This is a genomic window from Micromonospora sp. Utrum1 (genome assembly GCF_057197805.1).
The window spans coordinates 6,662,025-6,885,216 of the sequence record NZ_CM170071.1 but is presented as its reverse complement, the minus strand read 5'-3'; the positions used below and the strand labels follow the sequence as shown (position 1 = coordinate 6,885,216).

At 73.3% G+C, this 223,192-nt stretch carries 210 protein-coding genes, 4 pseudogenes and 1 riboswitch (2 of these 215 only partly in view); of the genes and pseudogenes, 132 read left to right on the top strand and 82 right to left on the bottom strand.

Annotation, left to right across the window (positions count from 1 at the left end):
- From rpmC to truA, 24 genes are all read left to right on the top strand, one after another.
- Window positions 1-164, top strand: partial view of a 50S ribosomal protein L29 gene (rpmC, locus tag AC0OLQ_RS32375; RefSeq protein ID WP_007073028.1) — the 3' portion only. It extends 73 nt beyond the left edge of the window; 164 of the gene's 237 nt are visible here — the last part of the coding sequence; its start codon lies beyond the left edge, outside the window; the stop codon is at window positions 162-164.
- Entirely contained in the window at window positions 161-439 is a 279-nt protein-coding gene (gene rpsQ / locus AC0OLQ_RS32370; protein ID WP_484529310.1) for a 30S ribosomal protein S17, read from the top strand. Before rpmC ends, rpsQ begins: the two co-directional genes overlap by 4 nt.
- A gap of 97 nt (window positions 440-536) precedes the next feature.
- Window positions 537-905 carry a 50S ribosomal protein L14 gene (rplN, locus tag AC0OLQ_RS32365; protein WP_007465279.1) on the top strand — a complete coding sequence of 123 codons (369 nt, stop codon included), beginning with the start codon at window positions 537-539 and terminating at the stop codon, window positions 903-905.
- Complete coding sequence (gene rplX / locus AC0OLQ_RS32360; protein ID WP_007465276.1) at window positions 902-1,222, top strand: 50S ribosomal protein L24; 321 nt, start codon at window positions 902-904, stop codon at window positions 1,220-1,222. Before rplN ends, rplX begins: the two co-directional genes overlap by 4 nt.
- Window positions 1,222-1,791 carry a 50S ribosomal protein L5 gene (gene rplE, locus AC0OLQ_RS32355; RefSeq protein ID WP_091317981.1) on the top strand — a complete coding sequence of 190 codons (570 nt, stop codon included), beginning with the start codon at window positions 1,222-1,224 and terminating at the stop codon, window positions 1,789-1,791. Before rplX ends, rplE begins: the two co-directional genes overlap by 1 nt.
- Before the next feature lies 1 nt (window position 1,792).
- On the top strand, window positions 1,793-1,978 hold the full coding sequence (locus AC0OLQ_RS32350) for a type Z 30S ribosomal protein S14 (protein ID WP_007465272.1): 186 nt from the start codon (window positions 1,793-1,795) through the stop codon (window positions 1,976-1,978).
- A 96-nt stretch (window positions 1,979-2,074) separates the two neighbouring features.
- Window positions 2,075-2,482, top strand: a complete 408-nt coding sequence (rpsH, locus tag AC0OLQ_RS32345) for a 30S ribosomal protein S8 (protein WP_013288624.1) — start codon at window positions 2,075-2,077, stop codon at window positions 2,480-2,482.
- A gap of 16 nt (window positions 2,483-2,498) precedes the next feature.
- On the top strand, window positions 2,499-3,041 hold the full coding sequence (rplF, locus tag AC0OLQ_RS32340; RefSeq protein WP_357275522.1) for a 50S ribosomal protein L6: 543 nt from the start codon (window positions 2,499-2,501) through the stop codon (window positions 3,039-3,041).
- Entirely contained in the window at window positions 3,038-3,427 is a 390-nt protein-coding gene (gene rplR, locus AC0OLQ_RS32335) for a 50S ribosomal protein L18 (protein ID WP_484529309.1), read from the top strand. The genes rplF and rplR overlap by 4 nt, the downstream gene beginning before the upstream one ends.
- A 33-nt stretch (window positions 3,428-3,460) precedes the next feature.
- Window positions 3,461-4,075: a 30S ribosomal protein S5 gene (gene rpsE / locus AC0OLQ_RS32330; RefSeq protein WP_091262790.1), complete on the top strand. Its 615-nt coding sequence runs from the start codon at window positions 3,461-3,463 to the stop codon at window positions 4,073-4,075.
- Window positions 4,075-4,257: a 50S ribosomal protein L30 gene (gene rpmD, locus AC0OLQ_RS32325; RefSeq protein ID WP_007073018.1), complete on the top strand. Its 183-nt coding sequence runs from the start codon at window positions 4,075-4,077 to the stop codon at window positions 4,255-4,257. Before rpsE ends, rpmD begins: the two co-directional genes overlap by 1 nt.
- Window positions 4,257-4,700: a 50S ribosomal protein L15 gene (rplO, locus tag AC0OLQ_RS32320; protein WP_091262788.1), complete on the top strand. Its 444-nt coding sequence runs from the start codon at window positions 4,257-4,259 to the stop codon at window positions 4,698-4,700. Before rpmD ends, rplO begins: the two co-directional genes overlap by 1 nt.
- 235 nt (window positions 4,701-4,935) lie before the next feature.
- Complete coding sequence (secY, locus tag AC0OLQ_RS32315) at window positions 4,936-6,261, top strand: preprotein translocase subunit SecY (protein ID WP_357338713.1); 1,326 nt, start codon at window positions 4,936-4,938, stop codon at window positions 6,259-6,261.
- A complete protein-coding gene (locus tag AC0OLQ_RS32310) occupies window positions 6,262-6,915 on the top strand; it encodes an adenylate kinase (RefSeq protein WP_109946694.1) in 654 nt (217 codons plus the stop codon).
- 90 nt (window positions 6,916-7,005) lie between these two features.
- Entirely contained in the window at window positions 7,006-7,857 is an 852-nt protein-coding gene (gene map, locus AC0OLQ_RS32305; RefSeq protein WP_357338716.1) for a type I methionyl aminopeptidase, read from the top strand.
- Between the two features lie 138 nt (window positions 7,858-7,995).
- Complete coding sequence (locus AC0OLQ_RS32300; protein WP_484529308.1) at window positions 7,996-8,499, top strand: DUF1707 SHOCT-like domain-containing protein; 504 nt, start codon at window positions 7,996-7,998, stop codon at window positions 8,497-8,499.
- Between the two features lie 257 nt (window positions 8,500-8,756).
- Complete coding sequence (gene infA / locus AC0OLQ_RS32295; protein WP_007073013.1) at window positions 8,757-8,978, top strand: translation initiation factor IF-1; 222 nt, start codon at window positions 8,757-8,759, stop codon at window positions 8,976-8,978.
- Between the two features lie 93 nt (window positions 8,979-9,071).
- On the top strand, window positions 9,072-9,185 hold the full coding sequence (gene rpmJ / locus AC0OLQ_RS32290) for a 50S ribosomal protein L36 (RefSeq protein ID WP_043965539.1): 114 nt from the start codon (window positions 9,072-9,074) through the stop codon (window positions 9,183-9,185).
- Between the two features lie 264 nt (window positions 9,186-9,449).
- Entirely contained in the window at window positions 9,450-9,830 is a 381-nt protein-coding gene (gene rpsM / locus AC0OLQ_RS32285; RefSeq protein ID WP_154228713.1) for a 30S ribosomal protein S13, read from the top strand.
- 18 nt (window positions 9,831-9,848) lie between these two features.
- Complete coding sequence (rpsK, locus tag AC0OLQ_RS32280) at window positions 9,849-10,256, top strand: 30S ribosomal protein S11 (RefSeq protein WP_148430066.1); 408 nt, start codon at window positions 9,849-9,851, stop codon at window positions 10,254-10,256.
- A 13-nt stretch (window positions 10,257-10,269) separates the two neighbouring features.
- Window positions 10,270-10,896: a 30S ribosomal protein S4 gene (rpsD, locus tag AC0OLQ_RS32275; protein WP_151463663.1), complete on the top strand. Its 627-nt coding sequence runs from the start codon at window positions 10,270-10,272 to the stop codon at window positions 10,894-10,896.
- Window positions 10,897-10,992: 96 nt separating this feature from the next.
- Window positions 10,993-12,015 (top strand): DNA-directed RNA polymerase subunit alpha, encoded by a 1,023-nt coding sequence (locus tag AC0OLQ_RS32270; RefSeq protein ID WP_007073009.1) that lies wholly within the window; start codon window positions 10,993-10,995, stop codon window positions 12,013-12,015.
- 34 nt (window positions 12,016-12,049) lie between these two features.
- A complete protein-coding gene (gene rplQ / locus AC0OLQ_RS32265) occupies window positions 12,050-12,613 on the top strand; it encodes a 50S ribosomal protein L17 (protein WP_484529307.1) in 564 nt (187 codons plus the stop codon).
- Between the two features lie 73 nt (window positions 12,614-12,686).
- On the top strand, window positions 12,687-13,520 hold the full coding sequence (truA, locus tag AC0OLQ_RS32260; protein WP_484529306.1) for a tRNA pseudouridine(38-40) synthase TruA: 834 nt from the start codon (window positions 12,687-12,689) through the stop codon (window positions 13,518-13,520).
- A 58-nt stretch (window positions 13,521-13,578) separates the two neighbouring features.
- Here truA and AC0OLQ_RS32255 read toward each other — a convergent pair whose 3' ends face one another.
- Window positions 13,579-14,760 (bottom strand): hypothetical protein, encoded by a 1,182-nt coding sequence (locus tag AC0OLQ_RS32255; protein WP_484529305.1) that lies wholly within the window; start codon window positions 14,758-14,760, stop codon window positions 13,579-13,581.
- A 126-nt stretch (window positions 14,761-14,886) separates the two neighbouring features.
- On the opposite strand from AC0OLQ_RS32255, the gene AC0OLQ_RS32250 reads away from it, so the two are divergent.
- The 11 genes from AC0OLQ_RS32250 to thiC all read left to right on the top strand — a co-directional run bounded on the left by AC0OLQ_RS32250 (window position 14,887) and on the right by thiC (window position 25,099).
- A complete protein-coding gene (locus tag AC0OLQ_RS32250; RefSeq protein ID WP_484532495.1) occupies window positions 14,887-15,492 on the top strand; it encodes a class I SAM-dependent methyltransferase in 606 nt (201 codons plus the stop codon).
- 41 nt (window positions 15,493-15,533) lie between these two features.
- Window positions 15,534-17,213: an ABC-F family ATP-binding cassette domain-containing protein gene (locus tag AC0OLQ_RS32245; RefSeq protein ID WP_484529304.1), complete on the top strand. Its 1,680-nt coding sequence runs from the start codon at window positions 15,534-15,536 to the stop codon at window positions 17,211-17,213.
- A complete protein-coding gene (locus AC0OLQ_RS32240; RefSeq protein ID WP_484529303.1) occupies window positions 17,210-18,007 on the top strand; it encodes a nucleotidyltransferase domain-containing protein in 798 nt (265 codons plus the stop codon). The genes AC0OLQ_RS32245 and AC0OLQ_RS32240 overlap by 4 nt, the downstream gene beginning before the upstream one ends.
- A gap of 25 nt (window positions 18,008-18,032) precedes the next feature.
- A complete protein-coding gene (locus tag AC0OLQ_RS32235; protein WP_484529302.1) occupies window positions 18,033-18,995 on the top strand; it encodes an aldo/keto reductase in 963 nt (320 codons plus the stop codon).
- A 212-nt stretch (window positions 18,996-19,207) separates the two neighbouring features.
- A riboswitch (TPP riboswitch) is annotated at window positions 19,208-19,318 on the top strand.
- On the top strand, window positions 19,313-19,939 hold the full coding sequence (locus AC0OLQ_RS32230; RefSeq protein ID WP_484529301.1) for a thiamine phosphate synthase: 627 nt from the start codon (window positions 19,313-19,315) through the stop codon (window positions 19,937-19,939). Its footprint overlaps the riboswitch before it by 6 nt.
- The gene (gene thiO / locus AC0OLQ_RS32225; RefSeq protein WP_484529300.1) at window positions 19,933-21,021 is read left to right on the top strand and encodes a glycine oxidase ThiO; all 1,089 of its coding nucleotides are present in this window, start codon (window positions 19,933-19,935) and stop codon (window positions 21,019-21,021) included. Before AC0OLQ_RS32230 ends, thiO begins: the two co-directional genes overlap by 7 nt.
- The gene (thiS, locus tag AC0OLQ_RS32220) at window positions 21,012-21,212 is read left to right on the top strand and encodes a sulfur carrier protein ThiS (RefSeq protein ID WP_484529299.1); all 201 of its coding nucleotides are present in this window, start codon (window positions 21,012-21,014) and stop codon (window positions 21,210-21,212) included. The genes thiO and thiS overlap by 10 nt, the downstream gene beginning before the upstream one ends.
- Entirely contained in the window at window positions 21,209-21,988 is a 780-nt protein-coding gene (locus AC0OLQ_RS32215; protein WP_484529298.1) for a thiazole synthase, read from the top strand. Before thiS ends, AC0OLQ_RS32215 begins: the two co-directional genes overlap by 4 nt.
- Window positions 21,989-22,062: 74 nt before the next feature.
- Entirely contained in the window at window positions 22,063-22,704 is a 642-nt protein-coding gene (locus tag AC0OLQ_RS32210; RefSeq protein WP_484529297.1) for a thiamine phosphate synthase, read from the top strand.
- Window positions 22,701-23,489, top strand: a complete 789-nt coding sequence (gene thiD / locus AC0OLQ_RS32205; RefSeq protein ID WP_484529296.1) for a bifunctional hydroxymethylpyrimidine kinase/phosphomethylpyrimidine kinase — start codon at window positions 22,701-22,703, stop codon at window positions 23,487-23,489. Before AC0OLQ_RS32210 ends, thiD begins: the two co-directional genes overlap by 4 nt.
- A 17-nt stretch (window positions 23,490-23,506) precedes the next feature.
- The gene (gene thiC, locus AC0OLQ_RS32200; RefSeq protein WP_484529295.1) at window positions 23,507-25,099 is read left to right on the top strand and encodes a phosphomethylpyrimidine synthase ThiC; all 1,593 of its coding nucleotides are present in this window, start codon (window positions 23,507-23,509) and stop codon (window positions 25,097-25,099) included.
- A gap of 45 nt (window positions 25,100-25,144) precedes the next feature.
- Here the strand turns inward: thiC and AC0OLQ_RS32195 are convergent, their stop codons facing one another.
- The 4 genes from AC0OLQ_RS32195 to AC0OLQ_RS32180 form a co-directional block, all read right to left on the bottom strand.
- Window positions 25,145-28,300, bottom strand: a complete 3,156-nt coding sequence (locus tag AC0OLQ_RS32195) for a hypothetical protein (RefSeq protein ID WP_484529294.1) — start codon at window positions 28,298-28,300, stop codon at window positions 25,145-25,147.
- A 65-nt stretch (window positions 28,301-28,365) separates the two neighbouring features.
- Window positions 28,366-28,674, bottom strand: coding sequence for a cupin domain-containing protein (locus AC0OLQ_RS32190; protein ID WP_148793507.1), 309 nt, complete (start codon window positions 28,672-28,674; stop codon window positions 28,366-28,368).
- The gene (locus AC0OLQ_RS32185; protein WP_484532494.1) at window positions 28,671-29,621 is read right to left on the bottom strand and encodes an LLM class F420-dependent oxidoreductase; all 951 of its coding nucleotides are present in this window, start codon (window positions 29,619-29,621) and stop codon (window positions 28,671-28,673) included. The genes AC0OLQ_RS32190 and AC0OLQ_RS32185 overlap by 4 nt, the downstream gene beginning before the upstream one ends.
- 2 nt (window positions 29,622-29,623) lie before the next feature.
- A complete protein-coding gene (locus AC0OLQ_RS32180) occupies window positions 29,624-30,427 on the bottom strand; it encodes an ABC transporter ATP-binding protein (protein WP_484529293.1) in 804 nt (267 codons plus the stop codon).
- A 286-nt stretch (window positions 30,428-30,713) separates the two neighbouring features.
- Between AC0OLQ_RS32180 and AC0OLQ_RS32175 the strand changes: the two genes are divergently transcribed.
- On the top strand, window positions 30,714-31,745 hold the full coding sequence (locus AC0OLQ_RS32175) for an ABC transporter substrate-binding protein (RefSeq protein WP_484529292.1): 1,032 nt from the start codon (window positions 30,714-30,716) through the stop codon (window positions 31,743-31,745).
- A 110-nt stretch (window positions 31,746-31,855) separates the two neighbouring features.
- The gene (locus AC0OLQ_RS32170) at window positions 31,856-32,689 is read left to right on the top strand and encodes an ABC transporter permease (RefSeq protein WP_484532493.1); all 834 of its coding nucleotides are present in this window, start codon (window positions 31,856-31,858) and stop codon (window positions 32,687-32,689) included.
- 50 nt (window positions 32,690-32,739) lie between these two features.
- Here AC0OLQ_RS32170 and AC0OLQ_RS32165 read toward each other — a convergent pair whose 3' ends face one another.
- A complete protein-coding gene (locus tag AC0OLQ_RS32165; protein WP_484529291.1) occupies window positions 32,740-33,921 on the bottom strand; it encodes an ABC transporter substrate-binding protein in 1,182 nt (393 codons plus the stop codon).
- A 449-nt stretch (window positions 33,922-34,370) separates the two neighbouring features.
- Here AC0OLQ_RS32165 and AC0OLQ_RS32160 point away from each other — a divergent pair, with 449 nt between their 5' ends.
- The 4 genes from AC0OLQ_RS32160 (at window position 34,371) to AC0OLQ_RS32145 (ending at window position 38,810) form a co-directional block, all read left to right on the top strand.
- The gene (locus tag AC0OLQ_RS32160; RefSeq protein WP_484529290.1) at window positions 34,371-37,379 is read left to right on the top strand and encodes a sensor histidine kinase; all 3,009 of its coding nucleotides are present in this window, start codon (window positions 34,371-34,373) and stop codon (window positions 37,377-37,379) included.
- Window positions 37,376-37,783, top strand: coding sequence for a roadblock/LC7 domain-containing protein (locus AC0OLQ_RS32155; RefSeq protein ID WP_091262735.1), 408 nt, complete (start codon window positions 37,376-37,378; stop codon window positions 37,781-37,783). The genes AC0OLQ_RS32160 and AC0OLQ_RS32155 overlap by 4 nt, the downstream gene beginning before the upstream one ends.
- Before the next feature lie 66 nt (window positions 37,784-37,849).
- Window positions 37,850-38,212 (top strand): DUF742 domain-containing protein, encoded by a 363-nt coding sequence (locus AC0OLQ_RS32150; RefSeq protein ID WP_091318039.1) that lies wholly within the window; start codon window positions 37,850-37,852, stop codon window positions 38,210-38,212.
- Window positions 38,193-38,810: a GTP-binding protein gene (locus AC0OLQ_RS32145; protein ID WP_091318041.1), complete on the top strand. Its 618-nt coding sequence runs from the start codon at window positions 38,193-38,195 to the stop codon at window positions 38,808-38,810. Before AC0OLQ_RS32150 ends, AC0OLQ_RS32145 begins: the two co-directional genes overlap by 20 nt.
- 19 nt (window positions 38,811-38,829) lie before the next feature.
- On the opposite strand, the gene AC0OLQ_RS32140 is transcribed toward AC0OLQ_RS32145, so the two are convergent.
- The 5 genes from AC0OLQ_RS32140 to AC0OLQ_RS32120 are packed head-to-tail and all read right to left on the bottom strand — an operon-like array spanning window position 38,830 to window position 46,273.
- The gene (locus tag AC0OLQ_RS32140; protein WP_484529289.1) at window positions 38,830-39,918 is read right to left on the bottom strand and encodes a uroporphyrinogen-III synthase; all 1,089 of its coding nucleotides are present in this window, start codon (window positions 39,916-39,918) and stop codon (window positions 38,830-38,832) included.
- Window positions 39,918-40,256: a nitrite reductase small subunit NirD gene (nirD, locus tag AC0OLQ_RS32135; RefSeq protein ID WP_484529288.1), complete on the bottom strand. Its 339-nt coding sequence runs from the start codon at window positions 40,254-40,256 to the stop codon at window positions 39,918-39,920. Before nirD ends, AC0OLQ_RS32140 begins: the two co-directional genes overlap by 1 nt.
- Window positions 40,253-42,778 (bottom strand): nitrite reductase large subunit NirB, encoded by a 2,526-nt coding sequence (gene nirB / locus AC0OLQ_RS32130; protein WP_484529287.1) that lies wholly within the window; start codon window positions 42,776-42,778, stop codon window positions 40,253-40,255. Before nirB ends, nirD begins: the two co-directional genes overlap by 4 nt.
- Window positions 42,779-42,815: 37 nt before the next feature.
- The gene (locus tag AC0OLQ_RS32125; RefSeq protein ID WP_484529286.1) at window positions 42,816-44,258 is read right to left on the bottom strand and encodes an FAD-dependent oxidoreductase; all 1,443 of its coding nucleotides are present in this window, start codon (window positions 44,256-44,258) and stop codon (window positions 42,816-42,818) included.
- Window positions 44,255-46,273 (bottom strand): molybdopterin oxidoreductase family protein, encoded by a 2,019-nt coding sequence (locus AC0OLQ_RS32120; protein ID WP_484532492.1) that lies wholly within the window; start codon window positions 46,271-46,273, stop codon window positions 44,255-44,257. The genes AC0OLQ_RS32125 and AC0OLQ_RS32120 overlap by 4 nt, the downstream gene beginning before the upstream one ends.
- A gap of 234 nt (window positions 46,274-46,507) precedes the next feature.
- Between AC0OLQ_RS32120 and AC0OLQ_RS32115 the strand changes: the two genes are divergently transcribed.
- From AC0OLQ_RS32115 to glmM, 7 genes are all read left to right on the top strand, one after another.
- The gene (locus AC0OLQ_RS32115; protein ID WP_484529285.1) at window positions 46,508-47,203 is read left to right on the top strand and encodes a class I SAM-dependent methyltransferase; all 696 of its coding nucleotides are present in this window, start codon (window positions 46,508-46,510) and stop codon (window positions 47,201-47,203) included.
- Between the two features lie 78 nt (window positions 47,204-47,281).
- Window positions 47,282-47,542 carry a DUF6364 family protein gene (locus AC0OLQ_RS32110; RefSeq protein WP_313724447.1) on the top strand — a complete coding sequence of 87 codons (261 nt, stop codon included), beginning with the start codon at window positions 47,282-47,284 and terminating at the stop codon, window positions 47,540-47,542.
- On the top strand, window positions 47,532-47,825 hold the full coding sequence (locus AC0OLQ_RS32105) for a type II toxin-antitoxin system PemK/MazF family toxin (RefSeq protein ID WP_262283074.1): 294 nt from the start codon (window positions 47,532-47,534) through the stop codon (window positions 47,823-47,825). Before AC0OLQ_RS32110 ends, AC0OLQ_RS32105 begins: the two co-directional genes overlap by 11 nt.
- Window positions 47,826-47,948: 123 nt before the next feature.
- The gene (locus tag AC0OLQ_RS32100; protein ID WP_484529284.1) at window positions 47,949-49,316 is read left to right on the top strand and encodes an MFS transporter; all 1,368 of its coding nucleotides are present in this window, start codon (window positions 47,949-47,951) and stop codon (window positions 49,314-49,316) included.
- Between the two features lie 193 nt (window positions 49,317-49,509).
- Entirely contained in the window at window positions 49,510-49,953 is a 444-nt protein-coding gene (gene rplM / locus AC0OLQ_RS32095; protein ID WP_357338898.1) for a 50S ribosomal protein L13, read from the top strand.
- Between the two features lie 20 nt (window positions 49,954-49,973).
- On the top strand, window positions 49,974-50,438 hold the full coding sequence (rpsI, locus tag AC0OLQ_RS32090) for a 30S ribosomal protein S9 (RefSeq protein ID WP_088991922.1): 465 nt from the start codon (window positions 49,974-49,976) through the stop codon (window positions 50,436-50,438).
- A 117-nt stretch (window positions 50,439-50,555) separates the two neighbouring features.
- Window positions 50,556-51,911: a phosphoglucosamine mutase gene (gene glmM / locus AC0OLQ_RS32085; protein ID WP_484529283.1), complete on the top strand. Its 1,356-nt coding sequence runs from the start codon at window positions 50,556-50,558 to the stop codon at window positions 51,909-51,911.
- 56 nt (window positions 51,912-51,967) lie between these two features.
- Here glmM and AC0OLQ_RS32080 read toward each other — a convergent pair whose 3' ends face one another.
- Complete coding sequence (locus AC0OLQ_RS32080) at window positions 51,968-52,186, bottom strand: hypothetical protein (RefSeq protein ID WP_484529282.1); 219 nt, start codon at window positions 52,184-52,186, stop codon at window positions 51,968-51,970.
- Between AC0OLQ_RS32080 and AC0OLQ_RS32075 the strand changes: the two genes are divergently transcribed.
- Entirely contained in the window at window positions 52,167-52,421 is a 255-nt protein-coding gene (locus AC0OLQ_RS32075) for a hypothetical protein (protein WP_484529281.1), read from the top strand. The genes AC0OLQ_RS32080 and AC0OLQ_RS32075 overlap by 20 nt on opposite strands.
- Window positions 52,422-52,496: 75 nt before the next feature.
- Here AC0OLQ_RS32075 and AC0OLQ_RS32070 read toward each other — a convergent pair whose 3' ends face one another.
- The 3 genes from AC0OLQ_RS32070 to AC0OLQ_RS32060 form a co-directional block, all read right to left on the bottom strand.
- Window positions 52,497-53,606 carry a threonine aldolase family protein gene (locus AC0OLQ_RS32070; RefSeq protein ID WP_484529280.1) on the bottom strand — a complete coding sequence of 370 codons (1,110 nt, stop codon included), beginning with the start codon at window positions 53,604-53,606 and terminating at the stop codon, window positions 52,497-52,499.
- Window positions 53,603-54,790: a pyridoxal phosphate-dependent aminotransferase gene (locus tag AC0OLQ_RS32065; protein ID WP_484529279.1), complete on the bottom strand. Its 1,188-nt coding sequence runs from the start codon at window positions 54,788-54,790 to the stop codon at window positions 53,603-53,605. Before AC0OLQ_RS32065 ends, AC0OLQ_RS32070 begins: the two co-directional genes overlap by 4 nt.
- A gap of 90 nt (window positions 54,791-54,880) precedes the next feature.
- Window positions 54,881-55,894 carry an MmpS family transport accessory protein gene (locus AC0OLQ_RS32060; protein ID WP_484529278.1) on the bottom strand — a complete coding sequence of 338 codons (1,014 nt, stop codon included), beginning with the start codon at window positions 55,892-55,894 and terminating at the stop codon, window positions 54,881-54,883.
- Window positions 55,895-56,192: 298 nt separating this feature from the next.
- Here AC0OLQ_RS32060 and glmS point away from each other — a divergent pair, with 298 nt between their 5' ends.
- The gene (glmS, locus tag AC0OLQ_RS32055) at window positions 56,193-58,106 is read left to right on the top strand and encodes a glutamine--fructose-6-phosphate transaminase (isomerizing) (protein WP_484529277.1); all 1,914 of its coding nucleotides are present in this window, start codon (window positions 56,193-56,195) and stop codon (window positions 58,104-58,106) included.
- A 65-nt stretch (window positions 58,107-58,171) separates the two neighbouring features.
- Here glmS and AC0OLQ_RS32050 read toward each other — a convergent pair whose 3' ends face one another.
- Window positions 58,172-59,950, bottom strand: a complete 1,779-nt coding sequence (locus AC0OLQ_RS32050; RefSeq protein WP_484529276.1) for an alpha/beta hydrolase — start codon at window positions 59,948-59,950, stop codon at window positions 58,172-58,174.
- Window positions 59,947-60,243, bottom strand: coding sequence for a hypothetical protein (locus AC0OLQ_RS32045; protein WP_484529275.1), 297 nt, complete (start codon window positions 60,241-60,243; stop codon window positions 59,947-59,949). The genes AC0OLQ_RS32050 and AC0OLQ_RS32045 overlap by 4 nt, the downstream gene beginning before the upstream one ends.
- A 171-nt stretch (window positions 60,244-60,414) precedes the next feature.
- On the opposite strand from AC0OLQ_RS32045, the gene AC0OLQ_RS32040 reads away from it, so the two are divergent.
- From AC0OLQ_RS32040 to AC0OLQ_RS31980, 13 genes are all read left to right on the top strand, one after another.
- Window positions 60,415-60,783 carry a holo-ACP synthase gene (locus tag AC0OLQ_RS32040; RefSeq protein WP_484529274.1) on the top strand — a complete coding sequence of 123 codons (369 nt, stop codon included), beginning with the start codon at window positions 60,415-60,417 and terminating at the stop codon, window positions 60,781-60,783.
- Window positions 60,784-60,844: 61 nt separating this feature from the next.
- Entirely contained in the window at window positions 60,845-62,314 is a 1,470-nt protein-coding gene (locus tag AC0OLQ_RS32035; RefSeq protein WP_484529273.1) for an NAD(P)H-hydrate dehydratase, read from the top strand.
- An 84-nt stretch (window positions 62,315-62,398) separates the two neighbouring features.
- Complete coding sequence (gene alr / locus AC0OLQ_RS32030) at window positions 62,399-63,517, top strand: alanine racemase (protein ID WP_484529272.1); 1,119 nt, start codon at window positions 62,399-62,401, stop codon at window positions 63,515-63,517.
- A gap of 114 nt (window positions 63,518-63,631) precedes the next feature.
- Complete coding sequence (locus AC0OLQ_RS32025) at window positions 63,632-64,723, top strand: alpha/beta fold hydrolase (RefSeq protein ID WP_484529271.1); 1,092 nt, start codon at window positions 63,632-63,634, stop codon at window positions 64,721-64,723.
- Entirely contained in the window at window positions 64,720-65,202 is a 483-nt protein-coding gene (tsaE, locus tag AC0OLQ_RS32020) for a tRNA (adenosine(37)-N6)-threonylcarbamoyltransferase complex ATPase subunit type 1 TsaE (RefSeq protein WP_484529270.1), read from the top strand. Before AC0OLQ_RS32025 ends, tsaE begins: the two co-directional genes overlap by 4 nt.
- Window positions 65,203-65,263: 61 nt before the next feature.
- Window positions 65,264-65,965 carry a uracil-DNA glycosylase gene (ung, locus tag AC0OLQ_RS32015; RefSeq protein WP_484529269.1) on the top strand — a complete coding sequence of 234 codons (702 nt, stop codon included), beginning with the start codon at window positions 65,264-65,266 and terminating at the stop codon, window positions 65,963-65,965.
- A gap of 79 nt (window positions 65,966-66,044) precedes the next feature.
- A complete protein-coding gene (locus AC0OLQ_RS32010; RefSeq protein WP_484529268.1) occupies window positions 66,045-66,893 on the top strand; it encodes a maleylpyruvate isomerase N-terminal domain-containing protein in 849 nt (282 codons plus the stop codon).
- A gap of 108 nt (window positions 66,894-67,001) precedes the next feature.
- A complete protein-coding gene (gene tsaB, locus AC0OLQ_RS32005) occupies window positions 67,002-67,679 on the top strand; it encodes a tRNA (adenosine(37)-N6)-threonylcarbamoyltransferase complex dimerization subunit type 1 TsaB (protein WP_484529267.1) in 678 nt (225 codons plus the stop codon).
- A 215-nt stretch (window positions 67,680-67,894) separates the two neighbouring features.
- Complete coding sequence (gene rimI, locus AC0OLQ_RS32000; RefSeq protein WP_484529266.1) at window positions 67,895-68,347, top strand: ribosomal protein S18-alanine N-acetyltransferase; 453 nt, start codon at window positions 67,895-67,897, stop codon at window positions 68,345-68,347.
- Window positions 68,348-68,352: 5 nt separating this feature from the next.
- Complete coding sequence (tsaD, locus tag AC0OLQ_RS31995; protein WP_484529265.1) at window positions 68,353-69,399, top strand: tRNA (adenosine(37)-N6)-threonylcarbamoyltransferase complex transferase subunit TsaD; 1,047 nt, start codon at window positions 68,353-68,355, stop codon at window positions 69,397-69,399.
- A gap of 17 nt (window positions 69,400-69,416) precedes the next feature.
- On the top strand, window positions 69,417-69,671 hold the full coding sequence (locus AC0OLQ_RS31990) for a hypothetical protein (RefSeq protein ID WP_484529264.1): 255 nt from the start codon (window positions 69,417-69,419) through the stop codon (window positions 69,669-69,671).
- A gap of 72 nt (window positions 69,672-69,743) precedes the next feature.
- Complete coding sequence (locus AC0OLQ_RS31985) at window positions 69,744-71,450, top strand: ABC transporter ATP-binding protein (protein ID WP_484529263.1); 1,707 nt, start codon at window positions 69,744-69,746, stop codon at window positions 71,448-71,450.
- Entirely contained in the window at window positions 71,447-73,195 is a 1,749-nt protein-coding gene (locus tag AC0OLQ_RS31980; protein WP_484529262.1) for an ABC transporter ATP-binding protein, read from the top strand. Before AC0OLQ_RS31985 ends, AC0OLQ_RS31980 begins: the two co-directional genes overlap by 4 nt.
- 51 nt (window positions 73,196-73,246) lie before the next feature.
- On the opposite strand, the gene AC0OLQ_RS31975 is transcribed toward AC0OLQ_RS31980, so the two are convergent.
- The 9 genes from AC0OLQ_RS31975 to AC0OLQ_RS31935 form a co-directional block, all read right to left on the bottom strand.
- Window positions 73,247-73,984: a DUF4142 domain-containing protein gene (locus tag AC0OLQ_RS31975; RefSeq protein WP_484529261.1), complete on the bottom strand. Its 738-nt coding sequence runs from the start codon at window positions 73,982-73,984 to the stop codon at window positions 73,247-73,249.
- A 124-nt stretch (window positions 73,985-74,108) separates the two neighbouring features.
- A complete protein-coding gene (locus tag AC0OLQ_RS31970) occupies window positions 74,109-75,290 on the bottom strand; it encodes an ROK family protein (protein WP_357338971.1) in 1,182 nt (393 codons plus the stop codon).
- A 25-nt stretch (window positions 75,291-75,315) separates the two neighbouring features.
- Window positions 75,316-76,575 (bottom strand): sugar ABC transporter permease, encoded by a 1,260-nt coding sequence (locus AC0OLQ_RS31965; protein WP_484529260.1) that lies wholly within the window; start codon window positions 76,573-76,575, stop codon window positions 75,316-75,318.
- Window positions 76,572-77,381 (bottom strand): ATP-binding cassette domain-containing protein, encoded by an 810-nt coding sequence (locus tag AC0OLQ_RS31960; RefSeq protein WP_484529259.1) that lies wholly within the window; start codon window positions 77,379-77,381, stop codon window positions 76,572-76,574. The genes AC0OLQ_RS31965 and AC0OLQ_RS31960 overlap by 4 nt, the downstream gene beginning before the upstream one ends.
- 112 nt (window positions 77,382-77,493) lie before the next feature.
- Window positions 77,494-78,594, bottom strand: coding sequence for a sugar ABC transporter substrate-binding protein (locus AC0OLQ_RS31955; protein WP_484529258.1), 1,101 nt, complete (start codon window positions 78,592-78,594; stop codon window positions 77,494-77,496).
- Window positions 78,595-78,808: 214 nt separating this feature from the next.
- Window positions 78,809-79,288, bottom strand: coding sequence for a Cys-tRNA(Pro) deacylase (gene ybaK, locus AC0OLQ_RS31950; protein ID WP_484529257.1), 480 nt, complete (start codon window positions 79,286-79,288; stop codon window positions 78,809-78,811).
- Window positions 79,289-79,335: 47 nt separating this feature from the next.
- On the bottom strand, window positions 79,336-80,523 hold the full coding sequence (locus AC0OLQ_RS31945) for a THUMP-like domain-containing protein (protein ID WP_484529256.1): 1,188 nt from the start codon (window positions 80,521-80,523) through the stop codon (window positions 79,336-79,338).
- 166 nt (window positions 80,524-80,689) lie between these two features.
- The gene (locus AC0OLQ_RS31940) at window positions 80,690-80,881 is read right to left on the bottom strand and encodes a DUF397 domain-containing protein (protein ID WP_484529255.1); all 192 of its coding nucleotides are present in this window, start codon (window positions 80,879-80,881) and stop codon (window positions 80,690-80,692) included.
- Window positions 80,872-81,672, bottom strand: coding sequence for a helix-turn-helix domain-containing protein (locus AC0OLQ_RS31935; protein WP_484529254.1), 801 nt, complete (start codon window positions 81,670-81,672; stop codon window positions 80,872-80,874). The genes AC0OLQ_RS31940 and AC0OLQ_RS31935 overlap by 10 nt, the downstream gene beginning before the upstream one ends.
- Before the next feature lie 331 nt (window positions 81,673-82,003).
- On the opposite strand from AC0OLQ_RS31935, the gene groES reads away from it, so the two are divergent.
- The 5 genes and pseudogenes from groES (at window position 82,004) to AC0OLQ_RS31910 (ending at window position 87,054) form a co-directional block, all read left to right on the top strand.
- Window positions 82,004-82,318 carry a co-chaperone GroES gene (groES, locus tag AC0OLQ_RS31930; RefSeq protein WP_018222648.1) on the top strand — a complete coding sequence of 105 codons (315 nt, stop codon included), beginning with the start codon at window positions 82,004-82,006 and terminating at the stop codon, window positions 82,316-82,318.
- A gap of 70 nt (window positions 82,319-82,388) precedes the next feature.
- The gene (groL, locus tag AC0OLQ_RS31925) at window positions 82,389-84,032 is read left to right on the top strand and encodes a chaperonin GroEL (RefSeq protein ID WP_484529253.1); all 1,644 of its coding nucleotides are present in this window, start codon (window positions 82,389-82,391) and stop codon (window positions 84,030-84,032) included.
- Window positions 84,033-84,156: 124 nt separating this feature from the next.
- Window positions 84,157-84,595, top strand: a pseudogene (locus AC0OLQ_RS31920) (molybdopterin-binding oxidoreductase); the annotation flags it as partial.
- Between the two features lie 164 nt (window positions 84,596-84,759).
- A pseudogene (locus tag AC0OLQ_RS31915) lies at window positions 84,760-85,824 on the top strand (molybdopterin-dependent oxidoreductase); the annotation flags it as partial.
- A 60-nt stretch (window positions 85,825-85,884) separates the two neighbouring features.
- Complete coding sequence (locus AC0OLQ_RS31910; protein ID WP_484529252.1) at window positions 85,885-87,054, top strand: low temperature requirement protein A; 1,170 nt, start codon at window positions 85,885-85,887, stop codon at window positions 87,052-87,054.
- Window positions 87,055-87,111: 57 nt separating this feature from the next.
- Here AC0OLQ_RS31910 and AC0OLQ_RS31905 read toward each other — a convergent pair whose 3' ends face one another.
- The 3 genes from AC0OLQ_RS31905 to AC0OLQ_RS31895 all read right to left on the bottom strand — a co-directional run bounded on the left by AC0OLQ_RS31905 (window position 87,112) and on the right by AC0OLQ_RS31895 (window position 89,409).
- The gene (locus tag AC0OLQ_RS31905) at window positions 87,112-87,858 is read right to left on the bottom strand and encodes an SDR family NAD(P)-dependent oxidoreductase (RefSeq protein ID WP_484529251.1); all 747 of its coding nucleotides are present in this window, start codon (window positions 87,856-87,858) and stop codon (window positions 87,112-87,114) included.
- A gap of 136 nt (window positions 87,859-87,994) precedes the next feature.
- Window positions 87,995-88,894, bottom strand: a complete 900-nt coding sequence (locus AC0OLQ_RS31900) for a LysR family transcriptional regulator (RefSeq protein WP_357345665.1) — start codon at window positions 88,892-88,894, stop codon at window positions 87,995-87,997.
- A gap of 110 nt (window positions 88,895-89,004) precedes the next feature.
- The gene (locus AC0OLQ_RS31895; protein WP_357345667.1) at window positions 89,005-89,409 is read right to left on the bottom strand and encodes a WhiB family transcriptional regulator; all 405 of its coding nucleotides are present in this window, start codon (window positions 89,407-89,409) and stop codon (window positions 89,005-89,007) included.
- A 254-nt stretch (window positions 89,410-89,663) separates the two neighbouring features.
- Here AC0OLQ_RS31895 and AC0OLQ_RS31890 point away from each other — a divergent pair, with 254 nt between their 5' ends.
- Window positions 89,664-90,479 (top strand): response regulator transcription factor, encoded by an 816-nt coding sequence (locus tag AC0OLQ_RS31890; RefSeq protein WP_357345669.1) that lies wholly within the window; start codon window positions 89,664-89,666, stop codon window positions 90,477-90,479.
- An 8-nt stretch (window positions 90,480-90,487) separates the two neighbouring features.
- Here the strand turns inward: AC0OLQ_RS31890 and AC0OLQ_RS31885 are convergent, their stop codons facing one another.
- On the bottom strand, window positions 90,488-90,895 hold the full coding sequence (locus AC0OLQ_RS31885; protein ID WP_357345671.1) for a DUF5319 domain-containing protein: 408 nt from the start codon (window positions 90,893-90,895) through the stop codon (window positions 90,488-90,490).
- A 197-nt stretch (window positions 90,896-91,092) separates the two neighbouring features.
- Here AC0OLQ_RS31885 and guaB point away from each other — a divergent pair, with 197 nt between their 5' ends.
- The 4 genes from guaB to AC0OLQ_RS31865 all read left to right on the top strand — a co-directional run bounded on the left by guaB (window position 91,093) and on the right by AC0OLQ_RS31865 (window position 96,819).
- On the top strand, window positions 91,093-92,655 hold the full coding sequence (guaB, locus tag AC0OLQ_RS31880; RefSeq protein ID WP_357345673.1) for an IMP dehydrogenase: 1,563 nt from the start codon (window positions 91,093-91,095) through the stop codon (window positions 92,653-92,655).
- Window positions 92,656-92,685: 30 nt separating this feature from the next.
- The gene (locus tag AC0OLQ_RS31875; RefSeq protein WP_357345675.1) at window positions 92,686-93,804 is read left to right on the top strand and encodes a GuaB3 family IMP dehydrogenase-related protein; all 1,119 of its coding nucleotides are present in this window, start codon (window positions 92,686-92,688) and stop codon (window positions 93,802-93,804) included.
- A 73-nt stretch (window positions 93,805-93,877) separates the two neighbouring features.
- On the top strand, window positions 93,878-95,272 hold the full coding sequence (locus AC0OLQ_RS31870) for a M1 family metallopeptidase (protein WP_484529250.1): 1,395 nt from the start codon (window positions 93,878-93,880) through the stop codon (window positions 95,270-95,272).
- A gap of 89 nt (window positions 95,273-95,361) precedes the next feature.
- Window positions 95,362-96,819 carry a M1 family metallopeptidase gene (locus AC0OLQ_RS31865; protein WP_484529249.1) on the top strand — a complete coding sequence of 486 codons (1,458 nt, stop codon included), beginning with the start codon at window positions 95,362-95,364 and terminating at the stop codon, window positions 96,817-96,819.
- A 1-nt stretch (window position 96,820) separates the two neighbouring features.
- Here AC0OLQ_RS31865 and AC0OLQ_RS31860 read toward each other — a convergent pair whose 3' ends face one another.
- Window positions 96,821-97,930: an LCP family protein gene (locus AC0OLQ_RS31860; protein ID WP_484529248.1), complete on the bottom strand. Its 1,110-nt coding sequence runs from the start codon at window positions 97,928-97,930 to the stop codon at window positions 96,821-96,823.
- Between the two features lie 146 nt (window positions 97,931-98,076).
- On the opposite strand from AC0OLQ_RS31860, the gene AC0OLQ_RS31855 reads away from it, so the two are divergent.
- Both AC0OLQ_RS31855 and guaA read left to right on the top strand, forming a co-directional pair.
- Entirely contained in the window at window positions 98,077-99,774 is a 1,698-nt protein-coding gene (locus tag AC0OLQ_RS31855) for an FAD-dependent oxidoreductase (protein WP_484529247.1), read from the top strand.
- A 68-nt stretch (window positions 99,775-99,842) separates the two neighbouring features.
- Window positions 99,843-101,396, top strand: a complete 1,554-nt coding sequence (guaA, locus tag AC0OLQ_RS31850) for a glutamine-hydrolyzing GMP synthase (RefSeq protein ID WP_357345684.1) — start codon at window positions 99,843-99,845, stop codon at window positions 101,394-101,396.
- A 7-nt stretch (window positions 101,397-101,403) separates the two neighbouring features.
- Here guaA and AC0OLQ_RS31845 read toward each other — a convergent pair whose 3' ends face one another.
- Window positions 101,404-101,760 carry a PspC domain-containing protein gene (locus AC0OLQ_RS31845; RefSeq protein WP_357345686.1) on the bottom strand — a complete coding sequence of 119 codons (357 nt, stop codon included), beginning with the start codon at window positions 101,758-101,760 and terminating at the stop codon, window positions 101,404-101,406.
- Between the two features lie 144 nt (window positions 101,761-101,904).
- On the opposite strand from AC0OLQ_RS31845, the gene AC0OLQ_RS31840 reads away from it, so the two are divergent.
- The 3 genes from AC0OLQ_RS31840 to AC0OLQ_RS31830 all read left to right on the top strand — a co-directional run bounded on the left by AC0OLQ_RS31840 (window position 101,905) and on the right by AC0OLQ_RS31830 (window position 105,157).
- Complete coding sequence (locus AC0OLQ_RS31840; RefSeq protein ID WP_357345688.1) at window positions 101,905-102,852, top strand: NUDIX hydrolase; 948 nt, start codon at window positions 101,905-101,907, stop codon at window positions 102,850-102,852.
- Window positions 102,853-102,964: 112 nt separating this feature from the next.
- On the top strand, window positions 102,965-103,876 hold the full coding sequence (locus AC0OLQ_RS31835; protein ID WP_484529246.1) for an NUDIX hydrolase: 912 nt from the start codon (window positions 102,965-102,967) through the stop codon (window positions 103,874-103,876).
- 345 nt (window positions 103,877-104,221) lie between these two features.
- Window positions 104,222-105,157: a CDP-alcohol phosphatidyltransferase family protein gene (locus AC0OLQ_RS31830; RefSeq protein ID WP_484529245.1), complete on the top strand. Its 936-nt coding sequence runs from the start codon at window positions 104,222-104,224 to the stop codon at window positions 105,155-105,157.
- Between the two features lie 58 nt (window positions 105,158-105,215).
- Here the strand turns inward: AC0OLQ_RS31830 and AC0OLQ_RS31825 are convergent, their stop codons facing one another.
- From AC0OLQ_RS31825 to AC0OLQ_RS31815, 3 genes and pseudogenes are all read right to left on the bottom strand, one after another.
- Window positions 105,216-106,463 carry a phosphatidylserine decarboxylase gene (locus tag AC0OLQ_RS31825; protein WP_484529244.1) on the bottom strand — a complete coding sequence of 416 codons (1,248 nt, stop codon included), beginning with the start codon at window positions 106,461-106,463 and terminating at the stop codon, window positions 105,216-105,218.
- A 461-nt stretch (window positions 106,464-106,924) separates the two neighbouring features.
- Window positions 106,925-107,194 (bottom strand): annotated as a pseudogene (locus tag AC0OLQ_RS31820) (hypothetical protein); the annotation flags it as partial.
- Window positions 107,191-108,909 (bottom strand): PspC domain-containing protein, encoded by a 1,719-nt coding sequence (locus AC0OLQ_RS31815; protein ID WP_484529243.1) that lies wholly within the window; start codon window positions 108,907-108,909, stop codon window positions 107,191-107,193. The pseudogene AC0OLQ_RS31820 and the gene AC0OLQ_RS31815, both read right to left, overlap by 4 nt.
- 177 nt (window positions 108,910-109,086) lie before the next feature.
- Here AC0OLQ_RS31815 and AC0OLQ_RS31810 point away from each other — a divergent pair, with 177 nt between their 5' ends.
- Both AC0OLQ_RS31810 and AC0OLQ_RS31805 read left to right on the top strand, forming a co-directional pair.
- Window positions 109,087-110,340: a PspC domain-containing protein gene (locus AC0OLQ_RS31810; protein WP_484532491.1), complete on the top strand. Its 1,254-nt coding sequence runs from the start codon at window positions 109,087-109,089 to the stop codon at window positions 110,338-110,340.
- Between the two features lie 2 nt (window positions 110,341-110,342).
- Window positions 110,343-111,023: a response regulator gene (locus AC0OLQ_RS31805; RefSeq protein ID WP_484529242.1), complete on the top strand. Its 681-nt coding sequence runs from the start codon at window positions 110,343-110,345 to the stop codon at window positions 111,021-111,023.
- Window positions 111,024-111,050: 27 nt separating this feature from the next.
- Here the strand turns inward: AC0OLQ_RS31805 and AC0OLQ_RS31800 are convergent, their stop codons facing one another.
- Window positions 111,051-111,761: a PIG-L deacetylase family protein gene (locus AC0OLQ_RS31800; RefSeq protein WP_484532490.1), complete on the bottom strand. Its 711-nt coding sequence runs from the start codon at window positions 111,759-111,761 to the stop codon at window positions 111,051-111,053.
- Between the two features lie 456 nt (window positions 111,762-112,217).
- Here AC0OLQ_RS31800 and AC0OLQ_RS31795 point away from each other — a divergent pair, with 456 nt between their 5' ends.
- The 5 genes from AC0OLQ_RS31795 (at window position 112,218) to AC0OLQ_RS31775 (ending at window position 117,977) form a co-directional block, all read left to right on the top strand.
- Window positions 112,218-113,861, top strand: coding sequence for a peptide ABC transporter substrate-binding protein (locus tag AC0OLQ_RS31795; protein ID WP_484529241.1), 1,644 nt, complete (start codon window positions 112,218-112,220; stop codon window positions 113,859-113,861).
- Between the two features lie 147 nt (window positions 113,862-114,008).
- Window positions 114,009-114,935: an ABC transporter permease gene (locus AC0OLQ_RS31790; RefSeq protein ID WP_357342805.1), complete on the top strand. Its 927-nt coding sequence runs from the start codon at window positions 114,009-114,011 to the stop codon at window positions 114,933-114,935.
- Entirely contained in the window at window positions 114,928-115,914 is a 987-nt protein-coding gene (locus AC0OLQ_RS31785) for an ABC transporter permease (protein WP_484529240.1), read from the top strand. The genes AC0OLQ_RS31790 and AC0OLQ_RS31785 overlap by 8 nt, the downstream gene beginning before the upstream one ends.
- Window positions 115,915-115,939: 25 nt before the next feature.
- Complete coding sequence (locus AC0OLQ_RS31780) at window positions 115,940-116,968, top strand: ABC transporter ATP-binding protein (RefSeq protein WP_357342926.1); 1,029 nt, start codon at window positions 115,940-115,942, stop codon at window positions 116,966-116,968.
- Window positions 116,961-117,977, top strand: a complete 1,017-nt coding sequence (locus tag AC0OLQ_RS31775) for an ABC transporter ATP-binding protein (protein WP_357342809.1) — start codon at window positions 116,961-116,963, stop codon at window positions 117,975-117,977. Before AC0OLQ_RS31780 ends, AC0OLQ_RS31775 begins: the two co-directional genes overlap by 8 nt.
- A 101-nt stretch (window positions 117,978-118,078) precedes the next feature.
- Here the strand turns inward: AC0OLQ_RS31775 and AC0OLQ_RS31770 are convergent, their stop codons facing one another.
- Window positions 118,079-118,432, bottom strand: a complete 354-nt coding sequence (locus tag AC0OLQ_RS31770; protein WP_357342811.1) for a chorismate mutase — start codon at window positions 118,430-118,432, stop codon at window positions 118,079-118,081.
- A 290-nt stretch (window positions 118,433-118,722) separates the two neighbouring features.
- Here AC0OLQ_RS31770 and pcrA point away from each other — a divergent pair, with 290 nt between their 5' ends.
- On the top strand, window positions 118,723-121,233 hold the full coding sequence (pcrA, locus tag AC0OLQ_RS31765) for a DNA helicase PcrA (RefSeq protein ID WP_484529239.1): 2,511 nt from the start codon (window positions 118,723-118,725) through the stop codon (window positions 121,231-121,233).
- 59 nt (window positions 121,234-121,292) lie between these two features.
- Here the strand turns inward: pcrA and AC0OLQ_RS31760 are convergent, their stop codons facing one another.
- Complete coding sequence (locus tag AC0OLQ_RS31760; RefSeq protein WP_484529238.1) at window positions 121,293-122,069, bottom strand: M23 family metallopeptidase; 777 nt, start codon at window positions 122,067-122,069, stop codon at window positions 121,293-121,295.
- Window positions 122,070-122,319: 250 nt separating this feature from the next.
- Window positions 122,320-123,030, bottom strand: a complete 711-nt coding sequence (locus AC0OLQ_RS31755) for a M23 family metallopeptidase (protein WP_357342816.1) — start codon at window positions 123,028-123,030, stop codon at window positions 122,320-122,322.
- 386 nt (window positions 123,031-123,416) lie between these two features.
- On the opposite strand from AC0OLQ_RS31755, the gene icmB reads away from it, so the two are divergent.
- From icmB to sucD, 4 genes are all read left to right on the top strand, one after another.
- The gene (icmB, locus tag AC0OLQ_RS31750) at window positions 123,417-123,821 is read left to right on the top strand and encodes a coenzyme B12-dependent isobutyryl CoA mutase small subunit (RefSeq protein ID WP_357342818.1); all 405 of its coding nucleotides are present in this window, start codon (window positions 123,417-123,419) and stop codon (window positions 123,819-123,821) included.
- A 1,318-nt stretch (window positions 123,822-125,139) separates the two neighbouring features.
- On the top strand, window positions 125,140-125,694 hold the full coding sequence (locus AC0OLQ_RS31745) for a hypothetical protein (RefSeq protein ID WP_484529237.1): 555 nt from the start codon (window positions 125,140-125,142) through the stop codon (window positions 125,692-125,694).
- Window positions 125,695-125,878: 184 nt separating this feature from the next.
- Window positions 125,879-127,057, top strand: coding sequence for an ADP-forming succinate--CoA ligase subunit beta (gene sucC, locus AC0OLQ_RS31740; protein ID WP_357342824.1), 1,179 nt, complete (start codon window positions 125,879-125,881; stop codon window positions 127,055-127,057).
- Window positions 127,058-127,059: 2 nt separating this feature from the next.
- On the top strand, window positions 127,060-127,947 hold the full coding sequence (gene sucD, locus AC0OLQ_RS31735) for a succinate--CoA ligase subunit alpha (RefSeq protein ID WP_254334782.1): 888 nt from the start codon (window positions 127,060-127,062) through the stop codon (window positions 127,945-127,947).
- A gap of 57 nt (window positions 127,948-128,004) precedes the next feature.
- Here the strand turns inward: sucD and AC0OLQ_RS31730 are convergent, their stop codons facing one another.
- Window positions 128,005-128,274 (bottom strand): DUF4190 domain-containing protein, encoded by a 270-nt coding sequence (locus AC0OLQ_RS31730; protein ID WP_357342826.1) that lies wholly within the window; start codon window positions 128,272-128,274, stop codon window positions 128,005-128,007.
- A 159-nt stretch (window positions 128,275-128,433) separates the two neighbouring features.
- On the opposite strand from AC0OLQ_RS31730, the gene AC0OLQ_RS31725 reads away from it, so the two are divergent.
- Window positions 128,434-129,780 carry a cell division protein PerM gene (locus tag AC0OLQ_RS31725; RefSeq protein ID WP_484529236.1) on the top strand — a complete coding sequence of 449 codons (1,347 nt, stop codon included), beginning with the start codon at window positions 128,434-128,436 and terminating at the stop codon, window positions 129,778-129,780.
- 62 nt (window positions 129,781-129,842) lie between these two features.
- Here AC0OLQ_RS31725 and AC0OLQ_RS31720 read toward each other — a convergent pair whose 3' ends face one another.
- The gene (locus AC0OLQ_RS31720; protein WP_484529235.1) at window positions 129,843-130,427 is read right to left on the bottom strand and encodes a DUF4190 domain-containing protein; all 585 of its coding nucleotides are present in this window, start codon (window positions 130,425-130,427) and stop codon (window positions 129,843-129,845) included.
- A 246-nt stretch (window positions 130,428-130,673) separates the two neighbouring features.
- Between AC0OLQ_RS31720 and purN the strand changes: the two genes are divergently transcribed.
- The 4 genes from purN (at window position 130,674) to AC0OLQ_RS31700 (ending at window position 136,265) form a co-directional block, all read left to right on the top strand.
- Window positions 130,674-131,294 carry a phosphoribosylglycinamide formyltransferase gene (gene purN / locus AC0OLQ_RS31715; protein ID WP_484529234.1) on the top strand — a complete coding sequence of 207 codons (621 nt, stop codon included), beginning with the start codon at window positions 130,674-130,676 and terminating at the stop codon, window positions 131,292-131,294.
- A complete protein-coding gene (purH, locus tag AC0OLQ_RS31710; protein ID WP_484529233.1) occupies window positions 131,291-132,862 on the top strand; it encodes a bifunctional phosphoribosylaminoimidazolecarboxamide formyltransferase/IMP cyclohydrolase in 1,572 nt (523 codons plus the stop codon). Before purN ends, purH begins: the two co-directional genes overlap by 4 nt.
- 247 nt (window positions 132,863-133,109) lie before the next feature.
- Window positions 133,110-133,478 (top strand): hypothetical protein, encoded by a 369-nt coding sequence (locus tag AC0OLQ_RS31705; protein WP_484529232.1) that lies wholly within the window; start codon window positions 133,110-133,112, stop codon window positions 133,476-133,478.
- Window positions 133,479-133,631: 153 nt separating this feature from the next.
- Window positions 133,632-136,265 (top strand): beta propeller repeat protein, encoded by a 2,634-nt coding sequence (locus AC0OLQ_RS31700; protein ID WP_484529231.1) that lies wholly within the window; start codon window positions 133,632-133,634, stop codon window positions 136,263-136,265.
- A gap of 67 nt (window positions 136,266-136,332) precedes the next feature.
- Here the strand turns inward: AC0OLQ_RS31700 and AC0OLQ_RS31695 are convergent, their stop codons facing one another.
- The 5 genes from AC0OLQ_RS31695 to AC0OLQ_RS31675 form a co-directional block, all read right to left on the bottom strand.
- Window positions 136,333-137,361 (bottom strand): ABC transporter ATP-binding protein, encoded by a 1,029-nt coding sequence (locus tag AC0OLQ_RS31695; protein WP_357342839.1) that lies wholly within the window; start codon window positions 137,359-137,361, stop codon window positions 136,333-136,335.
- Window positions 137,345-138,382, bottom strand: coding sequence for an ABC transporter ATP-binding protein (locus AC0OLQ_RS31690; RefSeq protein WP_484529230.1), 1,038 nt, complete (start codon window positions 138,380-138,382; stop codon window positions 137,345-137,347). Before AC0OLQ_RS31690 ends, AC0OLQ_RS31695 begins: the two co-directional genes overlap by 17 nt.
- A 65-nt stretch (window positions 138,383-138,447) precedes the next feature.
- Entirely contained in the window at window positions 138,448-139,404 is a 957-nt protein-coding gene (locus AC0OLQ_RS31685) for an ABC transporter permease (RefSeq protein ID WP_357342843.1), read from the bottom strand.
- A complete protein-coding gene (locus AC0OLQ_RS31680) occupies window positions 139,397-140,335 on the bottom strand; it encodes an ABC transporter permease (protein WP_357342845.1) in 939 nt (312 codons plus the stop codon). The genes AC0OLQ_RS31685 and AC0OLQ_RS31680 overlap by 8 nt, the downstream gene beginning before the upstream one ends.
- A 190-nt stretch (window positions 140,336-140,525) precedes the next feature.
- A complete protein-coding gene (locus AC0OLQ_RS31675; protein ID WP_484529229.1) occupies window positions 140,526-142,133 on the bottom strand; it encodes a peptide ABC transporter substrate-binding protein in 1,608 nt (535 codons plus the stop codon).
- 411 nt (window positions 142,134-142,544) lie between these two features.
- Between AC0OLQ_RS31675 and AC0OLQ_RS31670 the strand changes: the two genes are divergently transcribed.
- Window positions 142,545-143,408 (top strand): bifunctional methylenetetrahydrofolate dehydrogenase/methenyltetrahydrofolate cyclohydrolase, encoded by an 864-nt coding sequence (locus tag AC0OLQ_RS31670; RefSeq protein ID WP_357081352.1) that lies wholly within the window; start codon window positions 142,545-142,547, stop codon window positions 143,406-143,408.
- 100 nt (window positions 143,409-143,508) lie between these two features.
- Complete coding sequence (gene mdh / locus AC0OLQ_RS31665; protein WP_357342849.1) at window positions 143,509-144,459, top strand: malate dehydrogenase; 951 nt, start codon at window positions 143,509-143,511, stop codon at window positions 144,457-144,459.
- 153 nt (window positions 144,460-144,612) lie between these two features.
- Here mdh and AC0OLQ_RS31660 read toward each other — a convergent pair whose 3' ends face one another.
- The gene (locus AC0OLQ_RS31660) at window positions 144,613-145,425 is read right to left on the bottom strand and encodes an MBL fold metallo-hydrolase (RefSeq protein ID WP_484529228.1); all 813 of its coding nucleotides are present in this window, start codon (window positions 145,423-145,425) and stop codon (window positions 144,613-144,615) included.
- Window positions 145,426-145,559: 134 nt separating this feature from the next.
- Between AC0OLQ_RS31660 and AC0OLQ_RS31655 the strand changes: the two genes are divergently transcribed.
- Complete coding sequence (locus tag AC0OLQ_RS31655) at window positions 145,560-146,777, top strand: NADP-dependent isocitrate dehydrogenase (protein WP_484529227.1); 1,218 nt, start codon at window positions 145,560-145,562, stop codon at window positions 146,775-146,777.
- Between the two features lie 260 nt (window positions 146,778-147,037).
- On the opposite strand, the gene galT is transcribed toward AC0OLQ_RS31655, so the two are convergent.
- The 3 genes from galT to cysC form a co-directional block, all read right to left on the bottom strand.
- On the bottom strand, window positions 147,038-148,111 hold the full coding sequence (gene galT / locus AC0OLQ_RS31650) for a galactose-1-phosphate uridylyltransferase (RefSeq protein WP_484529226.1): 1,074 nt from the start codon (window positions 148,109-148,111) through the stop codon (window positions 147,038-147,040).
- Window positions 148,108-148,896, bottom strand: a complete 789-nt coding sequence (locus AC0OLQ_RS31645) for a DeoR/GlpR family DNA-binding transcription regulator (RefSeq protein WP_484529225.1) — start codon at window positions 148,894-148,896, stop codon at window positions 148,108-148,110. Before AC0OLQ_RS31645 ends, galT begins: the two co-directional genes overlap by 4 nt.
- A gap of 151 nt (window positions 148,897-149,047) precedes the next feature.
- Window positions 149,048-150,577, bottom strand: coding sequence for an adenylyl-sulfate kinase (gene cysC, locus AC0OLQ_RS31640; protein ID WP_484529224.1), 1,530 nt, complete (start codon window positions 150,575-150,577; stop codon window positions 149,048-149,050).
- A 273-nt stretch (window positions 150,578-150,850) separates the two neighbouring features.
- Here cysC and AC0OLQ_RS31635 point away from each other — a divergent pair, with 273 nt between their 5' ends.
- From AC0OLQ_RS31635 to AC0OLQ_RS31615, 5 genes are all read left to right on the top strand, one after another.
- A complete protein-coding gene (locus tag AC0OLQ_RS31635; protein ID WP_484529223.1) occupies window positions 150,851-151,765 on the top strand; it encodes an ABC transporter ATP-binding protein in 915 nt (304 codons plus the stop codon).
- Complete coding sequence (locus AC0OLQ_RS31630) at window positions 151,758-152,639, top strand: ABC transporter permease (RefSeq protein ID WP_357342862.1); 882 nt, start codon at window positions 151,758-151,760, stop codon at window positions 152,637-152,639. The genes AC0OLQ_RS31635 and AC0OLQ_RS31630 overlap by 8 nt, the downstream gene beginning before the upstream one ends.
- Window positions 152,636-153,589, top strand: coding sequence for an ABC transporter ATP-binding protein (locus AC0OLQ_RS31625; protein WP_484529222.1), 954 nt, complete (start codon window positions 152,636-152,638; stop codon window positions 153,587-153,589). The genes AC0OLQ_RS31630 and AC0OLQ_RS31625 overlap by 4 nt, the downstream gene beginning before the upstream one ends.
- Window positions 153,590-153,592: 3 nt before the next feature.
- Window positions 153,593-154,303 (top strand): ABC transporter permease, encoded by a 711-nt coding sequence (locus AC0OLQ_RS31620; RefSeq protein WP_357342866.1) that lies wholly within the window; start codon window positions 153,593-153,595, stop codon window positions 154,301-154,303.
- Between the two features lie 171 nt (window positions 154,304-154,474).
- On the top strand, window positions 154,475-154,954 hold the full coding sequence (locus AC0OLQ_RS31615) for a hypothetical protein (RefSeq protein WP_484529221.1): 480 nt from the start codon (window positions 154,475-154,477) through the stop codon (window positions 154,952-154,954).
- A 79-nt stretch (window positions 154,955-155,033) separates the two neighbouring features.
- Here AC0OLQ_RS31615 and valS read toward each other — a convergent pair whose 3' ends face one another.
- The gene (gene valS / locus AC0OLQ_RS31610; protein WP_484529220.1) at window positions 155,034-157,598 is read right to left on the bottom strand and encodes a valine--tRNA ligase; all 2,565 of its coding nucleotides are present in this window, start codon (window positions 157,596-157,598) and stop codon (window positions 155,034-155,036) included.
- Window positions 157,599-157,756: 158 nt separating this feature from the next.
- Here valS and AC0OLQ_RS31605 point away from each other — a divergent pair, with 158 nt between their 5' ends.
- Window positions 157,757-159,553 carry a hypothetical protein gene (locus AC0OLQ_RS31605; RefSeq protein ID WP_484529219.1) on the top strand — a complete coding sequence of 599 codons (1,797 nt, stop codon included), beginning with the start codon at window positions 157,757-157,759 and terminating at the stop codon, window positions 159,551-159,553.
- 338 nt (window positions 159,554-159,891) lie between these two features.
- Here AC0OLQ_RS31605 and AC0OLQ_RS31600 read toward each other — a convergent pair whose 3' ends face one another.
- The 6 genes from AC0OLQ_RS31600 to AC0OLQ_RS31575 form a co-directional block, all read right to left on the bottom strand.
- Window positions 159,892-161,724, bottom strand: a complete 1,833-nt coding sequence (locus AC0OLQ_RS31600) for an ABC transporter ATP-binding protein (RefSeq protein WP_484532489.1) — start codon at window positions 161,722-161,724, stop codon at window positions 159,892-159,894.
- An 83-nt stretch (window positions 161,725-161,807) separates the two neighbouring features.
- On the bottom strand, window positions 161,808-163,640 hold the full coding sequence (locus tag AC0OLQ_RS31595) for an ABC transporter ATP-binding protein (protein ID WP_484529218.1): 1,833 nt from the start codon (window positions 163,638-163,640) through the stop codon (window positions 161,808-161,810).
- Between the two features lie 37 nt (window positions 163,641-163,677).
- The gene (locus tag AC0OLQ_RS31590) at window positions 163,678-164,190 is read right to left on the bottom strand and encodes a methylated-DNA--[protein]-cysteine S-methyltransferase (protein WP_484529217.1); all 513 of its coding nucleotides are present in this window, start codon (window positions 164,188-164,190) and stop codon (window positions 163,678-163,680) included.
- A complete protein-coding gene (locus AC0OLQ_RS31585; protein ID WP_484529216.1) occupies window positions 164,187-165,653 on the bottom strand; it encodes a DNA-3-methyladenine glycosylase 2 family protein in 1,467 nt (488 codons plus the stop codon). Before AC0OLQ_RS31585 ends, AC0OLQ_RS31590 begins: the two co-directional genes overlap by 4 nt.
- 221 nt (window positions 165,654-165,874) lie before the next feature.
- Complete coding sequence (locus AC0OLQ_RS31580) at window positions 165,875-166,366, bottom strand: hypothetical protein (protein ID WP_484529215.1); 492 nt, start codon at window positions 166,364-166,366, stop codon at window positions 165,875-165,877.
- Complete coding sequence (locus tag AC0OLQ_RS31575; protein WP_484529214.1) at window positions 166,363-166,872, bottom strand: SigE family RNA polymerase sigma factor; 510 nt, start codon at window positions 166,870-166,872, stop codon at window positions 166,363-166,365. The genes AC0OLQ_RS31580 and AC0OLQ_RS31575 overlap by 4 nt, the downstream gene beginning before the upstream one ends.
- A gap of 175 nt (window positions 166,873-167,047) precedes the next feature.
- On the opposite strand from AC0OLQ_RS31575, the gene AC0OLQ_RS31570 reads away from it, so the two are divergent.
- On the top strand, window positions 167,048-167,512 hold the full coding sequence (locus AC0OLQ_RS31570; RefSeq protein ID WP_484529213.1) for a hypothetical protein: 465 nt from the start codon (window positions 167,048-167,050) through the stop codon (window positions 167,510-167,512).
- Between the two features lie 53 nt (window positions 167,513-167,565).
- Here AC0OLQ_RS31570 and AC0OLQ_RS31565 read toward each other — a convergent pair.
- A pseudogene (locus AC0OLQ_RS31565) lies at window positions 167,566-168,387 on the bottom strand (EamA family transporter); the annotation flags it as partial.
- Window positions 168,388-168,482: 95 nt separating this feature from the next.
- Between AC0OLQ_RS31565 and AC0OLQ_RS31560 the strand changes: the two are divergent.
- From AC0OLQ_RS31560 to ychF, 3 genes are all read left to right on the top strand, one after another.
- A complete protein-coding gene (locus AC0OLQ_RS31560) occupies window positions 168,483-168,995 on the top strand; it encodes a MarR family winged helix-turn-helix transcriptional regulator (RefSeq protein ID WP_484529212.1) in 513 nt (170 codons plus the stop codon).
- 30 nt (window positions 168,996-169,025) lie between these two features.
- Window positions 169,026-169,772, top strand: coding sequence for a Type 1 glutamine amidotransferase-like domain-containing protein (locus AC0OLQ_RS31555; RefSeq protein WP_484529211.1), 747 nt, complete (start codon window positions 169,026-169,028; stop codon window positions 169,770-169,772).
- 62 nt (window positions 169,773-169,834) lie between these two features.
- Entirely contained in the window at window positions 169,835-170,920 is a 1,086-nt protein-coding gene (gene ychF, locus AC0OLQ_RS31550) for a redox-regulated ATPase YchF (protein ID WP_484529210.1), read from the top strand.
- A 145-nt stretch (window positions 170,921-171,065) separates the two neighbouring features.
- On the opposite strand, the gene AC0OLQ_RS31545 is transcribed toward ychF, so the two are convergent.
- Together AC0OLQ_RS31545 and AC0OLQ_RS31540 are read right to left on the bottom strand one after the other, a co-directional pair.
- A complete protein-coding gene (locus AC0OLQ_RS31545; RefSeq protein WP_484529209.1) occupies window positions 171,066-171,422 on the bottom strand; it encodes a hypothetical protein in 357 nt (118 codons plus the stop codon).
- A gap of 210 nt (window positions 171,423-171,632) precedes the next feature.
- The gene (locus AC0OLQ_RS31540; protein ID WP_484529208.1) at window positions 171,633-172,058 is read right to left on the bottom strand and encodes a DUF6924 domain-containing protein; all 426 of its coding nucleotides are present in this window, start codon (window positions 172,056-172,058) and stop codon (window positions 171,633-171,635) included.
- A gap of 440 nt (window positions 172,059-172,498) precedes the next feature.
- On the opposite strand from AC0OLQ_RS31540, the gene AC0OLQ_RS31535 reads away from it, so the two are divergent.
- Window positions 172,499-173,650: an epoxide hydrolase family protein gene (locus tag AC0OLQ_RS31535; protein ID WP_484529207.1), complete on the top strand. Its 1,152-nt coding sequence runs from the start codon at window positions 172,499-172,501 to the stop codon at window positions 173,648-173,650.
- Window positions 173,651-173,897: 247 nt separating this feature from the next.
- Here AC0OLQ_RS31535 and AC0OLQ_RS31530 read toward each other — a convergent pair whose 3' ends face one another.
- The 6 genes from AC0OLQ_RS31530 to AC0OLQ_RS31505 all read right to left on the bottom strand — a co-directional run bounded on the left by AC0OLQ_RS31530 (window position 173,898) and on the right by AC0OLQ_RS31505 (window position 178,710).
- A complete protein-coding gene (locus AC0OLQ_RS31530) occupies window positions 173,898-174,587 on the bottom strand; it encodes a sulfotransferase domain-containing protein (RefSeq protein WP_484529206.1) in 690 nt (229 codons plus the stop codon).
- 170 nt (window positions 174,588-174,757) lie between these two features.
- Window positions 174,758-175,414, bottom strand: coding sequence for an HAD family hydrolase (locus AC0OLQ_RS31525; RefSeq protein WP_484529205.1), 657 nt, complete (start codon window positions 175,412-175,414; stop codon window positions 174,758-174,760).
- Window positions 175,415-175,495: 81 nt separating this feature from the next.
- Window positions 175,496-176,197, bottom strand: a complete 702-nt coding sequence (locus AC0OLQ_RS31520; RefSeq protein ID WP_484529204.1) for a VOC family protein — start codon at window positions 176,195-176,197, stop codon at window positions 175,496-175,498.
- Window positions 176,198-176,365: 168 nt separating this feature from the next.
- Window positions 176,366-177,274: a hypothetical protein gene (locus tag AC0OLQ_RS31515; protein WP_484529203.1), complete on the bottom strand. Its 909-nt coding sequence runs from the start codon at window positions 177,272-177,274 to the stop codon at window positions 176,366-176,368.
- A gap of 117 nt (window positions 177,275-177,391) precedes the next feature.
- On the bottom strand, window positions 177,392-177,904 hold the full coding sequence (locus tag AC0OLQ_RS31510; RefSeq protein WP_484529202.1) for a GNAT family N-acetyltransferase: 513 nt from the start codon (window positions 177,902-177,904) through the stop codon (window positions 177,392-177,394).
- Window positions 177,905-177,993: 89 nt separating this feature from the next.
- The gene (locus tag AC0OLQ_RS31505; RefSeq protein ID WP_484529201.1) at window positions 177,994-178,710 is read right to left on the bottom strand and encodes a SanA/YdcF family protein; all 717 of its coding nucleotides are present in this window, start codon (window positions 178,708-178,710) and stop codon (window positions 177,994-177,996) included.
- Between the two features lie 59 nt (window positions 178,711-178,769).
- On the opposite strand from AC0OLQ_RS31505, the gene AC0OLQ_RS31500 reads away from it, so the two are divergent.
- A complete protein-coding gene (locus AC0OLQ_RS31500; RefSeq protein WP_484529200.1) occupies window positions 178,770-179,225 on the top strand; it encodes a hypothetical protein in 456 nt (151 codons plus the stop codon).
- Window positions 179,226-179,247: 22 nt separating this feature from the next.
- On the opposite strand, the gene AC0OLQ_RS31495 is transcribed toward AC0OLQ_RS31500, so the two are convergent.
- From AC0OLQ_RS31495 to AC0OLQ_RS31480, 4 genes are all read right to left on the bottom strand, one after another.
- A complete protein-coding gene (locus AC0OLQ_RS31495; RefSeq protein WP_484529199.1) occupies window positions 179,248-179,973 on the bottom strand; it encodes a class I SAM-dependent methyltransferase in 726 nt (241 codons plus the stop codon).
- A 2-nt stretch (window positions 179,974-179,975) separates the two neighbouring features.
- Window positions 179,976-180,338 (bottom strand): PH domain-containing protein, encoded by a 363-nt coding sequence (locus AC0OLQ_RS31490; protein WP_357275802.1) that lies wholly within the window; start codon window positions 180,336-180,338, stop codon window positions 179,976-179,978.
- Between the two features lie 92 nt (window positions 180,339-180,430).
- Window positions 180,431-180,754 (bottom strand): hypothetical protein, encoded by a 324-nt coding sequence (locus AC0OLQ_RS31485; RefSeq protein ID WP_484529198.1) that lies wholly within the window; start codon window positions 180,752-180,754, stop codon window positions 180,431-180,433.
- Window positions 180,755-180,884: 130 nt separating this feature from the next.
- On the bottom strand, window positions 180,885-181,193 hold the full coding sequence (locus AC0OLQ_RS31480; RefSeq protein WP_189195554.1) for a 4a-hydroxytetrahydrobiopterin dehydratase: 309 nt from the start codon (window positions 181,191-181,193) through the stop codon (window positions 180,885-180,887).
- Between the two features lie 184 nt (window positions 181,194-181,377).
- Between AC0OLQ_RS31480 and AC0OLQ_RS31475 the strand changes: the two genes are divergently transcribed.
- Window positions 181,378-181,815 (top strand): (deoxy)nucleoside triphosphate pyrophosphohydrolase, encoded by a 438-nt coding sequence (locus tag AC0OLQ_RS31475; RefSeq protein ID WP_484529197.1) that lies wholly within the window; start codon window positions 181,378-181,380, stop codon window positions 181,813-181,815.
- A gap of 85 nt (window positions 181,816-181,900) precedes the next feature.
- Here the strand turns inward: AC0OLQ_RS31475 and AC0OLQ_RS31470 are convergent, their stop codons facing one another.
- The 6 genes from AC0OLQ_RS31470 to AC0OLQ_RS31445 form a co-directional block, all read right to left on the bottom strand.
- The gene (locus AC0OLQ_RS31470) at window positions 181,901-183,004 is read right to left on the bottom strand and encodes a succinate dehydrogenase/fumarate reductase iron-sulfur subunit (RefSeq protein ID WP_484529196.1); all 1,104 of its coding nucleotides are present in this window, start codon (window positions 183,002-183,004) and stop codon (window positions 181,901-181,903) included.
- A 3-nt stretch (window positions 183,005-183,007) separates the two neighbouring features.
- Window positions 183,008-184,918 (bottom strand): fumarate reductase/succinate dehydrogenase flavoprotein subunit, encoded by a 1,911-nt coding sequence (locus tag AC0OLQ_RS31465; RefSeq protein ID WP_484529195.1) that lies wholly within the window; start codon window positions 184,916-184,918, stop codon window positions 183,008-183,010.
- A 10-nt stretch (window positions 184,919-184,928) separates the two neighbouring features.
- On the bottom strand, window positions 184,929-185,735 hold the full coding sequence (locus AC0OLQ_RS31460; protein ID WP_484529194.1) for a hypothetical protein: 807 nt from the start codon (window positions 185,733-185,735) through the stop codon (window positions 184,929-184,931).
- 248 nt (window positions 185,736-185,983) lie between these two features.
- A complete protein-coding gene (locus AC0OLQ_RS31455) occupies window positions 185,984-187,378 on the bottom strand; it encodes a TldD/PmbA family protein (RefSeq protein ID WP_484529193.1) in 1,395 nt (464 codons plus the stop codon).
- Window positions 187,375-188,811, bottom strand: a complete 1,437-nt coding sequence (locus AC0OLQ_RS31450; RefSeq protein ID WP_484529192.1) for a TldD/PmbA family protein — start codon at window positions 188,809-188,811, stop codon at window positions 187,375-187,377. Before AC0OLQ_RS31450 ends, AC0OLQ_RS31455 begins: the two co-directional genes overlap by 4 nt.
- A 33-nt stretch (window positions 188,812-188,844) precedes the next feature.
- Window positions 188,845-189,393, bottom strand: coding sequence for a Uma2 family endonuclease (locus AC0OLQ_RS31445; RefSeq protein WP_357342920.1), 549 nt, complete (start codon window positions 189,391-189,393; stop codon window positions 188,845-188,847).
- Window positions 189,394-189,629: 236 nt separating this feature from the next.
- Here AC0OLQ_RS31445 and AC0OLQ_RS31440 point away from each other — a divergent pair, with 236 nt between their 5' ends.
- The 5 genes from AC0OLQ_RS31440 to AC0OLQ_RS31420 all read left to right on the top strand — a co-directional run bounded on the left by AC0OLQ_RS31440 (window position 189,630) and on the right by AC0OLQ_RS31420 (window position 195,602).
- Complete coding sequence (locus AC0OLQ_RS31440) at window positions 189,630-190,733, top strand: ABC transporter ATP-binding protein (RefSeq protein WP_484529191.1); 1,104 nt, start codon at window positions 189,630-189,632, stop codon at window positions 190,731-190,733.
- Entirely contained in the window at window positions 190,730-191,764 is a 1,035-nt protein-coding gene (locus AC0OLQ_RS31435; protein WP_484529190.1) for an ABC transporter ATP-binding protein, read from the top strand. Before AC0OLQ_RS31440 ends, AC0OLQ_RS31435 begins: the two co-directional genes overlap by 4 nt.
- Entirely contained in the window at window positions 191,761-192,762 is a 1,002-nt protein-coding gene (locus AC0OLQ_RS31430; RefSeq protein WP_357338999.1) for an ABC transporter permease, read from the top strand. Before AC0OLQ_RS31435 ends, AC0OLQ_RS31430 begins: the two co-directional genes overlap by 4 nt.
- A 13-nt stretch (window positions 192,763-192,775) precedes the next feature.
- Entirely contained in the window at window positions 192,776-193,762 is a 987-nt protein-coding gene (locus AC0OLQ_RS31425; RefSeq protein ID WP_357339001.1) for an ABC transporter permease, read from the top strand.
- Between the two features lie 94 nt (window positions 193,763-193,856).
- On the top strand, window positions 193,857-195,602 hold the full coding sequence (locus AC0OLQ_RS31420; protein ID WP_484529189.1) for an ABC transporter substrate-binding protein: 1,746 nt from the start codon (window positions 193,857-193,859) through the stop codon (window positions 195,600-195,602).
- A 52-nt stretch (window positions 195,603-195,654) separates the two neighbouring features.
- On the opposite strand, the gene AC0OLQ_RS31415 is transcribed toward AC0OLQ_RS31420, so the two are convergent.
- Complete coding sequence (locus tag AC0OLQ_RS31415) at window positions 195,655-197,799, bottom strand: S9 family peptidase (RefSeq protein ID WP_484529188.1); 2,145 nt, start codon at window positions 197,797-197,799, stop codon at window positions 195,655-195,657.
- Window positions 197,800-197,886: 87 nt separating this feature from the next.
- Here AC0OLQ_RS31415 and mshB point away from each other — a divergent pair, with 87 nt between their 5' ends.
- From mshB to AC0OLQ_RS31400, 3 genes are all read left to right on the top strand, one after another.
- Window positions 197,887-198,810, top strand: coding sequence for an N-acetyl-1-D-myo-inositol-2-amino-2-deoxy-alpha-D-glucopyranoside deacetylase (gene mshB / locus AC0OLQ_RS31410; RefSeq protein WP_484529187.1), 924 nt, complete (start codon window positions 197,887-197,889; stop codon window positions 198,808-198,810).
- Window positions 198,811-198,827: 17 nt separating this feature from the next.
- A complete protein-coding gene (locus AC0OLQ_RS31405; RefSeq protein ID WP_484532488.1) occupies window positions 198,828-199,301 on the top strand; it encodes a hypothetical protein in 474 nt (157 codons plus the stop codon).
- A gap of 87 nt (window positions 199,302-199,388) precedes the next feature.
- Window positions 199,389-199,853, top strand: a complete 465-nt coding sequence (locus AC0OLQ_RS31400) for a hypothetical protein (RefSeq protein WP_357339011.1) — start codon at window positions 199,389-199,391, stop codon at window positions 199,851-199,853.
- 43 nt (window positions 199,854-199,896) lie between these two features.
- On the opposite strand, the gene AC0OLQ_RS31395 is transcribed toward AC0OLQ_RS31400, so the two are convergent.
- Window positions 199,897-200,847, bottom strand: a complete 951-nt coding sequence (locus AC0OLQ_RS31395; RefSeq protein ID WP_484529186.1) for a GNAT family N-acetyltransferase — start codon at window positions 200,845-200,847, stop codon at window positions 199,897-199,899.
- 79 nt (window positions 200,848-200,926) lie between these two features.
- Here AC0OLQ_RS31395 and fdxA point away from each other — a divergent pair, with 79 nt between their 5' ends.
- Window positions 200,927-201,253, top strand: a complete 327-nt coding sequence (gene fdxA / locus AC0OLQ_RS31390) for a ferredoxin (RefSeq protein WP_157745852.1) — start codon at window positions 200,927-200,929, stop codon at window positions 201,251-201,253.
- Window positions 201,250-202,359, top strand: a complete 1,110-nt coding sequence (dapC, locus tag AC0OLQ_RS31385; protein ID WP_484532487.1) for a succinyldiaminopimelate transaminase — start codon at window positions 201,250-201,252, stop codon at window positions 202,357-202,359. The genes fdxA and dapC overlap by 4 nt, the downstream gene beginning before the upstream one ends.
- Before the next feature lie 51 nt (window positions 202,360-202,410).
- On the opposite strand, the gene AC0OLQ_RS31380 is transcribed toward dapC, so the two are convergent.
- Window positions 202,411-204,252, bottom strand: coding sequence for a M48 family metallopeptidase (locus AC0OLQ_RS31380; protein ID WP_484529185.1), 1,842 nt, complete (start codon window positions 204,250-204,252; stop codon window positions 202,411-202,413).
- 292 nt (window positions 204,253-204,544) lie between these two features.
- Between AC0OLQ_RS31380 and AC0OLQ_RS31375 the strand changes: the two genes are divergently transcribed.
- Genes AC0OLQ_RS31375 through AC0OLQ_RS31365 form a run of 3 tightly spaced genes read left to right on the top strand, consistent with a single transcriptional unit; the run spans window position 204,545 to window position 206,863 of the window.
- Window positions 204,545-205,570: a prephenate dehydrogenase gene (locus AC0OLQ_RS31375; protein WP_484529184.1), complete on the top strand. Its 1,026-nt coding sequence runs from the start codon at window positions 204,545-204,547 to the stop codon at window positions 205,568-205,570.
- A 4-nt stretch (window positions 205,571-205,574) separates the two neighbouring features.
- Window positions 205,575-206,216, top strand: a complete 642-nt coding sequence (locus AC0OLQ_RS31370) for an SIMPL domain-containing protein (RefSeq protein WP_484529183.1) — start codon at window positions 205,575-205,577, stop codon at window positions 206,214-206,216.
- Window positions 206,216-206,863 carry a nucleoside/nucleotide kinase family protein gene (locus AC0OLQ_RS31365; RefSeq protein WP_484529182.1) on the top strand — a complete coding sequence of 216 codons (648 nt, stop codon included), beginning with the start codon at window positions 206,216-206,218 and terminating at the stop codon, window positions 206,861-206,863. Before AC0OLQ_RS31370 ends, AC0OLQ_RS31365 begins: the two co-directional genes overlap by 1 nt.
- A gap of 201 nt (window positions 206,864-207,064) precedes the next feature.
- On the opposite strand, the gene AC0OLQ_RS31360 is transcribed toward AC0OLQ_RS31365, so the two are convergent.
- Entirely contained in the window at window positions 207,065-207,631 is a 567-nt protein-coding gene (locus AC0OLQ_RS31360; protein ID WP_484529181.1) for a sugar O-acetyltransferase, read from the bottom strand.
- A 115-nt stretch (window positions 207,632-207,746) separates the two neighbouring features.
- Between AC0OLQ_RS31360 and AC0OLQ_RS31355 the strand changes: the two genes are divergently transcribed.
- Window positions 207,747-211,109, top strand: coding sequence for a S8 family serine peptidase (locus AC0OLQ_RS31355; RefSeq protein ID WP_484529180.1), 3,363 nt, complete (start codon window positions 207,747-207,749; stop codon window positions 211,107-211,109).
- An 89-nt stretch (window positions 211,110-211,198) separates the two neighbouring features.
- Here the strand turns inward: AC0OLQ_RS31355 and dapD are convergent, their stop codons facing one another.
- The gene (dapD, locus tag AC0OLQ_RS31350) at window positions 211,199-212,158 is read right to left on the bottom strand and encodes a 2,3,4,5-tetrahydropyridine-2,6-dicarboxylate N-succinyltransferase (RefSeq protein ID WP_357339027.1); all 960 of its coding nucleotides are present in this window, start codon (window positions 212,156-212,158) and stop codon (window positions 211,199-211,201) included.
- 24 nt (window positions 212,159-212,182) lie between these two features.
- On the opposite strand from dapD, the gene dapE reads away from it, so the two are divergent.
- Entirely contained in the window at window positions 212,183-213,256 is a 1,074-nt protein-coding gene (gene dapE, locus AC0OLQ_RS31345) for a succinyl-diaminopimelate desuccinylase (protein ID WP_484529179.1), read from the top strand.
- Window positions 213,257-213,312: 56 nt separating this feature from the next.
- Here the strand turns inward: dapE and AC0OLQ_RS31340 are convergent, their stop codons facing one another.
- Window positions 213,313-213,474, bottom strand: coding sequence for a hypothetical protein (locus tag AC0OLQ_RS31340; protein ID WP_484529178.1), 162 nt, complete (start codon window positions 213,472-213,474; stop codon window positions 213,313-213,315).
- A gap of 155 nt (window positions 213,475-213,629) precedes the next feature.
- Between AC0OLQ_RS31340 and AC0OLQ_RS31335 the strand changes: the two genes are divergently transcribed.
- The 6 genes from AC0OLQ_RS31335 to AC0OLQ_RS31310 form a co-directional block, all read left to right on the top strand.
- Window positions 213,630-214,496, top strand: a complete 867-nt coding sequence (locus AC0OLQ_RS31335; protein WP_484529177.1) for an LOG family protein — start codon at window positions 213,630-213,632, stop codon at window positions 214,494-214,496.
- Window positions 214,497-214,498: 2 nt separating this feature from the next.
- Window positions 214,499-215,044 carry an LOG family protein gene (locus AC0OLQ_RS31330; RefSeq protein WP_484529176.1) on the top strand — a complete coding sequence of 182 codons (546 nt, stop codon included), beginning with the start codon at window positions 214,499-214,501 and terminating at the stop codon, window positions 215,042-215,044.
- Window positions 215,045-215,187: 143 nt separating this feature from the next.
- Window positions 215,188-218,766, top strand: a complete 3,579-nt coding sequence (locus AC0OLQ_RS31325; RefSeq protein WP_484532486.1) for an ATP-dependent helicase — start codon at window positions 215,188-215,190, stop codon at window positions 218,764-218,766.
- A complete protein-coding gene (locus AC0OLQ_RS31320; RefSeq protein ID WP_484529175.1) occupies window positions 218,763-222,212 on the top strand; it encodes an ATP-dependent helicase in 3,450 nt (1,149 codons plus the stop codon). The genes AC0OLQ_RS31325 and AC0OLQ_RS31320 overlap by 4 nt, the downstream gene beginning before the upstream one ends.
- Window positions 222,213-222,413: 201 nt before the next feature.
- A complete protein-coding gene (gene cspE, locus AC0OLQ_RS31315) occupies window positions 222,414-222,617 on the top strand; it encodes a transcription antiterminator/RNA stability regulator CspE (protein WP_013288421.1) in 204 nt (67 codons plus the stop codon).
- Window positions 222,618-222,828: 211 nt separating this feature from the next.
- On the top strand, window positions 222,829-223,192 hold the 5' end (the start) of the coding sequence (locus AC0OLQ_RS31310; protein WP_484529174.1) for a DEAD/DEAH box helicase. 896 nt of this gene lie beyond the right edge of the window; 364 of the gene's 1,260 nt are visible here — the first part of the coding sequence; it begins with the start codon at window positions 222,829-222,831; its stop codon lies beyond the right edge, outside the window.

The window sequence follows — 223,192 nt, the reverse complement described above, 5'->3', positions numbered from 1 at the left end:
CGAAGGCGGAGCTGTTCAACCTCCGCGTGCAGGCCGCAACCGGGCAGCTGGACAACAACCGGCGGCTGCAGGTCATCCGTCGGGAGATCGCCCGGATCTACACGATCATGCGTGAGCGTGAGCTGGGTCTCTCGGCCGCGCCGACTGAGGTGACTGCATCATGAGTGAGAACACCACCACCGCCGCCGCGCGGGCCCGCCGCAAGGTGCGTGAGGGCCTCGTGGTCAGCGACAAGATGGACAAGACCGTCGTGGTCGAGGTCGAGGACCGGGTCAAGCACGCGCTGTACGGCAAGATCATGCGCCGGACCAGCAAGCTGAAGGTCCACGACGAGCAGAACTCGGCCGGCATCGGCGACCGGGTCCTGATCATGGAGACCCGGCCGCTTTCCGCCACCAAGCGGTGGCGGCTCGTGGAGATCCTCGAGAAGGCCAAGTAGCGAAGGCTCGAGCTCGGCCGGGTTCGGTCGGGCGCAGGTTCCGCCAGGCTCCGGCCGCCCCCGGCGGCCGGAGAACCGGCAGACATAGGAGATAGACGTGATTCAGCAGGAGTCGCGACTGCGCGTCGCCGACAACACGGGTGCACGGGAGATCCTGTGCATCCGGGTTCTCGGTGGCTCCGGTCGGCGCTACGCGAGCATCGGCGACGTCATCGTGGCCACGGTCAAGGACGCGATCCCCGGTGCCGGTGTGAAGAAGGGCGACGTCGTCAAGGCCGTCGTCGTTCGCACCGCCAAGGAGAGGCGGCGGCCGGACGGCTCGTACATCCGCTTCGACGAGAACGCCGCCGTCATCATCAAGGACGGTGGGGACCCGCGCGGTACCCGCATCTTCGGCCCGGTGGGCCGCGAGCTGCGGGACAAGCGGTTCATGAAGATCATCTCTCTCGCGCCGGAGGTGTTGTGACCGTGAAGGTCAAGAAGGGCGACACGGTCGTCGTCATCGCCGGCAAGGACAAGGGTGCCAAGGGTAAGGTCATCGCGGCCTACCCGCGGCAGGACAAGGTCCTGGTCGAGGGCGTGAACCGGGTCAAGAAGCACACCCGCATCAGCACCACCCAGCGTGGCGCCAAGACCGGTGGCATCGTCACCCAGGAGGCCCCGATCCACGTCTCGAACGTGCAGGTCCTGGACTCCGACGGCAAGCCGACCCGCGTCGGTTACCGGATCGACGACAACGGCCAGAAGGTCCGCATCGCGCGTAGCACCGGTAAGGACCTCTGATGACCACGGCTACCGAAACCAAGACCCTGCCGCGCCTCAAGGAGCGGTACCGCAACGAGGTCGTGGCGAAGCTGCAGGAGCAGTACAGCTACGGCAACCCCATGCAGGTGCCCGGGCTCGTCAAGATCGTCGTCAACATGGGCGTCGGCGAGGCCGCTCGGGACGCCAAGCTGATCGACGGCGCCGTCCGCGACCTGGCCACGATCACCGGCCAGAAGCCGCTGGTGCGGCGGGCGACCAAGTCCATCGCGCAGTTCAAGCTCCGCGAGGGCATGCCGATCGGCGCGAAGGTCACCCTGCGCGGCGACCGGATGTGGGAGTTCCTGGACCGGCTGCTCTCCATCGCGCTGCCGCGTATCCGTGACTTCCGCGGCCTGGACGGGCGCAAGCTCGACGGCCACGGCAACTACACGTTCGGTCTGACCGAGCAGTCGGTGTTCCACGAGATCGACCAGGACAAGATCGATCGCCAGCGGGGCATGGACATCACGGTGGTCACGACCGCCACGACCGACGACGAGGGCCGGGCGCTGCTCAAGCTCCTGGGCTTCCCGTTCAAGGAGAACTGAGATGGCCAAGAAGGCGCTGATCATCAAGGCGGCCGCGAAGCCGAAGTTCTCGGTTCGCGCGTACACCCGCTGCCAGCGGTGCGGGCGTCCGAAGGCGGTCTACCGCAAGTTCGGTCTCTGCCGGGTGTGCATCCGGGAGATGGCCCACCGCGGTGAGCTGCCCGGCGTGTCCAAGGCTTCCTGGTAATAGCCCGGCGCGCTTCGCGCGTCAGCTGAACTGTCTCTTCGCCGTAGGCCCCGGGCCTGGCCCGGGGAACCCCGGCGAGAAAGGTTGACGAATTTCATGACGATGACCGACCCGATCGCAGACATGCTCACGCGTCTGCGTAACGCCAACCAGGCGTACCACGACCGGGTGACGATGCCCTACTCGAAGATCAAGGCGAACATCGCCGAGGTCCTCAAGGCCGAGGGTTACATCGCCACCTGGTCGGTCGAGGAGCCCGAGGAGGGCGCCGTCGGCAAGCGACTGGTCGTCGAGCTGAAGTACGGCCAGAACCGGGAGCGGAGCCTGGCCGGCATCAAGCGTGTGTCCAAGCCCGGTCTCCGGGTGTACGCCAAGTCGGACGGGCTCCCGCGGGTGCTCGGCGGGCTGGGCGTGGCGATCATTTCGACGTCCCAGGGGCTGCTCACCGACCGGCAGGCCCGCAAGCGGAGCGTTGGCGGGGAAGTCCTCGCCTTCGTCTGGTAACGGGAGACAGGTAGAAATGTCGCGTATTGGACGTAAGTCGATCCCGGTGCCAGCCGGCGTCGACATCACCATCGAGGGCCAGACCGTCAAGGTCAAGGGCCCCAAGGGCGAGCTGAGCCACGTACTGGCCGAGCCGATCACGGCGGAGCGGGGCGAGGACGGCGCGCTGCACGTCAACCGGCCCAACGACGAGCGCAAGGCCAAGGAGCTGCACGGCCTGAGCCGTACGCTGGTGGCCAACATGATCGTCGGCGTGACCGAGGGCTACCGCAAGAGCCTCGAGATCGCCGGTACCGGTTACCGCGTGACCGCCAAGGGCAAGGACCTCGAGTTCGCGCTCGGGTTCTCGCACCCGGTGCTGGTCCCGGCCCCGGAGGGCATCACCTTCACGGTGGAGCGGCCCACGCTGTTCCACGTGGCCGGCATCGACAAGCAGCAGGTCGGCGAGGTCGCCGCCAACATCCGGAAGATCCGCCCGCCGGAGCCCTACAAGGGCAAGGGCGTGAAGTACCAGGGCGAGGTCATCCGCCGCAAGGCTGGAAAGGCAGGTAAGAAGTGAGCGCCACGCTGCTCAAGCGCCGCCGCGGCGTCGCCGCCAAGCGGGCCGTCGGGCGTGCGCGCCGGCACTTCCGGGTCCGCAAGAACGTCAGCGGCACCACCGAGCGTCCCCGCCTGGTCGTCACCCGGTCCCTGCGGCACATCGTCGCCCAGATCGTGGACGACACCAAGGGTCACACCCTGGTGTCGGCCTCGACCATGGACGCCTCGCTGCGCGGCGCCGAGGGCGACAAGAGCGCCCTGGCCGGCAAGGTCGGCGCTCTGCTCGCCGAGCGGGCCAAGGCCGCCGGCGTCTCGAAGGTCGTCTTCGACCGCGGTGGCAACCGGTACGCGGGGCGAGTCGCCGCGCTTGCCGCTGCCGCCCGCGAAGCCGGGCTCGAGTTCTAGAAACCCCGTCACGAGAGAGAAGGAAGGCTGCTGATGCCAGGTCAACAGCGCCGTGGCGGCGGGTCCGGTGGCAACGAGGGTGGTCGCCGCGACAACCGCCGTGAGGGCGGCCGCGGAAACGCGCCCGTCGAGAAGACCCCGCACCTCGAGCGGGTCGTCGCGATCAACCGCGTCGCCAAGGTCGTGAAGGGTGGTCGTCGCTTCAGCTTCACCGCCCTCGTGATCGTGGGCGACGGCGACGGCACCGTCGGTGTGGGCTACGGAAAGGCCAAGGAGGTGCCCGCGGCGATCGCCAAGGGTGTCGAGGAGGCCAAGAAGCACTTCTTCAAGGTGCCGCGGATCGGCCAGTCGATCCCGCACCCGGTGCAGGGCGAGGACGCGGCCGGTGTGGTGCTGCTCAAGCCGGCCTCGGCCGGTACGGGTGTCATCGCCGGCGGTCCGGTGCGTGCCGTGCTGGAGTGCGCGGGCATCCACGACGTGCTCTCCAAGAGCCTCGGCTCGTCGAACCCGATCAACATCGTGCACGCCACGGTGGCGGCCCTGAAGGCGCTCGAGTCGCCGGAGCAGGTCGCGGCCCGTCGTGGTCTGCCGGTCGAGGACGTCGCGCCGGCCGCCATGCTGGCGTCGCGGGCGGGGGTGGCGTCCTGATGGCACGCCTGAAGGTCACCCAGGTCCGGTCCGAGATCGGGACCAAGCAGAACCAGCGTGACTCGCTGCGTTCGCTCGGTCTCAAGCGGATCAACGACGTGGTGGTCAAGGAGGATCGGCCGGAGATCCGGGGCATGATCTTCGCGGTCAACCACCTCGTGAAGGTCGAGGAGGTCGAGTAATGACGATCAAGGTGCACCACCTCCGTCCGGCACCCGGAGCCAAGACCGACAAGACCCGCGTGGGTCGCGGTGAGGGCTCCAAGGGCAAGACCGCCGGTCGCGGTACCAAGGGTTCCAAGGCCCGGAAGAACATCTCGGCGGCGTTCGAGGGTGGGCAGATGCCCATCCACATGCGCCTGCCGAAGCTGAAGGGCTTCAAGAACAAGTTCAAGGTGGTCTTCCAGGTGGTCAACCTGGACCGGCTCGCCGAGCTCTTCCCGAACGGCGGCCAGGTCGGCCCCGTCGAGCTGGCCGAGGCCGGCGCGGTCCGCAAGGGCCAGCCGGTCAAGGTGCTCGGCACCGGCGACCTCGGCGGTGTGGCTCTCCAGGTGTCGGCGCACGCGTTCAGCGCGTCGGCCAAGGAGAAGATCACCGCGGCCGGCGGCTCGGTCACCGAGCTGTAAGGCACGTTCGTGGCGCCCGCTCAGTTGTCCGCAACTGGGCGGGCGCCATGGTCTAACCGGCGAATGTGCGCCGGGTAACATCGTATTCGGTTTATGTAGCCGGGCACATCTGCCCGGACCGGGATCGGGCTGTTAGAGTCCCTTCCCAGCTATGGATATCGGGCGCTCCGCCCGGCACCCACCCCGCCCCGCCAGGGATCACCACCGGCGGCCCGCGTCGCGCAGGAGGAAGAAGTTGCTGTCCGCCTTTCTCAGTGCGTTCCGTACGCCTGACCTGCGCAAGAAGCTGCTGTTCACAGTAGGCATCATCGCGGTCTACCGGTTGGGCGCCACGCTGCCCAGCCCGGGTGTGTCGTACGGCAACGTGCAGAAGTGCCTCGACACCATTCAGGGCAGCACCGGCGTGCTGAACCTGCTGGATCTCTTCTCCGGTGGCGCGCTGCTGCAGCTGTCGGTCTTCGCGCTGGGCATCATGCCCTACATCACCGCGTCGATCATCCTGCAGCTGCTGACGGTGGTCATTCCGCGCCTGGAGCAGCTCCGCAAGGAGGGCCAGGCCGGCCAGGCGAAGATCACCCAGTACACCCGCTACCTGACGCTGGGCCTGGGCATCCTCCAGTCCTCGGCGTTCGTGGCGCTGGCGCGCTCGGGCCAGCTCTTCAACAACCAGTGCGACCAGTTCCCGATCGTCCCGCGGGGCACCGGCATCCCGGACTGGCTGACGCTGACCATCCTGGTCATGACGATGACCGCCGGCACCGGCATGGTGATGTGGCTCGGTGAGCTGATCACCGACCGGGGCGTCGGCAACGGCATGTCCGTGCTGATCTTCACCTCGATCGCGGCCCGGCTGCCCAGCGAGGGCTGGAAGATCAAGACCACCAAGGGCTGGGGGATGTTCTTCCTCGTCATCGCCCTGGTCCTGCTGGTCATCACCGCGGTCACCTTCATCGAGCAGGCCCAGCGCCGCATCCCGGTGCAGTACGCCAAGCGCATGATCGGCCGGCGGATGTACGGCGGCACCTCCACCTACATCCCGCTCAAGGTGAACCAGGCCGGCGTCATCCCGGTCATCTTCGGCTCGTCGCTGCTCTACCTGCCGCAGCTCGCGCTCCAGTTCTTCGACCAGAACAACCCGGGGAAGACCCAGGCCTGGATCCAGAACCACATCGTGAAGGCGAGCGCGCCGGAGCACATCGCGATCTACTTCCTGCTGATCATCTTCTTCACCTACTTCTACGTGTCGATCACGTTCAACCCGACCGAGGTTGCGGACAACATGAAGAAGTACGGCGGCTTCGTGCCGGGCATCCGCCCCGGCAAGCCGACCGCCGAGTACCTCGACTTCATCCTCAGCCGGATCACCCTGCCGGGCGCGCTCTACCTGGGCATCGTCGCGATCCTGCCGAACTTCTTCTTCATCTGGCTGGACAACCAGCAGTTCCAGAACTTCCCGTTCGGCGGCACCGCTGTGCTCATCATGGTCGGCGTCGGTCTGGAGACCGTGAAGCAGATCGAGAGCCAACTCATGCAGCGGAACTACGAAGGGTTCCTGCGGTAGATGCGACTCGTTCTGGTTGGCCCGCCGGGCGCGGGCAAGGGCACGCAGGCGGAGTTCATCGCCGCGCACCTCTCGGTGCCCAAGATCTCGACCGGTGACATCTTCCGGGCCAACGTCTCCCAGGGCACGCCCCTGGGAGTCGAGGCGAAGCGCTACATGGACGCCGGCAAGCTGGTCCCGGACGAGGTCACCATCAACATGGTGCGGGACCGGCTCGCCGAGCCGGACGCCAGCGAGGGCTTCCTCCTCGACGGCTTCCCGCGTACGACGCCGCAGGCCGCCGCGCTGGACAAGCTCCTCGCCGACCTCGGCACCGCGCTGGACCTGGTGCTGGAGCTGGTCGTCGACGACGACGAGGTGATCCGGCGGCTCTCCGGCCGACGTACCTGCCGGGGCTGCGGCAAGATCTGGCACGTCGAGTTCGACGCCACCACCCGCGAGGGCGTCTGCGACCGCTGCGGCGCCGAGCTGTTTCAGCGCGACGACGACAAGCCGGAGACCATCGCGGCCCGGCTTCGGGAGTACGCCGAGAAGACCGCGCCGCTGGTCGACTACTACGGCGCCCAGGGCAAGCTCGTCGGCATCGACGCGACCGGGCCGGTGGAGGACGTCACCGTCCGCGCCATCGACGCCCTCCGCTCGTACGGCGGCTGACGTCCCGCCGGAGCCCCGGCGGATAGAGTGCGACCAGCGGGGTACGTGCGACGTGCCCCGCTGTTCCGCGCAACGAAAGGTATCGCCCCCATGCGTCGTCCCCAGCTGGACATCCAGCTGAAGACCCCCGAGCAGATCGAGCTGATGCGGGCTGCCGGTCTGGTGGTCGCCCGCGCGCTGCGCCGGATGCGGGAGGCGGTGGCCCCCGGCGTGACCACCGCCGATCTCGACGCGATCGCCGAGGCGACCATCCGGGAGGCCGGCGCGGTCCCGTCGTTCAAGGGCTACCACGGCTTCCCGGCGTCGATCTGCTCGTCGGTCAACGAGCAGGTGGTGCACGCCATCCCGTCGTCGTCGCAGGTGCTCCGCGAGGGCGACCTGATCTCGATCGACTGCGGCGCGGTGCTCAACGGCTGGCACGGCGACGCGGCCGTCACGGTCGGCGTCGGCGAGGTCGACCCGGCCCTGCTGAAGATGGCCGCGGTCGCCGAGGACGCCATGTGGGCCGGCATCGCCGCCGCGGCGCGGGGCGCGGCCAGCGGCAAGGGCCGGCTCACCGACATCTCCCACGCGGTGGAGACCGCGGTCCGTCAGGGCGGCCGGTACGGCATCGTCGACGGCTACGGCGGGCACGGCATCGGCACCGAGATGCACCAGGACCCGCACGTGCTCAACCACGGGCGCCCGGGCAAGGGCCCGCGCCTCGTGCCCGGCCTGGCGCTGGCCATCGAGCCGATGATCACCATGGGCTCGCCGCGCACCGTCGAACTGTCCGACGGCTGGACCGTGGTGACCCGCGACCGGTCGATGGCGGTGCACGTCGAGCACTCGATGGCGCTGCTGGACGACGGTGTCTGGGTGCTGACCGCCGAGGACGGCGGCCGCGCCCGGCTCGGCGAGCTGGTCACCGCCCGCCAGTCGGCGGACTCTCCGGCCGTCTGACGCCGGAGCGCCCGCCCGCGCGGTTCCGGCCCGATCGTCCGGATCGCTCCTGCCCGCTGGCACACGGACGCCGGAAGGCGAGTGCGGCGGAGATCGCCGGTACCCCGCGGCTGGCGGGGTGGTGTCATGCTTGCCGTCATGGACGGGCGGAGCGGGATGCGGGCGGCCGACGCCGACCGGGAGGCCACGGCGGAGCGGCTCCGGGTGGCCCTGGAGGAGGGCCGGCTCGACCTGCACGAGTACGACGCGCGGCTGGTCCGCGCGTACGGTGCGAAGACGTACGCCGACCTGGACGAGGTGGTCGCCGACCTGCCCGGCCCGGCGCCGCTGCAGCGCGCCGCGGTGGCGCCCGCGACGCCGGCCCCGCCCCCGGCGGCCGAGGGCGGGCCGGAGGTCGAGAGCGGGGGCACCCGGCGTCGGCTGCTCGGGCTCTGGACGCCATGGCTGCGGGTCGCCGGGATCCTGTTCCCAATCTGGCTGCTCGTCTCGATCGGCTCCCGGGACGTGGCCCATTTCTGGCCGGCCTGGGTGCTCGGTCCGTGGGGCGCGCTGCTGCTGATGCAGTCGGTGGGGCTGGCCGGTGGCGGCCACCCCTGGCACCCGGGTCCCCGGCGTCGCCGCGACCGGCGTCGGGGGTGCTGACGGGCCGTCTGGTGGCGGCGGTCACAGCGGGAGCCGGATTTCGCCCTGCGGGGTGACCGGCCGGGTGGTCGGTTTGGCGACGGCGCGCAGGCGGGCGTACACTTTCAGATCGGCGCACAGCGTCCACTCCGGCATGCCCACCCTGCGCTTCGGTGGGAGTCGGAGCCGCGGCTGGCTCGGGCTCGGCGATTTCCGCCGGAGCCCGTGTAAGACGTTGTGGGCCGTCCGGAGTAACCGACGTCAGGACAGCGGAGGACATGCCGAAAAAAGACGGAGCCATTGAGATCGAGGGTCGGGTCATCGAGCCCCTGCCGAACGCCATGTTCCGGGTGGAGCTCGCGAACGGCCACAAGGTGCTGGCTCACATCAGCGGCAAGATGCGGCAGCACTACATCCGCATCCTGCCGGAGGACCGGGTCGTCGTCGAACTCTCGCCGTACGACCTGACCCGCGGGCGCATCGTCTACCGCTACAAGTAATCCTGACGACGGCCGGGAACGTCCCCGTGTCCGTCTTCGACGTCCGGGTCGCGCGTCGTCGCGTCTCCGGGCCAGATGGGAAGTAAGGCAACCGTGAAGGTCAAGCCGAGCGTCAAGAGGATCTGCAACAAGTGCCGGGTGATCCGCCGGCACGGCCGGGTCATGGTCATTTGTTCTGACCCGCGCCACAAGCAGCGCCAGGGCTGAGCCTGTCCCGCCGACCGTGACGAGCGGCGGCGGAACCGGCCCGGGTGGCAGATCGCGACACACACATCACAGCTCGTCCCAGCCGCGAGCGGTACGCAGCGCGTACCCCCTCGTGGTTGACCCCCGGTCGGAGGCCGGGGCCCGCTTGGGCAGCGACCGATCCCGGTCGCCGGCGCTGAACGCGCCGGAAGGACAGGGACGGTCGGTAGCGGGGTGGGACGGGTCCACACCTCCGCCACAACATCACGAGGAGTACGCCCGCACATGGCACGTCTAGTCGGCGTGGACCTCCCCCGCGACAAGCGGATGGAGATCGCGCTCACCTACATTTTCGGGGTCGGTCGCACCCGTGCCCTGGAGACGCTCGCCGCCACCGGCATCTCGCCGGAGAAGCGCGCTCGGGACCTCACGGACGAGGAGCTCGTGCAGCTCCGCGACCACATCGAGGCCAACTACCAGGTTGAAGGTGACCTTCGCCGCGAGGTCGCCGCAGACATCCGCCGCAAGGTTGAGATCGGCTGCTACGCGGGTATCCGGCACCGCCGGGGCCTGCCCGTCCGTGGCCAGCGGACCAAGACCAACGCGCGGACCCGGAAGGGCCCGAAGCGGACCGTCGCCGGCAAGAAGAAGCCCGGCAAGAAGTAACTAGGAGCGCACAGACTTATGCCACCGAAGGCTCGTGCCGGAGCCGCCGTCAAGAAGGTCCGGCGCAAGGAACGCAAGAACGTCGCCCACGGGCAGGCGCACATCAAGAGCACCTTCAACAACACCATCGTGTCCATCACGGACCCGACCGGTGCGGTCATCTCCTGGGCCTCCTCGGGCCAGGTGGGCTTCAAGGGCTCGCGCAAGTCGACCCCGTTCGCCGCGCAGCTGGCCGCCGAGGCCGCCGCGCGCCGGGCCATGGATCACGGCATGCGCAAGGTCGACGTGTTCGTCAAGGGCCCCGGCTCCGGCCGGGAGACCGCCATCCGTTCGCTGCAGGCCGCCGGGCTGGAGGTCGGGCAGATCTCCGACGTCACCCCGCAGCCGCACAACGGGTGCCGTCCGCCGAAGCGTCGTCGGGTCTGAGAGGTAGAGAGAGATGGCTCGTTACACCGGTGCTGACTGCCGCCGTTGCCGGCGGGAGAAGATGAAGCTGTTCCTCAAGGGCAGCAAGTGCGATGGTCCGAAGTGCCCGTTCGAGTCCCGGCCGTTCCCGCCCGGGCAGCACGGCCGCGGCCGCACCAAGGAGACGGAGTACCTGCTCCAGCTCCGTGAGAAGCAGAAGGCTCGCCGGGTCTACGGCGTGCTGGAGAAGCAGTTCCGCGGTTACTACGAGGAGGCCGTGGGCAAGCAGGCCAAGACCGGTGAGGTCCTCCTGCAGATCCTCGAGTCGCGGCTGGACAACGTGGTCTACCGGGCCGGCTACGCCGGTTCCCGGGACATGGCCCGCCAGCTGGTCAAGCACGGTCACTTCACGGTGAACGGCAAGAAGGTCGACATCCCGTCGTACCGGGTCAAGGAGCACGACATCATCGAGGTCCGGGAGAAGAGCAAGCAGCTCACCCCGTTCCTGGTGGCGCAGGCTCAGGCCGGTTCGCGGTCGGTTCCGGCCTGGCTCGAGGCGATCCCCAGCCAGATGAAGATCCTCGTGCACTCGCTCCCGGCCCGCCAGGTGATCGACACCCAGGTCCAGGAGCAGCTGATCGTCGAGCTCTACTCCAAGTAAGGGCTCGTTGCGGTGGCCCGCCCTCCGGGGCGGGCCACCGGAACAGTTTGTGTCGTGGGCGTCATATAGCGGGCGCCCCGGAAGAGAAGAGAAAAGATGCTCATCAGCCAGCGACCGTCTCTCTCCGAAGAGTCGATCAACGAGACCCGCTCCCGGTTCACCATCGAGCCGCTGGAGCCGGGCTTCGGCTACACCCTGGGCAACTCGCTGCGGCGCACGCTGCTGTCGTCCATCCCGGGTGCGGCGGTCACCTCGATCAAGATCGACGGTGTCCTGCACGAGTTCACCACGATCCCCGGCGTCAAGGAGGACGTGGTCGAGCTCGTCATGAACATCAAGGAGCTCTGCGTCAGCTCCGAGCACGACGAGCCGGTCAGCATGTACCTGCGCAAGCAGGGCCCCGGCGACGTGACCGCCGGTGACATCCAGCCCCCGGCCGGTGTCTCGGTGCACAACCCGGACCTGAAGCTCGCCACCCTGAACGGCAAGGGCCGGCTCGACATGGAGCTGACCGTCGAGCGGGGCCGCGGCTACGTCACCGCGGCGCAGAACAAGCAGGCGGGCGCCGAGATCGGCCGGATCCCGGTCGACTCGATCTACTCGCCGGTGCTCAAGGTGACCTACCGCGTCGAGGCGACCCGCGTCGAGCAGCGGACCGACTTCGATCGGCTGATCATCGACGTCGAGACCAAGCCGTCGATGGGCCCGCGTACCGCGCTGGCTTCGGCCGGCTCGACGCTGGTGGAGCTGTTCGGGCTGGCCCGGGAGCTGGACGAGACCGCCGAGGGCATCGACATCGGGCCGTCCCCGCAGGACGCCCAGCTCGCGGCCGACCTGGCTCTGCCGATCGAGGAGCTGGACCTGACCGTCCGCTCCTACAACTGCCTCAAGCGCGAGGGCATCAACTCCGTTGGTGAGCTGATCGGGCGTACCGAGGCCGACCTCCTCGACATCCGCAACTTCGGGCAGAAGTCGATCGACGAGGTCAAGATGAAGCTCGCCGGGATGGGCCTGGGGCTGAAGGACTCGGCTCCGAACTTCGACCCGGCGCACGTCGTGGACGCCTTCGGCGAGGCCGACTACGACACCGACGACTACCGCGAGACCGAGCAGCTCTAGTCCGCGCTGCCGCCATACCTGAGGAGCACCAAGCATGCCCACGCCCACCAAGGGCCCCCGCCTCGGCGGCAGCCCCGCGCACGAGCGGCTGATGCTGGCCAACCTGGCCACCGCGCTGTTCCAGCACGGCAAGATCCAGACCACCGAGACGAAGGCCCGGCGGCTGCGTCCGCTGGCCGAGCAGCTCATCACCAAGGCCAAGCGCGGCGACCTCGCCGCGCGGCGTCGGGTGCTGGGCGTCGTCAAGGACAAGGACGTGGTCTACGCCCTGTTCGACCAGATCGCGCCCCGGTACGCCAACCGCAACGGTGGCTACACCCGGATCGTGAAGACCGGCCCGCGCAAGGGTGACGCCGCTCCGATGGCGATCATCGAGCTGGTGGAGGAGCTTCAGGTCGCCGAGCCGAAGGCGAACAAGAAGACCGCCGCCCGCAAGGCCGCCCAGCAGGACAAGGTCGAGGCTCTGGCTCCGGAGGAGGAGACCCCGCGCTCCAGCGAGGTCGCCGACCAGGACGCCGACGCTCCGGTCTCGGCCTCCGGTGACACCGCCGCCGCCCGCGAGGACAGCGACGAGGCCACCGAGAACGACAAGGCCTGAGCACACAGGCTGCATCGTCGGGCCCGGTACCCCCGCGCGGGGTGCCGGGCCCGACGGCATGAGGAGGTACGACGTGGACGAGCGGACCCGGCTGCGGCTGGACGTCTCGTACGACGGCACCGATTTCTCCGGCTGGGCCGCCCAGCCCACCCGGCGCACGGTTGCCGGGGTGCTCATGCAGACGCTGGACCTGGTCCTCGGCGCGGGCACCGCGACCGGGCTGACCGTGGCCGGCCGCACCGACGCCGGCGTGCACGCCACCGGGCAGGTCTGCCACCTCGACCTGCCGACCGAGGTGTGGCGGCAGCACGACGGGAAGCTGCTGCGCCGGCTCGGCCGGCTGCTCCCGCCCGACGTGCGGGTCCGGGCCATGACCGAGGTGCCGGCCGACTTCGACGCCCGCTTCTCGGCGACCTTCCGCCGCTACGAGTACCGGGTGACCGACGCGCCGTGGGGCGCCGAGCCGCTGCGTCGTACCGACACCCTGGCCTGGCCGAAGCCGCTGGACCTGGCGGCGCTGAACGCCGCGGCGGCCGGGCTGGTGGGGGAGCACGACTTCGCCGCATACTGCCGGCGCAAGGAGAACGCCACCACGCTGCGCGAGGTGACCCGGCTGGACTGGCGGCGCGACCCGGACGGGATCCTGGTCGCCACGGTGCAGGCCGACGCGTTCTGCCAGAACATGGTGCGCAGCCTGGTCGGCGCCATGCTGGTCGCCGGGGACGGCCGCCGGCCGGTCGAGTGGCCGGCCGGCCTGCTGAGCCGCCGGGAACGCTCCAGCGAGGTGACCGTGGCGCCCGCGCACGGGCTGGCCCTGGTCGAGGTGGGCTACCCGGCCGACCCCGCCGAATACTCCCGTCGCGCCGACCTCACCCGCCGTCTCCGGGTGCCGGTCGCCGAGGGCTGAGCACAGTGGAACGGCCCGCCGCCCCCGGACGGGGGACGACGGGCCGTGGTGGTCGGGCTCAGTTGGCGGCGCCGTCCTGGCCGGCGGGGCCGTCGGTCGGGCCGTCGGTCGGCTGGCTGGCCACCCCGCCGTTGGCCCGGCGCTCCAGCACGTTCCGGTTCAGGTAGACCTCGATCATGTCGTACATGATCTCGCGTGCCTTGGCGTCGTCGGAGCCGATCCGTTCCCCGTCGGCCCGGGTGACCACGCAGTAGGCGAGGTAGTGGCCGCGGACCTGCCAGCCGACCCGGGCGGCGGCCTTCGCCACCACCTCGGTGTCCTCGCCCGCCGCCATGCCCTGGAACCGGCCCTGCCGTTCGTCCAGCATCGGCCGGATCCGGTCGCGCGCCCGCTGGGCGCTCGCCACGTCGGTCAGGTTGAACAGGCCGGCGGTGAGCAGGTGGTCGCCGTCGGGGGAGCGGAGGGTGGCCCGGACCACCTGGTTGCAGCCGAGGCGGACCAGCAGGTCGGCGATCTCGCCGGTGGCCGCGACCGCACAGCTGCCGCTGGAGTGCGTCTTGAGCACCCGGTAGGCCGGCTGCCCGTCGGTCACCACCAGTTGCTGGCCGGGGAAGACCTCCTTGGCGGTGAGCGCCGCCTGGTCGGTGTCCCGGGAGTCCAGGTCGGTCCCGTCGGCAGCGGCGGACTGCTCCACCACCGGCTGGCTGCTCTGCTGGCCGGCCTGCGGTGTGGCGGTCCGGTCCTCCAGCAGGGCGGCGACGGCGAGCCCGGTGAGGGCGAGCAGCATCAGCACGGCGGCGCCGCCGATCAGCACCTGCCAGGCCCGGCCGCCGCGCCGGCGTTCGGCCCGGCGGGGCCGGGACAGATCCAGCGGATCGGTGGTCCGGACGATGGGGTCGGGCGGGGGCGACGTCGCCGGCCGGGGCCCGGCGGCCGGGGTCGGCTGCGGCACCGGTGGCGCGGGCGGCGGCACGGCCGGCGTGGGCTGCGGCACGGGAGCGGGCTCGCGGGGCGGGGCCGGCCGGCTGGGTGCCGGTGCCGGGGGCGCCGGGGCCGGCGCCCGGGCGGCGTCGTGGGCCGGTCGGGTGGGCCGGACCGGCGGAGGCAGCGACGGGGTGGGGAAGCGGGACGGCGAGGGACCCGCCGGCGGGGCCGCCGCAGCGCCGGGCACGGACGGGTCCGACCCGGGCCTCGGGTACTCCAGGAAGGCGTCCTCATCGGACTCGTACCGATACACCATGTTGGCTAGAGTAGGGGCTATTGTCCCTTTCGGGGGTAATATCGGGAAAATCTGGCGGAGTGGCGTCGCGGCCTGCGCGCCGCACCGTCGCGGGCGCCGTTCCCGGGCGGTGCGACAATGCCCGTCGTGACCGGCGACCACTACTTCACCCCTGAGCCCACGACGGCCGCGCGGCCGCGCGAGGTCGAGTTCTCCGTCGCCGGGCGCGACTACACCCTCACCTCGGCCACCGGGGTCTTCTCCGCCGACCGGCTCGACCCCGGCACGGCGGTGCTACTGCGCAAGGCCGAGCTGCCGGCCGGCGACGTCAGCGGTGCCCTGCTCGACATCGGCTGCGGCTTCGGCCCGATCACCTGCGTACTGGCCACCACCGCGCCGGCCGCCCCCGTCTGGGCGGTCGACGTCAACCAGCGCGCCCGCGAACTCACCGCCGCCAACGCCGCCCGGGTCGGGGCCGCCGAGCGGGTCCGGGTCGTCGCGCCGGACGGCGTACCGGCCGACGTCTCCTTCGCCCAGATCTGGTCCAACCCGCCGATCCACATCGGCAAGGGGGAACTGCACGACCTGCTGCTGCGCTGGCTGCCCCGGCTCACCCCGGACGGGGTGGCCTGGCTGGTCGTCGCGCGGCACCTCGGCGGGGACTCGCTGCACCGCTGGCTGGTCGAGCAGGGCTGGCAGGTCGAGCGGCACGCCAGCCAGAAGGGCTACCGGGTGCTCCGGGTCACCCGGTAATCGGGTGTCGCCCGTGCCCGCCCCTCGGGCAGGATGCCCGCGTGGGATACGTGGACGTGGCAGGGGTCGGGCACATTCTCCCGGACGGCCGGGAGCTCTTCGCCGAGGTGTCGTTCCGGGTCGGTGAGGGCGCCAAGGTGGCGCTCGTCGGCCCCAACGGCGCCGGCAAGACCACGCTGCTGCGCATGGTCGCCGGCGACCTGCCGGTGAAGACCGGCGCCGTCGCCCGCGCCGGTGGGCTCGGCGTGATGCGCCAGTTCATCGGCATGATCGGGGACGAGTCGACCCTCGCCGACATGGCGCTGTCGCTCGCCCCGCCGGCGCTGCGCGACGCCGGCCACCGTCTCGCCGAGACCGAGGCGGCCATGCGGGCGGCCGAGGTCCGCGGCAAGTACAGCAGCGCCGCCGGCAAGGCCCAGCTCGCGTACGCCGACGCGCTGGCCGCCTGGGGCGAGGTCGGCGGGTACGACGCCGAGGTGCTCTTCGACACCGTCGCCACCATCGTCCTCGACCTGCCCTGGGACGCCGCCCGGGACCGCCCGGTGCGGACCCTCTCCGGCGGCCAGCAGAAGCGGTTCGCGCTGGAACTGCTGCTCCGCGGCCCGGACGAGGTGCTCCTCCTCGACGAGCCGGACAACTTCCTCGACGTGCCCGGCAAGCGCTGGCTGGAGGCCCGGCTGCGCGAATCCGGCAAGTCGGTGCTCTACGTCTCGCACGACCGGGAGCTGCTGGCCCAGACCGCCGACCGGGTGGTCGCCGTGGAGGGCGGCAGCGCCTGGGTGCACCCGGGCGGCTTCGCCAGCTGGCACGAGGCCCGGGTGGCCCGGCACGCCCGCCTCGACGAGCTGCGCCGCCGCTGGGACGAGGAACACCAGAAGCTGCGCGAGCTGATGCTCATGTACAAGCAGAAGGCCGCGTACAACGACGGGCTGGCCTCCCGCTACCAGGCCGCGCAGACCCGGCTGCGCAAGTTCGAGGAGGCCGGGCCGCCGCCCGTACCCCCGAAGGACCAGGACATCCGGATGCGGCTGACCGGCGGGCGGACCGGCAAGCGCGCGGTGATCGCCGAGGCCCTCGAACTGGACGGCTTGACCTATCCCTTCGACCTGGAACTCTGGTACGGCGACCGGGTCGCGGTGCTCGGCGCGAACGGGACCGGGAAGTCGCACTTCCTGCGCCTGCTCGCCCGCGGCGGCACCGACCCGGACCCGGCCAACACCCCGGTCGACGGCGCGGCGGCCCTCGCCCCCGTCGCGCACGACGGCCAGGTACGCCTCGGCGCCCGGGTCCGCCCCGGCCACTTCTCGCAGACCCACGACCGGCCGGAGCTGATGGCGAAGACGCTGGTCGACATCCTGTGGCGGGGCGACGACCACCGGGCCGGCATGGACCGGCACGCGGCCATGGCGGCGCTGTCCCGGTACGAGCTGGCCGCGCAGGGCGACCAGCGCTTCGGCACCCTCTCCGGCGGCCAGCAGGCGCGCTTCCTGGTGCTGCTGCTGGAGCTGTCCGGGGCGACCCTGCTGCTGCTCGACGAGCCCACCGACAACCTCGACCTGGCCTCCGCCGAGGCCCTCGAAGCGGGGCTGGCCGCGTTCGCCGGGACGGTGGTGGCGGTCACCCACGACCGGTGGTTCACCCGATCCTTCGACCGGTTCGTGCTGTTCCGCGGTGACGGCGAGGTGGTGGAGACCCCGGAGCCGGTCTGGGACGTGCGGTGATCGACGCCGCGCTGGTCGACCGACTCTGCGCGGTCGAGGGCGTGGTCGCGGTGGCGCTCGGCGGCAGCCGGGCCCGGGGCGAGCACCGGCCGGACTCCGACTGGGACCTGGGCCTCTACTACCGGGGTCCGCTGGACGTGGCCGCCCTGCGAACGCTGGCCGGCTCGGTCGCCGACGGCGAGGTGGCGCTCACCGCGCCGGGCGGCTGGGGACCCTGGGTGGACGGCGGCGGCTGGCTGCGCGTCGGCGGGGTGCCGGTGGACTGGATCTACCGCGACCTGGACCGGGTGCACGCGGTCTGGGCGGAGTGCCGGGCCGGCCGCTACACCGTCGGGACGCAGGCCGGGCACCCGCTCGGGTTCTACTCCCACGCGTACGCCGGTGAGGTGGCGCTGGGCCGGGTGCTCGGCGACCCGACCGGGGAGCTGACCGCGCTGCGGGCGCGGGCGCAGGCGTACCCGCCGGCGCTGGGGGAGGCCCTGGTGGCCGGCGGCTGGGAGGCGGGCTTCCTGCTCGACGGGGCGGCCAAGGGCGCGGCCGCCGGCGACGCCGGGTACGTGGCCGGCTGCCTGTTCCGTGTGGTCGGGGTGCTGGTCCAGGCACTGCACGGCCGGGCCGGGCGCTGGCTGGTCAACGAGAAGGGCATGATCGCCTCGGCCGGGCGCCTGCCGGGCGTGCCACCCGACTTCGCGCGGCGGGCGCAGGCGCTGCTCGGCGCGGTGGGGCGTACGCCGGAGGAGTTGGCGCGGACCCTGGCCGACGCCCGGCAGCTGGTGGCCGAGGCGCTCGGCTGAGTGGGCCGGCGGTCAGCGGCATAGGGTGGATCTCGTGACTGAGATGACCTACCGCCGGTTGGGCGACTCCGGGCTCGTGGTGTCCGTCGTCGGCATCGGCTGCAACAACTTCGGCCGCAAGCTCGACCTCGACGGCACCCGCGCGGTGGTGGACGCCGCGCTCGACGCCGGGATCAACTTCTTCGACACCGCCGACATCTACGGTGAGCCGCAGGGCGGCTCCGAGGAACTGCTCGGGCAGGCGCTCAAGGGCCACCGGGACGACGTGGTGGTCGCCACCAAGTTCGGCATGGACATGCACGGGCTGAACGGGCCGGACCACGGTGCCCGGGGGGCCCGCCGCTACATCGCCCGGGCGGTCGAGGCGTCGCTGCGCCGCCTCGGCACCGACCACATCGACCTGTACCAGATGCACGAGCCCGACCCGGGCACCCCGATCGATGAGACCCTCGCCGCGCTGGACGACCTGGTGACCGCCGGCAAGGTGCGCTACCTCGGCAACTCGAACTTCGCCGGCTGGCAGATCGCCGACGCCGACTGGACAGCCTCCTCGCAGGGCCGCACCCGCTTCATCTCCGCGCAGAACCACTACTCGCTGCTGCAGCGGAGCGTGGAGGCCGAGGTGATCCCCGCGTGCGAGCGGTTCGGCCTGGGCATGCTGCCGTTCTTCCCCCTGGCGAACGGCCTGCTCACCGGCAAGTACAAGCGCAACGAGGCCCCGCCCGCCGGCAGCCGGCTCTCCGGCGGCGGCCGGTACGCCGAGCGCCTGGCCGCCGCCGACTGGGACACCATCGAGGCCATCGAGGCGTACGCGGCCGAGCGCGGAATCAGCATGCTCCAGGTGGCCATCGGCGGGCTCGCCGCCCGGCCGGCGGTGACCTCGGTGATCGCCGGTGCCACCACCCCCGAGCAGGTACGCGCCAACGCCGAGGCGGGCACCTGGCAGCCCACCGACGAGGACCTGGACGCCCTCGACGCCCTCCTCTGACCCACCCGCGCCTCCGCTGCCCCGGCACCCTTCCCGGCTGCCGGGGCAGCCTGCTGTCCGGCCCCGCCCTCTCCCCACGCGGGCGAGGGCATCAGGACAGCATGACGTGACGGGGGGATCACCCGCTGTCCCGTCCTCCACCCCGGACGGTCCGTGGGAAATTCCCCACCCGCCCCTTGGCGGATCCGGACGCACGTCGTACGGTAGGCCCGCAAGTGACCCACGGGAGCCCGGTGCCACCGGGCTGAGAGGGGGGCTGGAAGCCCCCGACCGTCGAACCTGATCCGGGTAATGCCGGCGCAGGGAGGAGAGTTGCCGTGCCGTCCCTGGGACGACTGCATCTGATCACCGACACCCGGCCGGGGCGCGACCCGCTCGCCGTGCTGCGTGCCGCCCTGCCGGTGGCCCGCGCCGAGCTGGTCGTCCAGGTCCGGGTGGAGGACGAGGCCACCGACCGGGAGGCGTACGAGCTGGCCCGCCTGGTTGTCGGGCTGTGCCGGCCGTACGGGGCGACCTGCCTGGTCAACGACCGGCTGCACGTCGCGCTGGCGGTGGACGCCGCGGGCGGCCACGTCGGCGCGGAGGACCTGCCGGTGGCGGCCGCCCGCCGGGTGCTCGGCGCCGACGCCGTGCTCGGCGCGACCGCGCGGGAGCCGGGCGGTGCCGCCGCCGCGGTCGCCGCCGGGGCCAGCTACCTGGGCGTGGGCCCCTGCCACGCCACCACCACCAAGGCCGGCCTGCCCGACCCGATCGGCCCCGCCGGGGTACGCGCGGTCACCGGCGCGGTGGACGTGCCGGTGATCGCCATCGGCGGGGTGACCGCCGCGTCGGTGCCGGCGCTGCGGGCGGCCGGGGCGTACGGGGTGGCGGTGGTGGGGGCGATCTCGGCCAGTCCCGATCCGGCACGCACGACCGCCGCGCTGATCGAGGCCCTGACGTGCTGACCCGACCGGACGTCGCCATCGTGGGGGCGGGACCGGTCGGGCTGGCGATCGCGTGGCGGTGCGCGTCGCGTGGGCTGCGCGTGGTGGTGCACGACCCCGCCCCGGGGACCGGGGCCTCGCACGTCGCCGCCGGGATGCTCTCCCCGGTCGCCGAGGCGTACTTCGGCGAGCACGAGCTGACCGGGCTGCTCGCCGACTCCGCCGCCCGCTGGCCCCGCTTCGCCGTCGACCTGGCCGAGGCGGCCGGAGCGGAGGTCGGGTATCGCGCCGACGGGACCCTGGTGGTCGGGCTCACCGCCGACGACCTGGCCGAGGCGCGGCGGCTCTGGTCGTACCAGCAGGGGTTGGGGCTGCCGATCACGCCGCTGCGCCCCTCCGAGCTGCGTGACCGCGAGCCGGCGCTCGCCCCGCGGGTGCGCGGCGGCGCGGTCGCCCCCGGCGACCACCAGGTCGACCCGCGCCGGCTGGTCGTCGCGCTGCGGGCGGCGGCCGAGCGGGCCGGCGCGGTGCTGCGCCCGGCCCGGGTCGGCGCGCTGTCCGAGGTGGACGCCGGGGTCACCGTGGTCGCGGCCGGCTGCGGCGCCGCCGCGCTGACCGGGCTGCCGGTCCGGCCGGTCAAGGGCCAGGTGCTCCGGCTCCGCGCGCCCGGTCGCGGCGCGCCGGACTTCCGGCACGTGATCCGGGGGTACGCCGACGGCGAGTCGATCTATCTGGTGCCCCGGGACAGCGGGGAGGTGGTGGTCGGGGCGACCGTCGAGGAGCGCGCCGACACCGAGGCCACCGCCGGCGGGGTGCTCCGGCTGCTCCGCGCCGCCGTCGACCTGGTCCCGGAGCTGGCCGAGTACGACCTGGTCGAGGCGACCGCCGGGCTGCGCCCCGGCACGCCGGACAACGCGCCGATCATCGGGCCGCTGCCCGGCCGGCCCGGCGTGCTCGTGGCCACCGGGCACCACCGGCACGGCATCGTGCTCACCCCGGTCACCGCCGACCTGGTCACCGAGCTGATCGTCACCGGCGAGCCGGACCCGCTGCTCGCCCCCTTCACCCCGGACCGGTTCGGGAAGGAGCCCAGGTGGAACTGATCGTCAACGGAGCGGGCCGGGACCTGCCCGGCGGTGCGACCGTCGCCGACGTGGTCCGCGCGGTCACCGCGCAGGAGCGCGGCCTGGCGGTCGCGGTGAACGGCGAGGTGGTGCCGCGCGGCGGCTGGTCGTCGACCGTGCTGCGCAACGGCGACCGGGTCGAGGTGCTCAGCGCCGCCCAGGGCGGGTGAGCCGGATGTCCTTCGAGATCGGTGGGGTCGGCTTCGGCTCCCGGCTCATCCTCGGCACCGGTGGCGCGGCCAACCTGCACGTGCTGGAGCAGGCGATCCGCGCCTCCGGCACCGAGCTGGTCACCCTGGCGCTACGCCGGGTGGACACCGCCCCGGGCGCCGCCGGCGGCCTGCTCGACCTGCTGGACCGGTGCGGCGTACGGCTGCTGCCGAACACGGCCGGCTGCTACACCGCGTCCGAGGCCGTGAAGGTGGCGCAGCTGGCCCGGGAGGCGTTCGACACCGACTGGGTGAAGCTGGAGGTGATCGGCGACGAGCGCACGCTGCTGCCCGACGGGGTGGAGCTGCTGCGCGCCGCCGAGGAGCTGGTGGCCGACGGGTTCACCGTGCTGCCGTACACCTCGGACGATCCCATCCTGGCCCGGCGGCTGGCCGACGTGGGCTGCGCGGCGGTGATGCCGGCCGGCGCGCCGATCGGCTCGGGGCTGGGCGTGAGCAACCCGCACCACATCCGGCTGATCCGGCAGAGCGTGGACGTGCCGGTGATCCTCGACGCCGGGATCGGCACCGCCTCCGACGCCGCGCTGGCCATGGAGCTGGGCTGCGACGCCGTGCTGCTGGCCAGCGCGGTCACCCGGGCCGCCGATCCGGTGGCGATGGCCACCGCCATGCGGCACGCCGTCGAGGCGGGCCGGCTGGCCTACGGGGCGGGCCGGATCGCCCGCCGCTTCCACGCCCTCGCCTCCACTCCCGACGAGGGAAGGCCGGACCTGTGACCCCGCCGCTCGGCATCGGGAGCGCGGTCCGCTCCGCGGATCCTGGCGGGAGAGGGCCCCACTCGGGCACTGCCGTGCCGTCGGGCGTGGTGCTGCTCACCGACCGGTGGCAGGCGCGGCGCCCCCTGACCGAGGTCGTCGAGGCGGCCGTGGCCGGGGGAGTGCGCTGGGTGGTGCTGCGGGAGAAGGACCTGTCCCGGGCCGAGCGCGCCGCCCTGGCCGCCGAGCTGCGCGCGATCCTCGCCGACGCCGGCGGCAGGCTGATCGTCGCCGGGCCCGACCCGCTCGACGGCGACGCCGTCCACCTGCCGGCCGCCGGCCCGTACCCGCCGCCGGTTGTCGGGCTGGTCGGCCGCTCCTGCCATGACGCCACGGAGCTGGTCCGACTCACCACCGAGGACTACGTGACGCTCTCGCCGGTCTTCCCGACGAGGAGCAAGCCCGGCTACGGGCCACCCCTGCACCCCGACGGGCTGCGCGAGCTGGTCGCGGCCAGCCCGGTGCCGGTGCTCGCACTCGGCGGCATCGGGACCCCGGAACAGACCCGGGCGTGCGTAGCGGCAGGAGCGGCCGGCGTGGCGGTGCTCGGCGCGATCATGCGCGCCGAGGACCCCACCGAGCTCGCCGCCACGCTCACAGCGGCCCACGAAGCGGCTGGTCGGGCCGGGCACGGTCGGCCGCAGCCCCCAACCGCAACCACCGAGGAAAACCAGTGACGCCGAAGACCATCCTCACCATCGCCGGATCCGACTCCAGCGGCGGCGCCGGCATCCAGGCCGACCTCAAGGTCTTCGCCGCCCTCGGCGCGTACGGGACCAGCGTGATCACCGCGGTCACCGCGCAGAACACCCGCGGCGTGGACGCCGTCCTGCCACTGCCCCCGCAGACCGTGCGCGACCAGCTCGACAGCGTGCTCGGCGACTTCGACGTGCGCGCCGTGAAGACCGGCATGCTCGGCACCCCGCCGGCCGCCGACGCGGTGGCCGAGGCAGCGGCGGCGGGCCGGCTGCCCCGCCTGGTCGTCGACCCGGTGCTGGTCGCCACCAGCGGGCACCGGCTCGGCGTGGTCACGGCGGTCGAGCGGCTGCTCCCGTACGCCGAGGTGGCGACGCCGAACTGCGCGGAGGCCGCGGCCCTCACCGGACGCCCGGTGACCACGGTCGAGGAGATGGTCGCGGCGGCCGAGGCGCTGGCGGCCGGCGGCCCGGCGCACGTGGTGGTGACCGGCGGCGACGTGGACGCGGACGGCGAGTCGGTGGACGTGCTGGCCGGTCGTGGGTCGACCACGCTGCTGCGCGCGCCCCGGGTGCCGACCCGGCACAACCACGGCACCGGCTGCTCGTTCTCGGCGGCGATCGCCGTCCGGCTGGCGGCGGGCGACCCGGTGCCGGTCGCGGTGGCCGCCGCCAAGGAGTACGTGACCCGCGCGCTGACCGGCGCGCGGGACTGGGAGCTGGGCGCGGGACGCGGCCCGCTGGACCACTTCGGCTGGTCCGCTTGAGCGACAGGGAGGCTGTCATGCACGCACGTCGCAAGGTCTACGTCGAGGGGTCACGGCCGGACATCCGGGTGCCGTTCGCCGAGGTGGAGCTGACCGGGGACAATCCACCGGTCCGGCTCTACGACACCTCCGGCCCCGGCTCGGAACCGGAGGTGGGACTGCCGCCGCTGCGCGGGCCGTGGATCGCCGCCCGCGGGGACGTCGCCCCCGTGCGCGGCGCCGGCACCCCGCTGGCCGGCGTCGCGGCGAAGCGGCCGACCCAGCTCGGGTACGCCCGGGCCGGGATCGTCACGCCGGAGATGGAGTTCGTGGCGATCCGGGAGGGGGTCGCGCCGGAGTTCGTCCGGGACGAGATCGCGGCCGGGCGGGCGGTGCTGCCGCTCAACGTCAACCACCCGGAGTGCGAACCGGCGATCATCGGCAAGGCGTTCCTGGTCAAGGTCAACGCCAACATCGGCACCTCGGCGGTGACCTCCTCGGTCGCCGAGGAGGTGGAGAAGCTGACCTGGGCCACCCGGTGGGGTGCGGACACCGTGATGGACCTGTCCACCGGTAAGCGGATCCACGAGACGCGCGAGGCGATCGTGCGGAACTCGCCGGTGCCGATCGGCACCGTGCCGATCTACCAGGCGCTGGAGAAGGTCGGCGGCGACCCGGTGAAGCTGAGCTGGGAGGTGTTCCGCGAGACCGTGGTCGAGCAGGCCGAGCAGGGCGTCGACTACATGACCGTGCACGCCGGGGTGCTGCTGCCGTACGTGCCGCTGGCGGTGGACCGGGTGACCGGGATCGTCTCCCGGGGCGGCTCGATCATGGCGGCGTGGTGCCTGGCGCACCACGAGGAGAACTTCCTCTACACCCACTTCGAGGAGCTGTGCGCGCTGCTCGCCCGCTACGACGTGACCTTCTCGCTCGGTGACGGGCTGCGGCCGGGCTCGATCGCGGACGCCAACGACGAGGCGCAGTTCGCCGAGCTGCGCACCCTGGGTGAGCTGACGAAGGTCGCCTGGGCGCACGACGTCCAGGTGATGATCGAGGGCCCGGGGCACGTGCCGATGCACAAGATCAAGGAGAACGTGGACCTCCAGCAGGAGTGGTGCCACGAGGCCCCGTTCTACACGCTCGGCCCGCTGACCACCGACATCGCGCCCGCGTACGACCACATCACCTCGGCGATCGGCGCCGCGATGATCGGCATGTTCGGCACCGCGATGCTCTGTTACGTCACCCCGAAGGAGCACCTCGGACTGCCGGACCGGGACGACGTGAAGGCGGGCGTGATCGCCTACAAGATCGCGGCGCACGCGGCCGACCTGGCGAAGGGGCACCCGGGGGCGCAGGCCTGGGACGACGCGCTCTCGAAGGCCCGGTTCGAGTTCCGCTGGGAGGACCAGTTCAACCTGGCGCTGGACCCGGAGACCGCCCGGTCGTACCACGACGCGACGCTCCCGGCCGAGCCGGCAAAGACCGCCCACTTCTGCTCGATGTGCGGGCCGAAGTTCTGCTCCATGAAGATCACGCAGGAGTTGAAGGACTACGCGGCGCGCGGCATGAAGGACAAGTCCGAGGAGTTCGTGGCCGGCGGCTCCCGGGTCTACCTGCCGCTGGCCTGAGCGCCGCCGGGGGCCGGGCCGCTGGTCGACCCGGCCCCCGCGGGCTCAGTCGCGGTGGTGCCGGCCGGTACGCAGCGACCGGGCGTCGTCCGCGTTGTCGTCCGAGGCGAGGCCGGCGACCCAGTCGACGAACTCCTCGTCCTGCGCCGCGAGCGGCTCGGACTCGCGGTCGGCCTCGCCGGGCTCGCCACCCTTGCCCCGGTTACGCCGGAACAGGCCGCGCCGGGCCTTGCCCTTCCCGCCGGCCGCATCGGGGGCCTCGTCGGCCTCGGACACGTCGGCGTGCCGGCCGCCAGGTGCCTTCTCCGGGGCCGGACCGTCCCAGGCCGGGAGGACCGGGCCGGTGGTTTCGGGGGCCTGGCCGGCCGGGCCGGTGGTTTCCGGGGCCTGACCGGCCGATCCGGTGGCTTCCGCGGCGCGGCCGGTGAGGCCGGTGGCCTCCGGAGCCGGACCGGTGGTTTCCGGAGCCCGGCCGGCGGGCGACGGGGCGGTCGGCCCGGCGGGGCGGGCGTTGGCGAGGGCGTCCCAGCCGGTGCTCCGGCCCAGGTCGGGCAGGGCCCGGTGCCGGGGGCGCGGCGCCGGCTCGGGCCGGGTGGCCTCGGGAGTCCGGGTGCCGGCGCGGTCGCCGTCCGGGCCGGCGGTCGGGCCGCCCGGTTCGGCCGGCTCGGTGCCGCCGCGCGGGGTGACCGGCCAGTTCGGGGCGGGGGCGATCGGCCAGGCCGGCCGGACGTTGCCCGGGGTCACGTCCTCGAAGATGGGGATTCGCGGCCGGGGCGACGCCGGGGGCTCGGGCAGGTCGGCCGGCGCCGGCTCGGGGGCGAAGAAGAAGTTGCGCCGCTCGCCGGCGGCCGGCGTGCTGCCGCCGCTCGGGTCGCCCGCCGGGTCCGCGACCGGCGCCGGAGCGGCCGGGTCCGACGCCTCCGATACCGCTGCTGCCGGCGCGTCGCCCGGAATGTGCTCAGTGGCGGCGGCCGCTGCGGCTGCGGTCACCTGGCCGGCGGGCGGCTTGCTTCCGGCTGCCTCGACGGTGCGCTCGGGCTTGCTTCCGGCTCGCTCGACGGTGCGGTCGGGCTTGCTTCCGGTCTGCTCGACGGTGTGGTCCGGCGTCTGGCCGGCCGGCTCGGCGGTGTGGTCCGGCGTGGTCGCGGCCGCCTCGGCGTCGTCCGATGTGGTGGTGGTCGGCTCGGCGGCGGCCCGGTCCGTGGCGGTCCGGGTGGTGCGCGGCTTGCGGGCGGGCTTGGCGCGGCCGGCCGGAGGCGGGGCGGACTCGACGGCCACTGCCTCCGCCGCACTCGCCGGGGATGTGCTGTCCGCCGGTTGTGCTGTGGAGGGCGTGTCGTCCACCGCCCGGGCGGTGGGGAGGGCACCGGTGCGCCGCCGGGCCTTCGAGGGTGCGTCGTCCGCCGAACTGGTCGTCCGGAGCGCATCGTCGAGCGCCTCGGCCTTCGCGGGCACGCCGTCCGCCGAGCGCGTCGTCGGGGACGCCGCATCCGCCGGCTGGGCCGCCGGTGCGGTGGTCCGGCTCCGCCGGGATCGCGTCGTCCGCGTCGGGGCCGCCTCCGTGGCCGGCCCGGCGGGGGTTGTCTCCGACACCTCGAGTTCCGCCGCCGCCGTCCGATCCCGCGTCGGTTCCGGGCCTGCCGTCCGGTCCCGTGTCGGGGCGGGGGCGACGGGCGGGGCTTCGGTCCGGTCGGTCGTCGGGGTGCGCCCGGCGTGCGATGCGGCCGGGTGCGCGGGCTCCGTCGTCGTGGTGGGACGCGGGACCGGGTCCGGCTCGGCCGGCGGGGTCGGGCGGCCGGCGGCGAGCACGTCGATGGCCGAGGTCCGCCGTCCCGGCGGGAGCGACCCGGGCATCGGCAGGTTCCGGGTCGGCTCCTCGTCGTCCCGCCCGGTGGCCGGCTCGTCCGGCACGGAGTCGCCGAACGCCCATGCGGGCTCCGTGTCCGGTTCCCGCCGATCGGTGTCCTCGGCCGCCCGAGCCCGGTCGGTCGCGATGGGGGAAGATCCCCCGGCCACCGGCTGCGGCGCGTCGAGCCGGTGCCGAGTCGAGCCCGGCCCGGTCGCCGCGGGCTCACCGGCGGGACCCGAGCCGTGCCCCGGGGTCGGCTCGTCCCGGTCCACCGGCGGCTCGACGGCGGGGCGACCGAGGGGCTGGCGGGTGAGTCCGGCCGGCACCGGGGTGAGCCCGCCGGCCTCCGGCCAGTCCCAGTGCGCGGGGCTGGGTGCCCCGGCGGGGCGTACGGTCAGCGGGGCGGCGGGAGCCGGGTCGGCCGGGCCGGGAGTGGCCGGCGACGCCGGCAGCGCCTGGAGGATGTCGGTCGGCTCGATGGCGTCCGGCCCGTCGGCCGTGGTCACGGGTCGGGGCAGGACCGTGGTGGCGGTCGACCCGAGCGCTCCGGCGGCGACCGCGATCAGCGCACCGTAGTAGGGCGCGAGCTGGTAGCGGTCGGCCGCGCTGCCGGGGCCGGCGGTCAGGTAGGCGAAGGCCAGCAGGACCGGGCCGGCCGCCCCGGCCGCGCCGCCGACCAGCGGCAGGTAGCCGGCCCGGCGGGCCAGCGCGCCGACCGCCGCGCCGGCGAGCAGGGCCAGCGTGGGCAGCAGCAGCATGGCCAGGCGCTCGGCCGCGGCCGGGTCCAGCCAGGACGGTTCGAGGACGCCGAGGCGTACGGTGGTCAGCGTGCCGGTGGACGCCACCGACGGTGCGGCGGAGACCAGGGCGAGCAACCAGACGGCCGCGGCGGTGAGCGCGATGCTCCAGCCGAACGGCGGCTTGAGCAGCACGGCGATCGCCGCGCCCGCCCCGACCACCGCGCCGAGGATCGCGCAGATGCCGACCGCCCACACCGGGTCGACGGTGCCGCCCAGCTCGGCGGCGCGGGCCGGCTGCATGCAGAGCGGGGCGACCACGATCGCGCCCAGCGCGCTGACGCCGGCGATGGAGAGCAGCTCGGTGGTGCCGGCCGGGGAAGTGTCCCGGCGGGCGAGGCGTTCGGTGAGGACGGCCCCGGCGACCGTGGCGACCGCGGCGAACCAGCCGACCCAGGCGAGCTGGGCGGGCCACCGGTTGACCGAGCCGTCGACGAACGCGCCGTCGAGGCGTACGACGCCGAAGCCGTACGCAATGCCCAGCTGGCCGGCCCCGGCCAGCACGCTCACCCCGAGTGCAGTGAGCAGCAGCCTGCCCCACGTCCGAAAGGCCATGTCGGGCACGTTACGGCCCGGTGCGGCCGGCCGCTACTTACTCGCCGAGGTTGGTGTCGGCGTGGCTACTTCAACTCGACGAGACGGGCCAGGTACGTGGTGTCGCCGACGTTGGTCAGCATGTGCACGGCGCCCGGGTCGCGGTAGACCACCCCGCCGGTCGGCTCGTCGGCGTCGATCGTGGTGCCGTCGATCGTCTGCACCACGTTCTTCGCGCCCTGGATCGCGACCACCAGGTACGGGTGGTCGTGCCGGTGCAGCGGCTGCCGCTCGCCCGGCTCCAGCCGGATGTGCCAGACGCGCACCTTGTCGTTCTCGAAGACGATCTCCTGGCCCACCGGGCCGAGTTCGAGGTCGGCGGAGAGGTCGGTCATCGTGGTCCGTCCAGTTGGGGGAGCACCTCGGCGGCGATGAGCTCCAAGTGGTCGAGGTCGGCGAAGTCGATAAGACGCAGGTGCACCCGGCCGGCCCCGATCGCGGCGAACTCGCCGAGCCGGTCGACGAGCTGGGCGGGGGAGCCGACCACCGGGTCCTCCGGCGGGAGCGCGCTCTTGACGTGCAGCGGCGCGGCGCGGCGCTGCGCCTCCGCGTCGGTACGCCCGATCGCCACCACGATCCCGGCGGAGAGCACCAGCGGCGCCCGCCCCGAACCGGTGCGCCCGGTCCGGTCGCACGCCTCGCGGACCCGCTCGTACGCGCCGGCCGTCTCGGCGACGGTCTTGAACGGCATGTTGAACTCGTCGGCGTACCGGGCGGCCAGCTCGGGGGTGCGCTTCGGGCCCCGGCCGCCGACGATCACCGGCGGGCCGGGCTGCTGCACCGGCTTGGGTAGCGCGGGCGCGTCGACCAGCCGGTAGTGGTCCCCGGTGAAGCTGTAGGTCTCGCCGGGCGGGGTGCGCCACAGCCCGGTGACGATCTCCAACTGCTCGGCCAGCCGGTCGAACCGCTCGGTGACCGGCGGGAACGGGATGCCGTAGGCGGTGTGCTCGCGCTCGTACCAGCCGGCGCCGATGCCCAGCTCGACACGGCCGCCGCTCATCTGGTCGACCTGGGCGACCATCACGGCCAGCGGTCCGGGCAGCCGGAAGGTGGCCGAGGTGACCAGGGTGCCGAGCCGGATCCGGGAGGTCTCGCGGGCCAGCGCGGCGAGCGTCAGCCAGGCGTCGGTGGGGCCGGGCAGCCCGGGGTCGTCCCCCATCGAGCGGTAGTGGTCGGCCCGGAAGAAGCCTTCGAAGCCGGTCTCCTCGACGAGCCGGGCGAACCGGAGCTGCTCGTCGTAGCTGGCCCCCCGGTGCGGCTCGGTGAAGACCGACACCCGCATGGTCACCGTCCTCCCGCCGTGGCGCCGGCCGGCGTCTCCGGCGTCGCGGCGGCGTCCCGCTCCATCAGTAGTTCGTGCAGCTCGGCGCTGATCCGGGCCACCTCGGCCAGGTGGGCGTGGCGGCCCAGCGTGCGGGGCCGCGGCACGGCGACCTCGACCACCTCACGGATCCGGCCGGGGCGCGGGCTGAGCACGACCACCCGGTCGGCGAGCAGCACCGCCTCGTCGATCGAGTGGGTGACGAAGACGATGGTCGCCTTCGTCTCCATGTGCACCCGCTGGAGTTCGCCGGAGAGTTCCTCCCGGGTGAGCGCGTCGAGTGCGGAGAAGGGTTCGTCCATGAGCATCACCCGGGGCTCGCCGATCAGCGACCGGCAGAGCGCGACCCGCTGCTGCATGCCGCCGGAGAGCTCGTGGGGGAGGCGCTTCTCGAAGCCGGCCAGCCCGGCCATCTCCAGCAGGCCGCGAGCCCGGTCCCGGTGCTTCGCCCGGCTCCAGCCGAAGATCTCCACGGGCAGCAGGACGTTGTCCAGCACCGTGCGCCAGGGCAGCAGCGCCGGCCGCTGGAACAGCATGGCGATGTCCCGGCGGGGCTTCGTGATCGGCGTGCCGGCCACGGTGATCTCGCCCTCGGTCACCGGGAGCAGGCCGGCGATCATGCGGAGCAGCGTGGACTTGCCGCACCCGGAGCGGCCGAGGACGGCGACGAACTCGCCCTCCGCGACGTCGAGGTCGATGCCGCGCAGCGCCTCGACCCGGCCGGAGCGGCCGTCGAAGGTGCGGGACACCCCGGAAAGGCGGATCATCTCCCGCTGCCTCCCTTCCAACGTCGCGAACGCGAGCCGGGCCAGCGTAGCGGGAAGTGGTCCCTATAACACCGTCCGGGGTGGACGGCAGTCTCCTTTCCGTCAGGCAACTTCGTTTCCGTTCCGCAACGCGCACGTCTGCCGGGCGTCATCGGCGTTCTCGTACGCTGTTGCGCGCGAAGAGTCCCCTCACGACGGTCCCGTCGGCCGCCCCTCCCGCCGACACCGTCGGACCCACGACCCGACCGGGCGAACATCCCCTGGTCGGAAAGGACATGGTGCACTGATGAGAAGGCTGACCCGTACGGTCGCCGCCGCGGCACTGGCCACCGCCCTCGCCCTCGTCGGCGGCTGCAGCAGCGACTCGGACAAGTCGGAGGACGCCAAGAGCGGCAACGGTGCGGCGCTGGAGAAGGTGACATACCTCACCTCCTTCGGCAACTTCGGCCGTGACTCCTACGCCTGGGTGGCGAAGGAGAAGGGCTTCTTCAAGGAGGCCGGCTTCGACGTCGACATCAAGCCCGGGCAGGGCACCGGCTCGGTCATCCAGACCATCACCGGCGGCCAGGCCGACTTCGGCCCGATCGACCTCACCGGCGGCATCCTCCAGCTCGGCAACGGCCAGGCCAAGGACTTCATCGCGGTGGCGGCGATCCAGCAGCGCACCATGGCCGCCATCGTCTCGGTCGAGGGCAAGAACATCGCCACCCCGAAGGACCTCGAGGGCAAGAAGCTCGCCGACACCCCCACCTCCGTCGTGCGCAACCTCTTCCCGACGTACGCCCGGCTGGCCGGCATCGACGGCAGCAAGGTGACCTGGGTCAACGGCGAGGCGCAGGGCCTGATCGGCATGCTCGGCTCCGGCGCGGTCGACGGCATCGGCCAGTTCGTGGTGGGCCAGCCCACCGTCGAGGCGGTGGCCAAGAAGAAGCCGGTCGTGCTGCCCTACAGCAACGTCATGCAGGACCTCTACGGCAACGTGCTGATCACCTCCAGCAAGATCGCCAAGGAGAAGCCGGAGATGGTCAAGCGCTTCACCGCGGCGCTGCTCAAGGGCCTGGAGTACTCGCTGGCCCACCCGGACGAGGCGGGCGAGCTCCTGAAGAAGAACGTGCCGGCCGCCAACCCGGCCGCGTCCGCCGCGGAGCTCCAGCTGATGGCCGCGTACGTCCGCTCCAGCAACTCGGGCACCGCGATCGGCACCCTGGACAGCGGCCGCGTCGCCAAGAGCATCGCGCTGCTCCAGGGTGCGGGGGCGCTCAAGCAGAACCTCACCCCCGACCAGATCATCGACTTCAACCTCGCGCCGAAGGCCTGACCGGTCGGCTCGGGCCACGGGGGTGCGACCCGCCGGGACACCCGGTGGGGCGCACCCCCTTCGCGTGCCGGTCGTCGGGCCGGCCGAGAGAGGAGGACACGTTGACGCAGTTGACCGGGACCCGGGCCGGGGCGCCGGAGGAGTCGGTGGAGCCCGCGCCCGCCCCGCGGCGGCTGGCCGTACGCCCGGGGGCGGTGGGGCTGCCGGTGCTCGGGCTGGTCATCGCGGTGGCCGCCTGGTGGCTGGTCACCTCGGGGCTGCACCTGGTCCACCCGGCCGCGCTGCCGCCGCCGCAGGCGGTGTGGCGCTCGCTGGTCGGCACGACCGACGTGCTGCTGCCGGCGCTGGGCATCACCACCTGGATGACCCTGCTCGGCTTCCTGCTCTCGTCGCTCGCCGGGGTGTTGATCGGGATGGCGCTGGCCGCCTCCAGCCGGGTGGAGCGGATGTTCGCCCCGCTGCTGGTGGCGGTCAACGCGGTGCCGAAGATCGCCTTCGGTCCGCTGCTCGTGGTCGCGGTCGGCTGGGGGCAGAAGCCCATCCTGACCATGGTGTTCCTGCTCTGCTTCTTCCCGATCGTGCTCTCCACGGCGACCGGGCTGACCACCACTCCCGCCGACCTGGCCGAGCTGGGCCGGTCGCTGAACGCGTCCTGGTGGCAGGCGTTCCGGAAGGTGCGCTTCCCGGCCGCCCTGCCGCAGATCTTCGTCGGCCTGAAGGTGGCCATGCCGCTCGCCGCGATCGGCGCGGTGATCGGCGAGTTCTACTCGGACCGGCCGGGGCTGGGCTACCAGATCCTCCAGTACAACGGCGTCGGCGACACCGCGACGGCGTGGGCGGCGATCGTGCTGGTGGCGGTGATGAGCATCCTGCTCTACTCGGCGCTCAGCCTGGTCGAGCGCCTCGCCCTGCCCTGGGTGCGCGCCACCACCTCGGCCCGCTGAGCGGCCGCTCCCGGCAGGAAGCGCCCGCTTCCTGCCGGGATCCGGCACGACTAGCCGGCCAGCCGCCAGCGGCCGCCGCGGGCGACGAGCGTGGTGAGCGCCTGCGGCATCAGGCCGGAGTGGTTGTCCGGGGTCATCCGGATCGGCCCGGAGAGGCCGTCGAGCTGCGAGGTCTCCAGGACGTCGCGCAGTGCGTCGCGGTCGACCTCGCCGGGCTCCCCGCCGGCCCGCAGTTCGGCGTCGGCGATGAGCTGGACGGCGTCCGCGGCGAACGAGGAGTAGCCGTTGTAGCCGCCGAACCGGGCGGTGTACTCCTGGAACCACTGCCGCCGGGCGGCCTTGGCCGGGGTGGTGGCGATGACGTCGTCGATGACCATGGTCTGGGTGAAGATCAGCGTGGCCCGCTCGGTGGACCGGGCCGACGCGCCCAGGAAGAGGTCGCCGGCCGCCGAGGCGTCGAAGAAGAGCGCGCCGGTGAAGCGGCTCTGCCGGGCGGTGGTCGCGGCCAGGGACGCCTGCTCCGGCGGTGTCCAGACGATCAGCGCCTCGGGCTTCTTGGCGATCAGGTCGCCGATCTGGGTGCTGACCTCCGTGTCGGTGGTCCGCACGGACTCGGCGCGGGTGAGCCGGATGCCGGCCTTGGTGAACTCGCTGTTCAACGCGGCCAGCCCCTCCTGGCCGTACTTGTCGGCGCTGTGCAGCACGGCCACCTTGCGGATGTTGCGGCGGGTCAACTCGGTGGTGAGGGCGGCGGCGCTGTCGGCCGCATTGGGAGCCAGTTTGAAGACAAAGCGGCGGTCGGCGACCGGTTCCGTGACCTCACCGGAGGAGGCGAGCGCGATGGTGGGAATGCCCTTCTCGCCGATCGTGCGGACGGCGCCGACCGCACATTCGTTGCAGCCGCCCATGATGATGGCGGTTACCCGCGAGTCACTGCTGAAATCGTTGATGTTCCGCAACGATTCCGCGGCGTCGGAGCGGTTGTCCTTCACCCTGAGTTCGATCTTCCGGCCACCCAGCGCGCCGGAGGAGTTCAACTGCTGCACCCTCAGTTCCAGGGCCCGTTGGTACACCTTGCCGATCGGCGCGGAGGCGCCGGAAAGTTCGAGGTCCGCGGCGATCACGATCGGGCTGGTGTTTTGCGGCTCCCCGCCGATTTCGCAGCCGGTGAGCGTGGTGGCCAGCACGGCCGATGCGAGCATCGCGATGCTCGCGGAGCGGATGGGGCTCAACTCAGTCCTCCAGGTGCGGCACGGGCCAGCGCCCGATCACCGCCGCGCTCGTCCGTCCTCACTGGAGGAACGGGATTGGGGTGCCGTACGGTGTGCGCGAAGCCTGCAAAACCTTGCCAATGCCGGGCCCTGTGGTCAAGCGCGGATGTCGGCAGCCGTTTCGGGACGCGCGTCCCACATGTTGGGGACACGGAACGTTAACCGACAATTACTGCGCAGATACGACCGACCACTCTGGAGTTACATGCCCTGTTCAGGGGGCTGGAGAAAAGAAGGTATTAGGTGATCGGATCACGGGTTGAGTCGGGCCCGACCGTTTCCTGCCTCATCGCCGCTTCCCAAACAGGATCACGTCTGATGAAATCGCGGCCGTGCCGCGCGTGGCGCTGGCCGCTGCACCAGGCACGGGTCGGCGGGTCAAGCGTGGAAGAAACGACGGAGGCGATGTCGTGAGCACCGGACCTACGGCCCTGCCCGAGAGCCCCGCCGCCGATCAGCGGAACCGGCGACGGCGCCTGCCTCGGCTGCGTGACGCGCGGATCCGCTCCAAGCTCGCCCTCATCCTGGTCGTTCCGGTGGCGGCCGTCATCGCACTGGCAACTATCCGACTCGTCTCGGTCGGCGAGGGCGCGTACGAGGCCAATCGAATCCGGTCGCTGACCGCGCTGTCGATCGACGTCTCGGCACTCACCCAGGACCTGCACAAGGAGCGGATGGCGGCGGCCGCCTTCCTGGCCGCGCCGAACCAGAAGCCGGACGACTACAACCTGCGGGTACGCCGCACCGACGAGCGGATCACGGCGTACCGGGACGAGCAGGGGAGGCTCGGCGAGGTGCCGAGCTCGGTGCGCGACCGGCTCAAGGTGATCGACGAGCACCTGGGCACCCTCAACGGCACCCGCCAGGAGGTGCTGGACCGGCAGCAGATGCCGGTCTCCGAGGCGAGCCTGCGCTACGGGATCATCCTCGACGACCTCGTCGCGTACGGCGACACGCTGGCCCAGCAGCCCGGCGCGGAGGGCCTGGCCGACGCCCGCCGCGCGGTGGCCGCCTTCGCCCACGCCAAGGCCGAGGTCGCCGATGAGGAGGCGGTCGCCTACACCGCGCTCTCCAGCGGTCGGATGGACGAGGAGCAGTTCTCCTCCTTCATCGCCACGCTGACCGGCCAGCAGGAGGCCCTGCTCTCCTTCTCCCGGGCCGCCGAGCCGGCCCAGCGGGCCCTGGTGGACCGCACCGTCTCCGGTGACGCCGTGCAGCTCGCCGACCGGACGGCCAACGACGTCTCCCGCTCGGTCGGGCAGGTCCCGCTGGTCACCCGGGACGAGGCCGCCGCGGCCATCGGCTCGGTCGGCGACCTGATGCGGTGGGCCGAGATCCAACTCCAGGACCAGTTGCTCGCCGACGCCGACGCGGTGCGCACCGACGTCATCCGGCAGGCGATCGTGGAGAGCCTGCTGGTGCTGCTCACCCTGGCCATCGCCGTGACGCTGGCCGTGGTGCTGGCCCGCTCGCTCAACGACTCGCTGCGCCGGCTGCGCGAGGGCGCGCTGGCGGTGGCGAACCACGACCTTCCCGACGCGGTGAGCCGGCTGCAGACCGTCAACGACATCGGCGACGGCGGCGTGGACGAGATCGTCCAGCAGGTCCGGGACCCGATCAAGCTGACCAACCGCGACGAGGTCGGCCAGGTGGCCGCCGCCTTCAACGTGGTCCACCGGGAGGCGGTCCGGGTGGCGGCCGAGCAGGCCGCGCTGCGGACCAGCGTCTCGGCGATGTTCCTCAACCTGGCCCGCCGCTCGCAGAGCCTGGTCGACCGGATGATCGGCGAGCTGGACGCGATCGAGCGCGGCGAGGAGGACCCGAAGCGGCTGGCCCAGCTCTTCGAGCTGGACCACCTGGCCACCCGGATGCGCCGCAACGACGAGAACCTGCTGGTGCTGGCCGGGGCCGACTCGGCCGTGCCGCGCCGCGACGACGCGCTCCTGGTCGACGTGCTGCGCGCCGCCCAGTCCGAGGTGGAGCTCTACAACCGGATCGAGTTCGGCACCGTCGACACCGACATCTCGGTCGCCGCGCACGCGGTCAACGACGTGGTCCGCCTGGTCGCCGAGCTGCTCGACAACGCCACCCGGTTCTCGCCGCCGAACACCATCGTGGTCGCCGACGGCCGCCGGATCCGCGACTACGTGCTGATCCAGGTCGAGGACCGCGGCCTCGGCCTCAGCGACGACCAGCTCGACTCGCTCAACCGCCGGCTGGCCGCCCCGCCCACGGTCGACGTGGCCGCGTTCCGGCTGATGGGTCTGGCCGTGGTGAGCCGGCTCGCCTCCCGCTACGGGATCCGGGTCGAGCTGCGCCGCAACGTGGAGGGCGGAACGGTCGCCCAGGTCACCCTGCCGAACCCCACCGTGGTGCTGCCGGCGAACCGGGGCCAGGCCCCGCTGACCCGCCCGCGCCAGCCGCTCGCCGTCGAGCAGTCCCCGCTCAGCCAGGTGGGCGCCCCCGACGCGCTTGCCGGCGCCGGTCGGGCCGGCACGGCCACCCTGGCCGACCAGTGGCGCAGCACGGCCACCCCGCCCCCCGCCCGCTGGCAGGCGCCGGCCGAGGCGCGGGACACCGCGCCGGCCGTGCGGTTCGGCGGCGTGACCGGCGCGCTGCCCACCGTCCCGGCCCCCGCCGCGCCGCCGGCCCCCGCCGCCCCGGCGCCGGTCTCCGGCGCCGGCTGGTCCACGGGCGGGTCGACCGCGGCGCGCCCCGCGCTGCCCAAGCGGACGCCCGGCGGGGAGGCGGCGGCGACCACCACCCCGGCCCCGCCGGCCTACCAGCCGGCCGCCGCGGCCCCGGCGGTCGAGCCCGCCCCGGCGGCCCCGGTGGTCGCCCGCGCGGCCGAGGCGCCGATCTTCCGGGAGATGGAGGCGGTCTGGTTCCGCTCGCACGGCGAGGACGAGACCACGATCTTCACCCGCCCCCGGTTCGACGACGAGCCGCCGCCGGCACCGGCGCAGCCCGCCGCGACCGCGAAGCCCGCCGGCGCGTCGCCGCTGCCGCCGCTGCCGACCCGCACCCCGGGCGTCCAGGCGGCGGGGCTGACCACACCACCGCCCTACGTCCCGCCGGCGGTCCCGCCGCCGCCCGCCGCGGCCGTCCCCGCGCCGGCACCGACACCGCCGCCGGTCGACCCGTCGGCCTGGCGGACGGCGGCCGACGAGGGGTGGTCGCGGGCCAGCCGGGCCGCGGAACCCGCCAACGGCGGCACCACCCGTTCCGGCCTGCCCAAGCGGGTGCCGCAGGCCCAGCTCGTGCCCGGCGGCATCGAGCCGAAGGGCAGCCGGGCCAGCGCCCGGCGCACCCCGGACGAAGTACGCGGTCTGCTGTCGGCCTACCACCGCGGTGTGCAGCGGGGCCGGACGGCCGGCGCGGACCTGAACAGCACCTCGACCAAGGAGACGAACCGATGAACAGGCCAGCGGCCATGCAGGACATGGGTTGGCTGCTCACCAACTTCGCCGACAGCGTGGCGGGCATCGCCCACGTGGTGGCGGTGTCCGCGGACGGGCTGCTGCTCGCCTCCTCCCGCGACCTGCCGGGGGATCGGGCCGACCAGCTCGCCGCGATCACCTCCGGCGTGGTGAGCCTGACCGAGGGCGCCGCCCGCATGTTCAGCGCCGGCGGAGTGCTCCAGACCGTCATCGAGATGGACAGTGGATACCTCTTCCTCATGTCCATCAGCGACGGCTCCTCGATGGCCGTGCTGGCCGCGCGGAGCTGCGACGTCGGCCAGGTGGGCTACGAGATGGCACTGCTGGTGGAACGGGTCGGCCAGGCGCTGGTCCCGCTGCCGAGGGACGCCGTCCGGCCCTGACCGGCCGCCCGGTGACCTGGTGATCCGGAGCCCGTCCGGCTCCGTACGAGGGGAGGTGATCGCGAGATGGAACCACGACGAGATCCGCGTGGCGCGCTGGTGCGGCCGTACGCGGTCACCCGTGGCCGCACCGAGCCGTTGCAGAACATCGCGCTCGAGGCGGTGCTGTCGTGCACGCCCACCCAGTCGGCCGAGGCGCGGTTCGCCGGGCACGACAAGTACCGCATCGCCTCGGTCTGCGAGGGCCGGGCACAGTCGCTGGCGGAGATCGCCGCGTACACCCGGATGCCGCTGGGCGTCACCCGGGTGCTGGTCGCCGACCTGGTGGCCGAGGGCCTGCTGACGCTACACACTGCCGCTCCCGCGACGGGGTTCGCGGCGCGGATGAACCTGCTTGGAAGGGTGCTAAGTGGACTTCGCGAACTATGACCCCGCCGGGGCGAGCCGCAGCCGGGAGATCATCTCCGCGAAGATCGTCATCGCGGGCGGCTTCGGGGTGGGCAAGACCACCCTGGTGGGCGCGATCTCCGAGATCCAGCCGCTGACCACCGAGGCGCTGATGACCGCCGCGGGCGTCGGCATCGACGACCCGTCGAAGGTGCCGGGCAAGGAGACCACCACGGTCGCCATGGACTTCGGCCGGATCACCATGGCCGAGGACCTGATCCTCTATCTCTTCGGCACGCCGGGCCAGACCCGCTTCTGGTTCATGTGGGACGAGATCATCCGGGGGGCGGTGGGCGCGGCCGTGCTGGTGGACACCCGCCGGATCACCGACGCCTTCGCGCCGCTGGACTACTTCGAGAACCGCAACCTGCCGTACGTGGTGGCGCTGAACCGGTTCGACGACGCGCCGCACTACGAGCTGGAGGAGGTCCGCGAGGCGCTGGCGATCTCGCCGGACGTGCCGCTGGTGATGTGCGACGCCCGCCGGCGCGAGTCGGTCAAGCAGGTGCTGGTGACCGTGGTCGAGCACGCCATGCTCCGGCTCCAGGCCGAGCACGGCTTCGCGACCCCGGTCGGCTGACGGGCCGCCCGGCGGCGGGTCAGTCCACCCGCAGCCGGTAGCCGCGCTTGACCACGGTCTGCACCACGCGGGGGGCGTCGAGCCCGACCCGCAGGCGGGCGACCGCCATCTCCACCGCGTGCTCGTCCGCGCCCCGGGGCAGGGTACGCAGCAGGGCGGTGCGGGACAGCACCTTCCCCGGCGAGGCGGCCAGCGCCCGCAGCACCGCCATCGGGGCCGGCGCGAGCGGGCGCAGCTCGCCGTCCACCACCGCGGCGTGGCCGCGCAGGGTCAGCAGGTGCCCACCGGCCTTCACGGTCACCGTCCGGCGGGGCAGCTCGTCGACGATCGTCCGGACCAGGGCGCCGAGCCGGGCCCGGCTCGGCGCGCTCACCGGCACCCCCCGCCGCACCAGGGGCTCGGCGGTGACCGCCCCGACGCAGCTGGCCAGCACGTCCCCGCGCAGGGCCGCCAGCACCGTCTCGGTCCGGTCACCGGCCGCCCGCAGCAGCGCCTCGGCCGCCGGGGCGGAGGTGAACGTGACGGCGTCGACCAGCCGCCCGGCGACCAGGTCGATCAGCCGGTGCAGCGGCGCCGGATCGGTCGGCGGCGCCCAGCGGTAGACGGGCACCTCGATGACGGTGGCCCCGGCCGATTCCAGCGCCTCGGTGCACTCCGGCTGCCGCTCACCGTGCAGTTGCAACGCGATGACCTGGCCGGCCACCCCGCGCCGGACCAGGTGCTCGACCACCTCGTCGCAGCTCTCCGAGGCGGGGGACCAGTGCTCGCGCAGCCCGGCGGCCCGGATCGCCCCGGTCGCCTTGGGGCCGCGGGTCACCACGTACGACCGGGTCAGCACGCCGCGCAGCGGCTCGGCCAGCCCCCAGCCCTCGGCCGCCTCCAGCCAGCCGCGCATCCCGATGCCGGTGTTGGCCATCAGCACGTCCGGCGGGTGCTCCAGGCAGGCCCGGGTGGCCTCGCGCAGGTCGGTGTCGTCGGCCAGCGGCACGATCCGCAGCGCCGGGGCGAGCACCACCCGCGCGCCGCGCCGCTGGAGCAGCGCGGCCAGCTCGTCGCGCCGCCGGTCCGCGGTGACCCCGATGGTGAAGCCGGCAAGCTCCTCGCGCATCAGCCCTCCTGTCGCAACCGCACCTCGACCAGTCCGTCCCGGCAGCGCACCTCGTGCCGCCGCAGCGCCACGCCCGGGAGGTCCAGGCAGCGCCCGGTGGCCAGGTCGTAGACCTGCTTGTGCAGCGGGGAGGCGAGCGTCGGCAGGCCGGCCCGGCTGCCCACGATCCCCCGGGACATCACCTGCGCGCCGCCGACCGGGTCGAGGTTGTCGACCGCGTACAGCTCGCCGCCGGTGCGGAAGAGGGCCACCTGCACCCCGTCGACCAGGGCGGCCACGCCCCGGTCCGGCTCCAGCCGGTCCAACGGGCAGACCACCGTCCAGTCCAGCGTCTTCATCGCCGTACCTCCGGAAGGCCCAGCGCGACCGGCGGGCGGTGACCGTCGGCGCCCGGCGGGGCGCCGCGGGCGGGCACCGGTTGGCCGCGTTCCACCGCGAAGGTGATGGACGGGTCGGGCACGTCGGGGGCGTTGACGAAGGAGGTGAAGCGGCGCAGCCGTTCCGGGTCCTCCAGCACGTCCCGCCACTCGTCGGAGTACGCGGCGACGTGCCGGGCCATGGCCGCGTCGAGTTCGGCGCAGAGCCCGAGCGAGTCGTCCACGATCACCGACCGGAGGTGGTCGAGGCCGCCGTCCATCGCCTCGATCCAGGCGGCGGTGCGCTGCAACCGGTCGGCGGTGCGGATGTAGTACATCAGGAACCTGTCGATCAGCCGGATCAGCGCTTCCGTCGACAGGTCGGTGGCGAACAGGTCGGCGTGCCGGGGCCGGAAGCCGCCGTTGCCGCCGACGTAGAGGTTCCAGCCGGTCTCGGTGGCGATGACGCCGAAGTCCTTGCTGCGCGCCTCGGCGCATTCCCGGGCGCAGCCGGAGACCGCCGACTTCAGCTTGTGCGGGGCGCGCAGGCCCCGGTAGCGCAGTTCCAGAGCGACGGCCAGCCCGACCGAGTCCTGCACGCCGTACCGGCACCAGGTCTCGCCGACGCAGGACTTCACCGTGCGCAGCGCCTTGCCGTACGCGTGGCCGGACTCGAAGCCGGCGTCCACCAGCCGGCGCCAGATCTGCGGGAGCTGCTCGACCCGGGCGCCGAACAGGTCGATCCGCTGCCCGCCGGTGATCTTGGTGTAGAGCCGGAAGTCCCGGGCCACCTCACCGATCACGATCAGCTTCTCCGGGGTGATCTCGCCGCCGGGAATCCGCGGCACCACCGAGTAGCTGCCGTCGCGTTGCAGGTTGGCCAGGAAGTGGTCGTTGGTGTCCTGGAGGGACGCCTGCTCGCCGTCGAGCACGTGCCCGGTGCCGAGCGAGGCGAGGATCGAGGCCACCACCGGCTTGCAGATGTCGCAGCCGCGCCCGCGCCCGTGCTCGGCGATGAGCCGGGAGAAGGTGCGGATGCCCCGGACCCGGACGATGTCGAACAGCTCCTGCCGGCTGGCGTCGAAGTGCTCGCAGAGCGCGGTGGACTGCCGCACCCCGGCCGCGTCGAGGAGCTGCTTCAGCATCGGTACGCAGGAGCCGCAGCTCGTCCCGGCCCGGGTGCACGCCTTCAACGCCGGCACGTCGGTCGCCCCAGCGGCGATCGCCGCGTCCAGGTCGGCGCGGGTCACCGCGTTGCAGGAACAGACCTGCGCGGCGGCTGGCAGGGCCCCGGCCCCGGCGCCCGCGCCGCCGGCCGGGGCCAGCAGCGCCAGCGGGGGAGCGGGCAGCGGCCCGCCGACACTCGCCCGCAGCGTCGGGTACGCGCTCGCGTCGCCCACCAGCACGCCGCCGAGCAGCGTCCTCGCGTCGTCGGAGAGGACCAGCTTCGCGTACGCCCGGGTGGCCGGGTCGGTGAAGGTGACGTCGAGGCAGCCGGGGGTGACGCCGTGCGCGTCGCCGAACGAGGCCACGTCCACGCCGAGCAGCTTGAGCTTGGTGGCGGTGTCCGCGCCGGGGAAGGTGGCCGCCCCGCCGAGCAACCGGTCGGCGACCACCTCGGCGGTCGCGTAGCCGGGGGCCACCAGGCCGTGGCAGGTGCCGTCCACCGCGGCGCACTCGCCGACCGCCCAGATCCGCTCGTCCGCCGTCCGGCAGCCCGCGTCGACCAGCACCCCGCCGCGCGGGCCGAGCGGCAGCCCGGCCGCCCGGGCCAGCTCGTCCCGGGGCCGGATGCCGGCGGCCACCACGACCAGGTCCGCCCCGACGGTGCGCCCGTCGGAGAGTTCCAGCGCGCCGACCGTCCCGTCCGGGCCGGGGCGCAGCGCGCTGGTGGCCACCCCGAGGTACGTCGTGACGCCCAGTTCCTCGACGTAGCGGCGGAGCATGGCCCCGCCCGCCTCGTCCACCTGCACCGGCATCAGCCGGGGCGCGAACTCGACCACGCTGGTGTCCAGGCCCAGCAGGCGCAGCGCGTTCGCCGCCTCCAGGCCGAGCAGCCCGCCGCCGATCACCGCCCCGGTGCGCCGGCCCTCGGCGTGCGCCCGGATCGCCGCCAGGTCGTCCAGCGTCCGGTAGACGAAGACCCCCGGCAGGCCGGTGCCGTCGATTGGGGGCACGAACGCGGACGAGCCGGTGGCCAGCACCAGCGCGTCGTACGGGTGCTCGCCGGACGCGGTCCGCACCACCCGCCGCGCCCGGTCGACGGCCAGCGCCGGCTCGCCCAGCCGCAGCTCCACCCCGTCGTCGGGGGTGTGCAGGTTCAGTTCCTCGGCGCTCACGCCGTCGAAGAAGGCCGAGAGCCGCACCCGGTCGTACGCCGGCCGCCGCTCCTCGCCGAGCACCGTGACCTGCCAGCGTCGCTCCTGGTCCCGGGCCCGCAACGCCTCGACGAAGCGCTGCCCGACCATGCCGTTGCCGACGACCACCAACCTGCCGCCACTCATCCCGTCACCTCCACAGTGGTGCTCCCGCTGAAATGCCTCATCGCGCCGCCACCGGATCGACCTCGGCGAGCCACCCGGCGATGCCGGCCACCGCGTCGCGGCAGCCGCCGCAGCCGGTGGCCGCCCGGGTCGCCGCGGACAGTTCCGCGACGGTCCGGGCGCCGGCGCGCCAGCACGCCACCAGGGCGCCCTTGCTGACGTCGTTGCACTGGCACACCGTGGCCGCGTCCGGCATCAGCGCCGGGGACGCGGCGGGGGTGGCCGGGGCGGCGCCGATCGCCCGCCCGAGCAGCAGCGACCGCCGGTCCACCGGCACCGGCGCGCCCCGGTCGAAGAGCTGCACCACGGTGCCGACCGCCGGGTTGTCGCCGAGCAGGATCGCCCCGGTCAGCCGCTCGTCGCGAATCCGCAGCCGGGCGTACGTGCCCCGGGCCGGATCGGCGAAGGTCAGCTCCTCGACCGGCCCGCTCCCGTCCGGCGCGCCGGCAGCGTCGCCCATGGCGGCCAGGTCGATGCCGGCCGCCTTGAGCCGGGTCACCACCGGCCGCGGCCGGTAGCGCACCAGAGGGTCGTCGCCGGTCAGCACCTCGGCCACCACCCGGGCCTGCGCCCACGCCGGGGCGACCAGGCCGGTCAGCGTCCCGTCGTGCTGGGCGCAGTCACCGATGGCCGAGATCCGCCGGTCGCTGGTGCGCATCCGGTCGTCCACCACCACGCCCCGCTCCACGGCCAGCCCGGCCGCGGCGGCCAGCGCGGTCTCCGGCCGTACGCCGCAGGAGAGGATCAGGAGGTCGGCCGCGAGCGAGTCGCCGTCGCCGAGGTCGAGGCGGACGCCGTCGGCGTCGGCGGCCACCCCGGTCGCCGTGACGCCCAGCCGGGTGCGCACCCCGAGCCCGGCGAGGGTGCCGGCGAGAACCGCGCCGGCCGGCTGGTCGAGCTGCCGTTCCATCAGGTGCCCGACCGGATGCACCACGGTCACGGCCAGGCCCCGGGCGGCGAGCCCGCGGGCCGCCTCCAGCCCGAGCAGTCCGCCGCCGAGCACCAGCGCGCTGCGGGCGCCCCGGGCGGCGGCGAGGATCCGCCGGCAGTCGTCCAGGGTGCGGAACGGGACCACCCGGTCGGGGAGCGGGTCGAGCCCGGGCAGCGGGGGCACCAGGGCCCGGCTGCCCGTGGCCAGGACCAGGTGGTCGTAGCCGTGCCGGTCGCCGTCGGCGGTACGTACCTCGCGGGCGGCCCGGTCGATGGCGGTGACGGCCGTGCCGGTGCGCACGTCCGCGCCCTGCCCGGCGACCTCGGCCAGCTCCACGTCCGGCTCGTCGATCTTCCCGGCGAGCAGGGTGGAGAGCATGATCCGGTTGTACGCCCGGTGCGGCTCCGCCCCGAGCACGGTGACCTTGCGGTCCCCGTCCCGGGCGTGCAGTTCGGCGGCGAGGCGGGCGCCCGCCATGCCGTATCCCACGATGACGATTCGCTCGGTCATGCCTTCTCCACCCGGACGGCGCAGATCTTGAACTCGGGCATCCCGGAGACCGGGTCGACGGCGTCGTTGGTGACGGAGTTGGCTCGCGCCGCGCCCGGCCAGTGGAACGGCGCGAAGACGGTGTCCGGCCGGATCGCCGGGCTGAGCCGGGCCGGCGCGCGCAGCTCGCCCCGGCGGGAGACCACCCGGACCTCCTCGCCCTCGGCCACGCCGAGCCGGCCGGCCAGGTCGGGGTGCAGCTCGACGAAGCCGCCGGGGGCGGCCCTGCGCAGCGCGGCGACCCGCCGGGTCTGCGCGCCGGACTGGTAGTGGGCGAGCACCCGGCCGGTGGTGAAGTGCAGCGGGTACTCGGCGCAGACCGGCTCGGCGGCCGGCCGGTGGGTCACCGCGCGGAACCGGGCCCGGCCGTCGGGGGTGGGGAACCGGTCGGCGAAGAGGCGCGGGGTGTCCGGGCCGTCCTCGTCCGGGCAGGGCCAGAAGACGCCGGTGTCCGCGTCGATCCGGTCCCAGCTCACCCCGGCGTAGTCGGCCGGCCCGCCGGCCGAGGCGCGGCGCAGCTCGGCGAAGACCGCCGCCGGGTCGGTGGGGAACGCGCCGGGCGCGTCGAGGCGGGCCGCCAGCCCGGCGAGGACGGCCAGGTCGGAGCGGACCCCGGGCGGCGGCTCGCGCAGCGCGCGGCGGCGCAGCACCCGGCCCTCCAGGTTGGTCATCGTGCCGTCCTCCTCGGCCCACTGGGCGACGGGCAGCACCACCTCGGCCAGGTCGGCGGTCTCCGAGCGCAGGAAGTCGGCCACCACCAGCAGGTCCAGGTCGCGTAGCCGGGACTCGACCCGGGCCGCGCGGGGCGCGGACACCACCGGGTTGGAGCCGAAGACCAGCAGCGCCCGGGGGCCGTGCGCGGTGCCGAGCGAGTCGAGGAGCTGGTAGGCCGGAACGCCGGGTCCGGGCAGCGCTGCGGGGTCGACCCCCCACACCCCGGCCACGTGCTCGCGGGCCGCCGGGTCGTCGATCCGCCGGTAGCCGGGAAGCTGGTCGGCCTTCTGCCCGTGCTCCCGGCCGCCCTGCCCGTTGCCCTGCCCGGTGAGGCAGCCGTACCCGGAGCCGGGGCGGCCGGGCAGGCCCAGGGCGAGCGCCAGGTTGATGAACGCCGTGACCGTGTCCACGCCCTTGGCGTGCTGCTCCGCGCCCCGGGCGGTGAGGATGACCGCGCGGTCCACGGTGGCCAGCGCCCGGGCGGTCGCCTCCAGGTCGGCCACCGGCACCCCGGAGAGGCGCTCCACCTCGGCCGGCCAGCAGCCGGCCACGGTCCGCCGGACCTCGTCGAAGCCGGTGGTCCGGTCGGCCACGTACGCCCGGTCGAGCCAGCCCTCGGTGAGCGCGATGTGCAGCAGCGCGTTGGCCACCGCCAGGTCGGTGCCGGGCAGCGGTTGCAGGTGCAGGTCCGCCTGGCGGGCGGTGGCGGTGAGCCGGGGGTCGACCACGATCAGCCGGCCGCCCCGCTCGCGCTGGTCGGCGACGTGGCGCATCAGCGGCGGCATGGTCTCGGCCGGGTTCGCGCCGACCAGCAGCAGGGTGTCCGCCCGGCCGAGGTCGGCGAGGGGGAAGGGGAGCCCCCGGTCGACGCCGAAGGCGCGCATGCCGGCCGCCGCGGCCGAGGACATGCACCAGCGTCCGTTGTAGTCGATGTGCCGGGTGCCCAGCGCCACGCGGGCGAACTTGCCGAGCGCGTACGCCTTCTCGTTGGTCAGCCCGCCGCCGCCGAAGACCGCGACCGCGTCCCGCCCGTGCCGCTCCTGGACCGCCCGCAGCCCGGCGGTCACCCGGTCGAGCGCCTCGTCCCAGCTCGCCGGGCGCAGCTCGCCCCCGGGCCGGTCACGCAGCAGGGGGGTGGTCAGCCGGTCCGGGTGGTCGAGCAGGTCGGCGGCGGTCCAGCCCTTCTGGCAGAGGCCGCCGCGGTTGGTGGGGAAGTCCCGGGGCCCGACCTCGATCCGCTCCCCGGTGTCGCGCAGCACCATGCCGCACTGGAGCGCGCAGTACGGGCAGTGCGTGGCCGCCTCCCGGGGTCGTACCCCCTGTCGCGTCGCCAGGCGTGCACCGTCTGTCATGTCGGAAGCGTGCCGGGGGGCGGTTTCCGCTCCGGGTCCCTTCTGTTTCGGTCCTGTCAAGAGCACCTCACACCGCACGGGAGTGACGGACCGGTCGGAAGGGCCTAGAATGTGGGACAAATATCTCGGATATTGGGAGGCGCAGTGAGTGTGGCGGACGCGTTCGACGCGGTGGCGGGGAGCTACGACGCGGCCCGGCGCCGGCTGGTGCCCTGCTTCGACGCCTTCTACGGCACGGCGGTCGAGGTGGCCGCGCCGCCGCTGCGGGCGGCGCTCGCCGCGGGGCGTACCCCCGAGGTGCTGGACCTGGGCGCGGGCACCGGCCTGCTCTCCCTGCTGCTGACGGCGGCGATCCCGGGGGTCCGGCTGACCCTGGTCGACGCGGCGCCCGGCATGCTCGCGGTGGCCACCGGCCACCTGGCCGCCCGCGGGGTGCCGCACCGCACGGTGCTGGCCGACCTGGCCGACCCGCTGCCCGCCGGCCGCTACGACGCGGTGATCTCCGCGCTGGCCATCCACCATCTCGACGACGACGGCAAGCGGGCGCTCTACCGGCGGGCGGCCGAGGCGCTGGCGCCGGGCGGCGTCTTCGTCAACGCCGAGCAGGTGGCCGGGCCGACCCCGGCCCTGGACCGGCGCTACGACGAGGTCTGGACGGCCCGGATCACCGAGTTGGGCTCGGACGCCGCGGAGATCGCCGGGGCCCGGGAGCGGATGCGGCACGACCGGCCGGCTCCGGTGGCCGACCAGTGCCGCTGGCTCGGGGAGGTCGGTCTGGTCGACGTGGACTGCTTCTTCAAGGAGTGGCGGTTCGCGGTGTTCGGCGGCCGCCGTCCCTGAGCGCGACCGGGTGTCCGGTTCGGCGACGGGCGCAAGCGAGGATGACTGACGGTCATACCGATGGGTAATCTGTCCGGCATGACCGCCAAGGTGACACTGTCGTTCTCCGACGAGACGATCGAGGAGGCGCGCCGGTTCGCCAAGCGGGAAGGGCTCTCCCTCTCCGCCTGGATGGACCAGGCCGCCCGCGAGAAGGCGCTGCGCGAGGTCTTCACCGCGCACGCCGAGGCGGTCGCCCGCGCCGGCCTGGACCTGGAGTCCGCCGCCCTGGCCGACGCCCAGGAGGTCGCGCTGGTCGACGACGCGCTGTTCGGGGGCGGGCGCCCGCGTGTTGCGTAGGGGAGAGATCTGGCGCATCTCCGGCGCCCGGGAACGGCTCGGCCTGGTCATCAGCTCCGACGTCTACAACTCCACCGCCGTGCCGATCGTGATCGTGGTCGAGGTGGTCGACGAGTCACTGCTGCGCGACTCGCCCCTGGCCGTGCGGATGGGCGGCTACGTGGTGATGCCCGACCGGCTCTCCTCGCCCATGAAGAAGTGGTTCACCGAGTGCGTGGACGTGGCCGACACCGAGACCATGCAGCGGGTCGGCCGCGCGCTGCGCATCCTCCAGGAGATCTGACGCGCTTCACCGCCGCCCTCCGGCGGACGTGCGATCTCCGTTTCCGGACCGACCCGCGACGGGCACGGCCGGGAAACCGCCCGTTCCTAGCGTCCCCCTCGTCATCGACGAGGAGGAGTCGCCGTGAGCACGCTCGCTTCCCCCACCCTGGCCCCGGCCGCCGGGCGTTCGGGACGGATCACCGAATGGCGTCCGGAGGACCCGGAGTTCTGGGCCACGACCGGCGCGCCGGTCGCCCGCCGCAACCTGTACGTCTCGATCTTCGTCGAGCACGTCGGCTTCTCGGTCTGGAGCCTCTGGTCGGTGATGGTGCTCTTCCTGGGCCCCGAGTACGGCCTCGACCCGGCCGGGAAGTTCCTGCTCACCGCCGTGCCGGCCGCGCTGGGAGGGGTGCTGCGGCTGCCCTACACCCTGGCCGTCGCCCGGTTCGGCGGGCGGAACTGGACCATCGTGAGCGCGCTGCTGCTGCTGGTGCCGGCCGTGCCCATGGCGGTGCTGATCGAGCCCGGCGTGTCGTACGCCACGCTCATGGTCCTGGCCTGCCTGACCGGCGTCGGCGGCGGCAACTTCGCCTCCTCCATGGCGAACATCAACCTGTTCTTCCCCGAGCGGCTCAAGGGCCGGGCGCTCGGGCTCAACGCCGGCGGCGGCAACCTCGGCGTGCCGGCCGTGCAGCTCGTCGGGCTGGCGGTGCTGGCCACCGCCGGAGCCGCGTACCCCCGGCTGGTGCCGGCGGTCTACCTGCCGCTGATCGTGCTCGCGGCGCTCGCCGCGGCGCGCGGGCTGGACAACGTCCCCGGGGCGCGAAACGAGCCCGGCCCCCTGCGCGCGGCGGCCCGCGACCCGCACACCTGGGTGATGTCCCTGCTCTACATCGGCACCTTCGGCTCGTTCATCGGCTTCGGCTTCGCCTTCGGCCAGGTGCTCCAGCTCCAGTTCCACGACCGGTTCCCGACCCCGGTCGACGCCGCCTGGCTGACCTTCCTCGGGCCGCTGATCGGCTCGCTGATCCGGCCGTTCGGCGGCCACCTCGCCGACCGGCTCGGCGGGGCGCGGGTCACCTTCTGGAACTTCGTGGCGATGGCCCTCGGCGCCGCGCTGGTCCTGTACGCCGCCCGGGACCGGTCCTTCCCGCTCTACCTGGCCGGGTTCCTGGCGCTCTTCGTCTTCTCCGGGGTCGGCAACGGGTCGACCTACAAGATGATCCCGGCGATCTTCCGGGCCCGGGCCTTGGCCGAGGCGGAGCTGACCGGGGACCGGGACGGGGCCGAGCGGCGGGCCCGGCGGCTCTCCGGGGCGCTGATCGGCATCGCCGGGGCGGTCGGCGCCTCGGGCGGGGTGCTGGTGAACGTGGCGTTCCGGCAGTCGTTCCTGACGGCGGGCACCGCCGACGCCGCCTACCTGGCCTTCATCGGCTGGTACGCGCTCTGCTTTCTGGTGACCTGGGTGGTGTATCTGCGGCCGGGGCCGCGTAAGCTGTCGGGCGTGTGACCTCCGCCATGGGGAAAAGGCGCAGGCCACGCGGGGTGACACCCCGTTTTGACCTGCCGCCGGGCGGCCGGGTATCGTTGCCTGCTGTTGTACGACATTCTTAGGCGTGCCGCATCAGGTACGCTTGGTCGTTCGTGCGCGCCTGGTCACCTCGGCGCGCGACCCCAGACCGACGACGAGACAAGGTAGACCTGTGCGTACGTACAGCCCGAAGCCGGGTGAGATCGAGCGTCAGTGGCACGTCATCGACGCCTCTGATGTCGTGCTGGGCCGCCTCGCGACCCACGCCGCCACGCTGCTGCGTGGTAAGCACAAGCCGACTTTCGCGCCGCACGTCGACACGGGCGACTTCGTCGTCATCGTGAACGCGGGCAAGGTCGCGCTGACCGGCAACAAGCGGCAGACCAAGATCGCTTACCGCCACTCCGGCTACCCGGGTGGTCTGAAGCAGGTCGGCTACGACGAGCTGCTGACCAAGCGGCCCGAGCGGGCCATCGAGCTGGCCGTGAAGGGCATGCTCCCGCACAACAAGCTGGGCCGTCAGATTCTCAAGAAGCTGAAGGTCTACGCCGGTGCCGAGCACCCGCACGCCGCGCAGCAGCCGGTGCCGTTCGAGATCAAGCAGATCGCGCAGTGAGCGCGGGCGAAGGAAGCAGCATGACCGACATCACCGCCACCGAGGTTGCCCCCGAGGCCACCGAGGCGCCGGCGCCCGTCGCCCGCGCGCCTCGTGGCGACCGCCCGATCCAGACCGTGGGTCGGCGCAAGGAGGCCATCGTCCGGGTCCGCATCGTCCCGGGCAGCGGCAAGATCACCTGCAACGGCCGCGACCTCGAGGCCTACTTCCCGAGCAAGGTGCACCAGCAGCTCATCAAGGACCCGCTGGTCACCGCCGAGAAGCCCGAGGCCTTCGACGTGATCGCCAACCTGCGGGGTGGCGGCACCACCGGCCAGGCCGGCGCGCTGCGGCTCGCCATCGCCCGGGCGCTGATCGTCAGCGAGCCCGACGACCGCCCGGCCCTGAAGAAGGCCGGCTTCCTGACCCGTGACGCCCGGGTCAAGGAGAGCAAGAAGTACGGCCTCAAGAAGGCCCGTAAGGCTCCCCAGTACTCGAAGCGCTGATCACCAGCAGCGCCTTGTACTTCTGACGGACGGCCGGGTCCGCCTCCCTTCCCGGGGAGGTGGCCCGGCCGTTCCGCTTTTCTCCTCTCAACGGCAGTTCATCGGAGGTTGGCGGGTATGGGCCGGTTGTTCGGCACGGACGGCGTACGCGGGCGGGCGAACGCGGATCTCACCCCGGAGTTGGCGCTCGCGGTGGCGGTGGCCGCCGCCCACACGCTGGCCGAGACCGACAAGAGCCATCCGCCGCTCGCCGTGGTCGGCCGGGACACACGGGCCAGCGGCGAGATGCTGGAGGCCGCCGTGGTCGCGGGGCTGACCAGCGCCGGCGCCAACGTGGTCCGGGTCGGCGTGCTGCCCACCCCCGCGGTCGCGTTCCTCACCGCCGAGGCCAAGGCAGACCTGGGCGTGATGCTCTCCGCCTCGCACAACCCGATGCCGGACAACGGCATCAAGCTTTTCGCCGCCGGCGGGCACAAGCTGCCCGACGAGATCGAGATGCGGATCGAGGCCGCCGTCGAGGCGAACGCCACCACCGCCTGGGAGCGCCCGATCGGCGCCGGGGTCGGCCGGGTGCACGACCTGCTCGACGGCGCCGACCACTACGTCCAGCACCTGGTCGGCACCGTGCCGCACCGGCTGGAGGGGATCAAGGTCGTGGTCGACTGCGCCAACGGCGCGGCCGCCGAGGTCGCCCCGGTGGCATACCAGGAGGCCGGCGCCGAGGTGATCGCCATCTACGCCGAGCCGGACGGCCTGAACATCAACGACGACTGCGGCTCCAACCACATCGACGCGCTGCGCGCCGCCGTCGTCGAGCACGGCGCGCACCTCGGCATCGCCCACGACGGCGACGCCGACCGCTGCGTCGCGGTCACCGCCGACGGCGAGGAGGTCGACGGCGACCAGGTCATGGCGATCCTCGCCCTGGCCATGCGGGAGGCCGGCGAGCTGACCCAGGACACCCTGGTCGCCACCGTGATGAGCAACCTCGGCCTGCGGCTGGCCATGTCCGCGCAGGGCATCCGGCTGGTCGAGACCAAGGTCGGCGACCGGTACGTGCTGGAGGAGCTGCGCGCCTCCGGGCTGGCGCTGGGCGGCGAGCAGAGCGGGCACATCGTGATGCCGGCGTACGCGACCACCGGCGACGGCGTGCTCACCGGCCTGCATCTGATGTCGCGGATGGCCGCCACCGGCAGGTCCCTCGCCGACCTGGCCGCCGTGGTCACCAAGCTGCCCCAGGTGCTGATCAACGTGCCGGTCGGCGACCGCACGGTCGGCGCCGCCGCACCGGCCGTCCGCGCCGAGGTGGAGCGGGCCGAGGCCGAGCTGGGCGAGACCGGCCGGGTGCTGCTCCGCCCGTCCGGCACCGAGCCGCTGGTCCGTGTCATGGTCGAGGCCGCCACCGAGGCGACCGCCCGGGCCGTCGCCGAGCGCATCGCGGATCAGGTCCGCAGCGCCAGCCCGGTCGGCTGACCGGGCTCACGGCGGTCGCCTGACCGCGTCCGGCGCCGCCCTGTAGGCGGTGCCGGTCAGAGCCGCGGCCGGCCGGCGCGGTCGAAGGTGTCGGCCGGGTCCTCGCCGTCGGTCAGGTCGACGTCCTCGACGACCCGCCCGTCGCCGAGCCGGATCAGCCGGTCGCAGCGGGCGGCGATGGCCCGCAGCGGCGGGTTCCGGGACGACTTCTTCCTCAAGGTGACCGCGGCGGCCCGGTCGGGCGAGGCGGCGACCGTGCGTACCGTGCTGGCCAACCAGCGCGGCCACCTCATGCGGGAGCTGCGCAACCTCGACGGGCTGCGCCGCAAGGCCGACGACCCGGTCGTCCGGCTCCTGCTCTCGGCCGCCGGCCGGCACGTCGAGGCCGACCTGGCCTTCGTCGACGACGCCGAGGCGGAACTGCTCGCCGACGGGGGCGCGGTGCTCGCCGCCGACCGCCCGGCCGCCGCACCGGGAGCGGAGCCCGGACCGGCCCGGGCCGCCGGCTGACCCGGCCGCCACCCTCGTCCGGTTGGGGGCGCTCGCCTTACCGTGCGGCCGCGCGGTCTGCCGGTGGATGCGGGGTCAGGAGGGTGGCAGCCGGCGGAGGAAGCGGTCGGCCAGGTCGAGGATCTGGTCGGGGTCCAGCTCCAGCGCGGGGCCGGCCACCGTCACCTCGGTCAGCGCCAGGCCGGGCACCTCGGTGTCCCGCCAGCCGCTGGCGAACCACGCCTTCTCCTCCTCGGCGAGGGCGAGGTTGGCCGCGTTGAGGTCGTCCGCCGGATACGGCAGCCACAGCCGGAACTGGTGGGTGTGCGGCGGCGCCGGGTGGACCCGGGCGCCGGGCACGGCGGCCAGCGCCTCGGCCACCCGCTTCGCGTGCGCCACGTAGCCGGCCAGCCGGGGGAGCTCCCGCTCCAGGCCGGTGAGCGCGGCGAGGGCCGCCGGCCATTGCTGGAACAGGGTGCCCCCGTAGCGGTGCCGCCAGGCGCGGGCGTACCGGACCAGCTCGGCGTCGCCGGCCAGGGCAGCGCCGGAGTGGCCGCCGAGGGACTTGTAGAACGAGACGTACGTGCTGTCGGCCAGGGCGGCGATCTCCGCCGCCGAGTGCCCCAGCTGGACGGTGGACTCCCAGAGTCGGGCCCCGTCCAGGTGCACCCGGGCCCCCCGCTCCCGGGCCGCGCCGGTCACCGCGACCAGCTCGTCCCAGCTCGGCAGGACGAAGCCGGCGTCGCGCAGCGGCAGCTCCAGGAAGAGCGTGCCGATCGGCTCGTCGAGCGCGGCCACCTCCTCGGCCGTCGGGTTGCGCGGCGCCTCGGTCGTCCGCACCGCCCGCAGCCCGCCGAGCACCGCGTACGCGTCGCGCTCGTGCAGCAGCGGGTGACTGAGCGGGTGCAGGCCGACCCCGTCCCGGCCGGTCAGCTCGGCGCCGTAGCGCATCGCGACCTGCTGGGCCATGGTGCCGGTGGGGAAGAAGGCGGCCGCCTCCGCGCCGAGCAGCTCGGCGACCCGCTGCTCCAGCTGCTCCACCGCCCCGCCCTCGCCGTAGAAGTCGGGCAGCAGGTCCTCCGGGACGGCCGCCCCGAGGGCCGCGAGCTGCTCCCGCACCGAGGTCGGCCGGACGCCGGAGAGCACCGTGTCGCAGTCGCGCTGCGCGGCGAGCCGGCGCATCCGGTCGGCGTACGCGTCGGTCATCCGTCCTCCTTGAGCCGGCCCAGCCGGGTGACCGCCTCGGTGAGCACCTCGGGCCGCTTGCAGAACGCGAACCGGACCAGCCGCCGGCCCGCCTCCGCGTCGTCGTAGAAGACCTGGGTCGGCACCGCCACCACGCCGCAGCGCTCCGGCAGCGACCGGCAGAACTCCACCCCGTCCCGCCCGCCGAGCGGGGTGACGTCGGCGGTGACGAAGTATGTCCCCTCCGGTGCGAGCACTCCGAACCCGGCGTCGGTGAGGCCGGCGACCAGCTGGTCCCGCCGCCGTTGCATTCCGGCGGCGAAATCGGCGAAGTACGCGTCCGGCAGGCCGAGCGCCACCGCCACGGCGGGTTGCAGCGGGCCGGCGTTGACGAAGGTCAGGAACTGCTTCACCCGCAGCACCGCGGCGACCAGCGATGCCGGGCCGCTCACCCAGCCGACCTTCCAGCCGGTGCAGGAGAACGTCTTGCCGGCCGAGGAGATGCGCAGCGTCCGCTCCCGCATGCCGGTGAGCGTCGCCAGCGGCAGGTGCGGGGCGGCGGCGTCGGTGAAGACCAGGTGCTCGTAGACCTCGTCGGTGACCGCGTACGCGTCGTGCCCCTGGCACAGCTCGGCGACCAGGGCCAGCTCGTCGGCGGTGAACACCTTGCCGGTCGGGTTGTGCGGGGTGTTCAGCAGCACCAGCCGGGTACGCGGCCCGAACGCCGCCCGCAGCTCCGCCGGGTCGAAGGCGTACCGGCCGTCGGCGGCGGGACGCAGCGTCACCGGGCGGCGGACCGCGCCGGCCAGGGCGATCGAGGCGGCGTACGAGTCGTAGTAGGGCTCGAAGCAGACCACCTCGTCGCCCGGCTCGCAGAGGGCGAGGACGCTTGCCGCGATCGCCTCGGTGGCGCCCGCGGTCACCACGATCTCGCCGTCCGGGTCGTACTCCAGGCCCCAGAACCGGCGCTGGTGGGCCGCGACGGCCGCGCGCAGCGCCGGGATGCCCGGGCCCGGCGGGTACTGGTTGTGGCCGGAGCGCAGCGCCTCGGCGGCCGCGGCGAGCATCTCCGGCGGGCCGTCGGTGTCGGGGAAGCCCTGCCCGAGGTTGACCGCGCCGGTGCGCACGGCCAGCGCCGACATCTCGGCGAAGATCGTGGTGCCGAACGGCCGCATCCGGGCCACCAGTGGATCGGTCGTCGTCACGCCGGCCAGCCTACGACTCGGCGCCGACGCCGCAAGACGGCCGTGTCCCGGCGCTGCCGCCGCACGAGGGCCGCGTCCCGGCCGCCGGCGTCACCAGCCGAAGCAGGTCGCCCCGTACTCGCCCGAGTCCTGCGAGACGACCTTCCCGTTGATGGTGATCCGGCAGCTCGCCTCGCCCGAGTCGGTCGGCGACGCGATGATCTGCACCCGTTCCCGGTCGTTCGCGGTGAACGCCAGCCGCCACGGCGACCGCACCCCGTCGAGCTGGAGGAAATCGGCGTTGGCGTCGTAGAACTGCACGTCGACGGCGGCGGTGCCGGTCACCTCGTAGACCACGGTGAACCGGCCCGGCCCGGCGGACGGGGTGGTGGCGGGGACCGGCGGCGCGGAGTCCGTGGGCTCCCACGGAAGGTCGTCGTCGAACTCCGGGCGGTCATACGGCTGCCCCGAGGTGGTCTGGTCGTCCAGGAAGCTGCCGAGCGCGCCGAGACCGACGCAGCCGCAGAAGGCGAGCACCAGGGCGACGACCACGGTCACCACGACGGCCACCACCCACCCGCCGGTCGACCGGCGCGGGGGCGCTCCGGGGTAGGCGTACGGCGGCGGGTAACCGGCCGGGGGCCATCCCGGCGCGGGAGCGCCGCCGGACCATCCGGGAGCCGGACCGCCGCCCGGCCATCCCGGAGCCGGAGCGCCGCCGGGCCAGGGCGGCGTGGGCGCGGCGTTCGGGGTGCCGGCCGGGTCCACCGGCGGGACGGCCGGGCGCGGCGTGCCGCCCGGTGCGTCCGGACCGGCGGGTGGCGGTGCCGCACCCGGCGTTGCCCAGCCGGCCGGGCTCGGGGCCGCCCAGCCGGCCGGACCCGGCACTGTCCCCGGGCCGGGCGGGGGCGTTCCGGTGCTGCCCGGCGCGGCCGACCCGGGCGGGGGCCAGGGGCTCTGGGTCCAGGGCGCGGGCGCCCACTGGGCGGGCGGCGCCCAGGGCTGCGGGGCGGCGAGCGGGTCCGGCGGCCGCCAGGCGGTGGGTTCGGGGCCGGCCGGCGGGGCGGTCGGGTCGCTCGGGCCGGCGCTGTTTTCCGGCTCGGGGGTGGGGGTCGTCTCGGACATCGGCTCAGCTCGCAGGGGACGGCGCGGACGGCCGCGGGGGTGGCGGGGCCGGGTGTCGCACCGACCAGGGCCCTCAATGTACGGCCCGACGACCAGTCCGCACGTACCCGCACGCGGGTGCCGGGCCGGGGTCGACCCGAGCCGCCCGCCCTCCGTCCGGTGCCCGGACCCGGTCGCCTCACCGTCGGGGTGGTTTGTCCGATCCTCGCCATCCGCTCACTGGTTCGCTCAAATTCAGTGATCGTTAACCCGAGTTCCGAGCACGCGCGGTGAGCGAAACTGGGTTAGGCTGCGGACCATGTGTGGAATCGTGGGTTACGCCGGTGCGCGCCCGGCGCTCGGCATCGTGCTGGACGGACTGCGGCGGCTGGAGTACCGCGGCTACGACTCGGCGGGTGTCGCGGTCGTCTGCGACGACGAGCTGCTGATCGAGAAGAAGGCCGGCAAGCTGGCCAACCTGGAGAAGGTTCTCGCCGAGCGTGCCGCCAGCGACCCGGAGTCCTGCGCCGCCAGCCCGATCGGCATCGGCGACGGGACCACCAGCATCGGCCACACCCGGTGGGCCACCCACGGCGGCCCGACCGACCGAAACGCCCACCCGCACCTCTCCCCGGACGGCCGGGTCGCCGTGATCCACAACGGCATCATCGAGAACTTCGCGAAGCTCCGCGCCGAGCTGGAGGCCGACGGCGTCGAGTTCGCCAGTGACACCGACACCGAGTGCGCCGCGCACCTGCTCGCCCGCTCGCTGGCCGACCTGCGCTCGGCCGGCGAGGTCGACAGCCCGCAGCTGCTCGCCTCCGCCATGCGGCTGGTCTGCCAGCGGCTGGAGGGCGCCTTCACGCTGCTCGCCGTCGACGCCGGCATCCCCGGCGCGGTGGTCGGGGCGCGGCGCAACTCGCCCCTGGTGGTCGGCCGCGGTGACGGCGAGAACTACCTGGCCAGCGACGTGGCCGCGTTCATCGAGCACACCCGCGACGCGGTCGAGCTGGGCCAGGACCAGATCGTCCTGATCACGCCCGAGACCATCGACATCACCGACTTCGCCGGCCAGCCCGCCACCGGCAAGGACTTCCACATCGACTGGGACTCGTCGGCCGCCGAGAAGGGTGGCTACGACTGGTTCATGCTCAAGGAGATCGAGGAGCAGCCGCAGGCGATCGCCGACACGCTGCTCGGCCGGCTCACCGAGAACGGCGAGATCGCCCTCGACGAGGTCCGCCTCAGCGAGCAGGACCTGCGTGACGTCGACAAGATCTTCATCGTGGCCTGCGGCACCTCGTACCACGCCGGCCTGGTCGCCAAGTACGCCATCGAGCACTGGACCCGGATCCCCTGCGAGGTGGAGCTGGCCAGCGAGTTCCGCTACCGCGACCCGGTGCTGGACCGGTCGACGCTGATCGTGGTCATCTCGCAGTCCGGCGAGACCATGGACACCCTGATGGCGCTGCGCCACGCCAAGGACCAGAAGGCCCGGGTGCTGGCCATCTGCAACACCAACGGCTCGACCATCCCACGCGAGTCCGACGCGGTGCTCTACACCCACGGCGGCCCCGAGATCGCGGTCGCCTCCACCAAGGCGTTCCTCACCCAGGTCGTCGCCTGCTACCTGATCGGCCTGCACCTGGCCCAGGTGCGCGGGATCAAGTTCGCCGACGAGGTGGGCGCGGTGGTGGCCCAGCTCCAGGAGATGCCGGGCAAGCTGCGCGAGCTGCTCGACCGGATCGAGCCGGTCCGCGAGCTGGCCCGCGACCTGAAGTCCGAGCCGACGGTGCTGTTCATCGGCCGGCACGTGGGCTACCCGGTGGCCCTCGAAGGCGCGCTGAAGCTCAAGGAGCTGGCGTACATGCACGCCGAGGGCTTCGCCGCCGGTGAGCTGAAGCACGGCCCGATCTCGCTGATCGACAAGGGCACGCCGGTCATCTGCATCGTGCCGTCGCCGGTCGGCCGCGGCATGCTGCACGACAAGGTCGTCTCCAACATCCAGGAGGTGCGCGCCCGCGGCGCCCGCACCATCGTGATCGCGGAGGAGGGCGATGAGGCGGTGGTCCGCTACGCCGACCACCTGATCTACGTGCCGCGCACGCCGACGCTGCTGGCGCCGCTGGTGACCACGGTGCCGCTCCAGGTGCTCGCCGCCGAGATCGCCGCCGCCCGCGGGCACGACGTCGACCAGCCCCGGAACCTGGCCAAGTCGGTCACCGTCGAGTAGTCGACCCGGTCGCGGCCCCTCCCTCCCAGGGCGGAGGGGCCGCGCCGTTTCCGGCCCCCGTGCGGTCATCGGCCCAGCACGATTCGGGCCATCCCGTCCAGGGCCGGGTTGCCGGGATCCCAGTAGCCGGCGTGCCCGTGGCGCCCGCTGGGGAAGCGCCGGCCGCCGAAGCCGGGGGTGCTCGGGTCGGTGCCGAACCAGAGCCGGTCGTCGTGCGGGTCGAGCAGCGCCGCCGCCGGGCCGAGCGGCGTGCCGGCCAGCACCGCCCGGCGGGCCAGCTCGTCGGGCGGCCGGGCCAGCCGGATCACGTCGTCGGGCGCGGTGGCGGCCCAGACCTGGCCGGGCGGCATCCGCAGGTCGGCGGCGTGGTCGACGCCGACGCCGGGGGAGCCGACGAAGACCAGGGCGTCGGCGCTCAGCCCGTGGTCGCGGGCCGCGGTGCCGACCACCAGCGAGCCGTAGCTGTGCCCGAGCACCGTCTGCCGGGCCGGCGGCCCCTCGTGCGAGGCGCGCAGCCCCTCCTGGAACCGGTGCAGGGCCGGCCCGGCCTCCTCGGCCTGCCGGCCGCGCGCCGCCTCCGGCAGGAAATCCGGCGCGTCGTAGTCCAGCCAGAGCACGGCCGCCGCCTCGGCCCCGGGCCCGAGCGCCGTGCACCGGTCCAGCACCCGGGCGGCCCGGCCCAGCTCGCCCGGAACGTCGGCGAGGTCCGCGGTCATCCCCGGGACGTACGTCAGCACCGCGCCGGCCCGGTCGGGGTTGCCGAGCGCCACCACCGCCCGCCCGTCCCCGCCCGGGTCCAGCCCCAGCAGGTACGCCCGCGGCGCCCCGGGGGCGGCCAGCCGGTCGCCGAGCCCGTCGAGGCCGCGCAGCGCCGCCTCCACCGCGGTGAGCCGAGCGAGCCGGGCCAGTTCGAGCGGCCCGGCCGGCAGTGGGCGGAGCAGCGCCGCCCGCCGTGCCAGCAGCTCCGCCCGCCGCCGGGTCAGCAGCAGCCGATTGGCCTGGTCGCGGGCCGCCACCGGCAGGCCGTCGAGGCGACCGACCCGGTCCGGCTCGTGGCTGACCAGCCACCGGCGCTCGGCCGGGGTGAGGCCGGCCCACCAGCGGCTCACCTCGGCCGGACCGGCCCCGGGCGACGGCCGCCAGGCCGGCGGGACGCGCACCCAGCCGGTCGCCGCCGCCGTCGCCAGCTCCGCCAGCCGTCCGGCCGCCTCCCGGTCCGCCGCGCCGGCCAGCGCCAGCGCGTCGCGGATCTCGGCGCCCACCCGCGCCACCGCCGGGCCGACCAGGGCGGCGGACCGGGGACGGGCCGGATCGGACCGGACCGCCCCGGCCCGGTCCACCAGCAGGCCGCCCGCGTCGGCGTCCGCCACGGCGGCGCCGAGCCGGGCCTTGGCCGCGCCCACCCGGGCGGCGAACTCGGCGAGCACCTGGTCGACCTCGACGAGCGCGGGCAGCACGTCGGTCAGCGCGGCGCGCAGCTCGCCGATCCGCCCCTGGGCGATGGTCGAGGCCGCGCCGGACCAGCCGGGACGTAGCGCGCCGATCCGGGCGGTCAGCCCGTCGGCCCGGCGCCGGACCGGGCCGATCAGCCCTCGCCAGGCCGCTCCGGCGGCGGCCCAGGCCCCCGGGTCGGCCCGCCAGAGCTGCGCGTACCCGATCAGCGACACCTCGGCCGCCCGCTCCCGACCCCCGGCGGGTGGGCGCGTTCGCCCGGGCGGCCGGCCCGGGGGGCCGCCGGCCGGGGGTGCCGGCTTTCCGGCCGCCGGATGCTGCCGCCGCGCCACCGGGCCGTTCGGCGCCCAGCCGCCCCGCGCGGCCGCCCGCGGGCCTGCGGCCGTGCTCATCGGGGGATCCCGGCGAGACGGCGGGCGGCCCGCTCGTCCACCGCCTCGTAGCCGTCGGCGGCGGCGCGGACCGCCTCGGCGGTGGCCGCCAGCCGGGCGGCGAGCGACCCGCACCAGCGCTGCACCGCCGCCTCCAGGTCGGCCAGCGCCACGCCGGCCCGCCAGCCGTCGGCCGGCACCACCAGCCCCGGCTCGACGGCCGGCCCGCGGGCCAGCCGATATGCGTCGTCGACCAGCTCCCGGGCCACCCCACGCAACAGCTCGGGCTCGACGCTGAACGGCTCCTCGCCCATGGCGACCTCCCTGCAACCCGACGGACGGCGGGGACGCTACGGCTCGGCCGACCACCCGCGCCGGCCCTGTGGACAACGGGCGGCGGGGCGGATCCCGGGTTTTCCACAGGCGTTCTCCACCGCGCGCCCGCCGGCCGATCCGGGGCCCCGACCGCCGGTAGGGTGAGGTTCGTGATCGTGGCTGTCGGCATCGACGTCGTGCTGGTGGACCGGTTCGTCCGGTCCCTGGCGCGCACACCGCTGCTGGCCGACCGCCTCTTCACCGAGGCCGAGCGCTACACCCGCTCCGGCGACCCGCGCCGGCCCGAGTCGATGGCGGCCCGGTTCGCGGCCAAGGAGGCGGTGGCCAAGGCGCTCGGCGCGCCGGCCGGGCTGAGCTGGCACGACTGTGAGGTGGTGCCCGACCCGGCCGGCCGCCCCTGGCTGAGCGTCTCGGGCACGGTGGCCGCCGCGGCGGCCGAGCGGGGGATCAACCGCTGGCACCTGTCGTTGTCGCACGACGGCGGGATCGCGTCGGCCATGGTGGTCGCGGAGGGGTGAGCCGACCCGGGTCGGTCGGCCGGTCCGGGACGAACGGGACGAACGGACGGGACGGGGTGGCATGAGACCGGTATGGCGGGTCGCGGACGTACGCGCGGCGGAGGCGGGCCTGATGGCCACCCTGCCGCCCGGGGCGCTGATGCAGCGGGCCGCCGCCGGGCTGGCCCGCCGCTGCGCGCTGCTCCTCGGCGACCGGGGCGGCGTCTACGGCGCCCGGGTGCTGCTGCTGGTCGGCTCCGGCGACAACGGCGGTGACACCCTCTACGCGGGCGCGCACCTGGCCCGCCGGGGCGCGGCGGTCGCCGCCCTGCTGCTCACTCCGGGCCGGGCGCACGCCGACGGGCTGGCCGCGCTGCGGGCCGCCGGCGGGCGGGTGGTCGACCGGCCGCCGCCCGTGGTGGACCTGGTGCTCGACGGGATCGTCGGGATCGGCGGCACCGGCGGGCTCCGGGAGACCGCCGATCAGCTCGCCGCGAGCCTGGCCGAGCGCAGTGGGCGGGACGGCACCCGGGCCACGGTGGTCGCGGTGGACGTGCCCAGCGGCGTCGCGGTGGACACCGGGCACGTGCCGCTGACCGCCTCCGGCCGGCCCTGCGCCGTGCGCGCCGACGTCACGGTCACCTTCGGCGCGCTGAAGCCCGCGCTGGTGGTCGGCCCGGCCGCCCCGCTCGCCGGGCACGTCGAGCTGGTCGACATCGGGCTGGAGCCGTGGCTGCGCGGCACCCCGGCGCTGCGCGTCACCGAGTGGTCCGACGTGGTCGACTGGTGGCCCCGGCTCGGCCCGTCCTCGGAGAAATACAGCCGGGGGGTGGTCGGGGTGGCGACCGGCTCGTCCACCTTCCCGGGCGCGGCCGTGCTCTCGGTCGGCGGCGCGCTGAACGGCCCCACCGGCATGGTCCGCTACGCGGGAGGCGCCCGTGCGGAGGTGCTGCACCAGCACCCGTCGGTGATCGCCACCGACCGGGTCGCCGACGCAGGCCGGGTGCAGGCCTGGGTCTGCGGCTCGGGGCTGGGCACCGGTGAGGAGGCCGCCGCCGAGCTGCGCGCGGTGGTCGCCGCGCCGGTGCCGGTGGTGCTCGACGCCGACGCGCTCACCCTGCTGGTCGACGGCAAGTTGGCGGACCGGCTGCGCGGGCGGGACGCCCCGATCGTGGTGACCCCGCACGACCGCGAGTACGCCCGGCTCTGCGGCGAGTCCCCGGGGGCGGACCGGGTCGGGGCGGCGCTGCGGCTGGCCGCCTGGATGAACGCGGTGGTGCTGCTCAAGGGCAACCGCACGATCGTCGGCACCCCGGACGGCCGGGCCTACGTCAACCCGACCGGCACCCCGGTGCTGGCCACCGGGGGCACCGGCGATCTGCTGGCCGGGCTGCTCGGCTCACTGCTCGCCGCCGGGCTGGCGCCGGAGCGGGCGGCCGTCGCGGCGGCGTACCTGCACGGGCTGGCCGGTCGGGAGGCGGCGCGCGGCGGTCCGGTGACCGCGCCCGACGTGGCCACCGCGCTCCGCCCGGTGCTGGCCCGCCTGCCCTGACCGCGACGGCCGCCGGCACGCGGCCGACCGGCCGGCCGTCCGGCTCACGGCCACGGTGATCACGGACGGAAGTAGGCTGAGGGCATGTGGCAGTCGGAGGTGCGCGTCGACCTGGACGCGATCCGGGAGAACGTGGCCCGGCTCAAGTCGGGCACCAGCGCCGAGCTGATGGCGGTGGTCAAGGCCGACGGTTACGGCCACGGCATGGTCCCGGCGGCCCGCGCGGCGCTCGACGCCGGGGCGGACTGGCTCGGCGTCTGCACCCTCGACGAGGCGCTCCTGCTGCGCCAGGAGGGGGTGACCGCCCCCGTGCTGGCCTGGCTGCTCGACCCGGGGCTGCCGCTGCACGACGGGGTCGCGGTTGGCGTCGACCTCGGCTGCGCCAGCCTCGCCCAGCTCGACGAGATGATCGAGGCGGGCCGGCGGGCGGACCGTCCGGCCCGGCTGCACCTCAAGATCGACACCGGGCTTTCCCGCGGCGGGGCCACCGTGGCCGACTGGCCGGCGCTGCTGGAGGCCGCCGCGAAGGCCCAGGCCGACGGCCTGGTCGAGGTGGTCGGCGTATGGAGCCACTTCGTGTACGCGGACTCGCCCGGCCACCCCACCACCGACCGGCAGTTGGCGGTGTTCCACGAGGGGCTGGAGATGGTGGAGCGGGCCGGGCTGCGCCCCCGCTACCGGCACCTGGCCAACTCGGCGGCCACGCTCACCCGCCCGGACACCCACTTCGACCTGGTCCGCCCCGGTCTGGCGGTCTACGGTCTCTCGCCGATCGAGGGCGAGCAGTTCGGGCTGCGCCCGGCGATGACCGCCCGGGCCCGGGTGATGCTGACCAAGCGGGTCCCGGCCGGCACCGGAGTCTCCTACGGCCACACCTACCTGACCGAGCAGGAGGCGAACCTGGCCGTCGTCCCGCTCGGCTACGCCGACGGGGTGCCGCGGCACGCCTCGAACACCGGCCCGGTGCAGCTCGCCGGCAAGCGGCGGACCATCTCCGGGCGCGTCTGCATGGACCAGTTCGTGATCGACTGCGGCGAGGACGAGGTGGCCGCCGGGGACGTGGCCACCCTCTTCGGCAGCGGCGCGGACGGCGAGCCGACCGCCGACGACTGGGCCGCGGCGGTCGGCACCATCAACTACGAGATCGTGACCCGGTTCGGCGGTGTCCGGGTGCCGCGCGTCTACGACGGCGAGCGCGCGTGAGCGCGAGGAGTGAGCCGGGGTTGCGAGCCCCGCAGTCGCGAACCGAGGTGGCACCGTGAGCGCGAGGAGTGAGCCGCGGTTGCGAGCCCCGCAGTCGCGAACCGAGGTGGCACAGTGAGCCAGCGGTTCCGGGTGCCCCGGCCGCGGACCGCCGCCGGCCGGGTCGCCGGGCTGGTCGGCGCCGCGGTCGGCGTGGCCGCCGCCGGGCTCGCCGCGGGGGTGGTGAGCGAGCGGGTCCTGATCCGCCGCCTCAAGTCCGACCCCACCGACGCGTACGCCGACGAGGTCTTCGGCGAGCAGCGGTACGACGCGGCGTACCGGCTGGAGATGCCGGACGGCACAGACGTCCACGTGGAGGTGGTCGAGCCGACCCGGCCGGTCGCCGGGCACCCGACCGTGGTGCTGGTGCACGGCTTCTGCCTGGACATGGGGACGTTCCACTTCCAGCGCAAGCTGCTCGCCGCGCGCGGTGACTACCGGATCGTCGCCTACGACCAGCCCGGGCACGGCCGCTCCGGGAAGCTGGAGGGCGGCGACTACGACCTGGCCGCGCTGGGCCATACCCTGCGCCGGGTGATCGACGAGGTGGCCCCGGAGGGGCCGCTGGTGCTGATCGGCCACTCGATGGGCGGCATGACGATCATGGCGCTGGCCGAGCTCCACCCGGAGATGTTCGGCGACCGGGTGGTCGGCACGGTGCTGATGGCCACCTCGGGCGGGCTGCTCGCGGAGACCAAGCTGGTGGCCCCCGCGCTGCTCGGCCGGGTCGGGGCCCCGGTGATCTACATAATGAGCAACGCCACCCGGTACGGCGGCACGGTGATCGACAAGGCCCGCAAGTCGACGTCGAACGTGGCCTGGCTGCTCACCCGCAGGTACGGCTTCGGCACCCCGAAGCCCAGCCCGGCCCTGGTGTCGTACGTCGAGCAGATGAACTCCCGCACCTCGGCCGACACGGTCACCCGCTACCTGCGTACCCTGGCCACCCATTCCCGGTTCCCGGCGCTGGCCGCGCTGGCCGGCACACCGGTGCTGGTGATCGTGGGGGACAAGGACATGATCACGCCGGTGACCCACTCCGAGGAGATCGTCCGGCGGCTGCCGCACGCCGAGTTCGTGAAGATCCACGACAGCGGGCACGTGGTGATGCTGGAGCACGCCGACGAGGTGAACGTGGCGCTGGAGAGGTTCCTGGAGTCGCTGTGACGGTGGTGCTGGAACTGAAGACGGTCGACGACACGCACGAGTTCGGCCGCCGGCTGGCCGGGGTGCTGCGCGCGGGCGACCTGCTGCTGCTCAGCGGCCCGCTGGGCGCCGGCAAGACCGCGCTGACCCAGGGCATCGGCGCCGGTCTCGGGGTGCGCGGCGACATCACCTCGCCGACCTTCGTGATCGCCCGGGTGCACCGGCCGGATCCGGCCCGGGGCGGCCGGGTGACCCTGGTGCACGCCGACGCGTACCGGCTGGGGGAGTCGGCCGACCCGCGCGCCGAGATCGACGACCTGGATTTGGACGCCTCGGTGGACGAGGCGGTCACCGTCGTCGAGTGGGGCGAGGGGATGGTCGAGCAGTTGGTCGACGCCCACCTGCGGGTCCGCATCGAGCGGCGGGACGACGACACCCGGGTGGTCACCCTGGAGCCGGTCGGCGGCGACTGGGCGCGGCGGCTGGCCACCCTGTACTGACGCGTGTCATACCCGCTGCCTACAGTGCCGGGGACCGATCAGCCGCGGTGAAAGGTTGCCGATGCCCGACGACGCCCTCACGCTCGACCTGCTGGCGCTTCTGCCCGACGCCTGGCGGGCGGCGCTCACCCCGCACCTCGACCCGGCCCGCACGGCGGCGCTGGCCGAGTTCGTCGCCGGGGAATACGCCACCCGAACGGTGTTCCCGCCGGTCGAGGACCTGTTCTCGGCCTACCGGCTGTGCGGGCCGGCGGAGACCCGGGTGCTGATCCTCGGGCAGGACCCCTACCACAAGGCGGGGCAGGCGCACGGGCTGAGCTTCAGCGTGCGCGAGGGTGTGGCGGTGCCGCCGTCGCTGCGCAACGTCTTCAAGGAGCTGGGCGAGGACCTGGGCGTGCCGAAGCCGGCCAGCGGCAACCTGAGCGGCTGGGCGGCGCAGGGCGTGCTGCTGCTCAACGCGGTGCTCACCGTCCGGCAGGCCACCCCCGGCTCGCACGCCAACAAGGGCTGGGAGGAGTTCACCGACGCCACCATCCGGGCCCTGGACGCGCTCGACCAGCGGGTGGTCTTCCTGCTCTGGGGCGGCTACGCGCGCAAGAAGGCCGCCCTGGTCGCCAACCCGAACCACGTGGTGCTGGAGGCCGGTCACCCGAGCCCGATGAACCCGCGCGGCTTCCTGGGCAGCCGCCCGTTCAGCGCGGCCAACAAGGCGCTGGCCGACGCCGGCCTGCCCACCATCGACTGGGACCGCTCCGCCGGCTGACCATCGACGCAGGGCTATCGCTCGGTGGCGGACGGTAGTAGGCTCTCCCCCGTTCGCGCCCGGAGCGGAGGAGGTAGCGGTGTCGGCGACCATCACCTCGGACGGCTGGTCGACGGCGCCGGCGGCCCTGGCGGAGAACGCCGAACGGTTCCTGGCGCTGGCCCGCTCGGTCCCGCCGGACACCATGGTCACGGCCGACTGGACTGCTGCCGAGACCCTGGCCCACCTCGCCTCGATCGCCTGGCTCTACGTCGCCCTGGTCGACCCGGCCGGCGAGCCGTTGCCGGTTCCCGGGCTCGGCGATCGGCTTCCGCTTGTCACCGTCGACACCGTGGCCGACGCCAACGACCTGGTGCTGCGGCACCTGACCGAGCGCGACCCGGGGCACCTGCTCGACCGGCTGCGCCGCGACGTCGACCGGCTGCTGGCGGCCTGCGCCGACCGCAGCCCCGACGAGGTGGTGCCCTGGCTCGGCGACGCCCGGGTCCCGCTCCCCGGCCTCTTCGCGCACCTCGTCAACGAACTGCTGCTGCACGGCTGGGACATGGCCCGGGCGACCGGCCGGCCGTGGTCGGTCCCGTCCCGGGACGCGGTGCTCTTCCTCGACCTCTTCCTGGCCGGGGTGGTCCGGCACGGCTACGGCCGGCTGCTGGACGGGGTGGACCCGCCGCGCCGCCGGATCGTGGTGCGGTTCGGTTCGGCGTACGCGGCGCCGCTGACACTCGCGCTGGCCGACGGGCGGGTGCGCTTCGCCACTCCCCACGAGCGGCCGGACGTGCGGGTCCGGTTCGACCCGGCGACGCTCAACCTGATGATGTTCGGGCGGATCAGCCGGGCCCGCGCCGTGCTCACCGGCCGGGTCCGCATCGCCGGCCCGCGCCCCTGGCTGCTGCCGCAGTTCCTCAAGGTCTTCCGCACCCCGAGCTGAGCCGCGACGCGCACCCCGAGCTGACACGCAACCTGCGCTCCGAGCTGAGCCGCGACGTGGGAGGGGCGTCACCGCCGGTAACCGGGTCGGCGACTAGGCTGGCATACCGTGCTCGTACTCGTGGTGGACTCCTCGACGCCCGCGGTGACCGCGGCGCTCGTCGAGGTCTCGGCGGACGGCGTCGCGGCGCGCGCGCAGCGGTGCACGGTCGACGCGCGGGCGCACGGCGAACTGCTCGCCCCGCAGGTCGACGCGGTGCTGGCCGACGTCGACGCGCGCCCCGCCGACCTGGCCGCGATCGTCGCCGGGCTCGGTCCCGGGCCGTTCACCGGGCTCCGGGTCGGCCTGGTCACCGCCGCCACCATGGGCCAGGTGCTCGGCATCCCCACGTATGGGGTCTGCTCGCTGGACGGGATCGGCCACCCGGCGGCCGCCGGCGAGCCGGTCCTGGCGGCCAGCGACGCCCGCCGCCGGGAGGTCTACTGGGCCGTCTACGACGGCGCCGGCCAGCGCATCGCCGGGCCGAACGTGGACATCCCGGCGGTCGCCGCCGAGCGCGCCCGCGACCTGGCCGTCACGGTCGCGGTCGGGGACGGCGCGCACCGCTACGCGGACGTCCTCGGCCTGCCGGTCCGGGAGGAGCCGCGCTACCCGGACGCCCTGGCGCTGGCCCGCCTGGCCGCGGAACGGATCCGCGCGGGCGCCCCCGGTGAGCCGCTCACCCCGCTCTACCTGCGCCGCCCGGACGCGGTCGCGGCCACCGGCCACAAGCCGGTCCTCCCGTGAGCGCGAGGAGTGAGCCGGGGTTGCGAGCCCCGGAGTCGCGAACAGAGGCGGCACCGTGAGCGCGAGGAGTGAGCCGGGGTTGCGAGCCCCGGAGTCGCGAACAGAGGCGGCACCGTGAGCGCGAGGAGTGAGCCGGGGTTGCGAGCCCCGCAGTCGCGAACAGACGCGCACGGGCCCGGGTTGCGAGCCCCGCAGTCGCGAACTGAGGCGGCACAGTGAGCCAGGTCCGACTGGGCCGCTTCCGCTGGTGGCACGTCGACCAGGTGCTGCCCCTGGAGGCGGACCTGTTCGGGGCCGAGCAGTGGTCGCCGGCGATGTTCTGGAACGAGTTGGCCAACGGCCACCACTACCTGGTCGCCACCGACGACGACGGCACGGTGCTCGGCTACGCCGGGCTGATGGTGGCGCCGCCGGACGAGGCCTGGGTGCAGAACATCGCGGTCCGCCGGGACGCGCAGCGCCGGGGGATCGGCCGGCTGCTGCTGGAGGCGCTGCTCGCCGAAGCGGCCCGGTGCGGGGTGCGCAGCACGCTGCTGGAGGTCGCCGCCGACAACGCCGCGGCGCAGCGGCTCTACGCGATGTACGGCTTCGAGCCGATCGGCGTGCGCCGCGGCTACTACCAACCGAGCAACACCGACGCGCTGGTCATGCAGCGCAACGAGGACTGACGAGCATGGCTGACGAACCACTGATCCTCGGCATCGAGACCTCCTGCGACGAGACCGGGGTGGGCATCGTCTGCGGGCACACCTTGCTCGCCGACGCGCTGGCCTCCAGCGTCGAGGAGCACGCCCGGTTCGGCGGCGTGGTGCCGGAGGTGGCCAGCCGCGCCCACCTGGAGGCCATCGTGCCGACGATGGACCGGGCGCTGCGCGAGGCGGGGGTGACGATCGCCGACATCGACGCGATCGCCGTCACGTCCGGGCCGGGCCTGGCCGGCGCGCTGCTCGTCGGGGTCGCCGCCGCCAAGGGGTACGCGGTGGCCGCCGAGAAGCCGGTGTACGGGGTGAACCACCTCGCCGCGCACGTGGCCGTGGACACCCTGGAGCACGGCCCGCTGCCGGAGCCGGCCATCGCCCTGCTGGTCTCCGGCGGGCACTCCTCGCTGTTGCGCGTCGACGACCTGGCCCGTGAGGTCACCCCGCTCGGCTCGACCATCGACGACGCGGCCGGCGAGGCGTTCGACAAGGTGGCCCGGCTGCTCGGGCTGCCCTTCCCGGGCGGCCCGTTCATCGACCGGGAGGCGCGTGCCGGTGACCCGGCGGCGATCGCCTTCCCGCGCGGGCTGACCGCGCCCAAGGACCTGGCCGGGCACCGCTACGACTTCTCCTTCTCGGGGCTGAAGACGGCGGTGGCCCGCTGGGTGGAGGCGCGGCAGCGGGCCGGTGAGCCGGTGCCGGTGGCCGACGTGGCGGCGTCGTTCCAGGAGGCGGTCTGCGACGTGCTGGTCGGCAAGGCGCTGGACGCCTGCCGGAGCAGCGGCATCGACACGCTGGTGATCGGCGGCGGGGTGGCGGCCAACTCGCGGCTGCGCGCGATGGCCGAGCACCGGGCGGCGAAGCACGGCGTCCGGGTGCGTACGCCCCGGCCGAAGCTCTGCACCGACAACGGCGCGATGGTGGCCGCGCTCGGCTCGCACCTGGTCGCCGCGGGGGTCGCCCCGAGCCGGCTGGACCTGCCGGCCGACTCCGCCATGCCGCTGACCGTGGTCAGCGTCTGAGGCGGGAGGGGACCGACGTGATCGTCCGGATGTGGGAGGCGAAGGCCGAGCCGTACGGCTTCGCCGACCTGATCACCTGGGTCTGCGAGACCGCGCTGCCCGAGTTCGAACACGAGCCGCTGCATCTGTCCAGCGAGGTGTTCTCCTCCACCGACCACCGCGTGGTGGTCATCTCGAAGTGGCGGAGCAACCCGCGGGACCTGCCCGAGCCGCCCATGCGGCTGGTCGCCCGGCCGCCGCACAGCTGGGACTTCACGCAGGTCGATCGCTGACCCGGCGGGCCGCCTGACCGGCGGGAAACTGGTTGGCGTCCGCCCCGGCCCGGCACCTAGCGTCGGGTGGTCATGCGCTTCTCACCCGCCGGCGATCCCGGCACCCCCGACGCCCGGTCCGCCACCCGTTACCTGGTCTGGCTCGCCGGTCGGCACCCCCTGCTCTTCGGCACCGGCATCGCCCTCGGCGTCATCTGGATGATGGCCCAGGCGCTGATGCCGGCCGCCGTCGGCCGGGCCGTCGACGCCGGCCTCGCCCAGCGCGACCCGGACGCCCTGCTCCGCTGGGGCCTCGTCCTGCTCGGGCTGGGCGTCGTCCAGGCGGCCGCCGGCATCCTGCGGCACCGCTGCGCGGTGCACAACTGGCTCGGCGCGGCGTACCGGACCGTGCAGGTCACCGTGGACGCCACCAACCGGCTCGGCGCCGCGCTGCCCCGCCGGGTCGCCGCGGGCGAGGTGGTGAGCATCGGTACGGCCGACATCGAGCACATCGGCAGCGCCGTCGACATCACCGCCCGGGGCACCGGCGCGCTGGTCGCCATCGGCACCGTGTCGGTGATCCTGCTCACCGCGTCCCTGCCGCTCGGCCTGGTGGTGGTGCTCGGGGTGCCGCTGCTCATGGCGCTGGTGGCGCTGCTGATCCGGCCGCTGCACCGCCAGCAGGCGGCCTACCGGGAGTCGACCGGTGAGCTGACCGCCCGCGCCGCGGACATCGTCTCCGGGCTGCGGGTGCTGCGCGGGGTGGGCGGGGAGCCGGTGCTGGGCGCCCGCTACCGGGAGCAGTCCCAGTCGCTGCGGGCGGACGGCCTTCGGGTGGCCCGGGTGGAGTCGCTGATCCAGGCCGCGCAGATCCTGCTGCCCGGCGTCTTCGTGGTGCTGGTGACCTGGCTCGGAGCCCGGTTCGCGCTGCGCGGCGAGATCAGCGCCGGCCAGCTGGTCTCCTTCTACGGCTACACGGCGTTCCTGGTCAGCCCGCTGCGCAACCTCACCGAGGCGGCCGACAAGCTGACCCGGGGGCACGTCGCGGCCCGCCGGGTCGTGCGGCTGCTCCGCCTCACCCCGGAGTTCACCGATCCGGCCCGCCCGGTGCCGGTGCCCGCGGGGCCGGGCGAACTGGTGGACGTCCGCTCCGGGCTGGTGCTCCGGCCGGGCCGGCTCACCGCGCTGGCCGCCACCGCGCCCGAGGACGCCGCCGAGATCGCCGACCGGCTGGGCCGGTACGTCGACGGGGACGTGACGCTGCACGGCGTACCCCTGCGGGACGTGGCGCTGGCGACGGTGCGCGAGCGGATCCTGGTGGCCGACAACGACGCGCAGCTGTTCAGCGGCGCGCTCCGGACGGAGCTGGACCCGCACGACCGGGGGGACCGCCGCGCGATCGAGGCGGCGCTGGTCGCGGCGAGCGCCACGGACATCGTCGAGGCGCTGCCCGACGGCCTGGACAGCCCGGTCGCCGAGCGCGGCCGGGAGTTCTCCGGCGGCCAGCGGCAGCGGCTGCGGCTGGCCCGGGCGCTGGTCGCCGACCCGGAGACGCTGATCCTGGTCGAGCCGACCAGCGCGGTGGACGCGCACACCGAGGCGCGGATCGCCGAGCGGCTGGCCGCCGCCCGGTCCGGCCGGACCACGCTGGTCTGCACCACCAGCCCGCTGGTGCTGGGCCGCGCCGAGCACGTGGTCTTCGTGGAGGACGGCAAGGTGGTCGCCGAGGGTCGCCACGACGAACTGCTCGCCGCCGAGCCCCGGTACCGGGCCACGGTGAGCCGGGAGGAGGACCAGTGAGCAACGCCCTGCCCGTCGCCGACGCGCAACAGGTCCGCCGGTACGCGCGGGAGCTGGCCCGCCGGCACCCGCGCGGCCTGGCCGCCGCGCTCGGCCTGCACGCGCTCGCCGCAGCGGCCGGCCTGGTCGCGCCCCGGCTCCTCGGCGACCTGGTCGAGGGGATCTCCCGCGGAGTCGGCGCGGTCACCGTGGACCGGGTGGCCCTGGCCATCGCGGGCTTCGTGGTCGCCCAATCGGTGCTGGTCCGCTTCGCCCACCTGGCCTCCGCCCGGCTCGGTGAGCGGGTCCTCGCCGAGCTGCGCGAGGAGTTCGTCGACCGGGTGCTCGCCCTGCCGCTGTCCACCGTGGAGCGGGCCGGCACCGGCGACCTGCTCACCCGCACCTCCCGGGACGTCGCCGCGCTGTCCCGGACGGTCCGGTTCGCCGCACCGGAGACGCTGATCTCGGCGCTCACCGTGCTGCTGATCCTCGGCGCGCTGGTGCTGACCGGCCCGCTGCTGGTGCTGCCCTGCCTGCTCGCGGTGCCGGTGCTGGTCGTCGGCACCCGCTGGTACCTGCGCCGGGCACCGGAGGGATACCTGCGGGAGAACGCCGCGTACTCCGACATCACCGACGGGATCAGCGAGACGGTCGAGGGGGCGCGGACCACCGAGGCGCTGCGCCAGGCGGCCCGCCGCCGGGCCCGGGGCGACGCCGACATCCGCCGCTCCTACGCGGCCGAGTCCTACACGCTGAAGCTGCGGACGGTCTTCTTCCCGGTCGCCGAGATCGGCTACCTGCTGCCGGTGGCCGGTACCCTGCTGCTCGGCGGCTGGTTCTATCTCAAGGGCTGGGCGAATCTCGGGCAGGTCACCGCGGCCACCCTCTACGCCCAGCAACTGGTGGACCCGGTCGACCGGCTGCTCTCCTGGCTGGACGAGTTCCAGGTCGGCGGCGCCTCGCTGGCCCGGCTGCTCGGCGTGCGGGCCGAGCCCGCCGACGGCCCCGCCGCGCGGTCCGACCGGGGGCCGGTCACCGACGATGGTCGGCTCGCCGCCCACGACGTCCGGTACGCGTACCGCGCGGGCCACGACGTGCTGCACGGGGTGACCCTGGTGCCCCGGCCGGGGGAGAAACTGGCCATGGTCGGCCCGTCCGGCGCGGGGAAGTCCACCCTGGGCCGGCTGCTGGCCGGGGTGCACGCGCCGCGCGCCGGCACGGTGACGGTGGACGGCCGGCCGCTCAGCGGGCTGCCCCTGGCCGAGCTGCGTACCCACGTCGCGCTGGTCAGCCAGGAGCACCACGTGTTCATCGGCACGCTGGCCGACAACGTGGCGATGGTCCGCCCGGCCGCCGGCCCCGCCGAGGTGCGCGCGGCGCTCGCCGCGGTCGACGCGCTGGACTGGGCGGAGGCGCTGCCGGACGGGCTGGACACCCGGGTCGGGGCGGGCGGGCACCCGCTCCCGCCGGCCCAGGCGCAGCAGCTCGCGCTGGCCCGGCTGGTGCTGGCCGACCCGCACACCCTGGTGCTGGACGAGGCCACCTCGCTGATCGATCCGCGGGCGGCCCGGGCGCTGGAACGCTCGCTGGCCGCGGTGCTCCAAGGCCGGACCGTCATCGCGATCGCGCACCGGCTCTTCTCGGCGCACGACGCGGACCGGGTGGCGGTGGTCGAGGACGGCCGGATCACCGAGCTGGGGTCGCACGACGAGCTGGTCGCGGCCGGTGGCTCGTACGCCGCCCTCTGGCGGTCCTGGCACGGCTGAGCGAAGGCCCCCACCGGGCGCACCGGTGGGGGCCGCACGCGTGCGGTGGGGTCAGGAGCGGCGCAGCAGCCGCCAGGTGGCGTAACCGCCGGTGCCCAGGGCGAGCAGGAAGACGGCCCACACGACCGTGGTGCTGACCTGGACTCCACCGTTGCTGCCGACGTTGGCCCCGGCGGCGGCGATCAGCGAATCGCTCTGCGCCGGGGGCATCGCGGGAGGCGGGAGCTGCTGCCAGCGGACCAGCCCGGTGCTCTCCAGCATCAGCATGTGATTGGTGACGAAGGTGTTCGTCTGGTCGGCGAGCTTGCGCACGATCGGGTCCCGGGTGCTGGCCCGCACCGCGCCGATCACCGGGAAGATGTTGCCGTGGGCGACCCGCAGCCGGGTCACGAAGATCTGGTCGAACTGGGCGCCGGTGGCGTTCTGCATCTCGGTCAGCCAGCCCTGCTGCTGGGTGGTCGGGGTGGTCGGCAGGGTGGCGCCCAGCTTGTTCGCGGCCTCGACCACGAGCTGGTCCAGGACGCCGTGCTGTCGCGCGATCTCCGCGCCGATCTCCCGTATCCGCTTCGACTGGCCCTTCTCGGCGGCCATCTGCCCGGCCGGCATCTCCCAGAGCCCGGCCAGTCGTACCCCGTTGAGCAGCGTCATGTCGGCGGCGTTGAGCTGCACACCGGGGTTGGGCGCGGCCAGCGCCGCGCCGGGAAGGACGCCGATCCCCGCGGCGAGCGCGACGAGCAGCAGGATCACCCGGTGCGCCAGCCGGCGGCGTGCGGATTCCAGCGGTGCCATGGTTGCGGTGCCTCCTCGGTCCGGACCGGTACGCGGGACGGCGCGGACGGCCGCCCCCGCGGCCGTCCGTCCGCCCACTGGTACGGATCACGACCCGATTCAGTTCACCGGAATCGGGGGCCGGTCAGCCGACGTCGAGCGGGTCGGCGAGGAGGCGTTCGAAGGCCAGTTCGGCGGCGCCGATCAGCGCCGCGTCGTCACCGAGCTTCGGGGTACGCAGCCGCACGTGCTCCAGGCAGGCGGGCAGCCCGTTGCAGTTGAGCCGGCTGCGCACCTGGGCGGCGGCGGCCAGGTAGAGGTCGCGCATGGTGCCGCCGAAGATGACCATCTCCGGGTTGAAGATGTTGACCAGGTTGGCCACGCCGAAACCGAGCCAGTCGCCGGCCTGCCGGACGGCGGTCTGGGCCCGCGCGTCACCCCGGTCGGCGGCGTCGAAGACGGCCAGCAGTGCCTCCCGCCCCCGGGCGTCGGAGCGGCCGGCGGCCCGGAGCAGCCCGTGCTCGCCGATCTCGGTCTCCCAGCAGCCGCGCCGCCCGCAGTCGCAGCGCATGCCGTCGCGGACCACCACCATGTGGCCGACCTCGCCGCTGTAGCCGCCGTGCCCGGTGAGCCGCCGCCCGCCGGCGATGATGCCGGCCCCGACGCCGACGTCCCCGTAGAGGTAGATGACGTTGTCGCAGCCGGCCGCGGCGCCCCGGGCGTGCTCGGCGAAGGCGGCCACGTCGGCCACGTTGCCCACCGTGATGGGCACGTCGACGCCCAGCTCGGCGGCGAGCGCCGCGCCGATCGGCTCGTCCACCCAGCCGGTGGTCGGGCTGAGCCGGACCAGCCCGTCCTCGCGGCGGACCATGCCGCAGACCGCCACCCCGGCGCCGACGCAGATCGAGTCGGGCGGCACCGCCCGGTGCATCTCCCGGACCGCGTCGGCCAGCAGCGGGGCGGCCTCCCCGGCGACCAGGTTCCGCGGCCGTTCCAGCTCCCGGCGGTCGAGCACCTCGCCGCCGAGCCCGACCCGCGCGGCCCGCAGCCGGTCCACCTCGACGCTGTACGCGTACGCGTAGACCCGGGCCGACTCGGGCCGGACGACCAGCGAGGGTCGTCCGGCCCGGCCGGTCTCCTTCGGCGTCCCCTCGCTGACCAGACCGGCGCCGGCCAGGTCGGCGGTCAGCGCGCCGATGGTGCTGCGGTTGAGGCCGAGCGCGGTGGTCAGCTCCGCGCGGGTGGTGGCTCCGCGCACGTGCACGTAACGGAGCAACGCGCCCAGGTTCTGCCGACGGATCTCGTCCTGACTGGGTCCCGCGCGCATCGCCACCGTCATGTCCGTACCGGGTTCAGCGGGTGCCGGTGGCGGCCGAGCGGCGCCTTGACAGGGCGTCGACACCGGCGGCGAGCATGAGCACCGCGCCCGTGAAGATGTACTTCAGGCCGGAGCTGAGGTCCAGCAGTCCCATGCCGTTGATGATGACAGCCACCACGGCGCCGCCGAGCACGGCGTTGATCATCCGGCCCTTGCCGCCGAAGAGGCTGGTGCCTCCGATGACGGCCGCGCCGACCGCGTAGAGCAGGACGTTGCTGCCGCCCGTGTTGGGGTCGACCGACCGGTCCTTGCTGGCCGCGATGATGCCACCGATCGCGGCCATCCCCGAGCAGATCACGAAGGCGGAGATCTTGATCCGGTCCACGTTGATACCGGCCCGCCGCGCGGCCTCCGCGTTGCCACCGACCGCGTAGAGGTGCCGGCCGTACGCGGTGCGGTTGAGCACGAACGTCCAGAAGACCAGCAGGACCGCGATGATGGGCACGACCACCGGCATGCCCTTGTTCGACGTGATCAGCGTGTTGATGCTGCGCTCCTGGTTGAGCACGTAGACGGCGAAGCCGATCAGGACGGCGACCCCGAGGATCCGGGCGCCCACCACGGCGATCGGATCGGTGACCAGCCCGCGGGCGGCCCGGTTCCGGTGCCGCAGCAGCTGCGCGGCGGCGTACCCGAGGATCGCGACGGCGGCCAGCAGCCAGCCGACGGCCGGCGGGATCCGGCCGTTCTCGATGCCGACGATCACGTCGTCGCCGATCGAGATGTTGGTGCCCTCCTTCATGAGCAGCAGCACCACGCCCTGGAAGGCGAGGAAGCCGGCCAGGGTGACCACGAAGGACGGGATGCCCACCTTGGCCACCAGGAAGCCGAGTGTCAGACCGATGATCACGCCGGTGGCGAGGGCGGCCAGCACCGCCACGTACCAGGGGTAGCCGAGCACGCTGACGACGTTGGCGAGGATGGCCGCGCACACGCCGCTGGCGAAACCGGCGGAGAGGTCGATCTCACCGAGCAGCAGCACGAAGATCAGGCCCATGGCGATCACCGTGACGGCGGCGCCCTGGGTGAAGAGGTTCGCGAAGTTCGCCGCGGAGAAGAAGACCGGGCGCACGATCGCGAAGACGACGCAGAGCACGACGAGGCCGGTGACGGCGGGCAGGGAACCGAGATCGCCACCGCGTACCCGCGCGACGTAGTTGCGGACGTGGTCGGCGACGGCGGGCGTGGGCGTGACGGCCGCCGGTCCGTCCTTCTTCACAGCGGTGGTGGTCATCGAAGGGCTCCCGGGGTCGCGTCGGCGGGCTCGCTGCCGTTGCCCGACCCGGCGCCGAGGCCGAGGTTGCCGGAGCGGCCGGCGGTGATCAGCTCGACCACCTGCGAGTGAGTGATCTCGGTGGTCTTCACCTGCGCGACCATCTGGCCGAGGTAGAGCGCGGCGATCCGGTCGGAGACGGCGAAGACGTCGTTCATGTTGTGCGAGATGAGCACCACGGCCAGGCCCTTGTCGGCCAGCCGGCGGACCAGCTCCAGCACCTGGGCGGTCTGCGCGACGCCGAGCGCGGCGGTCGGCTCGTCCAGGATGACCAGCTTGCTGTTCCAGAGCACGGCCTTGGCGATGGCCACGGTCTGGCGCTGCCCGCCGGAGAGGCTGGACACGTGCTGGCGCAGCGACTTGACGGTGCGGACACTCAGCCCGGCCAGGGTCTCGGCTGCCAGCTGCTCCATGGTCGGCTCGTCCAGCACGACCCCGCTGCGCTTCTCCCGGCCCAGGAACATGTTCTGCACGATGTCGAGGTTGTCGCAGAGCGCGAGGTCCTGGTAGACCACCTCGATGCCGAGTCCGGCGGCGTCACGCGGGTTGTGGATGGTCACCGGTCGCCCGTCGAAGAGGAATTCGCCGGCGTCGGTGGGGTAGATGCCGCTGATGCACTTCACCAGGGTCGACTTGCCGGCGCCGTTGTCGCCGACCAGCGCGGTCACCTCACCGGGATGGGCCGAGAAGGCGACGTCGCGCAGAACCTGGACGGGACCGAAGCTCTTGTCGATCCCGCGTAGCTCCAGCAGGGGGGTCGCGGACACGGGGGTCTCCTTTGGACGGAGGGGAGATCTCGGAGCCCGTCCGCCGCGTGCCGCCCGGCACGGTGGTGACCGTGCCGGGCGGCGCCGCCGGAGCGGGTTGGTGTGGCTCGGGTCAGCTGATGCCGGCGTCGGTGCAGAGCTTCGCGTACGCCGCGGTGCAGAGCTCTTCCTTGGTGACGAAGCCGTCAGCCACGACGTCCTTCACGTTGTCCTTGTAGATGGCCTTCGGGGTGAGCAGGACGGCGTCCACGTCACGGCCACCCTCCGGGTCCTTGACCTTCTGGCCGGTCTCCTTCTTCTCGCCCTTGGCCAGCGAGATCGCCAGGTCCGAGGCGGCCTTCGCCTCCTCCTTGATGGCCTTGTAGACCGTCATGCACTGGTCACCGGCGAGGATGTTCTGCAGGCCCTGGACGGTGGCGTCCTGGCCGGTCACCGGCACCTTGCCGTTGAGCTTGTTCTTCTTCAGCACCGAGATGGCCGCGTTGCCGAGACCGTCGTTGGCGGCCAGCACGCCGTCGATCTTGCCCTTGGTCTGGGTGAGCATCTGCTCGAAGATCACGCCCGCCTGAGCGTTGTCCCAGTCCGGAACCGACTGGTCGGGGCCCTTCACGTAGTCCTTCGAGTCGAACTTCGGCTTGAGCACCGAGTCGTACCCGTTCTTGAACAGCGTGGCGTTGTTGTCGGTGGGGGAGCCGTTCAGGTAGGCCACGACCGGGCTCTTGGCGCCCTTGTCGGTCAGGCACTTGCTCAGGCCCTCGCCCTGGAGCTTGCCGACCGCCTCGTTGTCGAAGCTGACGTAGTACTGGGCGGAGCCGCCCAGGGTCAGCCGGTCGTAGTCGATGGTGGCGACGCCCTGGGACTTGGCCTTCTCCAGCACGGCCTTGCCGGTGCCGGAGTCCAGGTTGACGATCATCAGGGCGGTGACGCCGCTGGTCAGCATGCCGTCGGCAATGGTGGAGAAGGCGGACTTGTCGCCCTGGGCGTTCTGGATGGTGTAGTCGACACCGGCGGCCTTGAAGGCCTCCTCCAGGAACTTGCGGTCCGCGCCCTCCCAGCGGGCGGAGGACTTGCTGTCCGGAAGGATCACGCCGATCTTCGGCTTCTTGTCGGTCGAGCCGCCGGCCTGGTCGGAACCGCCGTTGTCACCGCAGGCGGCCATGCTGCCGGTCGCGAGAAGACCGACGGCCGCGAAAGTGAGGAAGCCCTTGCGCATGTGCATGGGTCCTTTCGGGGGTTGGGGGAGTTGTCGGTGGTTTGTTGTGCCCGGCAACGTATTCCTCCCTTCCCGAGCCGCGCAAGAGAGCCGAGGTCAGAAGTTTGTTGGCGGCGGTAACAATTCAGCAACGCAACTGACACCCACCGTCAACCAGCAGAGAGCGCTCCCCGGTCCGACGTGCGGAAACGCTCCCACGGCCGGACAGGGCGGTTCAGCGGGTGGCGATGGGCGCGGTGACGGCCCCCGTCAAGGCGACCAGGTCACCCGGGGCGAGTTGCAGTTGCAGGCCCCGACGCCCCGCCGAGACATAGACGGTCGGATGCTCCAGCGCAGAGGCGTCGACGACCGTGGGCAGCCGCTTGCGCTGGCCGAGCGGGCTGATCCCGCCGCGGACGTACCCGGTGGTCCGCTCGGCCACGGCGCGGTCCGCCATGGCCGCCCGCTTGCCGCCGACCGCGGCGGCGAGGGCTTTGAGGTCCAGCTCCCCGGTGACCGGCACGACCGCCACGGTCAGCCCGCCGTCGACCTCGGTGACCAGCGACTTGAACACCTGGGCCGGAGGAACCCCGAGGGCCGCCGCGACCAGCGCGCCGTAGTTCGGCGCGTCCGGGGAGACGTCGTACGGGTGGGTGCTGTGCGAGATCTTCCGCTTGGTCAGCAGTGCCGTCGCCGGAGTGCCCTGTCCCGCCATGAGCGACAAGCTAACCGGCCGCCGCCCGCCGGGCGAGCGGAAAACCGTCAGGCGGGAAGCGGCCGGCAGATCAGCACGGTGGGAGCGCCGGCGACCCGGGTCAGCACCAGGCTGGCCGCCTCGTCGCCGGCCAGCTTCAGGTCGCGGCGCAGCTTCTCCGGCTCCAGCGCCGAACCGCGCTTGAGGATCTCCACCCGGCCCACCCGGCGCTCCCGCAGCAGGGCGCGCAGCCGCTTCAGCGAGAACGGCAGCACGTCGGTGATCTCCAGGCAGCGGGCGAACGGGGTCGGTCGGGCCTCGTCGCCGTAGAGGTAGGCGATGCTCGGGTCGGCCAGCGTCGCGTCGAGGTCGCCGGCCAACTCGGCGACCAGGTGCGCGCGCACCACCGCCGGGTCCGGGTCGTAGAGGAAGCGGCGGGCCGCCCCGACCGGGGCCTCCGCGTCACCCGCGCCGGTCAGCACGTGTGCGGCGTCGCCCCGGAGCAGGGTGGCCCGGCGGGGCACCGCGGCCAGCGCGCCGCACCAGAGCGCGGCCTCGACCAGGTCGCCGTCGACGCTCACCCACTCGGCCTCGGCGCCCACCGGGATCAGCGCGTGGTCCAGCCCCGGGGCCACCTTCACCACCGTGTGCGGCACCCGCTCGGCCAGCCCGGTCACGAAGTCCCAGGGCGGCGAGTAGGCGTTCGGGTCGAAGATCCGCCGGCCGGTGCCGGCCTTCCGCCGGGCCGGGTCGCAGAAGGCCCCGTCGACCCGGGTCACGTCGAACGCCGTGGCGTCCCCGCACTCCACCGTGAACCGGTCGGCCAGCCCGGCCGCCTCGGCGTTCGCGGCGGCCATCGCGGCGGTCAGCGGGTCGGCCTCGACGCCGTACACCCGGATGCCGGCCCGGGCCGCGGCGAGCGCGTCCGCCCCGAGGCCGCAGCCCAAATCGGCGAGCGTGGCGACGCCCGCCGTGCGCAGCCGCTCCGCCCGGCGTTGCGCGACGACCCCCCGGGTGGCCTGCTCCAGGCCCGCCCGGGTGAAGAACATGGCGAGGGCCGCCGGGCCGAACTTGCCGACTGCGCGGCGGCGCAGCTCCGCCTGGGTCAACGCCGCCGCCGCGAGGTCGGCCGGCACCCCGCCGGAGCGGAGCGCGGCCGCCGCCGTCAGCGGGTCGCCGCCGGCCACCCGCGCCGCCGCGTCGAGCGCGGCCGACCCCTCGGGGGTACGCAGGGCGGCGAACTGTTCCAGGTCCACGCGGGCATTCTCCCGGCCGCGTCCGCTCCGGCTGGCCCGGGCCCCTGCGATGGTCGTGATCGACTCCAGCTCGGCGGGGTGGCGGTGTCCGGAGTGTGCGGATGCCGCCAGGTCGGCGACCTGGAGTCGATCGATCGCGCTCGGCGGCCGGTCCCCGACGGTGGTGTCAGCGAGGGGCCGGGGCGGCGGCGACGAAGGCCCGCCAGCTCGCCGGGTCGAAGGTGAGCACCGGGCCGCTCGGGTCCTTGCTGTCCCGGACGGCCACGACGCCCGGCAGGTCGTCGGCGACCTCGACGCAGGCACCACCGTTGGCATTGCTGCGGGACGCCTTGCGCCAGGAGGCGCGGCTCAGGTCCATGTCGTCACCACTTCCTCGATCAGCCGGGCGGACTGTCGGCATGGCAGCGCCTCACCGGCGACAGTCTCCCAGCGCCGCCCGAGGGTGGCAATGTCGTTCGGGCCGTCCACGGTCTGCCCGCGGAGTTGGTTGTCGAGGTGGCCCAGCTCGGCGCCGCTCGCGAGGCGGGCCAGGATGAACGGCCCGCCGAGTCCGATGTGCCAGGGGGAGCCGGCCGGCACCAGGCGCACCTGCACGTTCGGCTCGGCTCCGACGGCCAGCAGGTGCGCCAGCTGCTCGCGCATCGCGGCCCGTTCGCCGACCTGTCGGCGCAGCGCCTGCTCCTCCAGCACCGCGACGAACTGTGGTCGCTGGTCGCCGGTCAGCACAGCCTGCCGGGCGAGCCGGGCCACCACCCTCGCCTCGACCTCCTCGATCGTCATAGCCCCGCCCATGCTGAGCATCGCCCGCGCGTAGCCCTCGGTCTGCAGCAGGCCGGGGATGACGGTGGGGTCGTACCAGCGGAGTGAGGTGGCCTCCCGTTCGATCTCCTCCCACGGGCGGAACCAGTCGGGGGCGGCGTGGAACCGGATCAGCTCCAGCATGGTGGCGAAGAGGCCGCCGGTCTTGAGCACCGCGTCGACCCGGGCCACGTAGTCCGGCCGGACCGGCCGTTCGCCGGTCTCCACCGCGCTGACCTGCGACGACGAGTAGTTGACCAGCTTGCCCAGCTCCTCCTGGCTCAGCCCACGCGCCTGGCGCGCCCGCCGGAGCTGGTCACGCAGGAACGTCAGCGTCGGCACCTGGGTCATCCGGCCCTCCTTCCTCGACGGCTTCGGCTCCGGAAGGTAGGGATCCGGTCACCGCACGTCGAGGCGCTCCGGGCGTGTTGCGGGAACGAGTGGCGGAACTGTGGCGACACGAGGTGCGGCGCGTTGGCACTCTCCTTGACGGAGTGCTAGCCGAGGAATAACCTGCGATTAGCACTCTCACCCTGAGGGTGCCAACGCCCGGGCCCTGGTGTCCGGGGGTTGAGCGCCAGGCGGACCGGCACCCGCGACGACGGCCCCGCCCGGTGGCATGTGGCAGATTGACGCTGGTCGGCGTGCCGACCGGCAACGACACCAAGTACCCCAGGAGGGTATGCCCGTGACTACCGCGACCAAGGTTGCGATCAAGCCGCTCGAGGACCGCATCGTGGTCCAGGCGAACGAGGCCGAGACCACCACCGCCTCGGGCATCGTGATCCCCGACACCGCCAAGGAGAAGCCGCAGGAGGGCACCGTCCTCGCTGTCGGCCCGGGCCGGATCGACGACAAGGGCAACCGCGTGCCGATCGACGTCAAGGTCGGCGACACCGTCCTCTACTCGAAGTACGGCGGCACCGAGGTCAAGTACGCCGGCGAGGAGTACCTGGTGCTCTCCGCCCGCGACGTCCTCGCGGTCATCGAGAAGTAAGCAACCGATCAGTGTCGTTGCCCCGGTCCGGCTCGCCGGGCCGGGGCAACGACGCTTCGAAGGGATACAGATGGCGAAGATCCTGAGCTTCTCGGACGACGCCCGGCACCTGCTGGAGCACGGTGTCAACGCCCTCGCGGACGCGGTCAAGGTCACTCTCGGCCCGCGCGGGCGCAACGTCGTCCTGGACAAGAAGTTTGGTGCGCCCACGATCACCAACGACGGCGTGACCATCGCCAAGGAGATCGAGCTCACCAACCCCTACGAGAACCTCGGCGCGCAGCTGGTCAAGGAGGTGGCGACCAAGACCAACGACGTCGCCGGCGACGGGACCACCACCGCGACCGTGCTGGCCCAGGCCATGGTCCGCGAGGGCCTGCGCAACGTGACCGCCGGAACCAACCCGGCCGGCCTCAAGCGGGGCATCGACGCGGCGGCCGCCAAGGTCTCCGAGGCGCTGCTCGGCCGGGCCGTCGAGGTGGCCGACAAGGAGTCGATCGCGCACGTCGCGACGATCTCCGCGCAGGACGCCACCATCGGCGAGCTGATCGCCGAGGCGATGGAGCGGGTCGGCCGCGACGGTGTCATCACCGTCGAGGAGGGCTCCGCCCTCACCACCGAGCTGGAGGTGACCGAGGGTCTCCAGTTCGACAAGGGCTTCATCTCGCCGAACTTCGTCACCGACGTGGAGGGGCAGGAGGCGGTCCTGGAGGACCCGTACATCCTGATCACCACGCAGAAGATCTCGGCGATCGAGGAGCTGCTGCCGCTGCTGGAGAAGGTTCTCCAGAACAACAAGCCGCTGCTCATCATCGCCGAGGACGTCGAGGGCCAGGCCCTGTCCACGCTGGTGGTCAACGCGATCCGCAAGACCATCAAGGTCTGCGCCGTGAAGGCCCCCGGCTTCGGCGACCGCCGCAAGGCGATGCTCCAGGACATGGCGATCCTGACCGGCGCCGAGCTGGTCGCCCCGGAGCTGGGCTACAAGCTCGACCAGGTCGGCCTCGAGGTGCTCGGCACCGCCCGCCGCGTGGTGGTCGACAAGGAGAACACCACGGTCGTCGACGGTGGCGGCCAGGCCGCCGAGGTCGCCGACCGGGTCGCCCAGATCCGCAAGGAGATCGAGGCCTCGGACTCCGAGTGGGACAGGGAGAAGCTGGCCGAGCGGCTGGCGAAGCTCTCCGGCGGCATCGCGGTGATCAAGGTCGGCGCGGCCACCGAGGTCGAGATGAAGGAGCGCAAGCACCGCATCGAGGACGCCATCGCCGCGACCAAGGCCGCGGTCGAGGAGGGCACGGTCCCGGGTGGCGGCGCCGCCCTGGCCCAGATCCTGCCGGTGCTCGACGACGACCTGGGCTTCACCGGTGACGAGAAGGTCGGCGTCTCGATCGTGCGCAAGTCGCTGGTCGAGCCGCTGCGCTGGATCGCCCAGAACGCCGGCCACGACGGCTACGTGGTGGTGCAGAAGGTCGCCGGCCAGGAGTGGGGCAACGGCCTCGACGCCGCCACCGGCGAGTACGTCGACCTGGTCAAGTCCGGCATCCTCGACCCGGTGAAGGTGACCCGCAACGCGGTCACCAACGCGGCGTCGATCGCCGGCCTGCTGCTCACCACCGAGAGCCTCGTGGTGGAGAAGCCGGCGAAGGCCGAGCCGGCCGCCGCCGGTCACGGCCACGGTCACGGCCACGGCCACCAGCACGGCCCGGGCTTCTGATCCCGCGCCGTACGGCCTGACGTCAGGGCACACCGCCACGCGGCGGTGTGCCCTGACCCGTATCCGCTTACGGAACGGTGACGAGGTTGGCGGTCGCCCGCTCCGACCGACGACACTGGTCGCCGTGAGCAGCATCTCGCGCGGTCGAGCCGCGCTGGCCGGGGTCACCGCCGCGGCCGTCGCGATCGGGGTGGCCGAACCGGTGGCCGTCCTCACCGGCCCCCGGTCCGCGCCCCTGATCGCGGTCGGCGGGCTGGTGGTCGACCTGGTGCCCGAGCCGCTCAAGCAGTTCGCCATCGCGGTCTTCGGCCGCTACGACAAGATCGCCCTGCTGATCGGCACGGCGGTGCTGCTGGCCGCGATCGCCGCGCTGCTCGGCGTGCTGGCGGCCCGGCGGCTCCGGATCGGCCTGGCCGGCATCGCGGCGTTCGCCGCCCTCGGGGTGGCCGCCGCGCTGACCCGGGCCGGCGCGGACGCCTCCGACGCGCTGCCCTCCCTGGTCGGCGGCGGGCTGGGGGCGCTCACGCTCTGGGCCTTCCTGGCCGGCCCGCTGCGGGGGGACGCCGAGCCGTCGACCTCGTCCCGGCCGTCGGCCACCTCGCAGACGCCGGCGCCGGCCACGCCGCCCGAGCCCTCGCTGTCCGCGCCCACACCGCCCCCGATCGTCGCCGCGCTCGCACCCGAGGAGCCCTCGGCCGGGTGGGAGCCGCTGGAGCCCGGCGACCACGAGTCGCGACGGCGGTTCCTGCGCGGCGTCGGCCTGCTGGCCGGCACGGCGGCGGTTGCCGGGCTCGGCGGGCACTGGCTGGCCGGGCGGCGGGGCGTCTCGGCGGCCCGGGAGGCGGTGAAGCTGCCCGCCCCGGTCGCACCCGCCGCGCCGGTGCCGGCCGGTGCGGACCTCGCGGTGAGCCGGCTCGCCCCCTTCGTCACCCCGAACCGGGAGTTCTACCGGATCGACACCGCCCTGGTGGTGCCGCAGGTGGACCCGGCGACCTGGCGGCTGCGCATCCACGGCCGGGTCCGCAACCCGATCGAGCTGAGCTTCGACGACCTGCTCGCCCGGCCGATGGTCGAGCGGTACGTCACCCTGGCCTGCGTCTCCAACGAGGTGGGCGGGGACCTGATCGGCAACGCCCGCTGGCTGGGCGTGCCGATCAAGGAGTTGCTGGACGAGGCCGAGCCGGAGGAGGGGGCGGACCAGGTGGTCGGCCGGTCGGTCGACGGCTGGACCTGCGGCACTCCCACCGCCGTGCTGCGGGACGGGCGGGACGCGCTGCTCGCGGTCGGGATGAACGGCGAGCCGCTGCCGGTCGAACACGGCTTCCCGGTGCGGATGGTGGTGCCCGGCCTCTACGGGTACGTCTCGGCGTGCAAGTGGGTGACCGAGTTGGAGCTGACCAGGTTCGCGGACTTCGACGCGTACTGGGTGCCGCGCGGGTGGTCGGCGCAGGGGCCGATCAGGACGCAGTCCCGGATCGACACGCCCCGCCCGCGCAACCGGCTCACCGCCGGTCCGGTCATGGTGGCCGGGGTGGCCTGGGCCCAGCACCGGGGCGTCCGCACCGTCGAGGTACGCGTCGACGACGGCCCGTGGCAGGAGGCGACCCTGGCCCCGACGGTCTCGGTGGACACCTGGGTGCAGTGGTCGTGGCGCTGGGACGCCACGCCGGGCGAGCACACCCTCCAGGTCCGGGCCACCGACGCCGTCGGGGAGACCCAGCCGGAGCGGCGGCGCCCGGTCGCCCCGGACGGCGCCACCGGCTGGCACACCGTCACCGTGACGGTGGGCTGACGCGGACGTCTTGTCCGATGGATGCGGACATACCGGACTGATCCTCGCTAATCTCGTCCGGTGGAGGACAGGCGGGGGCGCAGGCGCTCACTGATCCACGGCTACGGCGCGGCCCGGCGGGCCAGTTGGCTGGAACTCTTCTTCGACCTGGTCTTCGTGGTCGCGGTGTTCCGGCTCGGCCAGCTGCTGGTGGCCGACCCGTCGGCACGCGGGGTGCTGATCTTCGCCGGCCTGATCAGCGCGGTCTGGTGGCTGTGGTTCAGCTTCTCCTACTTCGCCGACCTCTTCGACGACGACCGCCCGCCGAGCCGGCTGGTGCAGCTCACCGCGATGCTCGGGGTGCTGGCGCTGGCCGCCTCCCTGCCCGGCGCGAGCGCCGCCGACGCGAACCGGTTCGCGGTGACCTACGGACTCCTGCTCGTGCTGCTCGCCGGGTCGTACGGCGTCGTGGGGTGGATCGACCTGGAGGCCCGGGACTTCTGCCGGTGGAACGCCGGCGGCTTCCTGGTCGCCGCGGCGCTCTGGTTCGGCTCGCTGCTGGCGCCCGCACCCGGCCGGTACGCGGTCTGGGCGGTCGCGCTGGTGCTCAACGCGGCGGTCGCCGGACCGCTGGCGTACGCCCTGGCGCGGCGCGCACCCACCCAGAAGTCGCACATGCCGGAACGCTTCGGCCTGTTCACCATCGTCGTACTGGGGGAGGCGGTCCTTGCGGTGGCGAACGGCATCGACGCCGGCGGCTGGCGGCCGGCCTCGGTGGCGATCGGGGTCGCCGGGTTCGTCATCGCGTGCGGGATCTGGTGGGTGTACTTCCTCGCCACGTACGACCGCGAGGCGGGCAACCGGGTGCTGCAGGCCGGGCGGCAGGCGATCGTGCGCAGCTACCTCTACGCCTACGGGCATCTGGTGGTCTATGCGGCGATCGTGGCGGCGGGGGTCGCCGTCGAGCTGGCGGCGGAGGCGGCGGCCGGTCACGGCCCCGGAGCCGTCGTGGCCGGTCGGCTGCTGGGCGGCAGCCAGGTGGCGATGATGATCGGTTGCGTCGTCATCTACCGCGGCATCAGCCTGTCGGTCAGCCGCTCGGTCGGACTGACCCAGGCCGGCCTGGCGCTCGTGGCGCTGGTGGTCGCGCTGGCGGGGTTGCCGCCGCTGATCGCGGTTCCGCTCGTCGCGGTGCCGTGGGTGGTGCTGACGGTCGTCGAGCAGTGGTCCGCCTCGGAGATGGAGGGCTGAGCCCACCGCCGCGGCCCGCTCCGCGGGGGAGCGGGCCGCGGCGGTGGTGCCGGCGGCTCAGACCGCGACGCGCCCGCCGTCGACCGGCAGGATCGCGCCGTGCACGAAGCTCGCCCGGTCGGTGGCCAGGAAGGTGACCGCCTCGGCGATCTCCTCGGCCGAGCCGGGGCGCCCGGCGGGGGCCATCGTCGCCAACTGGTCGAGGTCCTCGCCCATGACGGCGGTGCCCTCCGTGCGGGTGGGGCCGGGGCTGACCCCGTTGAGCCGGACCCCGTGCGGCCCGTACTCGGCCGCCCAGGACTTGGTGAGCAGCACCAGGGCGGCCTTGCTCGCCCCGTAGAGGCTCATCCCCGCCATGCCGAACTCGGCGACCATGGTGGTCAGGTTGATGATCGCCCCGTGGCCCCGCTTGGCCATCTCCGGCGCCAGCTCGGCCACCAGGAAGTACGGCACCTTGACGTTCAGCGCGAACACCGCGTCGAAGGTCTGTTCGCTGGTCTGCTCGGTGGGGCCGAACGGGTAGATGCCCGCGTTGTTGACCAGGATGTCCACCTCACCGGCCAGCTCCCGGGCCCGCGCGGCGAGTTCCCGCGCGGACGCCTCGTCCCGCAGGTCGACGGCCACGAAGTCGGCCCGCCCACCGCTCGCGCGGATGTCCCGGACCACCTGGTCGCCCCGCTCGGGATCCCGGCCGGAGATCACCACGTGTGCGCCGAGCCGGGCCAGCGCCGTGGCGGCCGCCCGGCCGATGCCGCTGTTGCCGCCGGTCACCAGTGCCGACCGGCCCTGCAGTTCGGTGCTCATCCTTCACCCACTCCTGTTCCGCGCCTGCGCGGCGCCGGTCGGGCCTGTCCCGACCAGTGGGTGCAAGTCGGCGGACGGCCGCCTTTTTCCCGCCGGGTTGATCGAGGAACTTATGGCCGCCATAAGCGACCACGGGCTACTCCGCCTCGCGCATCTCCAGGGTGGCGATCAGCTGACCGAGATCGCGCCGGTGGGAGCTGGCCGGCCAGGCGGCCCAGGTGCGCCGGACCAGGGGATGGCCGACCAGCGGGGCCCAGGTGACCGACTCGGGGAGCGGTTGCGACCAGCGGGGCGGTGCCAGCGCGAAGGCCGTGCCCGCGGTCACGGCGGCGAGCTTGACCTCGGCGATCAGCTCCTGCCCCTCCGGCGCGGCGGGTCCGAGATCCAGCCCGTGACTGCGCAGGATCGCGGTCAGCTCGTCATACCAGGCGGGGCTCCCGGAGCGCGGGAAGCCGACCCAGTCCAGCCCGGCGAGCGCGTCCAACCGGATCCCGTCCGGCCCGGCGACGGCGGCGGCCTGTGCGGTGGCCAGCAGCACGCCCAGCCGTTCCTCGACGACCGGTACGGCGTCCAGGTCGGCGCCGATCGGGTGTTCGCGCACCAGGCCGACATCGAGCTCACCGGCGCGCAGCGCGGCGAACTGTGCGGCGGTGGACAGGTGGCGGGCCTGGACCCGGGTAGCCGGAAAGGCCACCGCCAGCTCGGCGAGCGGCCGGGTGAGCAGGTCGGCGGGCAGCTCCAGCGGAATGCCGAGCCGGAGTACGCCGCCGCCCGTCGCGCCGTGCCGGTTGACCGCGGCCACCGCCTGCTCGTATCGCGCCAGCAGCGCCCGGGCCTCGGTCAGCAACGTCAGGCCCGCCTCGGTGGCCCGTACGCCGGTGCTGCTGCGGACCAGCAGCGGCACCCCGAGCTGCCGCTCCAGCCCGTTCATGGTCTGGGACAGCGCCGGCTGGCTGAGGTGCAACCGGCGGGCGGCCGCGGACAGGCTCCCCTCCTCGACGACCACCACGAACGCCCGCATCTCCCGCAGCTCCACCGGCCCATCAGATCACGCACCGCGGGGGCCGCCGGGCGGGAAGCCGCCACGCGGACGACGCCGCGCCCGGGGGCTCCGGGCGCGGCGTCGGGGTGGTCGGTGCGGAACGGTCAGGCGATCTTCCGCTGATCCGGAACGGTCTTGCGCTGATCCGGGACGGCGGACTTGTGGGGCCGGCCGAGGCGGGCCTCCAGCCGGGCGACGTCCACCCGGCTCTGCCGGCGGTCGGCCAGGTCCTCCCAGCCGAGGGCGAGCAGCCGCAGCCGCTCCGACTCGCTGAAGCCGCCCCACACGCCGTAGGGCTCGCGGACCGAGAGGGCGTGCGCGGCGCACTCGGCGCGCACCGGGCAGGCGCGGCAGACCGCCTTGGCGCCGGACTCGCGGCGCAGCCGCGACGAGCCGCGCTCGCCGTCGGGGTGGAAGAACTGGGCGCTGTCGCGCCCCCGGCAGGCACCGAGCCGCTGCCAGTCCCAGAGGTCGACAATGGGTCCGGGCAGCCTGCGTACGTTCGACATCAGCACCCCTCCTCCCGCGCGGCACCGCGGAGAATCTCGTGGCCAGCTCCTACCGGGCGGTGGTCCGCGCGGGACACCGTTTCCGGAGTGACCCCTCGGTACCCGGGCTTTCCCGCGCTCACACATCCGTGATCGAAAACCTCGGACAGTCGGCGGCATATGCCCCATCTGCCGGAAAAGTTCGGATGATTGCCCGGAACCTCCTCCCGGGCACACCCCGTCGTGGTCTGCTCTGAGGCGGAGAGGAGACCACTGTGCGTAGCGTTCTCGTGTGCGTTCGGACACCACTCGCGGCCCAGCATTTGACCTCCGCGGCGGCGCGGCTCGGGCTGTCCGGCGTGCTCCGGACGGCCGTCTCCGATCCCGAGGTGATGCTGCGGCTCGCCGAGCGCCCGGTCGACGTCGTGCTCGCCGACACCGCCCTCACCCGGCCGGACAGCGCCGGCTTCGTCCGGCGGGTGCTCGCCCGCGCCCCGCAGGCCGCGGTGCTGCTGCTCGGCGCCGAGGAGTCCGAGGCGGCCGCGGCCACCATCAGCGCCGGGGCGCGGGGCCTCATCCAGAACGCCGACCACGACCTGACCAGCGCGGTCGCCAAGGCCCTGCTGCTGCTCTCCGCCCCCGGCCGGCCCACCCGGCACCGGGTCAGCGACCCGGCCCGGGACGCCGCGGCGGTCGGCGGGCCGACCCGGTCCACCGCGCCGGGGCGTACCCCGGCCGGGCCACCGTGGCCGGCGAGCCCGGCGGAGGGTCCCGGCGGCGGGCCCACGGTGGTGCCCGTGCAGCGCGGCGAGGACGCCGCCGACCCGGCGGCCGCCGAGGCGGAGCCGGCGCCTGCGGGCGGCCCGCAGCGGCCGGCGCGCACCCCGCGCAGCGCCATCGGGCTCACGGAGCGTGAGCTTCAGGTGCTGCTCGGCATGGCCGAGGGGAAGAGCAACGCGGAGATCGGGCGGGAGCTGTTCGTCTCGGAGGACACCGTCAAGACGCACGCCCGCCGGCTGTTCCGCAAGCTCGGCGCGCGCGACCGGGCGCACGCCGTGGCCGCCGGCTTCCGCGCCGGCCTGGTCGCCTGAGCCGTCGGTCAGTCCTCCGCGGCGGCGTCGTCGGTGCCCTCGGTGAGGGTGTCGTGCACGCCGTCCGCGTAGCCCCGGGCGTAGTCCCAGCTCACGTAGTGGTCCGGGTCGGGGTCGTAGGCCGGCTCGTGCACCCGGGGCCGCCCGGAGTTGAGCAGGTGCCGCAGGTTGCCGCGGAGCAGGTCCCAGTCGAAGTAGTGCGGCTCGCGGCAGTCCTCGCACTCGATGACCAGTCCGCGGACCCCGATCGGCTGGAGCAGGGCCTGGTAGATCTCCAGGTCGGCGAGATCCTCCAGGACGTCCTGCCGCTCGATCTCGGTCAGCGGGTCGAGCGGGTCGGCCTCGCGCGGGTCGTGCAGGCCGGCAGCCGGATCGGCCGGGTCGCCGTTGAACGGGTCGATGGGCTCGTCGTGCACCCCCTCACCGTAGACCCCGACCGGCCGGAAAGCCCGCCCCCGGGACTCCCTGTGGCGCCGCCTACCCGGGCCCGCCGCTGCCGGGGGCGGGCCAGCTCAATGGGTACGATGAAGCGACGCGCCGTCACCCCGGCGTGCGCCGGTGCCCGCGCGCGCCGCCTCGCTGCAGCCCGTCCGACCAGCTCAGGGGAGCAATCGTGGAGAATTCGCCCAGCACCGAGATCCCGGCCGGCCGCGACGGCGGTGAGCTGGGCGGTCATCTGCCCGAGCTGCCCGCCGGCTCGGCCCGGGTGGTGCCGCTCGGGCTGACCTTCGACGACGTGCTCCTCCAGCCGGGCGAGTCGGACGTCGTGCCGAGCCGGGTCAACACCCGCACCCGGCTCACCCGCCGCATCGAGCTGACCGTCCCGCTGCTGTCCAGCGCCATGGACACCGTCACCGAGGCGCGGATGGCGATCGCCATGGCCCGCCAGGGCGGCATCGGCGTGCTGCACCGCAACCTCTCCGTGGAGGACCAGGCGCTCCAGGTCGACCTGGTCAAGCGCTCCGAGTCCGGCATGATCACCAACCCGGTGACCGCCAGCCCGGACGACACCCTCCGCGAGGTCGACGCGCTCTGCGGCCGCTACCGCATCTCCGGTGTGCCGGTGGTCGACGGGCAGGGCGAGCTGGTCGGCATCGTGACCAACCGCGACATGCGCTTCGTCTCCGACCCGGCCACCCCGGTCCGCGACATCATGACCCGGACCCCGCTGATCACCGCCCCGGTCGGGGTGAGCAAGGACGACGCCCTCGACCTGCTGCGCCGCCACAAGGTCGAGAAGCTGCCGATCGTCGACGAGGCCGGCAAGCTGCGCGGGCTGATCACGGTCAAGGACTTCACCAAGAGCGAGCAGTACCCGAACGCCACCAAGGACGAGGCCGGCCGGCTCCGGGTGGCCGCCGCGGTGGGCGTCGGCGAGGACGCGTACAAGCGGGCCCGCACCCTGGTCGACGCCGGGGTGGACGTGCTCATCGTGGACACCGCGCACGGCCACCAGCGGGCCGTGCTGGAGATGGTCGCCCGGCTCAAGAAGGACGTGGCCATCGACATCGTCGGCGGCAACATCGCCACCTACGCCGGCGCCAGGGCGCTGGTCGACGCGGGCGCCGACGGCATCAAGGTGGGCGTCGGCCCGGGCGCCATCTGCACCACCCGGATCGTGGCCGGGGTGGGCGTACCGCAGATCACCGCGATCATGGAGGCGTCCCGGGCGGCCCGCCCGGCCGGCGTGCCCGTGATCGGCGACGGCGGCATCCAGTATTCCGGCGACATCGCCAAGGCCCTGGTGGCCGGCGCCGACACGGTGATGCTCGGCAGCCTGCTGGCCGGCTGCGAGGAGAGCCCGGGCGAGCTGATCTTCATCAACGGCAAGCAGTACAAGGCGTACCGGGGGATGGGCTCGCTCGGCGCGATGCAGTCGCGGGGCCAGGCCAAGTCCTACTCCAAGGACCGCTACTTCCAGCAGGACGTGCTCGCCGAGGACAAGCTGGTCCCCGAGGGCGTCGAGGGCCAGGTGCCCTACCGGGGCCCGCTCGCCCAGGTCGCCCACCAGCTCACCGGCGGGCTCCGCGCCGCCATGGGTTACGTCGGCGCCGAGAGCATCCCCGAGCTGCACCGCCGCGGCCAGCTCATCCGGATCACCGCGGCCGGCCTCAAGGAGAGCCACCCGCACGACATCCAGATGACCGTCGAGGCGCCCAACTACCACTCCCGCTGACCCACCACCCCCAACCACCAGGAGTCCCCCATGCGTGACGTGGTCGAGATCGGGCTGGGCAAGACCGCGCAGCGCGGCTACCACCTGGACGAAATCGCCATCGTGCCGAGCCGCCGCACCCGGGACGTCGACGACGTCTCCACCGCGTGGCAGCTCGACGCCTACCAGTTCGGCATCCCCTGCGTCGGCCACCCCTCCGACGCGACCATGAGCCCGTCCTCGGCGGTGCGGCTCGGCCAGCTCGGTGGCCTCGGTGTGCTCAACGTCGAGGGCCTCTGGACCCGCTACGAGAACCCGGCCAAGGTGCTGGAGGAGCTGGCCGGCCTGGACGAGGACGCCCGGGCCACCAAGCGGCTCCAGGAGGTCTACGCGGAGCCGATCCGCCCCGATCTGATCGCCGAGCGGGTCCGCGAGCTGCGGGCCGGCGGCGGCACCGTGGCCGTCCGGGTCTCCCCGCAGCACACCCTGACGCTCGCCCCGGTGATCCTCGACGCCGGCGTCGACATCCTGGTCATCCAGGGCACCATCGTCTCCGCCGAGCACGTCTCCACCACCGACGAGCCGCTCAACCTCAAGGAGTTCATCGCCGACCTCGACCTGCCGGTCATCGTCGGCGGCTGCACCGACTACAAGACCGCGCTGCACCTGATGCGCACCGGCGCGGCCGGCGTGATCGTCGGCATCGGCGGCGACGACTGGTCCACCACCGAGTCGGTGCTCGGCATCCGGGTGCCGATGGCCACCGCCATCGCCGACGCCGCCGCGGCCCGCCGCGACTACCTCGACGAGACCGGCGGCCGGTACGTGCACCTGATCGCCGACGGCGACATGCAGACCTCCGGCGACATCGCCAAGGCGCTGGGCTGCGGCGCGGACGCCGTGATGCTGGGCGAGCCGCTGTCGCTCTGCGAGGAGGCCCCGGCCGGCGGCGCCTGGTGGCACTCGGCCGCCAGCCACCCGTCGCTGCCGCGCGGCGCGTTCGAGGTGGCCGGGGAGCCGCTCGGCTCCATGGAGAAGCTGCTCTTCGGCCCGGCCGACGAGCCGGACGGCCAGCTCAACCTCTTCGGCGGGCTGCGCCGCGCGATGGCCAAGTGCGGCTACCGCGACCTCAAGGAGTTCCAGAAGGTCGGCCTGGTCCTCGACCGCTGACCCGGGTGATCGGCCGACGGCGCGGGTGCGGATTCCGGTCCCACCCGCGCCGTCGCGCATCTACGCTCGGCGGATGACGCGCGGCCGACGGTGGTGCGCGGCGGTGCTCGCCGTCGCGTTGCTGGCCGGCGGCTGCACCGGAGACGACGACGAGCGGTTCCGTCCGGGCGCCGCGGACGCGGGAGACCCGTACGTGCCGGGGGCCGGCAACGGCGGCTACGACGTCGGGCACTACGCGCTGAAGATCCGCTACGACCCGGCCGACGACCGGCTCACCGGCGAGGCCGTCCTGACCGCCACCGCCACCCAGGCGCTGTCCCGGTTCCAGCTCGACCTGGCCGGCCTGACCGTCGACCGGGTACGCGTCGACGGCGCCCCGGCGAAGCACCGGCGCGACGGGGCCGAGCTGGTCGTCACCCCGGCACGCGGCCTGCCGGCCGGGCAGCGGTTCACCGTCGACGTGACCTACGGCGGGGTGCCGAAGCCGCTGCCCAGCACGGAGCTGGGCGACGGCGGCTTCCAGGCCACCGCGGACGGCGCGATCGCGCTGGGCCAGCCGGAGTCGGCGAGCACCTGGTACCCGGTCAACGACCACCCTTCCGACAAGGCCACCTACGACATCGAGGTGACCGTCCCGGACGGGCTCGCCGCGCTGAGCAACGGGGTGCCGAAGGGCACGGAGAGCAGCGGCGGCTGGACCACCTGGCGCTGGTCCGAGGGCGCCCCGATGGCCGGCTACCTGTCCACCCTGGTGATCGGCGACTACCGGGTCCGGACCGCCACCCACGCCGGGAAGCCGATGGTCACCGCCGTCGCCGGCACGTTGCCGACGGACGGGCCGGCCGCCGCCTCGGTGGCCCGCACCGGGGAGATCGCCGACTTCCTGGCCGGCCTTTTCGGGCCGTACCCGTTCGACGCGTACGGCGGGATCGTGGTGGCCGACGAGCGGATCCGGTACGCGCTGGAGACCCAGTCCCGGCCGGTCTACGGGCCCGGCTTCTTCCGGGGCGCCCGCCCGAACACCGAGGTGGTCGCGCACGAGCTGGCCCACCAGTGGTTCGGCGACAGCGTCTCGGTGGCCCGGTGGAGCGACCTCTGGCTCAACGAGGGCTTCGCCACGTACGCGGAATGGCTCTGGGCGGAGCACGACGGCGGGCGCACCGTCGAGCGGGCCTTCGCCGACCGGTACGCGGTCACCGACTGGGGCCGGCCCTCAGTGGACCCGGGCCGCGCCGCGATGTTCGGCGACGCGGTCTACCAGCGCGGCGCGCTCGCCGTGCACGCGCTGCGCCGTGCGGTCGGCGACGAGACCTTCTTCCGCATCCTGCACGGCTGGCTGGCCGAGCGGCGGGACGGCACCGCCACCACGGCCGACTTCGTCGGGTACGCCGAGCGGGCCGCCGGCAAGCCGCTGCGCGCGCTCTTCGACGCCTGGCTCGTCGGGGCGACCGCGCCGGCCCTGCCGTGACGCGGACGTGACGGACGCCGGTTAGGCTGCCGCGGGCGGAGCGGCCCCGGGCAGGGCCGCCAGGTTCTGGTCCGGGAGGGATCGAGGCGATGGCGCGGCGCGGCGGACGACGACGTCTAGGGCTGCTGACCTGCGGAGCGTTGCTGCTCGCCGGCTGCGGCTCGGCCGAGCCGGACCGGGCGGCGCCGGCGCTCACCGCGCCCAGCCCGGCGGCCGAGCGCAGCTTCGCGCCCGGTGCGCCGGGCGCCGGCGACACCTACTTCCCGACCTACGGCAACGGCGGCTACGACGTCGCCCACTACACCGTGAAGGTGCGCTACGACCCGGCGACCGACCGGCTCACCGGCACCACCACCCTGCGCGCCACGGCGACCGCCAACCTGTCGGCGTTCAACCTGGACCTGGCCGGGCTGACGGTCCGGTCGGTCACCGTGGACGGGGCGAAGGCCGGCCACGCCCGCACCGACGACGAGCTGGTGGTCACCCCGGCCACCGGCCTCACCTCCGGCAACGGCTTCGTCGCCGAGATCCGGTACGACGGCCGGCCGGCCGCGCTGGACAACGACGTGCTCGGCGAGGGCGGCTGGCTGCACACCGACGACGGGGCGATCGCGCTCGGCCAGCCGGAGTCGGCGAGCACCTGGTACCCGGTCAACGACCACCCCTCCGACAAGGCCACCTACGACTTCGAGATCACCGTGCCGAAGGGTCTCACCGCGGTCGGCAACGGCGCCCCGAAGGGACGGAGCACCAAGGGCGACTGGACCACCTGGCGCTGGTCCGAGGGGTCCCCGATGGCCAGCTACCTGACCACGGTGGTGATCGGGAAGTTCCGGATCACCACCGGTGAGCACAAGGGACGGCCGGTCTACAGCGCGGTGACCACCCAGGTGGCCGAGGGCGCGCCGGACCGGTCGATCGCGCGGACCGTCGAGGTGGCCGACTACCTGGAGAGCATCTTCGGGCCGTACCCGTTCGGCGCGTACGGCGGGGTGGTGGTCGCCGACGACCGGATCCGGTACGCGCTGGAGACGCAGAGCCGGCCGGTCTACTCGGCCGGGTTCTTCCGGCAGGGCGACAACACCGGCGTGATCGCGCACGAGCTGGCCCACCAGTGGTACGGCGACAGCGTCTCCGTCCAGCGCTGGCAGGACATCTGGCTCAACGAGGGGCTGGCCACGTACGCCGAGTGGCTCTGGGCCGAGCACGCCGGGGAGTCCACCGTCCAGCACACCTTCGAGCAGAAGTACGGGACCACGTCGAGCCAGGTCTGGCGTACGCCGCCGGGCAGGCCGGGGGTGGCGAACCTGTTCGGCCGGTCGGTATACGAGCGGGGCGGGATGGCCGTGCACGCGCTGCGGGTGGCGGTCGGCGACAGCGCCTTCTTCACCATCCTGCGCACCTGGGCGGCGGAGAACAAGAACGGCAACGCCACCACCGACGAGTTCGTGGCGCTCGCCGAGCGGGTCTCCGGCAAGAACCTCGACAAGCTCTTCGACGCCTGGCTCTACGGCACCGAGCGCCCGGGGGCCCCGAAGCCGCTCTGAGTCAGTTCTTCACCCGGAGCGACGGGTGGGCGGCCAGGTACGCGTCGGCGCTGCCGCCCCGCAGCGCGGCGAGGAACTCGCGGCCCACCGGGCGCAGTTGCTCGCCCTGGTAGGACCCGCCGCTGCCCACCCCGTCGCCGGGGAGGCCGACCAGGACGAACTTCTCCGCCGGCAGGCCACCCAGGGCGTACGCGAAGTCGACCAGCCGGCGGCCGCCGCCGACGTACACCAGGGTCTTGCCGAGCGCGTCGACCACCTGCTGGACCCGGCCCGGGTCGCGGGCCAGCCCCTGGTCGAGGATCTTCCGGGCCAGCGCCCGGATCAGCTGCTGCTGATGCCGCTGGCGGGTGTAGTCGCCACCGGCGGTGTAGCGCTGGCGGGCGTAGTCCAGCGCCTGCCAGCCGGTCAGGTGCCGGTTGCCCGGCTGGTAGACCATCTGCGGCCCGGTGTAGGTGCTGCCGGACCGGTCCCGGTAGCGCCCGTCCGGCCGGCGGTGGATCGAGGCGACCCGCTGGTCCACGTAGAGGTCCACGCCGCCGAGGGTGTCGACCAGCTTGTCGAAGCCGCCGAAGGTGAGCACCGCGCCGGCGTCGATGCGCAGCCCGGTGTACCGGCTGACCGTGGTGCGCAGCAGCTCGTACCCCTGCGCGGTGCTGGGGTGCGCCTTGTCGCCGGGGACCCGGCTGCCGTAGCTCATCGCGTGGGTGAGCTTGGTCCGGCCGCCCGGGTAGCCGGCCTTCGGGTAGGCCGGGATGTCGACCACCAGGTCGCGGGGGAGCGAGAAGAGGTACGCGCGCCCCAGCCCGGCGGGCACGTGCAGCACCAGCACGGCGTCGGCGTGCGGCTCCCAGCCCGGCACGCTGATCCGGGTGTCCACCCCGACCAGCAGGAGGTTGAGCGGCCCCTTCAGGTCGGCGCCGGGCGGCGGGGTGGGGCTGGACGTCACCGGGGCCGGGGTGGTCGGCGCGGCGGACGGGCTCGGCGTGGCCGGGCCGGCGACCGGGCCGGGCGAGGGGCGGGAGACCAGCCGCGTGGCCACCACCGCGCCGGCGGCGACCAGCACCACGGCCACCAGCGCGGTCAGTCCCAGCACCCACCGTCGTCGCGTCATCGTGGACTCCTCTCCCCGTGTTCCACCTGACGCGCGACGGGTGGCCGTCGGTTGCCCGGGCGGGATCCCCGTTTGATCGAGCGCTCTGCATGATCTGCGAAAAACTCTCGCTGGCGCTACGGCTACCCGTCGGTAATGATGCCTCCATGCGGTACGACGTGGTCGTCATCGGGTCCGGTTTCGGCGGCAGCGTCACCGCGCTCCGGCTGGCCGAGAAGGGTTACACCGTCGGGGTCCTGGAGGCCGGCCGGCGCTTCGCCGACGACGAGTTCCCCCGGACCTCCTGGCGAGTCCGGCGCTTCCTGTGGGCCCCGAAGCTCGGCTGCTATGGCCTCCAACGGATCACCCTGCTCCGCTCGGCCGACCGGAAGGCCGGCGGTGGGGTGCTGGTGCTCGCCGGCGCCGGAGTGGGCGGCGGCTCGCTGGTCTACGCGAACACGCTCTACGAACCGCTCGACGCGTTCTACGCCGACCCGCAATGGCGGGACATCACCGACTGGCGCGACGAGCTGGCCCGCCACTACGACCAGGCGAAGCGGATGCTCGGCGTCACCACGTACCCGGTCGTCACCGGGGCGGACCGGGCCATGCGGGCAGTGGCCGAGCGGATGGGGGTGGGGCACACCTTCCACGCGACGCCGGTGGGCGTGCACATCGGCCGCCCCGGCGAGCGGGTGCCCGACCCGTACTTCGGCGGGGTCGGGCCGGACCGGACGGGTTGCAGCCACTGCGGCTCGTGCATGACCGGCTGCCGGCACGGCGCGAAGAACACCCTGGTCAAGAACTACCTCTGGCTGGCCGAGCGGCTCGGCGCGCAGGTCCACCCGCTGACCACGGTGACCGCGGTGCGCCCCGCCGCCGACGGCGGCTACGAGGTGCACACCGAGCGCACCGGCGCCTGGCTGCGCAAGCGCCGTCAGGTGATCCACGCCGACCAGGTGGTCTTCGCGGCCGGCGCGCTGGGCACCCAGCGGCTGCTGCACGAGATGAAGGCGACCGGCGCGCTGCCCGCCCTGTCGCCCCGGCTCGGCGAGCTGACCCGGACCAACTCGGAGGCCATCCTCGGCGCCTCGGTCGGGCCCGGCCAGGCGCGGCGGCGCGGCCTCGACTTCACCGAGGGCGTGGCGATCACCAGCTCGTTCCACCCCGACCCGCAGACCCACATCGAGCCGGTCCGCTACGGCAAGGGCTCCAACGCGATGGGCCTGCTCCAGTCGCTGCTGGTCGACGGCGGCCCGCACCGGATCCGGCGCTGGCTGGGCAGCATCGTCCGGCAGCCCGCGCTGGCCGCCCGGATGCTCTCGGTGCGCGGCTGGTCCGAGCGCACCGTGATCGCCCTGGTCATGCAGTCGGCCGACAACTCGCTCACCACCCGCTACCGGCGCGGTCGGCTCGGCCGCCGGCTGGTCTCCGGCCCGGGGCACGGCGCCCCTAACCCGACCTGGATCCCGGCCGGCAACGAGGCGGTCCGGCTGCTCGCCGAGGAGATCGACGGCACGCCGGGCGGGGCGGTCACCGAGCCGTTCAACATCCCGATGACCGCGCACATCCTGGGCGGCGCGGTGATCGGAGACAGCCCGGAGCGCGGGGTGATCGACCCGTACCACCGGGTGCACGGCCACCCCGGGCTGCACGTGGTGGACGGCGCTGCGGTCTCGGCCAACCTCGGCGTCAACCCGTCGCTGACGATCACGGCGCAGGCCGAGCGGGCCATGTCGTTCTGGCCCAACAAGGGTGAGGAGGACCCCCGCCCGCCGCTCGGCGCGCCCTACCGCCGGCTCGCCCCGGTGGCGCCGAGGCAGCCCGCCGTCCCCGCCCACGCCCCCGCCGCCCTGCGTCCCTGAGCAGGGCGGCGCGCGACACACCGGGGCGCGGCCCGCGCCGGGGGTGACTGTCGGTAAGGTTGCTGCACATGAGCACGCCTCGCCCCGTCCTCGTGGTGGACTTCGGAGCCCAGTACGCCCAGCTCATCGCGCGCCGCGTCCGCGAGGCGAAGGTCTACTCGGAGATCGTCCCGCACTCCATGCCGGTGTCCGAGATGCTGGCGAAGAACCCGGCCGCGATCATCCTGTCCGGCGGCCCGTCCAGCGTCTACGCGCCGGACGCCCCGCAGATCGACGCCGGGATGTTCGACGCCGGGGTCCCGGTCTTCGGCATCTGCTACGGCTTCCAGGCCATGGCCCAGGCGCTCGGCGGGACCGTGGCGCGCACCGGCAACCGCGAGTACGGCGGCACCCCGCTGCACGCCCGCCCGGAGGCCGGCGTGCTGCTCCGCGACCTCCCCGACGACCTGCCGGTCTGGATGAGCCACGGCGACTGCGTCACCGAGGCGCCGGCCGGCTTCGCGGTCACCGCCGAGTCGGCGGGCGCGCCGGTCGCCGCGTTCGAGGACCTGGCCGGCCGGCGGGCCGGGGTGCAGTTCCACCCGGAGGTCGGGCACACCGCGCACGGCCAGGAGATGCTCAGCCGCTTCCTGCACGACATCGCCGGCATCGAGCCGACCTGGACGCCCGAGAACATCATCGACGAGCAGGTGGCCCGGATCCGGGAGCAGGTCGGCGACAAGGAGGTCATCTGCGGCCTGTCCGGCGGCGTCGACTCGGCGGTCGCCGCGGCGCTGGTGCACAAGGCCGTCGGCGACCAGCTCACCTGCGTCTTCGTCGACCACGGCCTGCTTCGCGCCGGCGAGGCCGAGCAGGTGGAGAAGGACTACGTGGCCGCCACCGGCATCAAGCTCAAGGTGGTCGACGCCCGCGAGCGGTTCCTCGGCGCGCTGGCCGGGGTGACCGACCCCGAGCAGAAGCGCAAGATCATCGGCCGGGAGTTCATCCGGGTCTTCGAGGCCGCCGCCCGGGAGATCGCCGCGCACGGCGACGTCGAGTTCCTGGTGCAGGGCACCCTCTACCCGGACGTGGTGGAGTCCGGCGGCGGCACCGGCACCGCCAACATCAAGAGCCACCACAACGTCGGCGGCCTGCCGGAGGACCTGAAGTTCGCCCTGGTCGAGCCGCTGCGCACGCTGTTCAAGGACGAGGTCCGCACGCTCGGCCTGGAGCTGGGGCTGCCCGAGGCGATGGTCTGGCGGCACCCGTTCCCCGGCCCGGGCCTGGCCATCCGGATCATCGGCGCGGTCGACGAGGAGCGCCTCGCCGTGCTCCGCAAGGCCGACCTGATCGCCCGGCAGGAGCTCACCGCCGCCGGCCTCGACCGGGGTGTCTGGCAGTTCCCGGTGGTGCTCCTGGCCGACGTGCGCAGCGTCGGCGTGCAGGGCGACGGGCGCAGCTACGGGCATCCCGTGGTGCTGCGCCCGGTCTCCAGCGAGGACGCGATGACCGCCGACTGGTCCCGGTTGCCCTACGAGGTGGTGGCCCGGATCTCCACCCGGATCACCAACGAGGTCGCCGAGGTCAACCGGGTGGTCCTGGACGTGACCAGCAAGCCGCCGGGCACCATCGAGTGGGAGTGACGCCGGGTCAGGCCGCCGTCGGCGGCTGAGGCGCCGGCCGGGGCGCGGGCTCCGGCGTGGCCGCCGCCGGGTGCGGACCCGTGGCCGCCGGCGGGACCGGCGGCCAGCCGGGCGCGGTGCCCGGCGGGTGCGGCCAGGCGGGCGCGCCTGCCGGCTCCTCGGGCATCAGGAACCACATGATCGGGTACGCGAGCGCGGCGAGCCCGCCGGTGAGCAGGGTCGCCACCGCGAAGCCCACCCGCACGAGGGTGGGGTCGACGGCGAAGTAGCGGCCGAGGCCGCTGGCCACGCCGGCGACCATCCGGTCGGTGACCGGCCGGCGGAGCTGCTTGTACGGGGCCTGGGAGGGGTTCGTCGAGGTCATGTCTCCACGGTCCCGCGCGGGCCGCCGGGCGACCTCGGTGACCGCCCGGACTCCTACCCTGACGCGTCCCTGAGGCGCCAGCCAAGAGTCAGGAATCTGACTCTTTTCGATGGCGGTAACCGCATCCGGGGAGAATTTCCTCCCGTGACCACCTTGCTGGAGCCGCTCCGCAGGATCGCGGCATACGCAGTTTGTGCTGATTCAGACGGCCGAGTGTTACTGGTCCGCGCATCGGAGCGCTCCGGCACCCCCGGCGCGTGGTCGCTGCCCGGCGGGGCGGTCGACCACGGGGAGGACCCCAAGCACACCGTCGTCCGGGAGACCGCCGCGGAGACCGGGCTCTCGGTGGCGGTCGCCGCGCTCCAGGACGTCCTCGCCGACATGCGGGCGCTGCCCGAGCGGGGCATCACGATCCACACCGACCGGCTGCTCTACACGGTCTCGGTGCGGGGCGGCACGCTCGCCGACCGGGTCGACCGCCCCACCGACCTGGCCCGCTGGTTCACGCTCGACGAGGCCCGGGAGCTGCCGCTGCGCTCGTTCGCCGCGCGCGCCCTGGGCCTGCCCACGGCCACCGACGACATCGTGCCGGAGGAGGTCCCCGAGTTCCCCTCCTTCTACGCCGTCCCGGGCCCGGACGGGCTGCACCGGGCGCAGCGCTTCGCCGCGTACGCCGTGGTGACCGACCCGGAGGAGCGGGTGCTGCTCACCCGGGTCTCCGACGGCTACCCGGGCGCCGGCTGCTGGCACCTGCCCGGCGGCGGCACCGACTACGGCGAGCAGCCGGGCGCCGCGCTGATCCGGGAGCTGGTCGAGGAGACCGGGCAGACCGGCCGCCTGGTCGAGCTGCTCGGAGTGGCCAGCCACCGGGACGCCGCCTCGCTCGGCCCCGAGGGCTACCCGATCGACTGGCACGGCGTACGCGCCTTCTATCGGGTGGTCGTCGACCAGCCCGCCCCACCCACGGTGGCCGACGTCGGCGGCTCCACCTGCGAGGCCCGCTGGTTCCGCCGCGAGGAGCTGGGCGCCCTGCCCACCGACCGCCTCACCGAGGTGACGGCCGAGGCCGTCCACGCCGCCCACCTGATCTGACCCCGCGACACGCCCCCGCTGCCGTTGATCATGAGGTTGACGGTGCGATATGTCCGTCCCGATGCCGCTAACCTCATGATCGACGAGGTTGGCGGGGTGGGGAGTGGGTGCGGTGGAGGAGCGGCGGCGGATCGGGGCTTACGGGGTGCTGCGGGACGGGCGTGGGCGGGTGTTGCTGGCGCGCGGGTCGGAGCGGTGTCCGTATCCGGGGGTCTGGCAGTTGCCCGGGGGTGGGATCGAGCATGCCGAGCATCCCGCCCGTGCCGTCGAGCGTGAGTTCGCCGAGGAGACCGGGCTGGCGGTCGCGGCGGGCGCGATTCGGGCCGCGGTCGCCGACGTGGCCGTCTTCCGGACCGACGGTGTCGCGGTGCACACCGACCGGCTGATCTTCGAGGTCGAGGCGCGCGGCGGTGAGCTGCGGCCGGAGCCGGCCGGCGGCAGCGACGAGCTGGGCTGGTTCACCCCGGACGAGGCGGCGGCCGTGCCGCTGATGCCGTTCACCGCCGAGCTGCTCGGGGTGCCGGTGTCGCCGCTGCCGGCGGACCTGCCCCGGGGGCTGCCGCCCGGGCCGGTCGTTCCGCCCACCGACCGGCGCCAGCGCTTCGCCGCGTACGGGCTCGTCACCGACCCGGCCGGCCGGGTGCTGCTGACCATGATCGCCGACGGCTACCCGGGCGCCGGGAGGTGGCACCTGCCCGGCGGCGGCACCGACCACGGCGAGCAGCCCGCCGCCGGCCTGCTCCGTGAGCTGGTCGAGGAGGCCGGGCAGCTCGGCCGGGTGGTCGACCTGCTGGCCGTGGACAACCTGCACAACCCGGCCGCGCTCGGCCCGGAGGGGCGCCCGCTGGACTGGCACGGCGTCCGGGTGATCTACCGGGTGCGGGTGGACGTCCCGATCGACGCGGTGGTGACCGAGCTCGCGGGCGGCTCCACGGCGCGGGCGGCCTGGTTCGCTCCCGACCAGGTCAGTGGCCTGCGGATGACCGACGTGGCGGCCCGGGCAACCGGACATCGGGGGAGGTGACGCCCACTCACCGAGCCACCATGGGTCGCCTCCGGTACAGTCGGCAGTGGGGATTGGGCGACGAAAAAGGGCGTTGAGGCCCGAGATGGGAATGACTGAGCGGTTCGCGCGGTTAAGAGAGTTATAAGTACCGCCGGCAGCTATCGCCAACCCCCTATCCCCTGTGCAATGGTGTACTCCGCAAATGGGCTGCCGGGCCCGAAAGGTCCGGCACGAGACAGCCGGACACCCGCCCGCGTGGCGGTCACCCGATCCGGTGATGGAGGAAACGTGCCGAGAGCCCCATGGCGCCGGCGTCGTACGACTGACAGTCCGCGCCCCGCAGGGCGTCGCTGGGCGGGCCGGTTGCGCCGCAGCAGCACGTTCGCCCGCCAGGTGCTGCTGGTCCGGGTGGGCCGCCGGGACGGCGCCGCCGTCACCGGGACCGACCTGGTCACTCCCGACCACCGCTGGTCCGACCGCCAGCGTCTCCGCTACGGCCGCTACGACGCCGACGTCGAGGCCGCGCGGTACGACGCCGAGGTCGAGGCTGTGATGCCGGTCAGCCCGGCGCTCGGCCCGATGGCGCCGGTCGACGAGGCGGCGATGTCGATCCCGCTGCTGCCGGGCGAGCGCACCGCCGCCCGCCGGGCGAAGTTCGCGCTGGTCAACGCCTGCACCCTGAGCAGCCTCATGCTCGGCATGCTGGCGATCTTCCTGGCCATGCAGAGCGAGGTCCGGGTCGCGGCGCTCTGCCTGATCGCCTGCGTCGCGTTCGACGGCCTCGACGGGGCGCTGGCCCGCAAGCTCAACGTGGCCAGCCCGTTCGGCGCGCAGATGGACTCGCTGGCCGACATGTGCTCGTTCGGCCTCGCCGCCCCGGTCGTGGTCTACGCCTCGCTGGCCGGCTCGGTGCCGCCGGCGGCCGCCGCGGTCGCCTGCGCCCTGGTCGCGGCCTGCGCCGCGATCCGGCTGGCCCGGTTCAACGTCTCGCCCAAGGACGGCCGGTTCTTCTGCGGCGTGCCGACCACCATGGCGGCCGCCGTGCTGGCCCTGACCGTGGCGATCGGGCTGCCGGTCTCCGGCCTGGTCATGGTCGGCGGCGTGGCGCTGCTCGCCTTCGCCATGGTGTCCAGCTTCCCTTACGCGAAGCTCGCCCGGCTGGTGAAGCTGCCGCCGTGGCTCTGGCTGGCCCCGGTGGTCGGCGCGCTGGTCGACATCCGGCTCACCTTCGCCCTCATCGTGGTGGGCTACCTGGTCAGCGGCCCGGTGCTCTGGCTGCGCCAGCGCCACACCGCCTGACCCGTACCACCGAAAAGGGGCGCCGCGAGAGCGGCGCCCCTTTTCCGTGTCTGCGGGATCAGCTCCAGCGGGCGATGACCGTCGACCCGCCGACCACCTTGTCGCCCGGGCCGACCAGCGGCTCGGCGGCGTCGGCCGGCAGGTAGACGTCGGTGCGCGAGCCGAATCGGATCAGGCCGAAGCGCTCGCCCCGGGCCAGCAGCGCGCCGATCGGTGCCCGCTGCACGATCCGGCGGGCGATCAGCCCGGTCCGCTGCGCCACCACCACCGTGCCGTGGTCGGTGTCCAGCACCGTGTAGGCCGCCACGTTGTGCTCGGCGTCCGGCTTCATGGCGTTGACGAAGCCGCCGTCGGCGACGAAGTAGTCGACCACCTTGCCGGCCACCGGCGAGCGGTTGACGTGCACGTCCAGCACCGAGAGGAAGACGGCGATCCGCAGCCACTCGCCCTCGCCGAAGCGCTCGTCGTGCAGCCGCTGCACCGAGAGGACCTGGCCGTCGGCCGAGGCGACCACGGCCGACGGCTCCTCCGGCACGTCCCGCTCCGGGTCCCGGAAGAACGCGGCCACCGGGGCGGCGGCCAGCGCCGGCAGCAGCCAGAGCCGGGACTTCGGCCGGGCGGCCCGGGCCAGCGCGGCCAGGCCGAGGGTGATGCCGGCGGCGGCCACCCCGTTGGAGTCGATGTGCATGCCCCGGCTCAGCGGCACGCTCGACGGCCGGTACGCCGGGGAGAGCGAGGCGGCCAGCGCGGCCGGCGCCGGGGTGAAGCGCAGGTGGTGGACGCGTACCGGCGGGGAGTTGCGCAGCACCAGGTCGGTGCGGACGCCGTGCAGCACCCCCTGCCGGTCCAGCTCGGCCCCGGCCCCCTCGGTCCGGAACAGGGGCGCGGTCACGCTCAGCACGGCGCCCTCGGCGAGGTATTTCGCCAGCCCGTCGACGGCGTTCCGGGCCTCCTCGGCGGTGCCGGTGAGCGGCTCGGCGGCCATCACCACCGCGGCGGCGTCCGCCTCGGCGAGGGTGTCGACCACGCGTACCCGGTCGGCGACCCAGCGGCCCTGGGCCGTCACGTGCTCGCGGAGCGCGGTGGCGGAGGCGCCCTCCGCCGGCACGACGGTGAGCCGGTCGCCGGGGAGCAGCGCCTCGATCGCCGCGGCCAGCACCGCGGACTGCGGGGTCGCGCCGACCAGCAGGCCGGCCTTCGCGTCGTTGCGCCGGGCGAACTCGCTCACGAGGGTACGGGCGGCGCGCTCGCCGACGCGGACCGCACCGGCGGGACCGGTGGCGCGCACGGCGGGGGACTGGGTCATCTCGGACGGGCTCCTGACGAGGTAGACGGAAGGCTGCGGGACCACCCCGGGCGACCCGGCCGACCGGGAGCCCTGGCCGGCGACCGGGGCATGGGCCGGCCGGCGGAGGCGAGATCTCCACCAGCCAGCATAGGCCGCGTCGTCGGCGCTCCGCACCGCCGCGGTCAGCCCGGTCCGTCCCCGCCGGTACGCGAACCGCCCCCCGACCGGTCGGCCGTCTCGTCGACCGCCGGCAGTTCGCGGGTGGCCGGCCTGGCCAGTCCCTCCCGCTCCTGGGCGGCGGGAAGCTCGCGGGTCGCGGGCTCGGACCCTTCCGGAAGCGCCGGCTCGACCGGGGGCAGTTCGCGGGTGACCGGCTCGCCCAGCACCTCGGGCGACCAGTGTGGTTCCCCGTCGGACGGACGGTCCTCCCGAGCCGCGAGCGGCACGTCGGTCACCGCGTCCGTGGCCCACTCGTCCGCCTCCTCGCCGGCCGGGGTGGCACCGGTCGGCGTGCCCGTCTCGTAGGGCGCGGCGACGGTGGCCTCCGCCGGTTCCGACTCGGTGTGCCGGCCCGAGCGCAGCGCGCCGACCAACCCGAGCAGTCCGATGAGGATCAGGGCTCCGGCCAGGAACCAGCCCACCGGGGGCAGCGCCAGCCCGAGGATCCGGGCCAGCAGCCACCAGGCGGACAGCCCGAGGAAGGCCAGCCCGAAGGCGAACGACACGATGTCGGTGCGGTGAGCCTTCACCGGGTCACCTCCAGGTTTCCGGCGTTCACGTGGACCAGCAGGCGCAGCGTGCCGCCACCGCGGCCGTCCGGTCCGAGGTCGGTGTTCTCCCACTGGCGGCCGTCCAAGCCGCCGGTCCGCCGGCCGAAGACGCTGGCGTCACCGGCGTTCACGTCGGCCACCGTGGTGACGTCGACGTTCGGCGGCACGACCACCGTCGCCTTGCCGAAGTTGACCTCGACGGTCACCTGGGTGTCCTTCTTGTCGAAGTCGACCCCGCGCAGGTCGAGCACGGCGTCGCCGAAGTTGTTCTCGTAGCGGTCGGCCAGGTCGCGGTAGTCGACCGGGGCCCAGGTGACGTTGCCGTCGATGCCGCGGATCCGGTCGTAGGACTCGGCGACCGTGGCGATGCCCAGCGCCGCCGCGGTCACCAGACCGAGTGCGATCAGCCAGCGGGCCCGGCCGAACCAGGTGCCCACCAGCAGCCCGAGCCCGATGGTGGCCAGCACCGCGGCGAAGTAGCCGGCCGCGCCGACCGGGAAGACGTCGAGCAGGTCGAGCATCGCCACCAGGCCCAGCGCCAGGAAGATCAGCGAGAAGGTGACCGCGCCGAGCGCGGAGCGTTCCTTCGGTCGCTTCGGCGGCCGGGCCGGGCGGGCCGGCGGCGGCGGAGGGGGCGGCGTCGACCCGGCGTACGGCCCGTGCGGGGCGAACGGCGGCCGGTAGCCCCCCGGTGGCAGCGGCCCGCCCACCGGGGCGGGCGGGGGCACGGCGGCGGGCTCGCCGAGCGGTTGGCCGGTGGTCGGCGCGGCGGACCAGGCCGGCGCCGCCTCGGTGACCGGCCACGCCTCGCCGGCCCGGCTGCCCGGGACGGCCGGCGGCCGCGCCAGGGTGGGCTCCGGTTCGGACCAGGCGGGCCGGGCGGCGGTGGCCGCCGGCCAGCCGCCGGCGGAGACCGGCGCGGGCGGGTAGCCCGGCTCGGGCCGGGCGGCCGGCGGCTCGCCGGACCACGGCGCGGGCTCGGTCGCCGCGCCGGACCAGGTGGCCGCCGGGACCGGCCCGGCGGCGGCCGGCACGTCGGCGGCGGGTGCGGCGGCCGGCGGCGCGGGCCAGGCCACCGGGGGCACCGGACCGGGCGGCGCGCCGGGCGCCGCCATCCGGGCCGCCGGGCCGCGCTGGTCGCGGTTGAGCAGCAGCGCGCCGCCGATCAGGATCACCGCGCCGAGCAGGATCGCCCGGAACCCGTTGGTGACGACGTAGCCGAAGCCGACCGCGACCACGATGCTGAGCACGATCACGGTGATCGGGGACATGCTGGACCGACCGCGGCCGAGCATCGACTCCACCGGCGAGGCGGTGTCGCCCTCGCCGGGGATGATCAGCCACGCGGTCACGTAGACGAGGATGCCGATGCCGCCGAAGAAGCCCAGCACGGCCAGGAGCACCCGCCACAGCACGGGGTCGGTGTTGGTGGCCCGGCCGATCGCCGCGCAGACGCCGGCCAGGTAGCGGCCCTCCCGGGGGCGGACCAGCCCGTACCGGGAGGTGAAGCCGGCGCCGCCGGGCGGTGGAGCGTACCCGGTGGGTGGCGGATCGGCGAAGGGTGGCGGGGCGGACCCGGCCGGCGGGGGCGCCGTGGCGTCGGCGGCGGTGGGCGCCGGCCCCGGCGGGGGTGGCGGTGGCCCGTCCTGTGCTGCCGCCCCGGGGCGGGGCGGACGGGCAGCGTCCTCGGTCATGCCTCCGATCCTGCTGCCCCGGCCGCCCGAGCGTCCTCAGGACCCGACCCTGACCCCACCCTGAGATCCCGGGGCCGCGAATGTCCGGGGCGTCCCCGTGGTCCGGGGCGGTCCGGCCGTGTGACGATCGGGACGTCGGCCGCCGCCGGCACGCCGTCCCCGACCCGGGAGCCTCCGATCAGCAGCACCGTCACCCCGCACCCCCCGCGCCTCTACCGGGCCACCGAGCACCGGCTGGCCGCGGGGGTGGCCGCCGGCATCGCCGAACACCTGGGCATCTCGGTGCTCCGGGTCCGGGTGGCCTTCATGGTGCTGCTCGGGCTGAGCGGTCTGGGGCTGCTGCTCTACGCCGCCTTCTGGGCGGTGGTCCCGCCGAGGCCCGGCGACACCGCCGTCCCGCCCCGCCGCGACCTCACCCAGCTGCTGCCCTTCGTGGCGATCGGGCTGGGCGTGCTGCTGCTCCAGGTGGTCGCCTTCGACTCGGTCGGCGCGGCCGGCACCGCCGGCTGGCTGGTCGCCATCATCGCGGTCGGCGCCGGGGTGATCTGGCACCAGTCCGCGCCGGAGCGCCGCCGGCAGTGGGGCGGCTCGATGGCGGTGCCCTGGCTCGGCGTGGTGGTGGAGGAGAGCGACCGACGCGCGTTCGTGCTCCGCTTCATCGGCGGCGGGGTGCTCGTCGCGGTCGGCATCATCGGCGTGGCGGCGGTCTACTCGCCGGCGCAGAACCTCGACGCGGTGCTCAACGGCATCATCTTCGCGCTGGTCGGGCTGGCCGGGGTGGGCGTGGTGACCGGCCCGGTGCTCTGGCGCACGTGGAACCAGCTCCGCTCGGAACGCGAGGGGCGGATCCGCGAGCAGGAGCGGGCCGAGCTGGCCGCCATGGTGCACGACCAGGTGCTGCACACCCTCGCCCTGATCCAGCGCAACGCCACCGACGTCAAGACGGTGCAGCGGCTGGCCCGGGGCCAGGAGCGCTCGCTGCGGAACTGGCTCTACAAGCCGACCGCCTCGCCGACCGAGCGCTTCGCGGCCGCCCTGGAGCAGGCCGCCGCCGAGGTGGAGGACACCTTCGCGATCACCGTCGAGGCGGTGGTGGTCGGCGACCGGGAGACCGACGAGCGGGTCGGCGCGATGGTCGCCGCGGCCCGGGAGGCCCTGGTCAACGCGGCCCGGCACGCCGAGGTACGCACCGTTTCGCTCTATGCCGAGGTGGAGCCGGAACAGGTGAGCGTCTTCGTCCGGGACCGGGGCAAGGGATTCGACCCGGATACCGTGGAGGATCACCGGCACGGCGTCCGGGGTTCGATCATCGGACGGATGAAGCGGCACGGTGGCCGGGCGGAGATCCGCTCCGAGCCGGGGGAGGGGACCGAGGTCCGGCTGATCCTGCCGATCAGCGGCTCCGGCTCCACGGCGGAAAGGGACAGATGATCATGGTCGAGCAGGAGCCGGTCGAGGGCGCGGCGCCCCGGGACGGGCGGTTGCGGGTGTTCCTCGTCGACGACCACGCGATGTTCCGGGCCGGCGTCCGCGCCGAGCTGGGCGGGCGCGTCGAGGTGGTGGGCGAGGCCAGCACGGTGGCGGAGGCGGTCAGCCGGATCGCGGCCATGCAGCCGGACGTGGTGCTGCTGGACGTGCACATGCCCGACGGCGGCGGCCGCGCGGTGCTGGAGGCGATGCGGCGTTCCCACCCGCAGGTGCGGTTCCTGGCACTGAGCGTGTCCGACGCCGCCGAGGACGTGATCGGGCTGATCCGGGCGGGCGCCCGGGGCTACGTCACGAAGACCATCTCGCCGGAGGAGCTGACCGACGCGATCCGGCGGGTGGCCGACGGGGACGCGGTGTTCAGCCCGCGGCTGGCCGGCTTCGTGCTGGACGCCTTCGCGGCCCGGCCGGACGCGCCGGTGGCCGATCCCGAGCTGGACCAGCTCACCAACCGGGAGCGCGAGGTGCTCCGGCTGCTCGCCCGGGGGTACGCGTACAAGGAGATCGCGCGGGAGCTGTACATCTCGATCAAGACGGTCGAGACGCACGTCTCCAACGTGCTGCGCAAGCTCCAGATGTCCAACCGGTACGAGCTGTCCCGCTGGGCCGCCGACCGCCGGCTGGTCTGACCGCCCCGGCCGGGCCGGCCCGGGGCGTCACTCCGTTCGCAGCACGGTGAACGCCTCGGCCAGCCGGCCGGCCGGGAGGCCGGCGTTGTCGGCCATCGTGGTGAGCCGGTCCCGGACCCAGGTCGGCACGTCCAGGTGGGCGGTCTGCGACCGGTGCGCCGCCATCGCGGCGATCTTGCGGTCGACCTGGTCGGTCACGTCGACGACGTGGTCCGGGCCGGGCCCGCCGAAGTACCAGATCTCCCGGACCACCCACGGCTCCAGCCCTTCGTCGAGCAGTTCCGGGAAGGCGAAGCGGTTGCGCGAGTCGGGGTAGACGGCGCAGGTGGCGGCCTCGCCGACGGCCAGGTGGTCGGGGTGGCTCGGGCCGGCCAGGTGCTCCCAGCGGCGCAGCGGCGAGCTGGTCAGCACCCGGTCCGGCCGGAACCGGCGGATGGCGGCGCTGATCTGCCGGCGCAGCGTCAGGCTGGGGCTGAGGATGCCGTCGGTGTGGCCGTCCAGGAAGTCGACCCGGCGCACGCCGACCGCGTCGGCCGCGGCCCGCTGCTCCGCCTCGCGCCGGGCCGGCATCTCCTCGCGCGGCGTGTCGTCGAAGCCGCCGGAGTCTCCCCGGGTGGCGATGAGGTAGGCCACCTCGATACCCTCATCCACCCAGCGGGCTATGGTGCCCGCACAGCCGAAGTCGACATCATCCGGATGGGCAAAAACTGCGAGGGCTCGGCGGACGTCGGTAAGCACCGGAGCGGACGCGGGGAAGCTCACGGCGCTGAGCCTACGCGGGTGGTCTGGCCCCGTGTGGTCGTGTCTTACCTGTTCAGAGCGGCACGACACGGGTGTTTCATGATCTTTTCTCAAGTATCGGCAACGTGGCAAGCAACTAACGGCTTGATAACGGCACCTTCACGCAAAGGGCTGGTGGGTGTCACAGTGGCAACACCTCACCCCCCGGTGTGAGGCACCCCGTCGGGCCCGCCGACCACGTGACGCCGCCCCCATGCGCCGGTGCGTGGCCGTTGACCCTGCGCGGTGTCTTCGTCGAAGGGTGTGGCGCCCGGCGGATCGGTCCCCCTGGGGGTGTCCCGATTTCCTTCGCGGTAATCCGGCGGCCTGTGGTTCGGGTCGTCGGTGGTGTCACCCCCCAAACGTGCGTGAAACTCACGACGGAACCAGGTTAGAAAGAGGAGGCCCCTCGGAATGAGAGTCTCGAAGCGGGCGAGCGGCGCGCTCGCGGTGGGCGCGGCATTCGCGCTCATCGCGTCCGGCTGCTCCAGCGGCAACGACGACGGCGGCGACGCCAGCGCCAGCAAGGACGGCGCGATCGTCATCGACGGCACCCAGCCGGAGAACCCCCTGGTTCCGGCGAACACCACCGAGACCGGCGGCGGCAAGATCGTCGACTGGCTGTGGAGCGGCCTGGTCGAGTACCCCAACAACGGTGGAGCGCCGCAGAACCTGCTGGCGGAGTCGATCGAGACGAGCGACTCGAAGGTCTTCAAGATCAAGATCAAGCAGAACACCAAGTTCCACGACGGCACCACCGTCAAGGCCGAGAGCTTCGTCAAGGCCTGGAACTGGGCGGCGTACGGCCCGAACGGCGCGCAGAACGCCTCCTTCTTCGCCGACATCCAGGGCTTCGGTGACACCTACACCGAGGACCCGGACGGCCCGGACGGCCCGAAGAAGGCCGCGGAGCCGAAGGCCAAGGAGATGTCCGGCCTCAAGGTCATCGACGACTGGAACTTCGAGGTCACGCTCTCCGCGCCGACCGCCGTGTTCCCGACCAAGCTGGGCTACAGCGCCTTCATGCCGCTGCCCGACGCCTTCTTCGCCACCACTGCGGCGGAGTTCGGCAAGAAGCCGATCGGTAACGGCCCGGTCAAGCTCGTCTCCTGGCAGGACGACGTCGAGCTGAAGCTCACCCGCTTCGACGACTACAGCCTGCGCGACAAGATGAAGATCAAGGACGTCACCGTCAAGATCTACCAGGACGACACGGCGGCCTACAACGACCTGCTCGCCGGCAACCTGGACTTCCAGCAGCAGGTCCCGGTCTCCTCGCTGGCCGGTGACAAGTGGAAGACCGACCTGGGCGAGCGGGCGATCCAGACGACGATCCCGTCGTCCGGCATCATCGCCTTCCCGATCTACGACAAGCGGTTCCAGAACAAGGACCTGCGTCGCGCCATCTCCCTGTCGATCAACCGGCAGGAGGTCACCGACAAGATCTTCTTCGGTAACCGCAAGCCGGCCGACAGCTGGGCCAACCCGCTGACCCCGGGCGCCGAGCCGGGCAACTGCACCGCCTGCAAGTTCGACCCGGTCGAGGCCAAGCGGCTGCTCCAGCAGGCCGGTGGCTTCCAGGGCAAGCTGACCCTGTCGTACAACGCGGACGCCAGCCACAAGGAGTGGATGGAGGCCGTCGCCCAGCAGATCAAGACCAACCTGGGCATCGACGCCGTCGCCGTGGGCGTGCCGACCTTCGCGGTCTTCCGGGCGAACATCAACGCCTACAAGATGACCGGCATGTACCGCGCCGGCTGGCAGCAGGACTACCCGGACGTGGAGAACTGGATCAACCCGCTCTACGTGACCGGCGGTTCCTCGAACGACGGCAAGTACAGCAACCCGCAGGTGGACGCCCTCGCCAAGGAGGCCTCGTCGGCCCCCAGCATCGAGGAGGCCCACAAGAAGTTCGCCGAGGCCGTCAAGCTGATCGACCAGGACGTGCCCACGGTTCCGGTCTACTTCAGTGGCGAGCAGTCCGGCCACTCGGAGAAGATCAAGAAGCTGGAGCTGAGCAACGTCGGCGAGCTCGACATCACCTCGGTCGAGCTCTGATCCGAACGGTCTGACCCCGGGTCGGGCTCGCCTACCGGTGAGCCCGACCCGGGGCCGTTCCGCGAGGGGGTGTACAACGAATCCCTCGCACGTTTGTCACGACGCGTGTCGGCCGCCCGGCGCGCCCCCTGTCAGGAGGACCACCCCATGGGCCGTTATCTCTTGAGACGGCTGCTGCAACTCGTGCCGGTGTTCATCGGCACGACGTTCCTGATCTACTGGCTCGTCTGGTCGGTGCCCGGCGACCCCTTCGCCGGCAAATGCGGTGACCGTGGTTGCCCTCCGAACTACCGGGCCATGATGACCGAGAAGTACCATCTCGACGATTCGATCTGGGTGCAGTACGCCAGCTACATGAAGAACCTTTTCCAGGGCGACTTCGGTATCACGTTCGGCGGTCGCGAGATCAGCGACATCATCGCCACCTCATACCCGAACACCCTGAAGCTGGCGGTGGTCGCGCTCGCCATCGAGGCCATCATCGGTCTCGGCGCGGGCGTGCTGACCGGTCTCCGGCGCAACGGCTTCCTGGACAACCTGGTCCTCGTCTCGTCGCTGTTCCTGATCGCGCTGCCGGTCTTCGTCATCGGCTTCGTGCTCCAGTGGTTCCTCGGGGTCAAGTGGGGCATCATCACCCCGACCGTCTCCAACGAGATGCGGTTCAGCGAGCTGCTCGTGCCGGGCTTCGTGCTGGGCAGCGCCTCGTCGGCGTACATCGCGCGAGTGGCGCGGACCAGCATCGCGGAGAACCGCCGCGCCGACTACGTCCGCACCGCCATCGCGAAGGGCCTCCCCATGCGCCGGGTGGTCGGCGTGCACCTGCTCCGCAACTCGCTGATCCCGGTGGTCACCCTGCTCGGCACCGACCTCGGTGCCCTGATGGGCGGCGCCATCATCACCGAGGGCATCTTCGGCATCAACGGCATCGGCCGCCAGGTGCTGCGGGCGATTGTCACCAAGGAGAGCGCTACCGTTGTCGGCATCGTGGTGGTGCTGGTGGTCGTCTATCTCGTGATGAACCTGCTGGTCGACCTGCTCTACGCCGCCCTGGACCCGAGGATCCGCTATGAGTGACCCGAGTACCGCGTCGATCGTCTCGACGCCGCCCGCGACCATGCCGACCGAGGCCGGCTCCGGCGCGCCCGTCAACGCCGGCCTGCCCGAGAACGCGCAGAAGCAGCAGAAGCCGCGCGGCCTGCTCGGCGACGCCTGGCGTGACCTGCGCCGCAAGCCGCTGTTCTGGATCTCGGCGACCTTCATCCTGCTGTTCATCGTCATGGCCGCGTTCCCGCAGCTGTTCACCTCCGACGACCCGGTCAACGGCGCGCTGTCGCGCAGCCGGGTCGACCCGTCGGCCGACGCCTGGTTCGGCTACGACGTGCAGGGCCGGGACGTCTACGCCCGGACCATCTACGGTGCCCGGGCCTCCATCGTGGTGGCGCTGCTCTCCGTGATCGGCACCCTGCTGATCGGCGGCGCGATGGGCATCATCGCCGGCTACCGGGGCGGCTGGGTGGACGCGCTGCTCTCCCGGATCGCGGACATCTTCTTCGGCCTGCCGTTCGTGCTCGGCTCGATCGTCATCCTCACCACGTTCAACGGCTCGGGCACGGACAACAACGAGTGGCAGATCATGGGGCTGGTCATCATGTCCCTGACCGTGCTGAGCTGGCCGGTCGTGATGCGGCTGATGCGCTCCTCGGTGCTCGCCACCAAGGAGGCCGACTACATCGTGGCGGCGCGCGCGCTCGGCGCCGGCACCGGCCGGATCATCCTCAAGCACCTGCTGCCGAACTGCCTGGCCCCGCTGCTGGTCTACGGCACGATCATGGTCGGCTCCTTCATCGGCGCGGAGGCCACGCTGTCCTTCCTGGGCATCGGCCTGAAGAGCCCGGTCGTCTCCTGGGGCATCATGATCAGCGAGGCCCAGAACTACATCCGGGTCTCGCCGTTCCTCCTGTTCTTCCCCGCCGCGTTCCTCGTCGCCGCCGTGCTGAGCTTCGTGATGCTCGGCGAGGCGGTCCGCGAGGCCCTCGACCCGAAGCTCCGATAGGGGAACTGAGTTGTCCGACATTCTCGTGTCCGAGCAGTCCGCGCCGGGCACCGACGGATCCGGTCGCCCCTCGGGCCGCCTGCTCGAGGTCGACGACCTGCGGGTGGAGTTCCGCACCCGGGACGGTGTCGCCAAGGTCATCAACGGGGTGACGTACCACGTCGACGCGGGGGAGACCCTCGCCGTGCTCGGCGAGTCCGGCTCCGGCAAGAGCGTCACCGCGCAGACCATCATGGGCATCCTCGACACCCCGCCCGGCTTCGTCACCGGGGGCCAGGTCCGCTTCCACGGCAAGGACATGCTCAAGATGTCCGCCGAGCAACGGCGCCGGATCCGGGGTGAAGGCATTGCGATGATCTTCCAGGACTCGCTCTCCGCCCTCAACCCGGTTTTCACCGTCGGCTTCCAGATCGCGGAGCAGTTCCGCGTCCGGCGCGGCATGAGCCGTGCGGACGCCAAGAAGCGCGCGATCGAGATGCTCGACCAGGTGAAGATCCCGAACGCCAAGGGCCGGTACAGCAACTACCCGCACCAGTTCTCGGGTGGTATGCGGCAGCGCGCCATGATCGCCATGTCGCTGGCGCTCGACCCCGAGGTGCTGATCGCCGACGAGCCGACCACCGCGCTGGACGTGACCGTGCAGGCCCAGATCATGGACCTGCTCGGCGAGCTCCAGCGGGAACGGCGGATGGGCATGATCCTGATCACCCACGACCTCGGCGTCGTCGCCGACGTCGCGGACCGGATCGCGGTCATGTACGCCGGCCGGATCGTCGAGGAAGCCGACGTGTACGACCTGTACGCCAAGCCGGCGCACCCGTACACCCTCGGCCTGCTCGACTCGATCCCGCGGATGGACGAGAAGGGGCAGGAGCTCCGCACCATCAAGGGCCTCCCGCCGAACCTGATGAACATCCCGCCGGGCTGCGCGTTCAACCCGCGCTGCCCGATGGCGCAGCCGGTGTGCCGGGAGAAGGTGCCCCCGCTGCTGCAGTTGGGCCGGGGCCGGGCCAGCGCCTGCCACTTCGCCGAGGAGCTCGTGAACCGTGACTGAGAACATCATCGAGGTCCGTGACCTGGTCAAGCACTACCCCGTGACCCGGGGTGTGGTGTTCAAGAAGACCATCGGCCACGTCAAGGCGGTCGACGGCGTCTCCTTCGACCTGAAGGCCGGCGAGACCCTCGGCGTGGTCGGCGAGTCCGGCTGCGGCAAGTCGACGCTGGCCCGGGTGCTGATGAACCTGGAGAAGCCGACCGCGGGCCAGGTGCTCTACAAGGGCCAGGACATCTCCAAGCTCTCCGGCGGGGCACTGCGGCGCCTGCGCCGGCAGATCCAGCTGGTCATGCAGGACCCGTACACCTCGCTGAACCCGCGTATGACGGTCGGTGACCTGATCGGCGAGCCGTTCGAGATCCACCCCGAGGTGGCTCCGCGGCGGTCCCGCCGGGACAAGGTCAAGGAACTGCTCGACCTGGTCGGCCTCAACCCGGAGCACATCAACCGGTACCCGCACCAGTTCTCCGGCGGTCAGCGGCAGCGCATCGGCATCGCCCGGGCGCTGGCCCTGCGGCCCGAGGTCATCGTCTGCGACGAGCCGGTGTCGGCCCTGGACGTGTCGATCCAGGCGCAGGTGATGAACCTGCTGGAGAAGCTCCAGGCCGAGTTCGGCCTCTCGTACGTCTTCATCGCCCACGACCTGTCGGTCGTGCGCCACCTCTCCGACCGGGTCGCCGTGATGTACCTGGGCAAGATGGTGGAGGTCGGCACCGAGGACGAGATCTACGAGCGGCCGACCCACCCGTACACCCAGGCGCTGCTGTCGGCGGTGCCGGTGCCGGACCCGACCGTGCGGGAGAGCAAGGCGATCATCCGGCTCCAGGGTGACGTCCCCTCGCCGGTCAGCCCGCCCTCGGGCTGCCGGTTCCGCACCCGGTGCTGGAAGGCGCAGGACGTCTGTGCCCAGGAGGTGCCGCTGCTCCAGATCCGGCCGGGCTCGGACCACCCGAGCGCCTGCCACTTCGCGGAGAAGCGGGAGATCGTCACCACCCACGAGGCGGCCTGATCCACCCCGGACCGCCTGCCGGCGTCAGCCCGACGCCGGCAGGCGGTTCGTCGTATCCGGGGGTCCGTGCCGCCGCCGTGCTCCCGGGCCGCGGGCACCCCTCACAGCGGTCCGCGGCCGGCGCGCAGCAGCAGGAGTGCGAGCTGGGTGCCGTCCGCGCCGAGCGCCTTGCGGAACCGCTCCAGGATCTCCCGCTCCCGGGAGAGCACCAGCCGGGTCCCGCCGGAGGCCATCCGGGTGGCCCCGACCTCCTGGGAGAGCGCGGCCCGCTCCTGCCAGAGCGCGATGATGGTGCGGTCGATCTCGTCGATCCGCTGCCGGATCTCGCTGATCCGCTCGGCCGCCGCCGAGTCGTCGGTGCCGGTCCGGGCTGCCGCGGCCCCGGTCGGGTCGCCGCCGGCCGGCCGGTCGTGCCGCGCCGGGCCGCCGCTGGACTCCACCACGTCAGTCATCATCGTCGTACCCCTCGGGGTCTCGTGCCCGGTACCCGGATCCCGGGACGGAAAAGCCCCGGGCTCCAGGAGCCCGGGGCTTTTCGTAGGTCTGTGATCAGGCGCGACCCACGGCTGCCGGACTCCCGGTGCCGTAGTAAAAGTAGAAGCGCTGACCGAACACGCCGTTGAGTATGCCGACCCGCGGGCCGGGCGCGCAAGGAAACCCGCCAACAGGTGGGACGTGACGCCTTCGTCTCGTCCGGGCCGCGTGGTCGGGAAGTGTCCGGCCGTCGGCATAGACTCGCCGTGCGATGCATCCTCTCTTCGACATTCCCGCGTCCCCGCCCACGCCGGAGCCCGGGGCGAACCCGCCGCGGCGGCCCGGGGCCCACGACGACTCCGGCTCGGCCGGCGGCCACAATTCGGCCTCCGCGCCGCTGGGCGGCGCTCCGGACCGCTCGAAGGCCGGTCCGTCGGCGCGCCGCGACCTGAGGCCGTCGGCCCGGCCGGACCCACAGGCCCTCCTCGCCGGCCTGAACGGTCCCCAGCGGGACGCGGTCACCCACGCCGGTTCCCCGCTGCTCATCGTGGCCGGCGCCGGCTCCGGCAAGACCCGGGTGCTGACCAACCGGATCGCCTACCTGCTCGCGGCGCGGGACGTGCACCCCGGCGAGATCATCGCGATCACCTTCACCAACAAGGCCGCCGGCGAGATGAAGGAGCGGGTGGCCGCCCTGGTCGGGCCGCGCGCCCGGTTGATGTGGGTGTCGACCTTTCACTCGGCCTGCGTCCGGATTCTGCGCGCCGAGCACGAGCACGTCGGCCTCAAGTCGACCTTCTCGATCTACGACGCCGACGACTCCCGCCGGCTGATGCAGCTGGTCGCCCGGGAGCTGGACCTGGACCCGAAGCGCTACCCGGCGCGCGGCCTGGCCGCGCAGGTCTCCAACCTGAAGAACGAGCTGGTCGACCCGGAGGAGTTCGCCGGCCGGGCCAAGGGCCCCAACGAGCGGGCGCTGGCCGAGGCGTACACGCTCTACCAGCGGCGGCTGGGCGAGGCGCACGCGCTGGACTTCGACGACCTGATCATGACGACGGTGCACCTGCTCCAGTCGCACCCGCACGTCGCGGAGAGCTACCGGCGGCGGTTCCGGCACGTGCTGGTCGACGAGTACCAGGACACCAACCACGCCCAGTACGTGCTGATCAAGGAGCTGGTCTCCGGCACGGAGGGCGTCCCGCCGGCCGAGCTCTGCGTGGTGGGTGACGCCGACCAGTCGATCTACGCGTTCCGCGGCGCCACCATCCGCAACATCCTGGAGTTCGAGCGCGACTTCACCGACGCCCGGACGATCCTGCTGGAGCAGAACTACCGCTCCACCCAGACCATCCTCAACGCCGCCAACGCGGTGATCGACCGGAACACCTCCCGCAAGCCCAAGCGGCTGTGGAGCGACGCCGGCGCCGGCGAGCAGATCGTCGGCTACGTGGCCGACACCGAGCACGCCGAGGCCGACTGGGTGGCCCGGGAGATCGACCGGCTGGTCGACGCGGGCGACACCCGCCCGGCCGACGTGGCCGTCTTCTATCGCACCAACGCCATGTCCCGGGTCTTCGAGGAGGTGTTCATCCGGGTCGGCCTGCCCTACAAGGTGGTCGGCGGGGTGCGCTTCTACGAGCGCAAGGAGGTCCGCGACGCGCTGGCCTACCTGCGCGCCGTGGTCAACGACGACGACACGGTCAGCCTGCGCCGGATCCTCAACACCCCGCGCCGGGGCATCGGCGAGCGGGCCGAGGCGTGCGTCGAGGCGCTGTCCGCCCGCGACCGCATCTCCTTCGGCGCGGCGCTGCGCCGGGCCAAGGACGCCCCGGGGATCTCCACCCGGGCGACCAACGGCATCGCCGAGTTCGTCGCGCTGCTCGACGAGGCGCGCGAACTGGCCGCCACCGGCACCCCGGAGGAGGTGCTGGAGGCCCTGCTGACCCGCTCGGGCTACCTGGCCGAGCTGGAGGAGAGCCTCGACCCGCAGGACGCCGGCCGGGTCGACAACCTCCAGGAACTGGTCAGCGTCGCCCGGGAGTACACGGAGCGGATCGAGGCGCTCGGCGAAGAGGACGAGCGGGCCACCCTGGCCGGCTTCCTGGAGCAGGTGGCGCTGGTCGCCGACGCCGACCAGATCCCCGCCGACGACCCGGACCACCAGGGCGTGGTGACCCTCATGACGCTGCACACCGCCAAGGGGCTGGAGTTCCCGGTGGTGTTCCTGAGCGGCCTGGAGGACGGCGTCTTCCCCCACCTGCGCTCGTTGGGCGACACCCGCGAGCTGGAGGAGGAGCGGCGGCTGGCGTACGTGGGCATCACCCGCGCCCGGCAGCGCCTCTACCTGTCCCGGGCGGTCACCCGCTCGGCTTGGGGCGCGCCGGCCTACAACCCGCCGTCACGCTTCCTGGAGGAGCTGCCCACCGAGCTGGTCCGCTGGGAGCGCACCGAGGGGTCGTACACCTCGTGGGCCGGCGGGGGCGGCGGCGTCGGCGGCCGGGCGGACCGGGTGCCCGGCGGGCGGGGCAACTTCACCGGGGGCACGCCGAAGGCGACGCAGCTCGCCAACCGGCTCGGGGTGGACGCCAGCCGGCTGGCCACCGCGAGCGAGCTGAAGCAGGCCCTCAAGGTCTCGGTGGGCGACCGGGTCAACCACCAGCGCTACGGCCTCGGCCGGGTGCTGGCGGTGGAGGGGCACGGCCCGGGCGCCCGGGCGCAGATCGACTTCGGCGACCAGACCATGTGGCTGGTCCTCCGGCACGCCCCGATCGACAAGCTCTGAGTTGAGTGAGGCCCGGCCCGGCGAGTGCCGGACCGGGCCCCTCCCTCGTGCCGTGGCCGTCAGCAGGCCACGTCGATGCCCCGGGCACGCAGGAACGGCGCCGGGTCGATCTGATTCCACATGGCGCCCTTGTGCACCTCGAAGTGCAGGTGCGGGCCCGTGGAGTCGCCGGTGGAGCCCTCGTAGCCGATGACCTGGCCGGCCTTCACCTTGTCGCCGACGTTGACGATCAGCCGGCTCTGGTGGGCGTAGTGGGTGAGGTAGCCGTTGCCGTGGTCGACGAAGACCGAGTTGCCGTAGCCGTCGCCGGCGTCGCCGGCCTTCACCACGGTGCCCGCCGCGGCGGCGTGGATCGGCGTGCCCGCCGGCATGGCGAAGTCGATGCCGGCGTGCAGGACGCCCCACCGCTGCCCGAAGCAGGAGGTGATCTCGGCGCCCTTCATCGGGATGACCCAGGCCGGCTTCGGCTTCGCGGTCTCCTTCGGCTTCGGCTTGGCCGGGGCGGTCTTCGTCGGCTTCGGGCTGGCGGCGCTGGGGCTCGGCGACGCGGTGACCGAGGGGGTGGCCGGAACGGTCGACTCGCGGGCCGATCGGTCCGCGCGTGCGGCCGCGTCAGCGCGCGCCTGGGCGTCGAAGTCGACCGCGGCGGGGGTGGGGGCACCGTGGTCGACGGTGGCGACGGAGACGCCGCCGACGCCGAGCCCGAGCAGCGCCACCGCGCCGACGACGAAATATGCGGTACGCCGGACCGGGCGCTGGCGCCGGTGCCGGGTGGGAGCGATGTCCGGGGTGTTCTCGTTCTGGATGGAGCTGTCTTCCTGCACGGAAACCTTCATCAGTCGAGGGGCACGTGACCTCGAAATACTGGTGTCGGCCGGGGCCGCGCCGGGTATGGGGTTCGGGAGGACCGGCGAGGCGGGTGACGCCACCTGCCCGGGTTTCCGCCGCGCTGGGCGGTTTGCTGTGGAAAAGGATCATGCAGGGCTGTGGCGCCGCCCACATTCGCGGCTGTGACCCAGCAGACTTTGCCGCAGACAAAACCGCCCGGATCGACTGATCCGGGCGGTCAACGGGCGATACGCAGCGTCAGGACGCGGCTACCTCGCTGTAGAACGCCTCGACTTCGAGCTGAATGTCCACTCCGCGGTCCTCGAGCCACGGCACCGGGTCCAGCGGCTGGCCGTTGACATGGATCTCCAGGTGCAGGTGCGAACCGTAGGAGTGGCCGGTGTTACCGACCAGGCCGAGCTGGTCGCCCGCCTTCACCTGCTGGCCCTCCTTGACGGTCACCGCCGAGGAGTGGCCGTAGATGGCCTCGCTGCCGTCCGGGTGCTTGACGATCACCGCGTAGCCGTAGCCGCCGAACCAGCCGGCCTTGGTGACCTGGCCGTCGTGGATCGCCTGGTAGGGCGTGCCCTCCGGGGCGACGAGGTCGATGCCGGTGTGCAGCTTGCCCCAGCGCATGCCGTAGGGCGACTGGAAGTCGTAGCCGTGCAGCGGGAGCAGCCAGGTGTCCTGCTCGGCGGCGGTCTTGCCGGTGCGGTCGTCACGGGTGGCGCGGTCCGCGCTGTCGACCCGGGCCGCGGCGTCCTGGCTGGTGATCGAGGCCTGCTTGAGCTCGTCGAGGACCGACGGGCTGACGCTCTTGGCGTCGGGGAGGGCGTTCGCGCCGAGGGCGACGAGGCCGGCGCCCACGAAGGCGGTGGTCACGACCGCGGCGTAGCGGCTCCGCGGGGGGGTGGGTACGCGGCGGCGGCCGCGATATCTATCGGGCTCAGACGACAGGCGCTGGCGCACGCACACCCTCCGTTGTCGGGGATCCGATGCGACTCCGGACCGTTCGGTGAAGCTCCGTCGAACCTCCGGTGTCGCGTCGTCACCCGTCCGTGGACCTGATGACAACCGTGGACACGTTAGCCAACCGCCACTCCTGTCACAAGCCGAAGCGCCGAATTGGCGTTTCGTTCTGTCCGTTTCCATCCGGTCTTGTCATAGCTCGTGCCGCCACTCGGATGGCCCGGCAACTGCCCGTTCGTCGCGGACAGTGACCGATCGGCGGAGGTGTCCGGCTTCCCGCGCGCCGGGCGGGGCGGTAAGACGCAGCCCGGGTTTCCGGCCCCGGGCAGGGCGGGTTACCGTTCGTTCAGGTCAGGAGTGCCGGAGCCGGTGAAAGGTGTGCGCTGATGAGCTCTCGTATCCGGGTCGTCGTCGCGAAGCCCGGCCTGGACGGCCACGACCGGGGCGCGAAGGTCGTCGCCCGTGCCCTGCGTGACGCGGGCATGGAGGTCATCTACACCGGCCTGCACCAGACCCCGGAGCAGATCGTGGAGACCGCGATCCAGGAGGACGCCGACGCGGTCGGCCTCTCGGTGCTCTCCGGGGCGCACATGACCCTCTTCAAGCGGGTCCTCGAACTGCTCGGCGAGCGCGACGCGACCGACATCGTGGTCTTCGGCGGCGGCATCATCCCGGACGCCGACATCCCGGAACTCCAGCGGCTCGGCGTCGCCAAGATCTTCACCCCGGGCGCCACCACGCAGTCGATCGTGGAGTGGGTCCGGGAGAACGTCGCCCAGCCGGTCGCCTGACCTTCCCGGCGGAGCCCGGCGTCCCCTCCCGGCGGAGCCCGCGCCCCTTCCCGGCGCGCCCGGGTCGCTTCCCCGGCGGAGCCCGCGTCCCCGTCCGGGCGGGGCCCGCGTCCGTTCCCGGCGGAGCCCGCGTCGCTTCCCGGCGGTGCCTGTGTCCCTTCCCGGCCGAGCCTGTGTCCCTTCTCGACGGCGCGCGTCGTTTACCGGCACCGGGCGCTTCGCTTTCCGCCGGTGCCCGCGTAGCGCGCCGCGGCGGCCGGATCTGATCGTGCCGGCCGCTACGAACTTGATGACGTGATCGGATCGGACCCCGGGTCTGCTCAGGAGCCTTCCGAGCTGACGTCATCGACGACTCAACCGGCCGACGGGCGACCCGGGTGTGAATCGCTTACGACATCAAGTTCGTAGCGGGTCCGGAGCTAGTTCGTAGCGGGTCCGGAGCTAGTTCGTAGCGGGTCCGGAGCTGATGCCCGGGGCGCCAGCGGGTTTGCTTCCCGGGCGCTCGGCCAAGGGCCCGCACCGGCCCGCCGAGCCGGCGGTGTCGCGGCGGTCGGGATGCCGCCAGATCGGCGACGTGGTGATGGGGCCGCCGGTGTCCGGGCAGGGGGAGGGGCCGGACGCACCCCTCACACGCCCGGCCCCTCTATGCACGATGCCCCGCCGCCACCCCTCGACCGACAGGGCATCGGCCGCTCCCGTCGTCGCGCCTGACCAGCGCTCCGACATCAGACTCAACGACGCCCCCAACAGGGAGTTACGCCCGTTTCCCAACATCCCCCGGACGGCTGATCGCCCCCCTCCCGGGTACCCCGGACGGGCCGCTTTCCAGGGGCCTCGCGGCGCCGTAGCGGGTCGTATCGTGTGCCTGCCCGGACCGCGTCCCGCGGTCGTCGACCCCGCCCGGGAGCCCGCCGTGACCCAGCCGCCGTACCCGCAGCCTGACCCCGCCGGCGGCCGGCCGTCGCCGCCCGCGCACCAGCCGGGGTGGCCGGCACCTCAGCAGCCGGGCGCTCCCGGCCAGGAGTGGGCGGCGCCGCAGCAGGGCCCCGGATGGTCCGCGCCGCCCGGCCAGGCCGGAGCGGGTGCGCCGGCACCGCACCAACCGGCTCCCGGCGGCTGGGCCGCCCCACACCAGCAGCCCGCCCCGGGCTGGCCGGCTCCGGACCAGCACGGTGCTCCACACCAGCAGCCCGCGTCAGGCTGGCCGGCTGCGCACCAGCAGCAGCACGGTGCTCCGCACCAGCAGCCCGCGCCGGGCTGGCCGGCTCCGCCGCAGGGGTATTACCCCGGTGGGATAGGGCCGGCCCAGCCGCCGGCCATGCCGACCGCGAAGCGGATCCCGGAGGACCTGCCGTTCGTGGTCCGGCCGAGCCTGGGCAAGCGGGCGCTGACCCTCGGGCTGGTGACGCTGGTGATCGGTCTGGTGATGGCCTGCCCGATCGGCCTGGCCGCGTCGTCCGACGGCGGCGGCGCCGGACTGCTCTTCATCATTCCGGTGGTGATGCTCTTCTTCGCCGTGCCGGTCGGCCTCCAGCTCTGGCTGGTCTCCTCCGGCGGCCCGGTGCTCGCGCTCGGGCCGGCCGGGCTGTGGATCAAGACGCGGCCGACCCGGGGGCAGGCGATCAGGCTGCCGTGGGAGGCGATCGAGCGGATCTACCCGCGGCGTTGGGCGCTGGAGAAGATGCTCTGCGTGAAGCCGCGCGACCCGCGGGTCGGCAGCGGGCTGGGTGCGTTCACCGCGCTCGACTCCGGGATGCAGCAGGCCTTCTTCGGCACCGGCTTCACGGCCACGCTCAACCACGCCGACCGGAGCGAGGACGAGATCATGCGAGCCGTGGTCGGGTACGCGGTAGGTCGCTGCCGGGTGGGCTGACCCCGGCGCGGTCGGGGTGGCTGTGCATTACCGCACACCGTGCACCCGCTCGGTTGCCCCCGGTTCCCATCTCGTTAGGCTGCGGCAAATGGCCTGTCTCATCTGATGACAGGCGTCAAACTGATTTTCCAACGCTGGTGGCGGCGCGACGGCGCGCCGCGGAGACGGGACGGGACGCGCAATCGTGGACCTGTACGAGTACCAGGGGCGGGACCTGTTCGAGCGGCACGGCTTGCCCGTGCTCGCCGGCGGCGTCGCCACTACCCCGGAGGAGGCCCGCGCGATCGCCGAGCGCCTCGGCGGCCGGGTTGTCGTCAAGGCGCAGGTGAAGGTCGGCGGCCGCGGCAAGGCCGGCGGCGTGAAGCTGGCCGAGGGCGCGGAGGAGACGGTGGCTCGCGCCACCGACATCCTCGGCATGGACATCAAGGGTCACACGGTCCACAAGGTCATGATCACGGTGACCGCGGACGTGGCCGAGGAGTACTACTTCTCGTACCTGCTCGACCGGGCGAACCGCACCTTCCTCTGCATCGCCAGCGTTGCGGGCGGCATGGACATCGAGCAGGTCGCCGCCGAGACCCCCGAGAAGGTCGTCAAGGCCCCGATCGACGCCAACACCGGCGTTGACGAGGCGAAGGCGCGCGAGATCGTGAGCGCCGCCGGCTTCCCGGCCGAGGTCGCCGACCAGGTGGTCGAGGTCGCGGTCAAGCTGTGGCAGGCGTTCGTCGCCGAGGACGCCACGCTGGTCGAGGTGAACCCGCTGGCCACGACCAAGGACGGCAAGCTGCTGCTGCTGGACGCCAAGGTCAGCCTCGACGAGAACGCCGCGTTCCGGCACCCGGACCACGAGGCCCTGGTCGACCAGGCGTCGGTGGACCCGCTGGAGCAGGCCGCCAAGGCGAAGGACCTCAACTACGTCAAGCTCGACGGCGAGGTCGGCATCATCGGCAACGGCGCGGGCCTGGTCATGTCCACCCTCGACGTGGTCGCGTACGCCGGTGAGCGGCACGGCGGCGTCAAGCCGGCCAACTTCCTCGACATCGGCGGCGGCGCGAGCGCCGAGGTGATGGCGAACGGCCTGGAGATCGTGCTCTCCGACCCGGCGGTGAAGAGCGTCTTCGTCAACGTCTTCGGCGGCATCACCGCCTGCGACGCGGTCGCCAACGGCATCGTGCAGGCGCTGTCGCTGCTCGAGCAGCGCGGCGAGAAGGCCACCAAGCCGCTCGTCGTCCGCCTCGACGGCAACAACGCCGAGGCCGGTCGGGCGATCCTCGACGGCGCGAACAACCCGCTGATCCAGCGGGTCGACACCATGGACGGCGCGGCCGAGCGGGCCGCCGAGCTGGCAGCTGCGGGGGTCTGACAATGGCTATCTGGCTGACCAAGGACTCCAAGGTCATCGTGCAGGGCATGACCGGTTCCGAGGGTTCCAAGCACACCCGGCGGATGCTCGCCGCCGGCACCAACGTCGTCGGCGGCGTCAACCCGCGCAAGGCGGGCCAGAAGGTCGACTTCGACGGCACCGAGCTGCCGGTCTTCGCGTCCGTCGCGGACGCCATGAAGGAGACCGGGGCGGACGTCACGGTCATCTTCGTGCCGCCGCAGTTCACCAAGGCCGCCGCGGTCGAGGCGATCGACGCCGGCATCGACCTGGCTGTGGTGATCACCGAGGGCGTGCCGGTGCACGACACCGCCGCGCTCTGGGCGTACAACGTGGCCAAGGGTGAGCGGACCCGGATCATCGGCCCGAACTGCCCGGGCATCGCCTCGCCGGGCGCGTCCAACGCCGGCATCATCCCGGCCGACATCACCGGCTCCGGCAGGATCGGCCTGGTCAGCAAGAGCGGCACGCTGACCTACCAGATGATGTACGAGCTGCGCGACATCGGCTTCTCCACCTGCGTCGGCATCGGTGGTGACCCGATCATCGGCACCACCCACATCGACGCCCTGGCCGCCTTCGAGGCGGACCCGGAGACCGACGCGATCGTCATGATCGGTGAGATCGGTGGCGACGCCGAGGAGCGGGCGGCCGAGTTCATCAAGGCCAACGTGACCAAGCCGGTGGTCGGCTACATCGCCGGCTTCACCGCCCCGCCCGGCAAGACCATGGGTCACGCCGGCGCGATCATCTCCGGCTCGGCGGGCACCGCCGACGCCAAGAAGGCGGCGCTGGAGGCGGTCGGCGTGAAGGTCGGCAAGACCCCGACCGAGACCGCCAAGCTGATGCGGGAGATCATGTCCGGCCGCTGAGCGGTCCCGTGACGTGCCGAGGGGGTCGACCGGGTCCGGTCGGCCCCCTCGCGCTTCCTACCGGTACCAGTAGGGGGTGTAGTAGTTGCCCCGGGTCCGGATGATGGCGCTGGCGATGATGTTGATGACGCCGAACGCGATGGCCAGCCAGCCGAGCAGCGGAGACTTGCCGAACCGCTTCGCGTCCCGGATCGACAGGTAGCCGAAGACGATGCCCAGGATGCCGCAGCAGAGCAGGCCGGTGATGATCCCCAGGACACCCCAGAGGGTGGTCCGGTCCCGCCCGGCGGCCGGTGGCGGCGTGGGCGGCGGATACGGAGCGTTCACGGCTTCCTCCGAGCGGTCGGTGCCGCGACAGGAAAGGTCGCGTCCTGGGCCGAGGCTAAACCGGATCGGGGCCGCCGAGCCGGTGGATCAGGGAACTCGCCGCGGCCCCGTGGCGGTATCGGACTGCCGTCTCCCGCGCGGCATGCCAGAGTAGAGCCGATGTCACGCGTCACCCCTGACCAGCCCCGCCGCCCCGCCGCCGAGGTCGCCGCCGATGCCCGGTCGACCGGCCGTGCCGGGCCGGCGTCGCGGGTGCCCGCGCCACGGTCGGGGGAGCCGCCGCGCGGCCGGGCCCCGCTGCCCGTCGCCGCCGGGGTGGCGGCCCTCTGGGCCGCCGTGACGTCCTGGCTGCCGGTCGCCGTGGTGCTCGGCCTGGCCCAGCTCAGCGAGGACGCCGGCTCGCTGGCCGGCGCGCTGCGTGCCGGCCTGGTCGGCTGGCTGCTGGGCCACTGCGTGCCGCTGGAGACCTCCGCCGGGCCGCTCGGCCTGGCGCCGCTCGCCCTGACCGCGCTCGCTCTCTGGCGGCTCACCCGCGCCGGGGTCCACGTCAGCCGGGCCGTCGGCGCCCGCGGCGGTCGCTCGCCCCGGCAGGCGCTCACCGTCGCGGTCGCGGTCGCCATCGGGTACGCGCTGCTCGGCGCCCTCGCCGCGATCGTGGTCGGCGCGGGCGGCCTGCGGGTGTCCCCGGTCCGGGCCGCGCTGACCTTCGCGGTCCTCGGCGGGATCGGCGCCCTGGTCGGCGCGCTGCGGACCACGGGCGTCTGGGTCCTGCTGGCCCGCCGTTGCCCGGCGGCGCTGCGCGACGGGGTGCGCACCGGTCTGGTCGCCGGCCTGCTGCTGTTCGGTGCCGGCGCCGGGGCGGCCGGGCTGGCCGTGGCGACCGGGGGCGGCGACGCGGCCGACATGATCGGGGCGTACCGGACCGGGGTGGCCGGTCAGGCGGGCATCACCCTGGTCAGCCTGGCGTACGCGCCGAACGCCACCGTCTGGTCGGTGAGTTACCTGCTCGGGCCCGGGTTCGCCGTCGGCACCGACACCGCCGTGCGGACCAGCGAGGTGTCCATCGGCGCGCTGCCGGCCGTACCGTTGCTGGCCGGCCTGCCGCGCGGCCCGGTGGACGGGCTGGGCGGTGCGCTGCTCGCGGTGCCGGTGCTGGCCGCGATGGCGGCCGGCTGGCTGCTGGCCCGGCGGCTGCTGCGGGTCGCGGCCGAGGAACGCGCACCGGTCGGGTGGTCGGCGTTGCTGGTCCCGGCGGCGCTCGCCGGCCCGGTGGCCGGGGTGCTGCTCGGCCTGGCCGCGGCGGCCTCCGGCGGTCCGCTCGGCGGCGGCCGGCTGGCCGAGATCGGCCCGGCGCCCTGGTCGGTGGCGGGGGTGGCCACGCTGGTGGTCGCCGCCGGTGCGCTCCTCGGCGCCGCCGCCGGCCGCACCCTCGCCCGCACCCCGAGCCCGCCGCGTCCCACCGCGCCGCGTCCCACCGTCCCACCGGCCCGCCGCGCCGACGACTGACGGGCGCCGGAGACGGCGGAGGGGGCGGCCGGCGGTGCCGGACGCCCCCTCGTGGAGCCGGTTCAGGAACCGAAGTTGTTCAGGTTGATCGCGGCGCCGGCGATGGCGTTGATGATGCCGATGACCACGCCGATGCCGCCGCAGATGAGGGCGGCCTTGGCCTGGCCCGCGTTGTTCGCCTCGCCTGCCTGGACCTTCTTCTGGCCCAGCACGCCGAGGACGATGCCGGCGATGCCGGCCGGGATGCCGATCAGCGGGCAGCAGAGGCCGAGCACGATCGAGGCGATACCGGCGATCATGCCGATCAGGCCGAGGGTGTTGTTCTGACCGCCGCCGGTCGGGTAGCCGGCCGCCGGGTACTGGGGCGCGGCGCCGTACGGCTGCTGCTGCTGCGCGTACGGGTCCTGGCCGTAGGGCTGGCCGGAGGTCGGCTGGCCGTACGGCTGGCCCGAGGTCGGCTGCTGCCCGTACTGCGGGGCCTGCGGCGGCTGGGCGTACGGGTCCTGCCCGTACGGCTGGCCCGAGGTGGGCTGCTGGCCGTACTGCGGGGCCTGCGGCTGCTGGCCGTACGGGTCGTACTGTGGGGAGGTCGGGTCCTGGTTCGGCTGCTGGCCGTGCGGGTCCTGACCGGGGTAACCGGGCTGCATTACGGAGCGCTCCTCAAACTGGGGGTCGACGGTCCATGGTCGGTCTGTTGCCGCTCATCATTCCGCCCGGACACGGGACGCCGCGGCCACACGGGCCCGGGACCAAGGTCACGATGCCGACGCCGGGCCGGGCGTACGCACGGCACCGGGCGACGGCAGCGTATCGTGCCGGCGCCACGACGGAGATCACCCGCGGCTCACCCGCCCGAGCGTCGGACGCCGCTGCAGGCCCGATAGGGTTGCCGCGTGACCGAGCCCGCGTCCGTCGCCCGCCTCGTCGTCCTCGTCTCCGGCTCCGGCAGCAACCTCCAGGCCCTGCTGGACGCCGCCGCCGACCCCGCCTACGGGGCCCGGGTGGTGGCGGTGGGCGCCGACCGCGACGGGATCGCCGGCCTGGACCGGGCCGTGGCGGCCGGCGTGCCGGCCTTCGTGGAGCGGCTGACGGACCACCCGACCCGCGAGGACTGGGACCGGGCGCTGACCGCCCGGGTCGCCGAGCACCGGCCGGACCTGGTGATCAGCGCCGGCTTCCTCAAGCTCGTCGGCCCGCACTTCCTGGCCGCGTTCGGCGACCGCTACCTGAACACGCACAACACTCTGCTGCCGGCGTTCCCCGGCATCCACGGCCCCCGGGACGCGCTGGCGTACGGCGTGAAGGTCACCGGGGCCACCCTCTTCTTCGTCGACGCCGGGATGGACACCGGCCCGATCGTCGCCCAGGTCGCCGTGCCGGTGCTCGACGACGACGACGAGGAGACGCTCACCGAGCGCATCAAGTCCGCCGAGCGGCGCCAGCTCGTCGAGCAGGTCGGTCGGCTGGTCCGTGAAGGTTGGACGATCACCGGTAGAAAGGTCACCGTTCCGTGAGTGCCACAGAGGACATCCGCCGCCCGATCAAGCGGGCGCTGGTCAGCGTCTACGACAAGACCGGCCTGGTCGAGCTGGCCCGGGCCCTGCACGAGGCCGGGGTGGAGATCGTCTCGACCGGCAGCACCGCGTCGACGATCTCCGGCGCGGGCGTGCCGGTGACCCCGGTCGAGCAGGTGACCGGGTTCCCGGAGATCCTCGACGGCCGGGTGAAGACCCTGCACCCGAAGATCCACGGTGGCCTCCTCGCCGACCTGCGCAAGGGCGCGCACGTCGCCCAGCTCGACGAACACGGCATCGCCGGCATCGACCTGCTGGTCTCCAACCTCTATCCGTTCCAGGCCACGGTCGCCTCCGGCGCGAGCCAGGACGAGTGCGTCGAGCAGATCGACATCGGCGGCCCGGCGATGGTCCGGGCCGCGGCCAAGAACCACGCCTCGGTGGCCGTGGTGACCGACCCGGCGGCCTACCCGGCGCTGCGGGCCGCGCTCGCCGAGGGCGGCTTCACCCTGGCCGAGCGGCGGGCCCTCGCGGCCCGCGCATTCGCCGACATCGCCGACTACGACGTGGCCGTCGCCGAGTGGTTCGCCCGGGAGCTGGCCCCGGCCGCCGACGGGTGGCCGGCGTTCGCCGGCCTGGCGCTGCGCCGCCAGGCGGTGCTGCGCTACGGCGAGAACCCGCACCAGGCCGCCGCCCTCTACGCCGACCCGGCCAGCCCGGCCGGCCTGGCCCAGGCGGAGCAGCTGCACGGCAAGGAGATGTCCTACAACAACTACGTCGACGCTGACGCCGCCTGGCGGGCCGCGAACGACTTCCCCGAGCAGCCGGCGGTGGCGATCATCAAGCACGCCAACCCGTGTGGCATCGCGGTCGGGGCGGACGTGGCCGAGGCGCACCGCAGGGCGCACGCCTGCGACCCGGTGTCCGCGTACGGCGGGGTGATCGCGGTCAACCGGCCGGTCTCGATGGAGCTGGCCCGGCAGGTCGCGGAGATCTTCACCGAGGTGCTGGTGGCGCCCGGCTTCGACGAGGGCGCCCTGGAGGTCCTCCGGGCCAAGAAGAACATCCGTCTGCTGCGGGCTCCCGAGTTCGACCCGCTGCCGGCCGAGTGGCGGCAGGTCACCGGCGGGGTGCTGGTGCAGATGCGGGACCGGATCGACGCCGCCGGCGACGACCCGGCCAACTGGACGCTGGCCACCGGCGAGGCGGCCGACGAGGCCACCCTGCGCGACCTGGCGTTCGCCTGGCGGGCGGTCCGGGCCGTGAAGAGCAACGCGATCCTGCTGGCCCGGGAGGGCGCCACCGTCGGCGTCGGGATGGGCCAGGTCAACCGGGTCGACTCGGCGCAGCTCGCGGTGAGCCGGGCCGGCGCCGAGCGGGCCCGCGGCTCGGTCTGCGCCTCCGACGCGTTCTTCCCGTTCGCCGACGGCCCGAAGATCCTCATCGAGGCGGGCGTCCGGGCGATCGTGCAGCCCGGCGGCTCGATCCGCGACGAGGAGACCATCGCCGCCTGCAAGGAGGCCGGGGTGACCATGTACCTCACCGGCACCCGGCACTTCTTCCACTGAGCTCCGAACGGGAACGGGGGCACGGCCGTCGGCCGGGCCCCCGTTTCACATTGTGTCGTTCCATTTGGGAGCCCTGTCACGTCGAGGCGGCTGACCAGCCGAAAGTACGACCGCCCGACCGTTGCCCGCCCGCAAAAGTTGTTGCTAGCGTGGGTCCGGCGAACGATCGATCCGCCCCGTTGTCTCCTCATGGCCGGCGATGAAACGCCCGCCGCAGCGGCCCTCCCCTCGCCCGACAGGTATGCCCATGCGCGTGCTCGACCGGTTGACCGCCGTCGTCACCGCGCTGGCGTTCGTCCTGGCCGGCCTGGGCGCGCCCGCCTGCGCGGAGGCCCTCGAACACTGCCCGACGGGCACCGCCGCGCACCGGTCGATCGTCCACGACGGACCCGGGCACGCTCCACCGGAGCTGCGGACGGAGTTCTCCGGCGCCCCCTGCGGTGACCACCACGCCGGCGTCGCCTCGGGCGACGGACCGGACGATCTCCTCGCGGCCGCGCCGCCGCGGGTCGGCACGCCCACGCCGGCGACCCCCACGACCCACTACCGGCAGCCGGCCGTCCCGCTGCCACCGCGCGGCACCCTGCCCGCCCGGGCGCCACCGGCCGCAGCCTGACCCTCCCCGCGCACCGCCCGTCGGGCGCCGCGCGGGCCGAGGCCACGCCCGGACCCGCCGGGTCCGCTCATGACAGCGCCACGGTCGCCATCGACCGGCCGTGGTTTCCTCCCCGGGCCACGCGCCCGGGACCCTGAATCCCGGAGGATTCACATGTCCACATTCCGCTGGCGCAAGCCGGCGACAATCGCGGGCGCGCTGGTGCTGACCGCCGCGCTCGGTGGCGTCGTGGCCACCAACCACGAGGTGCGGGAGGCGCTCGGCCTGGCCGAGGAGCCCGGCGCCAACATGCCCTGGCACCCCAGGGAGTTCATGGAGATGGCGGCCGGGGAGGACTCGGCCGAGGCCGGCGAGGAGGCCTTCGAGGCCCGCACCATCGCCGAGCAGTTCGCCCAGGCCCGCTACGCGCCGGGCATCGTCGCGCCGGGCGCGTACGCCAACGCGTTGAGCCAGCTCAACGCGCTGCCGGCGACCAAGGGCACCTGGCGCGAGGTCACGAAGATCAAGTACGACGGCGACGACCCGCGCTACCGCGACTACGCGTCCAACTCGTCCGGAGGCGCCGGCCTGGTCACCGGTCGGATCACCGGCCTCGCCTCGGACAACAGCGGTTACGTGTACGCGGCCGGCGCGGACGGCGGCGTGTGGCGTTCCTCGACCGGCGGCGGGAGCTGGACGCCGATCACGGACGCGCTGCCCACCCTGTCCAGCGGCGACATCGTGCTCGCCGCCGACGGCTCGCTCTGGTACGCCACCGGCGAGGGCAACACCGGCGGCACCTCGTACGTCGGCGCCGGCGTCTACCGGCTGGCCAACCCGAAGTCCGGCTCGTTCAAGACGACCGACCGGGTCGGCGGGACCGAGCTGGAGAGCACGGTCATCAACAAGCTGCGCTTCTTCGACGGCAAGGTCTGGGTCGCCACCAACCGGGGCCTGTACTCGCACTCGATGAGCAGCACGTCGGGCGCCTGGAAGCTGGAGTTCACGCCGAACCCGAGCTACCTGCCGGGCGGCGCGAACGCCGGCGACGCGAACGCGGCGTACAAGAACATCGTCAACGACGTGGCGGGCGACCCCCACAACCCGAAGCACGTGGTGGTCGCCTCGGCCTGGCGCTCGGGCGACACGTACAACGGTTTCTACGAGACCGCCGACTACACGGCCGGGGGCTGGGCCAAGGTCAACCCGACCGGTTCCATCCCGGCCGACGACATCGGGTACGTGACGTTCGCCTTCTCCGCCGACGGTGGCAAGCTCTACGCGATCAACCAGTCGCCGAAGCTGCTCAACAAGCCCGCCGGCAACGTGAACAGCTACCTGGACGGCATCTACGTCTCCAACAGCGGCTCGCCCTCGGGTCCGTGGAGCAAGATCGCCGACTCGGCGAAGCTGGGCAACTCCGGCTCGGCCCTCAAGCAGACGGTGATGGGCAAGGGCTACGGTCCGGGCATCCAGGCCTGGTACAACCAGTTCCTCACGGTGGACCCGGCCGACCCGAACCACGTCTGGGCCGGCCTGGAGGAGGTCTACGAGTCGACCGACGGCGGCGCCAACTGGAAGACCGTGGGTCCGTACTGGAACTTCGGCTTCGCCTGCTGGAACATCTACGACGCTCAGAACCGCTGCGCCAAGACCACCCACTCCGACCAGCACTCGGTGGCGGTCGGCAACGGGTTCGTCTACGTCGGCAACGACGGCGGCGTCTACCGCCGGCCGGTGCACGGCAAGACCGACAAGGAGGGGCACGCCACCGACTGGCAGAGCCTCAACGACGGCACCATCGACGCGCTCCAGTACTACTCGGTGGCGCTGGGCAAGGACCCGGCGAAGGCCGGCACCATCGTCACCGGTGGTCTGCAGGACAACGGCACCTCGATCCTGCGCCCCGGCGACACGGTGATGGGCTCCCACTTCGGCGGTGACGGCGGCGACGCGCAGGCCGACCCGGCCAACGGCTGCCGGCAGGTCCAGGAGTACACCAACCTGGCCATGCGGGTGACCGAGAACTGCAACGCCAACCCCGGCCCGGGCACGGCGGACACCTCCACCTCGCGGGACATCCAGCCGTACACCTCGTCGCCGGGCGACGAGCTGGCCCGGTTCATCGCGCCGTTCGCGCCGGACGACCACGACGCCAACGTCTGGGTCGCCGGTGGCCAGCACGTCTGGGTGAACACCAAGGGCTACTCGATCCAGAACGGCAAGGGTTGGACCAACGTGTTCGACCTGGGGGCCGGCCGCACCGCCACCTCGGTGGCGGTCTCCGGCGGCACGGCGTACGTCGGTTGGTGCGGCCCGTGCAACAACGCCGGCTTCGCCCGCGGTCTCGCGGTCGGCAAGGTCGGCGACCCGTCGAGCTGGCACCAGGTCACCCTGCCGGGTGACTTCCCGAACCGCTTCCTCCAGGGTGTCGGGGTCGACCCGGCGAACCCGTCGCACGCCTTCGTCGCGGTGAACGGCTTCTCCCGCCGGTTCACCGAGGGTCCGGGCGCCGGCTTCGGTCACGTCTTCGAGACCACCGACGCGGGCGCGACCTGGAAGGACGTCTCGGCGAACCTGCCGGACGTGCCGAGCAGCTCGATCAAGGAGCTGTCCAACGGGGCGCTGGTGCTCGCCACCGACCTGGCCACGTTCTACCGCGCGCCCGGCGCCACCGACTGGCAGCGGCTCGGCGCCGGCCTGCCGCTGACCGTCGGCATGGACGTCGAGTACAACGCGGCCGACAACTCGGTCTACGTCGCGACCCACGGCCGCGGCATCTGGGCGTTCCCGCTCGCCCAGCTCTGACCGGCCACCCGTTCGGAGGCCCCGTCCCCTCTTCCTCCGGGGGACGGGGCCTCCGTCGCGCCGAGGCTCAGGCGCCGGGGCGTACCTCGGCGAAGTGGCAGGCGGAGGGGTGCGGGTCCGCCGCGCGGAGCACGGTGTGCGGCTCCTGGGTGGCGCAGACCTCCTGCGCCTTCCAGCAGCGGGTGCGGAACCGGCAGCCCGAGGGTGGGTCGGCCGGGCTGGGCACGTCGCCGGTGAGCCGGATGATGGTCCGGTCCTCGCGGGCGTCCGGGTCGGGCACCGGCACCGCGGAGAGCAGCGCCTGGGTGTACGGGTGGGTGGCCCGCTCGTAGATCTCCTCCTCGGTGCCGATCTCCACGATCTTGCCGAGGTACATCACGGCGACCCGGTCCGAGATGTGCCGGACCACCGACAGGTCGTGCGCGATGAAGATGTACGACAGCCCGAACTCGTCCTGGAGCTGCTCCAGCAGGTTGATCACCTGGGCCTGGATCGAGACGTCCAGGGCGGAGACCGGCTCGTCGCAGACGATGATCTCGGGGCGCAGGGCGAGCGCCCGGGCGATGCCGATGCGCTGTCGCTGACCGCCGGAGAACTGGTGCGGGTAGCGGTTGATGTGCTCGGGGTTGAGCCCGACCACGTCCAGCAGTTCCTGCACCCGCCGCTGCTTGCTGCCCTTCGGCGCCGCCTCCGGGTGGATCGCGAACGGCTCGCCGATGATGTCGCCGACCGTCATCCGCGGGTTCAGCGAGGTGTACGGGTCCTGCATCACCATCTGCATGTTGCGGCGCAGCCGGCGCAGCTCCCCTCCCGACGCCTTGAGCAGGTCCCGGCCCTCCAGGGTGGCCCGGCCGGCGGTCGGCGTCTCCAGCCGCATGAGCAGCCGGGCCAGGGTCGACTTGCCGCAGCCGGACTCGCCGACCACGCCGAGCGTCTCGCCGCGACGCAGCTCGAAGCTGACCCCGTCGACCGCCTTGACGGCGCCGATCTGCTTCTTGAACAGCACGCCCTGGCTGATCGGGAAGTGCTTGACCAGGTTGTCGACGGAGAGGATGGTCTCGCCGCGGACCTTGGTCGGGCTAGCGGGCGCTGTCATCACGAACCTCCTGCGCGAAGTGGCACTCGCTGGTCCGGCCGTCGCCGAGGACCAGGTCGTGCGGCACCACGTCCACGCAGACCTGCTGCACGTACGGGCACCGGGGGTGGAACGGGCAGCCGGAGGGGATCCGCATGAGGTTCGGCGGCAACCCCTTGATCGTCGACAACGCCTGGCCGCGGACGTCCATCCGCGGGATCGACTCCAGCAACCCCTTGGTGTACGGGTGGGCCGGCGCCCGGTACAGCGAGCGCACGTCGGCGTGCTCGACGATCCGGCCGGCGTACATGACGGCGATCCGGTCCGCGACGCCGGCGACCACGCCGAGGTCGTGGGTGATCAGGATCATCGCCATGTTGAGGTCGCGGCGCAGGTCGGCCAGCAGGTCCATGATCTGGGCCTGCACGGTGACGTCGAGCGCCGTGGTCGGCTCGTCGGCGATCAGCACCTTCGGGTCCAGGGCGAGCGCCATGGCGATCATGACGCGCTGCCGCATGCCGCCGGAGAACTGGTGCGGATAGTCGCCGAGCCGCTTCGCCGCGGCCGGGATCTTCACCAGGTCCATCAGCTCGACGGCCCGCCGGCGGGCGTCGGCCCGGGACATCCCCTCGCGCTGGCGCAGCGTCTCGCCGATCTGCCAGCCCACGGGGAAGACCGGGTTCAACGCGGAGAGCGCGTCCTGGAAGATGATCGCGATCTCCTTGCCGCGCACCTGCCGGCGCTGTTCCTCGGACTGGGTCAGCACGTCCCGACCCTGATAGAGGATCTGGCCGGAGGTGATGTGCGCCGGGGGCGTGTCCAGGATGCCCATGATCGCCTGGGCGGTGACCGACTTGCCGGAGCCGGACTCGCCCAGCACGGCCAGGGTCTCGCCCGCGTCGAGGTGGTACGTCACCCCGTTGATCACCTTGGCCACGCCCTCGCGGGTGCGGAACTCGATGTGCAGGTCCCGTACCTCGAGCAGGTGGCCGCCGGGCGGGGTGGGGGAGGCCGGCGTGGGTCGAACAGCGGACTGGGTCATGGCAGTGCCTGCCTTTCGCTCACGACTGCGGGGCTCGCTGCGCTCACTCCTCGCGTTCGCACAGCTCACCGGAGCTTCGGGTCGAAGGCGTCGCGGATCGCGTCGCCCAGCATGATGAAGGCGAGCACGGTCAGCGCGAGGAAGGCGGAGGGCACGATCAGCGGGGTCGCCGCCTCGCGCATGTGGATGCGGCCGGTGTCGATGTCCTGGCCCCAGGAGATGGTCGGGGCCTTGAGGCCGATGCCGAGGAAGCTCAGCGTCGCCTCGGCCGCGATGAACGAGCCGAGCGCGATGGTGAGCACCACGATCGCCGGGGCGAGCGCGTTCGGCAGGATGTGCCGCCACATGATCCGGCCGTTGCGGGCGCCGAGCATCCGGGCCGCGGAGACGTAGTCCTGCTCCTTGGCGGTGATCACCGAGGAGCGGATCACCCGTGCCGCGGTGGTCCAGCCGAGCACCGCCAGCACGAAGATCACCGCGAACAGCCGGACGTTGTCGCTGCTGGTGCTCAGCCGCTTGAGCAGCACGATCGCGGCGAGCAGCAGCGGGATGCCGAGCACGATGTCGATCACGCGGGAGAGCACCGCGTCCACCCAGCCGCCGAAGTAGCCGGCGAGCATGCCGACGACCAGCGCGATCACGCCGGTGGCCAGCGCGGCGAGGGCACCGACCAGCAGCGAGGCTCGGGTGCCGTAGACCGCCCGGGCGTAGACGTCGCAGCCCTGGAAGTCGTACCCGAAGATGGCCCCGCCGGACGGCCCGGCGTGCTGCCGGGAGAGCAGGCAGTCACGCGGGTCGTTGGCGGTGAGCAGCGACGGCACGGCGGCCATCGCGGTGATCAGTACGACCAGGCCCAGGCTGATCCAGAAGATCGGGTTGCGGCGCAGGTCCCGCCAGGCGTCGCCGGCCAGACTGCGCGGCTTCTGCGTCGCGCCGACCTGGTTCGGTGCGCCCGGCTCGCCGGACACGCCCCGCCGCGCGGCCTGGTTCTCCGTGGCCGCCACCGTTTCAAAGTCACTCATAGCGGATCCTCGGGTCGAGTACGGCGTACAGGACGTCCACCACCAGGTTGGAGATCAGGTAGACCACGACGAGCACACTGACGATGCCGACCACCAGCGGGCCGTCCTCGGTGCGGATGCCGCGGAAGAGGTTGAAGCCCACGCCGGGGATGTTGAACACGCCCTCGGTGATGATCGCGCCGCTCATCAGGTTGCCCAGCTCGACACCGAGGAAGGTGACCACCGGGATGAGCGAGTTGCGCAGCACGTGGACGCTCACGATGCGCCGCTTGACCAGGCCCTTCGACCGGGCGGTCCGGACGTAGTCGGCGCGCAGGTTCTCCGCCACCGAGGTACGGGTCAGCCGCAGGGCGGTGGCCAGCGACAGCGAGCCGAGCACGATGCCGGGCAGCAGCAGCGCGTAGAGGCTCGGTTGGGCCCCGGCGGTGGGCGGGAACAGCTGCCACTTGACGCCGAGGAAGTACTGCGCGAGCGGTGCCAGGACGATGGTCGGGATGCCCAGCACCAGCAGGGTGAGCACCAGCGTCGAGTTGTCGAAGATGCTTGCCCGACGGATGCCGGCGATCACGCCGGCGGTCACGCCGAAGACGATGGCCACGGCGAGCGCGATGAGCGCCAGCCGCACGGTGACCGGCCAGGCCTGCTGAAGGATGTCGCCGATCTGCCGGCCGGTGAGCGACTGGCCCAGGTCGCCCTGGAGCAGGTTCTTGACGTAGTCGAGGTAACGGTAGAAGAAACCGCCCACGCCGGTCTGGTCCAGGTGGTACTTCTGCGTCAGGTATGCCCGCTGAGCTGCCGTCACCGGCCGCTCCCCGGCGAGGGCCTGGATCGGGTCGCCCTGCCCGGCGAACATCAGCGCGTAGACGATCAGCGTGGTCCCGAAGAACGCGAGGACCATCTGCAGGAGGCGCCGCAGGATAAAGCGGAACATGCTTGCAGTCTCTCCGGAAAAGCCCGAAAGGGGCGCGGGATGACATCTCTGGCGTACCGGAAGTTGACGACCGGTGCCCTCCGGCCCGGTCGGGCCGGCGCCGAGACGGGCCCGGCGGGTGCCGGCGGCCTGGGCCGCCGCGTGCTCCGGGCCACCCGGGTCGCCCCGGGTGGCCCGTGCCACGGTCAACTCAGCTGGCCGCCTCGATCTTGACGAGGTTGACCCGCTGGAACAGGTCCATCTGGACGTTCGTGACCTTGCTGGAGTGCCCGTACACGTTCTCGCCGAAGCGGAGCGGGATCACCGGCATGTCCTTGGCCAGGATGTCCTCGGCCTGCTGGTACTTCTTGATCGCCTCTTCCTGGGTGGGCGCGGCCGAGCCCTCCTTGACCAGGCGGTCGAACTCCGGGTTGCTGTAGCCGTAGTAGTTCGACGACCCGTTGGTGCTGTACAGCGGGCCGAGGTAGTCCTCCATGGACGGGTAGTCCATGACCCAGCCCATCCGGAACAGACCCACCGGCTGCTTCTTCTCGACCTTGGTCAGCAGGTCGGCGAACTTCGGCTCGGCCGAGCCGACACAGTCGACGCCCAGGTTGGCCTTGAGCTGGTTGCAGGTCGCGTCGACCCAGTCCTTGTGACCGCCGTCCCCGTTGTACGAGATGGTGATCTTCGACGGGCCGCCGGCGGCCTGGTAGAGCTTCTTGGCCTCGGCCGGGTTGAACTGACCCGCGGCACCCGTGGTGTTGTCCCGGTAGCCCGGCAGGACCGGCGAGACGAACGAGCGGGCCGACTGCTGCGAACCCTTGAAGATCGACTTGGTGATCTCGTCACGGTCGATCGCCATCGAGATCGCCTTGCGCACGTCCGGGTTGCTGTAGTCCTTCTCGAAGGTGGGGAAGGCCAGGAACTGGAACGACGACATCGGGCTGGTCTGGTAGTTGTCGCCCAGGTCGCTCGACGCGGTGCTCAGGTTCTCGGTCGGGATCGTCGGCAGCACGTCGAGGTTGTCCGACTGCAGGTCCGAGTACGCCGCGGTGAGCTGCTGGTAGACCCGGAACTCGACGTCCTTCACCTTGGGCTTCTCGCCCGGGTACGCGTCGTAGCGCTCGACATCGAGCTTGCTGTCGTGCTGCCAGGTGCCCTTCATCTTGAACGGGCCCTGACCGATCGGCGCCTGCTCGTACGAGTCGTTGAGCACGCCCGGCGCGGAGAACGCGGCCTTCGGCAGCGGGTAGAACGCGGTGTAGCCGAGCATGGACTCGAAGTCGATGTACGGCTCGGAGAGCGTCACCTGGAAGGTCAGGTCGTCCAGCTTCTTCAGGCCGGACATCGTCTTGGCCTTCGGCTTGTCACCCTGCAGGTCCTGGTAGCCCGCGATCTTCTCGAAGAAGTAGCTGGCGCCCTGGCCGTTGGGCGCGTACGCGCCGTAGTTCCAGGCGTTGATGTAGTCGTCGGACGTGACCTTCTCACCGTTGTGGAAGGTGAACCCGTCCTTGAGCTTGATCGTCCAGACCTTGTTGTTGTCGGACGGCGTCACCGACTGGGCCGCGACCTCATACGGCTTGTTCTGCGCGTCGTAGTCGACGAGCGGGCTGAACAGGCCGGCGAGCACCTGCGAGCCGGACGTTTCGGTGGTGTTGGTCGGAACCAGGTGCTGCGGCTCGGCAATCTGGATGCTGACCGCCGCATCCTGGCCGCTACCGCTTGATCCGCCGTTCCCGCCACTGCCGCAGGCCGCCAGGCCCAGGGTCACCGCGAGCGGGAGGGCGGTCCAGGCGGCGAGTCTACGAACACGCATGAACTCTCCTCGTCTCCTCACGCTGCGCAGTCAGGCCCGGCGTTGGGTGACGCTGCGCAACGATCGGTAACGGTAGGTCGCGATCGACCCGGTCGACAACGAGAGCGTTGCGAACCAATAACGGAACGTGCCGGGTGGTCTTGTCGTCGCCGCCCGAGTCTGCTACCTGAGTGCCCCGCAGGCGTGTTAACAGGGCCTTCGCAACCGCCCGGTCGTGCTGTATGGCGCGGTCGCGGTGCGCTCGGGCGGATGCGTTGGCGGCTTCCGGGTCGTCCCGTCCGGCATCCGCCGTCCGTTTCCGGCTGTGGCGCGGAGCACAATCGGTGACTCTCGGTGACTAACCCCACGTCACGGTTCGTCACCCTTCCCCGTCACCGACCGGCCGGGCGCGGGGCGTGAGACGATCCAGTCGTGACGGCGACCATCCTGGACGGCAAGGCGACCGCGGCGGAGATCAAGGACGAGCTGCGGACGCGGGTCAAGGCGCTGGCGGAGCGGGGCATCACGCCGGGACTGGGCACGGTCCTGGTCGGCGAGGACCCCGGCTCCCAGGCGTACGTGAACGGCAAGCACCGCGACTGCGCCGAGGTGGGCATCGCCTCGATCCGCCGGGAGCTGCCGGCCGACGCCACCCAGGAGCAGCTCGACGCGGTGCTGACCGAGCTGAACGCCGACCCCGGCTGCCACGGCTACATCGTCCAGCTGCCGCTCCCGGCCCACCTGGACACCCAGCGGGCGCTCGAGCTGATCGACCCGGACAAGGACGCCGACGGCCTGCACCCGGTGAACCTGGGCCGGCTGGTGCTCGGCTACGACGCCCCGCTGCCCTGCACCCCGCGCGGCATCGTCGAGCTGCTCCGCCGGCACGACGTGCCGCTGCGCGGCGCGAAGGTCGCGCTGGTCGGCCGGGGCAACACGGTCGGCCGTCCGCTCGGCCTGCTGCTCACCCGGCGCAGCGAAAACGCCACCGTGACCCTCTGCCACACCGGCACCCTGGACCTCGCCGCGCACACCCGCGAGGCCGACATCGTGATCGTCGCGGCCGGCGTGCCCGGGCTGCTCACCGCCGACATGGTCACCCCCGGCGCGACGGTGGTGGACGTCGGCATCACCCGGGTGATCGGGGCTGACGGCAAGGGCCGCTACACCGGCGACGTCGACCCGGAGGTGGCCGGCGTGGCCGGCAAGCTGGTGCCGATGCCGGGCGGCGTCGGCCCGATGACCCGGGCCATGCTGCTGACCAACGTCGTCGAGCGGGCCGAGCGCCAGGACTGAGTGCCCCAGGCACGTCATAACCGTCCGCCCCTGGCCCGATCGGTGCCAGGATGGCTGATACGGTCCGGAAAACCGACTGGTAGCAGGGAGTGGGACGACCATGGGTAAGAAGGTCACTGTCGTCGGGGCCGGCTTCTACGGCTCCACCACCGCACAGCGCCTGGCCGAGTACGACGTCTTCGACACCGTCGTGATCACCGACATCGTGGAGGGCAAGCCGGCGGGTCTCGCGCTGGACCTCAACCAGTCGCGCGCCGTCGAGGGCTTCGAGACCAAGGTCGTCGGCGTCACCACCGGCCCGAACGGCGAGGGCTACGAGGGCATCGAGGGCTCGGACGTCGTCGTCATCACCGCCGGCCTGCCCCGCAAGCCGGGCATGAGCCGGATGGACCTGCTGGAGACCAACGCCAAGATCGTCCGTCAGGTCGCCGAGAACGTCGCCAAGTACGCCCCGAACGCCGTCGTCATCGTCGTGTCCAACCCGCTCGACGAGATGACCGCGCTGGCCCAGCTCGCCACCCAGTTCCCGAAGAACCGGGTGCTCGGCCAGGCCGGCATGCTCGACACCGCGCGGTTCACCAACTTCGTGGCCGAGGCGCTGAACGTACCGGTGAAGTCGGTGAAGACCCTGACCCTGGGCTCGCACGGCGACACCATGGTCCCGGTCCCGTCGAAGAGCACCGTCAACGGCAAGCCGCTGCGCGAGGCCATGCCGGCCGAGCAGATCGAGGAGCTGGTCGTCAAGACCCGCAACGGTGGCGCCGAGGTCGTCGCGCTGCTGAAGACCGGCTCGGCGTACTACGCCCCGTCCGCCGCCGCCGCCCGGATGGCCAAGGCCGTCGCCGAGGACTCCGGCGAGGTCATGCCGGTCTGCGCCTGGGTCGACGGGCAGTACGGCATCTCCGGCGTCTACCTGGGCGTCGAGGCCGAGATCGGCGCCGAGGGCGTCAAGCGGGTCGTCGAGACCGACCTGGACGCCGACGAGCTGGCCGCCCTGAAGGAGGCCGCCGAGGCCGTCCGCGCCAAGCAGGCCGACGTCGCCAACATGTGACCTGAGCACCACCGCCGAAGGGCGGGCCGGCTACCGCCGGCCCGCCCTTCGCGCATCCCGCCCGGCCCCCGCACCTGGCCGCCCCCGCGCCCGCCCCGGTGATCATGAAGTTTGCGGCACTTTCGGAGATCGACATCGCCGCCAACTTCATGATCAAAACGGGTCGGGGGAGGCCTGGTCGGGGAGGGGGTGGGGGGTGAAGGGGTGGCCTAGGTGGGGGGTGGCCAGGGTGACGGGGGCGAGGGTGCGCAGGAGGGATTGGCGGGTGGTGCGGGCCTGGGTCGGGTTTTCCTCGTGGGCGTAGGCGAGGGTGGGATCGAGCAGTTGGAGGGTGTGGACCAGGAGGTCGCCCGTCACCAGGAGGCGGTCGTCGCCGTCGTCGACCAGCACGGACTGGTGGCCGGGGGTGTGGCCGGGTGTGCTCAGTACGCGTACCCCGGGGGTGAGGGTGGTGTCGCCGTCGACCACCCGGAGCCGGCCGGCGGCGCGCAACGGCCCCAGGAGCCGGGCCGGCAGCTCGGGGTGGAACAGCTCCAGCGCGGCCAGCTCGGCGCGCTGCACCAGGTGGTCCGCGTTCGGGAAGAGCGGCCCCGCCCAGCCGATGTGGTCGGTGTGCAGGTGGGTGAGCACCACGGTGCGTACCTCCGCCGGGTCGATGCCGGCGGCGGCCAGCTCGGCCGGCAGCCGGCCGGGCACCGGCGCCCAGCTCGCGGCGAGCGCGTCGGCCGGGCCGATCCCGGCGTCGACCAGGGTGACCGGCCCGTCCCCGGTACGCAGCGCGAACGCGCGGAACCGCAGCCACCAGCGGCCGTCCGGGTTGACCGTCTCCGGGTCCCGCCGGTCGGCCTCGCGCCACTGCTCGCGGGTGGCGTCCGGGAACGCCTCGACGCGCGGTTGGAAGAAGGGACCCGCCCCGTCGAGCAGGGCGGTGACCGTGATAGACCCGACCGTGTGAGTCAGCGGCATCCGGGAAGGATGCCACCGCGGCCCGTCCCGGGCGACCCCGTTTCCCGCGGGGTGAGGCCGGCTGGGGAGCCCCGGTCAGTTTCCAGTACGCTCGTACTGCTTGAGCACGTGTCCCCCGAGAGGAGCGCCGGCCGATGGCGAAGATCAAGGTAAACAACCCGGTCGTGGAAATCGACGGCGACGAGATGACCCGGATCATCTGGAAGCAGATCCGGGAGCAGCTGATCCTGCCCTACCTCGACGTCGACCTGCACTACTACGACCTGTCGATCCAGCACCGCGACGAGACCGACGACCAGGTCACCGTCGACGCCGCCAACGCCATCAAGGAGCACGGCGTCGGCGTCAAGTGCGCCACCATCACCCCGGACGAGGCCCGGGTGGAGGAGTTCGGCCTGAAGAAGATGTGGCGGTCGCCGAACGGCACCATCCGCAACATCCTCGGCGGCGTGGTCTTCCGCGAGCCGATCATCATGTCGAACGTGCCGCGGCTCGTTCCCGGCTGGACCAAGCCGATCATCATCGGCCGGCACGCGCACGGCGACCAGTACAAGGCCACCGACTTCGTCGTCCCCGGCCCGGGCAAGGTGACCATCACCTACACCCCGGCCGACGGCGGCGCGCCGATGGAGATGGAGGTCGCCAACTTCCCGGGCGGCGGCATCGCCATGGGCATGTACAACTTCGACGAGTCGATCCGGGACTTCGCCCGCGCCTCGTTCCGCTACGGCCTGGACCGCGGCTACCCGGTCTACCTGTCCACCAAGAACACCATCCTCAAGGCGTACGACGGCCGGTTCAAGGACATCTTCGCCGAGGTGTTCGAGAACGAGTTCAAGTCGGAGTTCGAGGCCGCCGGCATCACCTACGAGCACCGGCTGATCGACGACATGGTCGCCGCCGCGCTCAAGTGGGAGGGCGGCTACGTCTGGGCCTGCAAGAACTACGACGGTGACGTCCAGTCCGACACCGTCGCGCAGGGCTTCGGCTCGCTGGGCCTGATGACCTCCGTGCTGCTCTCCCCGGACGGCCGCACCGTCGAGGCGGAGGCCGCGCACGGCACCGTCACCCGGCACTACCGGCAGTGGCAGAAGGGCGAGAAGACCTCGACCAACCCGATCGCCTCGATCTACGCCTGGACCCGGGGCCTGGCCCACCGGGGCAAGCTGGACAACACCCCGGCGGTCACCGAGTTCGCCAACACCCTGGAGCAGGTCATCGTGGAGACCGTCGAGGGTGGCCAGATGACCAAGGACCTCGCGCTGCTCATCTCGCGGGACGCCCCGTGGCTGACCACCGACGAGTTCATGAACGCGCTCGACGAGAACCTGGCCCGCAAGCTGTCGGCCTGACCGTCACCGTTCGCACCGGAGCCCGCCGGCCCTGCCGGCGGGCTCCGTCGTGTCCGCGACCCGGCGTCACCCGGGGCGGGCGCGCCTCGTTGAGCAGGGTGGACGTGATGCCAGTCCCGTCCAAGGAAGGTTGACCGCGATCGCCTCGCGGCCTGAGCGCCGATCAGTCAGCCTTCCCGGCTGTCGCGCACAGCCAGCCGTCCCTTCCCTCGCGGGGGGCCCTGTCCCGGGCCCCCCGCGCCCTGTTGTGGGGCGGGAGATCAGGCGGCGCGGAGCAGTTCGGCGGCCCGCTCGGGGGCGATGTCGTTGATGAACACGCCCATCCCCGACTCGGAGCCGGCCAGATACTTCAGCTTGTCCTTGGCCCGCCGGATGCTGAACAGCTGCAGGTGCAGGTGCCCCAGCTCCCGGTCGACGTGCACCGGGGCCTGGTGCCAGGCCGCGATGTAGGGCATCGGCATGTCGAACAGCCCGTCGAAGCGACGCAGCACGTCGAGGTAGAGCGGCCCGAAGGCGTCCCGCTCGGCGTCGTCCAGGGCCGGGATGTCCGGCACCGGGCGGTGGGGCGCCACGTGCACCTCGAACGGCCAGCGGGCCGCGGCCGGCACGTACGCCGTCCAGTGCTCGTTGCTCGCCACCACCCGGTCGCCGGCGGCGCGTTCCGCGGCGAGCACGTCGGCGTAGAGGTTGCCGCCGGTGCGCTCGGCGTGCCGGCGGGCGGCGGCCAGCATGCTCCGGGTCCGCGGCGTGACGAACGGGTACGCGTAGATCTGGCCGTGCGGGTGGTGCAGGGTCACCCCGATCTCCACGCCCCGGTTCTCGAACGGGAAGACCTGCTCCACCCCGGGCAGTTCGCTCAGTGCGGTGGTCCGGGCGGCGAGCGCGTCGAGCACCGTCCGCACCCGGCCGGGGGAGAGGCTGGCGAACGAGGCGTTGTGGTCGTCGGTGAAGCAGACCACCTCGCACTTGCCGCGCCCGGGGCGTACCGGGGTGAACGGGGTGATCTCCGCCGGCTCCTCGGCGACCCGCTGGCTCAGCGACGGGAACCGGTTCTCGAAGACGACCACGTCGTAGTCGGGGGCGGGGATCTCGCTGAGCCGGTCGCCCCGGGAGGGGCAGAGCGGGCACTGGTCGGCCGGGGGGAGGAAGGTGCGGGTCTGCCGGTGCACCGCGACCGCGACCCACTCGTCGGTCAACGGGTCGTACCGCAGCTGCGAGGCGTGCGGCGGCGGGGGCAGCTCCCGCCGGTCCGGCTGGTCGCGAACCGCGTCGTCCCGCTCGTCGAAGTAGATCAACTCGCGGCCGTCGGCCAGCTCGATCTGCGTACGCTTCACTCCGCCCCCTCCGTGCCCGGCACGATCACCAGCTCGCCCACCCTGTCCTCAAGTGCCCGGCGCGCCTCGGGCGCCAACCGGTCGTCGGTGACCAGCACGTCCGCCGCTTCCAGCGGGACGATCGAGGAGATGCCGACCGTGCCCCACTTGGTGTGGTCGGCGAGCACCACCAGCCGGTCGGCGGCCGCCACCAGGGCCCGGTCCGTGTCCGCCTCCATGAGGTTGGGGGTGGTGAACCCGGCCCGCTCGCTGATGCCGTGCACGCCGAGGAAGAGCAGGTCCAGGTGGAGCGCGCCGATCGCGGCCACGGCCAGCGGGCCGACCAGCGCGTCCGAGGGGGTGCGCACCCCTCCGGTGAGCACCACGGTCTGGTCCGGCCGGCCGCCGAGGTGCAGGATCTCGGCCACCGGCAGGGAGTTCGTCACCACGGTCAGGCCCGGCATGTCGGTCAGCCGGCGGGCCAGCTCGGCGGTGGTGGTGCCGGCGGAGAGCGCGATCGCGGCACCGGGGCGGACCAGGCCCGCGGCCCGGCCGGCGATGGCGGCCTTCTCGACGGACTGGCGGACCGACTTGGCGCGGAACCCGGGCTCGTCGGTCGAGCCGGGGCCGGCCAGGGTCGCCCCGCCGTGCACCTTGGCGAGCAGGCCCTGCTCGTGCAGCGTCTCCAGGTCGCGCCGGACGGTCATGTCCGAGACGCCGAACTCGGCGGCCAGCTCGGTGACCCGGACGCCTCCGGCGGCGCGGACCCGTTCCAGGATGACCGCCTGCCGCTGCCGCGCCAGCACCCCGCCGTCACCTCCCGACTCCCGACCCGTGTCCACGTGGTCGAACGCGTTCCAACAAAGACGAACACTACCGCGCAACGGGGGACAACGGAAGCGGACGCGAGACCGCCGCCGTCCCGGGGCGGGGCGGCGGCGGTCGGTGCTGCGTGGATCAGGCGGACTGAAGGCGGGGCTCCACCCAGCCGGTCTCGGTGAGGTGCTCCATCACCCGCTGGACCGCCTCCTCGACGGTCATGTCCGTGGTGTCGACCACCAGGTCGGCGTCGGTCGGCTCCTCGTACGGGTCGTCGATCCCGGTCATCCCGGTGATCAGGCCGGCCCGGGCGCGGGCGTACAGGCCCTTACGGTCGCGCTGCTCGCAGACCTCCAGCGGGGTGGCCACGTGGACCAGCAGGAAGCCGGCCCCGGCGGCCTGCGCCATCTCCCGGGCGGTGGCCCGGGCGGCCGCGTACGGGGCGATCGGGCAGCAGATGCCCACCCCCCGGTGCCGGGCGATCTCGGCGGCCACCCAGCCGATCCGGCGCACATTGAGATCCCGGTCGGCCTTGCCGAAGCCCAGCCCGGCCGAGAGTTCCCGGCGCACCACGTCGCCGTCGAGCAGGGTGATGGTCCGGTCGCCGCCCTCGCGCAGCAGGTCGGCCAGGCCACGGGCGATGGTCGACTTGCCGGAGCCGGAGAGGCCGGTCAGGAAGACCACCAGGCCCCGGTGCCGGCGCGGCGGGCGGGCCCGGGCCAGCTCCTTGGCCACCGCCGGCGGGGTGTGCCACTCGGGCAGCGGGAAGCCCCGGTCCAGCAGGTCGTCGATCTCCTCCTGGCTGAGCGCCAGCCGCCGGTTGCGCGGCGGGATGTCCTCCCGCCAGCGCCACTGCCCGTCGCGGTTGTCGTAGGCCAGCTCGCGGGGCACCAGCACCCGCAGGCCGGCCCCGGAGAGCATGCCCTCGGTGGAGAGCAGGTGGGTCACCCCGTAGGCGGCGGCGACCCGGGCCCGCAGCAGCGCGTCGCTGATCTCGTCGCGTCGCTTCGCCAGCGGCACCGCCACCAGGGTGGCCGGGGGCATCCGGTCCCGGGCCGCGAACACGCTGCGCACCAGCGCCTCGGCCGGCAGCCCGCCGGTCGCCTCCTCGCCCACCGGGATCAGCACCAGCAGGTGCGCGCCGAGCGTCCGGGCGGCGTGCGCGATCTGCGCGAGCTGCGGCCGGTGCAGCGGACGGTCGGCGAAGACGCCGAGCACCCGCCCCGGGGGCAGCAGCCCGCGGATCTCGTCCGGGCTGCGCCGCAGCCGCTGGAACGGCCCGTGGCCGCCGTCGCCCAGCCGGCGTACCGCGCCGCCCACGCCGACCGTGCCCTCGCGGACCGGCCAGGCGTCGATCACGTCCATGGCGGCCACCGGGGCGCCCTCGCCGTCGGTGAGCACCAGCGCCCGGCGCAGCGGGTCGTCCAGCACCAGCCCGTCGGCCAGCGCGGCCGGCACCTGGAGCGTCACCGGCACCGGCCACGGCGTGCCGTCGGCGAGCCGCCCGCGCCGGCTCAGCGAGGCCAGGTCGGCCCGGGTCATGAAGCCGGTCAACGGGGCGTATGCCCCGGTCAGCAGCAACCCCAGATCGGCCAGCTCAGCGGGCCTTGGCGCGTACGCCGGCGCGTCCCGCAGAACGTCCTCGGGCAGCAGCCACCCGTTGCTCATCGAACCCCCAACTCACCGGCCGGCACACAGTTTCGCAGCCCACCGGCGATCGGTCGAGAGCGCCACTCCACCTCCCGGTCACCGGCCGGCAAACCGGCCGTTCCGGGGGCCTCGGCCAGCCCTCGGCCAGCCGGACGGGCAGTGCGAACCGGCTGGTCGGCCAGCCGAACCCGAAGTCCGGGCGAAACCCCGCGGACCCGTCCGGGCGGAATCAGGGGCAACCCCGAGCGTTTCCCGATACCCGAGGCGGCCGGGACTTCCTAGGCTGGCCTCGTGACACTGCTCGCGACCGAGTCGCTGACCAAGACGTACGGAGGCCGGGTCACCGCGTTGGCCGACCTCACGGTGTCGGTCGAACCGGGGATCATCGGACTGGTGGGCGCGAACGGCGCCGGCAAGTCCACCCTGATCAAGATCCTGCTGGGCCTTCTCGCCCCGACCAGCGGTCGGGTCTCCGTGCTCGGCCTCGACCCCACCACCGACCCCGCGGCCGTCCGCGCCCGGGTCGGCTACATGCCCGAGCACGACGCCCTCCCGCCCGACCTCTCCGCCGCCGAACTGGTCACCCACCTCGGCCGGATCAGCGGGCTGCCCCGCACGGTGGCCCGGGAGCGGGCCTCCGAGGCGCTGCGCCACGTCGGCCTGCACGAGGAGCGGCACCGGGCCGTCGGTGGCTACTCCACCGGCATGAAGCAGCGGGTGAAGCTCGCCCAGGCCCTGGTGCACGACCCCGACCTGCTGCTGCTCGACGAGCCGACCAACGGGCTGGACCCCGCCGGCCGGGAAGCCATGCTCGCCCTGATCCACCGGATCGGCACCGAGTTCGGCATCTCGGTGGTGGTCTGCTCGCACCTGCTCGGCGAGGTGGAGCGGATCTGCGACACCCTGGTCGCCATCGACGGCGGCCGGCTGCTGCGCGCCGACCGGATCGCCGCGATGACCTCGGCCATCGACGTGCTCGCCGTCGAGGTGAGCGAGGGTACGGACGAACTCGCCGCCCGGCTCACCGCGCTCGACCTGCCGGTGTCCCGGGAGGGGCGGCTGCTGCTCGTCCCGCTCGCCGACGACGCCACCTACGACCTGATCATCGGCGCGGTCGCCGAGCTGGACCTGTCGCTGCACCGGCTGGACCAGCGGCGGCACCGGGTGGCCGAACTCTTCGCCACGAGGGAGCCCAGCCATGTCTGAGCCGACCGGCGTCATCCACGACATCGGCTATCAGCGCTACACCGGTCCGCGGCTCGGCCGCCGGCACGTCTTCGGCGCGCTCTACCTGCACGGCCTGCGTACCGCTTTCGGGCTGGGCCGCTCCGCCAAGGCGAAGATCTTTCCCTGGCTGGTGATGGGCATCGTGCTGATCGTCGCCGCCGGGCTGACCGCGGTACGCACCCAGACCGGTCAGGTCGTCATGACGTACGCCCAGTTCGCCGACGCGATGAGCTGGCTGGTCATCTTCTTCGTCGCGGTGGTCGGGCCGGAGCTGGTCTCCCGCGACCTGCACAGCGGCGTGCTGCCGCTCTACTTCTCCCGCCCGCTGCCGCGCGGCGACTACGCGCTGGCCAAGCTCGGGTCGCTGGTCACCGCGCTCTGGCTGCTGCTCGGGGCGCCGCAGCTCGTGATGTTCCTGGGCGCCGCGTTCACCACCAAGGACGGGCTCGGCGGGGTCTGGGACGAGCTGCTCGACCTGCTGCCCGGCCTGCTCTACGCGGCGCTCTGGGCGGTGGTCTTCGCCTCGGTCGGGCTGCTCATCGCCTCGCTCACCGGCAAGCGGGCCTTCGCGGCGGGCGGCGTCGTGGCGGTGTTCCTGATGACCGCCCCGATCGTCGGCATCCTGTCGATCATGCCGTCCCGCACGGTCAACGAGCTGGCGATGCTCGGCTCGCCCACCGCCCTGATCCATGCTGTCGGCGAGTACACCCTCGGCGACCTGCTTGTACCCGGTGGGCAGGCCGACTATCAGATCGGCGGCTTCGGGCCGGTCTACGTGGCCGCCGCCGTGCTGCTGGTGGCCGGCTGCGTCACCCTGCTGCTGCTGCGATACCGGAAGGTGGCCGCCCGATGACCACGATCAGCGCGGAGCCGGCGGCCCCGGCCACCCCCGCCTCCACCCTCGACCTCGCCGGCGTCTCCCGCTGGTACGGCAACGTGGTGGCGGTCAACGACGTCACCATGCGGCTCGGGCCCGGCGTGACCGGCCTGCTCGGCCCGAACGGCGCCGGCAAGACCACCCTGCTGCACATGATGGCCGGCTTCCTCTCCCCGTCCCGGGGCGAGGTCACCCTCGACGGCGCGCCGACCTGGCGCAACCCGGAGGTTTACCGGCGGCTCGGCCTGGTCAGCGAACGGGAGGCGGTGCACACCTTCCTCAGCGCGTACGAGTTCGTGCTGGCCAGCGCCAAGCTGCACCGGCTGCCCGACCCGGAGGCGGCGGCGCGCCGGGCCGTCGCGCTGGTCGAGATGGAGGGGGCGCAGGACCGGAAGATCGGCACCTACTCCAAGGGCATGCGGCAGCGCACCCGGGTGGCCGCCGCCCTGGTGCACGACCCGCAGGTGCTACTGCTCGACGAGCCGTTCAACGGGATGGACCCGCGGCAGCGGCTGCACATGATGGCCCTGCTGCACCGGCTCGGCGACGCCGGCCGGACCATCCTGTTCAGCTCGCACATTCTCGAAGAGGTCGAGCAGGTCTCCGGCACCGTGCAGGTGATGGTCGCCGGCCGGCTGGCCGCCTCCGGCGACTACCGGACCATCCGCCGGCTGATGACCAACCGGCCGCACGTCTTCCGGGTGCGCTCCACGGACGACCGGGCCCTCGCGGTCGCGCTGATCGCCGAGGAGTCGGTCACCGGGGTGGAACTCGGCCGGGACGGGCTGACCGTGCGGGCCGGCGACTACGGCGCCTTCACCCGCGCGCTGCCGAAGATCGCGCTTGCCCGCGGCCTCCGGGTCCGGACACTGACGCCCGAGGACGAATCGCTGGAGAGCGTCTTCTCCTACCTGGTGGGGAGCTGACCCATGTCGACCGTTTCCTGGATCACCGCGCGCGGCCTGTTCGGCCGGCGCCGCTTCCTCCTGCTGCTCCCGCTGCCCGCGTTGCTGCTGGCGCTGGCGATCCTCTCCCGCTCGCTCGGCGTCGACCCCGGCGAGTGGGGGCCGGCGGTGCTGGTCGGGCTCGGCCTGGCCGTGGTGCTGCCGGTGGTCGCGCTGATCGTCGGCACCGGCGTGCTCGGCGCGGAGATCGACGACGGCACGGTGGTGCACATCCTCACCAAGCCGCTGCCGCGCTGGCAGATCATCCTGCCGAAGCTGGCGGTGGCCGCCGGCGTCACGGCGGTCACCGTCGCCGTGCCGCTCTACGTGGCGGGCGTGCTCGCCGACTCGGTACGCCTCGGCCTGGCGCTCGCCGTCGCCGCGTCGATCGGGGCGCTGGCCTACTCCGCGTTCTTCGTCGCGCTCAGCCTGCTCACCCGGCGGCCGGTGCTGCTCGGCCTCGTCTACGTGCTGATCTGGGAGGGGCTGCTCGGCAACTTCGTCAGCGGCACGAAGGTACTCTCCATCCAGCAGTACGTGATCGCGCTCGCCGACCGGATCGCACCGACCGAACTGCTCGCCACCAACGTGTCGGTGCCGGTCGCGGCGGTGATGAGCGCGCTGATCGCGGTGGGCTTCACGGTCCTCGCGATCGACCGCCTCCGCTCGTTCAGCGTGGCCGGCGAGACCAGCTGACGGGCACGAAGGGGCCCCGCTCGACGCCGCCGACGACGGCGCGTCGGGCGGGGCCCGTCCGTGCGGGGCGACCCCCAATGGTCGATGTCCGAAGTGGACTGGACGATCACGGTGCGTTCCGAGGTCTGGTAGCTTGCGGCGGCGAAAGCACGTGACAACGGGGGAGAAACCATGCGCTCAACTCGGCTCGCACTGCTCATTCCGGCCACGCTGGCGGTGCTCGTCATGTCCGGCTGCGACGACGGCGACACGCCCGCGGCGTCCGGCGGCGCCAGCGCGGCGGCCACCTCGTCGGCCGCCGCACCGAGCGCCACCGCGACGGGCACCCCGGCCATGGACGCCGCCACCAAATCCGCCTGCGCCGCCATCGACAAGGACATCCAGGCCGCCCTGAAGAAGGTCGCCGCCGCGGAGAAGATCGGGCCGCCGGCCGGCCACTCCGCGGTCAGCGCCCAGTATTCCGCCGGCGCCGCCTCGCTCTACGCGAACGCCTTCACCACCAGCACCACGGTCAACGACGCCGTGAAGCAGGTCGCGACCGCGATGTCGGACCTCGCCGACACGTGGGCGAAGGCACCCAAGAAGGCGCCGAGCAAGGCCTCGCTGAACACCGCCGTGAAGCAGCTCGGGACCGCCTGCTCGGCGACCTGAGCCGGATCTCGCGGGAAAGGAGTGGCTGTCGCGTCGCGAACAGCCACTCCTTTTCTCGTCGTCCGATCCGTGTGGCGGCTCAGAAGGCGCAGGCGATGACGAGTTCGGTGGCGCAGTCGGGGAGCAGGTCGAGCTTGGCGATCCGGCCCGCCGCCCGGACGTCGTCGGCCACCAGGGTGAGCCGCTCGAGCAGGGCGGCCGGCCCGAGCGCCTCGGCCAGCGGCACCTCCGCCTTCATCGACAGCTTCCGCTCCGACTTGGCCCGGCGCACCTGACCCAGCGCGTCCGCGGCCAGCCGGAACAGCTCCGGGTCACCCGGCCCCTGCACCGCCCGACCCACCTCGTAGGTCGTCGGCCAGGGCGCCCGGTGCACCGAGCCGTACCGCCACCACGACCAGACCTCCTCGGTGACGAACGGCAGCACCGGGGCGAAGAGCCGCAACTGCACCGAGAGCGCGGTGGCCAGTGCCGCCCGGGCCGAGTCCGCCCCCGGCCCGGTGCCGTAGGCCCGCTCCTTCACCAGCTCGATGTAGTCGTCGCAGAACCGCCAGAAGAACGCCTCCGTGGCGATCAGCGCGGCCGTGTGGTCGTAGTCGTCGAAGGCGGTGGTCGCGGTGGCGACCACGCCGGACAGTTCGGTCAGCATGGCGGTGTCCAGCGCCGCGGTCGCCGGTGCCCGCAGCGCGTCCGCGGCGCCCAGCCCGAGGGCGAACTTCGACGCGTTGAGCAGCTTCGTGGCGAGCCGGCGACCCACCTTGATCTGCGCCGGGTCGAAGGCCAGGTCCATGCCGGGCTTGCCGCTGGCGGCCCAGTAGCGGACCGCGTCCGAACCGTGCTGCTCCAGCAGGGCCATCGGGGTGACCACGTTCCCCTTGGACTTGGACATCTTCTTCCGGTCGGGGTCCAGGATCCAGCCGGAGAGCACCGCGTCGCGCCAGGGCAGCACGCCCTGCTCCAGGTGCGCCCGGACCACCGAGTCGAACAGCCAGGTGCGGATGATCTCCTGCCCCTGCGGGCGCAGGTCCATCGGGAAGACGCGCCGGAACAGGTCCTCGTCGGTCTCCCAGCCACCGACGATCTGCGGGGTCAGCGACGAGGTGGCCCAGGTGTCCAGCACGTCCGGGTCGCCGACGAAGCCGCCCGGCATCCCGCGCTGCCCCTCCTGGTAGCCCGGCGGCGGCTCGCTGGACGGGTCGACCGGGAGCATCGACTCGTCCGGCGTGAGAGGCTGGGACCAGTCCGGCTCGCCAATGTCGTCGAGCCGGTACCACACCGGCACCGGCACGCCGAAGAAGCGCTGCCGACTGACCAGCCAGTCACCGGTCAGGCCGCTCACCCAGTTCTCGTAACGGTGCCGCATGTGCTCCGGCACCCAGCGCAGCTCCCGCCCCCGGGCCAGCAGTTCCTCGCGCAGGCCGAGGTGCCGGCCGCCGTTGCGCACATACCACTGGCGGGTGGAGATGATCTCCAGCGGGCGGTCGCCCCGCTCGTAGAACTTCACCGGGTGGGTGATCGGACGCGGCTCGCCCACCAGATCGCCCGCGTCGGCCAGCAGCTCGACGATCGTCCGCCGGGCGCCGTTCACGGTCTGCCCCGCCAGGGCCGCGTAGGGCTCGGCGGGCACGCCGGCCGGCGGCTCCGGCAGCAGCCGCCCGTCCCGGCCGATCACCACCCGGGTGTCCAGCTGCAGCTCGCGCCACCAGGTCACGTCGGCCAGGTCGCCGAAGGTGCAGACCATCGCGATGCCCGTGCCCTTGGCCGGATCCGCCAGCGGATGCGCGCGCACCGGCACCTCGACCCCGAACAGCGGGCTACGCACCGACGTGCCCACCAGGTCGGCGTAGCGTTCGTCGTCCGGGTGGCAGACCAGCGCCACGCAGGCCGGCAGAAGCTCCGGCCGGGTGGTGTCGATCAGCACCTCGCGCCCGCCCGGCCCGTGGAAGCGCAGCCGGTGGTAGGCGCCCGGCCGCTCCCGGTCCTCCAGCTCGGCCTGGGCCACCGCGGTGGCGAAGCCGACGTCCCAGAGCGTCGGCGCCTCGGCCTGGTAGGCCTCGCCCCGGGCCAGGTTGCGCAGGAACGCCCGCTGGCTGGTTGCCCGGGCCACCCGCCCGATCGTGGTGTAGGTCAGCGACCAGTCCACCGACAGCCCGAGGCGCCGCCACAGCGCCTCGAAGACCTTCTCGTCCTCCGCGGTGAGCACCTCGCACAGCTCGATGAAGTTGCGCCGGGAGATCGTCGCCGGGTCCTTCCGGGCCGCCTCGCTCACCGGCCTCGCCGGCGGACGCCAGTCGGGGTCGTAGGGCAGGGCCGGGTCGGGGCGCACCCCGTAGACGTTCTGCGCCCGCCGCTCGGTGGGCAGGCCGTTGTCGTCCCAGCCCATCGGGTAGAAGACCGTCCGGCCGCGCATCCGCTGGAACCGGGCCACCGTGTCGGTGTGCGTGTAGGAGAAGACGTGCCCCATGTGCAGCTCGCCCGATACGGTCGGCGGCGGGGTGTCGATCGCGTACACGTCCTGCCGCTCCTTCGAGCGGTCGAACGCGTACGTCCCGTCCTCCTGCCAGCGGCGCGCCCAGGTCTCCTCGATGCCGTCCAGGGTCGGACGCTCGGGGACGCCGGCGCGGGCCGTCCTCGCCGTATCGGTCATCAGCCGATCGTAGGCAGCCGACCCCGGCCGCTCCACGACTTTCGGCCTCGTGGCGCCATCCGGCGCCGCGCCGCCGCCGGCCCCTTCGCAGGGGACAGCGAGCCCGCTCGGTGTGTGACAGCATCTGCCCCGTCCACGGACGCGGGGGAGGCATCGCCATGGGCGACATCGCGCGCACGCCGTCGGTGGTGCGGTCCACAGTGGCCGGCACGGTCGCGGCAGTCGCCGTCGGGGCCTTCTTCGGGGTACGCGGGCTCGCCGTGGCCCGGCAGACCGGCTTCGCCGATCTGACCCAGGGCTTCCCGTTCGGGCCCTCGGCATTCACCGTCACGCTGGTCGCGCTGACCGGCGGCACGCTGCTCGCCGTCGTGCTGGCCGGCGTCACCGTGTTCGACCGGCTGCCCGGCTGGCCGGTCGTCGGTGTCGGCCTGGCGCTCGACTATCTGGCCGGCGAGTTCGCCCTCGACCACGGCATCGGGCTGGTGCCCCGCCAACCGCCCACCAGCGGGCAGGTGCTGACCGTGCTGGCCAGCGCCCTCGGGGCGGGCCTGGCGCTGGGTGGGGCGCTGCTGGCGCTCTCCCGGCCCGCCCGGTCGCTGCGCTGGCCGCTCGCCGCCGGGTTGGCCGCCGGCCTGGTGCTGCACTCCGCCGTCGAGGACCTGTTCCGCCTCGTGGCGGGGGAGGGCCACCCGGACGGCGACCGGGCCTGGCCGGCCCAGGTCGGGGTGACCGTGCTGATCGTGGTGGTCGCCGCGGTGCTCGCCCACCTCGACCGGCCCGGCGCGGGCGCGCCCCCCGGCCGACCCCGGATCGGCCCGCTGGTGGCGACCGCTGTGGCGGCGCTCGTCACGCTGGGCGGTCTGGTGATCCGCTGGTGGGTGGTCGACGTGTTCCGGATCAGCCAGGACGGCCTGGTCGGGCCGCGCCGGGAGCAGTTCGTGGAATCCTTCGCCTACTTCTCGCCGGTGGCCGTCGCCACCGTGGCCGCGCTGGTTCTGCTCGGCTACGCGTACCGGACCGGCCGGGCGGTGGCCGCCCGCTGGGTGGTGCTCGGCTTCGCCGCGGGACCGCTCCTGCTCTTCGGGCTGCGGCTCACCTTCGTCGGCGACCGGGCGCAGGCCTACCTCGTCGTGCTGGTCGGCCTGGTGGCGGTCGCCGGGGGCGCGGCGCTGGCTCGCTTCACGCCGGGCCTGCTGCCCTGGGACGCGGCCGGCCTGCTGCTGGCCGCCCTGGCGATGCCGCTCGCCGCGCCGGTCGTCCGCGCCGAGCTGCCGGCCGCCGGGCAGGTGCCGTCGCTGCTCTCGGCGCTCGGGCTCGGCCTGGCCGTCGGCTTCGGCCTGGCGCTCGCCACCACCGCCACCGATGCCGCCGCCGACGGCGTCACCGCCGCCACCCACAGTCACGCCGCACCGGCCGCAACCGCAGCGCCTGCCGGCGTGGCGTCCGATGGCGTGGAGGAGTCGGGGCGGGTGGCGGGGGTGCTGGCGCTCGGAATGGCCGCGCTGGTGCTGTCCGCCCTGGCGTTGGCCGCGCCGCTGCTCTGGGGCTGGGGCGCCACCCGGGGTGGCGGGCCACCACTGACCATCCCGGTGCTCACCGGGGTGGCCGCGCTGGTCCTGGTGCTGCTCTTCGGCTTCGGCCGGGCCGTCGACCGCATCCGCCGCGACCTGCGCGCCGAGGCTGCCCTGCTCACCGCCCACGCCCCGCTTCCGCCACCGACTGCCCCGACTCCGGCTGGCGCGCAGCTCTCGTCCGGCCCGGATGCCGCAGCTCCGGCGCGGCCGAGCGCTGACGCTGCCGGTTTTCCCATACCGGGTTCGGATGCTGCCCGCCCGCCCGTCCCAGGTGCCGATGCCGCGGGTCAGGTCGCTCCGGGTTCGGGCGCCGCCGGGCCGTCCGCGCCGATTTCGGGCGCCGCGGGGCCGGCGGAGCGGGAAGACCGCCGCACCGACTGACGCCCTGAACCCGACCTGTCAGCGATAGCCGGCGGAACCCGTCGAGATCTTGGACGCAAGTTGCCCCTCCAGGGGCACTTTGCTTCCAAGATCGCCCCGGAGTGGCTCGATCTTGGAAAGTTGTCGTTCTTCTCGAACGGCAACTCTCCAAGGTCTCCGGGGCGTCCCGTCAGGCGGCAGTGCGGAAAGGGGCGCCCGGGCGAGGGCGCCGTCGAGACGGAGGCACGGCTACGACGGCGCGGGCCGCGAACGGCGCGGGCATCGGTCCGGGCGGACGCGGGGAGGGTCGAGGCATTGGCTCAGAGGCCCGGACGGTGCGCGGTCGGGAGGTGGGTTGGTCAGATCAGGGAGTCACGCCACTGGCGGTGCAGGGCGGCGTACCGGCCGCCGGCGGCGGCCAGCTCGGCCGGTGGCCCGTCCTCCACGATCCGGCCGCCGTCGAGCACCAGCACCCGGTCGGCGATCTCCACGGTGGAGAGCCGGTGCGCGATCACCAGCGCGGTGCGGTCCCGCAGGACGCTGCGCAGCGCCCGCTGCACCAGGCGCTCCGTCGGCACGTCCAGCGACGAGGTGGCCTCGTCGAGGATCAGCACCCGCGGGTCGGCCAGGAAGGCCCGGGCGAACGCGACCAGCTGCCGCTGCCCGGCGGAGAGCCGGCCGCCGCGCCGGTGCACGTCGGTGGCGTACCCGTCGGGGAGGGCGGCGATGAAGTCGTGCGCGCCGATGGCCCGGGCGGCGGCGGCCACGGCGGCGTCGTCGGCGTCCGGGCGGCCGAACCGGATGTTCTCCGCGACCGAGCCGCTGAACAGGTGGTTCTCCTGGGTGACCAGCACCACCGCACGGCGCAGCTCGGTGTCGGCCAGGTGCCGCAGGTCCACCCCGTCGAGGCTGATGGTGCCGGCGGCCGGGTCGTGGAACCGGGCCAGCAGCTTGGCGATGGTGGACTTGCCGGCGCCGGTCGGCCCGATCAGCGCGACGGTCTGCCCGGCCGGCACGGTCAGCTCCAGCCCGGAAAGGATCGGGGCCTCGGGCCGGTAGCCGAACTGCACCGAGCGGAACACCACCCTGCCCCGTCCCGGGCCGGCGGGCAGCGGCACCGGCCGCGCCGGTTCGGCCACCGCCGGCGGCTCGTCGAGCACCCCGGCCAGCTTCTCCAGCGCGGCGGTGGCCGACTGCAACGCGTTGTAGAACTGGCTCAGCTCCTCCATCGGCTCGAAGAACCGGCGCAGGTAGAGCAGGAACGCGGCGAGCACGCCGACCTCGGTCCGCCCGCCCAGCACCCGCCAGCCGCCGTAGCCGAGCACCGCCGCGGCGGTCAGGTTGCCGATCAGCCGGATGCCGGGGGAGTAGACGGCGATCAGCCGGAACGCGCGCAGGCTGGCCTGCCGGTAGTCGTCGTTCACCGCGGCGAAGATGTGCTGGTTGCGGGGCTCCCGCCGGTAGGCCTGCACCGCCCGGATCCCGCGCAGCGACTCGACGAAGTGCACGATGACCAGTGCCACCGCCTCCCGGGTCCGCCGGTAGGCCCCGGTGGACGCGCGCGCGAACCAGCGGGACAGCCAGAACAGGAACGGGAACGCGAGCAGGGTGACCGCCGCCAGCGGCAGGTCGAGCCAGAGCAGGATGCCCGCCACCGACAGCACCGACAGCGCGGCCATGACGAGCTTGTCGATCCCGCCGTCGACCAGTTCGGCGATCGAGTCCAGGTCGCTGGTCAACCGGGACACCATCCGGCCGGAGGTGTAGCGCTCGTGGAAGCCCACGTCGAGGCGGAGGAAGTGCCCGTACACCCGGTTGCGGAGATCGAGCAGGACGGCCTGGCCGATCCGGGCGGCGAGGGTGAGGAAGGCGCGTCGGGTCGCGTACTCGGTGCCGGTGGCGACGACGAACGCGGCGGCGACGGCGACCAGCGGGCCCGAGTCGCCGGCCCGCAGCGGCCCGATGCCCCGGTCGATGCCGAGCATCACCAGGTACGGGCCGGCCATCGCGGCGGCGTTCTGGGCCAGCAGCAGGGACACCGCCAGCCCGAGCCGGGCCCGGTGCGGGCGGAGCAGCTCGCGGAGCAAGGCCCGGCTGCGGGCCCGGAGCCGGGCCACCGCCTCGGGCGACGAGTCCTCGGCCCGGCTGCGGTCGGCGTCGGGGTCGGTGGCCCGCCCGCGCCACCGGGCCAGGTCGAGGTCGGGATCGCCGCGCGTTCGGGAGAGGTCGGGATCGTCGCGCTGTCGGGGTATCCGGGGTGGACCGGCGGCACCGGTCACGACCGCACCAGGCCGACGCCGTCCGCCCGCCGCTCCGGCTCCGGCTCCGGCTCCGGCTCCGCGGAGAGTACCGCCCGGTAGGCCGGCACCCCGGCCAACAGTTCGGAGTGGGAGCCCACGGCGACGATCCGCCCGCCGTCGAGCAGCGCCACCCGGTCGGCGAGTGCCACCGTGGAGGGCCGGTGCACCACCAGCAGCGCGGTGGTGTCCCGCAGCACCCGGCGCAGGGCCGCCTCGACCAGCGCCTCGGTGTGCACGTCGAGCGCGGAGAGCGGGTCGTCGAGCACCAGCAGCGCGGGCCGGCCGAGCACCGCGCGGGCCAACGCCAGCCGCTGCCGCTGCCCGCCGGAGAGGGAGAGCCCCTGCTCGCCGACCCGGGTGGCCAGCCCCCACGGCAGGTCGTACGCGAACTCCGCCTGGGCCAGCGCGAGCGCGGCCCGGACCTCCTCCTCGCCGGCCTCCGGCCGGCCCAGCGTCAGGTTCTCCCAGACCGACATGGAGAACAGGGTCGGCTCCTCGAAGGCCACCCCGACGAGCCGGCGCAGCGAGCCCAGCCGCAGGTCGCGCAGGTCGTGCCCGTCCAGGGTGATCCGGCCGCCGGTCACCTCGTGCAGCCGGGGGACCAACGACAGCAGCGTGCTCTTGCCGCAGCCGGTCGCCCCGACGAGGGCCAGCGTCTCGCCCGGCTCGACGGTCAGCTCCACCTCGCGCAGCACCGGGTTCGGGCTGCCGGGGTAGCGGAAGCTCACCCGTTCGAAGCGGAGCCGGCCGCGCACCTCGCTCCGGTCCAGCGCGCGGGCGTGCGGGGCGTCCACGATGGCCGGCCGGGTGTCCAGCACCTCCTGGATCCGGTCGGCGGCGGTCGCCGCCTCCTGCCCGTTCGCGATGATCCAGCCGAGCGACTGCACCGGCCAGATCAGCATGAGCTGGAGGCTGACGAAGGCGACCAGCTCGCCGATGGTGAGCCCGCCCCGGGCCACGGCGGCGGCGCCGGCCACCAGCACCACCCCGAGGGTCAGGTTGGGCACCAGGTCGAACAGGGCGGAGGTGCGGGCCAGCAACCGGGCCTTGCGGATCCCGGTGTCGTGCAGCCGGCGGGCGCCGGTGGCGAACCGGGCGGCCAGTTCCGGCCCCCGCCCGTACGCCCGCATGGTGCGCAGCCCCTGCGCGGTCTCCTCGACCAGCGTGGCCACGTCGCCCTGCTGGTCCTGCATCCGCCGGGACGCGGCGTGGTAGTGCCGGGCGAACCGGCGGCTGATCAGGAACAGCGGGACGGCGCTGGCCGCCACCAGCAGGCCCAGCCAGGGGTGCAGCCGGATCAGCAGCACCACCACGGCGGCGTAGGTGATCAGGTTGAGCACCAGGAAGAGCAGGCCGAAGGAGAGGAACCGGCGGATCACCGAGAGGTCGCTGGTGATCCGGGAGAGCAGTTGGCCGGACTGCCACCGGTCGTGGAAGCCGGCCGGCAGGCGTTGCAGGTGGGCGTAGATGTCGGCCCGGATGGCGGCCTCCATGCCGACCGACGAGGAGGACTGGGTCCACCGCCGGATGAAGATCAGCACCGCCTCGGCCAGGCCGAGCAGCAGGGCGAGGGCGCCGAGCCGGAGCAGCCCGGCCGTGTCGTGCCGGGCGACCGGCCCGTCCACCACCCGCTGCACCACCAGGGGTACGGCCAGGCTCGCCGCCGTGGCGGCCAGGGCGGCGAGCAGCAGCCAGGCGAACTCCGGCGCGTGCGGGCGGAGGTAGGGACGCAGTCGCCAGAGGTTGCGCAGCGGGCGGGGACGGGCGTCGTGACACGCCGCGGGGTTGCCGTCGCTCTGCGCAGGCACTACCCGACGGTAGCGGCAGGGGACGACAGTACGGGTGTCAGCTAGCCGTCACCCGTCCCTCATGCCCGAGAAGCCACTTCTTCACGTCCAGCCCCCAGCGGTAGCCGCCGAGCGTGCCGTCGGTGCGCAGCACCCGGTGGCAGGGCACGAAGAGCGCCGCGGCGTTGCGGGCGCAGGCCGCCGCGGCGGCGCGGACCGCGGCCGGCCGGCCGGCCAGCGCGGCGAAACCGGTGTAGGTCACCGGGTCGCCCGGCTTGATGTCGCGCAGCACCTGCCAGGCATGCGCCATGAAGACGCCGCCGGTCTGCTGCTCGACCGGCACGGTGTCGATCGCGGCCAGGTCCCCGGCCAGGTAGGCGCGCACGGCGGCGGTCACCGGGCCGAGGTCGGCCCGGTCGCGCAGCGCGCCGCGCAGGCCGGGGTGCACCAGGGGGACGAGGGTCGCCGGGTCGGCGGTGAAGCCGGCCGCGCGTACCGCCCCGTCGGGTGCGGCGAGCACGCTCAGCGGGCCGGCGGGGGTGTCGATGACGGTGCTGTCCAGTGTGGTCATGCCGCTCTCCAGAGTCGGATCACCGCGTACGACCGCCAGGGGCGCCAGCGGTCCGCGTACGCGTTCAGGGTCTTCGGGTCGTCGGGCAGGCCGAGCGCGGCGGCGCCCCGGCGTACGCCCAGGTCGGTGGGGAGGAGGACGTCGGGGTCGCCGAGCGCGCGCATGGCCACGTAGCCCGCGGTCCACGGCCCGACCCCGGGCAGCGCGACCAGCCGCCGCACCGCCTCCTCCCGGTCCCCGCCCGGCGCCAGGTCCAGTTCCCCGTCGGCGACGGCCCGCGCCACCGCGCGGATCGTCTCCCGGCGCGCCCCCGGCATCCGGAACGCCGCATCGTCCGCCGAGAGCACCTCCTCCGGGCTCGGAAACGCCCGCAGCCCTCGCGGCCGATCCGGGGCGACGTCGCTGTCGATCTCGTCCACGGGTGGGGTGGTGGTGGCCGTCAGGAGGTGGGTGAGGGTGGTTCGGGCCGATTGGAGGGAGATCTGCTGGGTGGTGATGGCGCGGACGGCCATCTCGAAGCCGTCCACGGCGTGCGGAAGGCGGACGCCGGGTTCGGCGTCCACCGCCCCGGCCAGGGCCGGGTCCGCAGCCAGGGTGGCGTCGACCGCGACCGGGTCGGCGTCCAGGTCGAGCAGCCGGCGGCAGCGGGCCACCGCCGGGGCCAGGTCGCGCATGTCGGCCAGCCGCAGGGTGGCGGCCACGTGCCCGTCGGCCGGGGTCAGCGACACGGTGCCGGGTCCGTGTGGCAACCGCAACCCCCGGTGGTACGCCCCGTCGCGGACCTCCTCGACGCCGGGCAGCGCCCGCAGCGCCAGGAAGTCCAGCAGGGCCCCCGTGTGCAACGGCGGCCGGTACGCCAGCCGCAGCGTGATGGTGCCCGCCCCGCCGACCGCCCGCCGGCCGCCCCGGCTGACCCGCAGCTCGGAGGGGGTGGCCCCGTACACCTCGCGGACGGTGTCGTTGAACTGCCGGACGCTGCCGAACCCGGCGGCGAAGGCCACCTCGGCCAAGCCGAGCCCGGTGGTCTCGATGAGGATCCGGGCGGTCTGCGCCCGCTGCGCCCGGGCCAGCGCCAGCGGCCCCGCGCCCAGTTCGGCCCGGAGCATCCGGTGCAGGTGCCGTTCGGTGTAGCCGAGCCGGGCCGCCAGCCCCGGTACGCCGTCCCGGTCGACCACCCCGTCGGCGATCAGCCGCATCGCCCGCCCTACCACGTCGGCCCGGACGTCCCACTGGGGTGAGCCCGGGGCGGCGTCGGGGCGGCAGCGACGGCAGGCCCGCAGCCCGGCGCCCTGCGCGGCGGCGGCCGACGGGAAGAAGCGGACGTTCTGCCGCTTCGGCGTCGTCGCCGGGCAGGACGGCCGGCAGTAGATCCCGGTCGACGTCACGCCGGTGTAGAACCAGCCGTCGAACCGCTGGTCGCGGCTGTCGACGGCCCGGTAGCACCGCTCGAAGTCGAGTTCCATGACACCGATCCTGCCTCGCAGGTCCGGCCTTCGGCTGGCGGGATTCGGACGCGGCCGTGCGGGCCCACCGCCGGCGCTCGGAACCGGACCCGGGCCGCCTCGCGCGGCCGTCCGCCGCAGCGGCGCCAGTGGTGGGTGGAACGCCATGGAGGTCGCCGGGGTCGGGACACCTCCATGACGTTCCACTCATCAGCAGCAGAGCCGCGGGTGCCGCCGGCGGGTCAGCGGCGGGGAGTGGGCGTCGGGCTGGGCCAGGGGACGGGCACGCCCGGACCGCCCCCGGGGGAGGGGACCGCGGTGGGTTCGCCCGGCCGGCTCGGGCCCGGCACGGGCCGGCCCGGCCGGGCGGAGGGCGAGGCGGTGGGGACGGGTACGGGGACGGCCGTCGGGTCGCCGGCTGGGCTCGGCGCGGCGGTGGGCGGGCCGCTGGGGGCCGGGACCGCCGTGGGTTCGGCGGGGGACGGGGATCCCGTGGGGGTCGGGGGCGCCACCGGGGCGGCCGGGCGGGGAGCCTCCCCGCCCGCGGCCGCCATCGCGATCGGCGCGCCGATCAGCACGGCGGCCACCACGCCCGCCGCGCCGAGCGTCACCGTGGTCCGCCGGCGGTTCCGGAACCGGCGTTCCGCCGGGATCAACTGGTCCTGCACTCTGGGTGCCTCCTCGGCCAGGTCGGAGAGGGTGTCGCGGATGAGGTCCTCGAAGGGCGTGGTCACCGCCGTACCTCCAGGAGTTCGACGTCCGGCAGGAGTTGGCGCAACCGGGTCACCGCCCGGTGGGTCCGGCTGCGTACCGTGCCGACCGTGCAGCCCAGCGCCTCGGCGACCTGGGTCTCGGTGAGGTCCTCGTAGTAACGCAGGACCAGCACCGTCCGCTGGGCCGGCGGCAGCAGCCGCAGCGCCGCCCGCATCGCCAGGCGTACGTCGGTGCCGCCGCTCGGATCCGGCTGGACCGACTCGTCGGCCCCGGTGAGCGCCGTCTCCCGGCGTCGCCGCAGCCGCCGCCACCAGCTCACCTGCTCGCGGTACATGACCGTGCGCAGGTAGCCCTCGGGGTCGGCGTGCCGCAGCGTCCGCCACCGCGGAATGGTCCTGGCCAGCGCCGACTGGAACAGGTCCTCGGCCGCGTGCCGGTCGCCGGTGAGCAGGTACGCCACCCGCATCAGCGCCGGCGTGCGGCTGGTCACGAACTTGGCCAGCCGGGCCCGGTCGTCCTCGTCCACCCACCCTCCCGCTCGTTGTCGTCACAGATACAGACGCCCCAGCTCAGCCCAGCTATCCCTGGCGCGGCAACGGATTCCGCCCCGGGAAAGTGTCGGTAGTGGTCGGTACGGTCCCGCCACCAACTCAAGAAAAGGTGCGGGGCATGGCGAGCGTGGCCGGGCGGGGTGTCCGCTGATGCGATCGGGGCGGACACGGCTGGACGGTGCGGTGGTGCAGGGCTTCTACGACCGGATGCGGGTGGTGGCGCCGGCCGCGTACGGGGCGATCGAACGGGACCGGGCCGACGACCCGGGGCGCGCCTTCCCCGACACCGCGTGCGGCCGGCTGGTCGGCTCGCTCGACGCGGCCGGGCTGCGCGCGCTCGGCATGTGGGCGCACCACTGGTGCATGCGCTTCTACGACGACGACACCCGGGTCGGCCTGCGGCTGGTCCGGGAGCTCGCCGGCCGGACGGGGCTGGGCTGGACGGTCGACGAGGTGCGCTGGCTCCTCGACCAGTCGTACGCCGCCGCGCCGTCCGCCGCGCACCGGTTCACCCTGCCGTTCGCCGCGGCGGCGGAACTGCCGCCCGGCGCGCTGCCCGAGGGCGTGGCCGCCGACGCCCCCGCCGGGGAGTGGCGCCGGCTCCGCGCCGGCTGACCGGCCCGTCGACCGGGCGCGGCACTTCCCGGAAGCTGGCCGAGCACCACGGCGGCGACCGCCACCGCGAAGCCGGCGAGCTGGGTGGGGCTGAGCGACTGCCCGAGCACCAGCCAGCCGAGGGTCGCGGCGGTCAGCGGGCTGAGCGCGCCGAGCACCGACACCCGGGTGACCGGCAGCCGGGCCGCGCCCCGGAACCAGAGCGCGTACGCCAGCGCGGTGCCGACCAGCCCGAGCCACGCGTACCCGAGCAGGGCCGGTCCGTCCGGCGCGGGCGGCGCGCCCTCCACGGCGGCGGCGACCGGCACCATCAGCAGGCCACCGGCGACGAGCTGCCAGCTGGTCGCGGCGAGGGTGCCCACCCCGGCCGGCCGGCCCCAGCGGCGGGTGAGCACCAGCCCGGCCGCCATGGACGCGGTGCCGGCCAGGCCGGCGGCGACGCCGAGCGGGTCGAGGCCGGCGCCCGGCCGCAGCACCACCAGGGCGACACCGGCCGGGGCGGCGATCGCGGCGAGCAGCGCCGGCCGGCCGGGCCGGTCCCGGAGCAGGGCGACGGTGAGCGCGGCGACCAGCAGCGGCTGGGCGGCCCCGAGCACGGCCGCCGTTCCGCCGGGCAGCCGGTACGCGGCGACGAAGAGCAGAGGGAAGAACGCCCCGATGTTGAGCGCGCCGAGCACGGCGGCCCGCCGCCACCAGACGCCGTGCGGGCGCCGGCGGGTCATGGCGAGCAGCAGCAGGCCGGCCGGCAGGGCGCGGATCGCGCCGGACCAGAGCGGCCGGTCGGCGGGCAGCAGCTCGGCGGTGACCAGGTAGGTGGTCCCCCAGGTGGTCGGGGCGGCGGCGGTGAGCGCGACGTCGGTCCAGCGGCGGGCCATGGCGCCCCTCCTTCCCTCGATGCCAAGTAGCTTAGCACTAAGCTAATCAGTCCCGAGTGAAAGTGGAAGTCCGAGGTGCGGCACAATCGACAGCCGTGGCAACGGATGACGTGGACGTGATCGTCGAGCAGTGGCGCCGGGAGCGGACCGGCATGCGACCCGAGCCGATGGCCGTCTTCGGCCGCATCTACCGGATTGCCCGGCTGGTCGGCGACCGCCAGGAGAAGGTGTACGCCGGCTGGGGCATCGGCCGGGGCGAGTTCGACGTGCTCGCCGCGCTGCGCCGGTCCGGCGCGCCGTACACCCTGGCGCCGAAGGCGCTCGCGGCCTCGCTGATGCTCACCTCCGGCGGGATGACCGGCCGGCTCGACCGGCTGGAGCGGGCCGGGCTGGTCCGGCGCGCCCCCGACCCGGCAGACCGGCGGGCGCTGCGGGTCAGCCTCACCGCCGCCGGCCGCCGGGTGGCCGAGGAGTCGGCCGAGGCCGGGCTGGAGGTGCAGCGGCGGATCCTCGACGCGCTGCCCCCCGCCGACCGGGACCGGCTGGCCGACCTGCTGCGCGCCCTGCTGGCCGCGGCCGAGGCCGAGCCGGCGGATGAGGCAGGATGATCTCCATCGTCACCGACCGGAAGGACGGCCATGCCCGCCAGTGAACCGACCATCGTCGCCACCAGCATGGGCTTCTTCAGCCGGCGCCGCGGCCCGTGGGACGCCCGGCCGAGCCAGCTCTTCGACCTGATGGCCGAGCTGGCGCAGGCCGGCGACGCGCCCCGGGTCTGCTACCTCAACCAGGCGGTCGGCGACCAGCCCACCTCGTTCACCGTGTTCTACGGCGCGTTCGCGGGCACCCGGTTCCGCCCCTCCCACCTGGCGCTCTACCCGATGCCCAACGTCGAGGACATCCGCGCCCACCTGCTCGCCCAGGACATCATCTGGGTCGGCGGCGGCAGCGTGGCCAACCTCTGCGCGGTGTGGCGGGTGCACGGCCTGCCGGACATCCTGCACGAGTGCTGGCAGGCCGGCGTGGTGCTCGGCGGGGTCTCCGCCGGGTCGATCTGCTGGCACGTCGGTGGCGCCACCGACAGCTACGGCCCGACCCTGCGCCCCTTCACCGACGGGCTGGGCTGGCTCCCGTACGGCAACGGCGTGCACTACGACAGCGAGGACCAGCGCCGGCCGCTCATGCACCGGCTCGTCGGCGACGGCACGCTGCCGACCAGCCACTGCACCGACGACGGCGTCGGGCTGATCTACCGGGGCACCCGGCTGGCCGAGGCGGTCGCCGATCGGGAGGGCGTGGCCGCCTACGAATTGACCCGCGCCGAGGACGGCACCGTGCGGGAGACCCGGATCGAGCCCCGGCTGCTGCCCGCCGGAGCGGCCTGACCACGGCGGTCGGAGGACCTACCTGCCCGGTGTCGGCGGCGAGGCGCGTAAGCTGGCTCGTCGTGAGTCTCACCATCGGCATCGTCGGCCTGCCCAACGTGGGCAAGAGCACCCTGTTCAACGCGCTGACCAAGAACGACGTGCTCGCCGCGAACTACCCGTTCGCCACCATCGAGCCGAACGTCGGCGTGGTCGGGCTCCCCGACGAGCGGCTGGCCAAGCTCGCGGAGATCTTCTCCTCGCAGAAGGTACTCCCGGCGCCGGTCTCGTTCGTCGACATCGCGGGCCTGGTCCGGGGCGCCTCCAAGGGGCAGGGCCGGGGCAACGCGTTCCTGGCCAACATCCGCGACGCCTCGGCGATCTGCCAGGTGGTGCGGGCCTTCTCCGACCCGAACGTGGTGCACGTCGACGGCAAGGTCTCCCCGGCCGACGACATCGAGACGATCAACACCGAGCTGATCCTGGCCGACATCCAGACCCTGGAGAAGGCGCTGCCCCGGCTGGAGAAGGAGGCCAAGCTCCGCAAGGACCGGGCCGCCGCGGTCGAGGCCGCCAGGAAGGCCGTCGGGGTCCTCGACGGCGGCATCACCCTGTACGCGGGCGCCGCCGCCGCCAAGGTCGAGCTGGAGCACCTGCGCGAGCTGCACCTGCTCACCACGAAGCCGTTCCTCTACGTCTTCAACGTCGACGAGGCCGAGCTGGGCAACGCCGAGTTCCTCGACGAGCTGCGCGGCCTGGTCGCCCCGGCCGAGGCGGTCTTCATGGACGCCAAGATCGAGTCCGAGCTGGTGGACCTGCCCGAGGAGGAGGCCCGCGAGCTGCTGGAGTCGATCGGGCAGTCCGAGCCGGGGCTGGACCAGCTCGTCCGGGTCGGCTTCCGCACGCTCGGGCTTCAGACGTACCTGACGGCCGGCCCCAAGGAGGCGCGGGCCTGGACCGTCCCGGTCGGCGCGACCGCGCCGGAGGCCGCCGGGGTCATCCACAGCGACTTCCAGCGCGGCTTCATCAAGGCCGAGGTCGTCTCCTACGCCGACCTGGTCGAGGCCGGATCGATGGCGGCGGCGAAGGCCGCCGGCAAGGTCCGGATCGAGGGCAAGGATTACGTCATGCAGGACGGCGACGTGGTGGAGTTCCGCTTCAACGTCTGAATCCGGGCCGTTTCCGCAGGTCAGGATGGTGTACCCTCGCTTTGAGGCACACCGGGGGCACAACCCGACACGCCTCATCGACCGCCCGGCGGGTGCGCTCCTCCGAGTCCGGCATCAGGTGCCCGTACGTCGACAGGACAACGAGTCACCCGGCGAGCTCCCGCAGGAGTGTCGTTCGGTCCTCGCTCCACAGTTCAACCGAGTACCGAAGGCCAAAACCTGCGAGGACAGCGCCGAGCTCGTCTACGCGGGACGGCTCAACGACGCCGCTGAAAAGGCGTTCATCGGGAGACGGCTCAACCAGTTCGATGCACACCCACTCGTGCTCGACCTCATACTCAGTCCACGAGCTAGCGCGGGCGCGCCAGCCTGCACGCACGAACCTCTCAGCCAAGACCTTCACCCTCGGGGCATCAATGAGGCGGCCATAGACGTTGTTATCGAGAACGGCTAGATGATCGGCAAGACGCGGCCCTGGGGTGCCGCCAGAAGTGATCTCCATATTCCTTCCAACCTCCGTCGTGCCCGTTCCGTGCCCGACGCAACGGTCAACACCAGCCAGCATCGGTGGGCCTACTGCGCGCTGCATCGACGCCCTGTGGTGAGCCTTCTTGATACCGATTACTCCCCGTGTAGATCAAGGCGATTCCCAAGCTGACAGTGCGGGTTCGACTCCGGTTACCAGCTTCACGCGAAGGCCCAGGCCAGGGCGTTAGTCCCCGTCGAGGCCCCGGTACGTGCCGGAACTGTCGGCGGCGCCGGCGAACTCGTCAAAGTCCAGATTCGCAATGGTGAGGTTGGCCGAGACGTCCGCGAACCAGCGGGGCGGTACCCGGAAGGTGCGGCCGGGCTCGTGGGCCAGATCAACGGCGAGCAGCGGGCACTCGACGTCGGTCATCGTGGTTGCATCGGCGAGGAAGAGGTAGATCAGCTTATTTTCGTGGCTCGCGGCGTTGTCCGCGTCGACCAGCTCTTGGAGGCTCAGGCTTGCGTAGTTCGGGTCGCTAACGAAGGTCGCGCTGTCGTGGCCCTCCCAGGTGTGCAAGGCCGTCTTCAGGGCTTCCCATGCAGCGTCGTCGGTGAAGTCCGTACGGAGAACCAGCGACGTGAGGTCGTCCGGCTGAGGTAGAGATATCACGACGTGGATGCTCCCAGCCCTCCGCCCGGCTGACCACGCTCTGGGGCACACATGGGGCACAAGACACCGTGAAACGCCGTCAAGTAACACAGAACGATGGCAGCCTGAGACTCCGTACGAGCAGGCGCTGCGCGCCGTTCCCGCTGGTGGCGGGACAGCCGCTCTAAGTTCCGCTTCAACGTCTGAGGGGGACCCTTCGGGCGTGACGGTTTCGTACGCGATTGGCTGTCGCTGTTTCCCCGAGTCACTGCTCAGCCGGACGGAGACGGTGGCGATCTTGGCTGCCCGGTCAGCGGCCGAAGGGGTTGTGTACAGTGACCCCTGTCAGCGATGAGGGGAGGTGAGCCCGGTGAACACCCAATGTCACGTCTGGGCGCTCCACCCGGCCATCCCTGTCCGCTGACTTCGCGTCGGGGAGCGCCCTCCTAACCGGAGGAACAATGACCTTCTCCCCGTTCCGTATCGACGTATCCGACGAGGTACTCGACGACCTGCGGGCTCGCCTGGCCCGTACCCGCTTCACGGACCGCAGCGGCGATCAGCCCTGGCAAGCCGGCGCGGACCCCGACTACCTGCGCCACCTGGTGTCCTACTGGGCGGACGGGTTCGACTGGCGAGCTCGCGAGGCCGAACTCAACGCGTTGCCGCACTACCAGGCCCAGATTGGCGGTCGACGCCTGCACTTCCTTCGCGTACCCGGGGCGCGTCCGGCCGGCGCGCCCGCGCCGCTGCCACTGATCCTGAGTCATGGCTGGCCCAGCAGCTTCGTGGAGATGCTGCCGCTGGTCGACCGTCTGACCAACCCCGCTCGCCACGGGGGCGACCCCGCCGACGCGTTCGACGTGGTGGTGCCCTCGCTGCCCGGCTTCCTGTACTCGGAGCTGCCGAAGGGCCCGCTCACCCGCGCTGCGATGGCGCAGACGCTGCACCTGTTGATGACCGACGTCCTCGGCTACCAGCGCTACGGTGCCTTCGGTGGGGATGTCGGCGGCGTGGTCACCGGTTGGCTGGGCGCCCTGTATCCCGAACAGGTGGTCGGCATTCACATGATCCACCCACCGTTCCCGGCCAGCTTCGACTCCCACCCGTTGTCGCCGGCCGAGCAGGCTTTTCTCGGTGCCGAGACGGCGTACGACCAGACCGATGGCGGCTATAGCGCCATCATGGGCACCCGGCCGGACACGATCGCCGCGGCGCTGGTGGACTCGCCGGCCGGCCTGGCCGCCTGGCTCGTCGACAAGTACCGGGACTGGAGTGACAACCACGGGGATCTGGAAAGCCGGTTCGACCGGGACACCCTGCTGACGATCATCACCCTGTACTGGGCGAGCGGCACCATCGGCTCCTCGTTCCGGCAGTACTTCGACTTCCACCACAACAGTCCGCGACCCGACATCACGGTGCCAGCCGCGTTCACGGTGAGCGCCGAACCGTCGATGGCCGACTTCCCGCGCGAGATCGCCGAACGCGCCTGCACCGACATCCGGCACTGGAGCGAACCCGGTAGGGGCGGCCACTTCATGCCGCTCGAGGAACCGGACCTGCTCGCCGGCGAACTGAGGCAGTTCTTCACGTCGCTCCGCCCGTACTGATCAGCAAGGGAGCCGGGTCGCACCGGCCCGGCTCCCGCTGTCGGGTTCCGCCTGGCAAGAGCGGACAAGTTGGTCAGGGCATTCCGCTGATTCGTCTTTTGTAGGCGGACGGAGTCTCCCCGCGGTGCCTGGCGAACGATCGAGCGAATGCTCCGACGTCAGTGGAGCCATCCCGCAGCTCATCGACCCTGAATGCGTAGGTCGGCCGGCCGCCCTCGTGGCCTGGGGTCAAGGTGCCTTTCGTGGCCTAGCGACAGTCCAGTAGCGCCATGGCGGCGCGATTGTCGGGACGCGACCAGAAGAGCTGGTGAAGATCGTCCGACAGTTCGTCGAGATGGGTGCCCGCCTGTCCTCGTCGGAAAAACCCCGGGTCGATTGCGTGCAACTCCTCGAACGACGGAATGCCCATGTCGGCGCGAGGCCTGATTCCGGGCAACCGTAGTTCCGCCATTACCCGCTCGACGGATGCCCGCGGCTCGCGTACGAGGTCTTCGTACCTGAGCATGACCCGGTGGGGTGCTGGTGGCAGCAGCCAGCTGAGCACGTTCTGCCCCCAGCTCCCGGTCCCGACGGTGTCCTTCCGGTTGATCATTGCTGTCAGCTCGGTCTCGAACTCGCGGCCTTCCCCTTCACTGTTGAGCCGAGCCCAGGAGACCAGCGAGTCTCTGCCGTCGCGGACGAGGCAGATGGCTCGGTCCGACTCGTCGACGTCGTCATCGCGCTGCCTGTGCGTCTTGACGAAGTGCACCTGCTCGGCAGTCCGCATCGCGCGGATTGCCGCAGGCCGCTCCTCGAATCCGACCAGGGCGGCGCCCAGGCGTGTGGCGACGCCGTCGACGTCGTACACGACGGACGTTCGTACACCGTAGAGACGGTGCAGCAGGATGCGGAGGAACGTATTTCCGGAGCGTGGAAACGAGGACACCCAGACGATCATGGGCCCCACCCTAGGCGCGCTGCGGGCGGCACAAGCCGGTGCCCGGCCATCACCTGGGGCAGCGGCACGGTGCGGCGCGAGCGGGGCGTGACGCCGCCGGCTGGGGGTGTGGGAAGCCGTGTGCGGTGTGCATGGCCGGTAGACGCCTGCCGCTGAGCGCTGTCGGGGAGCTAGCCGCTTGCCGCGTTGTGCTTCGCGACCAGGTTCGGGAGTTCGTCCAGCGAATCGATGCGGAACAGGCACTGCTCGGACACGCCTCGCATGTCGAGGATGTGACCCCACGGACCGCGTCGGATCAGGCACGTCTTCATACCGGCCTCGTTGGCCGGGCGTACGTCGTTGTCGGGCCGATCGCCGACGTACAGGATCGAAGAGGCGTCGCCACCGCCCTCGCGAATGACCCGCTCGAAAAAGGCCGGTGACGGCTTCGCCACGCCCCAACCGTCCGACGTGCCGATCACGTCCACGGAGAGGTCGAGAGCGCGGAGGATCGTCTCGGCATGAGCTGGCTGGTTGCCGGCCAGGCCGACGAACAGGCCCTGATCCTTCAAGGAGGTCAGGCACGGTCGCGCGTCGGGGTAGAGATCCTTCTCGCCGAACGTCTCCGGCTTGTCCGCGGCTGCTCGGCGCTCGCGCTCGGCCGCGAGATCGAAATCGGGCCGGAGGACCCGGAACGTCTCCCGATAGTCCAGACCCCGGGCGATCACCGCCCCGAAGACCGCCGAAAACGTATGCCGTGGAACGCCGATCCAGTCCGCCCAGGTCTCGAACTCGCGGGACTCGTCGAGGATCGTCCCGCCGACATCGAAGAAGACCGCGTCGATCACTTGCGTTCCTCCGTCACGGTCGCGCTGCCAGTGGATCATAGCCGGGGATCGTCGGGACCTGGACCGTGAAGGAGGCTGGGGTCAGTGCCCTCTCACGCAGAATTCGTTGCCGTCGGGATCGGCCAGCACGACGGTGCCGTCCTCACCGATTTCCAGCGGGGTGGCTCCGAGGGCGACCAGCCGGTCGACCTGCGCCTGCTGATCGCCCTCCGCCGTGAGGTCGAAGTGCTGCCGATTCCTCGCCTCTTTCGGGGCCACGGGCGGCCCTCCCCACGCGACCTTCGTGCCGCCCTGCGGTGACTGGATCGCGGTTTCCTGATTCTGGTCCCAGACCAGCGGCCAGCCCAGCGCCTCGCTCCAGAAGATGCCGACCTCCCGGGTGCCGTCGCAGGCGAGTTCCCCGAGCAGGCCGCACCCGGCGAGGAAGGCGTTGCCCGGTTCGATCACGCAGAACTCGTTGCCCTCGGGGTCGGCCAGGACGATGTGCCCCTCCTCGGGGCGCTGCCCGACGTCGAGGTGGCTGGCGCCGAGCTTCAGCGCCGTCGCCACCGTGTGCTGCTGGTCGGCCAGGCTGGCACTGGTCAGGTGAAGGTGCATGCGGTTCGGCCCCACCTTCGCCGAATGGCTCGGGGCGAACCGGAGGCCCAGCTGTCCGCCCTCGCCGGGCAGGAGCGCACCGCCGGCATCCTCGACGACTTCCCTGCCCAGCAGGTCGGCCCAGAACTGCGCCAGACGAGCCGCGTCCTGCGCGTCGAAGGTCACCGTCAGCAGTTGCGAGAGCATGACCGCACAGTAGACATCGGCCCGCAGGGCAACAAGGCATTAAGCGAGGTGGGACGCGTCCACGCGGGGCGCGACCCGGACGCGCTGGAGGCCCGCGGGGCATAGCCTGCGCCTGCCGTCGCGCCCCCGCCGACGGTCCCATTCAGGCCGTAGCGCGGACCGGCCGGCTCAGGCCGATCCGTTGACGAGCTTGCGGAGCGCGGCGACGGCGGCGCGGTCGCTGACCTTGGCGTAGATCTTCTTGTCCGGGCCGGCCAGGACGACATACGGGCACGCCTGGTCGTCGCCGGTCATGGCCTTGTCGAGCAGCTTCCGGCCGGTCGACACCTCGTAGACCCGGAGGCGCCAGCCCGCCCGCAGCAACGTCAACGTCAGCGGCTTCGGGTCGTCGTACTTGCAGCGGCGGATCGTCGTGCCGGTGCTGACCCGGTCCAGGCAGGCGACCATCTGCACCTTGGTGGGTTCCTCCGGCGCCCAGGTCTGCTCCACCTTCTTCGACAGGCCCTGGGAGAAGTAGTAGGTGCCGTCCTGGTAGCGCAGGCCCGAGCCGTCGTCGAGGAGCAGCACCAGCGGGTGCGGCGCCTTGCCGGCCCGTTTCGGCGACTGCGGGTAGTAGATGTCGTCGTCGCACACCCGGTTAAGGTCGGAGATTTCCTCCGCCGGGTACGCGCTGGCCTGCGGCCCCTGTTGCACCGGGTCTTCGCTGACGTCGGGCTCGGCCGTCGCGGCGGGGCTGGGGTCGGTCGCGACGGGCAGGGGCGCCTCCCGCACCGGTCCGGATGCGGTGTTCGTCGCGGAGCGCAGAAGGAGCACCCCGCCGGTAAGGCCGAGGCAGCCCACCAGCAGCACCACGCCCACGATCACGGCGGCGACGACGACGGTGCGGTTGCGCGGGCCGGGTGGCGGCGACCAGCCCACCGGCGGCTGCGACCCGAACGGCGCCACCATCGGCGGCGGCGCGGACGGCTGTTCCGCCGCGGGCGGCGGGTACGGCGGCGAGCCGTAGCCCGGCGGCGACTGCCCGAGTGGATGATGCGCGGAAGGATCGGCTGGTCCGGTGCCCGGCACCGGGTCCATCGCCGGTCCTGCGCCAGATTCGGCCCCCGTGCCGGTCATGCGCAGTTCCTCTTTCGGTCGCGGCGAAGCGCGAATGTACCAGGACTCCCACCCCGGGTGGGGGCGCGCGCACAGCGCCTAGAGCGTGATCCAGTAACGCCGGGCGCGGCCCAGTTCGGTGTCCCGGACGTCCTCGAGGACGCCACCCTGGCGCTCGATGGTCCGCGCCGAGGCGACGTTCCCGTCCGCGCAGGTCACCAGCACCCGGTCCAGGCCGAGCCCGCGTGCCTCGTCGAGCATCCGGCCCAGGGCCCAGGTGGCCAGGCCCCGACGCCGGGCCGACGGCCGGATGCCGTATCCGATCTGGCCGCCGACCCGCAGGAGGAAATCGTCCAGGTCGTGCCGCAGCGCGATCCCGCCGAGCACCCGGTCATCCTCGACGATCCACCGGTACGTGCACCGCACCTCGCCCGGATCCGGGGTCCGCTCGTCGGCCAACCGGGCCACCCAGGTCGCGAAGCCGGTGGGGGAGACCACCTCGTCGGCGGGGCGCAGGCCGAAACCGTCCTCGTGTTGGCCGGGACCCCACTCGGCGTGCGCCGCCAGCCAGGCGGCGTGCAGCCGGACGGTGGGCGCGATCAGCTCGGGCACCCGGCGACGATAGCGCCGGCCCGTGGGCGACCACTGCTCGGCCCTGTCACGCCAGCTTCACCACGCCGCGGCCCGACCGCCGGCCAACGTCACCCCGCGCGCAGGGCGTCGTCCACTCCGGTCTCCCGGCGGCCCAGGTGCACGGGATCGCGACCGGAGAACACGTCCACCGCGGCCTTCACGCAGGCGCCGTACTCCCGGGTGGCGCTGATCCGCCACCGGTCCGCGTACCGGCGGGCGGTGTCGTCACCCACGCCGTTGGCCGCCACGCCGAGGTGCCGGCAGACCGCCACGGCGCGGGGCAGGTGGAAGGACTGGGTCACCACGGTCGCCCGCTCCACACCGAAGATGCGACGGGCCCGCGCGCAGGAGTCGTAGGTGTCGAAGCCGGCGTGGTCCAGCACCACCTTCTCCGCCGGCACGCCCCGGTCGACCAGCCAGCGCCGCATCGTGTCGGGCTCGTCGTAGTCGTAGTTCATGTGGTCGCCGGAGACCAGGATGACCCGGACCTTGCCCGCGGCGAAGAGCCGCTGCGCGATCTCCAGCCGGGCGGTGAGGAACGGCGACGGGGCGCCGTCGGCCTCCACCTTGGTGCCCAGGACCAGGGCGACCGGCGCCTCCGGCACGTCGGCCTCGGTGAACAGGTGTCCCTCGGCGCCGCCGCGGACCCACACCACGCTGGCCGCGGTGCCGGCGGCCAGCAGCGCCGCGCCCGCGACGACCACCACCAGGGCACGGCGGATCCAGCGTACGGTCGGTCTGCGGCTGGTGCACCATCCCTTGACACGCGCGAATCGCCCCCGCATGCGGGCGATTCTGTCAGGCGGCGGCGAGCACCGGTTCCCAGGAGCAGGAGGAGGACGACATGGGGGAGCGGCATCCCGCGCTCGCGCGGCTCGACGTGCTCGTCGGGCGGTGGACCGTGCAGCCGGAGGTCGAGGGCCTCGGCGCCGGCTGGACGGAGTTCACCTGGGTGGAGGAGGGCAGGTTCCTCCGCCAGTTCAGCGACGCGGAGCCGGTGCCGGAGACGGCGCCGCGGGCGTGGCGCGAGAACAACCCGCTTCCCACCACCCAGCTCATCGGCCTGGACGACGCGGGGGAGGAGTTCACCGTGCTCTACGCCGACGCCCGCGGCGTGCACCGGGTCTACCGGATGACGTTCGCCGACGGCGTCTGGCGGATGTGGCGGGAGGCGCCCGGCTTCCACCAGCGGTTCACCGGGGACCTGCGCGAGGACGGCGCCGCGATCGACGGCCGCTGGGAACGGTCCGCCGACGGCGCCGACTGGGCGCTCGACTTCAAGCTGGCGTACCGGCGCTGACGGCCGTCCTCGCCATCCGGGGTCACCGCGCCGCGTGGGCGAGCACGATCAGTTCTCCGTCGTCACTCGCGCCGGCCGGCTCCCCGGCCCAGCCGCCGAGCACCCGGTCGACGGTGAAACCGGCCGCGGCGAGAGCCGCTCGCAGTTCCGCCTCGGTGCGGAAGCGCAGCGTGCCGGGGGTGTGCACCTCCGTACCGTCGGGCAGCAGGTAGTGGTGCAGGAAGCTGACCAGGCCGTCGCGCACCGCGGTCAGTTCCGTCCAGGCGTCCACCACGGTGCCGTCGGGCAGGGTGAGCCGGCGGCGGGAGTCGGCGGGGTTCCAGCGCTCCCAGCGCCGCGCGGCCGGGTCGCGGGAGTCGAACGCCAGCCGCCCGCCGTCGACCAGGGCCCGGCGCAGGTGGTGGAGGGTGTCCGCCCACGCCTCGTCGTCCCGGATCTCCTGCGCCACGTGGCTGGTCAGCACGGCCACGTCGTACGCCGCGTCGGGCAGGTCGGCGGCGGTGCCCGGGATCCAGGTGACCCGGTCGCCGCCGGGCCTGGCCCGGGCCGCGGCGAGCGACCCCGACTCCGGGTCGACACCGGTGACCCGGTGGCCGGCGGCGGCCAGGGCCAGGGTGAGCCGCCCGGTGCCGCAGCCGAGGTCGAGGACCCGGGCCGGCGCCGTCCCGACGAAGCGGAGGAAGAAGTCGTCGTCGCGCCCCCACGCGTTCTCCGCGTCGTAGAGCGCCGCAGTCAGGTGGACCGGCACGGTCAGGAGATGTGGTGGAGGATGACGTTGTGCACGTGGTGGGCCTTCTGCGCGCCCCGGAACTCCACCTCGTAGGTGTGCGTGCCGACGTGGACGGCGATCGCCCCGGTGGAGAAGAACGACCCGCCCCATGACTTGTTGCTGACCACGCTCACGCTGGTGATCTTCGCGTACGGGATGCTGGTGATGGCGTGCCGCTTCCCGACGAAGGAGCGGTCCTGGATGATGACCCGGCGGTCGGTCAGGCCGATGAACCCGGTGCCCGTGCCGATCGCGTCGTAGACGGCGATGATCTGTTCGCCGGGCAGGAGCCCGCTCTGGATCTGCTGGAACTGTTCCCTGCGGTCGTACGTCGGATCGGCCATGTCCCCGACGGTAGGCGGGGCGCGCCAGCGGCCGGGGGGCCGGCGAACGGCGGCAGCCCCGTCCTGCTGGACGGGGCTGCCGGAGAAGCGGGTCAGTAGTCGACGCGCGGGTCGTGGTCGCGGCTGCGGCTGCCGGCCTTGGCCAGGCCGCGGCTGATCAGGTAACCGACGGTCAGCAGGGTGATGTACCACCAGGCCTTGTCGGCGGCGAAGTAGTCGCCACCGTTGTCCGCGGCGCCGTCGCCGACGGCGTTCGAGGCGATCAGGACGCCGATCACGGAGAGCAGGTAGACCGCCAGTTCCGTGGTCTTCCACGCCGGCTTGGTCTCCTCGCCGTGCCGGTGCAGGTGCCGGACGTCGCGGTCGACGTGCGCGTGGTCGGTGGCCCGGTTCGTGGCCGCGGCGGGGGTCGTCATGGTCAGCTCCTCAATCGGGGTATCGCGTAGTTCGTCCTCTATGGGGGCCATTGGCACCCCGTGTCGGACTTACTACCCCGACGGATTTACTTGTTAACCGGAAACTTTCAGCACACTGTCAAGAAGCCGCTCAGGAGGCGGTGACCGCCCGGACCGCGTCCTCGATGCGAGCGGCAAGCAGGACCTCACCCTCGGTGAGCGGCTCGCCGTCGCCGTGGCCCACCTTGATGTGGGTGCGGTCGGCCCGGCGGCTGATTTCCGGGCGCAGGCGCAGCGCGTCGGCGACCACCGCGACCCGCTCGGTGAGCGCGGCGTGCTGGGTGTCGTCGAGGACGAGCGTGCGCCGGATCTGTTCGCCCTCCCGGGTCCATCCGGACAGCAGGGCGAGCGCGTCGCTGAGGTAGTCGTGCTTCGCCCGGCCGTTGAACAGCACGCGCATCACCGCACCTCCCAGGCGTCGTTGCCGGCTTGTGGCCAAATCGTCGCCATCCCGTGTCCCAGTCGACGCCCTCTAGTCTGTCGTCGCACAGATGGTGTGTCCACGCCCACACTTCCGTGTTCTGCTGGCCTGACGGTCGACTCAGCTACCCAAACCGCCGATTGATCTGGCACGCTGGACGGCCGTGCAGACCGAACGGGTTAGCGGGAACGGGCAGGACCGGCGGGAGCCGAGGGTGGTCGTCGGGGCGGCGATCATCGAGGACGGCAGGGTCCTGGCCTGCGAGCGCTCCACGCCACCGGAGGTGGCCGGTCGCTGGGAGTTTCCCGGCGGCAAGGTGGAGCCGGGGGAGACCGAGACAGACGCGCTGGTCCGCGAGTGCGCCGAGGAACTCGGCGTCCACGTGGAGATCGGCACGCGGCTCGGCCGCGACGTGCGGATGGCCCACGGCCGTTCCGTCCTCCGGGTGTATCTGGCCCGCCTGCTCCATGGTGACCGGCCGAAGGCCCTGGAGCACTCCGACCTGCGCTGGCTCTCCGCCGCCGAACTCGACACCGTTCCCTGGCTGCCGGCCGACGTGCCGATCGTCGCCGCCCTGCGCCCGCTGCTCAGCGAGGCCTGACCACCGGAAGCGGACGCGGGGGCGGAAACGGGACGGGGGCCGGCGGCATCTGCCGCGGCCCCCGTCGTCGTTGTCGTCGTGCTGCTCAGTGCTTCGGCTCGTCCTGCTGCGGGTGGGCGAAGTTCAGGTGCTCCGGCGGCAGCGGGAAGGTCACGTCGTCACCGAACGGCGACGGCGCGGCGGCCCTGTCGAAGGTCAGTTCGGTCAGCGGCAGCTTGCCGTTGACGTCGACCGCGGGGGCGGTCGGATGCGGCACCTCGCGGTGCCAGTTGACGCCCTGCTGCGCCTGCCGCTCGGCCCCCGTGTCGTGCGAGCCGCCGGCGTGCGAATGCACCCCGCCGTGGGCGGCGCTGGCGGTCACGGCACCGCTCGAATGCCCGCTGGTCACGCTGGTCTGAGGCACCTGACCCCTCCGGAAGATCTTGCTACCAAGCCACACGAGGGGATCGTACCTGCGGTCGACGACCCGCTCCTTCATGGGGATGATCCCGTTGTCGGTGATCTTGATGTGCTCGGGGCAGACCTCGGTGCAGCACTTGGTGATGTTGCAGAAGCCGAGGCCCATCTCGGACTGCGCGTACTCCTTGCGGTCGGTCTTCGCGTCGAGCGGGTGCATGTCCAGCTCGGCGGCCCGGATGAAGAACCGGGGACCGGAGAACGCCTGCTTGTTCTCCTCGTGGTCGCGGATCACGTGGCAGACGTTCTGGCAGAGGAAGCACTCGATGCACTTGCGGAACTCCTGCGAGCGCTCGACGTCCACCTGCTGCATCCGGTAGTCGCCCGGGGCCACGTCGGCCGGCGGCGCGAACGCCGGGGTCTCCCGCGCCTTCTCGTAGTTGAACGAGACGTCGGTGACCAGGTCCCGGATGACCGGGAAGGTGCGCAGCGGGGTGACCGTGACGGTCTCCCCCTCCTCGAACGTCGACATCCGGGTCATGCAGCTCAGCCGGGGCTTGCCGTTGATCTCCATGGAGCAGGAGCCGCACTTGCCGGCCTTGCAGTTCCACCGGCACGCCAGATCCGGCGCGTCGGTGGCCTGGAGCCGGTGGATCACGTCGAGGACGACCTCGCCCTCGTTCACCTCGACGGTGTAGTCCCGCAGCTCGCCGCCGCTCTCGTCGCCCCGCCAGATGCGGAAGGGTCGCTTCGCGCCCGGCTTGCCGGTCGCCTGGTTCGGATCAGTGCCCATTCCTCAGCGCTCCTCCTCGGTGAGGGCGTCGAACTCGGCGAGTTCCTCATCGGTCAGATACTTGGCCAGCTCGGCCCGGTCGAACAGCGAGATCAGCTCCGCGCGCATCTTCGGCAGCGGCTTGCGGGCCAGCCGGACCGCGTCGCCGTCCAGCGAGCAGACCAGGTTCACCTGCCGCCACTTCGGGTCCATGGCCGGGTGGTCCTCCCGGGTGTGGCCGCCGCGCGACTCCTGCCGCTCCAGGGCGGCCTTCGCGGTGCACTCCGAGACCACCAGCATGTTGCGCAGATCCAGGGCGAGGTGCCAGCCCGGGTTGTAGCGGCGGCCGCCGGCCGCGCTGACCTTGGCCACCCGCTCGCGCAGCTCGGCCAGCCGGGCCAGCGCTTCGACCAGCTCGCCCTCCCGCCGGATGATGCCGACCAGATCCCCCATCACCGCCTGGAGGTCCTGCTGGAGGACGTACGGGCTCTCGCCGGTGTCCCGCTGGAGCGGGGCCAGCGCCGTCTCCACCGCGGCCTCCACCGCCGCCACCGACACCGCCGGGCGCGAGGTCAGCTGCTCGGCGTACGAGGCGGCGTGGCCGCCCGCCCGCTTGCCGAAGACCAGGAGGTCCGACAGCGAGTTGCCGCCGAGTCGGTTGGAGCCGTGCATGCCGCCGGAGACCTCACCGGCGGCGAAGAGCCCGCGCACCGTGCCGTACGCCGCCCCGGAGTCCGGGTCCACCTCGACGCCGCCCATCACGTAGTGGCAGGTCGGGCCGACCTCCATCGGCTCCTTGGTGATGTCGACATCGGCCAGTTCCTTGAACTGGTGGTACATCGAGGGCAGCCGGCGGCGGATCTCCTCGGCCGGCAGCCGGGAGGCGATGTCCAGGAAGACGCCGCCGGCCGGCGTACCCCGACCGGCCTTGACCTCGCTGTTGATGGCGCGGGCGACCTCATCGCGGGGGAGCAGCTCCGGCGGGCGCCGGTTGTTGTCCGGGTCCTTGTACCAGCGGTCCGCCTCGGCCTCGTTGTCCGCGTACTGCTTGCGGAAGACGTCCGGGACGTAGTCGAACATGAACCGCTTGCCCTCGGAGTTCTTCAGCACCCCGCCGTCGCCGCGGACCGACTCGGTGACCAGGATGCCCTTCACCGAAGGCGGCCAGACCATGCCGGTCGGGTGGAACTGCAGGAACTCCATGTTGATCAGCGTCGCCCCGGCGCGCAGCGCCAGCGCGTGACCGTCCCCGGTGTACTCCCAGGAGTTCGAGGTGACCTTGTAGGAGCGACCGACACCGCCGGTCGCGAGGACCACGGCCGGGGCCTCGAAGAGGATGAACTCGCCGGACTCGCGGTAGTAGCCGAACGCGCCCGCGACCCGGTCGTTGTCGAGCAGCAGCTCCGTGATGGTGGTCTCGGAGAAGACCCGGATCCGGGCCTCGTAGTCGCCGAACTCCCGCTTGTCCTCCTGCTGCAGCGAGACGATCTTCTGCTGCAGGGTGCGGATCAGCTCCAGGCCGGTGCGGTCGCCGACGTGCGCCAGCCGCGGGTACTCGTGGCCGCCGAAGTTGCGCTGGGAGATCTTGCCGTCCTTGGTCCGGTCGAAGAGCGCCCCGTACGTCTCCAGCTCCCAGATCCGCTGCGGCGACTCCTTCGCGTGCAGCTCGGCCATCCGGAAGTTGTTGAGGAACTTGCCGCCGCGCATCGTGTCCCGGAAGTGCACCTGCCAGTTGTCCCGGGAGTTCACGTTGCCCATGGCGGCCGCCGCGCCGCCCTCGGCCATCACCGTGTGCGCCTTGCCGAACAGCGACTTCGAGATGATCGCGGTCTTCTTGCCGGCGAGCCGGGCCTCGATCGCCGCGCGCAGGCCGGCGCCGCCGGCCCCGATCACGACGACGTCGTAGTGGTGTCGTTCGATTCGCGTCTCAGTCATGTCCAGGCTCTCAGTTGATGAACCGCAGGTCGTTGAACCAGCCGGCCGCCACCGCCATGACGTAGAAGTCGGTCAGCGCCAGGGTGCCGAGGGTGATCCAGGCGAGCTGCATGTGCCGGACGTTCAGCCAGGACACGCCGCTCCACGTCCGGTAGCGCAGCGGGTGCTTGGAGAAGTGCTTGAGCCGCCCGCCGATGATGTGCCGGCAGGAGTGGCAGGAGATGGTGTAAGCCCAGAGCATCACCACGTTGAGCAGCAGGACCAGGTTGCCCAGGCCGAAGCCGAAACCCTTGGGCGAGTGGAACGCGTAGATCGCGTCGTAGGTGTTGATCAGCGAGATGATGGCGGCGGCGTAGAAGAAGTAGCGGTGCAGATTCTGGCCGAGCAGCGGGAACCGGGTCTCCCCGCCGTACGCCTGGTGCCCGTCCGGCACGGCGCAGGCCGGCGGCGACAGCCAGAACGACCGGTAGTACGCCTTGCGGTAGTAGTAGCAGGTGAGCCGGAACAGCAGCAGGAACGGCAGGGTCAGCGCCGCGTCCGGGATGATCCACCAGCCCGGCAGGAAGCTGCCGAAGTGCGAGGAGCCCTCGACGCACCGCTCGGTGACGCAGGGGGAGTAGAACGGCGTCAGGTAGTGGTACTGGTCCACCCAGTACCACTTGTGCATGAAGACCCGGACCGTCGCGTAGATGACCCAGGCGCTGAGCCCGACCACGGTGATCAGTGGCGCGAACCACCAGCGGTCGGTCCGCAACGTCTTGGCCGCGATCGCGGCGCGCCCGCGCGCTCCCCGCGGCCTCGTTGCCGTTGATGTCATTAGTCGTCTCCCTGACGGCGCCCTCACGGGGGCGGCGGATCACACCTTCCGTACCGGTCAGCGGACCGGCGAGACCGCGTCCACTGCCACGTCTTGCGCACACCAACGACCGCACCGGCGGACCGGCGCAGCTAAGTGACACACGTTACGCCGATCTTCGCGGCCCGGCCGCGCAACGCAGTGTCCCGTGTGTCCCGCAGCTTGGAAAGACCCGAACCATGATCAATATTGGCCTGGGGTCGGCGTGTTCAGCCGGACGCGCCGCCGGTGAAGTTCCAAAACGCCAGCCGCAGCGCCGGCGTCTCCCACCAGAAGCCGTCCACCCGGTCCGGTTGGCGGACCGGCGCCCGGCCGAGGCCGAGCACCCGACCGGGGCCCAACGCCCGCGGGTACGACTCGGTGAACCGGAAGTCACGCACCGCCCGGGTGGGCACCCCGTCCTCCACCAGCCAGACGCCGTTGCGGGTCAGCCCGGTGACGACCAGTTGCTTCGGGTCCAGCACGCGGGTGTACCAGAAGTCGCTGACCAGCAGGCCCCGGGTCATGCCGGCGACCAGCGCGGCGGTGTCCGGGTCGGCCACCGCGCCGGTCACCCCGGCGCTGAGCTGCCCGGCGGCCACCTCCGCCGGGCCGTCGGTCGACAGCAGGCGGACGTTGCGCGGGAGCGGGCCGAAGGTCGACGCGCCGACCATCCCGTGCCCGGTGGACCCGGTGCCCGCCTCGGCGCCGCTGCGCCGGTCGTGCGCCACCGCCCGGGTGGTGCCCGCCTCGACCAGGGTCAGCGCCCGCCGGGCCGTGCCCTCCAGGTCGTACGGCAGCCCGGAGGCGTGCAGCGGGTCGTCCACCAGGGTCACCACCGGGTCGAACTGGGCCGTGCCCGGCTCGGCGAAGGACTGCCGCTCGGCGTACCGCTTGCCGTTGAAGCCGTACCAGGCGAGGTTCTGCAGGAGGTCGGCGACGGCGGCCGGTTCGAGCACCACCTCGTAGCGCCCCGGAGGGAGCTCGACCGGGTCGGCCGCGGCCCGCGCCTTCGCCGCCGCCCGGGCGCCCAGGGCCGCGCCGTCGAGGTCGGCCAGACGGTCGGCGCAGTGCCGGGCCACCCCGTCGGCGCCGCCGGTCCGGGCGATGCCGTCCATCGCCGCCTCGGCCGCCCGCCCCACCGCCGAGTGCCCGGCCGAGTTGGCGAACGCCCCGGACCGGTACGCCGTCCGGCAGTAGCCGGCGGCCTCCAGCCCCTCGACCGCGTCCACGAAGGCGCGGACGCGGGCGGCCCGCTCGTCGGGCGAGGCGGCCGCGGTGGCCTCGTCGACGGCCGCGCCGGACGGGACCGGCGCCGGCGTGCTGAGCCCCGGCCAGGCCGGGTCGGGCGGGCCGAGCCGGGCGGCGGTCAGGGTCCGCTCGACCAGGGCGGTCAGCCCGTCGGGGTCGACCAGACTGCCGCTGCCCGCGGCCGTGCGCCCGTCGGCGTGCAGCCGGAGCCGGACCGAGGTGCCCGACTCGGCGACGTTCTGGTGGATGAACGAGTTGGCGAACCGGGTCAGCGCGAGGTCGGTCCGGGTCACCACCACCTCGGCCTGGGCGTCCGGCCCGGCCAGCCGCCGGACCAGCTCCCCCACCTGGCCGGCGAGGTCCAGCTCGCTCATGCCCGCACCCCCACCCGGACGTTGCGGAAGCGGGCCGGGGCGGCCGGATGGCCCGTGTGCCCGGTCTGGCCGGGCTGCCCCTTGCCGCAGTTGGGCGTGCCCCACGGCACGATCTCGGAGGAGAGCATGTCCATCGAGCGCCAGAAGACCGGCCCGATCCCGGTGTAGGTGGGGTTGCGCAGCATCCGCCCCCGGCGGCCCTTCTTCACCTCCCAGCCGACCTCGCAGCCGAACTGGAAGTTGAGCCGCTTGTCGTCGATGGACCAGGAGCGGTTGAGGTCCATGAGCACCCCGTCGTCGGTGGCCGCGATGATCTCGTCGAGCGTGTGCGGGCCCGGTTCCAGGCCCACATTGGTCATCCGCACCATCGGCAGCCGGGCCCAGCCGTCCGCCCGTACGCTGCCGCCGTAGTCCAGGCCGGCGACGGCGGCCGAGTCCCGGCCGGCGAGCACCCCCACCCAGCGCCCCTCGCGGACCGCGTCCCGCTTGACCGCCGGGGAGCCCTCGTCGTCGAAGCCGAAGCTGCCCAGCGCGCCGGGGATGGTCGGGTCGATGGTGACGTTCATCAGCTCGGAGCCGTAGCGCAGCGTGCCGAGGCGGGCCAGGTCCAGCCAGGACGTGCCGGCGAAGGCGGCCTCCCAGCCGAGGATCCGGTCCAGCTCGATGGCGTGCCCGACGGACTCGTGGATCTGGAGGGCGAGCTGCTCGCCGCCGAGGATCAGGTCGGTCTCGCCGGACGGGCACTCGGGGGCGGTGAGCAGCTCCCGGGACTCCTCGGCGATCCGGGCGGCGTGCGCGGCCAGGTCGAGCGAGGTGACCAGCTCCCAGCCGGTGGTGCCGTACTGGCCGCGGTAGCTCGGGTAGGAGCGGCGCTGGGTCTCGCCGTCGCCGATCGAGGTGGCCGAGATGCCGCCGCCGCACTCCCGGATGCGCTGGTCGATGCGGTGCCCCTCGCTGGAGACGAACCACTTGGCGGTGTCCCAGATCTGGTAGAGCGCCTCGGCCAGGTCGGCCCCGTGCTCCCGCATCGTCGTGGTGGCACGCACCAGCAGGTCGCCCTTGTCGGAGAGCGGCACGCCGAGCGGGTCGACGTCGCACGCCGAGGCCCAGCTCGCCACCGTCGGCCGGACCGGGACCAGGTCGATCGGCGGGCCGGGGACCCGCGCGCTCGCGGTGGCGATCGCCGCGGCGCGCCGCCCGGCGTCGCGGGCCGCGGCGTCCGACAGCTCGGGTACGGCGTGGAAGCCCCAACTCGACCCGACCAGCGCGCGGACGCCGAGCCCGATGCTCTCGTCCTGGGTGAGCTCCTCGATGTCCCCGTTGCGGGCCGACATCGACTCGTAGCGGCGGTGCATCACCCGCGCGTCCGCGTACCGGGCTCCCGCGTCGAGGGCGGCCTGGACGGCGGCGCTCGCCGCGTCGAATCCGGTCATGCGCCCGACCCTAGGCGACCCGGCCGACACTCGTCAGCCGAGCAGTTCCTCCGGCCGGATCGTGGCGCGGACCGGCTCGGTGAGTTCCAGTGCCTCGCCCGCCTTCGTGACGGACCGCTCGACGTAGTGCGCGCCCTGCCGCTGGTGGAGGTGCATGGTCAGGGTCTCCTGGTCGATGAGCAGATACCACTCGATCCCGGCCGCCGCGTAGTAGTGCATCTTGAGCACCTTGTCGGTAGCGGCGTTGCTCGGCGAGATGATCTCGCAGACCAGGTGGACGTCACTGGCGTCGATCACGAGCACGCGCAGGTCGACGTTGTTGGTGATGACCAGGTCAGGAATCGGAATGCGACCGGGCCTCAGGCGGACGTTCACCGCTTCGAGCACCCGCAGTCCCGCCTCCCGCACCGGCTGACGGAGCACAGCGCGTAGTTCGCCCGAGATGTTCTGATGCAGGGGTGTGGGTCCGGGGGTCACGTAAAGGCTCCAGTCGAAGAGTTCGACGCGTTGCTGCGTCTCGCCGAGGGCGAGGTACTCCTCTTCCGTCCACGGGCCGTCGTGGTCGAACACCGCCGCGGTCATCGTCACCTCCACCTCGTGCCGGCGCGAATCTTTCCTTGGTCGCCGCATCCATGGTCGCACCTCACGTGCGACCACGAGGCGACGAGGTCCAGTCGCAACCATGAATGTCCAGGTGAGGGCTGTTCAGGTCGGAGACCCAGTCGTTACGCTCGGGCCGCTGACAGGCCGCGTTCTGTAGCTTATTTTCGCCTCCAGAAGTTTGTTGTAAGTTCTCTTCGTCACTGAGGGAGGCGGTCATGGGCAGGTCGGAGTCGGTGCCGTCCGGGGAGCCGGACCGTCCCGAGGTGCCGGAGCAGCGCTCCGGCGAGGGCCCCTATCTCCAGGTCACGGACCTGCGGGTGCGGTTCGACACCGAGGACGGCGTGGTGAAGGCCGTCGACGGTGTCTCGTTCGCCGTGGAGCGGGGTCGGACTCTGGGCATCGTGGGGGAGTCGGGGTCGGGCAAAAGCGTCACGTCGCTGGCGATCCTCGGTTTGCACAGCAGCAAGCGGGCCACCATCTCGGGGGAGATCTCGGTGGGCGGGCGTCAGTTGGTGGGTATGGCGGAGGAGGAGGTGCGGCGGCTGCGGGGCCGGGACATGGCGATGATCTTCCAGGATCCGTTGTCGGCGTTGCACCCGTACTACACGGTCGGGAAGCAGATCGCCGAGGCTTACCGGGTGCACCACCCCAGGGCCGGGAAGCGGGAAGCCCGCACCCGGGCGGTGGACATGCTGGGTCGGGTGGGGATTCCGCAGCCGGGGAAGCGGTTCGATCAGTATCCGCACGAGTTCTCCGGTGGTATGCGGCAGCGGGCGATGATCGCGATGGCGCTGGTGAACGATCCGGATCTGTTGATCGCCGACGAGCCGACGACGGCGTTGGATGTGACGGTGCAGGCGCAGATCCTGGATCTGCTCAGTGATCTTCAGGCGGAGTTCCGGTCGGCGATCATCCTGATCACCCACGACCTGGGCGTGGTGTCGCAGGTGGCTGATGACGTGCTGGTGATGTACGGGGGTCGGGCGGTCGAGCACGGCAGTGTGGAGCAGGTGTTGCGGCGGCCGCAGCATCCGTACACGTGGGGGTTGTTGTCGAGTGTGCCGTCGTTGCACGGTGACGCCGACGCGGACCTGGTGCCGATCAAGGGCAACCCGCCGTCGTTGATCAATCTGCCGTCGGGGTGCGCGTTCCACCCCCGCTGCCGTTACGCCGGCCGCAACGGCGACCGTTCCCGCACCGAGGTGCCCGCGCTGCGGGCGGCCGGGGAGGCCGGACACCTGGTGGCCTGCCACCTGCCGGCCGAGGAGCGCACCCGGCTCTACCAGCAGGACATCGCCCAGGTGGGAGTGGCCCGATGAGCACCGAGACCGAGCCGCTGCTGCGCGTGCGGGGGCTGACCAAGCACTTCCCGGTGCGGGAGGGCTTCCGCGCCAAGGGCGCCGTGCGGGCGGTCGACGGTCTGGACTTCGATGTGCGGCCGGGGGAGACCCTGGGTCTGGTCGGGGAGTCCGGGTGCGGGAAGACCACCACCGGGCGGATGCTGGTGCGGCTGCTGGAACCCACCGCCGGGTCCATCGAGTTCGCCGGGCGGGACATCACCCACGCCCGCCGGGCGCAGTTGCGGCCCCTGCGGCAGGACCTGCAGATCATCTTCCAGGACCCCTACGCCTCGCTGAACCCCCGGCACACCGTCGGCCGGATCGTGGCCATGCCTCTGCAGGTCAACCGGATCAACCCGCCCGGCGGCACCAAGAAACGCGTCCAGGAACTCCTGGAACTGGTCGGCCTGAACCCGGAGCACTACAACCGCTACCCGCACGAGTTCTCCGGCGGCCAACGCCAACGCATCGGCATCGCCCGCGCCCTGGCCCTGCGCCCGAAGCTCATCGTCGCCGACGAACCCGTCTCCGCCCTGGACGTCTCCATCCAGGCCCAGGTCATCAACCTCCTGCGCGACCTGCAACGCGACCTCGACCTGGCCTTCGTCTTCATCGCCCACGACCTCGCCGTCGTCCGGCACTTCTGCCACCGCGTCGCCGTCATGTACCTCGGCAAGATCGTCGAGATCGGCGACCGCGACGACATCTACCTTCGACCGCAGCACCCGTACACCCGGGCCCTGCTGTCGGCCATCCCCGACGTCACCACCCTCGGCCCCGCCGGACGCATCCGCCTCACCGGCGACGTGCCGACCCCGCTCAACCCGCCCTCGGGCTGCCGCTTCCGCACCCGCTGCTGGAAAGCGCAGGAGCGGTGCGCCACCGAGGAACCGGCGCTGGTCAGCCGGGACGGCGGCAACCAGGCCACCGCCTGCCATTTCCCGGAGACGGGAACGCTCAACCAGAGCGCCGGACCGGTCGCCGCGACCGCCGAGGAGGTGTCGAAATGAGCCTGTCCCCGGTCGAGGGCGTGGCGCTTGCCGAGATCGAGTCCACCGGTGCGGACCCCGAGGAGAAGGGGCTCGTCGGGCGCTCGCCCGGCCAACTGGTCTGGAGCCGGCTGCGCCGGGACCGCACGGCCCTGGTCAGCGGCATCGTGCTGGCCCTGTTCATCGTCGCGGCACTGGCGGCGCCGCTCCTCCAGCGGCTCTACGGAATGTCGCCGAGCCAGCAGTTCGGTAACCTGCTGGACTCCACCGGCATGCCGCTCGGCTACGTGGGCGGGGTCAGCGGCGACCACTGGTTCGGGCTCGAACCCGGGCTGGGCCGAGACATCTTCATCCGGATGATCTACGGCATCCGCACCTCGCTGCTGATCGCGCTCGGCGCCGCGATCGTCACCACGACGATCGGCGTGGTGCTCGGCATCGTGGCCGGCTACCTGGGCGGCGTGGTCGACTCGGTGATCATGTGGGTCACCGACGTCGCCCTGGCGATGCCGTTCCTCATCTTCGCGCTGGCCGTGGTCCCGACGTTCTCGCTGCGGTTCTACGGCCCCCGGGACGCGGTGCCGACCTGGTTCGCGGTGACCACGTTGATCGTGGTGTTCGCCGCGTTCGGCTGGACCGGTACGGCGCGGCTCGTGCGCGGGCAGGTGGTGTCGCTGCGCGAGCGGGAGTTCGTCGAGGCGGCCCGAGCCAGTGGCGCCGGGCTCGGCCACATGCTCTTCCGGCAGCTGCTGCCGAACATCTGGGCACCGATCCTGGTCGCGTTCTCGCTCGCGGTGCCGTCGTACGTGACCGGTGAGGCGGCGCTGTCCTTCCTGGGCGTCGGGCTGCCCGAGTCGGTGCCCAGCTTCGGCCGGATGATCTACCGCAGCATCGACTACCTGCAGACCGACCCGGCGTACGTCTTCTTCCCGGGCATCACCATCTTCGCGCTCGTGCTGGCGTTCAACCTCTTCGGCGACGCGCTGCGCGACGCGCTCGATCCGAAGTCGTCACGGTAAGGGGTTCGGCGCCATGGTGCGGTTCCTGCTGAAGCGGATCCTGCTGGCGGTCTCGGTGCTGCTCGCGGTGAGCATCGTCAGCTTCCTCATGTTCTTCGCCCTGCCCCGCGACCCGGTCACCGGCATGTGCCCGAAGAACTGCAACGCCGAACGCCTGGAGCGGGTGCGGACGGAGCTCGGCCTGAACGACCCGAAGCCGACGCAGTACGCCAACTACATGAAGGGCATCTTCGTCGGCCGCGACCTGGGCAGCGCGCAGGGCGGCGAGTGCGAGGCGCCCTGCCTCGGCTACTCGTACGTCAACAGCGAGGCGGTCAGCGACACCTTCGCCCGGGTGCTGCCGGTGACCATGAACATCGTGCTTCCCGCGGCGGTGCTCTGGCTCGCTCTCGGGGTGGGGCTCGGGATGATATCGGCGCTGCGGCGGGGCTCCCTGCTCGACCGCGTCTCGATCGGGCTCACGCTCACCTTCGCCTCGTTGCAGCTCTACTTCGTCGGCGCCCTGCTGTTGCTGATCTTCGTGTACTCGTTCAGGATCCTGCCGACGCCGCGGTACGTGCCCTTCCTCGACAACCCGGTGGAGTGGGCGCGCGGGCTGGTCCTGGCATGGGTGACCCTGGCGCTGCTCTTCTCCGCGATCTACGCCCGGCTGTCCCGGGCGCAGATGCTGGAGACGCTCTCCGAGGACTTCGTCCGGACCGCCCGGGCCAAGGGCATGGCGAAACGGAAGGTCTACGGCCGGCACGCGCTCCGGGCGGCGATCACGCCGATCGTGACGATCGCCGGTCTGGACGTGGGCGCGGCACTCGGCGGCACGGTCATCACCGAGACGACCTTCGGCATCCAGGGGATGGGGCGTACCGCCGTGGAGGCGGTCCGCCAGGGCGACCTGCCGACCATCATGGCCACCGTGCTGATCTCCGCGCTCTTCGTGGTCGTCGCGAACATCGTGGTCGACCTGCTCTACGCGTTCATCGATCCGCGGGTACGCCTCGGCTGACCTCGCGTGTCGCAGTGGATTCGTTATCTGCTCGAAATTTACCGCGGATGAAAGCTGCGCGAAGCTTTCCTTCATCGGACCCGGAGGAGTGAGTATGCGAGCAAGACTCGCCACCGCCATGGGCGGTGCGATGGCACTGGTCGTTGCGCTCAGTGCATGCAGCAAGAACACCGGCGACAACGGCGACAGCGTGGACACCAACAAGCCCCGCACCGGCGCCATCGCGACCGACCCCAAGGACTCGCTCGGCCCGGCGGCAGAGGTGCCCGGCGCGGCCAAGGGCGGGACCTTCTACATCCTGCGCGAGAACAAGATCTCCCACCTGGACCCGCAGCGGGTCTATTCGTTCGCCGGCCTGATGGGGAGCCAGCTCTACGCCCGCTTCCTCACCACGTTCAAGGACGACGGCAAGGGCAACGTGACCCTGGTCGGCGACCTGGCCGAGACCCCCGGCAAGAACGTCAACAACGACTGCAAGGTCTGGGAATTCAAGCTCAAGCAGGGGGTGAAGTTCGAGGACGGCCGCCCGATCACCTCCAAGGAGGTCGCGTACGGCATCGCCCGCTCGTTCGACCCCGACCTGACCGGTGGCCCGACCTACCTGCAGGAGTGGCTGGTCGACAGCCCGCAGTACGACACCAAGTGGAACTTCAAGGCCAACAAGACCTCGCTGCCGCCGGGCCTGAGCACCCCGGACGCGCAGACGCTGCGCTTCGAGTTCAACAAGCCGCGCTGTGACCTGCCGTTCGCCGTCTCGCTGCCGGCGACCGCGCCGCTGCCGGCGGACAAGGACACCGGCGTCAACCTGGACAACCAGCCGTTCTCGTCCGGGCCCTACAAGATCACCAAGCACCAGCCCGGCGTGGAGATGGTGCTGGAGCGCAACGAGAACTGGGACCCGGCGACCGACCCGGTGCGGCACGCGTACCCGGACAAGTTCATCTGGTCGTTCGGCGCGGACAACGCCACCCAGACCAACCGGGTGCTCGCCGGCACGGGCAACGACGCCGCGGCCGTGGCCACCGGCGGCGTGCCGTCGGAGCTGATCGCCAAGGTCACCGGCGACGCGAAGCTCAAGGAGCGGATGATCGTCGCGGCCACGCCGAACGCCTACCGGCTGAGCATCAACACGACGCGGGTCACCGACCTTTCCGTGCGGCAGGCGATCAACTACGCGATCGACCGCAGCAGCATCACCAAGAACCTCGGCGGCCCCTACGGCGCCGTGCCGCTGACCACCCTGCTGCCGCCCACCACGCTCGGCTACAAGCAGTTCGACGCGTACCCGGCCGGCGAGAGCGGCAACCCGGAGAAGGCGAAGGAACTGCTCGCCGGCAAGGCGGTGAACCTGGTGCTCGGCACCTCCGACGACACCCCGTCGCAGGAGACCGCCACCCAGGTCAAGACCGCCCTGGAGAAGGCCGGCTTCACCGTCACCATCAAGCCGATCCCCGAGGACGGTTACCTCGACTTCGTGAAGAAGAAGGGCAACCCGTGGGACATCTGGGTCGACTCGTGGGCGGCGGACTGGCCGAGCGGGGCGTCGATCCTGCCGGTGCTCTTCGACGGCCGCAACATCAAGGCCGAGGGCAACAGCAACACCTCGCAGGTGAACAACGATGCCCTCAACGCCGAGTTCGACCGGGTGCTCGCGCTCGACCCGGCCAAGCAGGCCGACGAGTGGAGCAAGCTGGACGAGCGGCTCATGAAGGAGTCGGCGCCGGCGGTGCCGCTGTACAACGAGGTCGTCTCCGTCGCGCACGGCGAGAAGGCCGGCGGCCTCTTCATCGGCAGCATCTTCGGCTGGCCCAGCTTCGTGAACGCCTACGTCAAGCAGTGACGGCCTGACAGCGCAGGGGCCCCGGTCGGATTCCGACCGGGGCCCTCGCGTGTCACAGGTGCCGGCGGAGGAAGTCCAGCTCCAGCCGGAGCAGCCGCTCGGCCAGCCCGCCGGCGGTCATGTGGCTGGCCCCGGTGAGCGGCAGCACGGCGTGCGGCCGGCCGGCGGTCAGCAGCGCCGCCGAGAGCCGCAGCGTGTGCGCGGCCAGCACGTTGTCGTCGACCAGGCCGTGCACCAGCAGCATCGGGCGGGCCTGCGCCGGGTCGCCGACCGGCTCGGCGGCCAGCTCGACCAGCGAGTGGTGGGCGTAGACGTCCATCCCGTCGTCCGGCATCCCCAGGTAGCGCTCGGTGTACGCGGTGTCGTACAGCGTCCAGTCGGTGACCGGCGCGCCGACGATCGCGCACCGGAACAGCTCGGGGTGGCGCAGCACCGCCAACCCGGCCAGCCAGCCGCCGAACGACCAGCCGCGCACCGCCACCCGCTCCAGGTCCAGGTCCGGGTGCTTGCCGGCGAGCGCGGTCAGCGCGTCCACCTGGTCACTCAGGATCACGTCGGCCATCCGCCGGTGGATCGCCTTCTCGAAGGACGGGGCGATGCCCGGGGTGCCCCGGTTGTCGATCGTCACCACCGCGAAGCCCTGCTCGGCCCACCACTGCCGTTCCAGCCAGACCCCGCGGGCGGCGATCACCTCCTGGTGGCCCGGGCCGCCGTAGATGTCCAGCAGCACCGGCAGCTTCGTGCCCTTCACGTGCTCACCCGGGTAGAGCACCGCGCTCGGCAGCCGCCGGTCGGTCACCCGGACCAGCGTCGGCCGCGGCGCGTACGGCGGGGTCGCGGCGCGCGAGGCCAGCTCAGCCACCTCGCGGTCGCCGTGCCACACCCGCCAGTGGGTGCCCGGGTGCTCCAGCGAGGCCACGCCCACCGCCAGCGTGCTGCCGCCGATCGCGGCGGTGTGCCAGCCCGGGTCGCTGCCCATCCGGCGGGCGTCCACCCCGCCGCCGATCGCCGTCCGCACTCGGTAGAGGTGGCGCTGGCTCGGCTCGCCCTCGCTCGCCTCGACCAGCAGGTCCGCGGCCGAGTTCGGGCCGGCCGGCAGCCGGCCCACCACGCGCCGCACGTAGAGCGAGGGCGGGGTGAGCAGGGTGCCGTCGGCGAACAGGCAGCGGGCGTCGTACCCGTCGTGGGCCAGCTCGCCGCCGACCAGCACCCGCCCGTCGGGCAGGTGCGCCGGGGTGCCCGGGATCGGCTCCACCCAGCGCGGGTCGGCCAGCTCCGCGTGCACCTGCGTCTCCCCGGTGCGGGGGTCCACCGCCAGCACCAGCCCGTGCTGCTGCGACCGGCGCAGCACGGTGATCAACGGGCCGCCGTCGGCCCAGTCGACCGAGGTCAGGTACGGGTAGGTCTCCCGGTCCCAGTGCACGTCGACCCAGCCGCCGTCGAGGTCCAGCAGGTGCAGGCTGACCTCCGCGTTCGGCCCACCCGCCCGGGGGTACGCGACGGAGGTCGGCGGGCTCGCCGGGTCGGCCGGGTCGTGCAGGTACCAGCGATCCAGCCGGGACTCGTCCACCCGCGCGGCCAGCACCGCGCGCCCGTCCGGGGCCCACCAGTAGCCGCGGAACCGGCCGAACTCCTCGGCCGCGATGTGCTCGGCCAGCCCCCAGGTCACCCCGCTGTCCTCGCCGGCGAGCAGGTTGTCCGTGCCGTCCGGCTCGACCACCCGCAGCTGGCCCCGGCGTACCCCCTCGGCGGCGTCGGTGACGTAGGCCAGCCGTGCGCCCGTCGGGTCGGGACGCGGGTCGATCACCGGACCGACGGCGGCCACCTCGACCACGTCGCCGTGCACCAGGTCGGCCCGGAACAACCGGCCGGCCAGCGCGAACGCGGTCACCCGGCCGGCGCCGTCCAGGGCGTACGAGCCGATGCCCGAGGCGCTGAGCCGCAGCCGCTCGCGCAGCGCCCGCTCGCCCGGCGCCAGCTCGGCCGGCTCGCCGTCCGTGCCGAGCAGCACGGCCGGGTCGGCGACCAGGTGCTCCTCGCCGGAGGAGACGTCGAGCAGCCAGAGCGCGTCGGCGGGGTCCTCCGGCCCCGACGAGCGCAGGAAGATGACCCGGGAACCGTCGTCGGCGACGGAGACAGCGCGCGGCGCCCCGTGGCTGAACCGACGGGTGCGGGCGGCCAGCTCGGGAAAGTCCACGCCTGTAGAGAGTAGGCGCGGGCCGGGCGTGATGTGGCCGACCTGGGCGGACGCGTAAGCATCGAGCGGGCAGGACCGCCGGTTAGAGTGACGGGCGTGACGACGCTGCCCGACCGCCGCCTGCTGCTGGTCCACGCGCACCCCGACGACGAGTCGATCGGCACCGGCGCGACCATGGCGCACTACGCCGCCACCGGCGCCCACGTCACCCTGGTGACCTGCACGCTGGGCGAGGAGGGCGAGATCCACGTGCCGGCCCTGGCCCAGCTCGCCGCGGCCGAGGCCGACCAGCTCGGCGGCTACCGGATCGGCGAGCTGGCGGCCGCCTGCGCCGCGCTCGGCGTCACCGACCACCGCTTCCTGGGCGGCGCGGGCCGCTACCGAGACTCGGGGATGATGGGGCTGGCCACCAACGAACACCCCCGGGCGTTCTGGCAGGCCGACCTCGACGAGGCCGCCGGGCACCTGCTGCGGGTGATCCGCGAGGTCCGCCCGCAGGTCATGATCACGTACGACCCGAACGGCTTCTACGGCCACCCCGACCACATCCAGGCGCACCGGGTGGCGATGCGCGGCGTGGAACTGGCCGCCGCCGAGGGCATCGCCCCGGCGAAGGTCTACTGGACCGCGATGCCGCGCGGCGTGCTGGAGGCCGGCCTGGACGCGTTCACCGAGTCGTCGGACAATCCCTTCGCCGGCATCGAGAGCATCGACGACCTGCCCTTCGGCACCCCCGACGAGGGGATCGCCGCGCGGATCGACGCCACCGACCGGCACGCCGCCAAGGAGGCGGCGATGCGGGCGCACGCCACCCAGATCCCGGCCAACTCCTGGCTCTACTCGATCGCCGGCAACTTCGGCGCCGAGTTCATGGGGGTCGAATACTTCACCCTCGCGGTCGGCGAGAAGGGGCCGGGCAACGGCCCGTACGGCTGGGAGGACGACCTCTTCGCCGGGTTGGCGCTGGACGGGCCGGACCGGTCCCCGGTCACGGCGGCCGGCCTCCGGTGACGCTGCCCGCCGTACCCATGTCGGTCGCCCCCGAGCAGCAGCCCGCCGCGCCGCCCGAGCCGTCGGGGCTGGCGGTCGACCTCGCGGTGCGCGTCGCCGGCGGGGTGGTGGTGGTCTGGGCCGGCGTGCTCGCCGCGGTGCTCGACCTGCTCTTCGCCACCTGGGCCTGGGAGGTGGTCAAGGGCCGTCCTGGCGGTGCGGGCAAGGCCCTGGTCGGCATCTCGCTGGCGGTGGGCGGGATCGTCGCGGTGGTGATGCTGACGGTGCTGGTGAGCTGGTTCGCGCACCTGGCGGTCGGCACCCGCTGGGCGGCGGCGCTGGCCGCCCTGCCCTGGTTCGTGGTGATCGTCGCGGGCGGCTTCCGCACCGTCGAGGGCGATCTCGCGCTCAGCGGCGACAACGTGCTCGGCCTCGGGCTGATCGTGGCGGGGGCGATCACCTTCGCGGTGCTGGGCTTCCGGCAGATGGTGGTGCCGCCTCCCGGCCGCTGAGGGGTGCAGACGCCGCACAGGTTGCGATGGTAGATATTCCTGCCAGGAGCCCACCATGGAGGCGGGCGGTACGGCGGGAGGCGTGCGATGTTCCAGCGGTGGCGTGCGGTCGGCGTGCTGGCGGCTGCGCTGTTCGTGGTCAACGTGGTGGCCCGGTTGGTCATCAAGTTGGCCTACCCGCACGACGACACCGCCGCCGGCCGGGTCTCGCTGGCGATGTTCCTGGTGATCGGGCTGATCCTGGCCGGGACGGCGTTCCGCTGGGGCGGGGACCGGCCGGTGGCCCGCTGGAGCGGCGACCTGGCCGTCGCGGTGGCCGTGGCGCTGGCGCTGACCGTCTTCATCGGCCCGCTGCTGGTCGGCGAGAACCCGTTCGAGGGGGGCGCCGGCCTCTTCTTCGCCCAGATCTGGCTCTACCTCGCGGCCACCGTGGCCGGCGTGCTGGTCGGTTACCTGATCCTCACCGCGCTGGGCCGCGACCACCGTTCGCGCCAGCTCAAGCGCTTCGCCGAGCTGAAGGCGGCCAAGCCGCGCAAGATCGTCCGTCGCTGAGGCGGAGCCCGGCCGTGCGGCGGGGCCCGTCCGGGCCGGCTGATCAGTCCGGGGCGACCCGGGTTAGGTAGGTGTGGTGGGTGGTGAAGCCGAGCCGCTGGTAGAGGGCCACGGCGGGGGTGTTGCGCTGCTCCACCTGCAGGAAGGCGTGGGTGGCGCCCTCGGCCCGGCCCCAGTCGGCCAGCGCCCGGATGACCCCGCCGGCGAACCCGCGCCGGCGGGCCTCCGGCAGCACCTCGATCAGGGTGAGGCCGAGCCAGCGCCCCTCGCCGGTGACCGTGCCCCGGCCGACCGCGAGCAGCCGGCCGTCGACGTGCAGGTGGGCGAAGCGGATCCGGTCCACGGCGGTGAGCACGTGCCGGGCGGCGTCCGGCAGCCCGCCCTTGCGGCCGGCGGCCACCGCCAGCCACTCTGCCGAGGGCGCCGGTGAGAGGCCGACCGGGGGCAGGTCCGGGCGGCCCGGGGGGAGCGCGGCGAGCGGCGCGGTCTGCACCAGCACCGGCGGCCGGGCGGTCCAGCCGCGCGCGTCCAGCTCGGCGCCGACCGGGGCAGCCAGCGGCAGCGGGGTGTTGACCATGGCGGGCTGGCCGCGCTCGGCGTACCAGCGCTGCACCGCGTCCAGCGCGGCGGGGAGCGGACGGTCCGGGTCGCCGATCGGCAGCGCGGTGTTCGCCCGGCCGGTCCAGCCCGCGGCGCTGCGCAGCAGCCAGTCGCCGATCCGGCCGCGTACCGGGGCGGGCCACGCCTCGTCGGCGGCCAGCTCCAGGGCGACCACGGCGGCGGCCGTCGGCCGGCGGGCCGGCGGCACCCGCTTGGCGCGGTGCACCTGCTCCACCGGGACTCGCAGCCGCCCCCGGTCGGTCGCCAGCGTGATGTGGGTCTCGCTCAGCTCGACGAGCTCGCCGAGAGCGTCGGAGAAGAGCGGCCGGCCTTCGCGAATCCCCACAATACGCCGGACCACGATCCGGTGTCCCACGTCCTGCTGTCGGAGCACGATCGACCCCCTCCCCGGCGAGATACTAGGCTCTTACCGTCGCGGATGATCGCGACGAGTCTTGCGGAGGAGAAGACCGGTGACCTACATCATCGCCGAGCCGTGCGTGGATGTGCTCGACAAGGCATGCATCGAGGAGTGCCCGGTCGACTGCATCTACGAGGGCAACCGGATGCTCTACATCCACCCCGACGAGTGCGTCGACTGTGGTGCCTGTGAGCCGGTCTGCCCGGTCGAAGCGATCTTCTACGAGGACGACGTTCCGGAGCAGTGGAAGGACTACACCGGGGCGAACTACGAGTTCTTCGAGGACCTGGGCTCGCCGGGCGGCGCCTCCAAGATCGGCAAGGTGGAGAAGGACGCGACCTTCGTGGCCGCGCAGCCGCCGCGCGAAGAGGGCCACTGAACCGGCCCGCGCCGGTCTCGTCGCGGCTGCCGGAGTTCACCTGGGACACCCTGGACGCCGCGGCCGCGACGGCCGCGGCGCACCCGGACGGTCTGATCAACCTCTCGATGGGCACGCCGGTCGACCCGGTGCCGGCGGTGATCCGGCAGGCGCTGGCCGACGCCTCTGACGCGCCCGGCTACCCGCTCACCGCGGGCACCCCCGCGCTCCGGGACGCCATCGCGGCCTGGGTGGCCCGCGCCTGCGGTGCGGGCGTCGACGGGCTCGGGGTGCTGCCCACGATCGGCTCCAAGGAACTGGTCGCCTGGCTGCCCACGCTGCTCGGCGTCGGCCCCGGCGACGTGGTCGTGGTGCCCTCCGTCGCCTACCCGACCTACGAGGACGGGGCCCGGCTGGCCGGCGCCACCACCGTACGCACCGAGTCGCTGACCGCCCTCGGCCCCGACCCGCGGGTCCGGCTGGTCTGGGTGAACTCGCCCGGCAACCCGACCGGGCGGGTGCTGCCCGCCGGCCACCTGCGCAAGGTGGTCGACTGGGCGCGCGAGCGCGGTGCGGTGGTCGCCAGCGACGAGTGCTACCTGCCGCTGGGCTGGGACGCCGAACCCGTCTCGGTCCTCTCGCCGGAGGTCTGCGGCGGCTCGTACGCGGGCGTGCTCGCGGTGCACTCGCTCTCCAAGCGCTCCAACCTGGCCGGCTACCGGGCCGGCTTCGTGGCCGGTGACCCGGCGCTGGTGGCGGAGCTGCTCAAGATCCGTAAGCACGCCGGCATGATCGTGCCCGCCCCGGTGCAGGCGGCGATGGTGGCCGCGCTGGGCGACCAGCCGCACGCCGACGCGCAGCGGGAGCGCTACCGGGTCCGGCGGGAGAAGCTGTACGCGGCGTTCACCGGCGCCGGCTTCACCGTCGAGCACTCCGAGGCGGGGCTCTATCTCTGGATGACCCGGGACGAGGACTGCTGGGACACCGTCGACTGGTTGGCCCGCCGGGGCATCCTGGTCGCCGCGGGCGTCTTCTACGGCCCGGCCGGGGCCCGGCACGTGCGAGTGGCGCTGACCGAGTCCGACGAGCACGTCGACGCGGTCGCCGGCCGGCTCGCCCAGCCCTGACCACCGTCGCCGCGCCGGCCGGCCCGAGGAGGGCCGGCCGGCGCGACCGGGTCAGTCGTTGATCTGCTCGAACACCCGCAGCAGCGTGTCCCGGCTGTGCTTCTCCAGGAACTCGCTGGCCATGAGCTCCTGCACCTGCACGGTGCGGCCGTCGTGGAGGGTGATGGCCGCCCTCAGCGGCACCCGCTTCGTCACCTCGACCGAGCGGATCTCCTCGTACGGCAGGAACGGGTTCCGGCTGGCCACCTCGGCGACCGGCGTCGCGCTCAGCACCTCCTTGAGCCGCTTCTCACCCTCGTGCGCCTTCCCCGGGTCGGGGACCAGGACCAGGCCGTTGTCCAGCACGTACACGTCGTGCTCCCGGCCGTCGATCTTGATGTTGGCGAGCGCGGCGATCAGGTCGGCGTTCCGCGCCGAGGCCCGGGCCTGGACCACCCTCGACTGCCGCACGTCGACGCCCAGCTCGGCCAGCCGGGCGAGCGCCTCGTCCAGGGTCTCCGGGGCGACCGCCAGCTTGGCGATCTCGGCCAGGTCCCACGGCTCGCCGGAGCGACCGACCAGCCGGGCGGGTTCGGACCAGGAGAGCTGCCAGTACGCCCGGCCCGAGCGGACCGCCGCGTTGTCGAGCAGCGTCTCCATCGGGCCGGCGAAGGCGGCCGCCGCCTCCCGGCGGGTGGCGTTGGTGAAGAACTGCTCGGCGAACTCACCGAGCCGGCCGGCGCGGATCAGGTCCAGCACGGTGGGCAGGCCCGGCTCCGGTGTGCCGGTGAACCGGCCGGCCGCCCGGTAGATCCGGTCCGCCCGCTGCTGCACGCCGGCGGCGATCGACTCGGCGATGAACTGCGGCCAGGGCAGCAGGCGGCGGGAGCCGTGCGCGACGATCAGGCTCTGGAGCGCCCGGCCGGCCCCCACCACGTCGGCGAGCATGGTCCAGGCCGGCCGGTCGTCCGGCGTGACGTGCACCGGAGGGATCTGGTCCATCGCGGCGACGCGTGCACCGATCGGCGGGTGGGTGTCCCAGCGGGACTCCGGCCGCTCCGGGGCGTTCTCCCGCAGCTCGTCGATCTCGTCCCGGCGCGCGTGAAGGAGATAGCCGAAGCCGCCGAAGAAGTCGTCCGGTGCCAGCCCGACCGACCAACCCGGGTCGACGTACCGGGTCTCGTAGAAGCGCCAGGCCGCGTCGAGGGCGGGCAGGGTCCGCAGCGCCGAGGCGGCGGCCTGGTGCCCGGCGATCCGCACCGACGCGCGGTCCGCCTCCAGCTCCTGGCGACGGGACGCGGCGTTGTCGACCATCAGGTAGAGCTTCGCGTACTGCTTGAAGACCCAGCCGATCGGGTTGCGCGGGCTGATCCGCTCGATGGTCTCGCCGATGGCCAGCCGGCCCCGGTAGGCGACCCCGCCGAGGCTGGTGTGCCGGCCCGAGTAGTGGCCCAGTTCGTGCGCCAGCACCGAGCGGAGCTGGTCGACCCGCATGGCCTGGAGCAGCGGCAGTCCGACGTAGAGGGTGCGCCGGCCGCCGATCAGGCCGAGCAGTCGGCTCTGCTCGCCGACCGCCGCGTTCACCTCCGGCACCAGCCGAATCTCGTCCGGCGCGCGGGTGCCGACCGCCGTGGCGAGCTCCCGCACCGTGGCCCAGAGCCACGGCGCCGCGCGCTCGTCCAGGATCAGGCCGGGCGCCGGCTCGTTCTTGGTGCGGATCGCCTTCCACAGCCCGACCCCGACCGCGCCGAGGGCGACCACCAGCGGGAGCAGCAGCTTGCCGGTGACCAGGCCGCTGGTGTGGCTGAACAGCCAGACGCCGAGCGCGGCCACGGCGGCGAGCTGGAGCAGCGCGACGACGTAGAAACCGATCAACATGACCACCGAGGCGAGCGCCCGGTACGTGGCGGACATGTGCTTCCTTTCCCCGTTGATTCCGGCCCGTCCGGTTGGGCCGCCGGGGGACCGTACGACGTGAGCGCTGCTCGGACAACCCCCTTCCGTGCCCATCCGGTCCGCCCTACGACCTCCGTCGACGCGCACGGGGGAGGACGAGGACATGTGGCCGTTCCGGCGGAGGGCGAGGCGTTCACCCGGTGGCGGCGGACGGTGATGGAGGGCCAGGGCTGAGCACCGGACGGTATCCTCGGCGGGACTTCCAGCGGGGCCGAGCCGGCTCCGGACGACGCGACGCCGAGGTGGGCCGATGGTGGGCGGGGCCGGCGGGCAGGCACGCGTGGCGGTGGTCGGCACCGGCCTGATCGGGGGGTCGGTGCTGCTGCGGCTCCGCGACGCCGGGCTCGACGTCGCCGGCTGGGACCCGGATCCGGCGACCCGGCGGCGGGTGCAGGAGCAGGGCGGCGCGGCGCCGGACACCGTCGAGGAGGCGGTCGCCGGCCGCGACGTGGTGTTCCTCTCCGGCCCGCTGCCCACCCTGCCCGGGATGCTGGCCCGGGTGGCCGCCGTCACCGACGACCGGTGCGTGCTCACCGACGTGGGCAGCACCAAGGCCGAGGTGGCCACCGCGGCCGCCACCCAGGGGCTCGGGCACCGGTTCGTGCCCGGCCACCCGATGGCCGGCGCCGATCGGGCCGGTCTCGACGCGGCCACCCCGGCCCTGCTCGACGGGGCCGCGTGGGTGCTCTGCCCGGGGCCGACCGGGATGGCCGCGTTCCGGCGGCTCGCCGCGCTGCTCATCGACGTCTTCCACGCCCGGGTGGTGCCGATGTCCGCCCCGGAGCACGACAGCGCCGCCGCGCTCGCCTCGCACCTGCCGCACCTGCTCGCCGGGGCGCTGGCCGGGACGGTGCAGCGCTCGGCGCTGCGCGACGCGGTGCTCGCGCTCGCCGCGGGCAGCTTCTCGGACGGCACCCGGGTCGCCGGCGGCCCGCCCGAGCGGACCGCGAACATGCTGCTCGGCAACCGGGAGCGGGTGCTCGCCGAGCTGGACGCCGTCCGGGCCTACCTCGACGAGTTGGCGGAGGCGCTGCGGGCCGGCGATCCCGGGAAGCTGGCCGGCCGGCTGGCCGAGGGCCGCACCGCCCGGGCCGCGCTGCGTGGCCGGGCGTTCACCGCCCACCGGCGCGAGTTCCCGGCCGCCGTCGACCACGCCGGGGAGCTGGCCTACCTGCGGGAGCTGGGCGCGGCCGGCGGCCACCTGACCGGTTGCCGGGTGGCGGGCGGCTCGGTCATCTACACGGCGCACCTTCCGGCCACCCCGCCACTAGGCTGAGCGCATGGCGGACGCACCGGTCGTGGCGGTACGCGGCGAGGCGTACCGGGAGGTCGCCCCCGAGCTGGCCCGGTTCACGGTGACCGCGACCGCGCGCGACCGCGACCGGGAGACCACGCTGACCCGGCTGGCCGAGCGGACGGCCGCCGTGCGGGTGCTGCTCGACTCGGCCGAGCCGGCCGTGGAGCGGCGGGAGACCGGCCAGCTCCGGGTCTGGCCGGAGACGAAGCGCTCGGGTGAGCGGGTGGTCGCCTACCACGGCAGCGTGGCCACCACGGTCACCGTGGCCGACTTCACCACGCTCGGCGAGCTGATGCTCCGCCTGGCCGACCAGGAGCAGGTCGAGGTGGCCGGCCCGTGGTGGTCGCTGCGGCCGGACAGCCCGGCGTACCGGGAGGCCCGGCACGCCGCGATCGCGGACGCCCTGGCCCGCGCCCGGGAATACGCCGAGGCGCTCGGCGCCCGGGTGACCGCCCTGCTGGAGCTGGCCGACACCGGCCTGGCCGCCGCCCCGCCGATGCTGGCGAAGGCGGGCTTCGCGCGGACCGCGGAGGCCGCGCCCGAGCTGGAGCTGGACCCGCAGCCGCAACCGGTGCAGGCGGCCGTCGAGGCCCGGTTCACCATCAGCGAACCGGTGCTCGGCTGATGCCGCCCGCGCAGGTGCTCCCGCTCGACGAGCTGGTGGCCCGGGCCCGGGCCCTCGCCGGGGACGGCCCGCGGCAGCTGCTCGGCATCGCCGGCGCGCCCGGGGCGGGCAAGTCCACGCTGGCCGAGCGGATCGTCGCCGAGGTCGGTCCGGCCGCCCGGCTGGTGCCGATGGACGGCTTCCACCTGGCGCAGGCGGAGCTGGTCCGGCTGGGCCGGGACGCCCGCAAGGGCGCGCCGGACACGTTCGACGTCAACGGCTTCGTCTCCACCCTGCGTCGGCTGCGCCGGCTGGAGCCGACCTCGGTGTGGGCGCCGGCGTTCCGCCGCGACCTCGAGGAGCCGATCGCCGGGGCCATCGAGGTGCCGCCCGAGGTGCGGCTGGTGGTGACCGAGGGCAACTACCTGCTGCTGCGCGACGAGCCGTGGGAAGAGGTGCGCACCCTGCTGCACCAGATCTGGTTCCTCGACCTCGACGCCGAGCTGCGGGTGCGCCGGCTCACCGCCCGGCACGAGGCGTACGGGAAGACGCCGGAGCAGGCCCGCGCCTGGGCGCTGGGCAGCGACGAGGCCAACGCCCGGCTGGTCGCCGACACGGCCGGGCACGCCGACCTGGTGGTCCGGTTAGCCGACCCCCTGCCGGGGTGACGGCACGGCCCGGCGCAGCAGCCGGGCCACCACCGCCCGCTCGCGGGTGAACTCGGCCGCGTCGGGATAGCCGCATTCGACACTCCGTGCACCCGCAGTTCGAGCACCCGTTCCATCGCACCCCCTGGGTGAACCGTCCACTACCCAGAGTGCAATCTCCGGCCGGAATCCGCACCCCGGCCGCGGCGTCGTTTTTGCAGCTCAGGCGGCCTGTTCCAGGTTCCGCACCGGACGGGCAGGGTTACCCACCGCCACCACATTGGCGGGTAGGTCCCGGGTCACCACGGCGCCCGCGCCGACCACGGTGTTCGCCCCGATGGTCACGCCGGCCAGCACGATCACCCCGCCGCCGAGCCAGACGTTGTCGCCGATGGTGATCGGCTGGGCCGCCTCCCACTTGGCCCGCCGGGCCGCCGCCTCGACAGGGTGGGTGGCGGTGAGCAGTTGCACGTTCGGTCCGATCTGGACGTCGGCGCCGATGGTGATCCGGGCGACGTCCAGGAAGACCGCGTTGAAGTTGACGAAGGTGCGCGGCCCGAGGTGGATCTGGTGGCCGTAGTCGCAGTGGAACGGCGGCCGGACCCAGACGTCCTCGCCGACCGAGCCGAGCAGTTCACGGAGGGCAGCGAGGCGCCCCTCGGGATCGTCGGCGGAGCTGCGGTTGAACCGTTCGCCGAGCCGGGCGGCCCGGTCCAGGTCGGCGATGATCTCGGGGTCGTCGGCGATGTACGGCTCGCCGGCGAGCATGCGGTCTCTCATGGCGCTCACCGGGCGATCATGCCCCGCGCCGCGGTGGATGCGGTACCCGTTCCGTCGGGTTGGCGACTTCCGATTGCATACGCGGTATGTAATTCTGACGGTTCCCGTCGATGGGTCCCCATCGATGAAGACGCTCCACCAAGGAGGAACGTTGCGCCGAATCCGAAGAAGAATCGCCGGCCTCGGCCTCACCCTGGGGCTGGCGCTGGGCGTGCCCGTGCCGGCCTCCGCCGCCCCGCCGGCGGCCCCGGACGGCGTCCCCGCTCGTGTCGCCCGCGCCGGCACGCCGGTCACCGTCACCCTGATCACCGGTGACCAGGTCACCGTCACCGCCGCCGGCCAGGCGGCGGTCCGCCCCGGCGCCGGCCGCGCCGGCATCGGCTTCCTGGTCGGCCGGGAACGCGGCCACCTGACCGTGCTGCCGCAGGACGCGCTGCCCCTGGTCCGGGCCGGCCGGGTCGACCGGCGGCTGTTCGACGTCACCGGGCTGGTCGCCGCCGGCTACGACGACGCCCGGCGGGACACGCTGCCACTGCTGGTGTCGTACCGGCCCGGGTCGGCCCGCCGGGCGGCGGCGCCGATGGCCGGCGCGCGAATGACCCGCGACCTGCCGGCCATCGGCGGCGCGGCGCTGGTCGCGACGAAGGCCGATGCCGGAGCGGTCTGGGCCGCCGTGACGGCGGACCGGCCCGGCGCCCGGGTCGACGCGGCGGGGGATGTCGACCGGATCTGGCTGGACGGCCGGCGGCGGGTGACCCTCGACCACAGCGTGCCGCAGATCGGTGCCCCCACCGCCTGGGCCGCCGGCTTCACCGGCAAGGGGGTCAGCGTCGCGGTGCTCGACACCGGCGTCGACCTCAGCCACCCGGACCTGACCGGCAAGGTCGCCGACGCGCGCAACTTCAGCGAGGCGGCCGAGTCGGACGACATGGTCGGGCACGGCACCCACGTCGCCTCGATCATCGCGGGCAGCGGGACCGCCTCCGGCGGGAAGTACCGGGGCGTCGCCCCCGACGCCACCCTGCTCTCCGGCAAGGTCTGCGAGAACCAGGGCTGCACCGAGTCGGCGATCCTCGCCGGCATGCAGTGGGCCGCGGCTGAGAAGCACGCCACCGTGGTCAACATGAGCCTCAGCGGCGCCGACTTCCCCGAGGTCGACCCGTTGGAGCAGGCGGTGGAGACGCTGACCGCGCAGACCGGCACGCTCTTCGTGGTGGCCGCCGGCAACGACGGCGCCGACGGCTCGGTCGGCTCGCCGGCCACCGCCGACGCCGCGCTGGCGGTCGGCGCGGTCGACCGGGACGACGCCCTGGCCGACTTCTCCAGCCGGGGGCCGCGGGTCGACGGCGGGCTCAAGCCCGACATCACCGCCCCCGGCGTCGAGATCGTGGCCGCCCGGGCCGCCAACGGCGCCATCGGCGACCCGGTGGGGGAGAAGTACGTCTCCCTCTCCGGCACCTCGATGGCCACCCCGCACGTGGCCGGCGCGGCGGCGCTCCTCGCCCAGCAGCACCCCGGCTGGACGGCGGGGCGGTACAAGGCGACGCTGATGGCCGCGGCGAAGCCGCACCCTGACCAGACGGCCTTCCAGCAGGGCGCCGGACGGGTGGACGTGGCCCACGCGATCACCGAGCAGGTGACCACCGACCCGCCCAGCGTCTCGTTCGGGTTGGCGGCCTGGCCGCACGGCGACGACCAGCCGATCGTCCGCACGATCACCTACCGCAACGGCGGGAGCAGCGCGCTCACCCTCGACCTCACGGCCGAGGTCACCGGCCCGGACGGGCGCGCCGCCCCGGCCGGCATGTTCGCCCTCGGCGCGTCCCGGCTCACCGTGCCGGCCGGCGGGACGGCCCAGGTCACGGTCACCGCGGACACCCGGCTCGGCGGTCTGGACGGCTACTGGACCGGCCGGCTGGTCGCCCGCGGGGGCGACGCGGTCGCGGTGACCCCGCTGGCGGTGAACCGAGAGGTGGAGAGCTACGACCTGACCGTCACGCACCGGGACCGGGCCGGAAAGCTCACCGGCGACTACTTCACCACGCTGATCGGGCTGGACGGCTTCGTGTACCGGGACGTGTTCGACCCGGACGGCGAGGCACGGATCCGCCTCCCGAAGGGCCGGTACGGCGTGAACAGCCTGATCTACCGGCCGGGGGAGGAGGGCTGGACCGAGGTGTCCATGCTGGCCCAGCCCGAGCTGCTGGTGAGCGGCGACCAACGGCTCACCCTCGACGCCCGGCGGGCGAAACCGGTCCGGTACACCGTGCCGCAGCGGGGCGCGGCCCCGCTGCTGATCGACCTCTCGGCCAACTGGTTCACCGAGGAGACCTCATACGGGTTCGGGCTCTGGGCGTCCAGCTTCGACGGCCTCTACAGCGGTCAGCTCGGGCGCGGCGTCTCCGACTCGCTCTTCGTCGGCGCCCTGGCCAGCCAGTGGGCCGAGCCGACGGCGCCGGAGCGCAGCCCGTACTTCTACGCCCTCAACGAGCTGTTCCCGGGCCGGTTCCCGACCGGGTCCGTCCGGCACTACCGGCCGGCCGACCTGGCCACCGTGACCCACCGGTTCGCGGCCGGCTACGCGGGGCTGGAGAACGAGCGGATCGTCTTCCCGGACTCCGACTACAACATCGGCGGCTCGGCGATCGTCGTGCCCGTGCCGGTGCCCGGCAAGCGGGTCGAGCACTACAGCACGACCCGCACCCGGTGGAGTTCCGAACTGGACTTCGGCGAGCGGGGCGAGGACGGCTGGCTGGAGGTGCGGGCGGTGCTGGAGTCGGTGCCCACCCGGTACCGGGCCGGCCGGACCTACCGGGAGGACTGGAACAGCGCGCCGTACGGGCCGTCGTTCCCGCAGCCGCGCTGGCCGGAGCAGGGCATCACGCGCAACGGCGACACCGTCGTCGTCGCGCTGCCGGTGCACAGCGACGCCGGCGGCCACCCCGGGGGCTCGGTCAACGACACCGAGCGGACCGCCCTCTACCGCAACGGGAAGCTGCTCGCCGAGCAGCCCGCCGCGGGGTACGGCGAGTTCCAGGTGCCGCCGGGCGCGGCGAGCTACCGGCTGGAGACCTCCGCCACGCGGGGCTTCACCGACCTGAGCACCGAGGTCTCGGCGAGCTGGACGTTCCGCTCCCGGCGCGTGCCGGGCGAGGACTGGGCACGGCTGCCCGCCATGGTGGTCCGCTTCGCGCCGCCGCTGGCCGTGGACAGCAGCGCCCCGTCCGGCCGGAGCTTCACCATCCCGGTGACGGTGCAACGCCAGCCCGGCGCGCCGGCGTCCCCGGTCGCGGCGCTCACCGTCGAGGTCTCCTACGACGGAGGCAAGAGCTGGCGAAAGGCGGCCCTGCACAAGCAGGGCACGGCGTGGGCGGCCACCGTCCGGCACCCGGCCGGCCCCGGCCACGTCTCGCTGCGGGCCGCCGCCCGGGACGGCGCCGGCAACACCGTCACCCAGCGGATCATCCAGGCGTACCGCCTGCGGTGAACCGGTCGTCCGGGTCCGTGGTCGTCGCGCCGCGGGACCGGACGCGGACGGGCCGGGGCCTCGCGCCCCGGCCCGTTCCGCGTCGCTGGTCAGTCGTTGGCGTGCAGCGCCGCGTTCAACTCGATGCCCCGGCCGGTGCGCGGCTTCGCCTCCAGCGCGCCGGTCACCGAGTTGCGCCAGAAGAGCAGGCCGTCCACCCCGGAGAGGTCGCGGGCCTTGACCACCCGGCCGTCCGGCAGGCTGATCTTCGAGGCGGCGGTGATGTAGCAGCCGGCCTCCACCACGCAGTCGTCGCCGAGGGTGATGCCCACACCGGCGTTCGCGCCGACCAGGCTCCGCTCCCCGATGCGCACCTTCTCGGTGCCGCCGCCGGAGAGGGTGCCCATGATCGACGCGCCGCCGCCGATGTCGGAGCCGTCGCCGACCACCACGCCCTGCACGATCCGCCCCTCGACCATCGAGGTGCCCAGCGTGCCGGCATTGAAGTTGACGAAGCCCTCGTGCATGACGGTGGTGCCGGCGGCCAGGTGGGCGCCGAGCCGGACCCGGTCCGCGTCGGCGATCCGCACGCCGGAGGGGACCACGTAGTCGGTCATCCGGGGGAACTTGTCCACGCCGTAGACGGCCAGGTGCCGGCCGGCGGCCCGCTCGATGACCCGCAGCTCGTCGACCCGCTCCGGCGGGCAGGGCCCGGCCGAGGTCCAGGCCACATTGGCCAGCTTGCCGAAGATGCCGTCGAGGTTGAGCTCGTTGGGCCGCACCAGGCGGTGGGAGAGCAGGTGCAACCGGAGGTACGCGTCGGCCGCGTCCTTGATCGGGTCGTCCAGCGAGCCGATCACGGTGACCACCTGGACCGTACGCAGGCCGGACAGCGCGCGCTCGCCGATCGCGCCGGGCGGCAGGTCGAGCACGTCGGCCTGGTCCTCCCCGGGGACCAGCGGCAGCTCGCCGAGCCCCAGCTTGCCGGTCGGGTACCAGGTGTCGAGCACCTGGTCGTCAGCGGTGATCGTGGCCAGGCCGATGCCCCAGGCAGACTGTGCGGTCGTCACGAAATTGACGGTACCGTGCCATACATGCAGAACCCGTTGACCCCCGAGGTCTTGGCCGATCCGGTGGCGCTGACCCGCGCGCTGGTCGACATCGAGTCCGTCTCGCTCAACGAGAAGGCGATCGCCGACTGCGTCGCGGAGGTGCTGCGCGGCGTTCCGCACCTCACCACCTACCGGCACTCCAACACCGTGATGGCGCGCACCGACCTGGGCCGGGCGCAGCGGGTGGTGCTCGCCGGCCACCTGGACACCGTCCCGTTGAACGACAACTTCCCGTCGACCATGCGCGGCGACCTGATGTACGGCTGCGGCACCTCCGACATGAAGTCGGGTGTCGCCTTCGCGCTGCACCTGGCGGTGACCCTGCCCGACCCGCGCTACGACGTCACCTACCTCTTCTACGAGGCCGAGGAGATCGAGTCGAGGTACAACGGCCTCACCCTCGTCTCCCAGGCGCACCCGAAGTGGCTGGAGGCCGACTTCGCGGTGCTGCTGGAGCCGACGTACGGCATCGTCGAGGCGGGCTGCCAGGGCACGATGCGGGCGGTCCTGACGACCACCGGCGTCCGGGCCCACTCGGCCCGCTCCTGGCGCGGGGTGAACGCCATCCACGCGGCCGGCGAGGTGCTGCGGCGGCTCCAGGCGTACGAGGCGCGGCGGGTCACCATCGACGGCTGCGACTACCGGGAGGGCATGAACGCGGTCCGCATCCACGGCGGGGTCGCCGGCAACGTGGTGCCGGACCACTGCGAGATCGAGGTCAACTACCGGTTCGCCCCGGACCGCACCCTGGAGCAGGCCGAGGCGCACCTGCGCGAGGTCTTCGCCGGCTTCGACCTGACCGTGACCGACGTGGCCGCCGGCGCGCCGCCCGGCCTGACCGCCGCCCCCGCCCAGGAGTTCCTGGCGGCGGTGGGCGCGGCCCCGATCGGCAAGCTCGGCTGGACCGACGTGGCCCGGTTCGCGGCCATGGGCATTCCGGCGCTGAACTTCGGCCCCGGCGACCCGAACCTGGCCCACCACCCCGACGAGCACGTCGAGCTGACCAAGATCCGCGACGGCGCGGCCACCCTGCACCGCTGGCTCGCCTCGTCCTGAGTACGCGACCGGGGGCCCGCGTCGGTGACGCGGACCCCCGGACCGGCCGGCGGCGGTCAGACGGTGGTCGTGAGCGGGGCGTCCGTCTCGCTGCTCTCGCCGGTGAGGTCGGTGTGGTGGGCTTCCATCATCCGGGCGCGGCGGCGTTCGGCCACCACGTCACGGATCCGCCGCTGCATCTGCCGGCGGATCCGGATCATCTCGCTGCTGCTGATCAACGCTTGCTCCTCCCCCGAAGGCGCGCGCCCGGGCATACCCGGTATGTGAATAGTAAGACGTACCAGCGAGCCATTTAGTTGCCCATGATCGGGAAGAATTTCTCCGGGTCGCCCGCCTCCGCACCGCGTCGCCCCGGCTCCACTACGGTGGCCCCATGAGCCAGAGCATCGGGCGGCCGTCCGGCCGCGGGCCGAGCGGGGAGCGGCACCGGGGTGCCGTCACGCTGCGCAACCAGGCCATCCCGACCAGCACCGCCGACCAGCGGCTGCTCGACTCCCGGGGCCGGGGCGACTGGAAGACCAAGGACGCCTGGCGGGCGCTGCGCATCCTGTCCGAGTTCGTCGAGGGCTTCGACACCCTCGCCGACCTGCCGGCCGCGGTCAGCGTCTTCGGCTCGGCCCGGAGCAAGCCGGAGAGCCCCGAGTGCCGGCTGGCCGAGGAGTTGGGCGGGGCGCTGGCGCGGGCCGGCTACGCGGTGATCACCGGCGGCGGGCCGGGCGTGATGGAGGCGGCCAACCGGGGCGCCGGCGAGGCGGGCGGGCTCTCCGTCGGGCTCGGCATCGAGCTGCCGTTCGAGCAGGGCATCAACGAGTGGGTCGACCTGGCCATCGACTTCCGCTACTTCTTCGCCCGCAAGACCATGTTCGTCAAGTACGCCCAGGCCTTCGTGGTGCTGCCCGGCGGCTTCGGCACCATGGACGAGCTCTTCGAGGCGCTCACCCTGGTGCAGACCGGCAAGGTGACCCGCTTCCCGGTGGTGCTGATGGGCGTCGACTACTGGCGGGGCCTGCTCGACTGGATGCGGGACACCATGGCAGCCGAGGGCAAGGTCGGCCCGACCGACCTGGACCTGATCTGCCTCACCGACGACGTCAACGAGGCGGTCCAGCACATCGTGAACGCCGAGGCGGTGCTCTCCGCCGAGAAGGAGGCGATCCGCGAGGAGGCGGTCGCCCGGCTCGCCAGCGACCAGCAGGCCGCCGCCGAGGCCGCCCCCGAGGGGCCGGCGGAGCAGGGCTGACCATGGCCAACGTCTGCGTGTTCTGCGCATCCTCGCGCACCCTCGACGCCCGCTGGCTGGACCTGGCCACCGAGACCGGCGCCGAGCTGGCCCGGCGCGGGCACACGCTGGTCAGCGGCGGCGGGTGCGTGGGGATGATGGGCGCGGTGGCCGACGGGGCGCGGGCGGCCGGCGGCCGGACCCTGGGTGTCATCCCGCAGGCCCTGGTCGACCTGGAGGTCGCCGACCTCGCCTCCGACGAGCTGCTCATCACCGACGGAATGGCCAGCCGCAAGACCCTGATGATCGACAAGTCGGACGCCTTCGTCGCCCTGCCCGGCGGGCTCGGCACCCTGGACGAGCTCTTCGAGGTCTGGACCACCGCCACCCTGGCACTGCACACCAAGCCGATGGTGCTGGTCGACGCCGACGGCTTCTACCGCCCCCTGCTCGACTGGCTGCGCACCCTGGCCGACCGGCACTTCCTCAAGCCCGCCGGCCTCGACCTCCTCCTGGTGGCGGACACGGTCCCCGAAGCCCTGAACCTCCTGGACTCCCGCCTCACCTGACCGCGCCCACCGGGGTCGATCATGAGGTTGACGGCGAAGTCGATCTCCGTGGGTGCCGCCAACCTCATGATCGTCGTGAGCTGGGGCGCGTACTGGACCGGCGGGGGAGTTGATTGTCGGACCGGCGTGGTGGGATGTCGGTGATGCAGGCGTACCGGTTGGTGCGCCGGCCCGGTGGGGTGGGGACGGGGGTCTCCCGCACCGCCGGGGCGGGGCAGGGGGGTGGTCGGTCCGGCGGGCCGGCCGAGACGGAGCCGCGATCCGGGGGGTCCGCGGGCGATGCCGCGTACCCGCCGCCGCGCCGGCCGGATCCGGTGCAGGCCGAGGTCGTCGCGCACACCGACGGGCCGATGCTGGTCGTCGGCGGCCCCGGCACCGGCAAGACCGGCACCCTGGTCGAGGCGGTCGCCGCCCGGGTGGCCGAGGGCGTCGACCCGGAACACGTCCTGGTGCTCACCTTCGGCCGGCGGGGCGCCACCGAGCTGCGCCACCGGATCGAGGCGCGGATCGCCGGCGACGGCCACCGCGTGGTCCGCGAGCCGCTGGTCCGCACCTTCCCGGCGTACGCCTTCGGCCTGCTCCGCCGGGCCGCCGCCGAGCGCGGCGAACCCTCGCCCCGGCTGCTCACCGGCCCCGAGCAGGACCTGATCATCCGCGAGCTGCTCGACGTGGTGGGCGAGGAGCCGGAGGAGGACCCGGCCGGCTGGCCGGAGGACCTGCGGCCGGCGCTGCGTACCCGGGCCTTCGCCCAGCAGCTCCGCGACCTGCTGATGCGCGCCGCCGAGCGGGGCGTCGGCCCGGTCGAGCTGGCCCGGCTGGGCGAGAAGCTGGGCCGCGCCGACTGGCCGGCCGCCGCCCGCTTCCTCCGCGAGTACGTGGCCGTTCTCGCCCTGCGCGACGTGAGCAACCGGGGCTCGATCGCCTACGACCCGGCCGAGCTGGTCCGGGCCGCCACCGGCATGCTGCTCGACGACCCGGAGCTGCTGGCCGCCGAGCGCCGCCGGCTGGCCCACGTCTACGTCGACGAGCTGGCCGACACCGACCCCGCCCAGCTCGACCTGCTCGCCGTCGTGGCCGGTGGCGGCAAGTCGCTGGTCGCCTTCGCCGACCCGGACTCCTCCACGTACGCCTTCCGCGGCGCCGACCCGGCCGGGGTGACCACCTTCCCGCACCGGTTCCGCACCGCCTCCGGCGCCCCGGCGGCCCAGGTCACGCTGACCACCTCCTACCGGGCCGGGCCGGAGCTGCTGGCGGCGACCGCCCGGCTGGCCCGCCGGCTGCGCGGACCGGCGGCGCACCGACGGCTGCGCCCGCTCCCCGACGCCCCACCCGGCGGCCTGGAGGTACGCACCTTCCGCTCGGCCACCAGCGAGTCCGCCTGGCTGGCCCACGCGCTGCGCGAGGCGCACCTGCTCGACGGGGTGCCCTGGTCCCGGATGGCGGTCCTGGTCCGCTCCACCGGCCGGCAGCTGCCGTCGCTGCGGCGCGCCCTGCACACCGCGGGCGTGCCCACCGTGGTGCACGGCGAGGACCTGCCCCTGCACCTCCAGCCCGGGGTGGCCCCGCTGCTGCTCCTGCTCCGCTGCGCGCTCGACCCCGACCGGCTCGACGAGGAGTCGGCGGTCGCCCTGCTGCACTCGCCGCTGGGTGGCGCGGACCCGCTCGCCGAGCGGCGGCTGCGCCAGGGGCTGCGCGCGCTCGCGCTGGCCGCCGGCGACCGCCGCCCCTCCGGCGAGCTGATCGTCGAGGCGCTGCGCGACCCGGCCGAGCTGGCCACGGTCGAGCGGCGCTGGGCGGCCCCCGCGCAGGCGGTGGCGCACCTGCTGGAGACCGCCCGGCAGGCCGCCGCCACCCCCGGCGCGACCGCCGAGGACGTGCTCTGGGCGGTGTGGCGGGAGAGCGGCCTCGCCGAGCGCTGGGCCGGGGCGATCACCCGCGGCCGGGCGGCCACCGGCGAGCACGAGACCGCGCAGCGCTGGCGGGCCGAGGCCGCCGACCGGGACCTGGACGCGGTCATGGTGCTCTTCGACGCGGCGGCCCGGTTCACCGACCGGCTGCCCGGCGCGCGCACCGAGGTCTTCCTCGACCACGTGCTCGGCCAGGAGCTGCCGGCCGACACCCTCGCCGCGAGCGCCGACCGGGGCGAGGCCGTGCGCCTGCTCACCGCGCACGCCGCCAAGGGTCTGGAGTGGGACCTCGTCGCGGTCGCCGGGGTGCAGGAGGGCGTCTGGCCGGACCTGCGGCTGCGCGGCAGCCTGCTCGGCTCGGAGCGGCTGGTCGACGTGCTCGCCGGCCGGGCCGACGGCGCCGGGCTGCGGGCCAGCCTGGTCGGGCAGACCTCGGCGCTGCTGGACGAGGAGCGCCGACTGTTCCACGTGGCCATCAGCCGGGCGCGGCGCCGGCTGCTGGTCACCGCGGTCGCCTCGGCGGCGGTCGGCGGCGACGACCACGAGGAGCAGCCCAGCCGCTTCCTGCACGAGCTGGCCGCCACCGACCCGCCCGCCATCGGCGGGGGCGGCACCGCCCCGCCCGGCCCGGGCCCGAGCGGCCCCGACGGCGGGGGTCCGGCCGACGACACCGCGACCGGGGACGCCGGCCCGGAGCGGGGTCGCCGGGACGGGCGGCCCGGCGACGGTGCCGCGCTGACCGTCCCACTGGTGTCGGGCGGGCCGGTGCCCGTCGGCGACGAGGACCCGCAGGACGCGGCGCCGGGCGTACTGCCGGTCACCCTGCCGCCGCGCGGGCTCACCCTGTCCGCGCTGGTGGCGGAGCTGCGTACCGCGGTCACCGACCCGGCGGCGCCGGTCACCCGGCGGCGCGCGGCGGCGGCCGAGCTGGCCCGGCTGGCCGCCGCCGGGGTGCCCGGCGCGCACCCGGACGACTGGTGGGGGCTGCGCGGCCTCTCCGACGACCGGCCGCTGGTCGACGAGGGCGAGCCGGTGAGGGTCACCCCGTCGGCCATGGAGAGCGCGTTGCGGTGCAGCCTGCGCTGGCTGCTGGAACGACACGGCGGCAGCGCCCCGGCCAGCGCCGCACAGGGCGTCGGCAACCTGGTGCACGCCGCCGCCATGCTGGCCGAGGACGCCAGCGTCGACCGGACCGCCCTGCTGGAATACGTGGCCGCCCGGTTCGACGCCATCGAGCTGGCCGCCCGCTGGATGGTCGGCCCGGAACGGGCCCGCGCCGAGGCCATGGTGGACAAGCTGCTGCGCTGGCTGGCCGGCAACCCGCGGCGGCTGCTCGCCATCGAGCACGAGTTCGCGGTCCGCCTCGACGACCCGCGCCGGCCGGTCGAGCTGACCGGCCGGGTCGACCGGCTGGAGGTCGACGCCGAGGGGCGGCTCGTGGTGATCGACCTGAAGACGGGCAAGTCCACCGCCGTCACCGAGCGGGAGGTGGCCGAGCACCCGCAGCTCGGGGCCTACCAGGCGGCCGTGGAGGCGGGGGCGTTCGCCGAGTTCGGCGAGGAGTCCGGGGGCGCCGCGCTGGTGCAGCTCGGCACCGGCGCCAAGGACGCCAAGGAGCAGGCGCAGGCGGCCGCCGGGGAGGGGCCCGAGGCCGGCTGGGCCACCGCACTGGTCCGGCGCACCGCCGACACGATGGCCGCCGCCACCTTCGCCGCCGTCGCCAACTCGAAGTGCCGGGTCTGCCCGGTGCGGACGAGCTGCCCGGTCTCCGGGCAGGGACGCCAGGTGGTCGAGCCGCCCACGGAGCACGCATGACGACCCAGCCGGCGCTGTTCAGCGCCACCGCCACCCCGACGCCCCGGACCGCCGACGCCGGCCCCCGCTACACCCCGGTCGAGCTGGCCAAACTGCTCCGGCTGCCGGCGCCCACGCGGGAGCAGGCGGCGATCATCGCCGCGCCGGTGGAGCCGCTGCTGGTGGTCGCGGGCGCCGGCTCCGGCAAGACCGAGACGATGGCCGCCCGGGTGGTCTGGCTGGTCGCCAATCAGTACGTCCGCCCCGAGCAGATCCTCGGCCTCACGTTCACCCGCAAGGCGGCCGGCGAGCTGGCGCACCGGGTACGCACCCGGCTCGACCAGCTCATCCGGCGGCTCGGCCGGCAGGGCCGGGACCCGCACGAGGATCCCCTGGCGGGCGAGCCCACCGTCTCCACCTACCACTCGTACGCCGGCCGGATCGTCACCGAGCACGGGCTGCGGGCCGGCTATGAGCCGACCACCCGGCTGCTCACCGAGGCGTCCCGCTGGCAGCTCGTCGACCTGCTGGTGCGCAACTACGACGGCGACATGTCCGAGGTGGACCGGATGCCGGCCACCATCACCGACGCGGTGCTCGCCCTGGCCGGGGAGCTGGACGAGCACCTGGTCGACCCGGACGAGCTGGCCGCCTGGACCGGCCGGTTCTTCGCCGAGGTGCAGTCCCACCCCGGGCGGGTCTACGCCGACGTGCGCAAGGCCCTCCAGCTCCAGCGGACCCGGCTGAAGCTGCTTCCGCTGGTCCGCGCGTACGCCCGGCGCAAGGACGACTTCGAGGCCATGGACTTCGCCGACCAGCTCGCCCGGGCCGCGCGGGTGGCCCGCGACCACCCCGGCGTCGGGGTGATCGAGCGGGACCGGTTCCGGGTGGTGCTGCTCGACGAGTACCAGGACACCAGCCACGCCCAGGTGGTGCTGCTCAACGCGCTCTTCGGCGGCGGCCACCCGGTCACCGCCGTGGGCGACCCCTGCCAGTCCATCTACGGCTGGCGCGGGGCCAGCGCCGGCACGCTGGACCGGTTCCCCACCGAGTTCGCCCGCACCGACGGCGCCCCGGCCGAGGTGCTCAGCCTCACCACGAGTTGGCGCAACCGGCCGGAGATCCTCGGCGTCGCCAACGCGCTGTCGGTGCCGCTGCGGGCGGCCGGCGCCCGGGTGCCCGAGCTGCACGCCGCGCTCAGCGTCCGCGACCCGATCCCGCACCGCAGCCCCGGCGGGCGGGCCGCCGGCACCGTGCACTGCGCGCTGCTCGAGACGTACGCCGACGAGGCCGACTGGATCGCCGACAGCGTCCTGGCCGCCTGGCGCGGGGCGGCCGGGATGCCGGAAGCGTTGCCCGAGCACATCCCGGCGCACCGGCGCCCCACCACCGCCGTGCTGGTCCGGCTGCGCAGCCAGATCCCGGCGATCGAGGCGGCGCTGCGCGCCCGAGGGCTGCCGGTCGACGTGGTCGGCCTGGGCGGGCTGCTGGACACCCCCGAGGTCCGGGACGTCGTCTGCACGCTGCGGGTGCTCGCCGACCCGACCGACGGGGCGGCGCTGCTGCGGCTGCTCACCGGCGCGCGCTGGCGGATCGGGCCGCGCGACCTGGTCGCCCTGCACCGGCGGGCCCGGGCCATCGCGCGGGCCCGGCGGGAGGTGACCGGCGACGACGGGCCGGAGATCACCGTGGACGTGCTGGACGAGGCCACCCTGGTCGAGGCGCTGGCCGACCTGGGTCCGGCGCAGGCGTACTCGGCGGAGGGGTACGCGCGGCTGCGGTCGTACGGGATGGAGCTGGCGCTGCTCCGCTACCGGCTGGACCAGTCCCTGCCGGAGCTGATCGCGGACATCGAGCGGACCATCGGCCTGGACGTGGAGGTGGCGGTCCGGGCCGGCCGGGACGGTGCCGGCGACGCCGGCCTGGCCCGCGCCCACCTGGACGCGCTCGGCGACGTCGCGGCCCGGTTCAGCGGCGAGACCCCCGGCGCCACGCTGGCCGGGTTCCTCGCCTACCTGGCCGCCGCCGAGGACGAGGAGCGCGGCCTGACCCCGGGCGAGGTCGAGGTGGTGGAGGGCGCGGTGCAGATCCTCACCGCGCACGCCGCCAAGGGCCTGGAATGGGACGTGGTGTCGGTCGCCGGGCTGACCCGGGGCGTCTGGCCGGGGCCGGTACGCAACTCGGACCACTGGCTGGGCGGGCTGGGTGTGCTGCCGTTCCCGCTGCGCGGCGACGCGGACGGGCTGCCCGAGCTGGGCCTGCACGGGGCGGAGGACCAGCGCGGGGTGGCCCGGGCGGTGGAGGACTTCACCGACGCCTGGCGGGCGCACGACGAGCGGGAGGAGCGCCGGCTGGCGTACGTGGCGGTGACCCGGCCCCGCCGGCTGCTGCTCTGCTCCGGCTACTGGTGGGGCGAGGGCACGAAGAAGTTCCGCGGCCCGTCGGTCTTCCTCCGCGAGGTGCACGACGCCTGCCTGGCCGGCGCGGACGGCCACCTGGTCGACGCCTGGGCGCCTGAACCCGCCGGGGACGCGGTGAACCCGACCACCGAGACGGTGCTGCGGTCCGAGTGGCCGGCCGACCCGCTCGGCTCCCGGCGCCCGGCGCTGGCCGAGGCGGCCGCCGTGGTCCGCCACTACCTGGCCGACCCCGAGGCGGCCCGCCGCGAGGAGGCCCTGCTGGCCGCCGGCACCGAGGCCGCCGAGGCCGCCGACGGGGCCCGGCCGGCCGCCGAGCCCGTCGAGGACGTCGAGGTGGCCCGCTGGCGGCGGGAGGCCGACCTGCTCCTCGCCGAACGGGCCGAGCTGGCCCGGCGGGCCGAGGCGGTCGAGGTGGAGCTGCCCGGCCACCTGTCCGTGACCCAGCTCGTGGCGCTGCGCCGCGACCCGGAGGCCCTGGCCCGGACGCTGCGCCGGCCGATGCCCACCGAGCCCAACCCGTACGCCCGCCGGGGCACCGCCTTCCACACCTGGCTGGAGCAGCGCTTCGGCGCCGACCGGCTGCTCGATGTGGACGAGCTGCCCGGTGCGGCCGACGACGACGCCGCCCCGGACGACGCGCTCACCGAACTCCAGCAGCGATTCCTGGCCAGTGAGTGGGCCGACCGGATGCCGGTGGAGGTGGAGGTGCCCTTCGCCACGGTGATCGCCGGGGTGGTGGTCCGGGGCAGGATGGACGCCGTCTTCGCCCGCCCCGGCGGCCGCTACGACGTGGTCGACTGGAAGACCGGCCGGCAGCCCACCGGCCGGGAGGCCGACGCGGCCGCGGTGCAGCTCGCCGTCTACCGGCTGGCCTGGGCCGAGCTGGCCGGGGTGCCGGTCGAGCAGGTGGGGGCCGCTTTCCACTACGTCCGGGACGGGGTGACGGTCCGCCCGGCCGACCTGCTCGACGCCGCCGGACTGACCGCGCTCGTCGCCGCGGTGCCGGAATTTCCGACAGAGGGCGCGGTGTTGCAGAGATCGTGGTAGGTTAGGCGCGTTGCAGTTTTGGTTTCCAGAGACTCTGTGTGCGCCTGGCGGATTGTGGCCCCAGGCGCTCTTTGTTGTGTCCGGAGTTCTCCGGGCGGGGCGACCAGCAGCGACAGGTACACCGCGCACTCGCGTGCGGTGTGCTCCCTTTCGGTCCGCAACAGGTGCGGGTCCGAACGTTCCGTCAAGGAGACGAAACACATGGCAATTGGCACCGTCAAGTGGTTCAACGCTGACAAGGGCTTCGGCTTCATCACCCCGGACGACGGCGGCGCCGACGTCTTCGCCCACTTCTCGGCGATCCAGACCTCCGGCTACCGGAGCCTGGACGAGAACCAGCGGGTCGAGTTCGAGGTGACCCAGGGCCAGAAGGGCCCGCAGGCGGAGAACATCCGTCCGCTCTGATCTTCGGATCATCCGGTAACACCCATCGCGCCCCCCGGGCGCGGTGACGGGCCGGTCCGCTGCGCCGCCCACCCGCTCCGCGGGACGTGGCGTGCTGCGGCGGGCCGGCCCGTACCCTTTCGGTTCGTGCTTGTGACCACCGGTGACGCCGGTGACGCGCCGCTCGCGGCGCCCTTCCTCGACACGTGCCGCGTCGAGGAAGGCTATTCGCATGACCATGACCATTCCCACGTTCGCCGCCACCGGCCTGGCCCCTGAGCTGGTCGCCGAGCTGGCCGCGCAGGGCATCGCCGAGCCGTTCCCGATCCAGGCCGCGACCCTGCCGGACTCGCTGGCGGGCCGCGACGTGCTCGGCCGGGGTCGCACCGGCTCGGGCAAGACGCTGGCCTTCGGGCTGCCGCTGCTGCACCGCACGGCCGGTCGCCGGGCCCGCCCCGGCCGCCCGCTCGCGCTGGTCCTGGTGCCCACCCGCGAGCTGGCTCAGCAGGTCACCGCGGCGCTCACCCCCTACGCCCGGGCGCTCGGGCTGCGCTGCGCCACCGTGGTCGGCGGGCTCTCCCTCCAGCGGCAGGCGG

Excerpts from the sequence above, each read along its gene's own strand:
- rpsQ (WP_484529310.1), top strand. The coding sequence starts at position 161 with ATGAGTGAGAACACCACCACCGCCGCCGCGCGGGCCCGCCGCAAGGTG.
- rplE (WP_091317981.1), top strand. The coding sequence starts at position 1,222 with ATGACCACGGCTACCGAAACCAAGACCCTGCCGCGCCTCAAGGAGCGG.
- AC0OLQ_RS32350 (WP_007465272.1), top strand. The coding sequence starts at position 1,793 with ATGGCCAAGAAGGCGCTGATCATCAAGGCGGCCGCGAAGCCGAAGTTC.
- rpsH (WP_013288624.1), top strand. The coding sequence starts at position 2,075 with ATGACGATGACCGACCCGATCGCAGACATGCTCACGCGTCTGCGTAAC.
- rplF (WP_357275522.1), top strand. The coding sequence starts at position 2,499 with ATGTCGCGTATTGGACGTAAGTCGATCCCGGTGCCAGCCGGCGTCGAC.
- rpsE (WP_091262790.1), top strand. The coding sequence starts at position 3,461 with ATGCCAGGTCAACAGCGCCGTGGCGGCGGGTCCGGTGGCAACGAGGGT.
- rpmD (WP_007073018.1), top strand. The coding sequence starts at position 4,075 with ATGGCACGCCTGAAGGTCACCCAGGTCCGGTCCGAGATCGGGACCAAG.
- rplO (WP_091262788.1), top strand. The coding sequence starts at position 4,257 with ATGACGATCAAGGTGCACCACCTCCGTCCGGCACCCGGAGCCAAGACC.
- AC0OLQ_RS32310 (WP_109946694.1), top strand. The coding sequence starts at position 6,262 with ATGCGACTCGTTCTGGTTGGCCCGCCGGGCGCGGGCAAGGGCACGCAG.
- map (WP_357338716.1), top strand. The coding sequence starts at position 7,006 with ATGCGTCGTCCCCAGCTGGACATCCAGCTGAAGACCCCCGAGCAGATC.
- AC0OLQ_RS32300 (WP_484529308.1), top strand. The coding sequence starts at position 7,996 with ATGGACGGGCGGAGCGGGATGCGGGCGGCCGACGCCGACCGGGAGGCC.
- infA (WP_007073013.1), top strand. The coding sequence starts at position 8,757 with ATGCCGAAAAAAGACGGAGCCATTGAGATCGAGGGTCGGGTCATCGAG.
- rpsM (WP_154228713.1), top strand. The coding sequence starts at position 9,450 with ATGGCACGTCTAGTCGGCGTGGACCTCCCCCGCGACAAGCGGATGGAG.
- rpsK (WP_148430066.1), top strand. The coding sequence starts at position 9,849 with ATGCCACCGAAGGCTCGTGCCGGAGCCGCCGTCAAGAAGGTCCGGCGC.
- rpsD (WP_151463663.1), top strand. The coding sequence starts at position 10,270 with ATGGCTCGTTACACCGGTGCTGACTGCCGCCGTTGCCGGCGGGAGAAG.
- AC0OLQ_RS32270 (WP_007073009.1), top strand. The coding sequence starts at position 10,993 with ATGCTCATCAGCCAGCGACCGTCTCTCTCCGAAGAGTCGATCAACGAG.
- rplQ (WP_484529307.1), top strand. The coding sequence starts at position 12,050 with ATGCCCACGCCCACCAAGGGCCCCCGCCTCGGCGGCAGCCCCGCGCAC.
- AC0OLQ_RS32255 (WP_484529305.1), bottom strand. The coding sequence starts at position 14,760 with ATGGTGTATCGGTACGAGTCCGATGAGGACGCCTTCCTGGAGTACCCG.
- thiC (WP_484529295.1), top strand. The coding sequence starts at position 23,507 with ATGCACGCACGTCGCAAGGTCTACGTCGAGGGGTCACGGCCGGACATC.
- AC0OLQ_RS32195 (WP_484529294.1), bottom strand. The coding sequence starts at position 28,300 with ATGGCCTTTCGGACGTGGGGCAGGCTGCTGCTCACTGCACTCGGGGTG.
- AC0OLQ_RS32190 (WP_148793507.1), bottom strand. The coding sequence starts at position 28,674 with ATGACCGACCTCTCCGCCGACCTCGAACTCGGCCCGGTGGGCCAGGAG.
- AC0OLQ_RS32185 (WP_484532494.1), bottom strand. The coding sequence starts at position 29,621 with ATGCGGGTGTCGGTCTTCACCGAGCCGCACCGGGGGGCCAGCTACGAC.
- AC0OLQ_RS32180 (WP_484529293.1), bottom strand. The coding sequence starts at position 30,427 with ATGATCCGCCTTTCCGGGGTGTCCCGCACCTTCGACGGCCGCTCCGGC.
- AC0OLQ_RS32175 (WP_484529292.1), top strand. The coding sequence starts at position 30,714 with ATGAGAAGGCTGACCCGTACGGTCGCCGCCGCGGCACTGGCCACCGCC.
- AC0OLQ_RS32155 (WP_091262735.1), top strand. The coding sequence starts at position 37,376 with ATGAACAGGCCAGCGGCCATGCAGGACATGGGTTGGCTGCTCACCAAC.
- AC0OLQ_RS32150 (WP_091318039.1), top strand. The coding sequence starts at position 37,850 with ATGGAACCACGACGAGATCCGCGTGGCGCGCTGGTGCGGCCGTACGCG.
- AC0OLQ_RS32140 (WP_484529289.1), bottom strand. The coding sequence starts at position 39,918 with ATGCGCGAGGAGCTTGCCGGCTTCACCATCGGGGTCACCGCGGACCGG.
- nirD (WP_484529288.1), bottom strand. The coding sequence starts at position 40,256 with ATGAAGACGCTGGACTGGACGGTGGTCTGCCCGTTGGACCGGCTGGAG.
- nirB (WP_484529287.1), bottom strand. The coding sequence starts at position 42,778 with ATGAGTGGCGGCAGGTTGGTGGTCGTCGGCAACGGCATGGTCGGGCAG.
- AC0OLQ_RS32125 (WP_484529286.1), bottom strand. The coding sequence starts at position 44,258 with ATGACCGAGCGAATCGTCATCGTGGGATACGGCATGGCGGGCGCCCGC.
- AC0OLQ_RS32120 (WP_484532492.1), bottom strand. The coding sequence starts at position 46,273 with ATGGTGCTGCGCGACACCGGGGAGCGGATCGAGGTCGGGCCCCGGGAC.
- AC0OLQ_RS32110 (WP_313724447.1), top strand. The coding sequence starts at position 47,282 with ATGACCGCCAAGGTGACACTGTCGTTCTCCGACGAGACGATCGAGGAG.
- rpsI (WP_088991922.1), top strand. The coding sequence starts at position 49,974 with ATGACCGACATCACCGCCACCGAGGTTGCCCCCGAGGCCACCGAGGCG.
- glmM (WP_484529283.1), top strand. The coding sequence starts at position 50,556 with ATGGGCCGGTTGTTCGGCACGGACGGCGTACGCGGGCGGGCGAACGCG.
- AC0OLQ_RS32070 (WP_484529280.1), bottom strand. The coding sequence starts at position 53,606 with ATGACCGACGCGTACGCCGACCGGATGCGCCGGCTCGCCGCGCAGCGC.
- AC0OLQ_RS32060 (WP_484529278.1), bottom strand. The coding sequence starts at position 55,894 with ATGTCCGAGACGACCCCCACCCCCGAGCCGGAAAACAGCGCCGGCCCG.
- glmS (WP_484529277.1), top strand. The coding sequence starts at position 56,193 with ATGTGTGGAATCGTGGGTTACGCCGGTGCGCGCCCGGCGCTCGGCATC.
- AC0OLQ_RS32050 (WP_484529276.1), bottom strand. The coding sequence starts at position 59,950 with ATGAGCACGGCCGCAGGCCCGCGGGCGGCCGCGCGGGGCGGCTGGGCG.
- AC0OLQ_RS32045 (WP_484529275.1), bottom strand. The coding sequence starts at position 60,243 with ATGGGCGAGGAGCCGTTCAGCGTCGAGCCCGAGCTGTTGCGTGGGGTG.
- AC0OLQ_RS32035 (WP_484529273.1), top strand. The coding sequence starts at position 60,845 with ATGAGACCGGTATGGCGGGTCGCGGACGTACGCGCGGCGGAGGCGGGC.
- alr (WP_484529272.1), top strand. The coding sequence starts at position 62,399 with ATGTGGCAGTCGGAGGTGCGCGTCGACCTGGACGCGATCCGGGAGAAC.
- ung (WP_484529269.1), top strand. The coding sequence starts at position 65,264 with ATGCCCGACGACGCCCTCACGCTCGACCTGCTGGCGCTTCTGCCCGAC.
- tsaD (WP_484529265.1), top strand. The coding sequence starts at position 68,353 with ATGGCTGACGAACCACTGATCCTCGGCATCGAGACCTCCTGCGACGAG.
- AC0OLQ_RS31985 (WP_484529263.1), top strand. The coding sequence starts at position 69,744 with ATGCGCTTCTCACCCGCCGGCGATCCCGGCACCCCCGACGCCCGGTCC.
- AC0OLQ_RS31975 (WP_484529261.1), bottom strand. The coding sequence starts at position 73,984 with ATGGCACCGCTGGAATCCGCACGCCGCCGGCTGGCGCACCGGGTGATC.
- AC0OLQ_RS31970 (WP_357338971.1), bottom strand. The coding sequence starts at position 75,290 with ATGCGCGCGGGACCCAGTCAGGACGAGATCCGTCGGCAGAACCTGGGC.
- AC0OLQ_RS31965 (WP_484529260.1), bottom strand. The coding sequence starts at position 76,575 with ATGACCACCACCGCTGTGAAGAAGGACGGACCGGCGGCCGTCACGCCC.
- AC0OLQ_RS31955 (WP_484529258.1), bottom strand. The coding sequence starts at position 78,594 with ATGCGCAAGGGCTTCCTCACTTTCGCGGCCGTCGGTCTTCTCGCGACC.
- ybaK (WP_484529257.1), bottom strand. The coding sequence starts at position 79,288 with ATGGCGGGACAGGGCACTCCGGCGACGGCACTGCTGACCAAGCGGAAG.
- AC0OLQ_RS31940 (WP_484529255.1), bottom strand. The coding sequence starts at position 80,881 with ATGGACCTGAGCCGCGCCTCCTGGCGCAAGGCGTCCCGCAGCAATGCC.
- AC0OLQ_RS31935 (WP_484529254.1), bottom strand. The coding sequence starts at position 81,672 with ATGACCCAGGTGCCGACGCTGACGTTCCTGCGTGACCAGCTCCGGCGG.
- groES (WP_018222648.1), top strand. The coding sequence starts at position 82,004 with ATGCCCGTGACTACCGCGACCAAGGTTGCGATCAAGCCGCTCGAGGAC.
- groL (WP_484529253.1), top strand. The coding sequence starts at position 82,389 with ATGGCGAAGATCCTGAGCTTCTCGGACGACGCCCGGCACCTGCTGGAG.
- AC0OLQ_RS31905 (WP_484529251.1), bottom strand. The coding sequence starts at position 87,858 with ATGAGCACCGAACTGCAGGGCCGGTCGGCACTGGTGACCGGCGGCAAC.
- AC0OLQ_RS31895 (WP_357345667.1), bottom strand. The coding sequence starts at position 89,409 with ATGTCGAACGTACGCAGGCTGCCCGGACCCATTGTCGACCTCTGGGAC.
- AC0OLQ_RS31875 (WP_357345675.1), top strand. The coding sequence starts at position 92,686 with ATGCGTGACGTGGTCGAGATCGGGCTGGGCAAGACCGCGCAGCGCGGC.
- AC0OLQ_RS31870 (WP_484529250.1), top strand. The coding sequence starts at position 93,878 with ATGACGCGCGGCCGACGGTGGTGCGCGGCGGTGCTCGCCGTCGCGTTG.
- AC0OLQ_RS31865 (WP_484529249.1), top strand. The coding sequence starts at position 95,362 with ATGGCGCGGCGCGGCGGACGACGACGTCTAGGGCTGCTGACCTGCGGA.
- AC0OLQ_RS31860 (WP_484529248.1), bottom strand. The coding sequence starts at position 97,930 with ATGACGCGACGACGGTGGGTGCTGGGACTGACCGCGCTGGTGGCCGTG.
- AC0OLQ_RS31855 (WP_484529247.1), top strand. The coding sequence starts at position 98,077 with ATGCGGTACGACGTGGTCGTCATCGGGTCCGGTTTCGGCGGCAGCGTC.
- guaA (WP_357345684.1), top strand. The coding sequence starts at position 99,843 with ATGAGCACGCCTCGCCCCGTCCTCGTGGTGGACTTCGGAGCCCAGTAC.
- AC0OLQ_RS31845 (WP_357345686.1), bottom strand. The coding sequence starts at position 101,760 with ATGACCTCGACGAACCCCTCCCAGGCCCCGTACAAGCAGCTCCGCCGG.
- AC0OLQ_RS31825 (WP_484529244.1), bottom strand. The coding sequence starts at position 106,463 with ATGACCCAGTCCCCCGCCGTGCGCGCCACCGGTCCCGCCGGTGCGGTC.
- AC0OLQ_RS31815 (WP_484529243.1), bottom strand. The coding sequence starts at position 108,909 with ATGACCGAGGACGCTGCCCGTCCGCCCCGCCCCGGGGCGGCAGCACAG.
- AC0OLQ_RS31805 (WP_484529242.1), top strand. The coding sequence starts at position 110,343 with ATGGTCGAGCAGGAGCCGGTCGAGGGCGCGGCGCCCCGGGACGGGCGG.
- AC0OLQ_RS31795 (WP_484529241.1), top strand. The coding sequence starts at position 112,218 with ATGAGAGTCTCGAAGCGGGCGAGCGGCGCGCTCGCGGTGGGCGCGGCA.
- AC0OLQ_RS31790 (WP_357342805.1), top strand. The coding sequence starts at position 114,009 with ATGGGCCGTTATCTCTTGAGACGGCTGCTGCAACTCGTGCCGGTGTTC.
- AC0OLQ_RS31785 (WP_484529240.1), top strand. The coding sequence starts at position 114,928 with ATGAGTGACCCGAGTACCGCGTCGATCGTCTCGACGCCGCCCGCGACC.
- AC0OLQ_RS31770 (WP_357342811.1), bottom strand. The coding sequence starts at position 118,432 with ATGATGACTGACGTGGTGGAGTCCAGCGGCGGCCCGGCGCGGCACGAC.
- pcrA (WP_484529239.1), top strand. The coding sequence starts at position 118,723 with ATGCATCCTCTCTTCGACATTCCCGCGTCCCCGCCCACGCCGGAGCCC.
- AC0OLQ_RS31760 (WP_484529238.1), bottom strand. The coding sequence starts at position 122,069 with ATGAAGGTTTCCGTGCAGGAAGACAGCTCCATCCAGAACGAGAACACC.
- icmB (WP_357342818.1), top strand. The coding sequence starts at position 123,417 with ATGAGCTCTCGTATCCGGGTCGTCGTCGCGAAGCCCGGCCTGGACGGC.
- AC0OLQ_RS31745 (WP_484529237.1), top strand. The coding sequence starts at position 125,140 with ATGCCGACCGCGAAGCGGATCCCGGAGGACCTGCCGTTCGTGGTCCGG.
- sucD (WP_254334782.1), top strand. The coding sequence starts at position 127,060 with ATGGCTATCTGGCTGACCAAGGACTCCAAGGTCATCGTGCAGGGCATG.
- AC0OLQ_RS31725 (WP_484529236.1), top strand. The coding sequence starts at position 128,434 with ATGTCACGCGTCACCCCTGACCAGCCCCGCCGCCCCGCCGCCGAGGTC.
- AC0OLQ_RS31720 (WP_484529235.1), bottom strand. The coding sequence starts at position 130,427 with ATGCAGCCCGGTTACCCCGGTCAGGACCCGCACGGCCAGCAGCCGAAC.
- AC0OLQ_RS31705 (WP_484529232.1), top strand. The coding sequence starts at position 133,110 with ATGCGCGTGCTCGACCGGTTGACCGCCGTCGTCACCGCGCTGGCGTTC.
- AC0OLQ_RS31700 (WP_484529231.1), top strand. The coding sequence starts at position 133,632 with ATGTCCACATTCCGCTGGCGCAAGCCGGCGACAATCGCGGGCGCGCTG.
- AC0OLQ_RS31695 (WP_357342839.1), bottom strand. The coding sequence starts at position 137,361 with ATGACAGCGCCCGCTAGCCCGACCAAGGTCCGCGGCGAGACCATCCTC.
- AC0OLQ_RS31690 (WP_484529230.1), bottom strand. The coding sequence starts at position 138,382 with ATGACCCAGTCCGCTGTTCGACCCACGCCGGCCTCCCCCACCCCGCCC.
- AC0OLQ_RS31685 (WP_357342843.1), bottom strand. The coding sequence starts at position 139,404 with ATGAGTGACTTTGAAACGGTGGCGGCCACGGAGAACCAGGCCGCGCGG.
- AC0OLQ_RS31680 (WP_357342845.1), bottom strand. The coding sequence starts at position 140,335 with ATGTTCCGCTTTATCCTGCGGCGCCTCCTGCAGATGGTCCTCGCGTTC.
- AC0OLQ_RS31675 (WP_484529229.1), bottom strand. The coding sequence starts at position 142,133 with ATGCGTGTTCGTAGACTCGCCGCCTGGACCGCCCTCCCGCTCGCGGTG.
- mdh (WP_357342849.1), top strand. The coding sequence starts at position 143,509 with ATGGGTAAGAAGGTCACTGTCGTCGGGGCCGGCTTCTACGGCTCCACC.
- AC0OLQ_RS31660 (WP_484529228.1), bottom strand. The coding sequence starts at position 145,425 with ATGCCGCTGACTCACACGGTCGGGTCTATCACGGTCACCGCCCTGCTC.
- AC0OLQ_RS31655 (WP_484529227.1), top strand. The coding sequence starts at position 145,560 with ATGGCGAAGATCAAGGTAAACAACCCGGTCGTGGAAATCGACGGCGAC.
- cysC (WP_484529224.1), bottom strand. The coding sequence starts at position 150,577 with ATGAGCAACGGGTGGCTGCTGCCCGAGGACGTTCTGCGGGACGCGCCG.
- AC0OLQ_RS31630 (WP_357342862.1), top strand. The coding sequence starts at position 151,758 with ATGTCTGAGCCGACCGGCGTCATCCACGACATCGGCTATCAGCGCTAC.
- AC0OLQ_RS31625 (WP_484529222.1), top strand. The coding sequence starts at position 152,636 with ATGACCACGATCAGCGCGGAGCCGGCGGCCCCGGCCACCCCCGCCTCC.
- AC0OLQ_RS31620 (WP_357342866.1), top strand. The coding sequence starts at position 153,593 with ATGTCGACCGTTTCCTGGATCACCGCGCGCGGCCTGTTCGGCCGGCGC.
- AC0OLQ_RS31615 (WP_484529221.1), top strand. The coding sequence starts at position 154,475 with ATGCGCTCAACTCGGCTCGCACTGCTCATTCCGGCCACGCTGGCGGTG.
- valS (WP_484529220.1), bottom strand. The coding sequence starts at position 157,598 with ATGACCGATACGGCGAGGACGGCCCGCGCCGGCGTCCCCGAGCGTCCG.
- AC0OLQ_RS31605 (WP_484529219.1), top strand. The coding sequence starts at position 157,757 with ATGGGCGACATCGCGCGCACGCCGTCGGTGGTGCGGTCCACAGTGGCC.
- AC0OLQ_RS31590 (WP_484529217.1), bottom strand. The coding sequence starts at position 164,190 with ATGACCACACTGGACAGCACCGTCATCGACACCCCCGCCGGCCCGCTG.
- AC0OLQ_RS31585 (WP_484529216.1), bottom strand. The coding sequence starts at position 165,653 with ATGGAACTCGACTTCGAGCGGTGCTACCGGGCCGTCGACAGCCGCGAC.
- AC0OLQ_RS31570 (WP_484529213.1), top strand. The coding sequence starts at position 167,048 with ATGCGATCGGGGCGGACACGGCTGGACGGTGCGGTGGTGCAGGGCTTC.
- AC0OLQ_RS31555 (WP_484529211.1), top strand. The coding sequence starts at position 169,026 with ATGCCCGCCAGTGAACCGACCATCGTCGCCACCAGCATGGGCTTCTTC.
- AC0OLQ_RS31545 (WP_484529209.1), bottom strand. The coding sequence starts at position 171,422 with ATGGAGATCACTTCTGGCGGCACCCCAGGGCCGCGTCTTGCCGATCAT.
- AC0OLQ_RS31535 (WP_484529207.1), top strand. The coding sequence starts at position 172,499 with ATGACCTTCTCCCCGTTCCGTATCGACGTATCCGACGAGGTACTCGAC.
- AC0OLQ_RS31530 (WP_484529206.1), bottom strand. The coding sequence starts at position 174,587 with ATGATCGTCTGGGTGTCCTCGTTTCCACGCTCCGGAAATACGTTCCTC.
- AC0OLQ_RS31520 (WP_484529204.1), bottom strand. The coding sequence starts at position 176,197 with ATGCTCTCGCAACTGCTGACGGTGACCTTCGACGCGCAGGACGCGGCT.
- AC0OLQ_RS31515 (WP_484529203.1), bottom strand. The coding sequence starts at position 177,274 with ATGGACCCGGTGCCGGGCACCGGACCAGCCGATCCTTCCGCGCATCAT.
- AC0OLQ_RS31505 (WP_484529201.1), bottom strand. The coding sequence starts at position 178,710 with ATGCGGGGGCGATTCGCGCGTGTCAAGGGATGGTGCACCAGCCGCAGA.
- AC0OLQ_RS31500 (WP_484529200.1), top strand. The coding sequence starts at position 178,770 with ATGGGGGAGCGGCATCCCGCGCTCGCGCGGCTCGACGTGCTCGTCGGG.
- AC0OLQ_RS31490 (WP_357275802.1), bottom strand. The coding sequence starts at position 180,338 with ATGGCCGATCCGACGTACGACCGCAGGGAACAGTTCCAGCAGATCCAG.
- AC0OLQ_RS31485 (WP_484529198.1), bottom strand. The coding sequence starts at position 180,754 with ATGACGACCCCCGCCGCGGCCACGAACCGGGCCACCGACCACGCGCAC.
- AC0OLQ_RS31480 (WP_189195554.1), bottom strand. The coding sequence starts at position 181,193 with ATGCGCGTGCTGTTCAACGGCCGGGCGAAGCACGACTACCTCAGCGAC.
- AC0OLQ_RS31470 (WP_484529196.1), bottom strand. The coding sequence starts at position 183,004 with ATGGGCACTGATCCGAACCAGGCGACCGGCAAGCCGGGCGCGAAGCGA.
- AC0OLQ_RS31465 (WP_484529195.1), bottom strand. The coding sequence starts at position 184,918 with ATGACTGAGACGCGAATCGAACGACACCACTACGACGTCGTCGTGATC.
- AC0OLQ_RS31460 (WP_484529194.1), bottom strand. The coding sequence starts at position 185,735 with ATGACATCAACGGCAACGAGGCCGCGGGGAGCGCGCGGGCGCGCCGCG.
- AC0OLQ_RS31455 (WP_484529193.1), bottom strand. The coding sequence starts at position 187,378 with ATGAGCGAGCTGGACCTCGCCGGCCAGGTGGGGGAGCTGGTCCGGCGG.
- AC0OLQ_RS31450 (WP_484529192.1), bottom strand. The coding sequence starts at position 188,811 with ATGACCGGATTCGACGCGGCGAGCGCCGCCGTCCAGGCCGCCCTCGAC.
- AC0OLQ_RS31445 (WP_357342920.1), bottom strand. The coding sequence starts at position 189,393 with ATGACCGCGGCGGTGTTCGACCACGACGGCCCGTGGACGGAAGAGGAG.
- AC0OLQ_RS31440 (WP_484529191.1), top strand. The coding sequence starts at position 189,630 with ATGGGCAGGTCGGAGTCGGTGCCGTCCGGGGAGCCGGACCGTCCCGAG.
- AC0OLQ_RS31435 (WP_484529190.1), top strand. The coding sequence starts at position 190,730 with ATGAGCACCGAGACCGAGCCGCTGCTGCGCGTGCGGGGGCTGACCAAG.
- AC0OLQ_RS31430 (WP_357338999.1), top strand. The coding sequence starts at position 191,761 with ATGAGCCTGTCCCCGGTCGAGGGCGTGGCGCTTGCCGAGATCGAGTCC.
- AC0OLQ_RS31425 (WP_357339001.1), top strand. The coding sequence starts at position 192,776 with ATGGTGCGGTTCCTGCTGAAGCGGATCCTGCTGGCGGTCTCGGTGCTG.
- AC0OLQ_RS31420 (WP_484529189.1), top strand. The coding sequence starts at position 193,857 with ATGCGAGCAAGACTCGCCACCGCCATGGGCGGTGCGATGGCACTGGTC.
- AC0OLQ_RS31405 (WP_484532488.1), top strand. The coding sequence starts at position 198,828 with ATGTCGGTCGCCCCCGAGCAGCAGCCCGCCGCGCCGCCCGAGCCGTCG.
- AC0OLQ_RS31400 (WP_357339011.1), top strand. The coding sequence starts at position 199,389 with ATGTTCCAGCGGTGGCGTGCGGTCGGCGTGCTGGCGGCTGCGCTGTTC.
- AC0OLQ_RS31380 (WP_484529185.1), bottom strand. The coding sequence starts at position 204,252 with ATGTCCGCCACGTACCGGGCGCTCGCCTCGGTGGTCATGTTGATCGGT.
- AC0OLQ_RS31375 (WP_484529184.1), top strand. The coding sequence starts at position 204,545 with ATGGTGGGCGGGGCCGGCGGGCAGGCACGCGTGGCGGTGGTCGGCACC.
- AC0OLQ_RS31370 (WP_484529183.1), top strand. The coding sequence starts at position 205,575 with ATGGCGGACGCACCGGTCGTGGCGGTACGCGGCGAGGCGTACCGGGAG.
- AC0OLQ_RS31365 (WP_484529182.1), top strand. The coding sequence starts at position 206,216 with ATGCCGCCCGCGCAGGTGCTCCCGCTCGACGAGCTGGTGGCCCGGGCC.
- AC0OLQ_RS31355 (WP_484529180.1), top strand. The coding sequence starts at position 207,747 with ATGAAGACGCTCCACCAAGGAGGAACGTTGCGCCGAATCCGAAGAAGA.
- dapE (WP_484529179.1), top strand. The coding sequence starts at position 212,183 with ATGCAGAACCCGTTGACCCCCGAGGTCTTGGCCGATCCGGTGGCGCTG.
- AC0OLQ_RS31335 (WP_484529177.1), top strand. The coding sequence starts at position 213,630 with ATGAGCCAGAGCATCGGGCGGCCGTCCGGCCGCGGGCCGAGCGGGGAG.
- AC0OLQ_RS31330 (WP_484529176.1), top strand. The coding sequence starts at position 214,499 with ATGGCCAACGTCTGCGTGTTCTGCGCATCCTCGCGCACCCTCGACGCC.
- AC0OLQ_RS31325 (WP_484532486.1), top strand. The coding sequence starts at position 215,188 with ATGCAGGCGTACCGGTTGGTGCGCCGGCCCGGTGGGGTGGGGACGGGG.
- AC0OLQ_RS31320 (WP_484529175.1), top strand. The coding sequence starts at position 218,763 with ATGACGACCCAGCCGGCGCTGTTCAGCGCCACCGCCACCCCGACGCCC.
- cspE (WP_013288421.1), top strand. The coding sequence starts at position 222,414 with ATGGCAATTGGCACCGTCAAGTGGTTCAACGCTGACAAGGGCTTCGGC.